Source organism: Pseudomonas sp. B21-010 (assembly GCF_024749325.1).
GTDB classification, from domain to species: Bacteria; Pseudomonadota; Gammaproteobacteria; order Pseudomonadales; family Pseudomonadaceae; genus Aquipseudomonas; species Aquipseudomonas kilonensis.
On the sequence record NZ_CP087198.1, the window covers coordinates 4,123,631 to 4,354,316 of the forward strand.

At 60.5% G+C, this 230,686-nt stretch carries 207 protein-coding genes, 10 tRNA genes and 7 pseudogenes (1 of these 224 only partly in view); 91 read left to right on the top strand and 133 right to left on the bottom strand.

Features of this window, described 5'->3' with window-relative positions:
- On the top strand, positions 1–53 hold the 3' portion of the coding sequence (locus LOY50_RS18090; RefSeq protein ID WP_258688770.1) for a helix-turn-helix transcriptional regulator. 2,737 nt of this gene lie to the left of the window's left edge; only the last 53 of its 2,790 coding nucleotides appear in the window; its start codon lies off the left edge, out of view; the stop codon is at positions 51–53.
- On the opposite strand, the gene LOY50_RS18095 is transcribed toward LOY50_RS18090, so the two are convergent.
- Entirely contained in the window at positions 15–1,505 is a 1,491-nt protein-coding gene (locus tag LOY50_RS18095; protein WP_258688772.1) for a helix-turn-helix transcriptional regulator, read from the bottom strand. The two genes, LOY50_RS18090 and LOY50_RS18095, sit on opposite strands and share 39 nt — an antisense overlap.
- Before the next feature lie 183 nt (positions 1,506–1,688).
- Complete coding sequence (locus tag LOY50_RS18100; RefSeq protein ID WP_258688774.1) at positions 1,689–2,639, bottom strand: GlxA family transcriptional regulator; 951 nt, start codon at positions 2,637–2,639, stop codon at positions 1,689–1,691.
- A gap of 308 nt (positions 2,640–2,947) precedes the next feature.
- On the opposite strand from LOY50_RS18100, the gene LOY50_RS18105 reads away from it, so the two are divergent.
- Together LOY50_RS18105 and LOY50_RS18110 are read left to right on the top strand one after the other, a co-directional pair.
- Complete coding sequence (locus LOY50_RS18105; RefSeq protein ID WP_258688776.1) at positions 2,948–3,670, top strand: pirin family protein; 723 nt, start codon at positions 2,948–2,950, stop codon at positions 3,668–3,670.
- 381 nt (positions 3,671–4,051) lie between these two features.
- A complete protein-coding gene (locus tag LOY50_RS18110; RefSeq protein ID WP_253476276.1) occupies positions 4,052–4,465 on the top strand; it encodes a hypothetical protein in 414 nt (137 codons plus the stop codon).
- A gap of 118 nt (positions 4,466–4,583) precedes the next feature.
- On the opposite strand, the gene LOY50_RS18115 is transcribed toward LOY50_RS18110, so the two are convergent.
- Positions 4,584–5,627 (bottom strand): GlxA family transcriptional regulator, encoded by a 1,044-nt coding sequence (locus LOY50_RS18115; protein ID WP_214512787.1) that lies wholly within the window; start codon positions 5,625–5,627, stop codon positions 4,584–4,586.
- A 293-nt stretch (positions 5,628–5,920) separates the two neighbouring features.
- On the opposite strand from LOY50_RS18115, the pseudogene LOY50_RS29165 reads away from it, so the two are divergent.
- Together LOY50_RS29165 and LOY50_RS29170 are read left to right on the top strand one after the other, a co-directional pair.
- Positions 5,921–7,003 (top strand): annotated as a pseudogene (locus LOY50_RS29165) (cache domain-containing protein); the annotation flags it as partial.
- 93 nt (positions 7,004–7,096) lie between these two features.
- Positions 7,097–7,864 carry a methyl-accepting chemotaxis protein gene (locus LOY50_RS29170; protein ID WP_371914652.1) on the top strand — a complete coding sequence of 256 codons (768 nt, stop codon included), beginning with the start codon at positions 7,097–7,099 and terminating at the stop codon, positions 7,862–7,864.
- A gap of 331 nt (positions 7,865–8,195) precedes the next feature.
- Here LOY50_RS29170 and LOY50_RS18125 read toward each other — a convergent pair whose 3' ends face one another.
- Positions 8,196–8,636, bottom strand: coding sequence for a hotdog fold domain-containing protein (locus tag LOY50_RS18125; RefSeq protein WP_214512802.1), 441 nt, complete (start codon positions 8,634–8,636; stop codon positions 8,196–8,198).
- A gap of 163 nt (positions 8,637–8,799) precedes the next feature.
- Between LOY50_RS18125 and LOY50_RS18130 the strand changes: the two genes are divergently transcribed.
- From LOY50_RS18130 to LOY50_RS18145, 4 genes are all read left to right on the top strand, one after another.
- Positions 8,800–9,432 carry a TetR/AcrR family transcriptional regulator gene (locus tag LOY50_RS18130; RefSeq protein ID WP_253476280.1) on the top strand — a complete coding sequence of 211 codons (633 nt, stop codon included), beginning with the start codon at positions 8,800–8,802 and terminating at the stop codon, positions 9,430–9,432.
- 173 nt (positions 9,433–9,605) lie between these two features.
- Positions 9,606–10,550 carry a glycosyltransferase family 2 protein gene (locus LOY50_RS18135; RefSeq protein ID WP_309475774.1) on the top strand — a complete coding sequence of 315 codons (945 nt, stop codon included), beginning with the start codon at positions 9,606–9,608 and terminating at the stop codon, positions 10,548–10,550.
- Positions 10,551–10,593: 43 nt separating this feature from the next.
- Positions 10,594–11,412: an NAD(P)-dependent oxidoreductase gene (locus LOY50_RS18140; RefSeq protein WP_258688778.1), complete on the top strand. Its 819-nt coding sequence runs from the start codon at positions 10,594–10,596 to the stop codon at positions 11,410–11,412.
- Between the two features lie 206 nt (positions 11,413–11,618).
- Positions 11,619–11,759: a hypothetical protein gene (locus tag LOY50_RS18145; RefSeq protein WP_258691285.1), complete on the top strand. Its 141-nt coding sequence runs from the start codon at positions 11,619–11,621 to the stop codon at positions 11,757–11,759.
- A 244-nt stretch (positions 11,760–12,003) separates the two neighbouring features.
- Here the strand turns inward: LOY50_RS18145 and LOY50_RS18150 are convergent, their stop codons facing one another.
- The 4 genes and pseudogenes from LOY50_RS18150 to LOY50_RS18165 form a co-directional block, all read right to left on the bottom strand.
- Positions 12,004–14,169: a glycosyltransferase gene (locus tag LOY50_RS18150; protein WP_408980815.1), complete on the bottom strand. Its 2,166-nt coding sequence runs from the start codon at positions 14,167–14,169 to the stop codon at positions 12,004–12,006.
- A complete protein-coding gene (locus tag LOY50_RS18155) occupies positions 14,162–14,848 on the bottom strand; it encodes a 2OG-Fe(II) oxygenase (RefSeq protein ID WP_258688780.1) in 687 nt (228 codons plus the stop codon). Before LOY50_RS18155 ends, LOY50_RS18150 begins: the two co-directional genes overlap by 8 nt.
- On the bottom strand, positions 14,842–16,362 hold the full coding sequence (locus LOY50_RS18160) for a polysaccharide pyruvyl transferase family protein (RefSeq protein ID WP_258691253.1): 1,521 nt from the start codon (positions 16,360–16,362) through the stop codon (positions 14,842–14,844). Before LOY50_RS18160 ends, LOY50_RS18155 begins: the two co-directional genes overlap by 7 nt.
- Positions 16,342–17,565: pseudogene (locus LOY50_RS18165) on the bottom strand (ABC transporter ATP-binding protein); the annotation flags it as partial. The pseudogene LOY50_RS18165 and the gene LOY50_RS18160, both read right to left, overlap by 21 nt.
- Positions 17,566–17,749: 184 nt before the next feature.
- Between LOY50_RS18165 and LOY50_RS18170 the strand changes: the two are divergent.
- From LOY50_RS18170 to LOY50_RS18225, 12 genes are all read left to right on the top strand, one after another.
- Positions 17,750–18,568, top strand: a complete 819-nt coding sequence (locus tag LOY50_RS18170; protein WP_253476289.1) for an ABC transporter permease — start codon at positions 17,750–17,752, stop codon at positions 18,566–18,568.
- 147 nt (positions 18,569–18,715) lie between these two features.
- On the top strand, positions 18,716–21,163 hold the full coding sequence (locus LOY50_RS18175) for a glycosyltransferase (protein WP_258688781.1): 2,448 nt from the start codon (positions 18,716–18,718) through the stop codon (positions 21,161–21,163).
- 234 nt (positions 21,164–21,397) lie between these two features.
- Positions 21,398–23,806, top strand: a complete 2,409-nt coding sequence (locus LOY50_RS18180) for a phospholipid carrier-dependent glycosyltransferase (RefSeq protein ID WP_258688783.1) — start codon at positions 21,398–21,400, stop codon at positions 23,804–23,806.
- A 12-nt stretch (positions 23,807–23,818) separates the two neighbouring features.
- On the top strand, positions 23,819–24,841 hold the full coding sequence (locus tag LOY50_RS18185) for a glycosyltransferase family 2 protein (RefSeq protein ID WP_253476308.1): 1,023 nt from the start codon (positions 23,819–23,821) through the stop codon (positions 24,839–24,841).
- Positions 24,842–24,951: 110 nt separating this feature from the next.
- Positions 24,952–25,620 (top strand): class I SAM-dependent methyltransferase, encoded by a 669-nt coding sequence (locus tag LOY50_RS18190; protein ID WP_258688784.1) that lies wholly within the window; start codon positions 24,952–24,954, stop codon positions 25,618–25,620.
- Positions 25,617–26,024 carry a GtrA family protein gene (locus LOY50_RS18195; RefSeq protein WP_214510678.1) on the top strand — a complete coding sequence of 136 codons (408 nt, stop codon included), beginning with the start codon at positions 25,617–25,619 and terminating at the stop codon, positions 26,022–26,024. The genes LOY50_RS18190 and LOY50_RS18195 overlap by 4 nt, the downstream gene beginning before the upstream one ends.
- 2 nt (positions 26,025–26,026) lie before the next feature.
- Positions 26,027–27,307, top strand: a complete 1,281-nt coding sequence (locus LOY50_RS18200; RefSeq protein WP_258688785.1) for an NAD(P)-dependent oxidoreductase — start codon at positions 26,027–26,029, stop codon at positions 27,305–27,307.
- Positions 27,297–28,883: an FAD-dependent oxidoreductase gene (locus tag LOY50_RS18205; protein ID WP_258688786.1), complete on the top strand. Its 1,587-nt coding sequence runs from the start codon at positions 27,297–27,299 to the stop codon at positions 28,881–28,883. Before LOY50_RS18200 ends, LOY50_RS18205 begins: the two co-directional genes overlap by 11 nt.
- A complete protein-coding gene (gene wecB / locus LOY50_RS18210; RefSeq protein ID WP_258688787.1) occupies positions 28,880–29,989 on the top strand; it encodes a non-hydrolyzing UDP-N-acetylglucosamine 2-epimerase in 1,110 nt (369 codons plus the stop codon). Before LOY50_RS18205 ends, wecB begins: the two co-directional genes overlap by 4 nt.
- Positions 29,980–31,086 (top strand): glycosyl transferase, encoded by a 1,107-nt coding sequence (locus LOY50_RS18215; protein ID WP_258688788.1) that lies wholly within the window; start codon positions 29,980–29,982, stop codon positions 31,084–31,086. The genes wecB and LOY50_RS18215 overlap by 10 nt, the downstream gene beginning before the upstream one ends.
- A gap of 60 nt (positions 31,087–31,146) precedes the next feature.
- A complete protein-coding gene (locus LOY50_RS18220) occupies positions 31,147–31,410 on the top strand; it encodes a hypothetical protein (RefSeq protein ID WP_258688790.1) in 264 nt (87 codons plus the stop codon).
- Positions 31,411–31,639: 229 nt separating this feature from the next.
- Positions 31,640–33,661, top strand: a complete 2,022-nt coding sequence (locus tag LOY50_RS18225; RefSeq protein ID WP_258688791.1) for a DKNYY domain-containing protein — start codon at positions 31,640–31,642, stop codon at positions 33,659–33,661.
- Here LOY50_RS18225 and LOY50_RS18230 read toward each other — a convergent pair.
- Entirely contained in the window at positions 33,658–34,698 is a 1,041-nt protein-coding gene (locus LOY50_RS18230; RefSeq protein WP_258688792.1) for a zinc-dependent alcohol dehydrogenase family protein, read from the bottom strand. The genes LOY50_RS18225 and LOY50_RS18230 overlap by 4 nt on opposite strands.
- A 345-nt stretch (positions 34,699–35,043) precedes the next feature.
- Between LOY50_RS18230 and LOY50_RS18235 the strand changes: the two genes are divergently transcribed.
- Positions 35,044–35,412 (top strand): hypothetical protein, encoded by a 369-nt coding sequence (locus LOY50_RS18235; RefSeq protein WP_258688793.1) that lies wholly within the window; start codon positions 35,044–35,046, stop codon positions 35,410–35,412.
- Between the two features lie 318 nt (positions 35,413–35,730).
- Positions 35,731–37,170: a lactate dehydrogenase gene (locus tag LOY50_RS18240; protein WP_258691254.1), complete on the top strand. Its 1,440-nt coding sequence runs from the start codon at positions 35,731–35,733 to the stop codon at positions 37,168–37,170.
- Between the two features lie 26 nt (positions 37,171–37,196).
- Here the strand turns inward: LOY50_RS18240 and LOY50_RS18245 are convergent, their stop codons facing one another.
- The 3 genes from LOY50_RS18245 to LOY50_RS18255 form a co-directional block, all read right to left on the bottom strand.
- Positions 37,197–38,255: an NAD(P)/FAD-dependent oxidoreductase gene (locus LOY50_RS18245; RefSeq protein ID WP_258688794.1), complete on the bottom strand. Its 1,059-nt coding sequence runs from the start codon at positions 38,253–38,255 to the stop codon at positions 37,197–37,199.
- A gap of 36 nt (positions 38,256–38,291) precedes the next feature.
- Positions 38,292–38,639 (bottom strand): helix-turn-helix transcriptional regulator, encoded by a 348-nt coding sequence (locus LOY50_RS18250; RefSeq protein WP_253476331.1) that lies wholly within the window; start codon positions 38,637–38,639, stop codon positions 38,292–38,294.
- A 95-nt stretch (positions 38,640–38,734) separates the two neighbouring features.
- On the bottom strand, positions 38,735–39,178 hold the full coding sequence (locus LOY50_RS18255; RefSeq protein WP_258688795.1) for a tautomerase family protein: 444 nt from the start codon (positions 39,176–39,178) through the stop codon (positions 38,735–38,737).
- Between the two features lie 95 nt (positions 39,179–39,273).
- On the opposite strand from LOY50_RS18255, the gene LOY50_RS18260 reads away from it, so the two are divergent.
- Entirely contained in the window at positions 39,274–40,236 is a 963-nt protein-coding gene (locus LOY50_RS18260) for a GlxA family transcriptional regulator (protein WP_253476343.1), read from the top strand.
- A 276-nt stretch (positions 40,237–40,512) separates the two neighbouring features.
- Here LOY50_RS18260 and LOY50_RS18265 read toward each other — a convergent pair whose 3' ends face one another.
- Positions 40,513–41,031, bottom strand: coding sequence for a DUF1993 family protein (locus LOY50_RS18265; protein ID WP_077507575.1), 519 nt, complete (start codon positions 41,029–41,031; stop codon positions 40,513–40,515).
- Positions 41,032–41,204: 173 nt separating this feature from the next.
- On the opposite strand from LOY50_RS18265, the pseudogene LOY50_RS18270 reads away from it, so the two are divergent.
- Positions 41,205–41,840, top strand: a pseudogene (locus LOY50_RS18270) (tyrosine-type recombinase/integrase); the annotation flags it as partial.
- Positions 41,841–41,919: 79 nt separating this feature from the next.
- Here the strand turns inward: LOY50_RS18270 and LOY50_RS18275 are convergent.
- The 9 genes from LOY50_RS18275 to thrS form a co-directional block, all read right to left on the bottom strand.
- A tRNA-Pro gene (locus LOY50_RS18275) sits at positions 41,920–41,996 on the bottom strand.
- Between the two features lie 90 nt (positions 41,997–42,086).
- Positions 42,087–42,443 (bottom strand): MerR family transcriptional regulator, encoded by a 357-nt coding sequence (locus tag LOY50_RS18280; protein WP_003179985.1) that lies wholly within the window; start codon positions 42,441–42,443, stop codon positions 42,087–42,089.
- Entirely contained in the window at positions 42,424–42,726 is a 303-nt protein-coding gene (ihfA, locus tag LOY50_RS18285) for an integration host factor subunit alpha (RefSeq protein ID WP_002553164.1), read from the bottom strand. The genes LOY50_RS18280 and ihfA overlap by 20 nt, the downstream gene beginning before the upstream one ends.
- Before the next feature lie 3 nt (positions 42,727–42,729).
- Positions 42,730–45,108 (bottom strand): phenylalanine--tRNA ligase subunit beta, encoded by a 2,379-nt coding sequence (gene pheT / locus LOY50_RS18290; RefSeq protein ID WP_258688796.1) that lies wholly within the window; start codon positions 45,106–45,108, stop codon positions 42,730–42,732.
- A 36-nt stretch (positions 45,109–45,144) separates the two neighbouring features.
- On the bottom strand, positions 45,145–46,161 hold the full coding sequence (pheS, locus tag LOY50_RS18295; RefSeq protein ID WP_003203624.1) for a phenylalanine--tRNA ligase subunit alpha: 1,017 nt from the start codon (positions 46,159–46,161) through the stop codon (positions 45,145–45,147).
- A gap of 109 nt (positions 46,162–46,270) precedes the next feature.
- Complete coding sequence (gene rplT, locus LOY50_RS18300; RefSeq protein WP_002553161.1) at positions 46,271–46,627, bottom strand: 50S ribosomal protein L20; 357 nt, start codon at positions 46,625–46,627, stop codon at positions 46,271–46,273.
- Between the two features lie 30 nt (positions 46,628–46,657).
- Positions 46,658–46,852: a 50S ribosomal protein L35 gene (gene rpmI / locus LOY50_RS18305; protein ID WP_002553160.1), complete on the bottom strand. Its 195-nt coding sequence runs from the start codon at positions 46,850–46,852 to the stop codon at positions 46,658–46,660.
- Positions 46,853–46,912: 60 nt separating this feature from the next.
- On the bottom strand, positions 46,913–47,464 hold the full coding sequence (infC, locus tag LOY50_RS18310) for a translation initiation factor IF-3 (RefSeq protein WP_169432615.1): 552 nt from the start codon (positions 47,462–47,464) through the stop codon (positions 46,913–46,915).
- A complete protein-coding gene (thrS, locus tag LOY50_RS18315; RefSeq protein WP_003203626.1) occupies positions 47,464–49,386 on the bottom strand; it encodes a threonine--tRNA ligase in 1,923 nt (640 codons plus the stop codon). The genes infC and thrS overlap by 1 nt, the downstream gene beginning before the upstream one ends.
- Positions 49,387–49,757: 371 nt before the next feature.
- Between thrS and LOY50_RS18320 the strand changes: the two genes are divergently transcribed.
- Complete coding sequence (locus tag LOY50_RS18320; protein WP_214510657.1) at positions 49,758–50,060, top strand: hypothetical protein; 303 nt, start codon at positions 49,758–49,760, stop codon at positions 50,058–50,060.
- Positions 50,061–50,349: 289 nt separating this feature from the next.
- Positions 50,350–50,562, top strand: coding sequence for a cold-shock protein (locus LOY50_RS18325; protein ID WP_003179963.1), 213 nt, complete (start codon positions 50,350–50,352; stop codon positions 50,560–50,562).
- 68 nt (positions 50,563–50,630) lie between these two features.
- On the opposite strand, the gene LOY50_RS18330 is transcribed toward LOY50_RS18325, so the two are convergent.
- Both LOY50_RS18330 and LOY50_RS18335 read right to left on the bottom strand, forming a co-directional pair.
- Positions 50,631–50,945, bottom strand: coding sequence for an I78 family peptidase inhibitor (locus tag LOY50_RS18330; RefSeq protein ID WP_253476347.1), 315 nt, complete (start codon positions 50,943–50,945; stop codon positions 50,631–50,633).
- Between the two features lie 161 nt (positions 50,946–51,106).
- Positions 51,107–51,412: a hypothetical protein gene (locus LOY50_RS18335; protein WP_253476350.1), complete on the bottom strand. Its 306-nt coding sequence runs from the start codon at positions 51,410–51,412 to the stop codon at positions 51,107–51,109.
- 128 nt (positions 51,413–51,540) lie between these two features.
- On the opposite strand from LOY50_RS18335, the gene LOY50_RS18340 reads away from it, so the two are divergent.
- Complete coding sequence (locus LOY50_RS18340) at positions 51,541–51,738, top strand: hypothetical protein (RefSeq protein WP_003203634.1); 198 nt, start codon at positions 51,541–51,543, stop codon at positions 51,736–51,738.
- Positions 51,739–51,785: 47 nt separating this feature from the next.
- On the opposite strand, the gene LOY50_RS18345 is transcribed toward LOY50_RS18340, so the two are convergent.
- The 8 genes from LOY50_RS18345 to LOY50_RS18380 form a co-directional block, all read right to left on the bottom strand.
- The gene (locus tag LOY50_RS18345) at positions 51,786–52,814 is read right to left on the bottom strand and encodes a nucleoside hydrolase (RefSeq protein WP_258688798.1); all 1,029 of its coding nucleotides are present in this window, start codon (positions 52,812–52,814) and stop codon (positions 51,786–51,788) included.
- A 30-nt stretch (positions 52,815–52,844) separates the two neighbouring features.
- Positions 52,845–53,249 (bottom strand): D-ribose pyranase, encoded by a 405-nt coding sequence (gene rbsD, locus LOY50_RS18350; protein ID WP_258688800.1) that lies wholly within the window; start codon positions 53,247–53,249, stop codon positions 52,845–52,847.
- A complete protein-coding gene (rbsK, locus tag LOY50_RS18355) occupies positions 53,246–54,160 on the bottom strand; it encodes a ribokinase (RefSeq protein WP_258688801.1) in 915 nt (304 codons plus the stop codon). Before rbsK ends, rbsD begins: the two co-directional genes overlap by 4 nt.
- Before the next feature lie 23 nt (positions 54,161–54,183).
- Positions 54,184–55,203 (bottom strand): LacI family DNA-binding transcriptional regulator, encoded by a 1,020-nt coding sequence (locus LOY50_RS18360; RefSeq protein ID WP_258688802.1) that lies wholly within the window; start codon positions 55,201–55,203, stop codon positions 54,184–54,186.
- Positions 55,204–55,206: 3 nt separating this feature from the next.
- Positions 55,207–56,184, bottom strand: coding sequence for an ABC transporter permease (locus tag LOY50_RS18365; RefSeq protein ID WP_013693780.1), 978 nt, complete (start codon positions 56,182–56,184; stop codon positions 55,207–55,209).
- Positions 56,181–57,734, bottom strand: a complete 1,554-nt coding sequence (locus LOY50_RS18370; protein WP_063320392.1) for a sugar ABC transporter ATP-binding protein — start codon at positions 57,732–57,734, stop codon at positions 56,181–56,183. Before LOY50_RS18370 ends, LOY50_RS18365 begins: the two co-directional genes overlap by 4 nt.
- A 58-nt stretch (positions 57,735–57,792) precedes the next feature.
- A complete protein-coding gene (locus LOY50_RS18375) occupies positions 57,793–58,749 on the bottom strand; it encodes a sugar ABC transporter substrate-binding protein (protein ID WP_253476361.1) in 957 nt (318 codons plus the stop codon).
- Positions 58,750–58,895: 146 nt separating this feature from the next.
- The gene (locus LOY50_RS18380; RefSeq protein WP_253476363.1) at positions 58,896–59,342 is read right to left on the bottom strand and encodes a hypothetical protein; all 447 of its coding nucleotides are present in this window, start codon (positions 59,340–59,342) and stop codon (positions 58,896–58,898) included.
- A gap of 197 nt (positions 59,343–59,539) precedes the next feature.
- Here LOY50_RS18380 and LOY50_RS18385 point away from each other — a divergent pair, with 197 nt between their 5' ends.
- Together LOY50_RS18385 and LOY50_RS18390 are read left to right on the top strand one after the other, a co-directional pair.
- Complete coding sequence (locus LOY50_RS18385; protein WP_027913013.1) at positions 59,540–59,839, top strand: DUF1654 domain-containing protein; 300 nt, start codon at positions 59,540–59,542, stop codon at positions 59,837–59,839.
- A gap of 5 nt (positions 59,840–59,844) precedes the next feature.
- On the top strand, positions 59,845–60,534 hold the full coding sequence (locus LOY50_RS18390) for an endonuclease (RefSeq protein WP_253476365.1): 690 nt from the start codon (positions 59,845–59,847) through the stop codon (positions 60,532–60,534).
- 124 nt (positions 60,535–60,658) lie between these two features.
- On the opposite strand, the gene LOY50_RS18395 is transcribed toward LOY50_RS18390, so the two are convergent.
- Positions 60,659–61,024, bottom strand: a complete 366-nt coding sequence (locus tag LOY50_RS18395; protein WP_214510648.1) for an SPOR domain-containing protein — start codon at positions 61,022–61,024, stop codon at positions 60,659–60,661.
- 247 nt (positions 61,025–61,271) lie between these two features.
- Here LOY50_RS18395 and csrA point away from each other — a divergent pair, with 247 nt between their 5' ends.
- Positions 61,272–61,466, top strand: coding sequence for a carbon storage regulator CsrA (gene csrA / locus LOY50_RS18400; RefSeq protein ID WP_003179932.1), 195 nt, complete (start codon positions 61,272–61,274; stop codon positions 61,464–61,466).
- Positions 61,467–61,656: 190 nt separating this feature from the next.
- Here csrA and LOY50_RS18405 read toward each other — a convergent pair whose 3' ends face one another.
- The 3 genes from LOY50_RS18405 to LOY50_RS18415 form a co-directional block, all read right to left on the bottom strand.
- Positions 61,657–62,112, bottom strand: coding sequence for a DUF2214 family protein (locus LOY50_RS18405; protein ID WP_258688803.1), 456 nt, complete (start codon positions 62,110–62,112; stop codon positions 61,657–61,659).
- A gap of 193 nt (positions 62,113–62,305) precedes the next feature.
- Positions 62,306–63,688, bottom strand: a complete 1,383-nt coding sequence (gene cysS, locus LOY50_RS18410; RefSeq protein ID WP_258688804.1) for a cysteine--tRNA ligase — start codon at positions 63,686–63,688, stop codon at positions 62,306–62,308.
- A gap of 21 nt (positions 63,689–63,709) precedes the next feature.
- Entirely contained in the window at positions 63,710–65,407 is a 1,698-nt protein-coding gene (locus tag LOY50_RS18415) for a glutamine--tRNA ligase/YqeY domain fusion protein (protein WP_258688805.1), read from the bottom strand.
- 249 nt (positions 65,408–65,656) lie between these two features.
- Here LOY50_RS18415 and LOY50_RS18420 point away from each other — a divergent pair, with 249 nt between their 5' ends.
- The gene (locus LOY50_RS18420) at positions 65,657–66,160 is read left to right on the top strand and encodes a peptidylprolyl isomerase (RefSeq protein WP_018608900.1); all 504 of its coding nucleotides are present in this window, start codon (positions 65,657–65,659) and stop codon (positions 66,158–66,160) included.
- Complete coding sequence (gene lpxH / locus LOY50_RS18425) at positions 66,157–66,906, top strand: UDP-2,3-diacylglucosamine diphosphatase (RefSeq protein WP_003203667.1); 750 nt, start codon at positions 66,157–66,159, stop codon at positions 66,904–66,906. Before LOY50_RS18420 ends, lpxH begins: the two co-directional genes overlap by 4 nt.
- Before the next feature lie 179 nt (positions 66,907–67,085).
- On the opposite strand, the gene LOY50_RS18430 is transcribed toward lpxH, so the two are convergent.
- The 7 genes from LOY50_RS18430 to LOY50_RS18460 all read right to left on the bottom strand — a co-directional run bounded on the left by LOY50_RS18430 (position 67,086) and on the right by LOY50_RS18460 (position 78,311).
- Positions 67,086–68,615, bottom strand: a complete 1,530-nt coding sequence (locus tag LOY50_RS18430) for a DHA2 family efflux MFS transporter permease subunit (protein WP_258688806.1) — start codon at positions 68,613–68,615, stop codon at positions 67,086–67,088.
- 164 nt (positions 68,616–68,779) lie between these two features.
- Positions 68,780–69,976, bottom strand: coding sequence for an HlyD family efflux transporter periplasmic adaptor subunit (locus tag LOY50_RS18435; RefSeq protein WP_258688807.1), 1,197 nt, complete (start codon positions 69,974–69,976; stop codon positions 68,780–68,782).
- 15 nt (positions 69,977–69,991) lie between these two features.
- A complete protein-coding gene (locus LOY50_RS18440) occupies positions 69,992–71,461 on the bottom strand; it encodes an efflux transporter outer membrane subunit (protein WP_214510642.1) in 1,470 nt (489 codons plus the stop codon).
- Entirely contained in the window at positions 71,458–71,931 is a 474-nt protein-coding gene (locus LOY50_RS18445) for a MarR family winged helix-turn-helix transcriptional regulator (RefSeq protein WP_058546840.1), read from the bottom strand. The genes LOY50_RS18440 and LOY50_RS18445 overlap by 4 nt, the downstream gene beginning before the upstream one ends.
- A 241-nt stretch (positions 71,932–72,172) precedes the next feature.
- Positions 72,173–75,859 carry a translocation/assembly module TamB domain-containing protein gene (locus LOY50_RS18450; RefSeq protein ID WP_258688808.1) on the bottom strand — a complete coding sequence of 1,229 codons (3,687 nt, stop codon included), beginning with the start codon at positions 75,857–75,859 and terminating at the stop codon, positions 72,173–72,175.
- A complete protein-coding gene (locus tag LOY50_RS18455; RefSeq protein WP_258688809.1) occupies positions 75,856–77,583 on the bottom strand; it encodes an autotransporter assembly complex family protein in 1,728 nt (575 codons plus the stop codon). Before LOY50_RS18455 ends, LOY50_RS18450 begins: the two co-directional genes overlap by 4 nt.
- Before the next feature lie 65 nt (positions 77,584–77,648).
- The gene (locus LOY50_RS18460; RefSeq protein ID WP_258688810.1) at positions 77,649–78,311 is read right to left on the bottom strand and encodes an N-acetyltransferase; all 663 of its coding nucleotides are present in this window, start codon (positions 78,309–78,311) and stop codon (positions 77,649–77,651) included.
- 257 nt (positions 78,312–78,568) lie between these two features.
- On the opposite strand from LOY50_RS18460, the gene xthA reads away from it, so the two are divergent.
- Together xthA and LOY50_RS18470 are read left to right on the top strand one after the other, a co-directional pair.
- The gene (gene xthA / locus LOY50_RS18465; protein WP_003203684.1) at positions 78,569–79,381 is read left to right on the top strand and encodes an exodeoxyribonuclease III; all 813 of its coding nucleotides are present in this window, start codon (positions 78,569–78,571) and stop codon (positions 79,379–79,381) included.
- A 201-nt stretch (positions 79,382–79,582) separates the two neighbouring features.
- The gene (locus LOY50_RS18470; RefSeq protein ID WP_253476386.1) at positions 79,583–80,917 is read left to right on the top strand and encodes a substrate-binding domain-containing protein; all 1,335 of its coding nucleotides are present in this window, start codon (positions 79,583–79,585) and stop codon (positions 80,915–80,917) included.
- Between the two features lie 336 nt (positions 80,918–81,253).
- Here LOY50_RS18470 and LOY50_RS18475 read toward each other — a convergent pair whose 3' ends face one another.
- On the bottom strand, positions 81,254–82,492 hold the full coding sequence (locus tag LOY50_RS18475) for a M20/M25/M40 family metallo-hydrolase (RefSeq protein ID WP_258688812.1): 1,239 nt from the start codon (positions 82,490–82,492) through the stop codon (positions 81,254–81,256).
- 85 nt (positions 82,493–82,577) lie between these two features.
- A complete protein-coding gene (locus LOY50_RS18480) occupies positions 82,578–83,663 on the bottom strand; it encodes a diguanylate cyclase (RefSeq protein ID WP_253476390.1) in 1,086 nt (361 codons plus the stop codon).
- Positions 83,664–83,960: 297 nt separating this feature from the next.
- On the opposite strand from LOY50_RS18480, the gene LOY50_RS18485 reads away from it, so the two are divergent.
- The 6 genes from LOY50_RS18485 (at position 83,961) to LOY50_RS18510 (ending at position 91,110) form a co-directional block, all read left to right on the top strand.
- On the top strand, positions 83,961–84,890 hold the full coding sequence (locus tag LOY50_RS18485) for an alpha/beta fold hydrolase (protein ID WP_214510636.1): 930 nt from the start codon (positions 83,961–83,963) through the stop codon (positions 84,888–84,890).
- 159 nt (positions 84,891–85,049) lie between these two features.
- Positions 85,050–86,549, top strand: a complete 1,500-nt coding sequence (gene glcD, locus LOY50_RS18490; RefSeq protein WP_253476400.1) for a glycolate oxidase subunit GlcD — start codon at positions 85,050–85,052, stop codon at positions 86,547–86,549.
- Complete coding sequence (gene glcE, locus LOY50_RS18495) at positions 86,549–87,607, top strand: glycolate oxidase subunit GlcE (protein WP_258688814.1); 1,059 nt, start codon at positions 86,549–86,551, stop codon at positions 87,605–87,607. Before glcD ends, glcE begins: the two co-directional genes overlap by 1 nt.
- Position 87,608: 1 nt before the next feature.
- Positions 87,609–88,829 carry a glycolate oxidase subunit GlcF gene (glcF, locus tag LOY50_RS18500; RefSeq protein ID WP_258688816.1) on the top strand — a complete coding sequence of 407 codons (1,221 nt, stop codon included), beginning with the start codon at positions 87,609–87,611 and terminating at the stop codon, positions 88,827–88,829.
- Positions 88,830–88,917: 88 nt separating this feature from the next.
- Positions 88,918–90,294 (top strand): VOC family protein, encoded by a 1,377-nt coding sequence (locus tag LOY50_RS18505; RefSeq protein WP_258688817.1) that lies wholly within the window; start codon positions 88,918–88,920, stop codon positions 90,292–90,294.
- Positions 90,295–90,591: 297 nt separating this feature from the next.
- Positions 90,592–91,110 (top strand): Hcp family type VI secretion system effector, encoded by a 519-nt coding sequence (locus LOY50_RS18510; protein WP_258688818.1) that lies wholly within the window; start codon positions 90,592–90,594, stop codon positions 91,108–91,110.
- 516 nt (positions 91,111–91,626) lie between these two features.
- On the opposite strand, the gene LOY50_RS18515 is transcribed toward LOY50_RS18510, so the two are convergent.
- The 6 genes from LOY50_RS18515 to LOY50_RS18540 form a co-directional block, all read right to left on the bottom strand.
- Complete coding sequence (locus tag LOY50_RS18515) at positions 91,627–91,800, bottom strand: hypothetical protein (protein ID WP_258688819.1); 174 nt, start codon at positions 91,798–91,800, stop codon at positions 91,627–91,629.
- A 31-nt stretch (positions 91,801–91,831) separates the two neighbouring features.
- The gene (locus LOY50_RS18520; protein ID WP_258688820.1) at positions 91,832–92,074 is read right to left on the bottom strand and encodes a hypothetical protein; all 243 of its coding nucleotides are present in this window, start codon (positions 92,072–92,074) and stop codon (positions 91,832–91,834) included.
- Between the two features lie 65 nt (positions 92,075–92,139).
- Positions 92,140–93,213, bottom strand: a complete 1,074-nt coding sequence (locus LOY50_RS18525; RefSeq protein WP_253476411.1) for a lipocalin-like domain-containing protein — start codon at positions 93,211–93,213, stop codon at positions 92,140–92,142.
- Complete coding sequence (locus tag LOY50_RS18530; RefSeq protein WP_258691255.1) at positions 93,203–95,671, bottom strand: FtsX-like permease family protein; 2,469 nt, start codon at positions 95,669–95,671, stop codon at positions 93,203–93,205. Before LOY50_RS18530 ends, LOY50_RS18525 begins: the two co-directional genes overlap by 11 nt.
- Positions 95,671–96,339, bottom strand: coding sequence for an ABC transporter ATP-binding protein (locus LOY50_RS18535; RefSeq protein WP_258688821.1), 669 nt, complete (start codon positions 96,337–96,339; stop codon positions 95,671–95,673). The genes LOY50_RS18530 and LOY50_RS18535 overlap by 1 nt, the downstream gene beginning before the upstream one ends.
- 937 nt (positions 96,340–97,276) lie before the next feature.
- A complete protein-coding gene (locus LOY50_RS18540) occupies positions 97,277–98,974 on the bottom strand; it encodes a sulfatase-like hydrolase/transferase (protein WP_258688822.1) in 1,698 nt (565 codons plus the stop codon).
- 376 nt (positions 98,975–99,350) lie between these two features.
- Here LOY50_RS18540 and LOY50_RS18545 point away from each other — a divergent pair, with 376 nt between their 5' ends.
- The 17 genes from LOY50_RS18545 to LOY50_RS18625 all read left to right on the top strand — a co-directional run bounded on the left by LOY50_RS18545 (position 99,351) and on the right by LOY50_RS18625 (position 118,693).
- A complete protein-coding gene (locus LOY50_RS18545; protein ID WP_253476423.1) occupies positions 99,351–100,715 on the top strand; it encodes a UDP-glucose/GDP-mannose dehydrogenase family protein in 1,365 nt (454 codons plus the stop codon).
- Positions 100,712–101,791, top strand: a complete 1,080-nt coding sequence (locus tag LOY50_RS18550; protein WP_258688824.1) for an NAD-dependent epimerase — start codon at positions 100,712–100,714, stop codon at positions 101,789–101,791. Before LOY50_RS18545 ends, LOY50_RS18550 begins: the two co-directional genes overlap by 4 nt.
- On the top strand, positions 101,778–102,524 hold the full coding sequence (locus tag LOY50_RS18555) for a sugar transferase (RefSeq protein ID WP_253476427.1): 747 nt from the start codon (positions 101,778–101,780) through the stop codon (positions 102,522–102,524). The genes LOY50_RS18550 and LOY50_RS18555 overlap by 14 nt, the downstream gene beginning before the upstream one ends.
- The gene (locus tag LOY50_RS18560; protein ID WP_214510623.1) at positions 102,525–103,169 is read left to right on the top strand and encodes a CpsD/CapB family tyrosine-protein kinase; all 645 of its coding nucleotides are present in this window, start codon (positions 102,525–102,527) and stop codon (positions 103,167–103,169) included.
- 20 nt (positions 103,170–103,189) lie between these two features.
- Positions 103,190–104,215: a polysaccharide biosynthesis/export family protein gene (locus tag LOY50_RS18565; protein ID WP_253476429.1), complete on the top strand. Its 1,026-nt coding sequence runs from the start codon at positions 103,190–103,192 to the stop codon at positions 104,213–104,215.
- A gap of 15 nt (positions 104,216–104,230) precedes the next feature.
- Positions 104,231–105,823, top strand: coding sequence for a Wzz/FepE/Etk N-terminal domain-containing protein (locus LOY50_RS18570; protein WP_214510621.1), 1,593 nt, complete (start codon positions 104,231–104,233; stop codon positions 105,821–105,823).
- On the top strand, positions 105,820–106,923 hold the full coding sequence (locus LOY50_RS18575; protein WP_253476431.1) for a glycosyltransferase family 4 protein: 1,104 nt from the start codon (positions 105,820–105,822) through the stop codon (positions 106,921–106,923). Before LOY50_RS18570 ends, LOY50_RS18575 begins: the two co-directional genes overlap by 4 nt.
- Positions 106,920–108,290 carry an O-antigen ligase gene (locus LOY50_RS18580; protein WP_258688825.1) on the top strand — a complete coding sequence of 457 codons (1,371 nt, stop codon included), beginning with the start codon at positions 106,920–106,922 and terminating at the stop codon, positions 108,288–108,290. Before LOY50_RS18575 ends, LOY50_RS18580 begins: the two co-directional genes overlap by 4 nt.
- Complete coding sequence (locus LOY50_RS18585) at positions 108,287–109,246, top strand: glycosyltransferase (protein ID WP_258688826.1); 960 nt, start codon at positions 108,287–108,289, stop codon at positions 109,244–109,246. Before LOY50_RS18580 ends, LOY50_RS18585 begins: the two co-directional genes overlap by 4 nt.
- Positions 109,239–110,375, top strand: coding sequence for a glycosyltransferase family 2 protein (locus tag LOY50_RS18590; RefSeq protein ID WP_258688827.1), 1,137 nt, complete (start codon positions 109,239–109,241; stop codon positions 110,373–110,375). The genes LOY50_RS18585 and LOY50_RS18590 overlap by 8 nt, the downstream gene beginning before the upstream one ends.
- A 12-nt stretch (positions 110,376–110,387) precedes the next feature.
- Positions 110,388–111,392 (top strand): polysaccharide deacetylase family protein, encoded by a 1,005-nt coding sequence (locus LOY50_RS18595; protein WP_214510616.1) that lies wholly within the window; start codon positions 110,388–110,390, stop codon positions 111,390–111,392.
- Complete coding sequence (locus LOY50_RS18600) at positions 111,389–112,693, top strand: oligosaccharide flippase family protein (protein ID WP_258688828.1); 1,305 nt, start codon at positions 111,389–111,391, stop codon at positions 112,691–112,693. Before LOY50_RS18595 ends, LOY50_RS18600 begins: the two co-directional genes overlap by 4 nt.
- A 338-nt stretch (positions 112,694–113,031) precedes the next feature.
- On the top strand, positions 113,032–115,008 hold the full coding sequence (locus LOY50_RS18605; RefSeq protein WP_408980816.1) for a hypothetical protein: 1,977 nt from the start codon (positions 113,032–113,034) through the stop codon (positions 115,006–115,008).
- Positions 115,005–115,694 carry an N-acetyltransferase gene (locus tag LOY50_RS18610; protein WP_214510614.1) on the top strand — a complete coding sequence of 230 codons (690 nt, stop codon included), beginning with the start codon at positions 115,005–115,007 and terminating at the stop codon, positions 115,692–115,694. Before LOY50_RS18605 ends, LOY50_RS18610 begins: the two co-directional genes overlap by 4 nt.
- A gap of 5 nt (positions 115,695–115,699) precedes the next feature.
- Positions 115,700–116,875, top strand: a complete 1,176-nt coding sequence (locus LOY50_RS18615) for a GNAT family N-acetyltransferase (RefSeq protein WP_258688829.1) — start codon at positions 115,700–115,702, stop codon at positions 116,873–116,875.
- Positions 116,847–117,641: a ChbG/HpnK family deacetylase gene (locus LOY50_RS18620; protein WP_258688830.1), complete on the top strand. Its 795-nt coding sequence runs from the start codon at positions 116,847–116,849 to the stop codon at positions 117,639–117,641. Before LOY50_RS18615 ends, LOY50_RS18620 begins: the two co-directional genes overlap by 29 nt.
- A gap of 125 nt (positions 117,642–117,766) precedes the next feature.
- Positions 117,767–118,693: an alpha/beta hydrolase gene (locus tag LOY50_RS18625; protein WP_258688831.1), complete on the top strand. Its 927-nt coding sequence runs from the start codon at positions 117,767–117,769 to the stop codon at positions 118,691–118,693.
- 835 nt (positions 118,694–119,528) lie between these two features.
- Here the strand turns inward: LOY50_RS18625 and LOY50_RS18630 are convergent.
- From LOY50_RS18630 to LOY50_RS18655, 6 genes are read right to left on the bottom strand one after another with little or no spacing between them, the layout of a single operon-like run.
- Complete coding sequence (locus LOY50_RS18630; protein WP_253476450.1) at positions 119,529–121,271, bottom strand: ABC transporter substrate-binding protein; 1,743 nt, start codon at positions 121,269–121,271, stop codon at positions 119,529–119,531.
- A gap of 48 nt (positions 121,272–121,319) precedes the next feature.
- Positions 121,320–121,592, bottom strand: a complete 273-nt coding sequence (locus tag LOY50_RS18635) for a DUF2160 domain-containing protein (RefSeq protein ID WP_041023708.1) — start codon at positions 121,590–121,592, stop codon at positions 121,320–121,322.
- A 10-nt stretch (positions 121,593–121,602) separates the two neighbouring features.
- Positions 121,603–122,403: a carbohydrate ABC transporter permease gene (locus LOY50_RS18640; RefSeq protein WP_214510609.1), complete on the bottom strand. Its 801-nt coding sequence runs from the start codon at positions 122,401–122,403 to the stop codon at positions 121,603–121,605.
- A gap of 10 nt (positions 122,404–122,413) precedes the next feature.
- Positions 122,414–123,280: a carbohydrate ABC transporter permease gene (locus LOY50_RS18645; protein ID WP_214510608.1), complete on the bottom strand. Its 867-nt coding sequence runs from the start codon at positions 123,278–123,280 to the stop codon at positions 122,414–122,416.
- A complete protein-coding gene (locus tag LOY50_RS18650; protein ID WP_253476452.1) occupies positions 123,277–124,386 on the bottom strand; it encodes an ABC transporter ATP-binding protein in 1,110 nt (369 codons plus the stop codon). Before LOY50_RS18650 ends, LOY50_RS18645 begins: the two co-directional genes overlap by 4 nt.
- Positions 124,386–125,480 (bottom strand): ABC transporter ATP-binding protein, encoded by a 1,095-nt coding sequence (locus tag LOY50_RS18655; RefSeq protein ID WP_003203764.1) that lies wholly within the window; start codon positions 125,478–125,480, stop codon positions 124,386–124,388. The genes LOY50_RS18650 and LOY50_RS18655 overlap by 1 nt, the downstream gene beginning before the upstream one ends.
- Positions 125,481–125,900: 420 nt before the next feature.
- Between LOY50_RS18655 and LOY50_RS18660 the strand changes: the two genes are divergently transcribed.
- Positions 125,901–127,745: a sigma-54-dependent Fis family transcriptional regulator gene (locus LOY50_RS18660; RefSeq protein ID WP_253476454.1), complete on the top strand. Its 1,845-nt coding sequence runs from the start codon at positions 125,901–125,903 to the stop codon at positions 127,743–127,745.
- Positions 127,746–128,387: 642 nt separating this feature from the next.
- On the opposite strand, the gene LOY50_RS18665 is transcribed toward LOY50_RS18660, so the two are convergent.
- Positions 128,388–128,897: an anti-virulence regulator CigR family protein gene (locus LOY50_RS18665; protein ID WP_214510605.1), complete on the bottom strand. Its 510-nt coding sequence runs from the start codon at positions 128,895–128,897 to the stop codon at positions 128,388–128,390.
- A 129-nt stretch (positions 128,898–129,026) separates the two neighbouring features.
- Between LOY50_RS18665 and LOY50_RS18670 the strand changes: the two genes are divergently transcribed.
- Positions 129,027–130,238: an MFS transporter gene (locus LOY50_RS18670; protein WP_258688832.1), complete on the top strand. Its 1,212-nt coding sequence runs from the start codon at positions 129,027–129,029 to the stop codon at positions 130,236–130,238.
- A 232-nt stretch (positions 130,239–130,470) separates the two neighbouring features.
- Positions 130,471–130,677: a hypothetical protein gene (locus LOY50_RS18675; protein ID WP_018610898.1), complete on the top strand. Its 207-nt coding sequence runs from the start codon at positions 130,471–130,473 to the stop codon at positions 130,675–130,677.
- Between the two features lie 53 nt (positions 130,678–130,730).
- Here LOY50_RS18675 and LOY50_RS18680 read toward each other — a convergent pair whose 3' ends face one another.
- From LOY50_RS18680 to LOY50_RS18695, 4 genes are all read right to left on the bottom strand, one after another.
- Positions 130,731–131,039: an AzlD family protein gene (locus LOY50_RS18680; protein ID WP_214510603.1), complete on the bottom strand. Its 309-nt coding sequence runs from the start codon at positions 131,037–131,039 to the stop codon at positions 130,731–130,733.
- Complete coding sequence (locus LOY50_RS18685) at positions 131,036–131,746, bottom strand: AzlC family ABC transporter permease (RefSeq protein ID WP_109754629.1); 711 nt, start codon at positions 131,744–131,746, stop codon at positions 131,036–131,038. Before LOY50_RS18685 ends, LOY50_RS18680 begins: the two co-directional genes overlap by 4 nt.
- 93 nt (positions 131,747–131,839) lie before the next feature.
- A complete protein-coding gene (locus tag LOY50_RS18690; RefSeq protein WP_258688836.1) occupies positions 131,840–132,604 on the bottom strand; it encodes a TSUP family transporter in 765 nt (254 codons plus the stop codon).
- A gap of 4 nt (positions 132,605–132,608) precedes the next feature.
- Positions 132,609–133,694 carry a TauD/TfdA family dioxygenase gene (locus tag LOY50_RS18695; protein ID WP_214510601.1) on the bottom strand — a complete coding sequence of 362 codons (1,086 nt, stop codon included), beginning with the start codon at positions 133,692–133,694 and terminating at the stop codon, positions 132,609–132,611.
- 109 nt (positions 133,695–133,803) lie between these two features.
- On the opposite strand from LOY50_RS18695, the gene LOY50_RS18700 reads away from it, so the two are divergent.
- Both LOY50_RS18700 and LOY50_RS18705 read left to right on the top strand, forming a co-directional pair.
- On the top strand, positions 133,804–134,718 hold the full coding sequence (locus LOY50_RS18700; protein ID WP_253476458.1) for a LysR family transcriptional regulator: 915 nt from the start codon (positions 133,804–133,806) through the stop codon (positions 134,716–134,718).
- A gap of 237 nt (positions 134,719–134,955) precedes the next feature.
- Entirely contained in the window at positions 134,956–135,384 is a 429-nt protein-coding gene (locus tag LOY50_RS18705; RefSeq protein WP_003203778.1) for a DUF2628 domain-containing protein, read from the top strand.
- Between the two features lie 121 nt (positions 135,385–135,505).
- Here the strand turns inward: LOY50_RS18705 and LOY50_RS18710 are convergent, their stop codons facing one another.
- Together LOY50_RS18710 and LOY50_RS18715 are read right to left on the bottom strand one after the other, a co-directional pair.
- Positions 135,506–135,775 (bottom strand): YceK/YidQ family lipoprotein, encoded by a 270-nt coding sequence (locus tag LOY50_RS18710; RefSeq protein ID WP_212799784.1) that lies wholly within the window; start codon positions 135,773–135,775, stop codon positions 135,506–135,508.
- A gap of 229 nt (positions 135,776–136,004) precedes the next feature.
- Entirely contained in the window at positions 136,005–136,187 is a 183-nt protein-coding gene (locus tag LOY50_RS18715) for a hypothetical protein (protein ID WP_258688837.1), read from the bottom strand.
- A 759-nt stretch (positions 136,188–136,946) separates the two neighbouring features.
- Here LOY50_RS18715 and LOY50_RS18720 point away from each other — a divergent pair.
- Positions 136,947–137,354, top strand: a complete 408-nt coding sequence (locus LOY50_RS18720) for a DUF3224 domain-containing protein (RefSeq protein WP_214510597.1) — start codon at positions 136,947–136,949, stop codon at positions 137,352–137,354.
- A gap of 68 nt (positions 137,355–137,422) precedes the next feature.
- Positions 137,423–137,645 (top strand): annotated as a pseudogene (locus tag LOY50_RS29175) (transposase domain-containing protein); the annotation flags it as partial.
- Here the strand turns inward: LOY50_RS29175 and LOY50_RS18725 are convergent.
- The 4 genes from LOY50_RS18725 to LOY50_RS18740 form a co-directional block, all read right to left on the bottom strand.
- Positions 137,546–137,944, bottom strand: a complete 399-nt coding sequence (locus LOY50_RS18725; RefSeq protein WP_258691256.1) for a hypothetical protein — start codon at positions 137,942–137,944, stop codon at positions 137,546–137,548. The pseudogene LOY50_RS29175 and the gene LOY50_RS18725 sit on opposite strands and share 100 nt — an antisense overlap.
- Before the next feature lie 85 nt (positions 137,945–138,029).
- Positions 138,030–138,311 (bottom strand): hypothetical protein, encoded by a 282-nt coding sequence (locus LOY50_RS18730; protein ID WP_253476467.1) that lies wholly within the window; start codon positions 138,309–138,311, stop codon positions 138,030–138,032.
- A 183-nt stretch (positions 138,312–138,494) separates the two neighbouring features.
- Positions 138,495–138,623, bottom strand: a complete 129-nt coding sequence (locus tag LOY50_RS18735; RefSeq protein ID WP_258688840.1) for a hypothetical protein — start codon at positions 138,621–138,623, stop codon at positions 138,495–138,497.
- 174 nt (positions 138,624–138,797) lie between these two features.
- Positions 138,798–139,247 (bottom strand): PACE efflux transporter, encoded by a 450-nt coding sequence (locus tag LOY50_RS18740; protein ID WP_253476469.1) that lies wholly within the window; start codon positions 139,245–139,247, stop codon positions 138,798–138,800.
- A gap of 105 nt (positions 139,248–139,352) precedes the next feature.
- Between LOY50_RS18740 and LOY50_RS18745 the strand changes: the two genes are divergently transcribed.
- Positions 139,353–140,237, top strand: coding sequence for a LysR substrate-binding domain-containing protein (locus LOY50_RS18745; RefSeq protein WP_253476471.1), 885 nt, complete (start codon positions 139,353–139,355; stop codon positions 140,235–140,237).
- Between the two features lie 113 nt (positions 140,238–140,350).
- Here the strand turns inward: LOY50_RS18745 and LOY50_RS18750 are convergent, their stop codons facing one another.
- Positions 140,351–141,505, bottom strand: a complete 1,155-nt coding sequence (locus LOY50_RS18750; RefSeq protein ID WP_258688841.1) for an alpha/beta hydrolase — start codon at positions 141,503–141,505, stop codon at positions 140,351–140,353.
- Between the two features lie 283 nt (positions 141,506–141,788).
- Here LOY50_RS18750 and LOY50_RS18755 point away from each other — a divergent pair, with 283 nt between their 5' ends.
- From LOY50_RS18755 to LOY50_RS18765, 3 genes are all read left to right on the top strand, one after another.
- Complete coding sequence (locus tag LOY50_RS18755; RefSeq protein WP_258688842.1) at positions 141,789–142,646, top strand: AraC family transcriptional regulator; 858 nt, start codon at positions 141,789–141,791, stop codon at positions 142,644–142,646.
- Between the two features lie 29 nt (positions 142,647–142,675).
- On the top strand, positions 142,676–142,891 hold the full coding sequence (locus LOY50_RS18760) for a DUF6434 domain-containing protein (RefSeq protein WP_258688843.1): 216 nt from the start codon (positions 142,676–142,678) through the stop codon (positions 142,889–142,891).
- Between the two features lie 144 nt (positions 142,892–143,035).
- A complete protein-coding gene (locus LOY50_RS18765; protein ID WP_253476483.1) occupies positions 143,036–143,245 on the top strand; it encodes a hypothetical protein in 210 nt (69 codons plus the stop codon).
- A 138-nt stretch (positions 143,246–143,383) separates the two neighbouring features.
- Here the strand turns inward: LOY50_RS18765 and LOY50_RS18770 are convergent, their stop codons facing one another.
- The 9 genes from LOY50_RS18770 to LOY50_RS18810 form a co-directional block, all read right to left on the bottom strand.
- Positions 143,384–144,115: a polyphenol oxidase family protein gene (locus LOY50_RS18770; RefSeq protein WP_258688844.1), complete on the bottom strand. Its 732-nt coding sequence runs from the start codon at positions 144,113–144,115 to the stop codon at positions 143,384–143,386.
- A gap of 172 nt (positions 144,116–144,287) precedes the next feature.
- Complete coding sequence (locus tag LOY50_RS18775) at positions 144,288–144,725, bottom strand: GNAT family N-acetyltransferase (protein WP_214510589.1); 438 nt, start codon at positions 144,723–144,725, stop codon at positions 144,288–144,290.
- Positions 144,726–144,754: 29 nt separating this feature from the next.
- Positions 144,755–145,447, bottom strand: coding sequence for a M24 family metallopeptidase (locus tag LOY50_RS18780; RefSeq protein WP_258688845.1), 693 nt, complete (start codon positions 145,445–145,447; stop codon positions 144,755–144,757).
- Between the two features lie 114 nt (positions 145,448–145,561).
- Complete coding sequence (locus tag LOY50_RS18785) at positions 145,562–146,068, bottom strand: AAA family ATPase (RefSeq protein WP_258688846.1); 507 nt, start codon at positions 146,066–146,068, stop codon at positions 145,562–145,564.
- A gap of 360 nt (positions 146,069–146,428) precedes the next feature.
- Positions 146,429–146,974, bottom strand: a complete 546-nt coding sequence (locus LOY50_RS18790) for an NADPH-dependent FMN reductase (protein WP_258688848.1) — start codon at positions 146,972–146,974, stop codon at positions 146,429–146,431.
- A 193-nt stretch (positions 146,975–147,167) separates the two neighbouring features.
- Positions 147,168–147,368 carry a hypothetical protein gene (locus LOY50_RS18795; protein ID WP_007895617.1) on the bottom strand — a complete coding sequence of 67 codons (201 nt, stop codon included), beginning with the start codon at positions 147,366–147,368 and terminating at the stop codon, positions 147,168–147,170.
- Positions 147,369–147,482: 114 nt separating this feature from the next.
- Positions 147,483–147,701, bottom strand: coding sequence for a hypothetical protein (locus tag LOY50_RS18800; RefSeq protein WP_258688849.1), 219 nt, complete (start codon positions 147,699–147,701; stop codon positions 147,483–147,485).
- A 61-nt stretch (positions 147,702–147,762) separates the two neighbouring features.
- Positions 147,763–148,308 (bottom strand): hypothetical protein, encoded by a 546-nt coding sequence (locus LOY50_RS18805; protein ID WP_253476494.1) that lies wholly within the window; start codon positions 148,306–148,308, stop codon positions 147,763–147,765.
- A 487-nt stretch (positions 148,309–148,795) separates the two neighbouring features.
- Positions 148,796–149,554 carry a hypothetical protein gene (locus LOY50_RS18810; protein ID WP_258688850.1) on the bottom strand — a complete coding sequence of 253 codons (759 nt, stop codon included), beginning with the start codon at positions 149,552–149,554 and terminating at the stop codon, positions 148,796–148,798.
- A 327-nt stretch (positions 149,555–149,881) separates the two neighbouring features.
- On the opposite strand from LOY50_RS18810, the gene LOY50_RS18815 reads away from it, so the two are divergent.
- The 3 genes and pseudogenes from LOY50_RS18815 (at position 149,882) to LOY50_RS18825 (ending at position 151,187) form a co-directional block, all read left to right on the top strand.
- Positions 149,882–150,307 carry a hypothetical protein gene (locus tag LOY50_RS18815; protein ID WP_258688851.1) on the top strand — a complete coding sequence of 142 codons (426 nt, stop codon included), beginning with the start codon at positions 149,882–149,884 and terminating at the stop codon, positions 150,305–150,307.
- 292 nt (positions 150,308–150,599) lie between these two features.
- A pseudogene (locus LOY50_RS18820) lies at positions 150,600–150,876 on the top strand (type II toxin-antitoxin system RelE/ParE family toxin).
- Between the two features lie 2 nt (positions 150,877–150,878).
- Positions 150,879–151,187, top strand: coding sequence for an addiction module antidote protein (locus tag LOY50_RS18825; protein WP_038858737.1), 309 nt, complete (start codon positions 150,879–150,881; stop codon positions 151,185–151,187).
- Positions 151,188–151,313: 126 nt separating this feature from the next.
- On the opposite strand, the gene LOY50_RS18830 is transcribed toward LOY50_RS18825, so the two are convergent.
- A complete protein-coding gene (locus LOY50_RS18830; RefSeq protein WP_003203821.1) occupies positions 151,314–151,586 on the bottom strand; it encodes a hypothetical protein in 273 nt (90 codons plus the stop codon).
- A gap of 1,250 nt (positions 151,587–152,836) precedes the next feature.
- On the opposite strand from LOY50_RS18830, the gene LOY50_RS18835 reads away from it, so the two are divergent.
- Entirely contained in the window at positions 152,837–153,706 is an 870-nt protein-coding gene (locus LOY50_RS18835; RefSeq protein ID WP_253476502.1) for a GyrI-like domain-containing protein, read from the top strand.
- Between the two features lie 213 nt (positions 153,707–153,919).
- Here LOY50_RS18835 and LOY50_RS18840 read toward each other — a convergent pair whose 3' ends face one another.
- The 4 genes from LOY50_RS18840 to LOY50_RS18855 form a co-directional block, all read right to left on the bottom strand.
- On the bottom strand, positions 153,920–154,573 hold the full coding sequence (locus tag LOY50_RS18840; RefSeq protein WP_253476504.1) for a hypothetical protein: 654 nt from the start codon (positions 154,571–154,573) through the stop codon (positions 153,920–153,922).
- A gap of 322 nt (positions 154,574–154,895) precedes the next feature.
- A complete protein-coding gene (locus LOY50_RS18845) occupies positions 154,896–155,438 on the bottom strand; it encodes a hypothetical protein (protein ID WP_253476506.1) in 543 nt (180 codons plus the stop codon).
- A 637-nt stretch (positions 155,439–156,075) separates the two neighbouring features.
- Positions 156,076–156,720 (bottom strand): hypothetical protein, encoded by a 645-nt coding sequence (locus LOY50_RS18850; RefSeq protein ID WP_258688852.1) that lies wholly within the window; start codon positions 156,718–156,720, stop codon positions 156,076–156,078.
- Positions 156,721–156,805: 85 nt separating this feature from the next.
- Positions 156,806–156,882 (bottom strand) — tRNA-Val (locus LOY50_RS18855).
- A 183-nt stretch (positions 156,883–157,065) separates the two neighbouring features.
- Between LOY50_RS18855 and LOY50_RS18860 the strand changes: the two genes are divergently transcribed.
- On the top strand, positions 157,066–158,349 hold the full coding sequence (locus LOY50_RS18860) for an FAD-binding oxidoreductase (RefSeq protein ID WP_186651544.1): 1,284 nt from the start codon (positions 157,066–157,068) through the stop codon (positions 158,347–158,349).
- Between the two features lie 190 nt (positions 158,350–158,539).
- On the opposite strand, the gene LOY50_RS18865 is transcribed toward LOY50_RS18860, so the two are convergent.
- The 19 genes from LOY50_RS18865 to leuC all read right to left on the bottom strand — a co-directional run bounded on the left by LOY50_RS18865 (position 158,540) and on the right by leuC (position 177,674).
- A tRNA-Asp gene (locus LOY50_RS18865) sits at positions 158,540–158,616 on the bottom strand.
- 89 nt (positions 158,617–158,705) lie between these two features.
- Positions 158,706–158,782: transfer RNA gene (locus LOY50_RS18870), tRNA-Asp, on the bottom strand.
- Between the two features lie 58 nt (positions 158,783–158,840).
- Positions 158,841–158,916, bottom strand: a tRNA-Val gene (locus LOY50_RS18875).
- Between the two features lie 102 nt (positions 158,917–159,018).
- Positions 159,019–159,792: an SDR family oxidoreductase gene (locus LOY50_RS18880; protein WP_214510515.1), complete on the bottom strand. Its 774-nt coding sequence runs from the start codon at positions 159,790–159,792 to the stop codon at positions 159,019–159,021.
- Positions 159,789–161,000 carry an O-succinylhomoserine sulfhydrylase gene (locus tag LOY50_RS18885; protein WP_214510514.1) on the bottom strand — a complete coding sequence of 404 codons (1,212 nt, stop codon included), beginning with the start codon at positions 160,998–161,000 and terminating at the stop codon, positions 159,789–159,791. The genes LOY50_RS18880 and LOY50_RS18885 overlap by 4 nt, the downstream gene beginning before the upstream one ends.
- Positions 161,001–161,058: 58 nt before the next feature.
- Positions 161,059–162,564 (bottom strand): amidophosphoribosyltransferase, encoded by a 1,506-nt coding sequence (gene purF, locus LOY50_RS18890; protein WP_003203840.1) that lies wholly within the window; start codon positions 162,562–162,564, stop codon positions 161,059–161,061.
- 40 nt (positions 162,565–162,604) lie between these two features.
- The gene (locus LOY50_RS18895) at positions 162,605–163,165 is read right to left on the bottom strand and encodes a CvpA family protein (RefSeq protein ID WP_003179770.1); all 561 of its coding nucleotides are present in this window, start codon (positions 163,163–163,165) and stop codon (positions 162,605–162,607) included.
- Positions 163,166–163,254: 89 nt separating this feature from the next.
- On the bottom strand, positions 163,255–163,932 hold the full coding sequence (locus tag LOY50_RS18900) for an SPOR domain-containing protein (RefSeq protein ID WP_258688853.1): 678 nt from the start codon (positions 163,930–163,932) through the stop codon (positions 163,255–163,257).
- Entirely contained in the window at positions 163,916–165,223 is a 1,308-nt protein-coding gene (gene folC / locus LOY50_RS18905) for a bifunctional tetrahydrofolate synthase/dihydrofolate synthase (RefSeq protein ID WP_258688854.1), read from the bottom strand. The genes LOY50_RS18900 and folC overlap by 17 nt, the downstream gene beginning before the upstream one ends.
- Positions 165,220–166,140 carry an acetyl-CoA carboxylase, carboxyltransferase subunit beta gene (gene accD, locus LOY50_RS18910; RefSeq protein ID WP_018610823.1) on the bottom strand — a complete coding sequence of 307 codons (921 nt, stop codon included), beginning with the start codon at positions 166,138–166,140 and terminating at the stop codon, positions 165,220–165,222. The genes folC and accD overlap by 4 nt, the downstream gene beginning before the upstream one ends.
- 252 nt (positions 166,141–166,392) lie before the next feature.
- Positions 166,393–167,025: a phosphoribosylanthranilate isomerase gene (locus LOY50_RS18915; protein ID WP_258688855.1), complete on the bottom strand. Its 633-nt coding sequence runs from the start codon at positions 167,023–167,025 to the stop codon at positions 166,393–166,395.
- Between the two features lie 63 nt (positions 167,026–167,088).
- Positions 167,089–167,913, bottom strand: a complete 825-nt coding sequence (gene truA / locus LOY50_RS18920; RefSeq protein WP_018610821.1) for a tRNA pseudouridine(38-40) synthase TruA — start codon at positions 167,911–167,913, stop codon at positions 167,089–167,091.
- 385 nt (positions 167,914–168,298) lie between these two features.
- A complete protein-coding gene (locus LOY50_RS18925; protein WP_258688857.1) occupies positions 168,299–170,893 on the bottom strand; it encodes a FimV/HubP family polar landmark protein in 2,595 nt (864 codons plus the stop codon).
- A 210-nt stretch (positions 170,894–171,103) separates the two neighbouring features.
- Positions 171,104–172,114 (bottom strand): aspartate-semialdehyde dehydrogenase, encoded by a 1,011-nt coding sequence (locus LOY50_RS18930; RefSeq protein ID WP_258688858.1) that lies wholly within the window; start codon positions 172,112–172,114, stop codon positions 171,104–171,106.
- A 249-nt stretch (positions 172,115–172,363) separates the two neighbouring features.
- Positions 172,364–173,476 (bottom strand): aspartate-semialdehyde dehydrogenase, encoded by a 1,113-nt coding sequence (asd, locus tag LOY50_RS18935; RefSeq protein WP_003203857.1) that lies wholly within the window; start codon positions 173,474–173,476, stop codon positions 172,364–172,366.
- Positions 173,477–173,530: 54 nt separating this feature from the next.
- Positions 173,531–174,613, bottom strand: coding sequence for a 3-isopropylmalate dehydrogenase (gene leuB, locus LOY50_RS18940; RefSeq protein WP_258688859.1), 1,083 nt, complete (start codon positions 174,611–174,613; stop codon positions 173,531–173,533).
- 66 nt (positions 174,614–174,679) lie between these two features.
- Positions 174,680–175,444, bottom strand: a complete 765-nt coding sequence (locus tag LOY50_RS18945) for a class I SAM-dependent methyltransferase (protein WP_258688860.1) — start codon at positions 175,442–175,444, stop codon at positions 174,680–174,682.
- Positions 175,445–175,599: 155 nt separating this feature from the next.
- A complete protein-coding gene (gene leuD, locus LOY50_RS18950; protein WP_018612423.1) occupies positions 175,600–176,244 on the bottom strand; it encodes a 3-isopropylmalate dehydratase small subunit in 645 nt (214 codons plus the stop codon).
- 11 nt (positions 176,245–176,255) lie between these two features.
- Positions 176,256–177,674 carry a 3-isopropylmalate dehydratase large subunit gene (gene leuC, locus LOY50_RS18955; protein ID WP_003203866.1) on the bottom strand — a complete coding sequence of 473 codons (1,419 nt, stop codon included), beginning with the start codon at positions 177,672–177,674 and terminating at the stop codon, positions 176,256–176,258.
- 156 nt (positions 177,675–177,830) lie between these two features.
- On the opposite strand from leuC, the gene LOY50_RS18960 reads away from it, so the two are divergent.
- Positions 177,831–178,721 carry a LysR family transcriptional regulator gene (locus LOY50_RS18960; RefSeq protein WP_003203868.1) on the top strand — a complete coding sequence of 297 codons (891 nt, stop codon included), beginning with the start codon at positions 177,831–177,833 and terminating at the stop codon, positions 178,719–178,721.
- Positions 178,722–178,789: 68 nt separating this feature from the next.
- Entirely contained in the window at positions 178,790–182,068 is a 3,279-nt protein-coding gene (locus LOY50_RS18965) for an EAL domain-containing protein (protein ID WP_258688861.1), read from the top strand.
- A gap of 205 nt (positions 182,069–182,273) precedes the next feature.
- On the opposite strand, the gene LOY50_RS18970 is transcribed toward LOY50_RS18965, so the two are convergent.
- The 11 genes from LOY50_RS18970 to uvrB form a co-directional block, all read right to left on the bottom strand.
- Complete coding sequence (locus LOY50_RS18970) at positions 182,274–182,726, bottom strand: Hsp20 family protein (protein ID WP_253476592.1); 453 nt, start codon at positions 182,724–182,726, stop codon at positions 182,274–182,276.
- A gap of 119 nt (positions 182,727–182,845) precedes the next feature.
- Complete coding sequence (locus LOY50_RS18975; protein ID WP_214510503.1) at positions 182,846–183,805, bottom strand: tRNA-dihydrouridine synthase; 960 nt, start codon at positions 183,803–183,805, stop codon at positions 182,846–182,848.
- A 650-nt stretch (positions 183,806–184,455) separates the two neighbouring features.
- On the bottom strand, positions 184,456–184,905 hold the full coding sequence (locus tag LOY50_RS18980) for a thioesterase family protein (RefSeq protein ID WP_253476594.1): 450 nt from the start codon (positions 184,903–184,905) through the stop codon (positions 184,456–184,458).
- Between the two features lie 85 nt (positions 184,906–184,990).
- Positions 184,991–185,824 (bottom strand): alpha/beta fold hydrolase, encoded by an 834-nt coding sequence (locus LOY50_RS18985; protein WP_018612410.1) that lies wholly within the window; start codon positions 185,822–185,824, stop codon positions 184,991–184,993.
- Positions 185,825–185,852: 28 nt separating this feature from the next.
- Complete coding sequence (locus LOY50_RS18990; protein WP_003203880.1) at positions 185,853–186,392, bottom strand: TetR/AcrR family transcriptional regulator; 540 nt, start codon at positions 186,390–186,392, stop codon at positions 185,853–185,855.
- Between the two features lie 181 nt (positions 186,393–186,573).
- A tRNA-Glu gene (locus tag LOY50_RS18995) sits at positions 186,574–186,649 on the bottom strand.
- A gap of 75 nt (positions 186,650–186,724) precedes the next feature.
- Positions 186,725–186,800, bottom strand: a tRNA-Ala gene (locus tag LOY50_RS19000).
- 53 nt (positions 186,801–186,853) lie between these two features.
- Positions 186,854–186,929: transfer RNA gene (locus tag LOY50_RS19005), tRNA-Glu, on the bottom strand.
- A gap of 79 nt (positions 186,930–187,008) precedes the next feature.
- A tRNA-Ala gene (locus LOY50_RS19010) sits at positions 187,009–187,084 on the bottom strand.
- 270 nt (positions 187,085–187,354) lie between these two features.
- Positions 187,355–188,836: a glutamate--tRNA ligase gene (gltX, locus tag LOY50_RS19015; RefSeq protein WP_024616139.1), complete on the bottom strand. Its 1,482-nt coding sequence runs from the start codon at positions 188,834–188,836 to the stop codon at positions 187,355–187,357.
- 214 nt (positions 188,837–189,050) lie between these two features.
- Positions 189,051–191,066: an excinuclease ABC subunit UvrB gene (uvrB, locus tag LOY50_RS19020; protein ID WP_214510500.1), complete on the bottom strand. Its 2,016-nt coding sequence runs from the start codon at positions 191,064–191,066 to the stop codon at positions 189,051–189,053.
- A gap of 331 nt (positions 191,067–191,397) precedes the next feature.
- On the opposite strand from uvrB, the gene LOY50_RS19025 reads away from it, so the two are divergent.
- The gene (locus LOY50_RS19025; protein WP_253476598.1) at positions 191,398–192,594 is read left to right on the top strand and encodes an amino acid aminotransferase; all 1,197 of its coding nucleotides are present in this window, start codon (positions 191,398–191,400) and stop codon (positions 192,592–192,594) included.
- Between the two features lie 293 nt (positions 192,595–192,887).
- On the opposite strand, the gene LOY50_RS19030 is transcribed toward LOY50_RS19025, so the two are convergent.
- On the bottom strand, positions 192,888–193,115 hold the full coding sequence (locus LOY50_RS19030; protein ID WP_018612405.1) for a hypothetical protein: 228 nt from the start codon (positions 193,113–193,115) through the stop codon (positions 192,888–192,890).
- Between the two features lie 235 nt (positions 193,116–193,350).
- On the opposite strand from LOY50_RS19030, the gene LOY50_RS19035 reads away from it, so the two are divergent.
- The 3 genes from LOY50_RS19035 (at position 193,351) to LOY50_RS19045 (ending at position 194,141) form a co-directional block, all read left to right on the top strand.
- A tRNA-Asn gene (locus LOY50_RS19035) sits at positions 193,351–193,426 on the top strand.
- A 248-nt stretch (positions 193,427–193,674) separates the two neighbouring features.
- The gene (locus LOY50_RS19040; RefSeq protein ID WP_003203896.1) at positions 193,675–193,869 is read left to right on the top strand and encodes a hypothetical protein; all 195 of its coding nucleotides are present in this window, start codon (positions 193,675–193,677) and stop codon (positions 193,867–193,869) included.
- 89 nt (positions 193,870–193,958) lie between these two features.
- Entirely contained in the window at positions 193,959–194,141 is a 183-nt protein-coding gene (locus LOY50_RS19045) for a hypothetical protein (protein WP_003203898.1), read from the top strand.
- On the opposite strand, the gene LOY50_RS19050 is transcribed toward LOY50_RS19045, so the two are convergent.
- Positions 194,138–195,199, bottom strand: coding sequence for an AI-2E family transporter (locus LOY50_RS19050; protein ID WP_253476600.1), 1,062 nt, complete (start codon positions 195,197–195,199; stop codon positions 194,138–194,140). The two genes, LOY50_RS19045 and LOY50_RS19050, sit on opposite strands and share 4 nt — an antisense overlap.
- 147 nt (positions 195,200–195,346) lie before the next feature.
- Between LOY50_RS19050 and yegQ the strand changes: the two genes are divergently transcribed.
- Complete coding sequence (yegQ, locus tag LOY50_RS19055; RefSeq protein WP_253476602.1) at positions 195,347–196,672, top strand: tRNA 5-hydroxyuridine modification protein YegQ; 1,326 nt, start codon at positions 195,347–195,349, stop codon at positions 196,670–196,672.
- A 270-nt stretch (positions 196,673–196,942) separates the two neighbouring features.
- Here yegQ and LOY50_RS29180 read toward each other — a convergent pair whose 3' ends face one another.
- The 8 genes and pseudogenes from LOY50_RS29180 to LOY50_RS19090 form a co-directional block, all read right to left on the bottom strand.
- The gene (locus LOY50_RS29180; RefSeq protein WP_371914218.1) at positions 196,943–197,764 is read right to left on the bottom strand and encodes a methyl-accepting chemotaxis protein; all 822 of its coding nucleotides are present in this window, start codon (positions 197,762–197,764) and stop codon (positions 196,943–196,945) included.
- Between the two features lie 84 nt (positions 197,765–197,848).
- Positions 197,849–198,673, bottom strand: a pseudogene (locus LOY50_RS29185) (cache domain-containing protein); the annotation flags it as partial.
- A gap of 115 nt (positions 198,674–198,788) precedes the next feature.
- Positions 198,789–199,751, bottom strand: a complete 963-nt coding sequence (locus LOY50_RS19065; RefSeq protein WP_018603751.1) for an IS110 family transposase — start codon at positions 199,749–199,751, stop codon at positions 198,789–198,791.
- Between the two features lie 240 nt (positions 199,752–199,991).
- Positions 199,992–201,308 carry a Na+/H+ antiporter family protein gene (locus LOY50_RS19070; RefSeq protein WP_253478611.1) on the bottom strand — a complete coding sequence of 439 codons (1,317 nt, stop codon included), beginning with the start codon at positions 201,306–201,308 and terminating at the stop codon, positions 199,992–199,994.
- 236 nt (positions 201,309–201,544) lie between these two features.
- Positions 201,545–202,858 carry a sensor histidine kinase gene (locus tag LOY50_RS19075; protein WP_253476606.1) on the bottom strand — a complete coding sequence of 438 codons (1,314 nt, stop codon included), beginning with the start codon at positions 202,856–202,858 and terminating at the stop codon, positions 201,545–201,547.
- Positions 202,855–203,523, bottom strand: a complete 669-nt coding sequence (locus LOY50_RS19080) for a response regulator transcription factor (protein WP_063320294.1) — start codon at positions 203,521–203,523, stop codon at positions 202,855–202,857. Before LOY50_RS19080 ends, LOY50_RS19075 begins: the two co-directional genes overlap by 4 nt.
- Complete coding sequence (locus LOY50_RS19085) at positions 203,523–203,834, bottom strand: PepSY domain-containing protein (protein WP_134925124.1); 312 nt, start codon at positions 203,832–203,834, stop codon at positions 203,523–203,525. The genes LOY50_RS19080 and LOY50_RS19085 overlap by 1 nt, the downstream gene beginning before the upstream one ends.
- Complete coding sequence (locus LOY50_RS19090; protein ID WP_063320292.1) at positions 203,834–204,142, bottom strand: PepSY domain-containing protein; 309 nt, start codon at positions 204,140–204,142, stop codon at positions 203,834–203,836. The genes LOY50_RS19085 and LOY50_RS19090 overlap by 1 nt, the downstream gene beginning before the upstream one ends.
- 227 nt (positions 204,143–204,369) lie before the next feature.
- On the opposite strand from LOY50_RS19090, the gene LOY50_RS19095 reads away from it, so the two are divergent.
- The 5 genes from LOY50_RS19095 to codA all read left to right on the top strand — a co-directional run bounded on the left by LOY50_RS19095 (position 204,370) and on the right by codA (position 209,720).
- Complete coding sequence (locus LOY50_RS19095; RefSeq protein WP_258688864.1) at positions 204,370–205,449, top strand: patatin-like phospholipase family protein; 1,080 nt, start codon at positions 204,370–204,372, stop codon at positions 205,447–205,449.
- Positions 205,450–205,531: 82 nt separating this feature from the next.
- Complete coding sequence (queD, locus tag LOY50_RS19100) at positions 205,532–205,888, top strand: 6-carboxytetrahydropterin synthase QueD (RefSeq protein ID WP_003203918.1); 357 nt, start codon at positions 205,532–205,534, stop codon at positions 205,886–205,888.
- Between the two features lie 206 nt (positions 205,889–206,094).
- Positions 206,095–206,910: an alpha/beta fold hydrolase gene (locus LOY50_RS19105; protein WP_258688865.1), complete on the top strand. Its 816-nt coding sequence runs from the start codon at positions 206,095–206,097 to the stop codon at positions 206,908–206,910.
- Positions 206,911–207,188: 278 nt separating this feature from the next.
- Positions 207,189–208,460, top strand: coding sequence for a cytosine permease (gene codB, locus LOY50_RS19110; RefSeq protein ID WP_258688866.1), 1,272 nt, complete (start codon positions 207,189–207,191; stop codon positions 208,458–208,460).
- Between the two features lie 12 nt (positions 208,461–208,472).
- On the top strand, positions 208,473–209,720 hold the full coding sequence (gene codA / locus LOY50_RS19115) for a cytosine deaminase (protein WP_214510490.1): 1,248 nt from the start codon (positions 208,473–208,475) through the stop codon (positions 209,718–209,720).
- 343 nt (positions 209,721–210,063) lie between these two features.
- Here the strand turns inward: codA and LOY50_RS19120 are convergent, their stop codons facing one another.
- Positions 210,064–211,056, bottom strand: coding sequence for a diaminopimelate epimerase (locus tag LOY50_RS19120; protein ID WP_258688867.1), 993 nt, complete (start codon positions 211,054–211,056; stop codon positions 210,064–210,066).
- 182 nt (positions 211,057–211,238) lie between these two features.
- Here LOY50_RS19120 and LOY50_RS19125 point away from each other — a divergent pair, with 182 nt between their 5' ends.
- On the top strand, positions 211,239–212,390 hold the full coding sequence (locus tag LOY50_RS19125) for an MFS transporter (RefSeq protein WP_258688869.1): 1,152 nt from the start codon (positions 211,239–211,241) through the stop codon (positions 212,388–212,390).
- 57 nt (positions 212,391–212,447) lie between these two features.
- On the opposite strand, the gene LOY50_RS19130 is transcribed toward LOY50_RS19125, so the two are convergent.
- The 8 genes from LOY50_RS19130 to LOY50_RS19165 form a co-directional block, all read right to left on the bottom strand.
- Complete coding sequence (locus LOY50_RS19130) at positions 212,448–212,888, bottom strand: carboxymuconolactone decarboxylase family protein (RefSeq protein ID WP_003203930.1); 441 nt, start codon at positions 212,886–212,888, stop codon at positions 212,448–212,450.
- A 314-nt stretch (positions 212,889–213,202) separates the two neighbouring features.
- Positions 213,203–214,645 carry a mechanosensitive ion channel family protein gene (locus tag LOY50_RS19135; protein ID WP_253476621.1) on the bottom strand — a complete coding sequence of 481 codons (1,443 nt, stop codon included), beginning with the start codon at positions 214,643–214,645 and terminating at the stop codon, positions 213,203–213,205.
- A gap of 196 nt (positions 214,646–214,841) precedes the next feature.
- Positions 214,842–215,708, bottom strand: coding sequence for a pirin family protein (locus LOY50_RS19140; protein WP_258688871.1), 867 nt, complete (start codon positions 215,706–215,708; stop codon positions 214,842–214,844).
- Between the two features lie 222 nt (positions 215,709–215,930).
- Entirely contained in the window at positions 215,931–216,584 is a 654-nt protein-coding gene (locus tag LOY50_RS19145) for a response regulator transcription factor (RefSeq protein ID WP_253478614.1), read from the bottom strand.
- A gap of 75 nt (positions 216,585–216,659) precedes the next feature.
- The gene (locus LOY50_RS19150; RefSeq protein ID WP_258688872.1) at positions 216,660–217,094 is read right to left on the bottom strand and encodes a response regulator; all 435 of its coding nucleotides are present in this window, start codon (positions 217,092–217,094) and stop codon (positions 216,660–216,662) included.
- Between the two features lie 269 nt (positions 217,095–217,363).
- Positions 217,364–220,576 carry a transporter substrate-binding domain-containing protein gene (locus tag LOY50_RS19155; protein ID WP_258688873.1) on the bottom strand — a complete coding sequence of 1,071 codons (3,213 nt, stop codon included), beginning with the start codon at positions 220,574–220,576 and terminating at the stop codon, positions 217,364–217,366.
- Between the two features lie 319 nt (positions 220,577–220,895).
- Positions 220,896–222,230 (bottom strand): lysine N(6)-hydroxylase/L-ornithine N(5)-oxygenase family protein, encoded by a 1,335-nt coding sequence (locus LOY50_RS19160; RefSeq protein WP_258688874.1) that lies wholly within the window; start codon positions 222,228–222,230, stop codon positions 220,896–220,898.
- A gap of 145 nt (positions 222,231–222,375) precedes the next feature.
- On the bottom strand, positions 222,376–222,858 hold the full coding sequence (locus LOY50_RS19165) for a sigma-70 family RNA polymerase sigma factor (RefSeq protein WP_309475791.1): 483 nt from the start codon (positions 222,856–222,858) through the stop codon (positions 222,376–222,378).
- A gap of 427 nt (positions 222,859–223,285) precedes the next feature.
- Here LOY50_RS19165 and LOY50_RS19170 point away from each other — a divergent pair, with 427 nt between their 5' ends.
- The 4 genes and pseudogenes from LOY50_RS19170 to LOY50_RS19185 form a co-directional block, all read left to right on the top strand.
- Complete coding sequence (locus LOY50_RS19170) at positions 223,286–224,434, top strand: efflux RND transporter periplasmic adaptor subunit (protein ID WP_258688875.1); 1,149 nt, start codon at positions 223,286–223,288, stop codon at positions 224,432–224,434.
- Positions 224,435–226,405: a MacB family efflux pump subunit gene (locus LOY50_RS19175; RefSeq protein ID WP_258688877.1), complete on the top strand. Its 1,971-nt coding sequence runs from the start codon at positions 224,435–224,437 to the stop codon at positions 226,403–226,405. It abuts the gene before it with no gap.
- A 10-nt stretch (positions 226,406–226,415) separates the two neighbouring features.
- Complete coding sequence (locus LOY50_RS19180) at positions 226,416–227,810, top strand: efflux transporter outer membrane subunit (protein ID WP_258688879.1); 1,395 nt, start codon at positions 226,416–226,418, stop codon at positions 227,808–227,810.
- A 494-nt stretch (positions 227,811–228,304) separates the two neighbouring features.
- A pseudogene (locus LOY50_RS19185) lies at positions 228,305–228,451 on the top strand (DUF6124 family protein); the annotation flags it as partial.
- 424 nt (positions 228,452–228,875) lie between these two features.
- Here LOY50_RS19185 and LOY50_RS19190 read toward each other — a convergent pair.
- Positions 228,876–230,492 carry a PvdJ/PvdD/PvdP-like protein gene (locus tag LOY50_RS19190; RefSeq protein ID WP_258688880.1) on the bottom strand — a complete coding sequence of 539 codons (1,617 nt, stop codon included), beginning with the start codon at positions 230,490–230,492 and terminating at the stop codon, positions 228,876–228,878.
- Between the last annotated feature and the right edge of the window lie 194 nt (positions 230,493–230,686).

The following is a 230,686-nucleotide window of genomic DNA, read 5'->3' on the forward strand; positions in this document are numbered from 1 at the left end:
TCCAGACCCCCGACCTATTGGAAGCCGGCGCGCTGCTCCAGGCGCTGACTTGACGGTTGGGGCCTTGAATGCCGGACTCCCCAAGCGCCTTGCAACACGTAACGCCGATGAAACACAGGCCACTGACCACTGCGCCGCAGTTTGTCCATGGCATAGGCGCGAGTGGTGTGGAGCAGATGGAAGCGCACGCCTTCGGCAAGCGGCTCGACCATCAGCAGTGACACGCCCACCAGTCGCGACAGCAGCGAGGGTAATTGCCCGACGCTCAGTTCAGCGCAACTGATCACGGCCAGCGCCGCCTTGAGCGTAAACGGCCCCTCGAACACCGCCAGACGCTGGAATGCGGTTTTTTCGTCAGCGCTCAACCGCTCGAAACTGGAGTCCAGCACCGCCTCCAGGCTGCGGTGCCGGGCCACCGCCGTACGCCGCCCGTGGCTCAAGAGTGATAAACCGTGATCCAGTTGTTCCAGGACCCCAGCCACTCCCAAGGCATCAACCTGGGCCGCCGCCAGTTCCAACGCCAGTGGCAATCCGTCCAGGCGCTGGCAGATCTGCGCAAGCGTCGGCCAGTCGCGACCACCCGGCCTGAAACCCTGCTGCCGGGCGCCAACCCGCTCGATCAGCAACTGCACCGCCGGGCATGCCTCGATCTGGTGCGCAGGTTCCAGGGGCGACGTCACGGCCAGGCCCGGCAGTGACACCATTCTTTCGTCCGGCAAGTCCAAGGGTTCGCGACTGCTGACCAGCAGCGACACCCCGGGCGCCGTCGCAGCCAGTGTCTGGACCAGTTCGCGACAGGCATCGAGCAGGTGCTCGCAACCGTCGAGCACCAGCAGCATCCGACAGGGTTCGAGAGAGCGGGCCAAAGCCCCCTGCTCCACGCCCAGCACACCGGCCACTTGCGCCACCACTTGTGAGGGATCGCTGACGGCCGCCAGGTCAACGAACCAGGCACCGTCCTTAAAGTGTTCAAGCAGCAGCTCCGCCACCCGCACCACCACGGTGGTCTTGCCGACCCCGCCGGGACCGGTCACGGTGGTCACGGCTTGACGGGGCACCTGCGCCAGTAACCGCCCCAGGACTTTGTCGCGCCCCACCACCGGGCTCAAGCGCGTGGGCAGGTTGTGCCGCTCGGTTTGTGGACTGAAAGGCAACTCAACGCGCTCTTGCGCTACCAGGGGCAGCGCAAGGCAATAGCCTTGTCGAGGATGATTGAGGATATAGCGAGCGCCGCCCCGTCCGTCACCGAAAGCCCGCCGCAGCGCCGCGATGTGCACCCGCAGGTTGATGGCCTCCACGACGCTGTCCGGCCAGACGTGGGCGATGAGTGTTTGCTTGCTGACGTAGTGGCCGGCGTGCTCCACCAGCACCTGCAGGACATCCAGGGCACGGCCGCCCAGCGCGAGGGGCTGGCCGTCACGGGTAACCAGCCGCTGCTGCCGGTAGAAGGCAAACGGACCGAAGCCCACCGCCGGCTCGCTATCGGGTTTGACGAAACTGTTCATGGGCGATCCAGCGCCGGATAACCGGTACGGGCGTCAGCGTGCGGATCACCGAACACGTCTGCCCTGGCTCCTGCGCATCCTTTCCAAAGGGTTCGCCGTTATCTTGGCAGGCGCAGGCCTCAGGACAATGCTGGCACAGGGAGCGCCACGGACATCACAGTGCCCTGGACGGACACCGATGGCTCAACTGAACTGCTGGCGATACTGCACCGGGGTCAGGCCGAGCTTTTCACCGAACAAAAAGCGCATGTGCCGCACGCTGCCGAAGCCGCTGCGAAACGCCACGGTCTTGAGCGGCAGTTCGGTGGTTTCCAGCAACTGACGCGCCCGGTCGATGCGCGCGCCTTGCAGGAACTCCATGGGCGTCATCTTCACCTCACGGGCGAAGACCCGGGCGAAATGCCGCGCGCTCATGGCAGCCAACGCGGCCATGCGCTCGATGGTGAAGGGTTCTTCCAGATGTTCCACCACATGATTCTGCACGCGGGTAATGGCCGTCTCCTGCGTCGACACCGCCGCCACCGAGGGGCTGAACTGCGCCTGTCCACCCTGGCGTTTCATCACCACCAGCAACACCTTGGCCACGTCCAACGCGACTTTGCGACCGTGATCCTGGGCGACGATGGACAGGGCCAGGTCGATCCCGGCGGTGACGCCGCCGGAGGTGATCAGGCGCCGGTCCTGCAGGAAGATCCTGTCGGTTTCAACCAGGGCCTTGGGGAAACGTTGGATCAGGCGTTCGGTGTAATGCCAATGAGTGGTGACGCTATAACCATCAAGCAAGCCCGCCTCGCCGAGCACAAAGGCCCCGGTGCAGATGGAGCCGTAGCGCGTAGCCCGTTGCGCCGCGGCCCGCAACCAGGTGTGCAGCCCCGGATGCTGGTCGTTATAGGCCCCCGGCCCGCCCGGTACCAGCAACACGTCATAGGCTGCCCATGCCTGGTCGATATGGATATCGGCCTGCACCGTCACGCCGTTGGACGCCCGCAACGCCCCACGCTCGGTTCCCAGGGTCAGCAATTGATAACGCTGATCCGAAGCGAGGTAACGATTGGCGATGGAAAACACCTCCAGAGGCCCGGCCATGTCGAGCAGCAAAAAGTCCGGGAACAGCACCATTGCAATGGTTCTCATCGGGGATACGCCAAAAAATCCAGAAACGATAAATGCCCCTGTGGGAGCGAGCTTGCTCGCGATAGCGCTGAGTCAGTCACATCAATTCCAACTGACACGACGCTATCGCGAGCAAGCTCGCTCCCACAGGGTTTATCGTCAGCATTATGTCGAAGCGAAGCATCTGCCGGTAGGGCTCTCTATTGTCCACCCAAAGCGGACAGTCTTTCGTTTTCTACCTGCTTATTGAACATATGGATAACCATTAACCTTCTTCTGAACCCGGCGAACGGCCCAGCCGTTGCCCACAGACATCAGGAGAATTGACCATGCTGACCCTTCGCAAAGCTTCGGACCGCGGCATTGCCCGCCACGGCTGGCTGACCTCGTTCCACACCTTCTCGTTCGCCAGCTACCGTGACCTCAACGAACAAGGCTTCTCCGACCTGCTGGTTATCAACGATGACCGGGTCGCTGCCGCCAAGGGTTTCGGCCAGCATCCCCACCGGGACATGGAGATCTTTTCCTATGTGCTCGAAGGGGCGCTGGAACACAAGGACACCCTGGGCACAGGCTCGGTCATTCGCCCGGGTGACGTGCAGTTGATGAGCGCCGGCAGCGGCGTGGCCCACAGCGAGTTCAACCATAGCGCGGACGAGCTGGTGCACTTCCTGCAGATCTGGATCGTGCCCAACGTCAGCGGTGCAACACCACGCTACCAACAGGAGCATTTCAGCAGCGAGCAGAAACGCGGTCGCCTGCAATTGATCATCTCCCCCGACGGCGCCGACGGCTCGCTCCAGGTGCGCCAGGATGCACGGGTCTACGCAGGGTTGTTCGATGGCGAGCAAAGCGCCACCCTGGCCCTTGCGCCGGAACGCTATGCCTACGTGCACGTGGCCCGAGGCGCTGTCGAGCTCAACGGCATACCGTTACAGGAAGGTGATGGCGTGCGGGTGCGCGAGGAGCAGGTCCTGACCTTCAGTAACGGCCAGGATGCCGAAGTGCTGGTGTTCGATCTGCGGCCGCGGGAACTGCCACAGATGCCATGAAGCAACCGTGACCCCTTGTGGGAGCGAGCCAGCTCCCACAAGGATTATCTTGCGCAATAAGCGAAGAAAGATTCGAAAGTCCTGAATCCATGATCAATAACGTATTTCAGGCGAAAAACATCTAAAAAAAGTCAGGCAACCTGAATAATTCAGGCTTTGATAATGGAGGGTGGTGCATTCGGAAAGATTCACTGGGCCGCCTCAAATGCGTTCGTCCGTTGCCACGAGCCAGGACGACCTATAAAGTTCCTGAAACAACCTTGTTTCTGACCAATGGTCGTTGGATGCTATCCAACGCAAATTGACCCAATGCACGCACCAAGGCAAAATGATTTCATTTTGCCATTGATTCTCCTGACTTGCTTATTCACGGAAGAAAGCATGAAAAACGCTATATCCCTCGCGTTACTCTCTATTGCGTGCAGTGCGGCCGCGGACGTCCAGAACATCAAGTACTTCTACGATGATTCGGATGCGGTGTACTCCATCGTTTCGTTTGTCGACAGCGGTTCAGCCATCCAGGCCACCGTACAAAGATCGGGCACTTACTTCACCAACTACACAAAGCTTGAACTCGACTGCGCCAACCGCAATGTTCGGCACATGGGGATGTACAACAGTCTTTCAGGGGTGGAAAAAGCTCAGTTCGACCAGATGGAAGGGCGAATCATCGACGGCTCGATAGCCGACGAAGTTGGCAAAGTGCTCTGCAACGACACCTCCTTGACCGCTTCGAAAGCCGCGCCACAAACTGAAGACCTGCCCACCGAAACACAAACAGACGATAACACCTGACTTGTATTCGTCGCGCAGGAACTGTGTGGGAGTAAAGCTTGCCCCCACATAGCTCCTGCGCTACGGCGCGGCAACGCCCTCTCCCCCCAAAAAACTCATCTCTGATCTGCCCGCATCTTCATCGCACGGTTTGCTTGCGCTCCGATTTCGAGCGATAGCTACCAGGCGGCACACCAAAAAAATCCCGGAAACGACGCTGGAAGTGCGGGGAGCTGACGAAGCCCGTCGCCACGGCGATTTCGGTCACGGATCGATTGGTTTGCTGGATGAGCTGGCGGGCACGCGTCAAGCGCAGTTCCAGGTAATAGCGCGTGGGGGTCGCACCAAGAAAACTGCAGAACCGCCGCTCCAACTGCCGCTTGGAAATCTTGACGCACGCCGCCAGCTCATCGATGGTCAACGGCTCTTCTACGTTTTGCCACATCAGTTCCAGAGCCAGCTTGAGGCTTTCCGGCAACGTCGGGTCAGTCTCGACGAAGACCGGCGGCAAGTCCGTCGCATCATCGCCGGACTCGTCACAGCGAAGAATTTCCTCGATGGCGCCCACGAGCGCCGCCCCGCCCGTCTGGCGAATCAATTGGAGCATCATGCGCAGCGAACTGTTGGCACCCGCGCAACTGACCCGCTCCCGATCAACCACATAGGCCCGGCTGGACACCTTCACATGAGGAAACACCTCCGCCATCATGGCGCGGCTTTCCGGGTGGACAGCGCATTCGAAACCGTCCAGCAGATTGGCATCGGCCACGAAAAAGGCACCGTTCCACAACCCGCCCAGGATCGCCCCGCACGCCCCATGGGCGCGGAGCTTGCGGCGCAGCAAGGGATGGCCTTGCAACTTCACGCGAAAGCCCCCGGCGACAATCAGCACGTCCTGGTTTTCCGGCATCTGCGCCAGTTCGATGTCGGTCGAGATGACAATGCCCAGGTCGCTCGTGACTTGCCCACCTGAAACCCCCACCGTCAGCACCTCGTAGAGGGGCATGTCGCTCATCAGGTTGGCGGTCACCAGCGCATCCACCGCACCGGTGAAGGACATCATCGAGAAATTATCCATCAATACAAACGCGACGCGGATCGGCGCCTGGCTGGCTGGCGCCGCGCCGAGCGGGCGATAAGCCATGTTCTTGTTCTTGAGTACGCTCTCGAATGCGCTTGGCATAGGGCCTCGTTTATACATTTAAGACGATGAGGATTTGCTGCACGAGAGTGCCTTGAACCCCAGAGCGAAGGCGCAGGGCAAACCACGCTATCTTCCAGACTAGTGAAGCCGGCTGCAATCGCGCCTGCGCCGTCTACCGATCATCCCGCGCCAAAATGGCAAGCCTCAAGTGCCTACAACTTTGGTCGATACACTGGCAGTAGGCATGGGCGCTTTTCCCTTCCAGAGACTCGCAACGCCAACCACTGCTGTTTCCGCCGTTCCAACACTTAAAATATTCCGCGGGAGAAGTCATGAATATCAAACAGAAGCTGACATGGGCGTTCGCGGCCATCGCCTGCCTTCCGGTTATCCTGGTGGCGGTGCTTGTCGTGCTGAACCTGCGCGACGCCGCAAAAGCCAACTTCCTGGACAGCAGCGGTCGTGAAATCCGTCAGATCGACAACGGCATGAAGCAGTTTTTCGATGGCATCAGCCAGAACGTCGAACTCTTCGCCAGGGATCCGCGGGTCATCGCCGCCAAGGGCTTGAAAAACTATTCCAGCGCCGACGCCGCACAAGCCCCCTTCCCTGAGATCAATCAACAGCTTCTGGAGATCTTCGAAAGATTCGCCAAGAGCCATCCAACCACCGCCTATCTTTCCGTGGGCATGGATGACGGCGGCTACGCGAGCTGGCCGGACGATCCCAAAATGGCCAAGTACGATCCGCGCGTGCGTCCATGGTACAAGGCCGCCATGGCCGCACCGGGCACGACTGTGCGCACAGATGCCTATTACTGGGCGCCGGATGATGTGTCGCTGATCGGCACCGTACAAACTGTCGCTGACGCCAGCGGTAAATTGGTGGGTGTTGTTTGCCTGGACGTGTCGCTCAAGCAGCTCACCGAACTGGTCAAGAACATCAAGCTGGGTGAAAGCGGCTACCTGATGCTGGTCGAAGCCAACGGCAACGTCCTGGTGGATGCTGCCGATGCCAAGCACAACTTCAAGCCGTTGGCCGACTTGGGCCCCAACTATGCCGCGCTGGCCAAAAGCAGCGATGGTGTGACCCAGATCGAAATCGACGGTGTGCCCTACATGGCCAACGTGGTCAGCTCCAAAGGGTTGGGCTGGCGCTTCATCGGCCTGATCAAACGCGACGAAGTGATGGCCGAGGCTTCGAGCCTGACTTGGCTGATCGCCGCCATTGCTGCCGTACTGGCTGTGGTGTTCGCTTTGGTAGGCGCCAGTTTCGCCAGCGTGATCGTGCGGCCGATTCGCGGTGTTGCCAACGGCCTGCAGGAAATCGCCGAAGGTGAAGGCGACCTCACTCGCAAGCTCTCGGTGCAAGGCAAGGACGAAACGGCGACCCTGGCGGGCTGGTTCAACCAGTTCCTGGGCATGATCGCGCAACTGATGCAGCGCATCGGCAACGCCTCTTCCGACCTGCAAACTGCCGCAGCCGATACCAGCCACGTGGCCCAGAACATGAACGACGCTGCCGGGCGCCAGCGCCAGGCCGTGGAACTGGTGAGCACCGCGTTCAACGAAATGGTCGCCACCGCCAACGAAGTGGCCCGTTCCTGCAGCCAGGCCGCCTCCAGTGCGGACGAAGGTTATCGCGACGTACACGATGGCCAGCATCACATCGGCGAAGCCACCGGCAGCGTGATGAAACTGAGCGACGACCTGCAAAAGTCGACCCAGACCATGCAGGCGCTGGAGCAGGACAGCAAGAACATCAACACCATCCTCGACACCATCCGTTCGATCGCCGAACAGACCAACCTGTTGGCTCTGAACGCTGCCATCGAAGCTGCACGGGCCGGCGATCAAGGTCGCGGGTTTGCCGTAGTCGCCGATGAGGTCCGAGCGCTGGCCCGGCGTACCGCCGACTCCACCGGCGAGATCGACAGCCTGCTGGGCAACCTCGCACGGCGCACCCAGGAAGTCACCCAACAGATGCAAAGCAGCCTGCAGGTGTCGCAAACCAGCGTGGAACGCATCCAACAGGCCCGCGACAGCTTCGACAAGATCCGCAACTCGGTAGACTCGATTCGCGACCAGAACACCCAGATCGCCACAGCGGCAGAGGAGCAGCACCAGGTGGCCGAAGACATCAACCGGCACATCGCGCAGATCCATGCCGATGCCCAGTTGGTCGAGGAATTCGCCCACTCGGCGCAGACTGGCTCGGGGCGTCTGACGGATATTTCCGGTCAGCTCAAGGGTTTGGTGGGACGCTTCAAGTTCTAAACCGGGCTGACGTCCGCTGAAGACCAAATGTGGGAGCGAGCTTGCTCGCGAATGCGTTGTCACAGCCAATGAATATGCTGGATGTGCCGACCTCTTCGCGAGCAAGCTCGCTCCCGCAGGAATATGCGTTGCCGCTTTGGCCAGGAACCAGTAGCCGGATCGCTGGGTATCTGCCAGGCCATTACCCTTTCGCTTTGATTGCGTACATGCCACCGGCAATCACCAGACACGGCCCCACCACTGTCCAGGTGTCTGGTGGCTCGCCGAATACTTGGCCTGGTCGGGGCCTGCTCAGCAACCACTTGCAAACCGGCAACCTGGGCCAGGCGACCTAGCCGACTTTCACATTCATGGTGATGCGCGCCGTGAAGACCTTCACCCCAGCCTCGTCGAAGATCTCGACCGGGACAATCTTGTCGCCCGAAGTCTGCCAGTCGATTTCGCTACCGTCGGCAATCGCATGGATGGAGCTCTTGGCCTTGGCCAGGTATTCGACGGTCATGCCTTTGGGAATCCAGCGCGCGCCGCCGGGAATGGACACCTCGGTCATCATCCCGCCCGCCAACTCTGCCGCGTTGCACAGCGCGATCGCGTGAACGGACGCCAGGTGATTGGTGATCTCCTTGCGAAACGGCACCTTCACTTCACCACGACCGGGAGTCAACACAGAAATTTCCGGGTTGATGGTGCCGAAGTACGGTGCCATCTGGCAGGCCATATTGCTGAAAGCGGACGGGCCAACGCTTTGGTACATGCTGAGAGTCTGGCTCATGGGGGATCTCTGGTCAGGTGGATTGAAGTCACGTACAGAACATCACTCCATTACAGAATAATGCTCTGTTACAGAACAATATTCTGTAAATATCCCCCCTGTCAATCGCTCGTGCCTGGTCGGCGTTTCAATTACCATGGCCCCTTTTTGCCTGGGCCGAAAAATGGAACCTGTCGATCTCCTCGAGCGTTGCTACCCAGGGCGCCGTGCCGAGTCCAAGCGGCACATCCTGCGATGTGCCCTGGCGTTGTTTAATCAACAGGGCATTGAAGCGACCACCATCGACATCATCCGGGCCGAAAGCCAGATGAGCGTGGGAGCGATCTATCACCATTTCGATAACAAGGAAGGCTTGGTCGCGGCGTTGTACATGACCGCCCTGGATGACCAGGCACGGCTCAGGGACAGCTACCTCGGCGCTGTCACGTCAACCAGGGAATGGGTCCACGCCTTGGTGTTCAGCTACGTGGATTGGGTGGTCAGCCAACCCGATTGGGCGCGGTTCCAGTACCAGGCTCGCTTTGCGGTCGCACGCAGCAGCTTCAACGAGCGGCTCGCCGAAGCGAATGCCGCCAGGAACGCCGCGCTCAAGCAATGGTTCAGCGACCCTGCCCACCAGCAGGATTTGCAGGACCTGCCTTTTGAGCTGATCCCGTCACTGATCATCGGTTCGGCGGAGAGCTATTGCCGCGCCTGGCTCTCGGCCCGAGTCAAACGCAGCCCTGAGCTCTACCGGCAGCAGCTGGCCGAGGCCGCCTGGCGCGCCGTTGGCATCCCCCCAAGCCCCTCGCCCTGAGGTTCTGATCCATCCGAACAGACTCACTGCCTAACTTCCCAATCTCAGTTACGTACTGTCGTCCATGGCTGATAGCCGGAACTGGTCGTAGGGCACGGACCTGCTATCTTGGATACAGACCTGAGTAGTTGCGATCCCATACGTATTCAGGTTTGAGCAATGGAGTGATGAAGTTGGAAGCAGTGGAACTGCTCGTTATTGATGAATGGAGCACATCATCTCTACGTGGCGAGTGTGATGTGATCATCGTCAATTACAATGCCGGTGAACTTTTGTTGGCGTGTGTAAGGTCGGCGTTTGCCGCCGGCGCTTCGAACGTGATCGTGGTGGACAACGATTCCCACGACGATAGCCTGATGCTGGTGGAGCGAACCCACGCTGCCGGCGACTCGCTTCAAATCCTACGCAATACCGCCAACCTCGGCTTCGCCGTGGCCTGCAACCAAGGTGCCCGCCTGTCAGCGGCCCCCAATTTATTTTTCTTGAACCCGGACACCGTGCTGGCCGCCGATGCCATAGACCACTTGCTGCTGGCCCTGCGCAGTGCGCCAGAGATCGGCATGGTCGGAGGGTTCCTGTGCAACCCGGACGGCAGCGAGCAAGCCGGTGGGCGTCGCGTATTTCCAACGCCCAGACGCGCCTTCATGCGGGCTTTCGGACTTTCGCGGCTCTCAGCACTTTTCCCATCACTGTTGTCCGACTTTTTATTGCACAAGGAGCCGCTACCCAGCGTCCCCATTGTCGTTGAGGCCGTCTCCGGGGCGTGCATGCTGGTCAAGCGCGAAGCGATCGAGAGTGTCGGGTTGTGGGACGAAGACTATTTCCTTCATTGCGAGGACCTGGACTGGTGCATGCGCTTCCATCAGGCCGGCTGGCGCGTACTGTTCGTGCCAGATGCCCGTGTGATGCATGTATTCGGTGGCTGCAGTCGCCAGCGTCCCTATTTCGTCGAATGGCACAAACACCTGGGGATTCTGCGTTTCTATCGCAAGTTTTTCCGCCGCAAATACCCTGCCGTGCTATGGGTCAGTGTGGTGATCGGGGTCTGGTTTCGATTCAGCCTGATGGTCCTTCGCCACGCGGCTACCCGGTTTAGACATGCATGGAGCCTACGATAAGAGACCTCAAGTGCGAATAGGAATATTGGGCGGCTCCAGCCTCTTGGGCGAGCACGCCCTGCCATTGCTGGCACAAACCGGTCTCCCGACGAGCGCCTTCACTCGAAGCCTGCCCACGGTGTCCTACCCCGGTGTGACGTGGCGAAATGCTGACGACTGGCACGGGCTGACGCTGGATACTTTCCTGTCATTTGCCCCTATCTGGGTGTTACCCGACTATCTGGAGCGCCTGGCCAGCACCCACGTCAAACGCGTTGTCGTGCTGTCCTCCACAAGCCGTTTTACCAAGCAAGCATCGCCCGATGCTCGGGAACGGGACGTGGCGCAACGCTTGATACGCGCAGAAGAACAGCTCGAGCAGTGGGCGATCGAACGGCAAGTCGAATGGGTGATCCTGCGGCCGACCATGATCTATGGCTTTGGTCGCGACAAGAACATCTCGCAAATAGCCCGTTTCATTCAACGCTTCGGATTTTTCCCGCTTATCGGGGGTGGTACCGGATTGCGCCAGCCAGTGCATGCTGATGACGTGATCCAGGCGTGTCTGTCCGCCATGAGTACGCCTGGTCTGCCCAGTGGCGGCTATAACCTCTCAGGAGGGGAAGTCTTGCCTTATCACACGATGGTGAGGCGAATATTCCAGGCCATGGGGCGTCCGGAGCGAACGCTGCCCCTCCCTGCCCAGGTGTTAAGCCGGGGCATTTCGATCATGCGGTGTCTGCCGCGTTATCGACATCTTTCAAGTGCGTTGGTGGGGCGGATGAACGAGGACTTGGTGTTTGACCATTCGCCCGCCAGTGATTGGCTTGGTTTTGCTCCTCGGGCGTTTCATCTGATGGGTGAGGATTTGCCTGGGCGCTGAGATAGTCTTGGGCGAATAGGCGGGATGGTTCTTCTGGCGGGGGGTATATCCGTTGCTGCGGTAACGGCGGCTTAGGGTTCCGCCCTTACGGCGGCTCACTTTTGAAAAGCCCGGAAGCCGGCCCAGTCAAAAGTAAGCAAAACGCTTTTGCCCCACCACTCGGCACCTCGCTTAGGCTCGGTGTGCCCTCACTCCGGCATTGCTCCGTGGGCCGCCGCGAAGGGCCATCCATGGCCCAGCGCGGCTACCTCGGCATCCATGCCGAGGTGCCCACTACGCAATACCTGCGTTCGGCCAGCGTGGTTAACGGGGCGCCCGAGATCAACATCCACGCCGAGGCGGCCTAGTAGCCGACCTGGCTCTTGGTGGGACCGAGTTTCTCCTGTGGGAGCGAGCTTGCTCGCGATGGCGGTGTGTCAGTTTTTGGTGATGTTGGATGTGCCGGCCTCTTCGCGAGCAAGCTCGCTCCCACAGATTTTTATGTCGTGTGCAGATGCTGGGAACACCCGAAAATCCATGTGGGAGCGAGCCTGCTCGCGAAGGCGGTGTCATCGTCGACGAAAATGTTGAATGTGATGACCTTGTCGCGACCTAGCCCTTGTCCCCCGTTTCCACCCCAGGCTCGTTACGATGAACGTGGGCTTGCCAAGCGCCCCATTTGCTTTCGAAGTACGCCTGGTTTTTGTCCCAGAGGGCCTGGTACTCACCACTGGCGATCAGCTTCCTGAACGATGCCTGCCCGTAATGATGGATAAACGCGTCTTCGGCGCAGACCGTCCGGTAGCCGGCCGCCTGCACGCGACGGCTGTAGTCGTCGTCCTCGAACATTCCGATACCGAATGCTTCATCCAGATACCCCACCTCTTCGAGAATGCCTCGGCGAAAGGCGACACAGAACATGGCGAGCATCGAGATGTCGAACGACTGCCCCTTGTGGGCTTCGGTGTAGCGGTCTGCAAAATCTTGCATCTGTTGAATGTCGGTGTAGGAAACTTCGATTTTCGCTTCGTTTCCTACCGCATTCGTGACCGGTCCGATCAAGCCGATACTCGGGTCGCTCAAATGCCTGACCAGCGGATCCAGCCAGCCGTCAGGCACTACCGTGTCGTTATTGAGCAACAGCAGGATGTCACCGTCGGCTTCTCGCAAGCCCTGGTTATTGGCCGCAGCGAAGCCTCGGTTGTCTGGGTTGAGGATGACCTTCGCGGTCGGCACTTCCTGGCGCAGGCGCTCGAGATAATCGCCCGTACCATCCTCCGAGCCGTTGTCGACGACAATGAGCTGGTAATTGGGCCAGGTGGTATTGCGCAGAATGCTGTTTACACATTGAATCGTCAGATTGAGGTTGTTGTACGTCACGAGCACGATGGAGACTTTTTCATACAGCCCGACGATAGCCAGTTGCATGCTATCGAATCGATCTTTCCAATCATTGGCCCGGGCAAGTTCTACGCGTCGTTTGTACAGGGCCAGGTCGCGCTCGGCCAAGGCACCCTCGATCTGCTCGATGAACTCATCGACTCCGGTTGCGAAGTACAACAGGTCTTTGTAAATGCTCATCTCCGCCAAAGGCGTGGAAATCACCGGTTTGCCTGCACTGATGTACTCGTAGAACTTCACCGGATCGACCGCGTGCGTCACGTTGTAGAGCCTGAAAGGAATCAGGCAGGCATCGAAATGATCCAGGTAAAGCGGCATTTGCGAGTAAGGCTTCCTGCCCAACAACTGGACATTGGGCTTGTGCTCAAGGCCCGCCAGATCGTCGACAAAAATATCCCCCACCAGGATGAAGTTCCACTCTGGCCGCCTGTCCGCCAACGCTGCCAGCAAAGGATAATCGAGCCATTGCGCCAGGGCGCCGTAGTAGCCAATGACAGGCCCGGCAAGCCCGCCCAGCACATCATTGGTAAAGCAGTGCTGCCGAAAAAAAGCGAAATCCACCGCGTTTCGCACCAGTACGCAACGTGGGTTATGGGTGCACCACTTTTGGTAAAGCAACGCGGCGGAAACGGTCACCAGGTCGGCCTGGGCAATCAGGGTCTTTTCCTCGCTCAGCAGCTGTTCGCCGATGTTCGGGAAACCATCCCAGTCATCCATGCAGTCATAAAGAATACGCCAGCCATGCATGGCGCGCAGGCTGCGTGCCACGGGGCTCCAGTAGGCAATATGCACCACCGCGAGGGCGGTTCTTATCTGCATATCGGCGACCAGTGCGGCCATCGCGAGCAGCAAAGCCTGATGATTCTCAGGCGTCACTACTTTTTCGTAATACGCTTCTTGCACATCACGCTGCAGCGCCACTTCAAAAACATTGGGCGCCACTGAGGTCAACCGATAGAGCTGTCCCTGTTCCGGCACGCTGGAGGGGACGATATAAAACACCCGGTAACCATTGCTCGCAAACTGGTTCATCAACTGCTGCGGGCGCTGGAAGCGTGCAGCCCACTCAATGTTGGCGAAGCAGAGAATATCCAGGCGCCCTTTCGTGGCAAAATCCGGGTCCACGTCAGGGTTGGGCAACGGCTGCGGTGCGGCCGGGTAGACGATTGCAGCGGCCGTCTCGGGGAATTCCTGCATGGCGCTAAAACCATAACGCATCAACCGGAAAAGCGAGCGCAGTGGTCGGGTGAAACGCCACGAACGGGTGTTTTGCAGGAAGTCGACTTTTGCCAAGGCAATATCGCGCTCATTGATGGCCGCATCTCTTTGAGCCAAGGCGGCGTCGCGGTCGATCAAGGTGCTGTCGAGCTTAAGCACGTGGGTATCCATGCAGTGGAGTGCTGTCGCCCGGCGGCCACATGGAACTGAGGGACCCCGGTCGGTAGAACGTTGCCGTCAGGCTGCGGCGGGAGGAATGGCAGCCGCTCACCACGGGCGTGACCGCATGCCAGGAGTTATCCGAACGCACCAGGATCGCCGAGTTGCCCACCAGGGGCTCGATCTCGGCCGCCACGGCAGTGGGATCGTTGCGGTGCAGGATGTTCAGGCACCCGCCGTCGTTGCGGTCCCAGGACTCATTGAAATACAGGATATGGGTGACCAGTTTATCGGGCAGGTCCGGATGGGCTCCCAGGCTCGCGCCAGGACCGTAATGAAAAACGTTGACCTCCATCGGCACGCTGCGCAGATCAATCCCGGTCAGCTCCGACATGGCCTCTCGATAGCCGGCCGAGCCAAGGTCCTGCGCCAGCCTCAACCATGCCTCGCTCAGTTCTTCGGGGAAAGCGATGGTATGGGTGCCCATGCCTACCAGGGCGCGGGCCTCATAGTCATAGTTTTTTTCGCCACCATAACCACTCACCGTCTTGAAGTGATCATGAGGGAAGGACGCCGCCAACGCGGCGGCATCCTCGGTCGAATACAGACTGCCAATTTCAGCCCATGAGAACGGGTGAGACTTTAGCGCCGCTGGCGTGAGACGAGAGAGATCTAGCATTGTCTGTTCTTGTTCGCTGTCAGGTTTCTGATACCACGGGCGATGGAACGCAGTGGTGCGGTCATTCGGAATGAATTGGAGTTCTGCAACTCAAGCATCCTGGCGTCACTGAGGGCCAGTTGCTGACTGAGCTGGGCGATCTGTTGCTGCTGGGCAAGCGCTTGTACTGCCGGCTCCGGCGTCGGTTCGATGACATCAGGCTCCGGCATGGCGGGGCTTGCCGGACATTCAGCCGACATTGGATCACGCCCCTCGGCCGCGGCTTCGAGCAGGTTGGGTAGATGCTGTAGAAATGCACCCAACACCGGCTGGGACGAGGTTTTGCCCTGGCGAATGATCGCAGCGACACGGTCCCAATGCTCGACCAACCGATCCGCCGCCGCACGCGCCGCGGGCGATGGATGGGTCTTGCCCACCCGCGCTAGAAACCATTGCGGATCGACCGTCGCCGCGTCCGGCAACGCATGGAGTGAATCGAACTCCGCCAGCGCCGTGTACTTGCCCGTCGTCAGATCCGCCGAGCAGAACACCGGGACGCCAAACGCCAGAGCGGTGATTGCCAGGTGGTAGCTATGGCCGATCACCGCTTGGGCCTGGCTGAGAATTTCCGCCATCAGCAACGGCTCTGGCCAGAACGACAAGGTGATTGCCTGGGGCAGGCGCGCCGCAATGACCGACGGATCGTCACCCAGGACAGGGCCAATCGGCACCACCAGGAACTGATAGCCCTGGAACGCCTCGGCGTGGTCTTCGAACAGTTTTACAAAAGATTCCACCACATGAATGGCGTGGATCACGATGTAGGGCCCGGTCAGCCCGGCGTGCTCGCGCAGGCGAATGAACTCAGCGGAGGGCTGCTGCTCATCGATCAGGCGGGGCAAGCCAAACGCGGTATCGGGCAGCACTTCGATCTCGACCTGCCGGGTGAGCGCGCCGAGGGCATCGCGCGACAGTGCATCACGGACGCGCACGTACTGGCTCTGCTCAAGAGCCATCGTCAACAACGGCCTGGCCCAGTCGGGAATACTGTTGCAATGCATCCCGGGGGCATTCCACATGACCGGAACCCCGTGCTGCTGCGCGATGAGCGCAGGGGTCAGCCAATAACCGGTAGGGTGATGGATATTGGCGGTTGTCGGACCATAGCCGTGGGCAACGACTTTATCGAATCGGATCAGGAAGCCACCACCGATCAAAACGCCATCCAGGCTGGCCGCTACATGAGGCAACTGCGTCAACGACGTCACCGCATAGGGCCATTGCGATCGGGTTTTCCCGTGATAGGAAAACCGATGCAGGTTGACTGAACCCAAGCGCCGGGCCAACTCCGCCTCGGCAATGATCGGAAACAGCAGGTCACCGTAGTTTTCTACATCAAAGGTGCCGAATATAGCGACCTGCCACGTGCGCTCGTCCAGGTGTTGCGTCAAAACCTTCTCTCCTTGAGTCCCGCAGGCCTTGGCAAGCGACTCGACTGGTCGAGGGTCGATCCTCTGCAATCCCAGGTCAACCATGCCCAGGAAACTCTTGTGGTTCGGCAACATGTCGAACGCCAAGGGCGCCACCTGTTTCTCGATCAGTTGCGAGGTGTCTTCCGTCGCGCCGTGCAACAGCTTGAGCGTGACATGATAGCGCCCCTCGGCGAGGTTGGCCGGGAAGCGCACCGTGATCGCTGCGCGCCGCCAGCCATTCTCGGCCGGGCCTGGTTGCAGTGCGAAGTTGCCCCCGCCGATCACCAGCAACCTGGCTTCCTGGATAGTGAAGCTGATGTTGGGTTGCGTGATCGACTCATGCAGCAACGCCTCGACGCGAATCTCGATGTCGTCGCCATACAGGTAACTGGAGGAGAGCTGCTGGGTGTTGGTGAAGCAGGCAGCGCTGATGTGCCCCTCTTCGGTCCCGAAGGCCATCCCCTCCTGCCCGCCCATGAATGACTTGCGCGTAACCGGTATGACTCCGCCACTGGCCCAGCGGCGTTGCTCGTCGCGCATGTCGAGCAAATGCAGCTCGGCCATTTCATCGGGCGAACCACTGGCAACGACCCGGCCTGCGCGCAGGTAGATGACCCGGTGGCAGAAGCGCTTGACCATGCTCATGTCATGGGAGACGAACAGCAGGGTCGTGCCTTTGGCCGCCAGTTCTTCCAGCCGATTCAGGCATTTGAATTGAAAGGATGCATCGCCGACGGACAGGGCTTCATCGACGATCAGGATCTCGGGCTCGACACAGACCGAAACGGCGAAGGCCAGCCGTACCAGCATCCCGCTGGAATAGATTTTGGTGGGCTGGTCGATAAAGTCGCCGATATTGGCAAAGGCGAGGATATCTTCGAAGCGGGCGTCGATTTCCGCGCGACTCAAGCCCAGCACCGCCGCATTCACATAGACGTTTTCCCGACCGGTGAACTCCGGATTGAAACCGGACCCCAGCTCAAGCAACGCGGCAATCCGGCCATGCCCCTGGACACTGCCCCGGGTTGGCATCAACGTTCCGCAGATCAGTTGCAACAGGGTGGATTTACCACTGCCATTACGGCCGATGATACCGACGGTCTCCCCCCTTGCGATGGTCAGGGAAACATCGTCCAGCGCCCAGAACTCGCGATAGAAACGCTTCCTGCCGCGTACCAGCATCTGCAACAGGCGGTCCTTGGGGGCATCGTAAATCTGATAACACTTGCTCAGGTTTTCGGCGCAGATGGCCACTTCAAACGACATCGGTAAAACCCTTCCATGAATCACGGCCATTATTGCGGCGTTACTGAATCAGTCCTTCGCTGGGGGCTGCGGATGAGTTAAGCACAGATGGGATAAAAAACTGCGAATGAATCTACACTAGGCCTACCCTCCGTGAGGATGCGACTCAAGGAGCATTCGATATTGTCTTTAGGATCAAGCACCGATGCAGTCGTTCAGCACGTCCCCTGCCGCCATGGTCAAGAGTGTCCTGATCAATCGAATATTGATCTACGTGTTGATCCGCAGAGAAGTCATCGGTCGCTACAAAGGCTCGATGCTCGGTATTCTATGGTCGTTCTTCACGCCGGTTTTCATGCTGGTGGTCTACACGTTCGTGTTCAGCGTCGTGTTCAAGGCCCGCTGGTCTGGCGGCGGTGAATCCAAGAGCGAATTCGCCCTGGTGCTGTTCGCCGGCCTGTTGGTGTTCAACCTGTTTTCCGAATGCGTGAACCGAGCGCCGGGCCTGGTGCTGGCCAATACCAACTACGTCAAGAAAATTGTGTTCCCACTGGAAACCCTGCCGCTGGTGTCGCTTGGCGCAGCGCTGTTCCACATGGGTGTCAGCGTCCTCGCCTGGCTGGTCTTCTATATCGTCCTGTTCGGTACCCCTCCGGTAACGGCTCTTCTGCTGCCGGTAGTGCTGTTCCCGTTGGTGCTGCTGACGCTGGGGATCTCCTGGTTTCTCGCCTCGATAAGCGTCTACCTGCGCGATATAGGCCAGTTCATCGGCATTATCATCACGGCGATGCTGTTCCTCTCACCGATTTTCTATCCGCTTTCGACACTGCCCCAAAGCTACCAGGCCATCTTGCAGGCAAACCCCCTGACGCTGCCGGTGGAAATGGTTCGCGATGTCCTGTTCTGGGGCAAGACGCCGCAATGGGAGCACCTGGCCGCTTATTCGGCGATTTCCGTGCTGATTGCCTGCTCAGGGTTCGCCTGGTTCCAGAGGACCCGCAAAGGCTTTGCCGACGTCATATGACGTTTGTATGCGTGGCGCCCCGTCCAGCAGCCGCTATGATGATTGATGGCACGGCTGGAGCCTGGGCCTGTCTGTTGATTGAAGCCAACGTCGATCCTGCAAGACCGAGTATGCGTTGCCGTATTAAATAAAGGACCAGAAAACCGCATGGACCAGATCAACCGTCTTGTTGATTGCATTGACAAATTGACTCGCTCAACACAATCCAGATCCATTGAAGCCTTGCAACTGGTCAAGGAAATCGAGAATCGAGATCGGCTTATCAAACAACTGAACCTTGATTCAAAAGCGCTTCGCACCCGTCTGTCGCTTCAAGAAGGCAAGACCGGGCGGCTGCGCGAGCAATTGCGGGTGGCCGAACAGCGCCTCAAGGACGCCGAGGCGTTAATCCAGACAAAGGAAAGCGAGGCTGTCGTGCTTTCCGATTGGGCGGTGGATCTGCGTGCCCAACTGGCGGCCAAGCAGGCCGAGCTGTTCAAGATTTCTGATTGGGGCAACGCCATCGAACGCGCACCGCTGCGTTATTCGATACGCAAGCAGTTGTATAAATTATCGCGCCGGGTCTACGCCTGGTTGCCACTCACCGCACAGCAGAAAAGCAAACTGGCACGTCGACTTCGAAGCTGGTTGAAACCCGGCAAGGCAACACCAGGCGAATCATCGGCAGACGCTGGTTTTGCCCTGCAACCTCTGCCACCGCCCGTAAACCTTGCAGTACCGTCTAGCCTCGGGCAGCCCATGATCCTGATGTTCGGCGTGATCGACTGGCATTTTCGCATCCAACGCCCACAAAACCTTGCCAAGGAGTTGGCCCGGGCCGGACAAACGACCTTTTATATCTCGAACGACTTCATCGACGACGATGCCCCCGGCTTCGAAGCAGAGCCCTTGGAGGGCTCCAACCGGCTGTTCCAGATCCGTTTCAAGGTGCTCGGTGCACCGGCCATTTATCATGCCCCGCCGTCAGCAGCCGCCATTCGCCAGTTGTGCGAAGGCCTGGCCATGCTCCTGCAATCGGCGAACGTCGATGCCGTGGATTGCATTGTCCAACACGCCTACTGGTTCCCGCTGGCAAGGCGTGTCCCCAACGCCACGCTGGTCTATGACTGCATGGATCACCACGAAGGCTTTGGCAACGTTGCCCAGGAGTTGCTCGACCTGGAAACCGCCCTGATGCGCAGGGCCGATCTGCTGGTGGCGACATCCGACTGGATCGAACAACACGGCAAGCGGGAAAACCGCAACGTCGAGGTGATCCGCAACGCCTGCGAGTTCAGTTTCTTCAGCCGACGTCCCGACAAGGTCTACCGGGCCCCCACCAACAGAAAGATCATCGGTTACTATGGCGTCATTGCCGAATGGTTCGACCTGGACCTGGTCAAGCGGGTCGCCCAATCCTTCCCACAGCACCTGATACTGTTGATCGGCAGCGATACCGTCCAGGCGAAAAAATACTTCAAGGCCTGCCCGAATGTGGTCCTGGAAGGCGAAGTCCCGTATACCTCCCTGCCTTACTACCTCCACGCCATGGACGTTTGCCTGCTTCCGTTCAAGGTCATGCCGTTGACCCTCGCCACCAACCCGGTCAAGGTCTATGAATACCTGAGCGCGGGGAAACCGGTGGTGTCGGTGAAACTGCCGGAGTTGAACCAGTTTGGCAAATTGGTCTGGGCAGTTGAAGAGCCGACGGAGTTCATCTCTACCCTACGCGGTGTCCTGGGCGCACTGCCAGAGGCCAGCGCCACGCTGGAGGCCCGTCAATCGTTCGCCCGGGGCCAGACCTGGCAGCATCGGGCCGCCAGCCTGCGCGAGGCCATTGCGACATTGCCCCTGCCCAAAGTCAGCGTGGTGGTGTTGACCTACAACAACCTCGAACTGACCAAGGCCTGCCTCGACAGCCTGTTGACCCAGAGCCAATACCCGAACCTTGAAATCATCGTTGTCGATAACCACTCCAGCGACCAGACCCCGGCCTACCTCACCGCCTGGGCCAAGGGACACCCAGACCGGATCGTCATCCTCAACCCGGACAACAAGGGATTTTCCGCCGGCAACAACCTGGGCCTCGCGGCAGCCAGTGGCGACTATCTGGTCATCCTGAACAACGACACGGTCGTCACCGCTGGCTGGATCAAAGGCTTGATCCGTCATCTGCAGGACAACAAGGAAATCGGCATCATCGGCCCGATCACCAACAACATCGGCAACGAGGCCAAAGTCAGCACCCGCTATGACCGGCTGGATGACATGCCCGCCGAAGCCGCGCAAATGACCCGCGCTCGCATGGGTGAGTGGTTCGAAATCAACACCCTGGCGTTTTTCTGCGTGATGTTCCCGCGTTCGACCTACGAGCAAATCGGTGGTCTGTGCGAAGAGTATGGCCTGGGCTTCTTCGAGGATGACGATTACTGCCGTCGCGTGCAGCGTCGTGGCATGCGTGCGGCCTGTGCCGAAGACGTCTTCGTTCACCACCACCTGTCCGCCTCGTTCGACGCCTTGGGTGCCAAGAAAAAACAGGCGCTTTTCGAAAAAAACCGGGCGATCTACGAGAGCAAGTGGGGATCCTGGGTCCCGCACACGTACCGAGATGTATAAGCAGCCCCTTTGCATGCAATGCCATTTATTCAAGGGAGCTGATGAATCCGTGGCGAGGGAGCTTGCTCCCGCTGGGCTGCGAAGCGGCCCCGAACCCAGCCTCCGCAGCGTGTCAGGTTGGTCGCATCCTGCCTTTTTGGGGGCTGCTGTGCAGCCCAGCGGGAGCAAGCTCCCTCGCCACGGATCCTGGTTTGCCTCAATGGACAGCATTGCCCCTTTAGCCGAGACGATATTTTGCCCAGATTCAGCCTGAAATACGCAGTGGTGTTGTTGGTTTTACTGGCGAGTGCGGTGGTCGGCGTATACGGTTTTTCGACGCTTGAACTGGCGCCCATAAACAGCGGCACCCGGACGATATTTCTGTCACTGGCAAGCCTGGCCGCCCTCACCGTCTTCACTCGCAAGCCACCGATCATTCTTTGCCTGGGTTTGCTGGCGTGCCTGTCCATTGCCTGCGCACAGATTTGGCCGGTGATGGTCGTCGCGGTGTTCGCACTGTCTTCGACCGTGCTCGGCAGGTGGATGCTCAGGCAAGAAACCTTGGCCGACTGGAGCGTCCACCTGCTGGTGGGAGCCGGTACGTTCGGCACACTGACAGGCCTGGCGGCCTACTTGCCGATCAACTACCCCTGGCTGTATGGCGCACTGCTGTTGTTGCCGCTTGTATTGGGACGTAGACACGTCACCTCGATAGGCCGTGAACTGTTGCGGCAGATCCGGGCCAGCCGCTCAGCGCAAACACCCCTCCAGACGGGGCTCGACGTGCTGATCGGCAGCTTCGCCTGCCTCTATGTGTTGGTCGCCTTCATGCCGGAGGTCGGGCATGACGCGTTGGCCATGCACCTCTTTGTCCCGTCACACCTGGCCCAACAGCATCAATGGAAGTTCGATGCGAACACCTATGTGTGGGCGGTCATGCCCATGCTGGCCGACTGGATCTACAGCATTGTCTATATGCTGGCCGGTGAAACAGCCTCGCGCCTGAGCAACAGCGCGTTCACCCTGCTGCTGGCGTGGCAGATTCGCAACATGACCCTCTGGGCCGGAGGCTCCGCCACAAGCGCCCGCTGGGCCAGCCTGATCTTTCTGTCAACGCCCCTCGCCTTCGCCGAAAGCAGCAGCCTGCACATCGAATCGGCGTGGACCGCCTTCATGATGGCCGGGACGCTGGCGATCCTGAAGGTCTCAAGCTCTACGCCGGAGCCCAGGGAGCGCCTGTCGCAATTGCTCCTGGCCGGCCTCCTGCTGGGCTTCGCCATGGCGACCAAGGCCGTGACCCTGAGCGTCCTGCCGGTCCTGCTGGTGATCCTCTTGCTGCACTACAAGGCCTGGGCTGTCCAAGGGATCGCCAAGACGCTCCTGCTGGGCAGTGTCGCCCTGATACTGGCCGGTGCGACCCCTTACGTCTCTGCCGGGTACTTGACCGGCAACCCCGTGTTCCCGTTTTTCAATGCCATTTTCCATTCGCCGCTCTGGCCGAACATCAATTTCGAACCACCGGCCACTTTCGGTACCGGGGTGACCTGGGACACCCTCTATCGAATGGTCTTCAAATCGCCTCAGTTCATCGAAGGGCGGGTTGGCGCGGCGGGCTTTCAATGGCTGCTGCTGCCCACGGCTGCCGTCGCCGTGCTGTTGAGCGGCAACAAAAAAGCCCTGTGCATCCTCCTGGTCGGCGCCGGCGCGATGTTCATGACGTTCCACTCAACGGCCTACCTGCGTTATGTGTTCCCCTCCTTCGCGCTGTTCTCAGTGATCCTGGCCCTGCCCTTTTCCGACGCCAGGATCTTCCCGCGCAGCCTCGCCATCGTGGCCGGTGCCGTGTTGATCCTGACCAATACCCGTTTCATCCAGGCCGCGACTTACTATGGCGAAATCAAACCCTCTGCACTGTTGAGCACGGCAGGTCGGGATGCCTATCTATTGGAACGCCTGCCCATCCGGAAAATGGTCGACACCGTCAACGCCTTGAATACCGGGCATCAGCCCGTGGCGGTCTTTGCGTCGCCCTTGATGGCGGGTTTGCATGGCGATGCCCTCTACGCGTCGTGGTACAACCTGAAATGGAAAAGCGAATTCGATTCGGCGGCTTCGCCATCAGAACTTGCCCAGCGCTTGCGCCGGCGCCAGGTGAGCTGGTTGGTGATCGACCTCAAGTCCCTGCCCCAGGCGCCACTCGATCGGCTGCTCACGGTGTCCACGTCGTATGCCAGACTGGGTGACATGGAACTGCGCAAACTCAATGACACGCACTACGAACACCTGCTCAACCCAGGGCTGTCCAGCCTCGAGGGCTGGAGCCTGACGTCACCCTCGACCTATGACGCGGCGCGCAAGATCCTGACCGTCAGTGTCAAGACACCGGCAACCCAACGTGTCGACGTGACGCCGGGGCTGACGTACATCAACAGCGTGTCGGCACGCTGCGCAACGACAGCCACGCCTGGAAGAATCCAGGCCAATTGGATGGACGAACAAGGCGATTTCATTACCACCAGCATCGAGACGTTTGACTGCACCACGCAATGGGAGACCCATGAGATGAACGTCGTAGCCCCTGCCAATGCCACGTCCGTGATCATTTACGCATCCGGGCATACCGACACTCCCCTGGAGTTCAAGTCACTTTCATTCAGGCAATAGTTGGCGATATCGATGAACTCAAAAACAGCGCTTTTCACGGACGAGCAACGCGTCGCCGTCGTCATCCCCAGCTATCGGGTTACCGCTCATATAGGCGCCGTCATAGCGGCCATAGGGCCGGAGGTCTGGCGCATCTACGTCATCGACGATGCCTGCCCGGACGGTTCAGGCGGGCATGTCCTGGCCTCCTGTAACGACCCCCGGGTCAAGGTGCTGCCCCATGACGTCAACAAAGGCGTGGGCGGTGCGGTCATGACCGGCTATCGAGCCGCCCTCGACGACGGCGCAAGTATCATCGTCAAAGTCGATGGGGACGGCCAGATGGACCCGACCCTGATCCCGCTGTTCATCGAGCCGATCCTGGCGGGAGAAGCCGACTACACCAAGGGCAATCGGTTTTTCGATCTGGAAGAGGTCCAATCGATGCCGCGCATTCGCCTTTTCGGCAATGCCGTGTTGTCGCTGATGGCCAAACTGTCGACGGGTTACTGGGACCTGTTCGACCCCACCAACGGCTACACGGCGATTCACCGTGACGTCGCCAGGCTTTTACCCCTGGACAAGGTCAGCCAACGCTACTTTTTCGAGACCGACATTCTGTTCCGCCTGAACACCGTGCGCGCCGTCGTGGTGGATATTCCGATGGAAGCCCGATACGGCGATGAGGTCAGTCACCTCAAGATCTCGAAAATCGTCGGTGAATTCCTGTTCAAACACCTGCGCAATTTCACCAAGCGCGTGCTCTACAACTATTATCTGCGCGACATGTCCCTGGCTTCGATCGAACTGCCGATCGGGATTCTCATGTTCTTGTTCGGCACCCTTTTCGGCAGTTATCACTGGTATGAATCGGCGCGCAATGGCATCGCGACGCCAGCCGGCACCGTGATGCTCAGCGCACTGCCCATGCTCATGGGGTTGCAACTGATCATGGCGTTCCTCGGTTATGACATCGCCTCCGTACCCAGCAGGCCAAGGCAATCCAGGCGTGGTAGAGCAACCTCATTGCGGGAAGAAAACTCATTAAAGCGCTAAGAGATTTTTTAACGGACCCGTCGCTCAAGGCACTGGATGTCGATGGCAACGAACGCCTGGAACTTCACGGCAAAGTGCTTGAGCGCAAGCGGATGCTTCGGGAAGTATTCGTGGAGTTCCACCACGCGTTTCATCGCCTGGCAGACCGCTATTTCAAGGTCGAAGGTCTTGAGGTGGAGTTGGGGGCAGGCATCGCACCCATGCGCAATTCGTACCCTGAAGTATTGGCGACGGACATTGTCGCCACCGAGCAACTGGACATGGCGCTCAATGCCGAGGCAATGAGCCTGGACGATCACTCGGCGAGGGCCTTTTACGGCCAGAACTGCTTTCACCACTTCCCTCATCCCGATCGTTTCTTCACGGAGCTGGAAAGAACCCTCAGGATCGGCGGCGGCGCCATTTTGATCGAACCCTTCCACGGTCCCTTTGCCGCTTTTCTCTATAAGCGCCTGTTCAAGTCCGAAGGCTTCGACATGCACTTCCCTTCTTGGGAAACCCCGTCGACCGGGCCCATGAACGGCGCCAACCAGGCCCTCAGCTACATCGTCTTCGTTCGCGACAGGCAGGCGTTCGAGCGCAAGCACCCGGGCCTGGAAATCGTCCACCAGGAAATCTGCGGCAATTATCTGCGCTACCTGGTTTCCGGTGGCTTGAACTTTCGCCAGTTGCTGCCCGACGCGCTGATCCCTGTGCTCAAGGTCGTTGAAAAACTGTTGTATCCGTTGAGACGGGTATTGGCGCTGCACCACATCGTGGTCATCCGGAGGAAGTCTTGACCTTTATCCGGTACGGCACCATCCAACTCGTGGCTTATGCGCTGGACATGGGGACCTTCTTGCTGTTGATGGCCTTGTTCAACGATCAACCCGTCCTGGCCAACATCGCCGGTAAAGGCGTCGCCGGTGTGTTCGCGTTCTTTTTGCATCGGCACTTCACGTTCCAGTCGACCGGCGGCAGCAGCAAGGTTCAAGCGGTGCGCTACTTCTCGTTGCTTGCCATCAATATTCCGCTCGCTTCGGCGCTGTTCAGCGTGGGGCTGTATTTCGTCAACAGCCCTGCCCTGGTGAAATTTGTCTCCGATGTGGCCTGCGTGGTGCTGACTTACTGGATCAGCAAACTGTTCGTGTTTCATTCCGCTGCGCACCCGCCTGTTCCCACTGACCGCGCCGAAGGCGCATGACGATGAAGCTACTGATTACCGGCGCGACAGGCTACATCGGACAACGCTTGTCAGCCCTCGCGGCGGCCAGCGGACACGAAGTCATGTGCGCCACGCGCCAGCCGTGCCCCGCCACCTATGCCTGGCTCCCTTATGACCTGCGGGGCCCGGCGCCCAAGTGCCCGGCGGGCACCCAGGTGTTGATCCATTTGGCGGCCGACACATCGACAGCTGCCACCGGCACAGACGACGAAGTCAAGGCGGCCCAGGCGCTGATCCATTGCGCCCAACAAGGCTCGGCCAGGTTCATCTTCATCTCCAGTCAAACCGCCGAGGCCACGGCTCCTGGCGCTTATGGCCGGACCAAGTGGCGTATCGAGCAGCACGTGCTGGCCGCCGGGGGCACCGTGATCCGTCCCGGCCAAGTGTATGGTGGCCCCGAACGCGGGCTCTTTGGCTTGTTGTCAGGGTTGGTGCGCCGAAGCCCGTTTATTCCGATCCTGATGCCGGCACCAGGCGTGCAACCTATTCATGTCGACGACTTGGCAGCCTCGATATTAGCGGTCGTCGAACGGAATGACATTCACGCCGAGATCCTCAATCTGGGCGCCGTGAAACCGATTGCCTTTGGCCGCTTCCTGATGTCGATTGCGGAGCACCGGGTGCGTGCCGCTCGTCTGCCAGTCCCTCTGCCGGTGGCATTGCTCAGGCTATTACGCCTGTCACTCGGACGATCCTTGAGCGCGAAATTGGGCCTGGAGCGGATTTTTTCCCTCATCCACCTGCCGCCCATTGACAGCGCGCGGTCCCTGCAAAAACTCGGCATCCAGTTGCGCCCCCTTGCCCACGGCATGCATCGATCCGGCCATGGGCAACGTCGCGGGCTTCTGCAAGAAGCCGCGGGCCTCTTGCACTACCTGCTCAAACGCCCGCCGCAAAGAAGCCTGGTCAGTCGTTACGCCAGGGCATTGGAACGTGCGGGTAAAACCCGACCCATCATTCATTCACGCTTGCTGATGCGCTGGCCGATACTCCTGGCGCTCCTGGACAATCCCGGTGTCCTGCACAAGCCCGACGGCCAGGAACTGGCCTGGCGCCTGCAGGTTGCACTCGGTATTGCCGAAGCCAGCCCCCAGGGCGCGCAGGTGTTTCTCGGCGCCCAACAGCCGCGCAGCCTGGTCGCCACGCTGGTTGCGCTGGGACTCACCTCGGTCAAAGCGCTGGCGTGGAAGATAGCGGCGCTGTTAGGCCGCCCCTTTGCCCGCCAGTTGTTGCGTGGAAGTGAAGCCCACCGTGAAGCCTGAATTTGATGTGATCATTGTCGGCAGCGGCCCGGCCGGGACTTCGGCAGCCTATCCGCTGGTCAAGGCGGGCCTGAAAGTCCTGATGGTCGATGCCCAGGCCGATACAGGCTCAGCGACGCCGCCGACGCGTCCATTTCTCAGCGCCAGGGCAAACGATGAGCATCATTGGAAATGGATGATCGGCGAAAACTTCCACGCCTTGAACCAACTGGACGCGGTATCGCCCAAGCTGAAGACGCCGACCCACGCCCACGTCTTCGAGGGATTCAGCATCCGCAACCGCATCGAGACCGACAACTTTATCGGCATCGGTTCACTGGCCACCGGAGGCCTGTCCAATGCCTGGGGCTGCGGCGTGGCAACGCTCGGGGCCAGCGACTTTACCGGGCTGCCCATCGAATATTCCGAGATGCAGGCGTCCTATGAAACGGTAACTCGCCGGATCGGTATCAGTGGCCGGATCGACGATGACCTCTCAAGCTACTTCGGCCTCGATGAGTGGTCGCAACCGCCCCTGCCATTGGACACACTGCACCAGCGCCTGCTCGATCACTACACCCGGCGCCGACCGGCGTTTCCCGAACAGGGGTTTCGCCTTGGCCGCTCCAGGGTCGCCGTCTTGAGCCAGCCGCTGGACGAGCGCAAGGCTTGCGACCTGTCTGGGAACTGCTTGTGGGGCTGTCAGAACCAGGCCTTGTATAGCGCCTCGCAAGAACTGCAAAAACTCAAGCAATACCCAGGGTTCCAGCACGTCCAGGACTTCCTCGTGGAGGACCTGCAGAAACTGGACGGTGCATGGGCGATCACCGACCATCGCTCCGCCCGGCGCTTCTGCGGTACGCGCCTGCTGCTGGCGGCGGGGACCCTGGCCACGACCCGGCTCGCCCTCAAGGGCCTGAACCATACGGCTCCGATCCCACTGCTGTCATCACCGACGGCCGCTTTCCTGCTATGGCTGCCGAAAATGCTCGGAACCCCAAGGGTGTCGACATTCGGCCTGGGCCAGCTATCGTTCGCCCTGGAGCTGACGGCCAGCGCCACGGCGTTCGGTTCGACGTTCAGTACCACAGGCTTGCCGATGACCGAGTTTGTCAGCCGGATCCCCATGAGCAAACGCTACAGCATCGAACTGCTGAAAAACCTGCTCAGCGCTTGCCTCGTCGGGAACATCTTCCTTCCCGGGCACCTGTCCAACAACACCGCGGTCTTGCGCCCCGACGGTTCGTTGCGCATCGAAGGCCAAGTGCATCCCGAGCTCCCCGGGCTCATGAAAACTGCCGAGGCAACGCTGCGCCGGATCTATTGGAAAATGGGCGCACTGTTGATGCCCATGAGCTTCACCGTCGGCAGACCGGGGGCGGATATCCATTATGCGGGGACCCTGCCCATGCACTCGACGCCCCGGATCGGGCAGACCGATCGCCTTGGCGAAGTCGCGGGCCTTGGCGGTGTGCATATTGTCGATGGCGCCTGCCTGCCCAGCCTTACCGAGAAATCCCACACGCTGACTCTCATGGCCAACGCGGACCGGATAGCACGCTCGCTCGTAACAACGATAGGAAATCACAAGGCATGACCCGCAAGGTACTCTGCATCGTCGGTACGCGTCCGGAGGCCATCAAAATGGCCCCCGTGATCAAGGCGCTCCAGGCCGAAAAGAATATCGTTTGTCGGGTGCTAGCTACCGCCCAGCACCGAGGCTTGCTGGACCAGGTGCTTGAGGGGTTCGCAATCACTGCCGACCTGGACCTGGACATCATGCGCCCCAACCAGTCATTGGCGGCGCTGACCTCACGCTTGCTGCTTGGACTCGACGGCGTACTGCAAGCCGAGAAACCGGATGTCGTGCTGGCCCAAGGCGACACGACCACGGTCATGAGTGCTGCGCTGGCGTGTTTCTACCTGCAGATTCCCTTTGGCCATGTCGAAGCAGGCCTGCGTACCGGGGACCTGCGCACTCCGTTCCCCGAAGAAGCCAACCGGGTGATCACCGGCAAGCTGACCCGCTGGCATTTCGCGCCTACCCAGCAGGCCGTGGACAGCTTGCTGCGCGAGGGTGTCGCCACCAGCGATATCACCCTGACCGGCAATACCGTGATCGATGCCTTGCTGATGACTGCCGCACAAGACTCAGCCCTGACTGTCCCACTGGACGCCAGCAAACGCCTGGTGCTGGTGACCGCCCATCGCCGGGAAAATTTCGGCGAACCGTTCCAGAATATCTGCCAGGCACTCAAGCACCTGGCCGAGCGGAACCCGGACATCCAGATCCTCTATCCCGTCCATCCCAACCCGAACGTCAAGGATGTCGCGCACCAACTGCTTGGGCGGACCCCGAACATCATCCTCTGCGCACCGCTGGATTACGCGCCGTTTATCGCGGCAATGAAGCGCTCGTACCTGATCATCAGTGACTCCGGGGGCGTGCAGGAAGAAGCCCCGGCCCTGGGCAAACCGGTGCTGGTCCTTCGAGAGGAAACCGAACGCCCGGAGGCGGTCGACCTCGGCGTGGTCAAGCTGGTCGGCGCCAACCGGGACACCATCGTCGAAGCAGCACAGCGGCTGCTCGATGATCCGCAGGCTTATCAGGCCATGGCACGTGGGGTTTCCCCCTATGGCGACGGCAAGGCCGCCGCGCGCATCGTCGACGTTTTAAGGCAGCACTTCCAGTCATGCGCATGATCTACCTGTCCCCGGTGCCATGGGCCAGCTTCAGCCAGCGCCCCCATCACTTCATCAACTGGTATCACCACCAGACCGGGGCGCCAGTACTCTGGATCGATCCGTACCCAACGCGTTTACCCACGCTGAACGATTTCAAGCGCAAGCCGCCTGTTGCCGATCAGCAAAGCGTCGCCGTTCCACCCTGGTTGCAGGTCTGCAAACCCCGGAGCTTACCCATCGAGCCCATTCCGGGCTCGGCAATAATCCTCAAGCGACTGTGGCGCAACCTGTTAAAAGAGGCTGCGGCATTTTCCGCGGAAGGCCCATGCATGATCTGTGTCGGAAAACCTTCCGAACTGGCCCTGCAACTGCTCGCCCTCATCCCTGGAAGCCATGCCGTCTACGATGCCATGGATGATTTCCCGGCCTTTTATCAGGGCCTGTCACGCAGGTCCATGGAACGCCGCCAGGCCCAGCTCATTCGACGGGTCGCCAAAGTACTGGCGTCCTCCAGCGCCCTTCGCGACAAACTCCTGGGCACAACCGACCAGGTAGAACTGGCCCTCAATGCCTGTGACATGCACGCACTGGCGCCGGTCGAAAGCCTGGACTTCGGTGCCAAACAACAGGTACTCGGCTACGTTGGCACGCTGGGGCGTTGGTTCGATTGGGAGCTGGTCATCGCGCTGGCGCAGGCCAATCCTGGAAACCAGATCCGGCTGATCGGCCCCCTCTTCACACCGCCGCCTTGCGTATTGCCCGCCAACATCGAGCTGCTACCCGAATGCTCCCACGCCGGTGCAATCGCGGCCATGGCAACGTTTTCGGTGGGTTTGATCCCGTTCAAGCTCAACCGCCTGACCGCTTCGGTCGATCCGATCAAATACTACGAATACCGCGCCCTCGGCCTGCCCGTCATCTCCACTCGCTTCGGTGAAATGGCCCTGCGCGACCGGGAACCAGGGGTCTGGATCGTGGATGAAGGCACCGATCTGGGTAAAACCGCCATGCAAGCACTCGCCAGCCAAAGCGACCGCTCGACTGTTCATCAATTTCGTCAGGCGCACCTTTGGGCTCAGCGTTTTTCTGCGATCAATCTCAAAAACGGCAAATAACGGCCGATACCCAGGATAAGACCCCGCGACTGGGGCGCAGGACAGAACGGTAGGTCAGTCATGACAGAGATTTATTTGCTGATAGCGCACGGCACGGACCAGGGCGAAGCTTACGTCCTGGGCTGGTTCGATGACCGGAGCAAAGCCCGGGAAGTGGCCGAGCAGAAAGAATGGGAAACGTACCGCGCCAGCCTGAAGGAGAAACATCCATGGTCCAGCCACAAACCGCTGGCACCGGACCAGACGGACTATCGCCGCTACTGGATCAAGACCATTTCAAAATTCGAGCATGTGCCGGTGCCAAGGTCCTTTGCGGTTCATTGATCACCACGCATGAATATTCAACGAAACGAGCGTTATCGGTAGCGGTCTAGACGATTAAGCCCATCCGATGAGAGCGTTTTTATGTTGAAATTCCTTGGCGGTACCGTAGGCATCATCTTCCTGATTGGCCTGATCGTGGTGATTGCGCTGTTCAAGTTCATTTTTTGAGCGTGGCGGCGGCGATCATTGGCTTGGTGTTCCACCTCCCTGGAGAGCAGATCGCAATAACATGACAATCACAGGGACGGATAAGGCTGACTGGGAGCCGCTGCAGCTTGAATGGCATCAAGGTTTCGCCTTCGTCGACGGCATGCTGCTGGGCGACGGGCGCGTGCCTGATGTGTACATCATGCTCAACCCTCAAGGCGCACGACCCGGCGAGTTAGCACAATCTGCCAGCGCTGGGCTCTATCCGCCCTCGCCCTTGCTTGCCGATCAGCCGGTTTGGCGACATCGACGCAACCCTTGGGTCTTGCGCGACGCTCTGCGCGATTACTACCTGCTTCCGACCTACCGGGAACGCCATGGCTACCACGCGCTGCAGGCCCTGCCGTTTCGTTTCGACAACGGCCTGGAAAGCCTCGGCCACCAGTACTGGCGTGACGCAACCGGCGCCTATTGGTTCGGCGACTACGCGATCAGCCGAATTCCCGAGGCACGGCACGACAGCCTGGCCCTGTTGCCAGCGTCACCAGCCTCGGTGACTTCAGCGTCCGCCCTGTTCAGCGACGGGGTGAATATCTTTTTGCAGGGGCATTTTATCGCCAGCGCCACGGTGCGGGTGCGGTATTGCAACCACCCGTCCTATCGAGTGATCGACGGTCAGGTCTACAAGGGCTTCAAGCCCCTGCACCAGAAGGACGGCACGCCGCTGCCGATCGCAACCCCGTACGACTTCCAGATGCTCGCCCATCGCTGGGGCACAGATGGGCAGTCGATCATCGTGCAAGCGCAGCAAGGTTCGAGCATTTCCTATGAATACTTCTATCGCATCGACAATGCCGACCTGGCGACCTTCACCGTGCTTAACGAACGCTACGCCAAAGACCGCCACCGCGCCTATTACCTGACTGGCAAGAGCATTCGCTACGTTGGCGATTTCCACCTGCTCAAATGCTCGCAGCCAGTGTTTGATGAGTGCGGCCGCGTGGTCAGTGCCAGCGAATACGAGGATGACTATTTTGCCGTGGACGACACGTTCGTCTACGCCGCCGGGACCCGCTTGCGTGAAGCCCATGGTCCGAGTTTTCGCCACTTGGGGTTCGACTATTACCGTGATCACCAGCACGTCTACAGGCGCCAGAAACGCCTTGATGTCGATGCGCAAAGCTTCGTAGTGACCCAGCTCTATCGCAATGACCAGGATTACTCGCCCGTGCTGGTCGGTGACAAGCACGGCCCGCTGGGCTCCGGCGGCATCATCGATGCGGCCATGCAAGAAGCGTGGGCTCCTTACTTCGAAGCCCATCCGCAGTTGGAGGGTTATTGGTGGCACCGTTTGCAGGCACAGTCGAAAACCGCGCAAACGCAGGTAGAAACGCAGCCGTTGCAGGCCATCGGTCTCGGTTTCGAACGGGGCGACCAGGTGTATTTCCATGGACGCGTGATCAACGGGCTGGACGCGGCGAGTTTCAAATTGCTGGACACACACCTGTGCGGCGACGCCCAGGGTTTGTATCTGATCCCGTTTCATAACGCCGAATCCGAGGTGCCTGAACGTTTTTCCCAGGAGCCCGCGGAGCATTTCCGCTCACTGGGTGCGCCCTACCTGACTGACGGTAAGACGGTGTTCTGTCACCGGGTTTTTTACCACCCCCCGGAGCCGATTCGTAAGGCGCAAGCGGCCACGTTCGAGTCCTGCGGTCATGGTTGGGCCAAGGATCGGGATGCGGTGTATTACTACGGCGAGGCGAAAAAACGCCTACACCCCTCGGACACCCGCATTCTCGGCACCTATGCCATCAGCCCTAGCCTGATTCTCTCGGAAGGCAAGCCGCTGGAGGTGGCATTCGACCCTGATGAAGTCCGCGTGCCCCATCCCGACTTCCTGCAACTGGGCACGCGCAAGTTGTTCTGCCACCGACGCCCGCTGAGCGCCAAGCGGATCGACTTGACCACGCTCGAATTCCTGGATGAGCGCTATGCCCGTGACCAACATTGCATCTATCACTACGACGGTTATGCAACCCTGACCGAGGTCGACGAAGCGCATTATCGGGAATCCCTCGGCCAGCCGTCGACGAACACCTAGAACTCCGTCACGACCGTAACGCCTGCCGTGTCAAACCGATCCATGTTCATGAGCGCATCAATCGATTGTTCCAGGCTGATGGTCTTGCCGACCAGTTTTTCAGGCGCCAGCTTGCCGGACGTGATCATCTCCATCATCGCGCCGTAACGGTGAGCCTGCATGCCATGGCTGCCACAGATCTCCAGCTCGTAGGCAATGACCTTGCTCATGGGGATTGCCGGCGTGCTGTGGTCCGCCAGCATCAAACCGACCTGGACGTGCCTGCCGCGCCGTCTCAGATTATTGATGGAGTTGAAGCAGGTCGTAGGATGGCCCAGGGCATCCAGCGAAACATGAGCGCCGCCCTTCGTAATCTCGAGCACCGCCTCGGTGACATCCGCCACCCGGCTTGCGTTGACCGTCGCGACGGCACCAAGCGACTGGGCAAGCTTGAGCTTATCGTCGCAGATATCGATGGCGATAACGTTCGCCCCGATAGCGTGGGCGATCATCACCGCGGACAACCCCACCCCGCCACAGCCATGAACCGCCACCCATTGGCCCGCCGAGACCTTGCCTTGATCGACAACCGCGCGAAACGAGGTGACGAAGCGACAGCCCAGGCTCGCCGCCGTGGCGAAATCCATGTTTTCAGGCAGCGCGACCAGGTTCAAATCCGCCTTGTGGATCCCCACATACTCGGCGAAAGACCCCCAATGGGTGAAGCCCGGCTGAAACTGGCTGTGGCACACCTGCTGGTTGCCGCTATTGCATTCCGGGCACGCCCCACAGCCACCGACAAAAGGCACGGTGATGCGATCGCCCACCTTCCACCGGCTGACATCCCTCCCCACCTCCGCCACGATCCCCGCCAATTCGTGACCGGGCACGTGGGGCAGTTGAATGTCAGGATCATGACCTTTCCAGCCATGCCAGTCGCTTCGGCACACGCCTGTGCCAAGGACCTGAACCACCACACCGTGACGCTCGGGGGTCGGGTCTTCGACGGTCATCAAACGAGGGGGTTGGGAAAAGGCTTCGTAAACTACGGCTTTCATGAGGATCCCTCTACTTTGGAAAAGCGCTATGGCTGAAACCGGGTTCGCGGACAGGCCTGGTCGCAAACCAACGCCAACAGTAACCACAAACTCCCTGACACGTAAAAATCTCTGTCGCTTAGAGGTTGCAGCTGTACTGGTATTCGAAGGGGAAGAATACTGTATCGACCACCGACGCTTTCGCTAAAAACGAGTCACCCCTTCCAAGCCACCAACATAGCCACCGCAGCCTAGTGGGTGCACTTACGCTCCACGCTCCATGCCGGGCGCGCAAAACGTGGACTTGAAGAAGATGCGCAATGTATAAGTCGGCTTTTTTACAACCACGGAAGGGATCAACAAACGATGCACAAACAACTTTTAATGGCTGCAATGTCACTGACTTCTTACTGTACCTCTGCAGCAGCCGACTCCTATTCGGACCTTAACACCCCCGACAAATCGGGTTACATGTGGGGGAAGGTCTATCAGCATACAAAAGCAGCGTGCGGCACCTTGCCCGAAGATCTCGAAGACGACTATGCGAAAGCAATCCGACTCCTTTCGGAGGCCAGTCCTGAGTTTGGCCCAACCTATCAAGATGGCCTGAAACCCAGCACAAAGAAGGATCCTTTGAGGTCAGCCGAGGAACTGGAGGATTTATGCGTAAAAGGTCAGGTAGGCCTTAGAACCCAGGTGAAGCTCGCACGATACTGGTTTTCTGCAAAATGGTAGGCGGGCGGGCAGACCGTCGGCCAGCCATGCCAGTCGATTCGGCATACGCCCGTGCCTAGGACCTGAACAACCACGCCATATGGCTCTCTGCCACCCATTTCAGCGTCCACACTTTCAATCGGACGGTGTATTCACTACATTGAGCGTAACCCTGCTCTGTCGACACGGACCGTCATGACTACCCTAACCCCGATCAGCCCTGCCATTCCCATCCAGTTCCCGACTCGTTCTGCCGTCGCGGCATCACCTGCAACAGTGATAGAGAGCACTGATGTCTTGCCAGCTCGACCAGCGGCAATCGTAAGCCTGGGCAACCCCGTGGCCGATGTCGAAGCGCAGACCTATTCCCGACTCGGGCAACTGCCCGGCCAGGAGACTGTCCGTGTCTGGGAAAAGGCAGGTCAGGACGCTGTCACTAACATCATGGGGACCAATCCCAAATCGCTGTCGATCGCCAACCGCTTCCACGGCCTGGGTGCAGCCTTGGTGGAGCAGTTCGCCAAGAGTGGTTCGAGCCTTTCCCAGTCAGTGCTCCATACCACCCCGGACAAGGCTCACAACGCCGCCGAGATAAAATCCGAACAGGCGCTGCTGCACAATAAAGCCGACAACCTGATCAGCCTCAGCATCAAGACCGCCAGTGGCAAGACGGTTACCTTCAGCCTAACCAGCCAGGACGATGGACTTGGCGTTCAGGCTACGGTGGACGGGGGCCCGCTGAGCGAGGACGAACTCAAGGCGATTGGTGTGCTTGGCAGTGCCTTTCAGGCCGCTGTCGACGGGTTGACGGCCGAGCCTCCCAAGCTCGACCTGGGCAAGCTGACGCAGTTCGACTCCAGCGTATTGGCATCCATTGACCTGAACGCCAAGCTCAAGGGCGTGGACGGTGAGGACCTGATCCTTGCCTACCGCGCCGACAGCCAGAGCCGCACCACGCAAATGAGTGGTCCGGATGGCGAATTGAACCTGAGCGTGGATCTGAAAAACAGCGCAATCCTGGGCGATGCCAAGCAGCAGGCCAACGCCCTGAACAGCTACCTCGCCCAGTTTGATCGGGTGCAGGAGCGTGGCAGCGCCAAGGCCGCCCTGATGGAGATGTTCAAGGACGCCTTCAGCGCCATGAACAGCCACTATCCACAGGGCGCTACCCCGTCACAGCCACTGACCCGTAACGCGACGGACAAAGGCCTGCTGACTGGGCTGGCAGACTTCGAGGCGTCCATCAAACAAACCAACGACGCGTCCAACCCGATGCGCCCATCCGAAGTCGATAGCTTTGCCTATACCCTGTCGCAGAAAACTGTCGTTGCAGGTTCCATAATGAGCAATCGCAGCGTCGATCAAGTCCAGCAATCGAGTTTATCGGCCAGTTATCACAAGAGCCTGAAGGGCGGGAAAGCACCCGCGCTAGGCACAACTAGCGACTCGCAGAACTATCTCTACGTAGAAGTGAATGACAAGGCCAGCAGCTCGGCCAGCCTTGCCTACAAAGACGGCCGACTGACCAGGGCTTCTGTCACGCAAAACGCCAGCCAGGACACCCGGACACAGCAGTACGTCATGGGCAAAATGGTTGAAGAGACCGTGGTGCCAAAGGAAGCTTCAACCAGCCGCAGTCACTTGGTATTGCTGGAATACGCCGCCAAGGAAAGCAAGAAATCCCAGGAGGCACAAGAACAATCCATGTTGAAGGAAGCGCTCGCCACCCTCCACGGTTCGGTGATGTTGCAGGAAAACCCTTCGGCGCTGGCGCGTTGAACACAATGCAGCCGCCAAACGGTCTGCTAAACAGGCACATCGCGAACAAATCGCATCAAGCTGGGCATGATGTAGGCCGCATCCTGGCCGACACCTCTAAGTGTCGCTGAAGCAAAATTCCGTTGTTTCGGCAGACCGACAAAATACAGCCCAGGCACGTGCTCAGCCTGCCCGTTACGATGAGCCCAATATTCATTGCCTGGGCATTCCAACCCGCTCAAAAATTTCAGGTTCGGGCGAAATCCTGTAGCAAACACCAAACTATCAACCTCAGTGTGCTGCCCATCAGACCAGATCACACCGGTTGGTGTTATCGCCTCGAACATCGGCTTACGCTCGAAAAACTTCTGCTTAAGGGCTCGACGATAGATGCCGTCATCGAGCACCGGCGTACTTTGATCGCTCAACCAGCGGGTCTTTTCCAACCCTGACCACTTCAGCCAAGTGTGAAAATCCAGACCGAGTATCTTCTGCGGAAAAAACCGAATGGGCTCCCTGCTTGCCAGCACGACGTTGCTCACATGGGCCAGTTCATAAGCAATTTGAACAGCCGAGTTTGCAGCACCGACCACAACCACTCGCTGCCCACCAAAGCCATCGGCATTTCGATATTCCGCGCTGTGCAAACTGCGCCCAAGAAAGCCCTGAAGCCCTTGAATATCGGGAATGAAAGGCTGATTGAATCCTCCCGTGCAGACGATCAGCGCCTTGGAGAAAAAGTTTTCCCCACCGTCCGTTTGAAGCTGAAACAGCCCGTGTTCTCTGTGTACATGCTGTACGCGGGTGTACTGACGAATTGGCAATTTGAATGCCTTTGCATAGTCTTCCAGATAGCGCACGACCTCATCACGAAGCGGGTAATGATCAGGTTCTGCCGGGAAGCGCATGCCTGGCAATGACGAGTAAGCCGCTGGAGAGAAAAGCTTCAGACTGTCGTAGTAGTTGCACCAATTCCCTCCCGGAGACCGCTCAGCATCCAGAATCAGGAACCTGAGGTTGTGCTGCTGCAAGTGCCAACCGCACGCTAATCCTGCCTGGCCAGCGCCAATCACGACGACATCCAGGACTTCATTCGTTACATTCATATATGCACACTCATGCACACTACAAGACAAAAAATATCAGGGCGTACCTGGGCAACAGAACGGGGCCAGGCTTTTCATATGCTCAAGAATGGCTTCGAGGCGTGCCACCACCGCCGGACCATCCACCTCGTAGAACATCTGCCTACTGACCTTGGTGCCGCGGACGATACCTGCCTCTAACAGCACTTGCAGATGTCGGGAAACAACTGAACGCTCCTGGGGCAATCCTTGCGCAATCTCGGCGATATCGGCGCGCCCCAGTTGCATCACGCGCTTGAGCACAGCGACACGCGAAGGCTCGCAAAGCGCCTTGAAGAAAGCGCCATCGAGCGACTCGATGGCGGCGTCAATTGCGCGGGTTCGGTGAAGGATTCGATCAGTCATGCAACCGACTATATGTGCATGCTTGTGCACACGTCAATACTCTGCAATGACATGCCCTCCCCGCCGGGCAGTGCGCTCTCTGGAAGGCCTACAGCCTAGGGAGCAAGATGTCCGTACCCGGCTGCACGGGTGAAGTCGGCCAGATGCCAAATATCACCGTTCGCCCCCCAAGTGCCATCAACCACATCCTGGATCTGTATTGAGGTCAGCAACTGGCGCTGATCCTCCGTTGTCAGGCTCGATTGTATTGCGCAATGCAATTCACGTACGTAGCGCTGACGCATCGGTGCATCAAGAACGCCGGCAGGCACCTTGACGATGACAATGCATGGAACGGCCCTGGCATGAGGAGCAACGCCTCCGCACAGCCATTCATCGGCCTGAATTTCCTCAATGAGCACCCAGCACAAAGCACGCTGCTGAGGGGCATCGCCCATGTGTTCATTAAGCATTGCCACGTTGCTCACGCTTCGAAGCAGCTGTTGGCGCTGTGGCTGATTGAAAGCGCCCGTAGGCACCTTGATCAAGATGTTTGGCATGGCGAAACCTCACTGTTAACTGGAAGCGTCATTGGGCCAGTTATCTCTCCACTCCATAAGTGACCGATTCGCCTTCTTTCGGGCATAATCGGACAATGTACGATTTCACTGTTCTAGTCTTTCCCGGGTCGTTCGCCTCAAGCGTCGCGGCCACCCTGGACATCCTTGGCACCGCCGCGACACTTGCGCAGCGCCAAGGCCTTGCCGTGCCACGCTGGCGAGTTTGCGGGCCGCAGCCAGGGCTGATTACGCTAGGGCAAGGCATGCAACTGTTGGTCGACGAACTGACGACAGACGTCGAGGACAACTCCTGCTGGGTCATTCCGGGCCTTGGCATCAGCGACTTCGACGCGCTGCTGCAGCGTCTTGAGCAAGACTGGGTACTGCAGACACTGCCAGCGCTGAGGGCACATGTGAATGAAGGCAAGGAGATTGCCGCCTCGTGCTCGGCGGTCTTTCTCCTGCATGCCGCAGGATTACTGGACGGTCGAAAGGTAACGACCTCCTGGTGGCTCGCCCCTTGGCTGTCGAGCATTGCGCCGGACTGCATCGTCGACCCCAACGTCATGGTGCTTTGCGACCCACCCTTGACGACCGCTGGCGCAGCCTTCGCGCAAACTGACCTGATGCTGCACCTGCTGCGCAGACGCCTGTCGCCGACGCTCGCCGACTATGTGGGCAAGGCTCTTCTACTCGACGGCCGACAGTTGCAATCCCCATTCATCAACCCAGCGATCATGGCCCGGGGCAATACACTGGTCGCCAACCTCACCGCTTACATAGAAGCCTGCCTGCCCCACCCTCCCAGCGTTCCGAGCCTTGCAGCGTACGTCGGCATGTCTGAGCGAACGCTGTCCCGGCACCTTCGAAAAGCAACCGGCCTTTCAACCCAATATTTGATCCAGCGTGTGCAGCTGAACAGGGCCCGCGTGCTACTGGAAACCAGCAGACACTCCGTTGAATCTATCGCCGAGCAGGTGGGGTACCAGGATGCCACGGCCCTACGGCGACTTATGCGCCGCCTGTTGAACGCATCCCCAAGACAACTGCGCCAGTAGCTCAAATGAGTACCGCACGAAGCGCATCTACCTCCGCGAGCCTCTGACCAACGTGCTGGAGCTGGACTGTCCTGCCTCCACGCCGCGACCGCCAGCCTGCGCGCCGTTGAAGAGCGAGAGCAGCCGCACAGTCTGATGACGAGCCCTAGTCCAAACTGACCTCAATGTCTTCTGGGAATACGAGCTTTCCATACCAGCCGTGCCCGGCCGTAAGAATGGCCGTTTTTATTGGCGCTCGCTGCAATCGAATGCCTACAAGTGCTTACCAAGAGCCAATTACTGGCGCTGGTAGGCGAACATGTGCTGTACGTAATCAGCTTTCCCGAGAGGTACACCGTTATGACGAAGGATGTTGTACGCCGTGACTAGATGAAAATAGAACTGTGGCGTGACCCAGTTAACCGCGTATTCACTGCCGGTCATATCGAACGTTATGCCATTTGGTAGCGCGATAGCGATTTGTCGCTCTGCACCTTCATCCACCTGGGCACGGTCCACCGAAGCAAGAACCGCCAGAGTACGCTCGATCAGTGCCTTCGCTGCAGCCAAGTTTTCGGGGGGAGCGAGCGATTGCAACGGCTGCTGTGTAAGCCGCTGGACCGCCTCCTGCGCCTGAGTACAAGCATACTGAACTTGTCGGGCTAGATTGTGCATATCCGGTGCAAGCCGAGCTTCAAGCAGAATCTGCGAGTCATAGCCGCGTTCACGAGCGCAAGTCTCGCCCTTAGACAAAAGAGACGATAGAGATCGCAGCATCTGTGCGAAACAGGGGATGGTAACTGAGTAGACCGACATATCTTTTCCCTAAGTAGTCATTCAAAGCGGGCACAAGCGACCAGCCTTTCTTCCGTCCAGCGGGCTGAATGCTAGCAGATTGCTGCACTTCATCCGCCAACAGCAGCGTCCTCTTCCCCGACACCACCCGAATGCACTCTCCTCCGCGCCCAACGGCGACCAGCGGAAAGGGTCGCGAGCCCTACCCGATGACGAGGGAAGAGCAATCGATCCTCTTCGGGGAATTGCCGGCGCACCTGCAGACAATGGACTTGTTCAAGGTGAACACAGGTTGCCGCGAGCAAGAAGTCTGCAAGTTGAGATGGGATTGGGAGATTCCGGTGCCGGGACTTGGCACCAGCGTGTTCCTGATTCCGTCAGACTTCGGCGGCAGGAACGAGCGGTCGGGTGTGAAAAACGGTGATGAGAGATTGGTCGTGCTCAACAGCGTGGCGAAGTCGAGCCCGGCCTGAGCAAGGAATGGGTTTTTCCTTACAACGGCAACGCAATGCATGGGATGAATGACTCGGCCTTGAAAAAAGCGCGGGTGAGAGCGGCGAAACTCTGGCAGGAGGAAAACCTTCGCCCCGCTCACCCTGGGTATGCACCCATCAGGATCCATGATCCTCAAACACACGTTTGGCCGTCGGCTACGCGCAGCAGGCGTCACCGAGGAAGATCGTAAAGCTCTTTGAGGCCACAAGAACGGCAGCATCACCAGTCATTACTCGGGCGCCGAGCTCGGGCATCTGATCGAGGCTGCGAATATGGTATCAGCAACCGATTCGCGTGGACCGGTACTGACAACTTTGAAGAGGAAGCAGGCGTGAAAAATCTAGGAGTCACGCAAAAGTCACGCACATGAAAAAGGCCAATGCTGTGAACATTGGCCTAAGTCATTGAAGAATATGGTCGGGACGGAGTGATTCGAACACTCGACCCCTAGCACCCCATGCTAGTGCGCTACCGGACTGCGCTACGCCCCGACTAGGCGTGAATCTTGTTCCGCTTCTCAACGGAACGCTCAGGAATATATCGCAAGCTTTTGAAAACTGGAAGTATTTAAAAGCAGAAATTTATTTCTTGAGCACCACCAGTACATCTTCGAGCTCGGCGATCATCTGGCGGATCATCTGTTTGTACTGGGTTGTATCGTCTTTGGCCTCATCACCGGAGAGGCGCAGACGCGCGCCGCCGATGGTGAACCCCTGGTCATAGAGCAGCGCGCGGATCTGCCGGATCATCAGCACGTCTTGTCGCTGATAATACCGACGGTTTCCGCGGCGCTTGACCGGGTTGAGTTGAGGAAACTCCTGCTCCCAATAGCGCAGCACGTGCGGTTTTACCGCACACAGCTCGCTAACTTCACCAATGGTGAAGTAGCGTTTGCCCGGGATGACGGGTAGTTCGTCGTTATGACTTGGTTCCAGCATAAGCCTCAACTCGGGCCTTCAACTTCTGCCCTGGACGAAAGGTGACCACACGGCGAGCCGTGATCGGGATTTCTTCTCCCGTTTTCGGATTGCGGCCAGGCCGCTGGCGTTTGTCCCGCAGGTCAAAATTGCCGAAACCGGACAATTTGACCTGTTCGTTGTCTTCCAGAGCGTGCCTGATTTCTTCGAAAAACAGTTCGACCAATTCTTTGGCCTCCCGTTTATTCAGGCCCAGCTCCTCATACAGACGTTCCGCCATCTCAGCTTTCGTCAGAGCCCCCATACGTCACTTCCTTAACGTGGCGTTCAACCTGGTTTCGAGCGAGGTGAGGATATTCTGCGTTGCGGTATTCACCTCATCGTCATTAAGAGTGCGCGATGGATGCTGCCAGGTCAAGCCAACTGCAAGGCTTTTTCTATGCGGATCAATGCCTTTACCCTGATACACGTCAAATAGCCTGAGGTCCGTCAGCCATTCGCCTGCATTTTCACGAATTACCTCCAGCACGGCGCTGGAAGCAACGTCACGGTCGGCCAGCAACGCAAGGTCACGACGCACTTCAGGAAAGCGCGATAACTCCTGGAATTTCGGCATTTTCCCCAGTGCCACTTCAGCCAGAACCAGCTCGAAAACGAAGACCGGACGATCAAGGCCCAGGGTTTTCGACAGTTCAGGGTGAATGGCACCGACATAGCCGACTTCACGCCCGTCTCGCTCGATGCGTGCGGTCTGCCCCGGGTGCAGCGCCGGGTGCTTGCCAGGGGCGAAAGTGAATGCGTCGAGCGCGCCGGCGAAGCCCAGCACCGCTTCGACGTCAGCCTTGACGTCGAAGAAATCGACGACATCGCGACCTTGCGCCCAGCCTTCCGGCAAACGGCTGCCACAGACGACACCGGCCAGCATAGGCTCTTGCTTCAAGCCATCCAGCTGACCGACAAAACGCAGGCCGCTTTCGAACAGCCGCACGCGATCCTGCTGGCGGTTCAGGTTGTGCTGGAGCGATTTGACCAGGCCCGGCCACAGGGACGAGCGCATGGCAGCCATGTCGTTGGAAATCGGGTTGGCCAGCAACAGCGGCTCGACACCCGGACTGAACAGCTCGAACTGGCGTGGATCGATGAAGCTGTAGGTGATCGCTTCCTGATACCCACGGGCCACCAGCAGGCGGCGCAGTTCTGGCAGGTCGCTGCGGGCTTCAGCCTTGGCCTGTGGGGCCAGGCGTGCTTGCGGGTAGCGAACCGGCAGGCGGTTGTAGCCGTACAAGCGGGCCAGCTCTTCGATCAGGTCGACTTCCAGGCTGATATCGAAGCGATGGCTTGGCACTTCGACGTGCCACTGCCCTGCCCCATCGGCGCGGATGTTCAGGCCCAGGGCGCTGAGCAGGCGTTCGACTTCGACCGGGTCCATTTCCATGCCCAGCATCTGGGTGATGCGCTGGGCACGCAGGGTGACCGGGGCAATCTTGGGCAGGTGCTGTTCGCTGACGGTCTCGATGATCGGGCCGGCTTCGCCACCGGTGATGTCCAGCAGCAGGGCTGTGGCGCGCTCCATGGCTTCACGGGCCAGTTGCCAGTCCACGCCACGCTCGTAACGGTGCGAGGCGTCGGTGTGCAGGCCATAGGAGCGGGCCTTGCCAGCGACGGCGATCTGGTCGAAGAACGCGCTCTCCAGGAATACATCGCGGGTCGTGGCGGATACGCCACTGTGCTCGCCGCCCATCACGCCGGCAATCGCCAGGGCGCGAGCGTGGTCGGCAATCACCAGGGTGTCGCTGCGCAGGGTCACTTCCTGGCCGTCGAGCAGTACCAGTTTCTCACCCTCTTCGGCCATGCGCACGCGGATGCCACCGTTGATTTCGGCGAGATCAAACGCATGCAGCGGCTGACCCAGCTCCAGCATCACATAGTTGGTGATGTCGACAGCGGCGTCGATGCTGCGCACGTCGGCGCGACGCAGGCGCTCGACCATCCACAGCGGCGTCGGCTTGGACAGGTCGACGTTACGGATCACACGGCCCAGGTAACGCGGGCACGCGGCCGGCGCGAGGACTTCAATCGAACGCACTTCGTCGTGCACGGCCGGCACGCTCGCAACCACGGGACGCGTCACGGGAGCGGCATACAACGCGCCGACTTCACGGGCCAGGCCGGCCAGGGACAGGCAGTCGCCACGGTTCGGCGTCAGGTCGACCTCGATGCTCGCATCGTCCAGGCCCAGGTATTCACGGATGTCCTGGCCCACCGGCGCATCTGCCGGGAGCTCCATCAGGCCATCGTTGCCTTCGCCAATCTGCAGTTCTGCCTGGGAGCACAACATGCCGTTGGACTCGACGCCGCGCAGCTTGGCTTTCTTGATCTTGAAGTCGCCCGGCAGTTCGGCACCGATCATGGCGAACGGGATCTTCAAGCCCGGGCGCACGTTGGGCGCGCCGCAGACGACCTGGAAGGTTTCCGCGCCATTGCTGACCTGGCAAACCCGCAGTTTGTCAGCGTCCGGGTGTTGCTCGGTGCCCAGCACCTCGCCCACGACCACACCGCTGAAATCACCGGCGGCCGGCGTTACGCTGTCGACCTCAAGGCCGGCCATCGACAGGCGAGCAACCAGCTCGTCCCGACTTACCTGCGGGCTTACCCAGCCGCGCAGCCATTGTTCACTGAATTTCATCCTGCTCTCCTATTAGATTCGTTACGGGTCTGCGGCTTAGCGAAATTGCGCAAGGAACCGCAAGTCGTTGTCGAAGAACAGGCGCAAGTCATTCACACCGTAACGCAGCATGGCCAGGCGCTCGACGCCCATGCCGAAAGCAAAGCCGGAGAACTCTTCCGGATCGATCCCGGACATACGCAGCACGTTCGGGTGAACCATGCCGCAGCCCATGACTTCCAGCCAGCCAGTCTGCTTGCAGACGCGGCAGCCTTTACCGCTGCACATCACGCATTCCATGTCGACTTCAGCCGATGGCTCGGTGAACGGGAAGTACGAAGGGCGGAAACGCACGGCCAGTTCTTTCTCGAAGAACACCCGCAGGAACTCTTCGATCGTGCCTTTCAGGTCGGCGAAATTGATGTCGCGATCAACCAGCAGGCCTTCGACCTGGTGGAACATCGGCGAGTGGGTGATATCGGAGTCGCTGCGGTACACACGGCCTGGGCAGACGATGCGGATCGGCGGCTGTTGCGATTCCATGGTGCGGACCTGTACCGGCGAGGTATGGGTGCGCAACAACATGTTCGCGTTGAAATAGAAGGTGTCATGCATCGACCGGGCCGGGTGATGGCCTGGGATGTTGAGCGCTTCGAAGTTGTGGTAGTCGTCTTCGACCTCAGGGCCTTCGGCAATGCCGTAGCCGATGTGGGTGAAGAACTGCTCGATGCGTTCCAGCGTCCGGGTCACCGGATGCAGGCCACCGGAAGTCTGGCCACGGCCAGGCAGGGTCACGTCGATGGACTCGGCGGCGAGCTTGGCAGCCAGATCCGCCTCCTCGAACAACGCCTTGCGCGCATTGAGGACCTCTGTGACACGCTCCTTGGCAACGTTGATCAGCGCACCGACCTGCGGACGCTCTTCGGCTGGCAGGTTCCCCAGGGTCTTCATCACCTGAGTCAACTCGCCCTTCTTGCCAAGGTAGTGAACCCGGATTTGCTCCAGGGCATTGATATCTTCAGCGCTTTGCACAGCCTCTAGTGCTTGAGCGACCAGCGCGTCCAGGTTTTCCATGTACAGACTCCAGATACGAAATAGGGGAAGAGCTTTAAGGCTCTTCCCCTATTTATGACGTTTGACACCTGGGCCCACAGATGTAGGCCCCGGTGACTGCCGGGGGTACTTAAGCCAAGGTGGCTTTAGCTTTCTCGACAATCGCAGCAAACGCCGCTTTTTCGTTCACTGCCAGATCAGCCAGAACCTTACGGTCGATCTCGATGGACGCTTTTTTCAGGCCAGCGATGAAACGGCTGTAGGACAGACCGTTAACACGAGCACCAGCATTGATACGAGCGATCCACAGAGCGCGGAACTGACGTTTTTTCTGACGACGGTCACGGTAGGCGTATTGGCCTGCCTTGATTACCGCTTGCTTGGCAACACGGAATACGCGGGAACGCGCGCCGTAGTAGCCTTTAGCAAGTTTCAGAATTTTTTTGTGACGCTTACGGGCAATGACGCCACGCTTTACACGAGCCATGAGTTACTTCCTCTATTCTTGATCCAAAAATTAACGAAGGCGCAGCATGCGCTCGACTTTTGCCACGTCAGACGGATGCAGCAAGCTGCTACCGCGCAGTTGACGCTTACGCTTGGTCGACATTTTGGTCAGGATGTGGCTCTTGAAAGCGTGCTTGTGCTTGATACCGTTAGCAGTTTTCAGAAACCGCTTAGCAGCACCACTTTTGGTCTTCATCTTTGGCATGTTCGGATACTCCGCATTCAGTTGATAAACATAATCGCAAGGCCTGCCGTGCCCTGGTGATTACTTCTTCTTTTTCGGGGCGATGACCATGATCAGCTGGCGTCCTTCCATCTTAGGATGCTGTTCGACCGAACCGTACTCGAGCAGGTCTTGTTCAACCCGCTTGAGGAGTTCCATCCCCAGCTCCTGGTGGGCCATCTCACGGCCGCGGAATCGCAAGGATACCTTGGCCCTGTCCCCATCACTCAGGAAACGTACCAGGTTGCGCAGTTTTACCTGGTAATCCCCTTCCTCCGTCCCTGGACGAAACTTGATTTCTTTTACCTGAATCTGCTTCTGGTTTTTCTTCGCCGCGGCAATCTGCTTCTTCTTTTCGAAGATCGACTTGCCGTAGTCCATCACCCGGCAAACCGGTGGGACTGCGTCTGCGGAAATTTCTACCAGATCAAGCTTGGCTTCTTCAGCAATACGAAGCGCTTCATCAATCGAGACGATGCCAATCTGCTCGCCGTCAGCGCCAATTAACCGAACCTCGCGTGCCGAGATATTCTCGTTGATCGGGGCTTTCGGTGCAGCTCGTTTATCTTGTCTCATTTCACGCTTAATAATAATTACTCCAAATCTGGGCGACCACGCCGGGAAACCGCTTGCGCGAGAAACTCAGCGAATTCGGCGACGGGCATCGAGCCCAGGTCAGCACCTTCACGAGTACGCACAGCGACAGTCTGCATCTCGACCTCCCGATCTCCGATAACCAAGAGAAAGGGAACCTTGAGCAAAGTATGCTCGCGGATTTTAAAGCCGATCTTTTCATTTCTCAAGTCGGACTTGGCACGAAATCCGCTTTGATTGAGAGTTTTTTCGACTTCGGCGGCAAAATCTGCCTGTTTATCAGTGATATTCATGATCACTGCCTGGGTCGGCGCCAGCCACGCAGGGAACGCACCCTCGTAGTGTTCGATCAGAATCCCGACGAAACGCTCGAACGAACCGAGGATCGCGCGGTGAAGCATGACCGGGTGCTTGCGACTGTTGTCTTCGGACACATATTCAGCGCCCAGACGGATCGGCAGGTTGAAATCGAGCTGCAAGGTACCACACTGCCACACACGACCGAGGCAATCTTTCAGCGAGAATTCGATCTTCGGACCGTAGAAGGCCCCCTCGCCCGGCTGCAGGTCGTACGCAAGGCCCGCGCTATCAAGGGCGGCGGCCAGGGCCGCTTCGGCGCGATCCCACAGCTCGTCGGAACCAACGCGTTTTTCCGGACGAGTGGACAACTTCATCTCGACTTCGGTGAAGCCGAAGTCACGATAGACGTCCATGGTCAGCTTGATGAAGGCGGCGGATTCGGCCTGCATCTGCTCTTCGGTGCAGAAGATGTGCGCATCGTCCTGAGTGAATGCACGCACGCGCATGATGCCGTGCAGCGCACCCGATGGCTCGTTGCGGTGGCAGGCACCGAACTCGGCCAGGCGCATCGGCAGCTCGCGGTAGCTCTTCAAGCCCTGGTTGAACACCTGCACGTGGCATGGGCAGTTCATCGGCTTGATGGCGTAGTCGCGGTTTTCCGACTGGGTGGTGAACATGTTGTCGGCGTAGTTGGCCCAGTGCCCGGATTTCTCCCACAGGCTGCGGTCCACCACTTGCGGCGTCTTGATTTCCAGATAGCCGTTTTCACGCTGGACCTGGCGCATGTACTGCTCGAGCACCTGGTACAGGGTCCAGCCGTTCGGGTGCCAGAACACCATGCCCGGGGACTCTTCCTGGGTATGGAACAGGCCCAGGCGCTTGCCGATCTTGCGGTGATCGCGCTTCTCGGCTTCTTCAATGCGCTGGATGTAGGCCGCCAGTTGCTTCTTGTCCGCCCAGGCGGTGCCATAGACGCGCTGCAACTGCTCGTTCTTCGCGTCGCCACGCCAGTAGGCGCCGGACAGCTTGGTCAGCTTGAAGGATTTCAGGAAACGCGTGTTCGGCACGTGCGGGCCACGGCACATGTCGACGTATTCTTCGTGGTAGTACAGGCCCATGGCCTGCTCGTCCGGCATGTCTTCCACCAGACGCAGCTTGTAGTCCTCGCCACGGGCCTTGAAGACTTCGATGACTTCGGCGCGCGGGGTGACCTTCTTGATGACGTCGTAATCTTTCTCGATCAGCTGCTGCATGCGCTGTTCGATGGCCGCCATGTCTTCCGGCGTAAAAGGACGCTCGAAGGCGATGTCGTAATAGAAGCCTTCGTCGATGACCGGGCCGATGACCATCTTCGCGCTCGGGTACAGCTGCTTGACCGCATGGCCGACCAGGTGCGCGCAAGAGTGGCGAATGATCTCCAGCCCCTCTTCATCCTTTGGCGTGATGATTTGCAGCGTGGCGTCGCTGTCGATGACGTCACTGGCGTCGACCAGCTTGCCGTTGACCTTGCCGGCCAGGGTGGCCTTGGCCAGGCCCGCACCAATGGATGCGGCGACCTCGGCTACGGAAACCGGGTGATCGAATGAACGTTGACTGCCGTCGGGAAGAGTAATAGTTGGCATGGCGCCTCCTCTCCTAGTGGTGACCCCTACCAAAGGTCACGTGGGTTGGGATGAGCCAGTACAAGATCCAGTCCAGGCCATTCAATGACGAACGCCTGCCTTACAGCGGCAGGAGCCTTGCGGCCAACCGGGAAAACCGAACCAGAGTGACTGGGATTCAAATCAGGGTTATTTCGAACATTTGCCGCCGGGACGAGTTGTCATCCGCAGCCTGGAAATACCCGAGCCCGGCATGCTAGCACAGATGAACGGTCATCGCCGCGCTCGAATTGAAGCAGGCGTAAATCCACGGTTTTTATGCCAGAGTGCTGAACTGAACCGAGCGCAACGCCTCAGATATCAAGACATCGACCCGAAAGGAGCATCTTCGCATGCGTCTCAATACATTGTTTGCAGTAGTCGCCCCCCTCGCCCTGCTGCTTCCTCTGACCGCCCATGCCGACTGGCCCAAAGGCGAGCGCGAAAAATACATGGCCCAATGCACGGAGGCGGCAACGCCCCAGATCGGCCCGGCCGCTGCCAAGGCTCATTGCGCCTGTGGCGCCGATGCGATCAAGTCCTATCCAGCCTCGGACATCCAGGCCTTGATGGACAACAAGGCCACCCCGGATCTGCAACAAAAGGCACTGGGCCAGATCGCAAAATGCAAGGCCGACAACAAGGCGAAAAAGTGAGAAAACAGGCTTCCTGAGCGGGCCCGGCAGGGTTGAAAAACACTGATTTCAGGCTTTTTTGAACGATTTATTCAGGTTTTACAGCTTTTTTTATCGTCTTTACTTTCGGCTGAAAGCCTTTAAAACCGGGCCTTTCAGCGGGTAAAGGCGGTAAAGTAAACACGACTGATTGGCAAACAACGCGTCTGGGGGGGTCCCAAATCGAACATTTCGACTATGATACCCGGGTGTGCCCAGTTGGCCTGAGCAGCACAGTACACTGAAAATATATGTTTCTTGGAGATACACCATGTCTAATCGCCAAACCGGCACCGTTAAATGGTTCAACGATGAAAAAGGCTTCGGCTTCATCACTCCTCAAGGTGGCGGTGACGACCTGTTCGTACACTTCAAAGCTATCGAAAGCGACGGTTTCAAAAGCCTGAAAGAAGGCCAGACCGTTTCCTTCGTGGCTGAGAAAGGCCAAAAGGGTATGCAAGCTGCACAGGTTCGCCCAGAGTAATTTCTCGGCGCACTAAAAAAACCCCGTCCATGTGACGGGGTTTTTTATGGGCGATTGAAAACCGCCTGTCAGCCGCAGTTCACCCGGTTGACCACCAGGTTGGCATCGGTATTGAGGTTCAGGCGATCGGAGCGGTACTCAAGCGTCACCATGTCGTTGGGCTTGAGGATCCGGGCAATCTGCGCGCCGGCACGGGTACGAGCCTGCTCCAGCAATTGTGGCGAGGCCTGCTTGCCAATGGCGAACTCGGCGCCCTTTGCTTCGCAGCGGCCGTTACCGGTCTCGGTCGCCACGGGTTCGGGGGTCGTTTCCGAGGTGCTGCTGCAACCGCTCAAGACCACGGCGGCCAGCAGAGTACTCAATGACGCGAGCTTCCAAGGCATGAAGCCTCCTTTTTCTATAGATAAACAGAGAGCGTGCGACAACCCAAACGGCGCTTGGTTTCAACACCGGAGGTCTCGGCTTGGCTCATCCGGAAAACCGGCAGTTTGCCTGAGCCGCCACTGCTGTTCAGACATGAATCGTGACTGGATATGAACACCGCTCAATAAACGTCGATGTAATCGAACGGAGGATTGGGCCAGTTATCCTTCAGCGCATTGTAGATCTGCATGACCCAGACCTCGTCGCTGGCAGCGACCCGCCCGACGTATCCCGAGCCCTTCGCCCAGGTCTCGAGCCGAAACAGCAAGCCATCGATGTCCGCACCACCGACCACACCCGAGGACAAATAGGCGACACCGCCCTTGGTCACGCGCAGCTGGGTATGCTCGTCATCACTGGCCGAGGCCAGCAATTGACGAACCGCTTCGAGGGTCAGGCCATCCGGAGCGTTCAAATCGATCTGCACGGCGGGGCTCCTTTAAAAACAAAAAAAAGAGTGTCGCACAGCCCTCTTCCAATGCCTAAGTCGCAGTGCCAAACCGGGGGCAAAAATGCTTAACTCCACTTACAGCCCTCCAACTCGCGAGCCCTACCATGAGCACCGTCAGCATCGAAGCCACCATCAATGCCAAATGGTCGGAGGGCCATAGCTCCTATAGCCCGAGCAGCCCCGAGGAATTGGCAATCATCGGCATAGAATTGCTGGTGAGGGAACTGGGGACGGAGGTCGCCCGCAACTTCATCCAGCAGGCATTCGAACGCTACCCGAGCGTCGTCGACGCCGTGGACTGAAGCTCACGCACCCGCAGGCCCAACCTGCGGGCGCACAGCCGGGCAGGTTACTTGAGGCGCGCCAGGCGCTCGGTCAGCAGGTCGAAGAAGCCCTGGGCATCACCGTTTTCCACCCAGAACGCGTTCTTCGGCGCTTTCAGGCCATCGTACCAGTCGACGATGGTCTGCCCGAACGTCGGGCCCTCGCGACTGTCCACGACGACATTGACCGAACGACCAGTGAACAACTGCGGCTTGAGCAGATAGGCAATCACCGTCGCGTCATGCACCGGCCCGCCCGTCATGCCGTAGTGCTCCATGTCGCCCTTGACGTATTCGTTGAGGATATCGCCCACCAGCTTGCTGGCATGGTTGTTCAGCGCCGCGATCTGCTTCAGGCGCGCTTCGCTGGTGAGGATCTTGTGGGTCACGTCCAGCGGCAGGTACGTCAGCTTCACGCCGCTCTTGGCCACGACCTCGGCCGCCTGCGGGTCGGCGAACAGATTGAATTCAGCCACCGGCGTGATATTGCCGCCGTTGAAATGCGCACCGCCCATGATCACCACTTCCTTGATGCCCTGGACGATGTCGGGCTCCTGCACCAGTGCCAGGGCCAGGTTGGTCTGCGGGCCAAGCATGACAATGGTGATGCTGTGGGGCTTGGCCGCCTTGAGGGTGTCGATCAGGTAGTTGACGGCATTGCCTTCGGCCAACCCCTTCTTCGGCTCGTGCACGGTGACACCCGACAGGCCTTCCTTGCCATGGATGTTTTCCGCGTAGATCGGCGTGCGCATCAACGGTTTCGGCGCCCCGGCATACACGGGCACGTCTTCGCGCCCCGCCCATTCCCGCGCCAGGCGAGCGTTGCGAGAGGTCTTGTCCAGGCGCACATTGCCGGCAACGGTGGTCAGCGCGCGGATATGCAGCTCCTCGGGCGACGCCAGGGCGAACAACAGCGCCACCACGTCATCGGCCCCCGGATCGGTGTCGATGATCAGGTCGATTTTTTCCGCCGCCTGGGCGCCCGTAGCAGTGATCAATGACAAAAGCAGCAGACTCCGGATCAGTTGATGCATTTTCTGAGCATAGCGGTGCATGGCGCACTCCTTGTGCAGGGTTGAACAGGGTTAGAACGTCACTCCAGCGACCAGCACGATATTGCAGTACGCAGAGCACTCGCCTGTGCGAATGATCGCCCGCGCCTGTCGGCTGATGATCTTGAATTGTTCATGGCTGACCAGCGCCCGCTCGCCCAGCGCACCCTCGGCATGCAGCGCCTCCAGGGTCGTCAGGGCCGACGGTTGTTTGTCGAGGATCTCCTCGGCCAGTACATGGCTTTCCACCTGCATTTCGCTGAGCACCACCTTCAAGGTGCTGACAAAGTCAGGAATGCCATGGGTCAGGGCCAGGTCGATCAATTCGACCTGGGGCGGCACGGGCAGGCCGGCATCACCGATGACCACCTTGTCGCCATGGCCCAGGGAAGCGATCAGTCGTGACAGTGCCACATTCAACAACGGCGTCTTTTTCATGATTTGAAAGCCTGTACTTCCAGCAACGTGGGGATTGAAGGCTGCGCGCCCGCGCGGGTGACCGACAGCGCGGCGGCGGCCTGGCCGAAACGAATCGCGTCGACCTCGCTTTTGCCGCTCGCCAGGGCTGCCGCGAAGCCGCCGACAAAGGTGTCTCCGGCCGCCGTGGTGTCCACTGCCTTGACCCGCGGGGCCGGGAAGTGTTCGAAGCTGGCACCGTTGGCGAACATCAACCCCTGGGCACCCAGGGTCACGATCACCTTGCCGGCGCCAGCGGCGATCAGATGCGCCGCGGCGGCTTCGGCGGTTTCCAGGGAATCCACCGCCAGCCCGCTCAAGACTGCTGCTTCGCTTTCATTGGGAATCAGGTAGTCGATGCAGGCGTACCAGTCGGCCGGCAACGTCCGGGAGGCTGGCGCCGGGTTGAGGATGACGATTTTGCCCAACTCGCGAGCGCGCTTGAGGGCGTGGCCGACGGTGGCATCCGGCACTTCGAGCTGGCAGATGATGACATCGGCGCCTTGCAGCACTTCATCGACACTGTCCAGGACCTCGGCGGTGAGCGCACCGTTGGCACCGGCAACGATAACGATCGCATTCTGGCTGTTGTCGTCGACGACGATCAGCGCCACGCCGCTGGCCCCCTCCACCACGCTGACCGCCTGGCAGTCGATGCCCTCGGCCAACAGCCCGCCACGCAACTGTTCGCCGTAGGCATCATTGCCCACGCAACCGACCATCGATACCTGCGCCCCCAGGCGCGCGGCGGCCACCGCCTGGTTGGCACCCTTGCCGCCCGGGATGGTTGCGAACGACTCGCCGATCAGTGTTTCACCACCACGCGGCAGACGCGGCGCCCGGGTCACCAGGTCCATGTTCAGGCTGCCTATTACCACTACTTTTGCTGGCATACATCACTACTCATCAATTCGGTTCAGCGGTATTGGGCGAATGTACCGGACAGCGGTGCAGTCGACTCTCGCAGGACAATACTTGGCGTCACGATCCGCTGCTCGGTGGCAAGGCCCGGCGTCGCAATTCGTCGCAGCAGCACTTCGGCCGCCATCTCGCCGAGCTGCAGGATCGACTGCCCTACCGTGGTCAACGCCGGGTAGACATAACGGCTCATCTGGATGTCATCGAAACCGATGACCGACAGTTCGCTGGGCACGCGCACGTTGCGTTCAGCGGCGGCGCGCAGTACACCGATGCCGATCATGTCGTTGGCCGCGAAAATCGCGCTCGGCGGCTGCTGTTCAAGCAGTTGCGCGGCGGCGCGGTAGCCACCGGTACTGGTGAAATCGCTCTCGAGCATGCGCTCGACGGGCAGCTCGATCCCGGCCTCTTTCAGCGCACGGCAGTAACCGGCCAGACGCATTTGCGCCACGCTGGTATCGGCCGGGCCACCGATGAAGGCGATATCGCGATGGCCCAGCTCCAGCAGGTGCCGGGTCGCCAGGTAGGCGCCGTATTCATGATCGATGCGCACCAGGTCTGCGTCGACGCCGTCGAGCCCGCGGTCGACGATCACCATGGGCGTGCGCACGTTGGAAAGCCCCTCGGCCAGGCCGACATCACCGCCGGCGGACGCGAAGATCAGGCCGTCGATGCGTTTTTCCAGCAGCACCCGCAGGTAGCTGCGTTGCTTGTCCGCGTTGTCGTCGGAGTTACACAGGATCACGCAATAGCCGTTGCGCTCACAGTAATCCTCAATACCCCGGGCCAACTCGGCAAAGTAAGGGTTGAGGCTGTTGGGCACCAGCAGGCCGATGGTCGCCGTGGTCTTGGCCTTGAGCGACCGGGCCACGGCGCTGGGCACGTAGTCCAGGCGCTCGATGGCCGCCTCGACCTTGAGCCGCACTTCCTCGCTGACCGGCCGCGTCTTGTTCACCACGTGGGACACGGTGGTATAGGAAATCCCGGCGAGCGCTGCTACATCCTTGATCGTCGCCATGGTTCAGCCCCGCCGACTGGCGCGCTGGCTGCGATAGGTATCGAGCACGACCGCCACCACGATCACCGCACCGGTAATAATGCGCTTGGTCGGCTCAGTAGCGCCGATTTGCGCCAGGCCCGCCGCCAGCACGGAGATGATCAGCACGCCAAAGAAGGTACTGATGACCGAGCCGCGCCCACCCATCAGGCTGGTGCCACCGATGACCACGGCAGCGATGACTTGCAGCTCAAGCCCCGAACCGGCGTTCGGATCCGCCGCCTCCAGACGCGAAATCTGGAACAGCGCGGCCACACCGGCCAGCAAGCCCATCAGGCTGAACACCAGGATCTTGTAAGGCTTTGGATTGATACCGGCCAGGCGCACGGCTTCTTCATTGGTGCCGATGCCGATCAGGTAGCGGCCGAACACCGTACGGGTCAGCACGGCCTGGGCAATGAAGATCACCAGCAAGGCGATGATGAACGAAGGTGAGATACCAAAGGCGATGGGGTTGGACAGCCAGGCGAACGAGTCGCCGATGTAGGCAGTCCGCGAGCCGGTCATCTGGTACGCCAGGCCCCGGGCCATTTCCAGCACGCCGAGGGAGACGATGAACGATGGAATCCGCCACGCCACGGTAATCGAACCGGTGACCGTACCCGCCAGCGCCGCCACGGCCATGCCGAGCAAGGCCGATGGCCACACGCTCCAGCCCCAGCCCAGCACGGCCACGCTGACCGTCGATGCCGCAAGCGCCAGCACCGATCCCACCGACAGGTCGATGCCACCGATGATCAGGATGAACGTCATGCCGACCGCCAGCACCATCAGGTCCGGAATCTGGTTGGCCAAGGTGCTGAAGGTGTCATAGGACAGGAAATGGCTGCTCAGGGCCGAGAACAGCGCGACCATGGCCAGCAGCGCGCCAGCCAGGCCCAGGTAGGTCCCGAGGCCATAGAAATTGCCACTCGATTTGCCGACGGCAGATGCGGTTTTCATGAAAAATCCCTAGGCGCTGCTTCGTTGAGCAACGCATCACGTTTCTGGTAGCCGGCGAATGCGGCGGCAAGCAAGTCATCCTGGGTCCAGCTGTCACGCTCGAAGGTGTCGATCAGGCGTCCGGCGGACAGTACGCCGATCCGGTCACAGATCAACATCAGCTCCCGCAGGTCGCTGGATACCACGACCAGCGCCTTGCCCTGGCGAGTCAGCTCGCCGAGCAGCGCGTAAATGTCGAATTTGGCGCCGACGTCGATGCCACGGGTCGGCTCATCGAACAACATGACCGCGCAATCGCGTTCGAGCCAACGACCGATCACCACTTTCTGCTGGTTGCCGCCCGACAGCTCGGACACCAACTGGGTCGGGCTGGAGCTGCGGATGCGCATGGCATCGACCTGCCGCTGTGCCAAGGCCAGTTCAGCATCGCCATTGACCAGGCCGGCGCTGGAAATCTCCGGCATGTTGCCCAGGGCAATGTTGGCGGCGATGGATTGGGTCAGCAGCAGCCCTTCACCTTTGCGGTCTTCGGTGATCAACGCGATGCCATGGGCCACCGCATCGGCCGGGGAGCGAATGCTCACGACCTGGGCCGGCGAACCCAGCGCCACCGTGCCACTGTCGGCGGTATCGGCACCGAAGATCAACCGCAACAGTTCGGTGCGCCCTGCCCCGATCAGGCCGGAGATACCGAAGATCTCGCCACTGCGCACCTCAAAGGACACGTCGCGAACCTTGTCGGAGCGTGTCAGGCCTTTAACGGTCAGCGCCGGCGCGCCGATCTGGCGTGGACCCAGGTCGATATGCTCGCCCAGCTCCCGGCCAACCATCAGGGTCACCAGTTGCTCGCTGTTGTAGTTGGCCATCGGCTCGACGCAGACCAGGTTGCCATCGCGCAGCACGGCAATGCGCTGAGCGACCCGCGCCAGTTCTTCGAGGCGATGGGAAATGTAGATGATCGAGACGCCGCGAGCCTGCAGACGAGTGATCTGTTCAAAGAGCATCTCGACTTCGCGGGCCGTCAGCATCGCCGTCGGCTCATCGAGAATCAGCACATGGCAATCGCCAATCAGGTTGCGGGCGATCTCGACCATCTGCTGGTGACCGATCCCCAGTTCGCCAACCAACGTGTCAGGATCGATTGCATCGAGCCCCACCTGGGCCATGGCTTCGATGGCCGCCTTGCGCAATTGCTTGCGACTGATCCAGCCACCGTGGTTGGGCAGGTTGTCGAGAAACAGGTTCTCGGCCACGGAAAGGGTCGGCAGCAGGTTGAGTTCCTGCATCACCATGCGCACGCCCAGCTCTTCAGCCTGGGTCCGGCTGCCAGGGCGATAATCCTGACCTTGAAATTGCATCTGCCCGGTCGTCGGCGTCACCAACCCGCCGATGATCTTGGACAAAGTGCTTTTGCCGGCGCCATTTTCGCCGGTCAGCGCCAGCACTTCACCGCGCATCAACGTCAGGTTGATGTCGGTCAGTACCGGTTGGGCATAGGTCTTGCCGATACCGCTGACGCACAGGACAGCGTTCGGGTCGCGAACGGACATAACAAACTCTCCAATGCGCTCGCCCGGATGGGCGAGCACCGTTGTGTCGCCAGGATAACTACTTGGTCACCAGCTCGACCGGAGTTTCGATAACGCCGTTGGTACCGCTGTCGACTTTTTCGCCCTTGAGGATCTTCAGCGCCGTCTCGATGCCGAACACGGCCTGCTTGGCGGCGAACTGATCGGCCGTCGCCAGGACACGACCGTCCTTGAGCATCGGCTTGATGGCATTGATGTTGTCGTAGCCGACCACCTGCACCTTGCCCGCCTTGCCCGCCGCGCGCACGGCCGATACAGCGCCGACCGCCATGCTGTCGTTACCGGCCAGCAGTGCCTTGATGTTCGGGTATTCGCTGAGCATCGACGCGGCAACCTGGTTGCCCTTGTTGATTTCCCAGTCGCCCGATTGCAGGGAAACGACCTTGACCTGCGCCGCTTCCATCGCATCCTTGAAGCCCGCGGTGCGTGCCTGGGCATTGGTGGTGGTGGACACGCCTTCGATGATGCCGACTTCGTCACCGGCCTTGAGCTGCTTGGCCAGGTACTCGCCCACCAGGCGCGCCCCTTTGCGGTTGTCCGGGCCTACGAACGGCACGTTGATGTTCTTGCTTTTGACGACGGCCGGATCGAGCTGGTTATCGATGTTGATCACGGTGATGCCAGCGTCGACGGCTTTCTTGATCACCGGCACCATGGCCTTGGAATCCGCTGGCGCGATGATCAGCGCATCGACCTTGGACACGATCATCTGCTCGACGATGCGGATCTGGTTGGCGGTGTCGGTTTCATCCTTGATCCCGTTGGAGATCAGGTCGAAATCGGCGAAGTGTTCCTTCTGATACGCCTTGGCGCCGTCTTCCATGGTCAGGAAGAACTCGTTGGCCAGGGATTTCATGACCAGGGCGACCTTGGGTTTTTCTGTGGTCTGGGCGAATGCCGAGGAGATAGGCAGCGCAGCGGATGCGGCCGCGAGCATGGCGACAGCGAGAAGACGTCCAGCGAATGGCAACTTCATGGGTTCACTCCGATCTTATGATTATTGTGAGCAAATCAATGCACGGAACGCCGCGCAAACGTTTGCGTGAAGTGAACTATGGTAAGGCTTCGGGGATTTGTCAACGTTGCGGTTTCATCCGCAACGTCGCGGCTCAACGTCCAGGCTCAGGCCGTCGTATTGACCACCGTACCCGAACTGGCGCCCTTTGCCAGCTCCGTGACCAAATGGCCGGTGACCTCCAGCAACGCGCCACTGGTGTCGGCGACCTGTCCCTGAATCGCCATGACCGCCGAGGTCTTGGCTTCCGGGGTTGGATAGGTCTGCGCCTGTGCGGCGGCCAGTTGTTGCTGCTGCTCCCTGAGCTGTTGCTGAAGCTCTTGCATCCGCTTGAGTAAAATCTGGACGGCAATGCTCTGGGTGCTGCCGCTCTCTTGCGCCTGACCGGTCGCTTGCGCGCCCGTCCCCGTCCGGACTTTGCCGGGCGTTGGCGTCTCGCCAAGGGCCTCATCGGCGGCCTCGGTACTCGCCTCGTTCAAGGCCTTCAGGGTAGCTGCGGACTGGCCGCCAATGGTCACGGCCGCCGCATTGGGAAAGCCGATAGAAAACGACATGACAAAACTCCATGGATGGGATTCCTACGCAGGACATCGCCCGCTGAGACGATTTCTTTAGCACTCGCGCAAATCCGCCACAGGCCAGAGCGATTGAACCACCCGTTTATGCCAGACAATAAAAAATTCCTTTCTCCTACACCAAAACGAAAAAAGTGCTGTCAGACGATTTTCTTGAATTTTAAGCAGTTGCGTAATTGCCTACGGTTAAATACTGTATGCACGTACAGCTTAATAAGGATAATCCTGTGGCCCCGCCCTCCGCTGCAACTACCCCTTTAGATTCCTATACACGACTCGGCCTGCGGGTCTCGAAAATCATCAACGCCCCCACCGCGCAAAAAGCCAAGGCAGCCCTGATCTTCCGTCTTCCCGACGAGCCGGTAGATGAGTGGGAGCGCCTGCTGGAAGAAATCGACGAGAACGACAACGTGACCCTCGCCTATCGCGACGATGGCGGTGTGCAGGTTTTCTGGGTTGTGCCGAAGGAAGATTGAGTCTGATGAGTGTTCGCTGTTTAGCTTTTTTGCTTGTGTTTTTCGCCATGGGCGCACAGGCCGGTGCTCCGCGCACCTTCAACGAAGCCAAGAAAGTCGCCTGGAAACTCTACGCACCACAATCCACCGAGTTTTACTGTGGCTGCAAATACACCGGCAATCGCGTGAACCTGGCCGCCTGCGGTTATGTACCGCGCAAGAATGCCAGCCGCGCCGCTCGCATCGAGTGGGAGCATATTGTCCCGGCGTGGCAGATCGGCCATCAGCGTCAATGCTGGCAACAAGGGGGTCGCAAGAACTGCACCCGCTATGACCCGGTCTATCAACGGGCCGAGGCCGACCTGCACAACCTGGTTCCGAGCATCGGGGAAGTGAATGGTGATCGCAGCAATTTCAGTTTCGGCTGGTTGCCGGTGCAGAAGGGTCAGTACGGCTCATGCCTGACCCAGGTGGACTTCAAGGCCAAGAAGGTCATGCCCCGCCCTTCTATCCGGGGCATGATCGCCCGGACCTATTTCTACATGAGCAAGCAATATGGCCTGCGCCTCTCGAATCAGGACCGGCGCTTGTATGAGGCCTGGGACAAGACCTACCCGGTCGAGAGCTGGGAGCGTCAGCGCAACCAGAGCGTGGCGTGCGTCATGGGCCGTGGCAACGAGTTCGTGGGGCCGGTGGACATGAAGGTCTGCGGCTGACCTCGCTTTTATGAAACTGTGGGAGCGAGCTTGCTCGCGATAGGGGTATGTCAGCCAACATCGACATTGGCTGATCCACCGCTATCGCGAGCAAGCTCGCTCCCACAGGTTTTGTTCTGTCCGGTTATGGAGTGGTCGGGTAATCCACCACCAACGTCTCGATGTTGCGTTTTTTCGCCCGGACCAGGGCAGCCGTCACCTGTTCCTGCTTGGCTTCAGCCTCGGCCTTGGAACTGAAAGGACCGACCAGGACGCGCTCCTTGCCGTTTTCCCGCACCACGTTCGACATGAAGCTGTGTTCGATGAGCCAGCCGGTCAGGTCGCTGACCGCCTGCGGCGTTTCGCCGCGAACCTCGACGGCCCACTGCGGGGCGGCAGCGGCGGCCGGTGCGGAGGTCGCTACGGGTTTGGGTTTCGGTGCTTCGACGTCACGCCCTTCACCGCATCCTGCCAGCACCAATACCGCAATAACCCAAGCCAATTTGCGCACAACGTTTCCCCCGGAAGACATGAGGCACGGATTTTAGCACCCGAGCCCCTCAAGATCGCCGCAAACAGTGCTCAAAACACGAGAATCCTGCCCGGCGTCTCTGTATAGTCGCACCCTGGGAATTAATGCTGCATCTGCACGTCAGAAAGAGGCACCCACATTGTGACACTTAGCACTAATCTATAAGCAGTACCGACATCTGCACTGTCTGAATCAGGTGCCCTATAAAGCAATCAAGGAGAACACCATGCTGATACTCACCCGCAAAGTCGGTGAAAGCATAAACATTGGTGACGACATCACGATCACCATTCTGGGCGTAAGCGGCCAACAGGTCCGGATCGGCATCAACGCCCCGAAAAACGTTGCGGTGCATCGCGAAGAGATTTACCAGCGTATTCAGGCGGGCCTCACTGCCCCCGACAAGCCGCAAACTCCCTGAGCCTTGCTGCAGTCCGTAGCCAGCCCGTTTGCATCGTCGCAATGGCTGGCTAAAGATTCTGGTCGACCGTACCTCACCCTGCCCCCACCTTTTTTCGTCCTGCCCGTTGAATCGATACTAATGACATGGCGCTTGGCATGGCTGTCAGACGTTTCGTTTTAATGATGACGAAGCAGGCGTTCGCGGTCGGTCAACCCAGGCTCACGCCGCGTGCCATGCCCGTGGCGGCGATCACCATCAAGATCAGCAACAAGGCTTCGATGTGGCTGATCCGTGCAAACCAGCCGGCTTTCGAAGGATCGATCGCAGCCCCTTTGCCCAGCGCCATCCGCCATTTGATCAGGGCGATCATTGGCGCGATCTCAAGCAACAGGATCAGCAGGAACAAAGTCATCTTCAGGTGAAACAGCGGTTGGTGCAGGTAATAATCCGTGCCTTTTTCGTAACCGCCAAACGCCCGCATCCCACCCGTCACCAACAACACCAGCGCCGACAGGCCCCACAGGTTGTCAGCGACCAAGACACCCCGAACCGCATCCACACCGCTCGCCAGTCGTCGCAGTGCCGTGCCGCGCGTCAGCACCGCCCAGAACCCGAGGGCGAAGGCCAGCAGATGAATTGCCGCGAGAGACCAATGAGCCAACATGGAAGAACCCTGTCAGAGAGAACGTCGAATCGACCTGACAGTACTAGCTCATAAAACAATGATTGCCAGGCTGGCCACAAAAAAATGTGGGAGCGAGCTTGCTCGCGATGGCGGTGTATCAGTCGACAACAATGTTGCCTGACATTCCGCTATCGCGAGCAAGCTCGCTCCCACAGTGGGTACTGCGTAAGGCTTAGTCCGCCAGACGCCAGGTCGTGCCGCCCTTCCCATCCTCCAGCACCACGCCCATGGCGGTGAGCTGGTCGCGGAGGCGGTCGGATTCGGCCCAATCCTTGTTGGCACGTGCAGCCAGGCGTGCCTGGATCAACGCCTCGACTTCGGCGGCGTCCACGCGGCCTTCGGCACCGGCCTGCAGGAAGTCATCGGCTTCGAGCTGCAACACACCCAGTACGCTGGCCAGTTCTTTCAGGCGAGCCGCCAGACCGGCCGCCGCGTTGAGATCACTCTCACGCAGGCGGTTGATCTCACGCACCATCTCGAACAGCACCGCGCACGCTTCCGGCGTGCCGAAGTCGTCGTTCATCACTTCGGTGAAACGCGCCACGAAGGCTTCGCCACCAGCGGCCGGCACGCTCGGCAACCCCTTCAACGCGTGATAGAAACGCTCCAGGGCACCCTTGGCGTCCTTGAGGTTGTCTTCCGAGTAGTTGATGGCGCTGCGGTAGTGGCTCGACACCAACAGGTAACGCACGACTTCCGGGTGGTACTTGTCGAGCACGTCGCGGATGGTGAAGAAGTTGTTCAAGGACTTGGACATCTTCTCGCCATTGATGCGGATCATGCCGCAATGCATCCACGCGTTGGCGTAGGTCTTGCCGGTGGCTGCTTCGCTCTGGGCGATTTCGTTTTCGTGGTGCGGGAACTCCAGGTCACTGCCGCCGCCATGAATATCGAAGGTCTCGCCCAGGCAGCAGGTGGACATCACCGAGCATTCGATGTGCCAGCCCGGACGCCCGGCGCCCCACGGCGACGCCCAGCTCGGCTCACCCGGCTTGGCGCCCTTCCACAGCACGAAGTCCAGCGGGTCTTCTTTCGACTCGTCGACTTCGATACGCGCGCCGATGCGCAGGTCTTCGATCTTCTTGCGCGACAGCTTGCCGTAGCCCATGAACTTGGCGACGCGGTAGTACACGTCGCCATTGCCCGGTGCGTAGGCGTAGCCCTTGTCGATCAAGGTCTGGATCATGCTCAGCATGCCAGGGATGTGGTCCGTGGCACGAGGCTCCAGGTCCGGCTTGAGGATATTGAGGCGCGCCTCATCCTCGTGCATGGCCTTGATCATCCGCTCGGTCAGCGCATCGTAAGGCTCGCCGTTTTCGCGGGCACGGTTGATGATCTTGTCTTCGATGTCGGTGATGTTGCGCACGTAGGTCAGGTCATAACCGCTGAATCGCAGCCAGCGGGTTACCAGGTCGAAGGCGACCATGCTGCGGCCATGACCAATGTGGCAGTAGTCGTACACGGTCATGCCGCAGACGTACATGCGGACCTTGTTGCCATCCAACGGCTTGAAGACTTCTTTGCTCTTGGTGAGCGTGTTGTAGATCGTAAGCACAGGGTTTCCCTTAAGACTTGATCACTGACCCCAGGAATCGCGCAAGGTCACGGTACGGTTGAATACCGGAGCACCGGGTTTCGAGTCCTTGATATCCGCGCAGAAGTAACCTTCGCGCTCGAACTGGAAACGGTCTTCCGGCTGTGCATTGCCCAGCGAAGGCTCGGCACGACAACCAGTGAGTACTTGCAGGGAGTCAGGGTTGATGTTGTCCAGGAAGCTGGCGCTGTCTTCGGCCTTTTCCGGGTTCGGCGAACGGAACAGGCGATCGTACAGGCGCACTTCGCACTCGACGCTGGCGGCGGCCGGCACCCAGTGGATCACGCCCTTGACCTTGCGACCTTCCGGGTTCTTGCCCAGGGTGTCGGGATCGTACGAGCAACGCAGTTCGACGATGTTGCCGTCGGCGTCCTTGATGGCCTCGTCGGCGCGGATCACGTAGCTGCCACGCAGGCGCACTTCGCCGGTAGGCTCCAGGCGCTTGTAGCCTTTCGGCGGCTCTTCCATGAAGTCTTCACGGTCGATGTAGATTTCCCGGGCGAACGGCAGGACGCGCACGCCCATGTCTTCTTTCGGGTGGCGCGGCAGTTCGAGGTTCTCGACCTGGCCTTCCGGGTAGTTGGTGATCACGACTTTCAGCGGACGCAGCACGCACATGGCGCGCGGGGCGCTGTGGTCGAGGTCGTCACGGATGCTGAATTCCAGCATGCCGAAGTCCACCACGCCGTCGGAACGGTTGGTGCCGACCATTTCGCAGAAATTGCGGATCGACTTGGGCGTGTAGCCACGACGACGGAAGCCCGACAGCGTCGACATGCGCGGGTCATCCCAGCCGTTGACGTGCTTCTCGTCCACCAATTGCTTGAGCTTGCGCTTGCTGGTGATGGTGTAGTTCAGGTTCAGGCGGCTGAATTCGTACTGGCGCGGGTTGGCCGGCACCGGCAGGTGCTCGAGGAACCATTCGTACAACGGACGATGGCTTTCGAATTCCAGGGTGCAGATCGAATGAGTGATGCCTTCGATGGCGTCCGACTGGCCGTGGGTGAAGTCATAGTTGGGGTAGATGCACCATTTGTCGCCGGTCTGGTGGTGATGGGCGTGACGGATGCGGTACATGATCGGGTCGCGCAGGTTCATGTTCGGCGAAGCCATGTCGATCTTGGCGCGCAGCACCCGAGCGCCGTCCGGGAACTCACCGGCGCGCATGCGGGCAAACAGGTCCAGGTTCTCTTCCACGCCGCGGTCACGGAACGGGCTGTTCTTGCCCGGCTCGGTCAGGCTGCCACGGTATTCCTTGGCCTGCTCGGGGGTCAGGTCGCACACGTAGGCGTTGCCGGCCTTGATCAGTTCCACTGCCCAGTCGTGCAACTGGTCGAAATATTGCGAGGCGTAGCGCACCTCACCGGACCATTGGAAACCCAGCCACTTGACGTCGCTTTCGATCGCGTCGATGTATTCCTGGTCTTCCTTGGCCGGGTTGGTGTCGTCGAAACGCAGGTGCGTGACGCCGCCGAACTCCTGGGCCAGGCCGAAATTCACGCAGATCGACTTGGCATGGCCGATGTGCAGGTAGCCGTTGGGCTCTGGTGGGAAGCGAGTGACGATCTGTGTGTGCTTACCCGAGTCCAGGTCCGCCTGGATGATCGGGCGCAGGAAGTTGACCGGCACGGCCGGGCCGGTCTTGGAATTCGAGGTAGGGTCGACAGTGGGCTTGCTCATAGGATCCTTGAACAGACAAGTGCGCGGCCGGGTACGGCCTGATAAATCAAAGCCCGTATCATAGCCGATGCTGTCAAGCACCTGACAGGCCAGGCCGGCAAACGATTGAATTTAATCGACGACCAGATGAAAAACAGCCTCGAAATTCGTGCCCGGCGCGCTAAACTGCCCAGCCTGGCCGATTACAGCCAGACCGGTTGCGGGCAGTGAAGCCCCGAAACCCACGAATTCCTTGAAAGAGTACCGATCATGAGCAAAGTCAAACTGACCACCAACCACGGTGACATCGTCCTGCAACTGAACGCCGAGAAAGCGCCGCTGACCGTGGCCAACTTCATCGAATACGTCAACGCCGGCCACTACGAAAACACCGTGTTCCACCGCGTCATCGGCAACTTCATGATCCAGGGCGGCGGTTTCGAGCCAGGCATGAAGGAAAAGAAAGACAAGCGCCCAAGCATCCAGAACGAAGCCGACAACGGCCTGCCGAACAAAAAGTACAGCGTTGCCATGGCCCGTACCATGGAGCCGCATTCGGCCTCCGCACAGTTCTTCATCAACGTGGCGGACAACAGCTTCCTGAACCACAGCGGCAAGACCACCCAGGGCTGGGGCTATGCGGTGTTCGGTGAAGTGATCGAAGGCACCGACGTGGTCGACAAGATCAAAGGCGTTTCCACCACGTCCAAGGCCGGCCACCAGGACGTCCCGGCAGAAGACGTGATCATCGAGAAAGCCGAGATCGTTGAGTGATATTGCTGATTTCAGACTTGCATCTGGAAGAGGAGCGCCCGGACATCACCCGGGCGTTTCTGGATTTACTCGCCACACGCGCCCGCTCGGCGCAAGCGTTGTACATTCTGGGCGACTTTTTCGAAGCCTGGATCGGCGACGATGCCATGACGCCGTTCCAGCGTTCCATCTGCCAGGCCCTGCGCGAATTGAGCGACAGCGGCACGGCCATCTTCCTGATGCACGGCAATCGCGACTTCATGCTGGGGCAGGCCTTTTGCAAAGCGGCCGGCTGCACCCTGCTCAAGGACCCGAGTGTCGTGCAGTTCAATGGCGAGCCGGTGCTGCTGATGCACGGCGACAGCCTCTGCACCCGCGACGAAGGCTACATGAAGCTGCGGCGCTGGCTGCGCAACCCGGTCACGCTGTTCGTCCTGCGGCACCTGCCGCTGGGCAGCCGCCAGAAACTGGCGCGCAAACTGCGCAGCGAAAGCCGCACGCAGACACGCATGAAAGCCAATGACATCGTCGACGTCACGCCCGAAGAGATCCCGCGGATCATGCAGCAATACGGCGTGAAGACCTTGATCCACGGCCACACCCATCGTCCCGCCATCCACAAGCTGCAATTGGGCGAACACGCCGCCCGGCGCATCGTGCTGGGGGATTGGGACAAGCAAGGCTGGGCGTTGCAGGTGGATGAACAAGGGTTTGCGTTGGCGCCGTTTGGGTTCGGTAATGCGCAGTTGGCGTTGCCAAGCACTTAAAGACCCCACAGCCCCTGTGGGAGCGGGCTTCTGTGGGAGCCAAGCTTTTGTGGGAGCCGAGCTTGCTCGCGATGGCGGCGTAACAGACAACAGAGATATTGACTGGAAGGGCCTCATCGCGAGCAAGCTCGGCTCCCACAGAAGCTCGCTTCCTCAGTGGACTGCATTCCACTTCTGGATCAATGCCCCGCCGATGCAGGCCCAGCTTTCGCCGCAAACGGCGGCTTCGCCAGCCATACCAGCATGATCAACCCCATGAACGCCCACCCCAGCAGCGTGAAGTAATCCACGGTGGAGAGCATGTATGCCTGGCTGTTGAGGACCTGCTCAAGCCGGGCATAGGCCGGGGCACTCGCGCCACCGAGTTGGTTGAGCGCTTCGCGGGTGGCCGGCTCGAAAGTGCTGATGCTTTCACTCAGGTAGGCGTGATGCTGGTCGGCCCGACGGATCCAGATCCAGGTGGTCAGGGACGCGGCAAAGCTGCCGCCCAGGGTCCGCAGGAACGTCGCCAGCCCCGCGCCGTCGGCAATCTGGTGCGGCGGCAGGTCCGACATCAGAATGCTCAGGGTCGGCATGAAGAACAGCGCCACGCCGATGCCCATGAACAACTGCACCATCGCAATGTGCTGGAAATCCACCTCATTGGTAAACCCGGCACGCATGAAGCAGCTCAGCCCCATGGCCAGGAACGCCAGCCCGGCCAACACACGCAGGTCGAACCGGTGGGCGTACTTGCCGACGAAGGGTGACATCAGCACCGGCAGGATGCCGATGGGCGCCACCGCCAGCCCGGCCCAGGTCGCGGTGTAGCCCATCTGTGTCTGCAACCACTGCGGCAGGATCAGGTTAATGCCGAAGAACCCGGCATAGCCCCCCACCAGCACGATGGTGCCGATGCGGAAGTTGCGATAGGCAAACAGCCGGAGATTGACCACCGGGTGACGGTCGGTCATTTCCCAGATCACGAACACCGCCAGGGCAATGATCGAAATCAGCGCACCCATAATGATGAAATTCGATTCGAACCAGTCCAGGTCGTTGCCTTTGTCGAGGATCACCTGGAGCGCACCGACGCCAATGATCAGCGTGATCAACCCCACGTAATCCATCGGTTGATGGCTGGTGACCACCGGCCGCGCCTTGAGCTGCTGTTTCACCACGAGCGCCGCGAAGACGCCGATGGGCACGTTGATGAAGAAGATCCACGGCCAGCTGTAGCTGTCGGTGATCCAGCCGCCGAGGATCGGCCCGGCAATCGGCGCCACCACCGTGACCATCGCCAGCAACGCCAGGGCCATGCCGCGCCTGGCCGGCGGGTACACGGCAATCAGCAACGTCTGGGTCATCGGGTACAACGGCCCGGCCACCAGCCCTTGAAGTACACGAAAGCCAATCAGCTCCGGCATCGAGGTGGAAATACCACACAAGAACGACGCGAGCACGAACAGCATCGTCGCCCACAAAAACAGCTTCACCTCGCCAAACCGCCGGCTCAGCCAGCCGGTAAGCGGCAAGGCGATGGCGTTGCTCACCGCGAACGAGGTAATCACCCAGGTGCCCTGCTCCGAGCTGACACCCAGGTTGCCGGAAATGGTCGGCAAGGCGACGTTGGCAATGGTGGTGTCGAGCACCTGCATGAACGTCGCCAGCGACAGCCCGATGGTGCTGAGCAACAGGCTGGGCGGCGTGAAAGACGCGTTATTGCTCATTGCGAAAATCCTATGAAGCGAAGGTGGCGAAATCCCTTAGGGCAAGACACAAACCCTGTGGGAGCGAGCTTGCTCGCGATAGCGGTATGCCAGTCCCCAGGATGCAAGCTGGCCCGCCGCAATCGCGAGCAAGCTCGCTCCCACAGGTTCAACGCTGTAGCTGACTAGCGCTGCACCGTCTTGCTGGCCACTGCGCTGTTGTCGTGGATCAGGCGGGCGATCATCGCGTCGGCATCGGTCAACTGCTGGTCGTAGACCTGGGTGCTGAACGAGGCTTTCTGCGGTGGCTGCTGGGCCAGTACCGGGCCGCTCTGGTCGTGCAGGTCGACGTTGACCAGGGTCGACAGGCCGACCCGCAGCGGATGCTTGGCCAGTTCCTGGGCATTGATGTGAATGCGCACCGGCACCCGCTGGACGATCTTGATCCAGTTACCGGTGGCGTTCTGCGCCGGCAGCAAGGCAAACGCGCTGCCGGTCCCGGCGCCAAGGCTGTCGATGGTGCCGCTGTACTTCACATCGCTGCCGTACAGGTCGGCTTCGATGTCCACCGGCTGGCCGATGCGCATGTCGCGCAGTTGGGTTTCCTTGAAGTTGGCGTCGATCCACAGCTGATCCAGCGGGATCACCGCCATCAACGCCGTGCCCGGCTGCACCCGTTGGCCGAGTTGCACGGTGCGCTTGGCGACATAACCGGTGACCGGTGCGATCAAGGTACTGCGGGCGTTGGCCAGGAAGGCCTGGCGCAGTTGCGCGGCGGCGGACTGCACGTCGGGATGGGACGACACCACGGTATCGTCCACCAAGGCGCTGGTGGTCTTGAGCTGCTGCCGGGCATTGGCCAAGGCATTCTGCGCCGAGGTCAGGTCATCCCGGGCGTGAGACAGTTCCTCCTTGGAAATCGCCCCGCCGGCCGCCAGGTTCTTGCGTCGGCTGTAGTTTTCCTGGGCCTTCTGCACTTCGGCCTCTTGCGCATTGACCTGCGCCCGCATGCCATCGACGTTGCTGTACAAACCACGCACCTGGCGCACGGTCCGGGCCAGGTTGGCCTGGGCACTTTGCAGCCCGACTTCGGCGTCGTTCGGGTCGAACTGCACCAGCACCTGGCCTTCACGCACCAGGTCGCCGTCGTCGGCCCCGATGCTCACCACGGTGCCGGTGACCAGCGGCGTGATTTCCACCACGTTGCCGTTCACATAGGCATCGTCGGTGCTTTCACTCCAGCGACCATACAGTTCGTACCAGGCCCAGACGCCCAGGCCCGAAAGAATGACCAGCAGCGTCAGTGTCAGCAGCATGACCTTGCGCTTGCGTGGGTTGCTGTCTTGCGCATGTTCGGATTGAGTCGTTTCGGCAGTCGCCATGACAAGTACCTCGAATCAGTTATTTGGCGTGGTCGCGGCCGGGGTGGCCGCCGCCAGGGTCTGGGCCTCGAAACCGCCGCCCAGGGCCTGCATCAGTTGGATCGACAAATCGATCTGGTCGGCATTCAGGTTCGCCAGTTGGCGCTGGGCCTGGAGCAATTGCTGCTCGATGCTCAACACGTCCAGGTAATTACCGATGCCCGAGCCGTAGCGCTGGACCACCGTGTCGTAGGAGCTCTGTGCGATATCGGTGGCATGTTGCTGGGCGCCGATCTGGCGAGCGATGTCACGCAATTGGTTGATGGTGTCGCTGACATCCCCAAGGGCCGTGACCAGGCTCTTGTTGTATTGCGCCACCGCCAGGTCGTAATCGGCGTCCCGGGCATCCAGGTCCGCCCGCAAGCGGCCGCCATCGAAGATCGGCAGCGACACCGTCGGCCCCACATTGAAGAAGCGGCTGGCCGAACCGAACATCGCATCGCCCAGCAACGACCGGGTTCCGGCGGCTGCGCTCAAGTTGAGATTGGGGTAGAAGTTGGTCTTGCCGGCCTCGATGTTCTTGCTCGCCGCCTCGACCCGCCAGCGTGCCGCGACCAGGTCCGGACGCCGCCCCAGCAACTCGGCCGGCAGGTTCGACGGCAAGGCGACCGCGCTGGCTTGCAGCACGTTGGGCCGGGGGATTTCATTGCCGCGGTCCGGACCTTTGCCCAGCAACACCGCCAGGGCGATCTTGGCGCTTTGCAGGCGTTTCTCTGCGTCGATCAGGGTTGCGTCGGCGCTGGCTTCCAGGCTTTCGGTCTGCTGGAACTGGTATTCGCTGTCGATCCCGGCAGTGAGGCGGCGCTTGCCCAGGTCGAGCATCTGCCGGGTGCGCTTGAGGTCCTCGGAGGCCAGGTCATGAATAATGTGGGCCTGGCCCAGGTCGCTATAGGCCCGGGCCACGTCGGCGGCCAGGGTCAGTTGCGCGGCCTGGCGATCGATCTCGGCGGCGCGGGCCTGGCCGAGGGCGGCTTCCCAGGCGGCACGCTGGCCACCCCAGAGGTCGAAGTTGTAATTGAAGTCCACACCTAACGTGCGCAGGGTGCTGTACGCCCCGCCCTGCCCTTGCGGGTCCTGGTCACGGGACAGCCGCGAACGGCTGGCGCCACCGCTGGCATCGAGGGTCGGCAGGCGCGCCGCGTTGGCGGCATAGGCGGCGGCACTGGCCTGATGCACCCGGGCGCTGGCGATCTGCATGTCCGGGCTATCGCGCAGGGCTTCACGGATCAAGCCGTCGAGTTGCGGGTCGCCGAGGCTCTTCCACCAATCGCTTTTCGGCCACGCGGCCTGCGACAGCGTGACGCCGTTCAGGGATTGCCCGGCCTTGAGGCTCTGGGCCTCCAGGCTGACGCCTTCGGTCTTCAGGCCGCTGTAGCTGGCACAGCCCGCCAGGCTCATGGCCAAGACCACCAGGCTTAATCGGGTACGCAAGGTTTTACGCTTCATTTTTCCCCCATTCGCGACACGGTGATGGGGTCACCGGCGGCGAGCAGAATTTTCTTGAGGATCTGTTCGAGGGTTTGCAGCTCCTCGGGGCTGATGGCGCTGGCCAACTGGTTCATGGCCTCGGCACCGATAAACGGCAGGCGATCGGCCAGGGCCTGGCCGGCTTCGGTCAGCACCAGGCGCACTTGCCGGCGGTCCTGGGCGGAGCGTTCACGGGCCAGGAAACCTTTCTGCTCCAGGCGATCGAGCATCCGCGTCATCGAGCCGCTGTCCAGGGACAGGTAACGACACAGCTCGGCCGGCGTCTCGATGCCGTACTGGGCCATGATGATCAACACCTTGAACTGCGCGGCGGTGATGCCGACGGGTTCCATATGAGTGTCGATGATCCGGTCCTTGAGCAGCGCGGTACGGCCGAGCAGCATGCCGAGATGGCAATTGTGAAAGTTGTCTGGGGTGAAATGCTTCATCTGACCACCGTTTGCTGCCTAGGCAGTGAATGTATGTCGAGATATTACTGCTTAGGCAGCAAATGTCAATCGAATAGTTAGCTTGCTATTCACATGAAGTGTGTGGGAGCTGGTCCTGTGGGAGCAAGGCTTGCCCGCGATAGCATCACCTCGGTTCGACTGATAGACCGAGTTGCCTATATCGCGGGCAAGCCTTGCTCCCACACAAGCCCGCTCCCACAAAGGGGGGGGTTGGGGAAGGTTAGAAATCGCGTTTGTAGAAGATGTCCAGCGAGCTGGCGACGCCGCTCGCGGCTTCGAGGTAGACCTTCTTGCTGAGCTTGTAGCGCAGGGCGATGGTGTTGGCCGGTTCGAACACGCCAACGCCGTAGCGCAGGCTGAGTTTTTCCGACAGGTTGCCGCTGGCGACCACGCTGGTGGCATTGCCGCTGCCCTGGGTGTCGAGCTGGAAATCCTCGATCCCCAGGTTATTGGCCAGGCTGGTGGTCACCCCCGAGCTGCCCATCAACCCCAGGCCCAACGCCGCCTGGGCGAGCATGTTGTTGTCCTCGCCGGTAGTGCTCAGCGGCCGGCCCAGCACCAGGTAGGACAATGCCTGCTCCTGGCTCATGGCCGGTTCCGAGAAGATTTGCGTGGTCGGTTGCTCGGCGCTGCCGCTCAAGCGGATGCCGGCGATCACGTCGTCGGTCTGGCGGATCGCTTCGATGTCCAGGTAGGGCTGGTCGATGGGCCCGGCGAACAGCAGCCGCGCCCGTCGCACCGTCAGCCGTTGCCCGTAGGCCCGATAACGACCGTCGTTGAGCCAGAGCTCGCCGCGGGTGTCCATGTTGTCACCGATGTGGACCTGGCCCTGCACGTTGGCGGTCAGGCCGAAACCCGAGAACGCGAGTTTGTCCTGGCCGACGATCACGTCAATGTCCATCGCCATGGCCAGCGGCGCCTTGCCCTCTTCGGTCTGGTGGCCGACGATCACCGTGTCATCCGACACCTTGACGGTGGACGGCGGCAGTTCGCGGATGGTGATCTCGCCTTTGGGCACCAGGACCTTGCCGGCAATGGAAAGCCGCTCACCCTGCATGGTGATGTTGAGGTCCGGCGCCACGTCGAGCACCGCATAAGGCTCGACGGTGACCGGCAGTTGCGAACCCTTGAGCGCCAGGTTCATGGTCAGGGCGTCGCCCCAGCCGATGTTGCCGTTCAAGCTGCCCTGCCCGCTCTTGCCGCTTTTCCAATTGCCATTGAGCTGCACCGCTTCGCCGGTAATCGTTGCTCGCATCTGCAAGGCTTCGAGGCTGACCGGCAGTTCCGGGCCAGACACTTCGCCGTCGCTGAGCACCAGGTTGCCGTTGACCTGGGGCGCGAGTAAACCACCGGACAAAGTCCCGCTGCCGTTCAAGTGACCGGTGAGGGTTTCCACCATCGGCACGAATGGCCGAGCCACGGACAAGTCCAGGCCAGTCAGGCGGAACGAGCCGCTGATGGGTTTGCTGGCCGGTATGGGGTTGATTTGTGCCTGGAGCATCAGTTCGCCGAGCCTGGCGCCGACAAAATTCAGGTCGGTGTCGATGCGCTTGGGGGTCAGGCGGCTGTTAAGCGTCAGGGTCTGGTACGGGAAGTCCAGCCATTGCGCCTTATCGCCGTCTTTGTCCCGAATCCGTAAAGTACCGCCGCTGGCGTCCACCAGGATCCGACCATTCGGACCGCTGGCCGACAGGTCCAGTTGCAGGTCCGCGTTGAGCCGGCCCTGCCAGGCAAAATCCTTGGGCATCCACTGGGCCAGGCTTTCGATGGGGAATTGCTTGAGGTGATAGCGCAGCTTTGGCTCCGGCATCAGCCGCTGGTCTTCACCGCACAGGCTGGCATCAAAGGAACGCCAGCAATGCGCGCCGACGTTGAGCGTGCCGTCGGCCAGGCGCTCCAGTTTCGCTGGGGCTTGCAGGCGCCAGGCTTGACCGCCGGCCTGCACGTCGCCGCTGGCCAGGCGCCCGCGCCAATTGCCCTGGTCGAGCGCGCCATCGAGGGCCAGGGTCGTGTCGAGCTGCGGCCCTTGCAGGTCCAGGTTGAGCTTCTGCTGTTTGATATCACCCTGGCCGCTGACCGTCAGCACGCCCAGTGACGTTTCGCCGACGCGGATGCCGCTGGCCTTGAGGTCGAGCTTGCCGCGCTGGGCGCTGTCGAGGACCGCGTCCAGGTTCAGGCTTTGCAGGCGGTTGTCCTGGAAGGCCAGTTGCGTACCTTGCAGGCCGAGCTTGCCTTGGGGGGTCTTGAGCGTGCCGGCCACGTCGACACGGCCGACGACTTGGCCGCGCAATTGCGGCCAGAGCTGAGCGAGGCGTGCGAGCTTGATGTCGATCTGGCCGGTCAGTTTCTCTTGCAGGCTGGCACTGCCGTTGATGCGGTTATCCCCCAGGCGAATGTCCAGCGCGCTGAGCTTCCACTGCTCGCCAGCGCCGCTGGCCTTGGCCTGGAGCACCGCTGGCTGGCCACGCAGTTTGCCCTTGAGGTCCAGGTCCGCGTCGAGGTCGAGGCGCTCGTTCTTCATCATCCCTTTGCTGCGCAATGGCCCAGCCAGGGTCCCGGGCAGTTCGCCAAGCCAATACGCCGGGTTGATGGCCGACAGTTGCAGCGCCGTGTCCCAGGCGATGCCATCGGCAAATTGCAGGCTCAGGTGCCCTTCGGCCTTGCCCTGCCCCGCCGCGAGCTTGAGCTGCGGCAAGTGGATTTGCGTCAGGTCGCCGCTGAACGGGCTGCCCAGGCTGAAGGCTCCGGCGGGCCCGTCCAGCGAGGCCTGGAAGTTGCCCAGGTATTGGCCATCGGTGTAAGAGACTTCGCCGTCAAAGCTGCGCAGCATCACCTGTGGCTCATCGATCAGCGGATAGAGGCGATGCCAGGGGAAATCCAGCCAGGCGACTTTCGCCTCGGCGCGCAGGCCTTCGCGCCAGTCCAATTGGCCGCTGAGCTTCAGGCTTTGCTGATCGCCGGCATCCAGATCCAGGCCGGCGATCTGCGCGCCATTGGCGTCCACCGTGCCTTGCAGCAACAACGCCACCGGCCCTTTTTCGGCGGGCAGCGTCGCCTTGCCGAGCAGTTGATAGCCGTTTTTCAGATCGCCTTCGCCGGTCAATTCCAACTGATTGAGCAACAACGTGTCGGGCAGATCGGCGCTGGCCTTGAAGCCGTCGGCGCTGATGCGCACCTTGGCGGGCAGGTTGTCCGCGAGCGGTTGCAGTTCACCGCTCAACTGGCCTTGCAGGTAACCGCTGCTGTCGGCCTTGAGGTTGAGGGTCTTGAGCAGGTTGCCGTCGACTTTCAGGTCCAGGGCCCAGGGCGTGGCGCCCGGTGCCGGCAAGGTCAACCGGCCCTCGGCGCTCAACGGCCAGTCGCCACCCGGCTTCAGCAGGCCGGAGAGTTTCAGGCTCAGCTCATCGCGCTGCAATTGCACCGAATCGATCCGCATGCCCTCGGCGGTCCAACGGGCAACCAATTGCAGACCCTTGAGCTGCTCGCTGCCGTTGAGCGACAGGCTGCCGACCTGCACATCGCCCAGTTCGATGGCGAGCGGCAAGTCCAGGTCCGGCAAGCTGATCGGGCCGTTGCTCGGTTCATCGGCAGAGGCTGGCAATTGCAAGGCGACCTGGTCGGCCTTGAGCTGTTCGACGCACAGGGTCATGCGCGCCAGGCACAGCGGCGACCAGGCGAATATCAACCGATCCACCTCCACCCGACTGGCGTCCTGCTGCCACAGCAGGTGATCGGCGCTCCACTGTCCACCCAGCCGGCCCTGGAAATTCTCCACGGTCAGCCCCGGCACCAGGCCGAGGGCCCAGCGGCTGCCGAATGCCGTGCCCAGCACAACACTCAAGGCCAGCACGACCGCCACCAGCACCCCGACGAGCGCCAGCAGCGTTATCTTCAAACCACGCGTCACAGCTCAGGCCCCATGGAAAAGTGCAAGCGGATGCCACCGTCGTCGTCCATCGCATGGGCCAGGTCGAGGCGGATCGGGCCCACCGGCGAAACCCAGCGCACGCCGACGCCCACGCCGGTCTTGAGGCTCGGCAGTTCGAGGCTGTTAAACGAGTTGCCCTGGTCGATGAACGTCGCCACCCGCCATTTTTCCGCGATTGAATATTGATACTCGAGGCTGCCGGCGACCATGTAGCGACCACCGATACGGTCGCCCTCGGCGTTTTCCGGCGACAGGCTCTGGTAGTCGTAACCCCGCACGCTCTGGTCGCCACCGGCAAAAAAGCGCAGGGACGGCGGGATGGATTTGTAGCCATTGGTGGCGCTGCCGCCGATCTGCGCCCGCGCCAGCAAGCGATGCTTGTCGAACACCGTGGTCAGGCCCTTGACCATGGCGGTGCCATATAAAAGGTTGTTGTCCGAGCCGAGCCCTTCCTTGGCGACCTTGGTGTCGAACTGCAAGCGGTAGCCGTTGTGCGGATCGATGCGGTTGTCGCTGCGCAGGTAGGAATAACTGAGGCCCGGCATCAGCAATGTGCTCAGGCCCGCATCGTCGCCGAGGCGATATTCCTCGCGCTGCCATTTGAGCGACACCACCCGCTGCCAGCCGCTGGGCAACTTGCTGTGCCATTCCGGGCCCACGGTGAGCAGTTTGCTGAGGCTGTCGGTGCCGGCCAGTTCTTCATATTGATAACCGCCGGCGTAACGTATCTTGTCAGTCAATGGCGGATCCAACGGCACGTCGTACCACAAGCCGACGTTCTGCCGGGGCGCCGACACTTCCGCTTCCCAGCCATAACTGTGGCCCTGGGGGTTGACCCAGTGGCGCGTCCAGTTGGCTTTGACCCGTGGGCCGACATCGGTGGAAAAACCCAGGCCCAGGCCCATGGTCCGCGGTTTGCGCGTGTCGAGCCTGACCGCCACCGGGATCACGTTGTCGGTGGCCGCCGTCGGTGCGGCATCCACCCGGACGCCTTCGAAATAACCGCTCGATTGCAGGGCCTGGTTGAGCTCTGCAATGAGCTCGGAGTCGTACGCCGTGCCGGCCTTGAACGGCACCATGCGCTGCAGCAGGTCTTCGTCGAACGGCGTGTCGCCCTCGAAACTCACCGGGCCCAAGGCATAGCGCGGGCCGCTGTCGTAAATCAGTTCGATGTCGGCGATGCCCGCCTGGGGGTCAACCGACAGCTTCTGCCGGGTGAAGCGCCCGCTGAAAAAACCATAGCGCGAGGCCTGGTTCTGGATGATTCGCTTGGCGTCTTCGTAGCGACCATGGTTGAGCACCGCGCCGGGCTTGAGGGCGGCGTTGCTGGGTACGCGAAAGGCTTTGAGCGATGCCGCCGGGCCATCAATGCGCACGGTGACGTTGCGCAAATGCACAGGCTCGCCGGGGTCGATGGTCAGCACCAGGCGTGGGTCCTTGCCGCCCTTGACCTCACTGTCGATCTGCGGCTGGTAGTAGCCCAGCGCCTGGGCGGCCCTGCGCGCCTGCTCCTCGGCGCCACGGCTGAAGCGCAGCAACGCCTCCTCGTCACGATCACCCACACTGCCGATGTAACCTTCTACGTTGGCCTTGAGTTCATCGTTGGACGGCTTGACCCGTACTTCCAATTCACTGTTTGCCAGCGCCACGCAGCTGAGGGACAGCAAGAGCGCGCCACTGGTCATTCTTCCTGAGAGGTTCATGGCGCGGATGCTATCACGAGCGTAGGTGCTTGATAGAGCCGGACATTTCGCAAAAGTTCGCCTGACTATGCCGTTGCGCTTTGCAGAACCTGCGGGTTGGCGTGGAAGAACACGTGCTCGCGGATCGGTCCTACCGCCACTTCGCCGATTTCCTCATAACCCTGGCGTTTATAAAACTCAAGGTAACGCGGGTTGCCGGTGTCCAGCACCACGCCCTGGGAATGCTCGTCCACCGCACACCAGTTATGCACCGCTTCGAGCAACTGCTCGCCGAAATGCTTGCCCTGGAAATGTGGGTGCACGCCCAGCAGCGGCAATACATGGACCGCATCCGACGGCAGGCAGGCCAGCACTGCCGCGTGGTATTCCAGGTAGCGCCGGGTGCAACGAAAACCAGTGCTCAAGACCATGCGCAGGCGCCAGGCCCAGCTTTCGGTGATGCCCAGGCGCCGCTGCGGCGGAGCGATCAGGGCGATGCCGATCAGGCGGTCGTTGACCAGCAAGCCGATGGCCGGCAGATCCTGGAGAAAGTGCTGCTTGACCAGCTCACGCACCGTGGCCCGTACTCGCTGTTCATAACCGGGACGCTCGGATTCGAACAGGTAGCTGAAGGTCGGCTCGTGGCGATAGGCCTGGTACAGCAACGAACGGGCTTCACGGGAATAACCGCTGTCGAGCATATGGATGTCGGCGATGGCGGTGGCGGTGGCGGTGGCGGTTTCAGGCATGACGTTGGATCTCCTGGGGGCGAGGCTTGGCAATGAGCCCTGTAGGAGCTGCCGAGTGCAACGAGGCTGCGATCTTTCCACAGGCGCTTGAATCCCAAGCGAAAGATCAAAAGATCGCAGGCTTCGCCAGCTCCTACAAAGCCGAACGGGGATAAATCCCCTCGCCACAGGACATTAGCAGTGCATTTGTCCTACTGCCACGCTGGCCGTGTTCCGACATGTCAGCTAGCATCGCAGTTTTGCCAGGACAGCCGACCATGAAGATCGTCTCCTTCAACATCAACGGGCTGCGCGCCCGTCCCCATCAGTTGGCGGCGCTGATCGAGAAGCACCAGCCGGACGTGATCGGGCTGCAGGAAACCAAGGTCCACGACGAACAATTTCCCCTGGCCGAGGTGCAGGCCCTGGGCTACCACGTGCATTACCACGGGCAAAAGGGCCATTACGGCGTCGCCCTGCTCTCCCGCCAGGCGCCACTGAGCCTGTACAAGGGCTTCGAGGGCGACGACGAGGACGCCCAGCGGCGCTTCATCTGGGGCACCTTCGCCGATGCCAATGGCGTGCCGGTGACCATCATGAACGGTTATTTCCCACAAGGTGAAAGCCGCGACCACCCGACCAAATTCCCGGCCAAGGAACGTTTCTACAGCGATTTGCAGCAACTGCTGGAAAGCCGCTTCAGCAACGACCAGCCGGTGGTGGTGATGGGTGACGTGAACATTTCCCCGGAAGACTGCGACATCGGCATCGGCCCGGACAACATGAAGCGCTGGCTGAAAACCGGCAAATGCAGCTTCCTGCCGGAAGAACGCGAATGGATGGCCCGCCTGAAGAACTGGGGCCTGGTGGACAGCTTCCGCCACCTGAACCCGGACGTCACCGACCGCTTCAGCTGGTTCGACTACCGCAGCCGCGGTTTCGAGGACGAGCCCAAGCGCGGCCTGCGCATCGACCTGATCCTCACCTCCCACGGCCTGCTGCCACGGGTCAAGGACGCCGGCGTGGACTACGAACTGCGGGGCATGGAAAAACCGTCGGATCATGCGCCGATCTGGTTGCAGTTGAGCTGACCGCATCACACCAAACCCCTGTGGGAGCGAGCTTGCTCGCGATAGCGGTCTAACCGTCACATTGATCCTGAATGTGCCGCCGTCATCGCGAGCAAGCTCGCTCCCACATTGGACTTCGGTGCCCCGTCGCAACCCTGTCACCTTTCAGTAACCTGACTGACTTAATCTTCCGGCACTTCCTCGGGTTCAGAAGGTGCCGGCATGCGGCTGCGCGTTGTCTTTTTCATCGGCCTCTGGCTGCCGTTCATGGCATCGGCCGGCAGTTTGCCCATTCCCGAACAGGGCCCGGCCCTGCGCCTCCAAGGTTCCAACACCATCGGTGCGGCGCTCGGGCCGGCTGTGGTCAGGGGCTTGATGGAAGATCAGGGACTGCTCAGGGTCAGCAGCGAAATCACCGGTCGCGATAACGAGCAGCGCATCGTCGGCCAGACCGTCGACGGCCGGCGGGTGGTAGTGGACATCGCGGCCCACGGCTCCAGCACCGGCTTCGCCGCCCTCAAGCAGGGCAACGCCGACCTGGCCGCTTCTTCACGACCGATCAAGGACGGTGAGCTGAAGGAACTGTCGTCCCTGGGCGACCTGAAAAGTCCCTCCGCCGAGCAGGTCATCGCCATTGATGGCCTGGCGATTATTCTTCATCCACAGAACCCGTTGCGTCAGCTCGATACCGTGCAACTGGCGCGGATATTCAGTGGCGAGGTGAAAACCTGGGAGGCCGTGGGCGGCGTCGGTGGGCCGATTCATCTTTATGCCCGGGATGAACAGTCCGGCACCTACGATACCTTCAAGGAACTGGTCCTCGGCCGACAGGGCAAACGGCTGGATCCTTCAACACGGCGCTTCGAATCCAGCGAACAGTTGTCCGACGCTGTCAGCCAGGACCCGCAAGGCATCGGCTTCATCGGTTTGCCCTATGTGCGCCAGGCCAAGGCACTGGCGATTGTCGACGGTGACTCCCAACCCATGTTGCCGTTGAACAACCTGATCGCCACCGAGGACTACCCCTTGTCCCGGCGCCTGTTCTTTTATTTGCCGCCCCAGGCAACCAACCCGTGGGCCGAGGCGCTGGTGGCGTTCACCCAAAGCGACAAAGGCCAGGCCATCGTCGCCGCCAACGGGTTTATCGCCCAGACCGTCCAGGCCATGGCCGTCACGCCGAATGCCTTGATGCCCGAGGGTTACCAGGCCCTGAGCCGCCACGCCCAACGCTTGACCGTGAATTTTCGCTTCGAAGAAGGCAGCGCCAGCCTGGACAACAAGGCCCACCAGGATCTGGGCCGCGTGCTCGACTATATAAAGCAGCATGGCAAAACCGATCGACGCGTGACACTGGTGGGGTTTGGCGACGCGAAGGACGACCCGGCGCGGGCCGACCTTCTGTCCAAGCTGCGGGCCATGGCGGTGCGCCGGGAACTGGTCAAATACGGTGTGGCACTGCGAGAGGTACGGGGGTTCGGCGCATTGATGCCGGTGGCAGCCAACAGCGAGGATGAAGGCCGAGTCAAGAATCGGCGGGTGGAGGTTTGGGTTTACTAGACACGGCGCCATCAAAAGACGAACCCGCTTTTGTGGCGAGGGAGCTTGCTCCCGCTGGGTGGCGCAGCCGCCCCAACATGAGCTGACGCGGTCCTCCAGGCAAATCGCGCCAACCGGTTTTACGACTGCTGCGCAGCCGAGCGGGAGCAAGCTCCCTCGCCACAAAAACCTTGTGTTTATTGTATTACCATCGGCGTAGGAGCGAACCACCGAGTCTTGCAGCACATTTCCCCTGTGGGAGCGAGCTTGCTCGCGAAGGCGGCGTGTCAGTCAATACTTGACCGACAGACAGATCGCTTCGCGAGCAAGCTCGCTCCCACAGGACGACATAGCGCTTTACCGCCCAGCCAACTCCATGATCATCCGCGACAACAGGTAAATCCGCGGCACCACACTCTCGACTTCGGCGTATTCCTCCGGCGTATGAATGTTGCCACCGACAATGCCAAAACCATCCAGCGTCGGCGTGCCAACCCCGGCCGACAGGCTGGCATCCGCCGCTCCACCGCTGCCTTCTTCCGTCAGTTTGCGCCCCAGTTCGCCATAGATGCCTTGGGCCATGGCCATCAACCGGTCCGACTCCGCCGTCTGCGGCATTGGTGGCAGGCCGCGCTTGAGGCTGGTGGTGACTTCGGTGTCGGCGATCAACTTGTCCTGCGACACCCGGGCCAGGTCTTTTTCGATGCGGTCGAACTCTTCCGGCACCGCCGCCCGCACATCCGCCTTGGCGCTCGCCTGGTCGGGGATCACGTTGGTCCGGTCGCCGGCCTTGATCACCGTGAAGTTGATGGTGGTTTTCTTTTCCGCATCGCCAAGCTTGCCCAGTTGCAAGATCTGGTGCGCGGCTTCCATCGCCGCATTGCGCCCCAGTTCCGGCGCGACACCGGCGTGGGACGCCTTGCCCTTGACCTCCACCAGCGCCGTGGCACTGCCCTTGCGCCACACCACCAAGCCATCGGCCGGGCGACCCGGTTCGAGGTTGAGGGTCACGTCATGGGCCTTGGCGGTTTTCTTGATCAGGTCGGTGGCGGCGTCCGAGCCGGTTTCTTCGCTGGCGTCGAGCAGGAAAGTAATCTGCGCGTAGTTCTTGAAGTCCAGGTTCTTGAGCACCTTCAGCGCATAGATCCCGGCAACGATGCCGCCCTTGTCATCCATCACTCCCGGCCCATAGGCCCGGCCATCCTTGATGTGGAAGGGACGCTCGGCAGCCGAGCCTTCCTTGAATACCGTGTCCATGTGGGCCATCAGCAGGATTTTTGCCTTGCCGGTGCCCTTGAGGGTCGCCAGGATGTGCTGGGTGCCGTCCGAGTTAGGCACCTTTTCGATGGTGGCGCCCAACTTCGTCAATTCATCGATCGCAATATCACCGACCTGGGTCAACCCCGGCACATAGCCTGAGCCAGAGTCGATGTTCACCAACCGCTCGAGCAGTTTCAGGGCCTCGCCCTTGTACTGTTCGGCGTCGCTCAGGACTTGTTGATGGGGCTGTGCGAAAGCACCGGGGGCGAAGGCGCCGAGGGCCAGGCTCAGGCCAAGACTGACGGCCAGACGGGAGCGAAGAGCGGTCATTATCATGATTTCATCCTTGTTCCGTATCGAAAGAGTGCCATAGGCACCCTACCCGACAATGGGTCAAGGCTCTAGACCGCAGGTAACCACCTCAGGGAGAAATGGCCGATTTCTCCAACACCTGCCGATACCGGTAACAAGTGACTCGGTTGCGCCCGCCGGTCTTGGCCGCGTAAAGCGCCTGGTCGGCATCATTGAGCCAATGGGTCGCATCGCCATAAGCCGGGTTGAAGGCCGCCAGGCCAATACTCAGGCTCACCTTCAGCGCCGGGTTCTGTTCATAGCTGAGCATGGTAAAGCGCTCGCGCAACCCGTCCATGGCCTGCACGGCGTTGTGGAGCGTCAGGTCCGGCAGAATCACACAGAACTCGTCCCCGCCATAACGCCCGACCACATCGGCGGCGCGCAGGTTTTGCTTGAGCATCTTGCCAAGCTGGCGCAACACGATGTCGCCGGCGACATGACCATAGGTGTCATTGATGGCCTTGAAGTGATCGATGTCGATCAGCGCAATCGCGCCGCGCCCTGCCCCGTCATTCGGGTGACGCTGGCAGCGCTGGAACTCCTCGTCGAGGCGATCTTTCCAGGCGCCATGGTTAAGCAAGCCGGTCAGGCTGTCGGTGCGACTCAGGGCCAGCAACTCGCGCTTTTGCCGGCCCAGGGTGTAGGCCTGGCGATAGCAGAACCAACCCAGCGCCATCGGATACAGGCACAGCAGCGGCAGACAAGCGTAGATCTGCGCCGGGCTGGTCATGGGCACGCTGGTCAGCGGAAAGATCAGCACGCCCACGACAATACCGGCCACTTGAGCCAGCACCCCGATAAGCAGGAAACGCAGGCCACCAATGGCAACATTGTTCATCGCCATCATCGCCAGCGTGACGGCCGTGGGCAGCGGGTTGAACTGCATCGCCACGACCCAGAAGCCACCGAGCGCCGCATCGATCAGTAAATTGAGGTGTTCGACGTAGTACGGCCTCGAGCAACGCCGGCCCCACCAGTAGGCCAAATGTGGCCAGAGCAGGCCGTTGAACAACATGAACCCCCAGACCCACGGCGCCGGTTCGAGGGGAAAGACGGCAACACTCACCAACAGCAACCCCAGCGTCAGGCCCAGGATGCGCGATATATAAAGCCTCCTGGCCAGCGTCCGTCCCTTCTTTCCCGTTTTTTGCATAAGAACCTCTGCACCGCGGGTTTTCCAAGTCATTGGGACGGGGGGGTAGCTTGGAGTCTATCAGGGTGGCATCAAATAGCCACCACTGAATCAAGGGGTATTTATTCTCCTTCAAATGTCGGGCCCTGCCACGGATCTTGGCTATACATGAGTCATCCGGCGGCTGTCATAGCAAGTAGCAAAGCAAATGCGCCATGTCATCGCGATGTGCTCGGGTTTCAGCTTCACTTAACGGTATCTGACCCGTCGGCTCAGACTGGCCGATCCCATTCTGTCCTGACCCATGGAGGGCAAAACATGCTGGTGTTGTGGGTAGTCCTTGCCGTGTTTATCGCCTGGAGCTGGTTGACGTATCCAGGCATCGGCCATGTGCTGTACGACATGGGCATGGCGCTGGAGGCACGTCTCTACCGGTTGCACAAGATCACCGTCCCCATCAGCGAGATGACCGTATCGACCTGGCAAGGCGGGCCCTATGAAGCGTCCGGCAGCATCCTGATGCTGCATGGCTACAGCGCTGACAAGAATCTCTGGCTACGCTTTGCCCGGCATTTTGTCGGCGACTACCGGGTGGTGGTGCCCGACCTGGCCGGCCATGGCGAAACCGGCTTCAAGGCTGGCGGCGGCTATGACATCCCGACCCAGGCCCGGCGGGTCATCGAGTTGCTCGACGCCTGTGGCCTGGACAAGGTCCATGTGATCGGCAATTCCATGGGCGGTTACCTCGCCGCATGGCTGGCGGCCACGTCGCCCGAGCGCGTGCTCACCCTGGCGCTGATCGATCCGGCCGGCGTCACCGCCCCCCAGGCCAGCGACATGGAACGCCACCTGGCCGCCGGGCATAACCCGTTCCTCGTCGACTCTCGGGACGATTTCGCGCCGTTCTACGCAATGACCATGGCCTCCCCGCCCTGGGTGCCCAGCGTGGTGCTGGCGGCAATGGCCGAACGTTACGAACAGCGCCGCGATGAACTGGCGGAGATCTTCGTCGACTTTCGCGCCAGCCCGCCGATGGAACCGCGCCTGGCCGACATCCGCGCCCCGTCGCTGCTACTCTGGGGGCGCAAGGACCGGCTGATCGACGTCAGCAGCGTGCCGGTGTGGAGCAAGGGCATCGCCGATTTGCGGGTGGAAATCTGGGACGGTATCGGCCACATGCCGATGGTCGAACGACCGGGGAAAACCGCGGCGCTGTACCGGGAATTCCTCAAGGGGTTGGGGCAGTGACCGTCATGCAAGGAATCTCCCTGTGCGGGGCTCCGTAGGAGCTGCCGCAGGCTGCGATCTTTTGATCTTGATCTATAGGGTCTTTCGCTCAAGACTCAATTGCCAGGGGAAAGATCGCAGCCTCGTTACACTCGTCAGCTCCTACAGGGTATCGACTTCATGAACATCCTCTACGACGAACACCTCGACGGCCCCTTGCCCAAGGTGGACAAACAGGTCCTGCTTCAAGCCTTGCAGGCACAGGTTCCAGACCTGGACATCCTGCACCAGGAGGAAGACCTCAAGCCCTATGAATGCGATGGCCTGTCGGCCTACCGCGCCACGCCCCTGCTGGTGGTACTGCCCAGGCGCGTCGAGCAGGTGCAAGCGCTGCTCAAGCTCTGCCATGGGCTGAATGTGCCCGTGGTCGCCAGGGGTGCCGGGACCGGTCTGTCCGGCGGCGCCCTGCCCCTGGAAAGTGGCGTGTTGCTGGTGATGGCGCGGTTCAACCAGATCCTGCACATCGACCCCGACGCCCGCACCGCGCGGCTTCAACCCGGTGTGCGCAACCTGGCGATCTCCCAGGCAGCGGCACCGTTCGGGCTGTATTACGCACCGGATCCCTCGTCGCAGATCGCCTGTTCCATCGGCGGCAATGTCGCGGAAAACGCCGGCGGCGTGCACTGCCTCAAGTACGGCCTGACGGTGCACAACCTGTTGAAACTGGAAATCCTCACCATCGAAGGCGAACGCCTGACCCTGGGCAGCGAAGCCCTGGATTCACCGGGCCTGGACCTGCTGGCACTGTTCACCGGCTCCGAAGGTTTGCTGGGGGTGATCACCGAAGTGACGGTCAAACTGCTGCCCCGGCCCCAGGTCGCCAAGGTGCTGCTGGCCAGTTTCGATTCGGTGGACAAGGCCGGGCGAGCGGTGGCCGACATCATCGCCGCAGGGATCATCCCCGGCGGCCTGGAAATGATGGACAACCTGGCGATCCGCGCCGCCGAGGATTTCATCCACGCCGGCTATCCGGTGGAGGCCGAAGCGATCCTGCTGTGTGAACTGGACGGGGTCGAGGCCGATGTCCATGACGATTGCGAACGGGTCCGCCAGGTGTTGGAGCAGGCCGGTGCCACCGAGGTGCGCCAGGCGCGGGACGAGGCCGAACGGCTGCGATTCTGGGCCGGGCGCAAGAATGCCTTCCCGGCGGTGGGTCGCCTGGCGCCGGATTATTACTGCATGGACGGCACTATCCCGCGACGCGCCTTGCCCGAGGTACTGCAGCGCATCGCCAGCCTCGGTGCCGAGCATGGCCTGCGCGTCGCCAACGTCTTTCACGCCGGTGACGGCAACATGCACCCGCTGATCCTGTTCGATGCCAACCAGCCCGGCGAACTGGAGCGCGCCGAAACTTTGGGCGGGAAAATTCTCGAACTGTGTGTCCAGGTGGGTGGCAGCATCACTGGCGAACACGGTGTGGGCCGGGAAAAAATCAATCAGATGTGCACGCAATTCAACAGCGACGAACTGAACCTGTTCCACGCGGTAAAAGCAGCGTTCGATCCCCAAGGCCTGCTCAACCCCGGCAAGAACATCCCGACCCTGCACCGCTGCGCCGAATTCGGTGCCATGCACATCCATGGCGGGCAACTGCCGTTTCCCGAACTGGAGCGTTTCTGATGAGCCGCGAAGCCGACCAGGACGCCAGCGACCTGCTGCTCGAACAAGTCAATCGCGCCCGGGCCAACGCCACGCCGCTGCGTATCCAGGGTTCGAACAGCAAGGCCTTCCTGGGGCGCGAAGTGGCCGGCGAAGTGCTGGACACCCGCGTCCATCGTGGCATCGTCCACTACGACCCCACCGAACTGGTCATCACGGCCCGGGCCGGCACCCCGCTGCGGGAACTGCTGGCCGCCCTCGACGCCGCGGGGCAACGGCTGCCCTGCGAACCGCCAGCATTTGGCGATGACGCCACGGTCGGCGGCATGGTCGCCGCCGGGCTGTCGGGGCCGCGTCGCCCATGGGCCGGTTCGGTACGCGACTTTGTCCTGGGCACACGCCTGATCAGTGGCCACGGCACGTTGCTGCGTTTCGGCGGCGAGGTGATGAAAAACGTCGCCGGCTACGACCTCTCGCGCCTGTTGGCCGGCAGTTTCGGTTGCCTGGGGGTGATCACCGAAGTCTCCTTGAAGGTCCTGCCCAAACCTCGTCACAGCCTGAGTATCCGCCTGGAACTGGACAGCGCCGAGGCCCTGGAAAAACTCGCCGAATGGGGCCGTCAACCGCTGCCCATCAGCGCCGCCAGTCATGACGGCGGCTGTCTGCACCTGCGCCTGGAGGGTGGCGAAGGCTCGGTCAGCGCCGCTCATCAGCGTTTCGGTGGCGAGGTGATCGACGATCAATACTGGACGGCACTCAATGAACATCAGTTGGCCTTTTTCGATGAAGGCTTGCCCTTGTGGCGCCTGTCGTTGCCCAACCATACCGGGCCGCTCGCCCTGCCCGGCGCGCAGTTGATCGACTGGGCCGGCGCCCAACGCTGGTTGAAAACCGAGGCCGACACGGTGCAAGCCCTGGCCCATGAAGTCGGCGGCCATGCCACCTGCTATCTTCAGGGGGCCAGCGACACGCCGTTCCAGCCACTGGCCCCGGCGCTGCTGCGCTATCACCGGCAACTCAAGGCCCAGCTCGATCCCCTGGGGCTGTTCAATCCTGGTCGGATGTATCCGGAGTTCTAGCGTGCAGACTCGGTTTAGTGAGGAAAGCAAAAATCTGCCCCGTGCCGAAGAAGCCGAACGGATCCTGCGCAGTTGCGTGCATTGCGGTTTCTGCAACGCCACCTGCCCCACTTACCAATTGCTCGGCGATGAACTGGACGGCCCGCGCGGACGCATCTACCTGATCAAGCAGGTGCTCGAAGGCCAGCCGGCGACGGCCAGCACCCAACTGCACCTGGATCGCTGCCTGTCGTGTCGCAACTGCGAGACCACCTGCCCGTCCGGCGTGGATTACCACAACCTGCTGGACATCGGTCGGGCGGTGGTCGATCACGCCGTACCGCGCCCCGCCGGCCAACGTGCGCTGCGCCTGGGGCTGCGCAGCCTGGCCGCCAGCCCCGAGCGGTTCAAGGCCCTGCTGCGTCTTGGAGCGATCTTCCGTCCGTTGCTGCCAGCGAACCTGACCGCGAAGTTGCCCCGCCCTTCCCCGCCTCACGGCGAACGCCCACCTCTGCGGCATAGGCGTACGGTATTGATGCTCGAAGGTTGCGTGCAACCGGGCCTGTCGCCCAACACCAATGCCTCGGCAGCGCGGGTGCTGGATCGACTCGGCGTCAGCGTGATCCCTTGTGCGCAGGCCGGCTGCTGCGGCGCGCTGGATTATCACCTCGACGCCCAGGCCACCGGCTTGGACCGCGCCCGACAAAACATCGACGCCTGGTGGCCGCACCTGGAAAACGGTGCTGAAGCCATCGTCCAGACGGCCAGCGGCTGCGGCGCGTTCATCAAGGACTACGGGCACCTGCTGGAACATGACCCCGGCTATGCCGCAAAGGCCAGACAAGTAAGCGAACGGGCATTGGACCTGGTGCAAGTGCTCGGCAAGGAACCGCTGGAACAGATCTGCGCGGCCAGGAACCAGCGCATTGCCGTGCATTGCCCCTGCACCTTGCAGCACGCGCAGAAACTCGGCGGCAGCATCGAGGCGCTGCTGACGCGGCTGGGTTTCAACCTCACCGAGGTGCCCGACGGCCATTTGTGTTGCGGCTCGGCCGGCACCTATTCGCTGACCCAGCCCGCCCTGGCGCGGGAATTGCGCGACAACCGCCTCAATGCGCTGGAAAGCGGCCAGCCGGAGCTGATCGTCACCGCCAACGTCGGCTGCCAGAACCACCTCGACGGCGCCGGTCGCACGCCCGTGCGGCACTGGATCGAGCTGGTGGATCAGTCCCTGGCAGAATGAAGTCCTGAAGATTCTTCGTTTGCCGGGGCCGGCGAAGGCTGCGATCTTTCGTCCAACTTTCCCACAGCCCTCGCCAGGAATTCTTACGATGAGCTTCGTCAGCCCCGACCTGATCCGCCAACGCTTCTCCAGAGCGATGTCCGACATGTACCGCGACGAGGTGCCGCTGTATGGCGCGCTGATGAGGCTGGTGGAACACACCAACGCCCAAGTGCTGGCCGAAGACCCGGTCCTGGCCGCACACCTGCGCAGCACCGGCGAACTCGAGCGCCTGGACCTGGAACGCCACGGCGCGATCCGCGTCGGCACCGCCGCCGAGCTGGCGACCCTGGGGCGTCTGTTCGCGGTCATGGGCATGCAGCCGGTGGGCTACTACGATCTCACGCCTGCCGGGGTGCCGGTGCATTCCACCGCCTTCCGCGCCGTGCACGAAAGCGCGTTGCAGGTCAGTCCGTTCCGGGTGTTTACCTCGCTGCTGCGCCTGGAACTGATCGAGAACGCCGAGCTTCGGGCCTTTGCCGAGTCGGTGTTGGACAAACGACAGATCTTCACCCCCAGGGCCCTTGAGCTCATTGAACTGGCCGAACACCAGGGTGGCCTGAGCGAGTCCCAGGCTGAGGACTTCGTCCTACAGGCTCTGGAAACCTTTCGCTGGCACCACAGCGCCACCGTCACCGCCGAACAGTACCGGCAACTGAGCGCCCAACATCGCTTGATCGCCGACGTGGTGGCGTTCAAGGGCCCGCACATCAATCACCTGACCCCCCGTACCCTGGACATCGACATCGTCCAGGCCCGGATGCCCGTGCACGGCATTACCCCCAAGGCCGTGATCGAAGGCCCACCCCGTCGCCAATGCCCGATCCTGCTGCGCCAGACCAGTTTCAAGGCACTCGACGAACCCGTCGCCTTCACCGACCAGCCACAGTCCCAAGGCAGCCACAGCGCCCGCTTCGGCGAAATCGAGCAACGCGGCGCGGCCCTCACGCCCAAGGGCCGCGCGCTCTACGATCGATTGCTGAACGCCGCGCGCGACATGCTGGGAGAGTTTCCCAACGAAGCCAACGCCGAACGCTACAACCGGCTGATGGCCGAACACTTTGTCGAATTCCCTGACAACCACGACGAACTGCGCCGACAGGCATTGGCGTATTTCCGCTATTTCGTCACGCCCGAGGGCCTCGCCGCCAAGGGCACACTTGAACAAGCGGCCTCCCTGGAGCACTTGCTCGAGCAGCAATACCTGCGCGCCGAACCCTTGGTGTACGAGGACTTCCTGCCCGTCAGCGCCGCCGGTATTTTCCAGTCGAACCTCGGCGATGCCGCCCAGAGTCATTTTGCCGGCCAGTCCAATCGCCAGGCCTTCGAAGAGGCGTTGGGACGAGCGACCATTGATGAGCTGGGTTTGTACGCCCAGACACAACAGCGCTCCATCGATGAGTGCAGGGCTGCATTGGGCGTGTAGGAATAAGCCGAAGGACAAAACGGCAAAAAACTGCCTGAGAGGCGTGCGCGCGGCGCGCCTTTCTTGGCCACCCGGCTCGGGTATCGCGGTGTCTGATCGGGTCGCGAGTAGCTGCAATGAGCCGGGCAAGCCTTTGAGCGCTTTCTCGCTTGCCTGCAGGGAGGCGCTTGCCGATATCAGATCAACCTATTGATATATATAAGTTTTTAAAAAATGGCATAGCTCTTGATATCCGTGAGGCCACCTCGGGCGACTCCCGTCCCAGGCCCTATCGTTATCCAGGAAGGAGAGCATCCATTGGCTACCCCCGCGTACATGTCCGTAAAAGGCACTAAACAAGGCCTGATCACTGCCGGTGCGTTTACCGCCGATTCAGTGGGCAACACCTACCAAGAGGGTCATGAGGATCAGGTCATGGTGCAGGCTTTCGAGCACCAAGTGACCATCCCTCGCGACCCTCAGTCCGGTCAGCCAACCGGTCAGCGCACACACAAACCCCTGATCATCACCAAGGTATTCGACAAAGCTTCGCCACTGCTTCAGGTCGCCCTAACGAGCGGCGAACGCCTGGAGGAAGTCAAGATCCAGTGGTACCGCACTTCGGCCGCAGGCACCCAGGAGCACTACTACACCACCACTTTGGAGGATGCGATTATCGTCGATATCAAGGACTACATGCTCAACTGCCAGGACCCAGAAAACTCACACTTCACCCATCTGGAGGACGTGCACTTCACGTATCGCAAGATCACCTGGACCCACGAAGTCAGCGGTACCTCGGGCTCCGATGACTGGCGTTCGCCGGCTGCTGGTTGAATCGGAGGCAGCCACTCACGCATCGGCCAACTCTGTGGGTCGATGTGCAGTTGAAAATAATCGATAGTTATTGATTCAGGGTGGTGTTCGCCCAGTGCGATGGCCTCGGCAATCCATGCACTGGTAAAGAGCCTGACACTGGGCGAACGTGAATAATAATAATGGAACTTTCAGAATATGTCCGCGAGCCTGTTTAAATAATTGTTTAATATTGAAGCCTTTCATATTTCTGTAGGAGCTGGCGAAGCCTGCGATCTTTTGATCTTTGGCTTGGGACTCAAGTGCCTGGGGCAAGATCGCAGCCTCGTTGCACTCGACAGCTCCTACGCAGCGTACACATATCTTCTTCGCATCCAGCGGGAGCAAGCTCCCTCGCCACAGTGTTTGGATGGCAACTCCTGCGCTAGCGGCGTAAACACTTATACAAAACACGGACAAATACAAAAACGTTATCCATGTAGGAAAATTAAACAGTCATTAAAAAACTGTTTTTAATGCCGGTCGACGTGACAAACCTCAGCCACGCCGACCGGTTTTCTGTGCATCGGTATCCCCTGCCTCAGGGTCGCCTTGCTGTTGTTTGCGCTTGGCCGGGTCATTTGGCCGCAAGGCGTCATTATCGCGTTCCACTTCACCAGGCAATGCCGGGGCGTCGGGGTTTTGCCGGGTTTGATCGGGGCGTTGCTGCATGGCGAACTCCTTGAATCTTTCAGGCCTGAGGTCAGGCGTCAGGGTCGGCGACTTCTTCAGCGACGTTGGCATCCGGAGAGCGCTGGTGCAGTTGCTCGGCCTTGGTCTTCAAGGCCTGCCACTGCGCCAGGTCGATGGCGCCCTGGCCGAACAGGTCATTGGCCACCCGCATCAGTTCGGTGAAGTGAGCATCGGGGGACTGCTGCCAGTAGGCCTGGTCGTCGAACAATCGCTGCCAATCGGCCAGCGACGCAAGTTTGAGGTCCTCGCTCATGACGGGCTCCTGCGAGACATTCATAAACTATGAGGGCCGGTGTTCGCGGGGAGTTCCGACGATTCTCAGTAGCCGGTCATTTCCAGGTAACCGGTGCCGCCCTGGCTGCCACGCAGTCGAACCGGTCCTTCCCAATAGGGGATGCGCAGGTTCATCCAGGCATTGGGATTGAGCGCGTGGAGGGTGATGTCGAGTTGTTTGCTGGGGATCTTGATCGCCCAGCCGACTGGCATAGAACGTCCGGCGACCTTGGCAGTGTCCTGGGGCACGAGGCTGATTTCCCCGGCGTGCAGGGTTTGTGCTTGGCCCTGGGCGTCGATCCAGGTGCCCGTGAGGTACGGCGCGCCGTCCTTGTGGCGCATGCGGTAGAGCATCAGGTGCTCGCCGTTGTCCAGGTGCAGGGAAAACCAGTCCCAGCCGGTCTGGTTTGCGGTCAGGGGCTGGCTGCTCCATTCGCGGTCGAGCCAGGCCGGGCCGCTGACCGCGTAACGCTGGCCATCGATTTCCAACTCACCGCTGGCCTGGAAGAACGGCTGGCTGTAGTAGTACGACGCCTGCCCCTGTTCGGATTTCTGGCTGAACCCTTGCTCGCCCTGCAACACCAGCGGCCGGCTCGACGTCAGCCGCAATGCATAGCTGAAGCGTGGGTCGCGCGCCTTCAATTGCATGTCCGCCAACGGCTCGTCCCCTGAAGCCTGGGTACCGAATTGCCAGTCGTCGATCCAGGCATTGAAGGGCACCGCCTGCACCCCGGCCTGCCCCACCCCGCCTCGTGCATAACGCTCGGCGGCATGGTGCACGGTGGCGGAGGTGACCGCCGCGTGGCCGAGCCAGATGGTCTGGTTGCGCCAGCCACCGGCCTGGGGCGCGGCATTCAAGGCGCTGCGAAACAACGTCCATTGCACGCCGAACTCATGCCCCTGGGCGTCCTTGAGATTGGCGGTGACGTACCACCACTCGATGCGAAAGCCTTCATGAAGGCCATGGTCGGCGGGGAAACTGAACACCCGCCCAGGCACAACCGGCGTGAACGCGACAGCCTGGTCGCCGAGGCCGGCAAAGCCCTTTTGCGCTGGCGCGGAGTCGTCACAACCGCTGAGCAACGCCAGCAGCAACAACACGCCGACCCTAATCTTCATGGGCAAAAGTCCTCAGCAAATCCGCCGGCTGCGTGCGGTACAGCGCATACAGCGGCCAGGCCGATGCCAGTAGCGTGGCGAGCATCGCCAGGGCCAGCAACTGCACCAGTTGCAACGGGAACACCCGCAACGGCAGGCGCCAACCGAAGGCCTGCACGTTGATCACCGTGTCCAGGCACCAGGCCAGGGCGATGCCCAGCGGCAACGCCAGGACCAAGGTCAGCAGCGCCAGCAGCCAGGTCTGGCCGAGGTTGAGCAGCATCAACTGCCGACGCGTCACCCCCAGCGCCCACAGCGGCGCCAACTGGCCGAGGCGACTCTGGCTCTGGGTCAGCAGGCTGATGAACAACGCCACGCCGGCCACCGCCAGGGTCAGGCTGTTGAGGGCGGCGGTGGCGGCGAAGGTACGTTCGAACACCTGGGTCGACCAGCCCTTGAGCCGGGCCTGGTCGACGATGCGGCTGTCATCCAGGCTGAACCGGCCTTGCAACGCTGTCAGTAGCGCCGGGATCGCAGACGGTTCGATGCGCAGGTTGAAACGGTTCGGCGTCAGGTTCGGCCAGTGCGCCAGCAAGTGATCGACGTTGACCAGCACATGGCCCTTGGGATTGCCGTAGTCGGCGTAGATGCCGACGATGCGCAGTGCCCATGGCCCCTGAGGTGTCGGCAGGGTCAACTGATCACCGATACTCACCTTGAGACGCCGTGCCAGTTGTTCGCTGAGCATGAGGGTGTCGGCGGCCGCCAGTTGCTCCCACGGCTTGTCGCCGGCCGATTCCAGCAGCGGCCAATGCTGTCGATAGTGGGGGTGATCGATGATGCCGTGGATATCCGTCGGCCAGCCCTGCAACGGGACTGAGACTTGCCAAAGGGGAACGACGGCAGTGATCGCCGGTTGTTGCTTGAGCCAGGCGTGCAGTTCGTTTGCCTGGGCCGGGGTTTGCGGGTTGATGTACAACTCGGCGGTCAGCCGTTGTTCGAGCCAATTGCTGAAAGTCTGGCGGAAACCGGCGGTCATGCTGCCAGCGCCGATGTTTGCCGCCAGCGCCAGCAACAAGGCCATCAACGCCAGGCTCAGCGTCGGCAATTGCTGGCGGCAATCGGCAAGAAACCACTGCCCGAGCACCGAGCGGCTGCGGCTCAACAACCGCTTCAGCGCACTGTTGAGCAACACCGGCAAGGCCAGCGCTGCCCCCAGCAACAAGGCGGTCATCAGGACAAAACCGCTGGCCAGGCTATCGCCCCAGATCAACGCCGATGCGGCAATCAATGCCGCCACCGTCGCCACCCAACCCTGGCGTCGCAGCCATCGGGCATGGGCCTGATGCCAGGCCTGGGGGTTGGCCAGCGCCAGCAAGGGCAGGCGCGCCGCCCGCAACAGACTGTCAGCGCCGGCCAGCAGTGCACCGAGCAGGCTCAGGCCGACACCGCTGAACCACCACCACGGGCTGAGGTTCAAGTGCCCGGCCACTTCGGCGCCATACAAACCTCGCAGGCTCGCCGCTACATCGGGCAACAACAGGCTCGCCAGCCAATAGCCGCTGAGCACCCCGGCGATCCCGCCCAGCAGGGCCAACGCGCCCAGTTCGATGGTCAGGCTGGTGACCAGCACCCGCGCACTGACGCCACAGGCGCGCAGGGTCCGCAACAGACTGCGGCGTTGTTCCAGGGCCAGGCCGATGGCCGCGTGAACGATGAACAGCCCCACCACGAAGGATAAAAACCCCAATGCATCGAGGTTCAGGTGAAAACTTTCGGTCAGGCGCGACAGGTTGTTTTCTTCATCGGCGTGCTTGAGTTGCAGGCGACCGTTGAACGCTTCCGGTAATGCGGCACTGAACGTGGCGGGCAACAACAGTCGCGACAGTTGCTCCGGCAACCCGAGTACCTGCTGAGCAAAACCGATGTCCATCAACAGCACGCCCGGCGCCATGTCCTCCTGGGCATGCAACGGTGGCAGGGATTGCCCATCGACGCTCCGGGGTCGGTCACCCTCGGTCAGTCCCAGGGCTTGCAAGGTTTGCGGGGCGATCCAGGTGCGGCCGGGGTCGGTAAAGAACGCCACCACCTCAGTCATCTCCCGCGCCTGCCCCGCCAGCGCGGCACCGGGCGGCAGCGACACCGGGTCGATGCCCATCAGTTGCAGGCGCTGATCTTCGCGGTCCTTGAGCAGCACCCGAGCCTGCAACACTGGCGACACCGGCCAGCCCTGGCGCCGCAGCTCGACAAACCATTGCTGGGGAAAGGTGCCGCCACCGGGCGCACTGAGGCTGGCCTGGGGTTCGCCGCCGATCAATTGGCTGGCCCGGGCGTAGCTGTCCCGGGCCTGACTGTTCAGCGCTTGCACGCCAGTGAGCAGGCTGGTGGCCAGCCACAGGCCAGTCAGCACGCTGAAGAATTGCACCGGGTGTTGGCGCCAGTGGCTGAGCAGGGCCTTGAGGGTCTGGCGAAAAATCATCACCCCTGGGCCACCTGCGCCAACTGCCCGCCGTGCAACACCACGCGCTGGGCCAGGCGCGCTGCCACCCGTGGACTGTGGGTCACCATCAGCAGGCTGGTGGGGCTGCCCTCCAGCAGTTCCAGCAGCAGTTGCAGGACTTCGTCGCTGGTGGCTTCGTCGAGGCTGCCGGTGGGTTCATCGGCCAGCAACAAGGGCGGTCGCGAAGCCAACGCCCGCCCCAGCGCCACCCGCTGTTGCTGGCCGCCGGACAGTTGCTCGGGATAACGCCGCAGCAGCGCTGAAAGCCCGAGCCGCTGCACCAGATGGGCTTGCCACGCTGCGTCATAACGGCCGCACAGACGCGCCTGGAACGCCAGGTTGTCCTCCACCGACAAGCTGCTGATGAGGTTGAACTGTTGAAACACCAGGCCGATTTCCGTGCGTCGCCAATTCGCCAACTGGCTTTCACTCATGCCATCGAGCCGATACTTGCCACTGCGAATGCTGCCGCGATCGACTTTGTCCAGCCCGGCGACCAGGTGCAGCAGAGTGCTCTTGCCGCTGCCTGACTCTCCCATCAGCGCCAGGCTGCTACCGGGCATCAGGGTCAGGTCGACACCCTGCAGCACCGGCAATGGGCCCTGAGGCGTGGGGTAGCTTTTGAAAACATCGCGGACTTCAAGCATGAAAAGGCTCGATGGATGAACGTGGGGGTCAGGATAGCGGAGTTGAGGGACGGTCCCCACCCACGGGTTTTCTCATCGCTCGTCGGGTTGGGGGGGTATATCCATTTCTGCGGTAACGGCCGCTTAGGGTTCCGCCCTTACGGCGGGTCACTTTTGGAAGAGCGCCAAAAGTAACCAAAAGCGCTTTGCCCCACCACTCGGTGCCTCGCCTAGGCTCGGCATGCCCTCACTCCGGCATTGCTCCGTGGGCCCGCCGCGAAGGGCCATCCATGGCCCAGCGCGGCTATCCCGGCATCCATGCCGGGATGCCCACTCCACAATGCCTGCGTTCGGCCATCGTGGTTAACGGGGCGCCCCAGATCAACGTCCACGCCGAGGCGGCCTTATAGCCGACCTGGTTCTTGGTGGGACCGCGTTTCTCCTGTGGGAGCGGGCTTGCTCGCGAAGGCGGTGGTTCAGTCACAGGGATGTTGGGCTTGCCGACCTCATCGCGAGCAAGCTCGCTCCCACAGGGAATTCTGGGTGTCCATGAGTCTTGTGTTCACCGCAGGCCCGTTGTGGGAGCGAGCCTGCTCGCGATAGCGGTGGTTCAGCCACATAGATGCTGGACATGCTCCGGTTCTTGCTTTGCTTTGGCTTTTGATCTTGGGCGCCCCGTTAACCACGCTGGCCGAACGCAGGCATTGATCCGTGGGCACCTCGGCATGGATGCCGAGGTAGCCGCGCTGGGCCATGAATGGCCCTTCGCGGCGGCCCACGGAGCAATGCCGGAGTGAGGGCACACCGAGCCTAGGCGAGGTGCCGAGTGGTGGGGCAAGCCTTTTTTGCTTACTTTTTTTGGCGTCTGAAAAAAAGTGAGTCGCCGTAAGGGCGAAACCCTAAGTGGCCGTTACCGCAGCAATGGATATGCACTCAATCAACAAGAGCTCAGCGCCAGTCAATGCCCCGCCGCCATCTCAACCTGGCCGGACTGCGGTGTCACGATGTCGCCCAAGTCGATGTGTTTCCAAGCCGGTTTCGCCCCCAACCGCGCATTAAAGCGATAGTTGAAAGTGAAGTCGTCATCGGTCGGTTGGCTCAGGGATTTCCCATAGGCCGATTCAACCCCGGCCGGGTCGTAGCCCATCAACTGCAGCAGCGTCGGGAAGATGTTGTAGTGGCTCGAACGGTCCTTGTTCCGGGCCCAGGCATCGCGCCAATCAAGGGTCTGCAATTGGCTGCCCTGGATCACCACCAACGGCACCAACCCCTCCTCCGCCACCGGGTCACCGCCGCAATGGGTGTTGAGCCCGGGGTTGCCGCGCTCGTGCAGGTCCTGGCCGTGGTCGGAGGTGTAGATCAGCACGGCATGGCTCAAATCGCCCTGCTGGAAGATTCGCTTGAAGAACTCGCCGACGTTCCACAGCAAGGTGTTCTTGTAAGCGTTGCGGTACAGCAACCAGTCATCTTTCTGGCCGTTGAAGCCATCGCGACTGCCGGTGTCGGCCACTTCCTGGAACTGCCCTCGCGGCAAGGCCGGACGGTATGCCATGAAGTCGTCGGGGTATTTGTCGTGTACCGGGAAATGCGCCCCCACCTTGTTGATCACCACCAGTTCGGCCTGGTTGTCACCCAGCAGTTCGATCAACTTCGCCGCAGCGGCCATGTCGCGGTCGCGCACGCTGGCCTGGTCAAATTGGACGAATTCGTCGATGTCCTGTTTTTCCAGGCTGGTCATCAGGTTCTGCAGGTTACCGCCGGTGCGCTGGGCGTCGATGTAGACGGTACGCAAACCGGCCTTCTTGGCGTACTGCCAGATCGACGGTCGGGTGCTGTTGATGCGCATATAGTCGGCGCGCGTGCCGCCGTAGCGCAGGGTGACGTTGGTGTCGGCGCTGCAATTGGCGACGGAGGCCGCGTAGCCGAAATTGAAAATATCCACGCCCTCGGGCGGCGTCTTCAGGCCGGTGTGCACACCGAACGGCGCGTTGATATCCAGGTAATTACCGCCAACGCTTTCATCGATGATCAGCACGATATCCTGCTCGATCAAAGACGATCGTCGCGCCAGGGTGACCGGCTCCCGAGGGCCGATGGTGTTGTGCAAGGACTCGTAGGCAAACAGATTCAAATAGGCCAACGGCGTGTACATCACCGGCAGGCCGCGCGCGCCCTCGCCGGCCCGCACGAACAACACGCCGCTGAGCAACAACACACCCAGCACCGGCGCCGCTATTGGCAGATAACCGGGCAACCGCACCGCCCGCCGAGGTTTGAGCGCGATGCCGAACAACAGCAACAAACCACCTATCACCACGCTGATAATCACGTCGCGGTACTGATAGGCCGCCTCCTGGATAAATCCCCCCGAGTACACCAGCGAAACAAACTGGCTATAGGTCAGGTAACTGTCCGTGACCCGGGCGTACACCTCGAAAAACACCGCTGAAACAAACATCGCCAAGGCAAACACATGCCGCACCAATGTCTGGCGTATGTAGGCAGTCATCCACAGCGCCAGCACCAACAGCACGAACATGGCGCCGAACAGCAAGGTTGCCAAGCCCAAGCCCAACGCGTCGAGACGGTCGAGGTAATAGTCGTACCCCTTGAGCAGGTACAGAACCAGCAGCAGTTCCTTGAGGTAACGGACCATGTTTTCCTCGACCAGATCGCCGTGTCAAAAGCACTTCGTTCCTGCACGTTAGCAGCCGATTTTCAAAGCGCAAGAAATGCTTGATCTCACCAAGCGTCAAAAAATAGTTACCCCAAAAATGACACGAAAACCCGTCACAAAATGTAAAAATCTATGGATTACTACCGTTTATCGCTTTGTCAAATTCCCGTGAAGCCCAATAAAACAGCCACTTTACTAAGACAGTCAAGGACTTGATATCAAAATGCCCGACTTCACTTGAATTGCCAACACTGACAACTGTCATTTTGCTGACACGCTTTTCTGAAGCCTGCGCTATACCCCTCTAAACAGTTTCATCCGAGTTACATCATTCGGTTTGCGAGGCGCGCCAAGAATGGACGTGAGCGTATTTGGTACGGGGTATGTCGGGCTGATCCAGGCCGCCGCCATGGCCGACGTCGGGCACCGCGTTTTGTGCATCGACATCGACCCGAAAAAAATCCAGCAACTGCAACAAGCCGTACCAACCATCAGCGAACCGGGGCTGTCCAGCTTGCTCGAAGACAACATCAAGGCCGGACGCTTGTCGTTCAGCTCCCAGGCCAGCGACGCGGTCAACCATGGCGAACTGATTTTCATCGCCGTCGGCACCCCCGCCGATGAAGACGGCTCGGCAGACCTGAGCCATGTGCTGGCCGTCACCCAGCAAATCGCCGACTTCATGGACAGCGACCGCACCCTGGTCATCAAGTCCACGGTGCCGGTGGGCACGGCCGACAAGGTGGCCGAATGCGCCCGCCAGGCGTTGGCTCGGCGCGGCCTGAAACAGTTGAACGTGCGGGTGGTGTCCAACCCCGAGTTCCTCAAGGAAGGCAGTGCGCTGGCCGATTGCATGCGCCCCGACCGGATCATCGTCGGCACCGCCGACCCGCTGGCCCGCGACCAGATGACGGAGCTCTACGCGCCCTTTTGCCGCAACCACGAAAAACTGATGTTCATGGACAACCGCAGCGCCGAACTGACCAAGTACGCCGCCAACGCCATGCTCGCCACCCGCATCAGCTTCATGAATGAACTGGCCAACCTCACCGAACGGCTGGGCGCCGACATCGAAGCGGTGCGCAAAGGCATCGGCTCGGACCCGCGTATCGGTTACCACTTCATCTACCCCGGCTGCGGTTTCGGCGGTTCGTGCTTTCCCAAGGACCTGCGGGCCTTGCTGCACACCGCCGAACAAAGCGGCATGCCATTGCGCTTGTTGCGCAGCGTCACCGACGTCAACGACAGCCAGCGGCACATCCTCTTCGAGAAACTGGCGAAACAATTCCAGGAGGGCCTGGCCGGCAAATCGATTGCCATCTGGGGGCTGGCATTCAAGCCCAACACCGACGACATGCGCGAAGCCCCCAGCCGCTACCTGATGGAAGCGCTGTGGCGCGAAGGCGCCCGGGTCCACGCCTATGACCCGGAAGCCATGTCCGAATGCCGGCGCCTCTACGGCTATCGCAAGGACCTGAACCTCTGCGCCACCCGCGACGACACCCTGGAAGACGCCGACGCCCTGGTGATCTGCACCGAGTGGAAGAATTTTCGCGTGGTGGACTTCGACCTGCTGGCCAGCAAGTTGCGCGCCCGGGTGATCATCGATGGCCGCAACCTGTACAACCCCGAACACCTGGCCGCCGCCGGGCTGTTGTATCGCGGTATCGGGCTGCGGCACACCGTGCCGGGCACCCCGCTACCCGGGCCGCAAGCATGAACATCCTGGTCACCGGCGCGGCCGGTTTCATTGGCGCCCACGTCGTGCTGCGACTGCTGCGCGACGGCCATCGGGTGTGCGGGCTGGACAATTTCAACGACTACTACGACCCGCAACTCAAGCACGACCGCGTGACCTGGGTAAACGAGCAGGCCGGCGCGTTTCCCCTGGCGCGGATCGACCTGGTCGACGCGCCGGCCATCGATGAACTGTTCCAGGCCCGGCGCCCGGACGTAGTGATTCACCTTGCCGCCCAGGCCGGCGTTCGCTACTCCCTGGAAAACCCGCGGGCCTATGTCGACAGCAACATCACCGGGTTCCTGAACATCCTGGAAAGCTGCCGCCGGTATCCGGTCAAGCACCTGATCTACGCCTCCTCAAGCTCGGTATACGGCGCCAACCCGCGCACGCCTTATTCGGTGCAGGACAACGTCGACCATCCGCTGTCGCTGTACGCGGCCAGCAAAAAAGCCAACGAACTGATGGCCCACAGCTACAGCCATCTGTTCGGCATTCCCAGCACCGGCCTGCGTTTCTTCACGGTGTACGGTCCTTGGGGCCGCCCGGACATGTCGCCGATCCAGTTTGCCCGCGCCATCGTCGAAGACCGTGTGCTGCAGCTGTTCAATCACGGCGAGCACCAACGCGATTTCACCTACATCGACGACATCGTCGAAAGCATCGCCCGCCTGATCGACCATGCGCCCCAGGTCACGCCCCTGTTGGATCACGAACAACCGGACCCGGCCACCAGCCGTGCGCCCTGGCGGATCTACAACATCGGCGGGCAACACCCGGTGGCGCTGCGCACCTATGTCGCACTGCTGGAAAAGCACCTGGGACAAACCGCCCGCATCGAACTGCTGCCCCTGCAAGCGGGGGATGTGCTCAACACCTGCGCCGATGCCAGCGACCTGGCACGGGCCACCGGTTTCAAGCCGTGTATCGAACTGGACGAAGGCCTGGGCCGCTTCATCCAGTGGTTCCTCGATTACTACCCACGGCCTGCCCACGCACCGCTCGCGACTGAACGCTTGCGGCCCAACCTCAGCGGAGGAATCCATGACCCGACATGAGCAAGTCATCGAGATCAACGCCCCTGGACGCGACAAGCGCGTCGATCCGGAGCACCGCAGGCGCCTGGACGCGGCCATCCACCGCCAGGGCCGTGGTTGGTTGACCGGTCGCGACAGCGGCCGGCCCTGGACGGTCTCGCGCACCAATCGCGTAGTGGCCTGCCTCGGCGCGCTGGCGATCCTGGTGCTGTTATGCCCGCTGCTGCTGGGCCTGGCGCTGCTAGTCAAGTTCTCCAGCCCCGGTCCCGTGCTGTTCGTGCAGAAGCGCACCGGGTATCGCGGCCGAGTCTTCGGCATGTACAAGTTCCGCACCATGGTTGCCGACGCCGAGGCTCTCAAGGAGTCGCTGCGCCACCTCAACAAGCACGGTGCCGATGCCATCGACTTCAAGATCGACAACGATCCGCGCATCACACCCATCGGCCGGTTCCTGCGACGCAGCAGCCTCGACGAACTGCCGAACCTGATCAATGTAGTGACCGGCGACATGCGCCTGGTGGGCCCGCGGCCGACCTCGTTCAACGCCTACCGCTACAAGGACAACCATCTTGTGCGCCTGAGCATCTACCCCGGCATGACCGGCCTTTGGCAGATCTCCGGACGCAGCAATATCGACTTCGACCAGCGCGTGGAATTGGACCTCAGCTATATCGCTGAACAAAGCCTGTGGCTGGATTTGAAGATCCTGATGATTACCCCCTTCAAAGTTTTCAGCGGCCACGGAGCGAGTTAAATGGACGGTTCAACCAATACCCTCACCATAGCAAGCCCGAGCGAGACCAACCTGACCTCGACCGTGCTCGACCCTTCCCTGCGGATTCTTCTTCTGACGGCCGCCAACGCCGGCACCGGAACCAGCACCAGCGCGATGGCGTTGGCCGCTCAACTGGCGCAGATGAGCAGCGGTCGCGTACTGCTGGTGGATGCCAGCCAGTCACCGCGCAACCTCAGCCAGCAACTGTCGTTGCACAAGGAGCGCGGTTTTACCGACCTGCTGTTCAACAGCCTCGCCCCGCCCTTGTTGCAAGACTGCGTGGTGCAGGCATCGAGCCTGCCCTTCGACGTCTTGCCCCATGGGCGCCTCGGTCGCAATGCCGAACGCTTGAGCCCCGAGCGACTGCGCCCACTGTTCAGGCAACTGGCGGCGCAATACCGCTTTGTGGTGATCGACGCCGACGCGGTGTATTCGGCCAGCGACACGCTGGTGCTCAGCACCCAGGTCGACGGTGTGGTGCTGGTGGTGCGTGGTGAAGAGACTCGCTGGGAAGTGGCCCAGGCCACCCGCCAGCGCCTGTCCCAGGCCGGCGCGAAAGTGGTGGGCAGCGTGTTCAATCGCCGCAAGTACTACATGCCCAAGTGGCTCTACAACAACCTGTAAGCCTGCAAAAGGATGACGAGATGAACGCCAGAATGCTTGTCCTGCTGTTGCTGCCGCTTGCCGGTTGCTCCAGCAATACCGATACCCACTCGATGCCGGTGCAGATCCTCACGGCCGCGCCGGCCAACGCCCAGGCCACCGACATGCCCAAGGTCGAACAGACCCTGCGGCCCCAGGACGTGCTGGATGTGATTTTTCACATCGACACCACCTCTTCCCAGGCTTATCGAGTGCAGCCGGGCGACCAGGTTGCCCTGAACTTCACCGCCGCCAGCCAGCTCAACGGCACGCAACAGGTGATGCCCGACGGCAGTATCGAATTGCCGGGCGCCAACACCTCGGTGAAAGTCGCCGGCCTGACCACCGATGAGGCGCGCCTGGCGGTGCAGCGTGCCTATAACCAGAAGATGCTGTTCCAGCCCAACCGCAACCAATTGACCGTAATGGTGACCAGTCCGCTGTCCGGCGAGACGAACCTGCGCAACACCCTGACCCACCCGGCCACGGGCATGAGCCGGGAAATCATAGTGGGCCGGGATGGTTACGCCAGCTTCCCGGAAATAGGCTCGGTGCCGTTGCAGGGCATGACTGTTACCCAACTGGAGGTCTTTCTCAACGAGCGTTATGCCCAACTGCCCGGCCACATGACCGTGGACGTGCTGCTCAAGTCCACCGCCGGCAACGAGATCTATGTCCTCGGTGAAGTGGCCCAACCCGGTTCCTACCCGATCCGCCGGCCGATCTCCGTTCTCGAGGCGCTGACCCTGGCCCGGGGCACGAACGTCAAGGCAAGGCTCGACTCGGTGGTCATCATGCGCCGCAACGGCAATATGGTCGAAGCTCGCCACTACGACGTGGAGAAGGCCTTGAGCGGCGACGCGTCGCAGATCGCCTACCTGCAGCCGGAAGACATGCTTTTCGTGCCCAAGACCAAGCTAGCCAGCGCCGGCGAACTGGCCAGGCAACTGGCCGACGTGGTGCTGTTCCAGGGGGTTGGGGTCAGCTTCGGCTACCGCCTCGACAACAAAAGCAGCAACAGCAACTGACCCAGGTGACCGATCATGAACCCCAAGGAAAACTATCTGCATGAGTTCTTCAGGATCTTCTTCGCCAACAAGCAGTGGGTGAAGCGTATCTTCCTGATTTTCGCCGTGATCGCCCTGGTGCTGCCGTTGATGCTCAAGCAGAGCTTCGATATCACCGCCCAGGTGATCGTCCAGTCGAAAAAACTCTCCCAGGGCGACGCCACCACGTCGCTGAACCAGGAAAATGCCACCTTCATCCCGCCGTCCCTGGCGGACATGGAAACCGAGAGCAATATCCTGCGCTCGCCGGCGTTGATTCGCGAAACCATCAAGACCCTGCGCGACCAGGGTGAATACACGCCCAGCCCGGGCATCTTCAACAAATGGGTAAGCGATCCCTTCAAGCGTTACATCACCCTGCCCCTGCGCGAGTACGTCATCAACCCGTTGCGCGACGGCCTGGGGCTGGAGGTCGATCCGGTGCGCGACACCGTGCTCGATACGCTGACCGACGAGGCCATCGAAAACCTGAAGATCGAGACCCTGCCCGGCTCCAACGTCATCTCCATCGTCTACAGTTTCGGCGACCCGGCCCAGGGCACCCGGTTCGTGGCGCAACTGCTGCAGAACTACCTCACCGGTCGCCAGGACCTGCAATCGATCGAACTGCCACAGGCGTTCTATGAGCAGAAAAAGCTTCAGTACCAGACGCGCCTCGATGGCTTGGAGGGCAACCGCCTGACACTGCTTGAAGGCATCGGTTCGTCCGATCCCAAGGAAGAGATCACCTTCCGCCTGAACGCCATCAACACCGAAGAGCAGGCCTTGAACTTGTTTCAGGACCGTTTCCTGCAAAGCCAACGCTGGCTCGATTACCTCAAGACCAGCCTGGCGACGGCGAACAGCTCGCGGTTCAACGACTACACCTTCCCGTTCACGTTCACCACCACCGTGGACAACATTGCCTTCGAAGATCGGGAAATCAGGCAGATGGGCGAGCAATTGACCAGCCAGGTCAGCCGCTACATGAACGACCTGGCGATCTTCCAGCCCAGCAGTGAACCCATGCTGCTGGCCCGGGAGCAGATCGTGCGCACCCGCCAGCAATTCCTCAAAGTGGTGAACAACCGCATCCAGGAACGCACCACCGACCTGGCGGTGGTCAGCTCGGTGATCAACCAGAAGGTCGAACGTATCGCCGCCTTCAAGGAGCGCATCCACCAGTTGCAGGAAACCCAGAGCAAGCTGCGGCAGATGGACACCGAGATCAACGCGCTGCATGCGGCCTTCTCGACTTATGCCCAGCGCTTCGCCGAGGCCAGCACCGCGCGTTCGCTGGACAACGATCTGTCCAACGCCCGGGTCCTGAGCCCGCCGTTCGAACCCACCGCTGCGGCGTTTCCCAAGCCGGTGCTGATCATTGCGTTCGGCTTGTTCAGCGGCCTGCTGTTGGCGATCGCCCTGGTCTATGTACGTGAGTTCTTCGACCATCGCTTCAAGCACCCAGCGCAAATCAGCCACCAATTGGATCTACCGGTGCTGCTGGTGATCAACGAGCAATCGCCCGAGCAGATCAACCCGCACCGCAACTGGAGTGTGCCCAGCCTTGTCCATTGGGTGAAAAATTGAACGCGCCGTTCGGCCCGTCCCGCCAAGACAGCCCCCTGTCGATCATTCATCTGCTCGACAGCGGCGGCTTCTATGGGGCCGAGCGGATGCTGCTCGATCATTGCCTGGCAACGCCCGGACAGCACCAGGTGCTGTTCCTGGCGGCACCGCCGACCTTGATCACGCGCTTTCGCCAAGCCGGGGTCGATTGCCGTCACTGCGCCAGTTGGGCCGAGCTGTTGCAACACCTGCGCGAGCGCCGGGACGAACGACCGCTGCTCAACACCCACAACTTCAAGGGGCTGCTGTTCGGCTGGTCCGCCGCCACGTTGCTGCGCCTGCCGCTGGTGATTACCCAGCATGGCTTCACGCCGCGCAGCCCCAAGCAGCGTTTCTATACCTGGCTGAGCCTGCAACTGTGTCGCACCGCCTCGGTCAAGCGCGTGGTCTGCGTGGCCGAAAGCATCGCCACGCTGCACCGCCGGGCCAGCGTGCGGGCGGAAAAACTCGATGTCATCCCCAATGGCCTGCCAGCGCCCAGCACGCCGTTGGCCCATCGTGACGACAAGCAGCGCTGGCGGGTCGGCTACGTTGGCCGCTTGAGCAGCGAGAAAGGCCCGGACCTGTTCCTCGACGCCATGATCCCACTGTGCCAGAAGCATTCATCGCTGCACGCGGTGATGCTCGGCGACGGCCCGGAACGCCAGGCGCTGCTCAAGCGCATCACCGACGCCGGACTGCCCACGCGCATCGAATTGCCGGGTTATCAGACCGACATGAACGCCTGGTGGAGTCGCCTCGACGCCCTGGTGATCAGCTCACGCACCGAAGGCACCCCGATGATTCTGCTCGAAGCCATGCAGGCCGGCGTGCCGGTGGTGGCATTCGGCGTCGGCGGCATTCCCGACGTGTTGCAGGACCGCCACAACGGCCTGCTCGCGGCACCGGCCAACAGCGAGGAACTGGCGGCGCAGATCGAAACGCTGTTCAGCGAACCGCCCTTGGCGCGGATCCTGGCCGACAACGCACGCCGCACCCAACAGGACCGCTACGACCTGCGCACGCTGGCCGAACGCTGGTCACAACTCTATATCCGCACGGCTCGGGAGGCTCGGCCATGATCGTCCCGCTCTCGATCGTCAGTCTGCTGGGGCTGGTCTGCCTGGCATTGCTGGCCAGTCCTTATCCGTTCCTGGCACCGGGCGCGGTGCTCGGCCTGGTCGGCGTCACGCTGCTGTATCGCAAGCCCGCCTGGGGCCTGCTGGGCATTGCCGCGCTGGTGCCGTTCGAAGGCCTGTTCAAGGACAGCGCGTTTTCCGCCAGCAAGTTCTTTGGCCTGGCGCTGATCCTGATCCTGATGTTGCAGTTGGCCCTGCACCAGATTCCCGCGACGCGCTTGCGCAGCAATATCTGGAAGCCCCTGATCGGCTTCATGATGCTCTATGGCCTGAGTCTGTTGATTTCAGAAAACATGGACCTGTCCCTGACGCAACTGCGTGAACTCTCAGTAGGGCTGATTCTGTTCGTGATCACGTTGCTGATCGGTCGCGAGCTGAACCTGGAGATACTCGCCCGCCTGATGACAGTGAGCGTCGCCACTACCTGCGTACTCGCGATGTTTTCGGCCAAATACCAGGATCAAGGCCGCGCCTCGGGTTTGCTGGAAGACCCGAACGCCTTTGCGCTGTTGATTGCGTTTACCGTACCGCTGGCCTTGTTATTGACAATACGCAGCAAAAACCTGTTGCACCGGTTGTTCTGGGGTGGCGCTCTCATCCTGTTGCTAGGCGGCATGACCAAGACCGAATCGCGTTCCGGGCTGGTCGTGCTGTTGCTCAGTCTGATGATCGGGTTGTATCACTATCGGGCACAGCTGCCACGCATACGTCCTCGGCACCTGGGGTTCGCGATGCTCGGCGTGGCACTCATGGTTCCGGCGACAGTCGCCTTGATGCCTGCTGGCTACGTGGCACGCATCCAGTCATTGAGCATCCTCAGCTCCGGCGCCAACGCCAGCAAGGACGGATCCCTGGGGCGCCGCGCCTCGTACATTATCGTGGGCAGCCAGATGATCCGCGAGAACCCGATACTCGGTTCAGGCCCAGGGACATTTCCGGAGCACTACGCCCCCACCGGCTACGCCAAGGCGTTCTCGGCCAATCGCAAACGGGGGGATCTGTACCGCCAGGCCCATAACACTTACTTGGAAATCTTCAGCGAAATCGGCGTGCCAGGCGGCTTGATGTTTGTCGGTACGATTGGGCTGGGCCTCTATAACCTGATGCGCGCGCGCCAACTCTGGCTCCAGCGCCGGGACTGGGCCCAGGCGGACCTGTTGACGCACCTGGGCATGAGTTTCCTGTCGCTGGCGTTGTTCCTGATGTTCCTCAGCGCGCCGAACCACAAGTTGCTGTGGATCATGCTCGCCTTGACCAGCATATTGCGCTACGACGCCGAACAGGCCGAGCCGCAGGAGGCTCGCCCATGAGCCGCGTCAGTATTGTGATCCCGATGTACAACGAGGCCCGGCACATCGGCCGTACGCTGCATGCGGCGCAGGAAGCCGCCCGCCAGGCAGGCCTGGCGTGTGAGTTGATCGTGGTGGACAACGGCTCCGACGACCACGGCCCGCGCATCGCCAACGAGCTGGGGGCACGGGTGTTGATCGTGCCAGGCGTGCACATCGGCGCCCTGCGCAACCGCGGTGCGGCGGTCGCCAGCGGTGATTGGCTGGCGTTCATCGACGCCGACATCGAAATGCCGGCCGACTGGCTCAAGCTGCTGCTGGAACTCGAAGGCCACCAGGGCGACGTACTCGGCCTGGACCTCGACACGCCCCGGCAGGCGCCGTGGTTCGCCGAAGCCTGGCAGCGCCGCAGTCAACGTCCCGGCTCACACCTCCTGCACCGGGTGCAGTGGCTGCCCAGCGCCAACCTGCTGATGCGCCGAAGCTGGTTCGAACAGGTCGGCGGCTTCGACGAAACCCTGCGCACTGGCGAAGACAAGGATTTTTCCCTGCGCTTGCGTCAAGCCGGCGCGCAATTGTTGCTGGTCAATGAAAGCGTGGCCCTGCATTGGGGCTACGAAGCCAGCTGGCGCGAGTGGATGAGCAAGGAGCTGTGGCGCCAGGGCAGCCACTGGCAGTTGTTGCGCAGCCATGGGCCGAGCCTGCGCCTGTTGCGCTTCCCCGCGCTGTCGATTGGCGCCTGGGGCCTGGACGTCCTGGCCCTGATCGCCCTGCTCCAGGGTCAGGCACGCCTGGGCCTGACCCTGCTGTTGCTCAGCACGTTGCCGGCTCTGGTTCTGAGCCTGCGCCAGAGCCGGCGTGATCCGCGCCTGACCTTGCAATTGTGGGCCTTGCACGGGGTGCGCCTGCACCTGACCGGCGCCGCACTGCTACTCAATATTTTTCAATGGAACGTCAGGAGACCTGCCCGTGGCTGAATTCATTTACTGGTCGTGCCTGTTGCTGCCGGTGTACGCCTACCTCGGCTATCCCTTGATGTTGAGCCTGCTGGCGCCGCTGTTTCCGGTGCGGCGCTACGGCAAGGCATTTCCGATGGACGTGAGCATCGTCATTGCCGCCCACAACGAGGCGCGGCACATCGAGGAAAAGTTGCGCACCTTGCTGGCCCAGGATTATCGGGCCCATTCATTGCGAATCATCCTCGCCAGCGACGGCTCCACCGACGACACGGTGGCCTGCGCCCGCAAGGTGATCGACCCGCGCATCACCGTGCTCGACCTGCCACGCCTGGGCAAGGCCGCTGCCCTCAATACCGGTGTCGCCCACAGCAGCGGCGAGATCCTGGTGTTCACCGACGCCGATAACCAATGGGCCAACGACACCCTCAGCCATCTGCTGGCGCCCTTGGGCGATCCGGAAGTCGGCGCCTGTGCCGGGCACATGGAAATCCCGGTGCCGGGCAAGGGCCTGAGCCTGGGCGACAGTCTGTATCGCCACTACGAAGGCTGGTTGCGTCGGGTGGAGAGTCGCACCGGTTGCATGGTCTCGGCCGACGGCGCGCTGTTGGCCCTGCGCCGGGTGCTGTTCCAACCGATACCGGCCCAGGTCAACGATGACTTTTTCCTCAGCACCTGCGCGCCAGCTGCCGGCAAATCCATCGTCTATGCCCCCATGGCCCGGGTGACAGACCAGGGCGTGGACGAAGCCGACAAGCAGTTTCGCCGTCGCCAGCGGGTCACCGTCGGCGGGTTGCAGAGCCTGGCTCAGCGCCGTGAGCTGCTCAACCCGCTGCGCCATGGGCTCTACGCCATCGGGCTGATCAGCCACAAGTTGATCCGCCGCCTGGCGCCGGTGTTGCTGCTGCCGCTCTTGCTGAGCAATGCCTGGCTGTGGAACGACCATCCGTTCTATCTCCTGAGCCTGGTGGCGCAATTGCTCGGTTACGCCATGGCGCTGATCGGTTTGATGGACGCGCGCCACCGCCTGCCCCGGCCCTTTCGCCTGGCCGCATTCGTGCTGGTGACGCTGGCGGGCATGAGCATCGGGCTCTGGCAGTTCCTGCGGGGCCAGCGCTATAGCCAGTGGAACCCAGAGCAGAATCGCTAAGGAGTACGGCCGATGTCGATCAAACAAGTCTTCAAGCGCACCGGCGGCTGGCTGTACCTGAACACGTCCCTGGGCCGCCATCCCCTGCGTGGCGCCGGCGTCATACTGATGCTGCACCGTGTGCTGAACAACGACCGCGCCGCCGAACTGCCCCATCGCAACGAGTTGTGCGTGGGGCCCGAAGCGTTTGAACATTTGCTGATCTGGCTGCTACGGCATTTCGAGTGCGTGCCGCTGATGACCTTGTTGCTGGCCGATCCTGAAAACGTTCCGAACCGTCCGCGGGTGGCCCTGACCTTCGACGACGGTTGGCGCGACAACGCCATGAATGCCTTTCCGTTGCTGCGCCAATACCAGGTGCCGGCGAGTATTTTCCTCTCCACCGATTTCATCGGCAGTCGCCAGCACTTCTGGTGGGAAAGCATCGGCGAAACCCTCTGGGGCAGCCATGGCCAGGTGGCACGGCGCTCATTGATCGAGCACTTGCAGCACGTCGGTCGACCGTTGCCGGTGCTGCTCGATGACATCGACGACGAGCGCCGCAGCCTGGCGCTGCTGCATTACCTGCAAAGCCTCAAGAGTCTCGATACCCACACGTTGAGCGACCTTACCGACGCCTGCCCACAGGGTTCCCAGCCCCAGGCCCTGGACTGGCCCCAGGTGCGCATGCTCGAAGATTCCGGGCTGATCCGCTTCGGTCCCCATGGTGCCAGCCACGCGATCCTGACCGGGCTGGATGACCAGCGCCTGCACGAAGAACTGACGCGCAGCTGGATCGCCCTGGAAAACGGCTGCGCCCACCCCTTGCCGGTGTATTGCTACCCCAACGGTGACAATGACGCCCGCGTGCGCGAGCAGGTGGCAGCCCACGGTTTTACGTTCGCACTGGGCACCGAGGCCGGACTGTATCGTCATGACGGCGACCCTCTGAACCTGCCACGTTTCGGCGTCAGCCAGAGCAACGCCTGTCACCCTGAATTGTTGGCCTGGCGCATTCGCCGAGGAGCCCGCTCATGAATCGCGCACATTATCTCAAGCTCTTGGCGTTGAGCATGGGCACTAGCCTGGCGATGATAGGCCTGCGCCTGTTGCGCAACGTGTTGCTGGCACGGATCCTGGGGCCCAGCGAACGCGGGTTGTTGGCGCTGCTCAGCACCCTGCCGGACCTGATCAGCGCCACCACCAGTGGCGGCCTGAATTCCGCCGTGGGTTATCAGGCGGCGCAGCATCGCTCGATGAGCCTGTTGCTCAGCCACGTGCTGGTCTTCGGTTGTCTGCTTGCAGGGTTGCTGACGCTGCTGGTGGTGGCGCTGGTGCGTGAGTTCGGTGCCGAACTGGACGTCACCACGCAACTGGGACTGCTGGCCTGGCTGCTGTTGCTGGCCGTGCCGCTGGCGGTACTCAAGAGCGGCCTGCTGACGCTGCACAACGCCTCCGGCGGCGTCGGCGCGTTCAACGCGTTGCGGCTGATGGAATCCCTGGTCCCGCTGTTGCTGTTCGTGGCGCTGTTCTGGATGTGGAAAGACACGGCGCTGGAAGCGGCTCTGATCAGTTGGCTGGCGGGCCTGAGCCTGGTAGTACTGGCGGGCTGGATGTGGCTGCGCCGAGATCATGCGTTCACTCTGCGCTGGGATCGCACCGTCCAGAACGAACTGTTGCGTTACGGTGTCCGCAGTCATCCGGACCTGTTGTTCCAGCAACTGATGCTGCGCTCGGATTACCTGTTCATCGGCGCACTGCTGGGCAGCACGGCGCTGGGGCACTACGCCATGGCCAGCGCGGCGGCCGAACTGCTGCATATCGTGCCGGAAGCGGTCACCACGCCGCTGATGAAACGCCTGCTGCAGCAAGACACAGACATGAAGCGCCTGACCCCGTTGGCCTTGCGCCTGACCGCCACGGCCATGCTGGGCGCCTGCCTGAGCATGGTACTGGTCGGCGAATGGCTGATCGTCACCCTGTTCGGCGTCGCCTATCAACCGGCGTACCCAGCCCTGCTGGCGCTGCTGCCAGGGGTGTTCGGGTTGTGCTTTGCGAGCATCCTGCGCCTGGACCTGCTGGGCAAGGACCGCCCCGGCACTGTTTCGCTGCTGATGGGCGTAGGAGCGCTATTGAACCTGGGGCTGAACCTGCTCCTGATCCCACACTACGGCATCGTCGGTGCCGCAGCGGCTTCCTCTATTGCCTATCTGGGCGTGACCCTGGGGCTGCTGGTGATGTATTGCCGTCTCAGCGGCGTGGCGCTGTGGCAAACGCTGATTATCCTGCCCAGCGATTTACTGCCGATGCGCCAGATGCTGTTGGGGAAATCGGCATGAGTGTGGTTGCCTGCCAAACCGCCATCGCGAGCAAGCTCGCTCCCACAGGGGGCGGTGATGCCCTTGTGAAAGCACTGAGCCAGCTTGCAGTGAGGGTGGATGAGCCGCCCTCTTCGCGAGCAAGCCCGCTCCCACAAGAGCCTTGTGCCGAACACACCCTCCACAACCACCACCGATCCCCTGTGGGAGCGAGCTTGCTCGCGAAAGCGCTGGGTCAACTTGCATCGATGTTGAATGTGCCGACGCCTTCGCGAGCAGGCTCGCTCCCACAGGGCCACGGTGCCGAGTGCAATATCTGCGACCACCACCAATCAACTGTGGGAGCGAGCTTGCTCGCGATGGGGCCAGTGCAGCGTTGGTGGAAAGTGACTGCTGGCCTGTGCCTTTGGAGCCTGGCCTTTTTAGCCCAGGGCGCGGCGATGGAGTGGACCGGTATCCGTGACGGCAGCCTGTACCTGCAAACCGACCGCCCGGACTCTGTCACCGTGCGCTGGGTGCCCGCCTGGCAAGCCGAGGCCAATGCCGAACACCTGTATCTGCTCGACGGCCACGGCCGATTGGCGGGCGAGCGCCTGGTCAAGGCGGATCAGACCCGTGGCGAACAGCAATGGCCGCTGCTGCCAGGTGCCACCAGTTATCGGCTGGAAATTCCCGGCTACAGTTTCCGGCGCTATAGCGTCGAACACGACGCGCGCACCCGTGCCCTGTTTGCCCCGGCCAAGGTGCATTTCAGCGCTGAGACCCACGATGGCGATGAGCTGTATTTCAAAGTCGCAGCCGGCGAACAGGCCGTGCTGGCGGGCAAGTTCCATGGCGGCGTACGTGCGCTGCAAGGCCGGCGCGTCGACGACGGAAAGCAGGTGCAACTGAATCTCAAGCCCTACCGGGCCTATTGGCAATTCGATCAGGTGGCCCTCCCGGTGGCGGACGTGGACCAAATCTGGCGCCTGCATCTGCAAGGCAACGGCAAGGCCGCGTTCTGGTTGGACGGCACCGCCAACCTGTTCGCCCAAGATCCGGCGCACCTGCAACCGCTGCGCCAGGATCCGGGGCAGACCCACCTGAAGTTGTACACCGAGGCGCTCGGCAAGACCCCCAAGCTGGGCATATACCTGCCCTATGAGTTACTGCCGCCCTCCAGCTACGCTGTGCTCGATGCGCTCAAACCCCAGGCGGCAACCCTCTACAGCTTCGTCGACGTCATGGCGGCCAAGGTCAATCATGAAGATGCCTTCCGGCGCTTGTACCGGGACCGCTTCGGCATCAGCCAAGACCTCACCCTGCTGGCCGGCAGCCAGCGCCGGGCGGATCTGCAGGCCGACCGGACCAGTCTCAGCGGTTTGCAAGCCTGGCTCATGTCGACCCGGGCTTCGGGCGACAACGGCATCCATTACCTCAGTTTTGCCGATGAGCCAAACCTGAACTACCCAGACTTCGCCAGTTTCCAGCAACTGTTCCAGAGCATGGCTGCCCAGGTCCGCGCCGATCCTGCCAACGCACGCGCCGGTGTCCGCATCGCCATACCGGCCAGCTCGCGGTTCACCAACGGCCCCTTAGCCGACAACGCGGCTGACAGGCGCGGGATCGACTGGGCACGGCGCCTGCTCGCGACGTCCGACGACCAGATCGACGCCCTGGCCTGGCATGAATGGATGGTCCGCGACCTGCTGGCGACCCGGGTCTACCGCGACAGTGTCCGTCAGGCCGCCAACCTGGTGGGGCTGGACAGCCAGGGCCGGCCCCGCAAGGCTTTGCTGTTGGACCAGACCAACATATCCAGCGGCTCGAGCCTGAGCCCTTACGACCAGGAAACCCACTACGCCGCCTTGTGGTGGACGTCGGTGGCGATCAACGCCTCCGCGGATGGTTGGCTCGACATGCTCAACTGGTTCATGCTCGCCGACGAACCTGAATACCCCAAAGGCATGGTGCGAGTGCTGGACAATCAGCGCTTCGAACTCAAGCCCGTGGGCTTGGCCCAGCAGTTCATTCAGCAGCACTGGCTTGATCAGGTACTGCGCCTGGACAACGATGCTTTTGAAGTCGATGTCCTGGCCATGGCCACCGGCAAGCAACGCAATCTGCTGGGCGTGAACAAAAGCACGCGAGCCCATCAGGTCAGCCTCGACGGCGCGGTCTGCCCTCAACCAGGCATGACCCTGATGTATTTCGGCCCGGACAACCGCAGCCACAGCGTTGCGTTTGATTGCAAGGCCGGCCAGGTCGGGTTTCTCCTGCCAGGGGAAACCGTGTTCTCCCTCAGTTGGACAGCACCCCTTCCCCCCCAACCTGCCACCCGTCAGGAGGCACCATGAACGCTCTGCAAAAATTGCGTGATCGCATTCAGAAAAAAGGTCTGCGCGCCGTTCTAAAGCAGCTGTGCAGGCGCTACCTATTTTCCCACACCCGACTGGTGTGGCTGGAGCACGATGTACGGACCCCACTCCCCCCACATAACCTCAGGCCCTACCCACCGATGCGCTTGGAGCACATCACGATCAGCAATGCCGATGCCTTTGCCCGGCACTTCGGCGACCGCGTCGAAACCATGCGCGAGCTGGCGGCCGAAGACTACACAGGCTTGATGTACCTGGATGATCAGGGCGACACCGTGGGGTTCGCCTGGGCCAGTACACGGGACTATTTCGACCGCCATTTCTATCACTGCAACTTTCCGATCAAGCCTGGCGAGTACTTTCAGTTCGGTGGCGAGGCGATCCGTGAATACTGGGGTTCCAGTATATCGGCGGACATGCAGTTGGAAGTGTGGAAAGTCATGGCGGACCACGGTTGCAGCACAATGGTCGATGTCTGCGATTTGCAAAACATCCAAGCGATCAAGATGCATATCCGCATGGGCTTCCAGGAGCGCGGGCAGATCACCCACCTATACCGTTTGCTCGGTCGCTGGCGGCTTCTGCGCAATACGTCATACACCGGCACGGTACTGGACGCCTTTCGTAAACCGGCCCAACCGGCCACCTCGACTTCAGCGGCCTGATCTCCATGGCGATCCGGTTCCAATGGTGTCGCTCCCTGGGCGCGGCGGACTTTCCTGTATCAGCTTATGAACAGCTGCGAACCCAGGTGGCCGACGCAACGCCGTTCAACACCCTGGCCTGGCTGCAAGCGGCGGAATTCGCCCTGTTGCCCGAAGAGCAATTGCATGTGCTGCTGGGCTGGCAGGACCAGACCTTGTGCCTTTGCCTGCCTCTGATATCAGGACTTGAACGTATCGGCGGGCTGCGGTTCCGGGTGTTGCATCATTTGGGTTATCCCATGGCCGACCGCATCGCCCTGCTGGCACGCCTGGACGCCGAAGGCATGGGTCAGGCGCTGATGCAGATCCGTCAACACTTGCCTCACGCGTTACTGCAATTGAATGAAGTGATCGAGCCGGTCGGTGAGCAAAGCGTCCTCAGCGCCTGGATGGCGCTGAGTTCCACCGGAGAGCGACGACTCAGTTGCCGGGTTCCGGTGCATCTGATCAGCGACAGCGACCATCAGGAGATCTCTGGCGATCCACGCTATAAGCTGCGCCGGGCACGCAAGCGGATCGCTGCTTGTGGTGCCGAGATCCGCCGAATAACGCCAGATGCCATCAGCATGGGGCAATTGTTGCGAGCCCTGGCCGATGTCGAGGATGTCAGCTGGAAAGGCGAGGAAGGTGTCGGTATTTTCGCCGACCCCGGGCGCCGACAATGGATGAACCTCGCCTTCACCGCCCTCGCCGCCCAAGGCCTGGTGCGGGTGGTGATGCTGGAACTGAACGGCGAATGCATCAGCTATCGCCTCGGCCTGCTGGACCAGGGACGGCTGTACGACTACAACCTTGCATTCCTGCCGCAGCATGCCGACCTGGGCAGCGGCCGGGTGTTGCTCGAGGAGTGGATTCGCTGGGGGCTGGACGAAAACTGGCGCTGGATCGACGCATCACGGGTCAGCCTGGAGAACTCCAACCATCAGTTACACGAACGCATGACCGGCCAACTGGAACACTGGCGCTGGAGTTTCTATTCATGGCAGCCCGGTGGCTTGCTCCTGGGATTTGCCTTGCGACTATGGAAAAGCTTGAAGCCATGGTTTGGCAAACGCCGAAGCAAACCGACCGCGACGACGGCATCGTCCCCCCCTAAAAACCAGGAGAAGACAGATGCCGCGTCAAGTGATCGTCAACGCTGACGACTTCGGGCTCAGCTTCAGTGAAAACGCGCTCATCCTGCGGGCCTTCGAGACCGGCGTGATCAGTTCGGCCACGGCCATGGCCAACATGCCGGGTTTCGAGCAGGCGTGTGAAATGACCCGGCAACCGCTGCTCAACGGCCACGTAGGCTTGCATTTCAACCTCAGCTACGGCCCGCCGCTGGGCCAGGCGATCACCTCACGAGCGGTTTTTTGCGACGCCAATGGCCAGTTCGACCTGAACCTGTCGCGTTATTGCCTGCGCCTGGGCTCAAAGGATCTGGCGGCAGTGGAAGATGAACTGCAGGCGCAATGGCAACACTGCCTGGACCACGGCCTGCGTCCCAGCCATCTCGATTCCCATCAACATGTGCATAACATCTGGCCCATCGGCGAGCTGGTGGCCCGCTTCGCCGCCAGGCAAGGTGTGCCCATGCGCCTGGCGCGCAACCTGGGGGCAAACTTGAACCTGCCCAAGCGCATCTTCAAGACCCTGTTCAACCGTCGCATGCACAGCCTGTGCGGCGCGACAGCGGACTACGTCTGCACCCCAGCCGACCTGGACTACGCCGCGCCACCGGCCTATGGCTCGCTTGAGGTCATCGTGCATCCGATGCAACTGGACGGGGATTTTGGCGATGCCAGCCTGAGGCCAGGCGAGTCGTTGACCCAAGTACTGCACAAGCGCCTGGCGGGCGTGCCCAAGGTCGCGTACGGCCGGAACGCACGGGTGTCGACGGTGGTTGAGTACGGGGATGTGCACTGACAGGCACGCGGTGTATACCTGTGGCCAGGGCGTTTGCTACCTCGCCACGACCGTCCGAAATCCCTGCGCCGCTTCCGGAGAATCTGCTACAAGGCATCTTCTGTTTCGAGTAGCGAATTGCGTCGATGCCTTTACCTTTATTCTCTCGCCTTCGGCGGCGCTGGCTGGCCTTCCTTGTCATGAGCGCAGTGGTGGTCGGGCTGCCGGTGGGCTGTGCAGTGCTGCAGCACAAGGAACGCGAGCTGGTCTTTCGCATCGAGCCGGGGACGGCGAGCTGGTTCAGTGGGCTTCCCAGCGGTGTGCAGGAATTCGATCTCAAGCCCAAGAGTTTCAAGACCGGGGAAAATATCCACGGTTGGTGGTGGCCGGCCGAACGCAAGAATGCGCCGGCCATCCTGTACTTGCACGGTGTGCGTTGGAATTTGACCGGCCAGTTGTTTCGTATCCAGCAACTGAGGGCGCTGGGTTATTCGGTGCTGGCTATCGATTATCGTGGCTTTGGCAAAAGCCATGGGGATCTGCCGTCGGAAGCCAGCGTCTATGAGGATGCACGCATCGCTTGGGAACGCCTCAAGGTACTGCAACCGGACCCGGACCTGCGGCTGATCTACGGTCATTCTCTGGGCGGTGCCGTCGCGGTGGACCTCGCTGCGCAGTTGGGCCAGGAGGCCGCGAAGAATGGCGCTGCCCAGGTCCGAGGCCTGGTCATCGAATCCACGTTCACCTCCCTGGGCGATGTCGCCACCGCGATGGCGAATACGTCCCTGCCGGTGCGCTGGTTGTTGTCGCAGAAATTCGATTCCATCGACAAAATCGGCGAGATCAACATGCCGCTGCTGGTGGTCCATGGCTCTGCCGATCGCTACGTACCACCACGCTTCAGCGAGCAACTGTTCAACGCCGCCCGGGAGCCCAAGCGCCTGCTGCTGGTGCCGGGGGCGACGCATAACAACAGCATGAGCCTGGCGGGTAAAAACTACCGGCAAGCGCTGGACACGTTGATGAAAAACAAACCGTCGCCCATCCAGGTAAGCTCGGCCAAGACCGGCTAACGCACAAGCCCCCGGCTGATACCCAACACCTTCATTGACGGTCACACCGCTATCGCGAGCAAGCTTTGCTCCCACAGATCTCCCCCACACAGTTCTTTGGTTGTTTACAAGATCAGTGTCCCCACAGGGGATTTGTGGCGTATGCGAGGTCCGTGAACGACGCGGAAAAACTTGTGGGAGCCGAGCTTGCTCGCGATAGCGTCAGCCCAGTCAACATCGCGGCAAGCTGACCCGCCGCTATCGCGAGCAAGCTCGCTCCCACAGGGGATTTGTGGCGTATGCGAGGTCCGTGAACGACCCGGAAAAACTGTGGGAGCCGAGCTTGCTCGCGATAGCGTCAGCCCAGTCAACATCGCGGCAAGCTGACCCGCCGCTATCGCGAGCAAGCTCGCTCCCACAGGGGATTTGTGGTGTACGCGAGGTCCGTGAACGACCCGGAAAAACTGTGGGAGCCGAGCTTGCTCGCGATAGCGTCAGCCCAGTCAACATCGCGGCAAGCTGACCCGCCGCTATCGCGAGCAAGCTCGCTCCCACAGGGGATTTGTGGCGTATGCGAGGTCTGTGAACGACGCGGAAAAACTTGTGGGAGCCGAGCTTGCTCGCGAAAGCGTCAGCCCAGTCAACATCGCGGCAAGCTGACCCGCCGCTATCGCGAGCAAGCTCGCTCCCACAGGGGATTTGTGGTGTACGCGAGGTCCGTGAACGACCCGGAAAAACTTGTGGGAGCCGAGCTTGCTCGCGAAAGTGTCAGCCCAGTCAACATCGCGATAGCGGTACAAGCGCACGCAAAAAAAAACGGCACCTTTCGGTGCCGTTCGTTTTCACGCTTGGGGCTTTACTTGCGTGCTGCCTCCCACGATTTCAACAGCTCGGTGTAGCTCACTGTTTCACCTTTAGGCTTCTCGTTCGCCAGTTTCGGCTTCGGTGCACCCGGTTGATCGAACCAGTATTGCGCGTCGCGCTCGGGGTTCATTTTCGGGGCGCAGGTGGCTTGGGCCTTGGAGCGTTCCAGGCGCGTCATGATCGCATCCTGGTCCTTGGCCAAGCCATCGAGGGCCTGCTGCGGGGTCTTCTCGCCACTGGCGGCTTCGGCGATGTGGCTCCACCACAGTTGCGCCAGGCGCGGGTAGTCCGGCACGTTGGTCCCGGTCGGGGTCCATTGCACACGGGCGGGGCTGCGGTAGAACTCCACCAGGCCACCGAGTTTCGGCGCCAGGTCGGTCATCGCCTGGGAGTTGATGTCCGACTCACGAATCGGCGTCAGGCCAACGATGGTCTTCTTCAGCGACACGGTCTTGGACGTCACGAACTGCGCATAGAGCCAGGCCGCGAGTTTCTGTTTCTCAGGCGTAGACTTCATGAATGTCCAGGAACCCACGTCCTGATACCCCAGCTTCATGCCCTGCTCCCAATACGGACCACGTGGCGAAGGCGCCATGCGCCATTTCGGCGTGCCATCGGCGTTCACCACCGGCAGGCCCGGCTTGGTCATGTCGGCGGTAAACGCGGTGTACCAGAAAATCTGCTGGGCGATGTTGCCTTGAGACGGTACCGGGCCGGACTCGGAGAAGGTCATGCCCGCCGCTTCCGGCGGCGCGTACTTCTTCAGCCAGTCCACGTACTTGGTGGTGGCGAATACAGCCGCGGGGCCGTTGGTATCGCCGCCACGGGTGACACTGGAGCCGACCGGATGGCAGTCTTCGACGCGAATACCCCACTCGTCCACCGGCAGACCATTGGGCAGGCCCTTGTCGCCGCCACCAGCCATGGAGAACCAGGCATCGGTGAAGCGCCAGCCCAGGGACGGGTCTTTCTTGCCGTAGTCCATGTGACCGTAGATACGCTTGCCGTCGATTTCCTTGACGTCTTCGGAGAAGAACTTGGCGATGTCTTCATAGGCCGACCAGTTCACCGGTACACCCAGCTCGTAGCCGTATTTCTCCTTGAACTTGGCCTTCAGCTCCGGGCGTTCGAACCAGTCGGCACGGAACCAGTACAAGTTGGCGAATTGCTGGTCGGGCAGCTGATAGATCTTGCCATCCGGCGCAGTAGTGAAGGAGATGCCGATGAAGTCCTTGATGTCCAGGGTTGGCGAAGTGTAAGCCTTGCCTTCGTTGGCCATCAGGTCGGTGATCGATTCGGTCTTGCCGTAGCGAAAGTGCGTACCAATCAGGTCCGAATCGTTGACCCAGCCGTCATAGATGTTCTTGTCCGACTGCATCACCGTCTGCATCTTCTCCACCACGTCGCCTTCTTGCAGCAGGTCGTGGTTCAACTTGATCCCGGTGATTTCGGTGAAGGCCTTGGCCAGTACCTTGGACTCGTATTCGTGAGTGGTGAGGGTTTCCGACACCACGTTAATACTCATGCCGCGAAACGGCTCGGCGGCCTTGATGAACCACTTCAGCTCTTCGAGCTGCTGCTCGGCTGTCAGGGTCGACGGCTTGAATTCACTGCCGATCCATTTTTTAGCGGCGTCTTCATAGGCGTCGGCCCAGGCCGCAGCACTCAGCCCGCTGAGTGCCAGCATGGCTGCCAATGAAACGCTATGTCGCAGCTTATTGTTTTTATTGAACATAGAGACCTCCTGTTTGGGTTTAAGAGCCTGATCGGCGAACCTTCGCGACTAGCCCCACCGCATCACTGCCAACAGCCACACCCAAGACAACGCGAACGCTATCCAGATGCTCCAGTCGGTGGCGCCGATTACCAGCAGGTGCAGGTAGGCGCTACCGAGAAGACCGATAAACAACCGATCGCCACGGGTCGTGGTAATCGGCAGGAAACCACGCCGAGGGATGCTCGGCGAACGCAACTCCCAGGTGGTCATGCCTGCCAGGAACAAGGCGATAACCCCGAAAAATACCGCCGTGGGGGCGGTCCAGTTCATCCATTCCATCATCGACTCCTCAGACCCGGCCCAGGGCGAAGCCCTTGGCCACGTGGTTGCGAACGAACCAGATCACCAGCATGCCCGGCAGGATGGTCAACACCCCCGCCGCCGCCAGCACGCCCCAGTCGATACCGGACGCCGACACCGTACGGGTCATGACCGCCGCGATCGGCTTGGCATTCACCGAGGTCAACGTCCGGGCCAGCAACAGCTCGACCCAGGAAAACATGAAGCAGAAGAATGCCGTGACACCGATGCCGGAGCCGATCAACGGAATGAAGATCTTGGTGAAGAACTTGGGGAAACTGTAGCCGTCAATGTAGGCGGTCTCGTCAATTTCTTTCGGTACCCCGGACATGAACCCTTCGAGAATCCACACCGCCAACGGCACGTTGAACAGGCAGTGGGCCAGGGCCACGGCGATGTGGGTGTCGAACAACCCGATGGACGAATACAGCTGGAAGAACGGCAGCAGGAACACCGCCGGTGGCGCCATGCGGTTGGTCAGCAGCCAGAAGAACAGGTGCTTGTCCCCCAGGAACCGGTAGCGGGAAAACGCATAGGCCGCCGGCAATGCGACCGCCAGGGAAATCACCGTGTTCAGGCTCACGTAATACAGCGAGTTGAGGTAACCGGTGTACCAGCTCGGGTCGGTGAAGATCACCTTGTAGTTGTGGAAGGTGAAATCCTGCGGCCACAAAGTCAGGCTGCCAAGGATCTCGGTGTTGCTCTTGAACGACATGTTCAGCAGCCAGTAGATGGGCACCAGCAGGAACAGGATGTAGATCAAAAGCGGTATCAGCTTTTTCTTGCTCATTGTGCGGGCCTCAACGGTTGGCGTCGGCGTGCGTCATGGCGGTATAGAACAGCCAGGACACCAACAGAATGATCAGGAAGTACACCAGGGAAAACGCCGCCGCCGGGCCCAGGTCGAATTGGCCGATGGCCATCTGCGTCAGGGTCTGGCTGAGGAACGTGGTGGCGTTGCCCGGCCCGCCGCCAGTGAGTACGAACGGCTCGGTGTAGATCATGAAACTGTCCATGAAACGCAGCATCACGGCGATCAGCAGCACGCTCTTCATCTTCGGCAACTGGATGTGCCGGAACACCGCCCAGCTGGAGGCCCGGTCGATCCGCGCGGCCTGGTAGTACACGTCGGGAATCGCCCGCAGCCCCGAGTAGCACAACAGCGCCACCAACGACGTCCAGTGCCAGACGTCCATCACCAGCACGGTGACCCAGGCGTCCATGGTGTTGGCTGCATAGTTGTAGTTGATGCCCAGGCCATTGAGGGTGGAGCCCAGCAAGCCGATGTCGGCGCGGCCGAAAATCTGCCAGATGGTGCCCACCACGTTCCACGGGATCAGCAGCGGGATCGCGAGGATGATCAACACCAGGGACGACCATTTGCCCTTGGTCGGCATGGTCAGGGCGATGGCGATGCCCAGGGGAATTTCAATCAGCAACACGCACGCCGAGTAGATGAACTGGCGCAGCAGCGAATCGTGCAGCCGTGGATCGAGCAGCACCTGCCTGTACCAGTCGGCGCCGACGAAGTAGCGGCTGGACTGGTCGAAGATGTCCTGCACCGAATAGTTGACCACGGTCATCATCGGGATCACGGCACTGAAAGCCACCAGCAGGAACACCGGCAATACCAGCCACCAGGCCTTGTTGTTCTGCACCTTGTTCATGGCTGCACCTCACTCAACGGTTCCAGCAAATACTCATCGGCATAGACCATCAGCCATTGGGCCGGAAAACTGATGTACGCCGTGCCTTCGGGCACGGGCTTGTCTTCGGCCAGGCGCACTTTCAGCGGTGCGCCATCGAGGTTGAGGGTCAGGATCTTGTAGGTGCCCAGGTCTTCGACGTGGACCACGTCAGCGCGCATCGCATCGTCGTAAGGGCCATCCCAGACATGCACGAACTCCGGGCGGATACCGACCTTCAGGCTTTTGCCTTCGGCTTCGGCGACCCGACGTTGCAAGGTTTCCGACAGCGGCAAGTGCGTCGAGGCGAAGCCGACGCCACCGGGCTGTGCCGTGACCTCGATCAGGTTCATCCCCGGGCTGCCGATGAAGTAGCCGACAAAGGTGTGGCTGGGACGCTCGAACAAGTCCCGAGGCGTGCCGAACTGCACGATCTGGCCGCCGTACATCACGGCGATCTTGTCGGCGAAAGTCGAGGCCTCCAACTGGTCGTGGGTGACGTAGACCATGGTGATGTTGAACTGCTCGTGGATCTGCTTGAGCTTGCGCCGCAGTTTCCATTTCAGGTGCGGGTCGATCACCGTCAGCGGCTCGTCGAACAGGATCGCCGACACATCGTCACGCACCAGCCCGCGGCCCATGGAGACTTTCTGTTTTTCGTCGGCGGTGAGGTTGCGGGCCTTTTTGTCCAGCAGGTTCTGCAGGTCCAGGACCTCGGCGATTTCCTGCACCTTGGTGTAGATTCTCGCCTCGGCCATGCCCTGGTTACGCAGCGGGAACGCCAGGTTGTCGAACACGGTCATGGTGTCGTAGACCACCGGGAACTGGAACACCTGGGCGATGTTGCGCCGTTCCGGGGTCAGCTCGTTGACGATCTTGCTGTCGAACATCACCTGCCCTTCGGAAGGGCTGAGCAATCCGGAAATGATGTTGAGCAACGTGGACTTGCCGCAGCCCGAAGGCCCGAGCAGCGCATAGGCGCCGCCCTGCTCCCAGATGTGGTTCATCTCGCGGATAGCGTAGTCCTCGGGGCCCGCCGGGGTGCTGGTGTAGCTGTGGGCGAGGTTCTGCAAACGAATTTCGGCCATCAGGCAACCCTCGCGATACGCTGCCCTGGGGCTTGGACCAGCTTGCCCTGGGCGTCGAAGACAAACAGTTTATGGGTCGGAATGTAGATGCGGATCGGCGCATCCACGTCGTACTCATGCACCCCTGGCAGGTGCAACACCAGCAGGAAATGCTCGTTGCGCACGTGCAGGAAGGTCTCCGAGCCACTGATCTCGGCCACCTCGACGGTCACCGCCAGTTCGAGGTCGTCGTCGTTGCTCGGCACCAGGGAAATATGGCTGGGGCGCACGCCGAAACGGAACTCACCCTCGCCCACCGGGCGCAGGTCGACGTTCAGCGGAAAGTGCACGAAATTGGCGAAGCTCACCTCGTTGCCGGCGATGCGTCCCGGCATGAGGTTGATCGGGGGTTCGGAGAACAATTCGGCGGCCAGCACGGTTTGCGGCTGGTGATACACAGAGGACGATTTGCCGCTCTGGATCACCCGGCCCTCATGCAGGATCGTGGTGGTGCCGCCCAGGGCCAACGCCTCGTTGGGCTCGGTGGTGGCGTAGACGGCGATGGTGTGGCGGGCCTGGAACAATTCGCGCATTTCCTGGCGAAGCTCTTCACGCAGCTTGTAGTCCAGGTTCACCAGCGGCTCGTCGAACAGGATCAGTTCGGCGTCCTTGACCAAGGCCCGGGCCATGGCCGTGCGCTGCTGCTGGCCGCCGGACAACTCCAGCGGATGACGCTGCAGGAATTTCTCGATGCGCAGCATCCTGGCGGTTTCCAGCACCTTGCTCTGGATCACCTCGTTGGACACACCGGCCTGGCGCAACGGCGAGGCGATGTTTTCGAAAACGGTCATGGTCGGGTAGTTGATGAACTGCTGATAGACCATCGACACGTTGCGCAGCCGTACCGGGCGCTTGGTGACGTCGACGCCGTTCATCAGGATGCGGCCGCTGTCGGGCTTGTCCAGACCGGCCATCAGGCGCATGAGGCTGGTCTTGCCGGACAGCGTGCGGCCCAACAGGACGTTGAAGGATCCGGGTTCGAAACTCAGATTGGCATCGTCGATCCAGGTCTGGCCTTCGACGGTGCGACAGATGTGCTCAAGCTTTAATGACATGGCTCGGCCTTTTTATTATTGGAGTCAAGCGACCCGAGTTAGAAAGCGAAAGCCGTGCCAGAAATCACAAACCCTTGATTAGCCTGAAATTTCCACTTATCTGCAGGAAAAATACGTTCATTGATGAACACAAGTGAACAGCCATGAATGAACAACTGAACAACGCCCGGGTTGACAATGAACAATTTTGAACAACACTGAAAGAACGTTTTCGGCTAGCCTGGCCATGCCCTCTGTGGGAGCGAGCTTGCTCGCGATAGCGGTGTGTCAGCCAAATCAATGCTGCTGATCCACCGCTATCGCGAGCAAGCTCGCTCCCACAAGGGTTTGTGTATGAAGTGGTATTCAGGCCTGCCCCAGCACAAGGAGTCTGTGCGAGACTTGCCACAACAATAAAAACAGCTCCTGCGAGAGTGCCCCATGGCCGCACCTGCTCCAGCCTTGTCCCACGAGGCCATCATCCAGGCCTCCTGGTCCCGTTGCCGCGCCTTCGGCCTGAACCATCAAAGCGTGCCGGCCTTCGACCAGTTGCCCGCCCAAGGCATCGCCCAGTTGCTGGAGAGCCAGCATTCGCTGGTGCAGACCACCCACCAGGAAGTCTTGCCGTACTACGAAAACATCCTGAGCAACTCCAACTGCCTGATCATGCTGGCCGACAACCAGGGCCAAGTGCTGACCTCCTGGGGCACCCAGCGCTTCATCGAACCGAAACTGGCCCATGGCTTCAGCGCCGGGGCGAGCTGGATGGAGCGCTGCACCGGCACCAACGCCATCGGCACCGCGCTGGCCTGCGAACAGGCTGTGCACATCGAACACGATGAACATTTCCTCAAGGCCAACCGCTTCATGACCGGCTCCGCCGCGCCGATCTTCGATGCCGAGCGCAAGGTCATCGCCGTGCTGGACGTCTCCAGCGACAGCTACCTGCCGCCCTCCCACACCCTGGGCATGGTCAAGATGATGAGCCAGACCGTGGAGAACCGGCTGATCCTCAACCTGTTTCGCGGTGAACACTTCCAACTGACCTTCAACACCGGCCTGAACAACCTCGACAGCCAATGGGCCGGACTGCTGGTCTTCGATGAGAGCGGCCAGGTCCTGTCCGCCAACCGCCGCGCCGACAACCTGCTGGGCCTGAGCCTGTCGCGGGTCAGCATCGAAAGCCTGTTCAAGGTCTCACTGCTGGAACTGCTGAACCAGCCCGACGGCCTGCCGTTCGCCCTGCAAGCGTCCGGCAGCAATCGTTTCCAGTGCTTGCTCAGGCGCCCGAGCCAGGTGTCGATCAAGGCTCGCGTGTTCACCGAAACAGCACCTGCGCCGGCCCCCGCCAGTAACGCTATCAGCCTCAACACCCTGCACTTCGGTGACAGCCGTGTGGAGAAGGCTGTGCGCCAGGCCGAGCGTTTGCTGGAGAAGGACATTCCGCTGCTGATCCACGGCGAGACCGGCGTCGGCAAGGAAGTCTTCGTCAAAGCCCTGCACCAGGCCAGTTCGCGCTGCAAGCAGCCGTTCATTGCCGTCAACTGCGCAGCGATCCCCGCCGAGTTGGTGGAATCGGAATTGTTCGGTTATGAAAAAGGCGCCTTCACCGGCGCCAACCAGAAAGGCAGCATCGGCCTGATCCGCAAGGCCGACCGGGGTACGTTGTTCCTCGACGAGATCGGCGACATGCCCCTGCCAACCCAGGCCCGGCTGCTGCGGGTCTTGCAGGAACGTTGCGTACAGCCGGTGGGCAGCGCCGAGCTGTTCCCGGTGGACATCCGCATCATCTCCGCCACCAACCGCTCGCTGCGTGAACAGGTGCAACTGGGGCGGTTTCGCGAAGACTTGTACTACCGCATCGGCGGCCTGACCCTGGAGCTGCCACCGCTGCGCGACCGCAGCGACAAACAGGCCCTGTTCAAACGCCTCTGGGAACACCACCGCGAACCGACCCAATGGGCCGGCCTGAGCCGCGAGGTACTGGACCTGTTCGAACGCCATCCATGGCCGGGCAACCTGCGGCAGGTCAGCAGCGTGCTGCAAGTGGCCCTGGCGATGGCCGAAGAACAACCGATCCGCCCGGAACACCTGCCCGACGACTTCTTTGTCGACCTTGAAATGGAACCGGTGGAAACGCCTGAGCCGCTGACGGTGGACCTCAACGATGCCGAGGACCTGAACCGTCAGTTGCAGGCAGTGGGCGGGAATATTTCACACCTGGCGCGACGGCTGGGGGTCAGCCGCAATACGTTGTACAAACGGCTGCGGCAACTTGAAAGCTGATACGAAACTTGTGGGGGTGGGCTTGCTCGCGATGGATGGACTTGCTCTTGTTGATTGAGTACATATCCGTTGCTGCGGTAACGGCTGCTTAGGGTTCCGCCCTGACGGCGGGTCACTTTTGGAAAAGCGCCAAAAGTAACCAAAAACGCTTTGCCCCACCACTCGGTGCCTCGCTTAGGCTCGGCATGCCTGAACGAAGGCATTGCTCCGTGGGCCCGCCGCGAAGGGCCATCCATGGCCCAGCGCGGCTACCTCGGCATCCATGCCGAGGTGCCCACTACGCAATACCTGCGTTCAGCCATCGTGGTTAACGGGGCGCCGAGATCAACGTCCACCGCGAGGCGGCCTAGTAGCCGACCTGGCTCTCCCGGTCGTACACCCGTCAAATCTGTTTGAGCAGGACCTGTGGGAGCAAAGCTTGCTCGCGAGGCGGCCTGACAGCCGACCTGGCTCTCCCAGTCATACTCCCACAGGGGATTTGTGCTGAATGTGATGTTCGAGAACAACTCGGAAAAAACTGTGGGAGCGAGCTTGCTCGCGAAGACGGCGGCACAGCCAACATCATCGCTAGCTGACCCACCGCTATCGCGAGCAAGCCTGCTCCCACAGGTGTGTTGCTTAACTGATTGGCATTACTCCGACTTAGTCGAACGCGCCATTGAGCACTTCATAAATGATGCCAGTGGCGATCGCTACCAGGATCAGGTCCGTGCCGACCTGCTGCCACTCATAACCGTCATAGTGCGGCAACCGCCCCAGGAGTCGCCCATCGAGCTTCTTGGCGATTCCGGGTGGCAACGGCTTGCCCCGTGCAAGATTTTTCTGGATGCCTGGCGGCAGCGCCGGGCCGGGGCTCCAGTAATCGCGATAACCGCCAATCACACCGAGGATGCCGCCGCGGTCAAGGCTCGGGCCGTTATGCCAATCGCCGCCACCACCGCCACCGCCTTGGTTGCCTTTGCCTCCCTTATTGCCGGGATTTCCTTGACCGCCCTTGTTGCCCTGCCCGCCTTTGCCTCCTTGTCCGTGGCCAGGACCTTGATCGAATTGAGCATTTCCCTTGCCGTTGCCCGGGTCCGCGACAACAATGCCAGGGCCAGCTGCCAGGGCGAAACAGGTCACTGCAGCAATCAACGAGCGGGATTTGAACATGGCAGGTTCTCTCAAAAAAGGGATGTCCCCTGTAAAGATATAGAGACTAACGGTGATATTAGTTCCATATCACGCTGCGCGCCGCTTGCCTGGACCGGATACACCTGAACACAGCAATCAAGGAGTTTCATGCGCAAGGATTACCTGGCTTTTTTCGTCTCGATGTTCCTTTCCCGGTTGGCCGACCAGATTTTGCTGTTCATCGTCCCGCTGATTGTTTTCCAGACCACCAACAGCGTCGCCTGGGCAGGCCTGGCCTTTTTCGTCGAGTCCTTGCCACGCTACCTCTCGTTCCCGATCTGCGGCGCGCTGTGCGACAAGTTCTCGCCGATTCGCATCCTGCACATCAGCCAGGTCTATCGCGCCGTCGCCTGCGCGGTGGCGGTCGTGCTCCATGGCGTCTTCGGCGGGATCTATTGGATCGTCGCGCTCTCGGCCCTGTGCGGCGTGCTGACCACCCAGGGCATCATGGCCCGCGAAGTGGTGATGCCGTACATCTTCAAGCACTACACCTACAACAAGACCCTGTCCTACTCGCAAATCGCCGACCAGACCGGCTTGGTGCTGGGCCCACTGATCGCTGCGCTGCTGCTTGAGGTGTGGGCGTGGCACTGGGTGGTGCTGGCGATTGCCGGGCTGTTCCTGCTGGCAGACCTGGCGATGCTGTATTGGCAACGCGTCAGTTCGGTCACCCTGGAAACCTTCGCGCAGCATCACGACCTCTGGCTGAACCCGCTGCGCATTGCCTTCGGCCACATTCGCAACCTGGCGGAACTGAAAAAGATCATCAGCCTGGCAGTGGGCGTCAACCTGATCATCGGCGTCACCCTGGCCACCTCGGCGGCCATGGTCATCGGCCATTACGGCGCCGGCAAGGATGACTACGCAGGTTTACAGGCAGCCGGTGCCGTCACCACCATCCTCATCCTGTTCTTCCTCGCCCGGGTGAGTTTGCCCTTGAAACTGCTGGGTGCCCTCTCCTACACGCTGATCGCCGTCGGCGCCTTCATCACCGCACTCAGCCCGAACACAGGGGGCTACGTCGTCGGTTTCTTGCTGATTGTCGGTTTCGACAAAATGTTCAACGTCTACTTCCGCACCCTCCGCCAGCAAGTGATTCCGCCCCAGGACTTCGGCAAGACCGTCGGCGTCATCACGCTGCTCAACAACCTGTCGCAACCGCTCGCGGGCCTGCTGGTCGCGGTGCTGGCCGCGCCGATTGGAACGCAGCAGGTGATTGTGCTGCTGGCGGTTGCCACCAGCCTGATCGGAGCCGGGGTGGTTGTGGTGCACAGGTATTCGACACACCGGTCGAGCATCTACAGCGCCGAGAGCGACTGACCCTGCCGAGGAGCGGTTTGTATTATCAGTGACTTATTATTGAGGCATGGTTGCAACGTTGCCGGCGTCAATGCGCGTCTGCCCCGCCATTCGTCACCTGTCGAGTGTCGGGGCCAACAGGCGGCCACGTCTGGCTCAGGGTTTGCACTGGCCTGTCTCAGCAGCCAAGAACGACGTAATTCTGACGCGGCGGCAAATTAATCAATGCTTGGTCAGCAAACGGAGATGTACCGTGTCAACTCTCAACGAAATCGCAGCGAATCACGCGAGAATGGCAAAGTTAAAGGAAGAAGAGTCGATGCGGCTGAGTGCGCTTCAGGGTCAGGTGGTGGGGAGTTTTGAAATTCCACCCATCGAGGCCCCCCAGGAGATGTCGCTGCACTTTATGGCAGGGGTACAGGATCACTCGTTTGGGGAAGCGGCGGCGCTGAGTTTTTGACCTGGGTGTTGATGGGGTTTCGTCGCTCGCTTGTTCGCGGGCGACTCGACCTTTCAGAACTGCCTGGCTAAAGCAGCTGCAAGTATGCCGGCCGCAATTGCCGGCAGCGGTTTTTTCAGTGCCAGCATGACGATTGCCGTGGTCAGCAAAGCCAGGCGTGCGCCGTTGTCACCTTTAACCGCCAGCGGAGCCAACACCGCCACCAACACCGAACCGGACATGGCCGTGATGAACTGCTGCACCCGATAGTTGATCGGCACGAACGACATCACGAAAACACCGCCCCACCGAGTCGCCAATGTCACCGCGGCCATTATCAATATGACCACCAGGGTGCCGTAACCCGCCGTTTCAATGCTCATTGTTTTTTCTCCATCCACAGCGCGCCCAGAATGCCCCCCGCCAAAGCGCCGACCACGACATGACTGTTCGCCGGCAAGTACCAGTAAGCCAACAGCGATGAGCAGGCCGCCACGGTCCAGATGATGAACATGCGCAGGTTTTTCTTCCCGCCCACGACCATCGCCAGCAAGAAACAACCCATCACCATATCGAGCCCGAAACTGACCGGGTTCTCAATGGCGCTGCCGAAATGAAGCCCCAGCCAACTGCCCAGGATCCACGCGACCCAGAGCGCAATGCCGCCGCCGAATAAAAGCCCGAGCCCAGGCTTGCCACGACTGAGCGCCTGCATCGCCATGGCCCAGTTGGCGTCCGAAACAACCAGCATGACACCGTAGCGTTTGGCAACGGGCAACTCCCGCAGCCACGGGTAAAGCGTCGCGCCCATCAACAAGTGCCGGGCGTTGATAGCAAAGACGGTAATCATCAGCGGAACGACCGGCACTTGCTGGCCCCACAGGTCCAGCGCGGCAAATTGAGAAGCGCCGGCAAAGACCAGCGTGCTCATGAGCACGGCTGATGTATCACTCAAGCCCGTTTGCGCAGCGGCCAGGCCGAACGCCACTCCGAACACAACGACGAAAAGAGAGATGGGGATCAGCTGTTTGAAACCGTCGTAGATGTGATTCAACGTCAGCGCGTGCAGGTGGGGTTCAACATTCGACAAAACAGAGCCTCTTCTGAATATCTGCGATACAAAAAACGAGAGTATGGGGCTGAATCTGCTTGTCGAACACTGTTTGGCGGGGCAATGGGCAACTCAACCCGCCGAGATCAGGTCATAGGACAGCTTGCTGATCAGAATCACCAGCAGCACCAGGAACAGCGCGCGGACAAAGGGCACTCCCTTGCGCACCGCCAGCCAGGTGCCGGTCAGCGCGCCGAGGATATTGAATAGCGCCATCGGCAGCGCTATCAAGTAGAGCACGTTGCCGCTTGGGATAAAGAACAGCAGCGCCGCGACATTGGTGGCGATATTCACCAGCTTGGCCGACGCCGAGGCGTGCAGGAAGTCGAAGGCGAAGCAGCGAATGAACAGGAAGATCAGGAAGCTGCCGGTACCCGGTCCGAACAAACCGTCGTAGAAACCGATGGCGCCACCGATCAGTACCGCCAGCAGCTTCTCCTTGGTGCCGATGCGCATGGGCTTGTGCAGGCTGCCGAAGTCCTTTTTCCAGAAGGTGTAGATCGCCATCAGCATGATTAGCACCAATACCGCCGGGCGCATCAGTGCCTGCGGCACGATCGATACCGTCGCTGCGCCAGCGAAGGCCATGACAAAGGCCGCGCCGGCGGCAGGAACCACCAGGCTCCAGTCGATCACCACCTTGCGCACGAACGAGCGCGCAGCAAAGGCCGTGCCGCAGGCCGCCGCGACCTTGTTGGTGCCGAGCAGCGCTGCGGGCTGGGCGCTGGGCAGCACATTGAACAGTGCCGGGATCTGGATCAGGCCGCCGCCGCCGACGGCCGCATCGATCAGGCCGGCGGCGAAGGCGAAGACACATAGCAGGACGATATCGAACATTGAATCAGGCTCTGGCGATAAAGGGGTGGGTGGTCGAGAGCGGGAGCAGGCGCTCGCGGTCGTTGACGCCGAAGACCCGCAGCATCCAGCGGTCCAGGCCGTCGTAGCGCGGCGTGAAGCCATCGCGCGCGTGCAGGGTCTGCTGGTTCTTGAAGATCAGCATGTCGCCGGGCTGCAGCAGTACCGAGCGGACCACGTCGGGGTGATTGGCGGCGGCGGCGAACAGTTGCAGGGCCAGTCGCGAGTGCTCGCAGTGAGCGCTGACGCTGGCCATGTTGTAGCGACAGTGCAGGCCGCCGCTGCTGGGCCGGTAGAGCAGCGGGACATGTTCCAGGACCTTGCCCTGGCGGGCGAACGAGTCCGGCCGGCGTACCGAAAAGCTCGGGCGCAGCAGCTCCTGCTCGACGAAGTCCGGCAGCATGTTGAGCACGTCGGCAATCGCGACGATCCGCGTCGGCACCGTCAGTTCGCAGCGCAAGCCGGTCAGGCTCAGGTACTCGGGACAGGCGGACAACTGCTGCACGGCCTCGCAGCTGAGCGGCAGGTGTGGATTGTCGACATGCATGCCCAGATCCAGGCGCGAGCCGTAGGAACTCTTCTCGGTTTCCCGCTGCTGCTTGGGCGAGACATGGCGAAATACGCTGTCCTCGCTCTCGCCCTGGTAGCCCACCGGGCAGGTGCCGAGCACGGCGAGTACCGCGAGGATCGCCCCGGCGACCACCGGCAGTTCGGCAAGATCCGGGTTGCCACCGTAGGGCGTCGCCGGCAACTGCTCGTCGACCGGCAGGCCACGGATCACCAGCGCTACCTCGTCGCAGTGCTGGAAGTCACGCAGCAAGCGGGATTTTTCCGGAGCCAGCAGTTGTTCCAGGCAGCGTCCGAGGGCCGGCATCTGCCGCAGGCCGCAGGCGCTGTCGCCGATTGCGAAATGCCTGAGTTCGTTGTGGAATTTTCTTTTCTCTTCGTAGGAAAGCTGTAATTCGACCAAGGGCTGTTCTGTCGAGAGGGGGGCTTTTGGCACCAGCCATTCGTGGGTCGCTTCGCCCGCAAGGCCGGTTGCTTTTCTGAGTGTTTCATCCAGCGTCGACATATCCATCGCTCCTGTTTATCTACGTCCTTGTGCCGAGAGCAGGAAGGCTAACGGAAGGGGCTTTTTTGTGTTGCAATGTCATATTGTGAAAAGCGCAATGAGGTAGCCGGTGGCACTGGATATGTTGGCTGATCTTGAAGCCTTTGCGACGGTGGCCCGCAAGCGCAGCTTTGTCGTCGCAGCCCGCAGCCTGGGGCGCTCCCCCAGCTCGCTGACCCGCGCCATTCAAGGGCTGGAAGAACGCAGCGGGGTCAAGCTGTTCAATCGCTCGGCCAATGCCGTGACGCTGACCGAGGCCGGCGAGCGGCTAATGCCCCACGCCTACAGAATGCTGGATCTGCAACGTGAGGCGGACGAGGACCTGGCCGGGCTTAGCGGCCTGGCCACCGGCTGGATCCGCTTTTCCGCACCGGAATCCTTGGCCCACACGGTGGTCCCCGGGTTGATCACCCAGTACAGCCAGCGTTATCCCGATGTCAGCGTGGATGTGATCTTCACCGATGCGGCGGTCGATCCGGTCAAGGGCAAGCTGGACTTTTCGATTCGTGGCGCCTTTCCACAATCCAGCGACCTGATCGGCTACCCGCTGTGGAGCTATTCGCGCTACCTCTACGCCAGCCCTGGCTACCTGGAGCGATGCGGGCTGCCGGCGTCCATCGAGGCGCTGGAACAGCACGCATTGATCCTGCACACGGCGCCGCGGATTCTCAAGGAATGGAATTTTCGTGGGCCGGGCCAGGCCGGCAGCTTTCGCGTGCACCCCAAGTTTCGCTTCAGTTCCGGCGCGGCGGTGTTCCAGGCTGCGCTGGCCGGTGCCGGGATTGCCCGCCTGGCCGACTGGCTGGCGGAGCCGGAAGTGGCGGCGGGACGCCTGGCGCGGGTGTTCCCCGAGTACAAGCTGACCTCCAGCACGGGTGAAGACCCGCGCATGCATGCGGTCTATCCAGCCGGCAACCTGCCGTTGCGGGTCAAGAACCTGCTGGACATGATCCGTGTCTACGGTGACAGCGTCAGCCGCTCCTGAAGGTCGGCCGGTGCCCCCGTTGAAAAAATAGAGTGAAGCACGTCACAGACCAGGCGACCGCTCAAACGGCCAATGCGGAATGTTCCACACCAAGGGCCATAAAACGGCAAAATAAGCACCTCAGGCGATTCACTCGCGCCCTTCGTCAAAGATCAAAGCAATCAATGCGCTGGAAACAGAGCACAGGATTTCTTGGAAGAAAGAAAAATTACTAATGGAAAGCAGGAGCCTTGCAAAATGAGCACAACTGAACAAGTACAAAGCACGGGTAAATACAGCGCCAAGTGGCAGGAACGCTTTGACTTCTTTGAAACCTATGGCGCACCAAACGACCCGCGCTACAAGGAAGCCGTCAAGACGCTGCCTGGCGTCAAGAAGAAAATCCTCATCAACGCCAACGTGATTGCGTTTTTCTTTGGCCCTATCTACCTGTTCGTCCTCGGTCTCTGGAAGAAAAACCTCGCCCTGCTGGGTATTTTCCTGGCGATCAATATCGCATTGAGCGTGATTTTCGCAATCCTCGGCATGGAATTTCCCCGGCCGTTGAGTACAGGCCTGAGCATCGCCCTGTCGATGATGTACGCACTCATGGCCAACTACGCCTACTACCTCAAGGAAGTGAAAGGCGAGCAAGGCTGGAACCCGTTCAAAGGCATGCGTCTCTGATTGCAGGCTTGGGTCATCAAGAGCCCGCACCTCATCATGAGTGTGCGGGCTTGTTGTTTCTGAGTCGTGGGAATCTGGATAACCCAGCCTACGGACCTGCGAAGTCTTCGGGCGGGCCCGATTAGTTCCGAGTCGGTTCTTCAGCAAACACGGTATACGGCAGCAATAGCGTATCGGCGACCAAGCTGAACGGCAGGTCAATCAACGCCAATGGCACCAAGGCACGAAACACTCCGGCGTTTTCATCCGTTGCGGCCTTGATCACTTCAATATCGGTGGAGGACCCGCAATACGGATGGGGACCACAACGTGGACGATCATCGAAGGTTTCAGAGAGCGTCGAACAACCTGCCAGCAGCACAACGGCCAATATGCCTAGGAACAATTTCATGCGATCACTCACGAATACGGGCCGGAAGAAGGGCGATCCGCACTCTACTCCAAGCCCTGTGAAACGGGCGACATAAGTTACATGTCTTGCATCAGTGCGCCGTACTCCCGTCAGAAACAACGACCCGAACGTAAGTCTCTCTGAGGAGACTTACGCTGGAAGTAACGACACCGATGCCTGACAGCAAGGGCATCGATGTCTCTTGTCCGCTCTGGTAGTCCGTCGAGGGTCAACTCATCTCAGGAACGAGGTGACTCATGAACGTCAGGTTTTCAATGGCGTACATATACCCAGAGAATCTCGGATCTCCATCGTTGAACGCCTTTGCCGCTTTTTGTGCGTTCTCAAGACCGGCCGGCCCTACGCCTTTTAGGGCCAACAAGGCATTCTGTTCCATCAGTGGAAATGGCATCCGTAAACTCCTGTTATCGGCCAATGAAGCGACAGGAGTTTGCCCCACGGGAGAGTGCATCTCAATAGATGGACGCCATCACCCTGAGCGTGGCCATCAGGAAGGCAGGTTCGGCAGACGTCTACGAAGAAACATCAGCCGAAGCTCAACTGCCTTAACGACCTGAATGTTGTTTTTTTACACCATTCTTAGTCTTTCGCTCAAAATAGGCATGAGAAAACCACAGTGCCAGGGCAAAGCCGGCGAAGCCAAAAATGAAGAGCAATACCTCTATTGCAGTGCCTTCATGAGAAAACATCGTGTTCACCTCATCCTTAAGTGGGTTGACCGAAAATCGCCACGCTTGAAATTTCTCGTAACAATCCAAACATTTTCAGGGTAGTCGCCAACAACCTGCGTGGCAACCCTTAGCCCGGCATAAACCCCCGGTCTAGACGAGTCGCCGACCAATGACACCCTGCACCCGCCGGAGCGTTGAGCGAGCTACGCGACGAAGCGGCAAGGCTGCGTTGGCTGGCCTCTACGCCCCCCCTTGCGCTTATGTCCTTGATGAAGCCCACGAAACAGATCGGGAGGAGTTCTTCCAGCACCGACGCCCGATTACGACTGACGATCAGCAATAACCAGGTGCAATGTCACGTCGCTCATGAAGGCCGGACAGCTGTTACCACAGAATTGGCTCTCTGCCAGATGTTCTCAACGTGAGGGGTCCTTACATTAGAATGACCGCTCAACTCATATGGAACAGGACTGATCCGAATGGAAGCGCGAGCCACTTTTTCCACCAAGAATTTCAAACCCACTGACCTGACTCCCACGCCCAACATTACAACAGGCTTACCAGTGTCGATCAGCTTCATGGAAAAGTCCTATACAGGCGCTATCGATGGTATTTCTTCAACATCCTTTACTGCGGCGTTCGACCAAGCATCAAGAAGGGGCAGCTACATTGCGCTGGAGAGCTTCACGGGCACAGTGAATGGCGTAGAGGGTTCCTTTAACTTCATTCATTCCGCCTCCACTACCGGAACTGATCGTGCAGACGAGTTTTTCTGCATAGTTGGGGGTAGTGGTACGGATGGCTTGGAAGGAATATCCGGGTCAGGAGGGATCACGATTGACACCGACGGAACGCACCATATCTGGTTGGATTACCACCTCGAATAACTTAACCAGCCGTAAAGGGCACCGCCCCTGATGCACATCAGGGAGGTACCTCGCTGAGTGCTTACTGCGGGAAATGGGCAGCGGCCATGAGTTTGATCCAGTCTGCATGGACGACTGAATGGTCACGCCCCGTATGCGTACCTGAAGGAGGTTCGCGCGCGCCCGACGACGCAGCCGGCGAGTGAGTTACGTCAAGCTGGACTGGTAATTACAGCGTCTGGAGTCAAGCCGCGCCAAGCGATGGGAGACAGCAGGAATACAAAGATAAGGAACGCCGCCTGGGACAGGTAAAACGGCTCCAGCCACTGCTGCTTCAAAGCGACATATAAAGTGTTGTGAGCTACGTCGACCACGATGATCGCAGCCGTAAGCACGATTCCGGCTCTTGGTTTGAGGAACAGAAGCAGAGCTGCGAACGGGTCAAAAAATGTAAGCGCTCCCCAAAAGATACGGCTCGCCAAATAAGCGCCAGGTCCGTATCCGTAGTCCCAGAGCAAACCATGTAAAGCATCTGCACGGATGTGATTAGCCGTGGCGACAAGAAGGCAACATGCAAACAACACTCTGACGAAGAATGACAACCTTTGCATAGTTCTATCTACAGTCGCCATCTAAGCCCTGCATCATAGCGGGATCGGAGTTGGTTAATGACCATCAGCACTGCTAGTGCTGACGTTACCGCCGAGGGCAGCCTATCTTGAACGTCCGAATAGATAGGGCTTCATTACGCGCATCTTTTTCGTTCTGAGCCTTCATGGTGAAGCCACCGTCTTGGTAGCTGCGAGCCATAGCCTGGTTATTCTTGTCGATTTCTTCGTAGATGCGAGCGCACTCGCTGGCTGTTGCTTCAGGAGTCGTTGGCAGGGGCGCGCTCTCGATATCGAGAACGTACTGAGATTTCTGATAGGCACAGCCGGTCAGGGCCAAGAGAGCAAGTATTGCGAGGTTTTTTTTCATGAGATTTCCATATCGTAAATTGAGGACTCACATCTGGTAGCGGATCAATGGAGCACCCTGCGGCTTTCCTCGTACAGGGAAACAGGGCACAAACCAAGATGATGAGTTTACCCATAATCATGGTCTGTTCACGTTTGCCCTACCCACACCAATTTTCAACTGCAAACGCGTTGAGCTATAGACCTATTCAACGACCGAACGGCTGTTGCGCCAGAACAGGTACGCCAACCCCACCGGCGCTACGAAAATCGCGAACGACCAGCACATGGCCATGGTGAAAGCCTTCATCATCAGCATGAACAGCGCATTCACGAAAAAAACATGTTGCCCATGATGTAGCCGACAACGCTTTCGTAGACGAACCGAGAATACGGATAAATGTTCAATGAAATGCAGCGCGTTGCGAATGCCCCGCGTCTTGCCAAATTGTAACGACTTTCGGCCAGGAATGACTCACCGCCTCCCCTACAAATTCCTGCAACTGACTCAGCGGGCGCTGGACGCAGAACCCTGACCGGACTGCGCCGAAAGCGGAACATCAAACACCCGATCAAACAGCCATTGAAAAACCAACGAATAAAAAAAGAAGAACACAAACAGCCCCAGGTTGGTCATCAGTGCCAGCCACAGAGTGATACCTAGCCAGGCAGCAATCACCGGGGTAAGAATCAACGTCAAGCCGCCTTCAAACCCCAGGGAATGGAGCAGTCGTCGCAGCCAGTTGCGATGGCGGCTGCGCTGGCGACGTTCCCACCACTCGAACAGGCCATTGAAAAGCATGTTCCAAGCCAGCGCGACGGCGGAAATCACCAGCGACAGCAGGGTTGAATAGCCCATGCCCTGACCGTAGGTCAGCGCCAGCGCCGGTGCCACGAACAGCACACCGCCGGCTTCGTAGAGGATGGCCTGAAGGATTTTACGGGGCGTGCCTTGCATTGCTGGGCTCCTGGGTTGGGCTTGGGAGACCACAGCCTGGCAAGTTGAGCATCCGCGCACAATTGAGCTAAATTGAGCCACGCTCAACCTGAGTAACCCACCCGCATGTTCGCCAAACTGCCCCTCACCGCCTTGCGCGGATTCGAGTCCGCTGCACGGCTGGGCAGCTTCAAGGCAGCGGCCCAGGAACTGAACGTCAGCCCGGCGGCGATCTCCCATCAGGTCAAAAGCCTTGAAGCCTTCCTTGGCGTGCGACTGTTCGAACGCTCCAGCCAAAGCGTACACCTGAGCGCCGACGGCGAGCGCCTTCAGCCTTTCATGCACCGCGCCCTGCTTGATATCCAACATGGCCTGCAGGTGCTGTCGCCGCCCTGTGCTGCACAGTCGCTGGTGGTGAGCACGACGCCGGCATTCGCCAGCCTGTGGCTGATACCGCGGCTCGGGGATTTTCATCGGTTGTACCCGGATATTGACGTCAGGCTGCATACCAGCAACGACGTGGTCGACCTACAGCGTGACGCCAGCATCGACCTGGCGATCCGCGCCCTCTTCACGCCTGACCCACAGCTGTTCGAACAGCCTTTGCTGGATGAGTACTTTGGCGTTTATTGCCGCCCCGGCTGGCAACCGCCCGCCGCGGGCTCGCCCGTCGAACTGATCGACGTGCCGTGGCTGAGCAGTGCAAAGGTGACGGTCGACTGGCCTGCGTGGTGCGCCAAGGCCGAGACCCTGGGCTGGCTGGAGAACGCGCGTTTCCGGCGTTATGACGAGGAACAGCACGCCCTGCAGGCGGCGATCGCCGGGCACGGGCTGGTGCTCGCCAGCAATGTGCTGGTTGCTGAGGCTGTTGCGCGTGGAGAGCTGATTGAATATCGCCCTGAGGTTCGCTTGGCGGGTGCGCAGTATACGGTGGTGTGTGTGCCGGGACGGGAGCGGCAGGCGACGGTGCGGGGGTTTAGTGAGTGGTTGTTGGGGCGGAGTATTGGTTGAATCAGTTCTGCCTACGTCCCGACGAATCGGGACGCTTGCAGCCTAGGGTGCGTTGTTAGCTAGTAGTTTAGACTCTGCGAGTTTCTGCCCACGCTCCCCAGTCCCCAAAACCACTAGGGCTGTAGAAAAAAATACTTGTAAGGTGGCACAACGATAAAACCTTTCCTTTTGCTAGCTCTCAAATTACTTCCGATCATATCATGCATATCCACTAGCACACGCGCCGAACTACCATAGTTTGAATGCCCAAGAAGATCATCAACACCTCCCGCACGAGTTATATCAACAGAGTCAATTCCGGGAAAGAAAAACCCTTCAGGGCCACTAAAGCCAAGCATTCCTCGATCAGCAAGATAGGTGCTAGAGGAAGCTTTTAGCGCCTTATCCTCCGACGACATATAGATTGTCGCACGGCCAAACTTACTAAACGCGGCCTTATATTTTAGAATAAACGTCTCCCTGGGAAAATCAGGTGCAGCCAGTATGATATTACCCAGCTTCTTATCAAATAGTTTTGGATGAGTAGAATAGAGTTTAGCCAGTGCAGGAATGACTACTTTTGACCCCATGCTATGAGCCAGGACATGAACCCTCTTTCCCTGCGTAGAAGCCACCAGCTTCAACATGAATTTTTCGAAGTCATCAACAGAGTCCAACGCCCTACCAAAATCGCGATTGTACTTTAACGGATCCCCAATAGAAGGCCAGCTGAACACCACCGGTTGCAAATCAGGATTAATATCATAAGAAACTTGAGCTGCACGCTTCACAGCGTCTTCAAACTTCACATTAAAGCCATGTACGAAAAGCAATACATCACCGCTTTTAAAACCTTTCGCCGACTTGAACTGCTTGAAGAAGTCAGCCTCAGTCAACGTTAGCGACTGGTCATTAAGTAAGGTGATAATTGGATCATCCTGCTCATCCACGACCCCAAGCTCCATTAACATCTTAAATGCAGGGCTATGTGAATCTTTAAAGCTTCCTACATCCCGTTTAAAAGGAATCAGAACGGTCTCCTGACCATAAGACAGGGGGTCACCGGAAACATTCAACTCAGGTAATAGACTGCCATCCGGCGCTTTTCTTCTATTTGTTGCATAGCTGACCTTCACTGGCGCAAAAGCTTCAGTCCTGTATTCCGGCGTGGGATAAGGTAACTGCCCAGAACTGGAAGTTGGAGCCGGATACGAAACTGAAGATGCACACCCGGCAAAAAATACGCTGAATGATAGAAGCCAGATACCACCCAACAACGAAAATTTCATTATTTTTCCATCCTTTGATTTTGTTTAACGCGAGCACCAAAACAGAAAGCAATCCACATTTTTTCAGTAAAAGACCGCCTACCTCAAACCTCACAAAAACGAATAGCGTCAATTTGCCACCAGTCAAGGAATTTGGCGACCAATATTTTCCAAGACCTGGGTCACGGTGCGGATGCGGTAATCGGCGGTTTCAGAAAGGAGTCTAAAGCAGAAACCGCAAGAACGATCAAATCCTGTCCCCATCCATTTGCTAACGTTGCTTCAGCATTCATGGAGATTCGTCATGCTGAGTATCGAAAGGGCCCTGTGGTATATCGAGCTGGAGCTGGGATCCCAACTCGATCTGGGACGTGTCGCGCGCCATTGCAACATGTCTCCCTTTGCCTTGGCCCGTTTGTTTGCGCTGTCGACGGGCTGGTCGGTGATGCGTTACATCCGCGCACGGCGTTTGAGCCAAGCGGCATCGACCTTGCGTCAAGGTGCGCCGGATATCCTGCAAGTAGCACTGGATGCTGGCTACGGCTCCCATGAGGCCTTTACACGCGCCTTCTGCGATCTGTTTGGGTTCACTCCAAAGCAGGTGCGTGGGCACGAGGATGAACATCTCTCACTAGTGGAGCCTTTACGCATGAAAGAAAGGAAGCTCGTAACACTCTCTGAACCTTGCTTTGAAACGAGAGCAGAGTTTTTCATCGCAGGTCTGGGGGATCGTTTTACCTTCGATAAGAACGAAGGCATCGTCGGCTTGTGGCAAGCGTTCTCCCCCTACCTGGGACAGGTACCCAATCAGGTAAACAACGGGAGCTACGGCCTGTGCTGTAATCCTGAACCGGATGGTAGTTTTGAGTACATCGCCGGCACCGAGGTGTCCTGCGTCGAAGGTCTTGCTCCGGCCTTTCGGTATTTCAGGGTGCCGCAGCAACACTATGTCGTGTTTCGGCACCAAGGCCATATCTCGACGATCCATCAGACTTTCTTCACCATTTTCAATCACTGGCTGCCTGAATCCGAATATGAGCTTGCCGACGCGCCTGAGTTCGAACAGTACAGTCCTGATTTCGAACCCTCCCGAGGGAAGGGTTACGTGGACGTGTGGATACCGCTTGCAAGACGCCAAGCATTCCATGCCATGAACTCATAAATCAGACCACTAAGCACGGAGCCCGCCCCATGAGTTTTAATTGGCACAGTGAGCAACTCACAAGAGATACGCCAGTTTGCAAGCATTACCGAAACACCCAAAACGTCCGCAGATTCATGGTGGAGCACTGCGGTGCGAAGTTTAAATTTGATAGAGGCTTTATGGACTGGATACGTGATGGTGTCCCTAAGACGCTTGGAGAGGTCGTTGACGAGTGGCTGCAGCGCAATCGCGACGGTCATTGAACGAGCGGGCATGACTAAACCGGAGACAGGCCACGATTGGAGCTCACCTGCAATCAGCCCGTCGCATAAGTGGACGTCCGTGTACTACGCAAGGCGTGCTTGCGGTACGCTTACCGAAGATCGCATGCGCGAGGTGGAGTTACGATGCTGGACATATTAGTGGACTTCGTTCTCGAACCTGTGGCACGGGCAATTTTTTATCCAATCGGTTGGCCGGTAGTCAAGCTCATCAGTTGGGGCCGCTACCCGAGTAAAGGTATGTGGTTCAAGGAGACGCCCGAGTCGAACTGGACGATGGGATTAGGAATTGCTGCTGTGGTGATTGCGATAATGGTGGCACTGCACCAGTTCTAAACCCCGTATCCGTACAATGCTGGGTTTGAATGGAGACGAGGCTATTTGAATAGCCGTTTCCGTCGTTCTCTGCGCAAAGTATGTTCCCAGTCCGCGTTATCTACCTCAAGCATTCCGTCTGCTGCTGATATTCCACCCTCAGCAAATCAGCCCCCCTTGACGTCTTATCCATGAATACTGGAAGGTTTTAGGCTCGGTTCGATGGCTCCTCCGCCGGTAGCTGCCCAGATCAGCGCCGCAGCAATAAGTACAATGTCCAAGCACCTGGACCTGTTCACGACTTACACCACTCCCCGCCAAGTGATACAACGCATATTTTCGTAGATCGAACCAAGCTTCATTATGTGTGGCATCGGGCTCGACCCATGGCGTATTCGCGGGTGGCACTCTGTGGGCCGTCCACGGAGGAGAATCGTTTTGCCAAAGATGGCTATCGGCATGTTCAATACGCTCGACAAACGTCCTGCTCACCTCATAACAACAGGGGCCGATGGAGGGGCCTATTGCTATTCGCAATCCAGCGAGAGGAACACCTTCCTTCTCTAACCGGCTTAACGAATGGCCGAGAATGCCAGCTTTCAAACCCTGCCACCCGGCGTGGATTGCCGCTACAAATGGTTGATCTACCGACGCCACCAACACCGGTAAGCAATCGGCAGTGATGACCGCTACTGCATCCCGAACTCCTCTTGAGAACAGCGCATCGCCGACAGGGCGTTCACCCCGCCCTACCACGTCAGCATCAATGATGACCGTACCATGAGCCTGGGTGCAGTAACGTGTTCCTTCCGGCAGCGTTAAATTTCCAGAAGTTTCAAAACCATGATCTATACCGGGGATATCAAGCAGCAACGAAGCGTGGTAGGTCATAAAGCAGGTCCTATTGATGGGAGTCCGTGATGCCGGCGCAGCTTCGGCATGGAGGACGGATCAAGCCCGTAGATATTCGCGCCGGGCGGATGCGACGGAGTTATGGGCTTAAGCCTAGCGCCAGGGAGCGCAAGGTGGCTTCGCGGTGACGTGCTAGCCGAATTTAAACCTACTATGCCCCGGAAGAATCATACCGTTTGACAAACCGGCGCTCGTCGACCGCGTAACCGTGCTGCTGATAAAAAGTGTGAGCCTGTATTCTATGATCACTGCTAGTCACCTCGGCCCGGACGCACCGTTGCTCTGTAAAAAATGCGTCAGCAGCGGAAACAAGCATTGCCCCTACTCCTTGTCCTCGGAAGTTTTCATCAATGACAAGGGAGGTAATGCGTCCGAGCCTACCCGGTTGATGAAACAGTTCAAGTACGTGCAGGCTTATGACACCGACAATATTTTTACCGTCTTGTGCCAGCAGCACGGTATCGCGAGCGCTAAGCTCTAAAGCCTCAAGCTTCTCTCGGATTAGCTTTGGCGAGGCTTGGTAGCCTAACTGGCCTAGGAGTTTGGACACCGATTCTGCATCGGTGAGTAAGGCTTTTCGAACGTTCATATTGTTCTCAACTGGGTATTGCATAATTTTTAAAGCTCACAGGGCGTCCCGTCATCGTTGAAGTAGTAAATATTCTCATGCTTATAACCCCATTTACCGGTTCTCAAACGTATGTGGGGCTCGAAGGTAAAACAGATCACCTCACCCAGGCGCCGATTGTTGCCCGACTCAATGTAAAGCCTTTGATCGCGCTGCTCGCAAATGCTGTGACCGACGTTGCCAAGAAAATCGAGATTCTCGAAACCGACATCAATTATCGACTCATTAGCCAATTCATATAGGTCATTGAAGGTGGTTTCAGGGCGAGCGAATCGCAGCATGATCTTATGTAGGCTTTGTTCCGCCTCATACCCTCTAGTGAACTCATCACCAAGTGGCAACGTTCGACATATACCGTCCTCAACATAAAATGAACGTGCGCAATCACCCCACAACGTGCCTGATCGAGGACTGAGGTCGACTGTTACAAGACTTTGTAAACCTACCGCTTCTTCGCTGGGTTGGTAGTCTCGACCTGACACTGAGGCCTGACTGCGGGATCCAAGTAAAACGAATGCCGGACAATCGTAATACCAAGTATCTGGATACCCCAACTGCGTGAGCATATCGGCTGCGATTCGCGCGATAGAGGCTTCAGTAGAGTCGGGTGTTATGTGATCAACGAGCTGTGCCAAGACAGATTTCGCAGCAGCTTGGACGGGTAGATTTAGCGGCGCAGGCATGGATTAGGCCTCTATCGTCGATTTCGTTAGCCAAGCAGGCGCTTGAGTTGACCAGCCTGACAAAAGGTAACAAAGCATTCGCGTCACACCTTGCTACCTTGGACTTGGCCGACGCTATTCACTGGACACGAATCGATTGATGATCATCGCGACCGCTTGCACTGGAGAGACCAGGGCTGTGTCTATGCAAAACGTAGCTTCATCCCACGACTCATATTCGTGATCCAGTACCGACTGCCAGGTGGGTGGCGTCAGCCCGGAAATATCAACCATCCTTGTTTCGACCCGGCGCCGATGCTCATCTTTATCGGAGCAAATCACTTGGATGTTTGCCAATCGACTACTCGCCTGTGAGGCGATTTCGCTCCACGCGATTCGGCTTTCGAGAACGGGATTGACACAATCAACGATGACTGTGCGGCCCAAACGGAGATTACTCAGGGCAAGCTCATTAGCCACCATGTAACCACTGCGCCCCACATCTTGCGCAAGAACTCCCGAGTTTCGAATCGCCTGCTCAATCGTATCGATCCGCAGGTACACGGCGCCTGTTGTAGCGGCGAGATCATTGGCGATAGTCGTTTTTCCGGTGCCGGGAAGGCCGCTGAAGACGATGAGCATTCCATGTCCTTCGATGAGTGAGCTATCCAGTGTAGACAGCAGCCGGTTATGCGGTAGCGATTGCTCGATCTCACTCGCTCGCCGCGTCGACAGCTGGATCAATATTTCTTTAATGAAAACCAGGGACAGATACGATTTTAAAACTCGTACTGAACGCAATCTTTCACATCCCTTTCACAGCCGAGCGCCTATGGTCATCTCAGCTCCTAGTGAAATCCTTTTAGCCCGGCCTCCCCAGTCGGGCTTTTCTTTGCGCGCCAAAGATTCGCCGACGCCTGGAAACCGGCGACAATCCATGATTTTGAGTTTATCTGCAATCAGCCACCCAAACGCTTGCTATCGACTTAACTAGCGGAGTTTCTATGAAGATAGCCCGCTCTTTTTGTCATCGATTTGCTGCTTGAATGCATCAAGTGCGGAAACAATCAGTGGGCGGATCGTTGGATCATTTGCGATGGTCTCCGCACTCAATTCCGTGGAAAGCAAATTTACGGATATTGATGCTTCCTCCACGATACAAGCCGACATTGTTTCCAGAACCAGCCGCAGTGCCGCCTGCGCGTGCGAAGCCCGAGGTGAAGCGTTGAAAAGCGCAACGGGTTTGCCTGGGAACTCCTCAGAGCTAACGAGCCAGTCCAGCATATTCTTGAATGAGCCGGGAATTCCGCGAGCGTACTCAGGGCAAGAGATCAGAACGCCGTCCGCGTGGGCGATACTGGAGCGTAAGCTCATGATGGATTCAGGAGGAGTTTGCGTGAAATCCGGGTTGAAATGAGGTAACTGGCCAACCTCGTGATAATGCGTTATCGACAGCCCTTTGGGACAGAGAACCTCAGCTGCACGCAATAGCAATGAGTTGGAGGAGGCCTCGCGAAGACTCCCTGAAACTGCAAGCAAATGCACCATGCCAGCACACTCCCTGATTTTGTAGGGCGGGGAGTGTCGCATGAGGGCCACTTACTGCACCATCATTGGCCCTACCAGCAGAGTCACCAGGTTTCGCAGGGATGACCAGATGGCTTTCCAGACGCTTATGGGAAAAAGAGCCAGATTTATTTTTATGGTCAGCCGTTTGGGCCTGCCCCTTTTCCTTCACGCTTCAATGAAGAACCCTACGACTCTCCCCAATCCTGATCCTGTCGAGCGCTCTGTTTAAAGCATCCAAGGCATCGAGCAGGGCTTTCGCCTCAGCCTCCCGACCATCGCCCCAGAGACGTTCGGCCATTTTGTTCAGTGCCTGGATGGAGCGCTCAATGTCAGCAGCAGTCGCGGCTTTGCTTTCCTGATGTTTCTTTGGCATTGATTAAACCTCCCTCGGGGCGTAGCTCATCAGCTTCAGGAAAAACTGGGGACAAGCCACAGTTTTGAGCTCACTTACAATCAGCCTGCCCCCTCGATCCTCTCCGCCCTTGCCTCATCCACTCGCATCATAGAAGTGGTTCAACGCTATCAGCTCAAACACCGCCACCAGCGCGCAGAACGCGATGAAACCGGGGCTGAAGACCCGCTTGGGCTTGGATGGGCCGTCGCCCAACCAGGTCGCGTCGGTGTAAAAGGAAAACACTACGAGAAATACCAACAACGCATAGGTCCACGCCTTGCTCCAGACTCCCTGTGTTTTCCATTGAGTCATCCGCGCTCTTCCGCAACCCTCTTTATTCGTAGACTCATGACGCCGGTTAGCCAGGATCGCATTACTTGGCTTTTGCGCTCTTGATGTCACTGATGATTTTCTGAGAAATAGCCTGGACCTGCTCTTTGGTCATAGCCGACATGACACCTTCCCAAGCCGACGAGGACGTGTCATAGGTGCGAGTTCCAATCAGGCGACCCGATTTCAAGTCCGAGTAGTCGGCACTGGAATTGACCCACGCATTTCCCACCATGACCCCGGCTCCGTAGCGTGCGCCTGGAGTCAGGTAACGGAAATTGGTTACGTTGATCTTGATACCGACACCGTCCTTGCCCTCGAGGCTTGATGCCTGAGCCTCTTTAAGGCTGTAGCCGGCGCGAGTTGCTTCGACTTGCAGGGCGTCATTCCACTCTTGCTTCAAGCGAGACCAGTCCTCGTTTTGTTGAACCTTGCTATTGCCTTGAAAGTTTACGATCAGGTTCTGCTTCGCTGACTCCTGAATGACGAGCGTTTCAGTCCCGCCGCTTTTTACAGAGGCAGCGCATCCGCTCAACATCAAAACAGCTACAGCGCAGGACAGCGCAATCGAAAGCTTGGATGTGTTCATTGAATTTCCATATCCACAAAATCGGTTGAGAGAAGAGTTAAATATCCCGCAGAGCCAGATGGGCCCACACGCTGGACGCGCAGAATTTAGCACCATTACTTCGCTGCTACGAGCCAAGGATGGGCCAGCAAAGATTGGGACAGACCAGGTGCGTGCATTAATCTGGCGGCCTCAGAATCGTGGTTTGTCACTTCTTATCGGCACGAAAGCAGCCCTTACACAGATGCCTATGGGCAGCTAATAGCTTTTCGAGACTGTTTCTTGGTCCACAGAAGACGACCGTTGATTCTTCCCTCAGACCATGACTCGGTAACCAGAGCACAATTGCCACTTAGGTTCTCAACAAACGACCTTGGATAGCCTTCAGGCGCTTCTCCACCCAGACGCATCCAATTTGGATCTGGCGAGGTCACTGATTGATAAGGCATGCAGGCTACTAGTGTGACCAGCGAGAGAGCCAAAACTACCTTTTTCATTTAAGTCCCAATTAATTGACGAGTGTCTGGGCAAAACGCGGAGTGTAGATTGACTGGATGTTTTCCCAGCGCGAGCTACGACGAGGACTTGCTGCAAGTGCCGCTATAGCACCCACCTCAATCGGTGGAAACCAGAAAGCTGGGGACGGACCGCGATTTGAGTTCACGTGTAATCGGACCGCCTCATAATCGTGGTCTGCCTGCGTTTTCCTTGCACTCGCTGCCCACAAGACCATTGTCGCGATTGACGATGAGGAGATAGAGACAGACTCCGATTTGAACTCATGAGCACTTTCCAGCCCACTGTAACGCCACCCTAGCGATGCTCGCTCCCTGCGGGCTCGGCTCGTGAAGAAGGCACGGAAACGACGGCAAGGGTTTAAATTGGACCAGGCTATATCCAAGCGTGCCTGCACCATCTCATTCTTCGCCTGAACGATCTGCCCTGCCAAACTTAGCGCCCTCCTTTTGAACTCCCTGTGAAGCGCCTGCTCCTCGGTCTCGTTTCCCAGTGGCTTAACCTCCATCTCGGAAAATGTGAAAAGCGTTTTGTCGCTGAGCACACAAAACGTGCCGCGACATTTTTGTATTTCACCCTGAAAGACAAAATCGACCGAAATGAACGCACGTTCGTCCATGTCTATGTAGTACAGCGGCTCACCCAGGAGGTTTCGAACTTTTCCGTCCTGGTGAATCCGGCCAAAGGGCGCCCCATCGCTGCCCCGGCCTTTGAAGACCAGGTAGCGGCCGTTCGTGTAGTTGTACGGCATTAACGGTCCTCATTCCGAATAGACATCGGAACACATGGTTTGGCCATTCGCTGTTCCCATCCGTGGCCCTTTCACGCAACGCTATCAGGTCAGGATTACCGATGCTCAATTTATCCTGGCGACTGCTCGCCGAACTGCTGGCGCGCCCGGCAATTGCCACCCGGGTCATCGAGCGTGCCCAGCGCCCGCCCTGTGAGGGGACTACGCGGGCGCTGGGGACAGACCACGATCCTTTTCAACCACACGAATCATCGGCACTTTTCCAGCTTGAGATGGGGGGGATGGCATGGTCAAATAACTGATAGCCTTTTGACATGGATATTTCAGTTGAAGCAGTACCGCGGACCCATCCTCTTTTTTTCAGCAATGATCTCACTCTTTGTGCTGCTTCAACTCTGGCATGCACGGTCTGCTTCGGAAGACAAAAAGGAAGAGCGAGAACGCCAGCTTAAAGGGATCGCGCTCATCATGAATGCACAGTCCCCGAAGATGATCGATGACGCTCGCCTTGATTCGGTAACCTATAAGGACGAGATCATGCGTATTTCCTACACGCTTACAAAAGTCTCGAAAGATGAAATCGATTCCGACGCATTTACGAAGGACAAAAAGGCCCTTGCGGCCTCTGTATCCTGCGATGAAAAAGGTCTAGGACAGTTCGTGAAGTCGGGGCTCTTGATCAAATACGCAATCAATGACTCAAGCAGTGCTCCGATCACTGACTTTCAGATAGACAAGTCCGATTGTCTTTGAAGGTCAGCCCTGAATAAGCCCGCCTCTCTCGCGGGCTTTTTTATGCGTGCCGTACCCGCCCTCTCGACGTTTCCGCGCAGTCCGTAACAAGCCCTCGAATACATCCCACTGATTCCTTTTTGCTGCTACGCAAAGACTGGGGAGAGACCACGGTTTTGAGTTCACTCATCATCAGATCGTGGTCTGTCCTCGTTTCCCCCCAGCACCCCGGCTTGAGAATACGGGGGGACGACCAGAATCAGCATCTTGACTTCCAGTATCCAACTGGATACGGCCCACTCATAAATAGCTCATCCAGCAAACGCAGACGTTCACTGCTTGGCATTCATCGGTCCGTGATCTGCGAGCAAAAATCGCTATCGCCCGCCGCATTGATCGCGCCGCAGCACCTGGGCGATGTGAAACCTGTCGGTGATGGTATTTCAGAGTTGCGTGTGGATGTAGGCGCTGGCTACCGGGTCTATTTCACCATGCGCGGTGGAGTGGTCATCGTGCTACTGGCGGGTGGTGACAAGTCTTCACAGAGTGCTGATATCCGGCGAGCGAAGAAATTGGCAAAGGAGATTTGAACATGAGCCAACACCTGACGACATTTGACATGGCGGCACTACTCGATAGCGACGAAGCCATCAGTGAATACCTTTCCCAAGTGCTGGCTGATGGTGATAGCGAGGAGTTTCTCCGAGCGATCGGCTATGTCGCCAAGGCCCGAGGCATGGCGCAAATCGCTAAGGACTCTGGCATGGGGCGAGAAAGCTTGTACAAGGCGTTCGCACCCGGATCAAAGCCGAGATTTGATACCGTACTCAAGGTCATTCATGCGCTAGGCATTGATCTTCATGCGCAGCCTGGGCATGCAGCTAATCATTCACCTGCCTGACGAACGTAGACACCGGGGGGACAAACCACGATCTTGGGTTAATTTGTAATCGGACCGTCTCATAACAGTAGTCCGTCCCCCGTTATCCTTTTATGAAACGGGCGGCTTATAAGTCGCCCGTCTTCATTATTCCGCCGCCTGCGCCCGCAATCGTCGCCCGATCACATCCATGACATCACAACCATCACGTAACGATGTGGTCAGCAATTTACAAAAATCAGTCAGCACCACCGTGTCCGAGCTGATGTCCGAGCGAAACGCGATATTTTCCAAGACTTGGGTCACCGTGCGGATGCGGTAATCGGCGGTTTCGAAAAGGACGTCCAGAGGCGCTTCGGTGTCGATGAGCAGGGTCGCGGGGATGCAGTCTATGCCAGTGATGGGCATGTATCGGGTCATGAGCAGTACCTTCATTCAATTGATAAGGAGCAGGAGCTTCTGCGCTTCATTCAATCGAGTCGCCAAACCCGAATCGCCATTTGTGCGACACAAAGACAATAAGTTGCATACCCAAATGCTGCAATGCGCTCGTTTCCGAGGTTTGTGTAGGAATTTGCGTCAATGCCTCTCGCGGCGCCCGTTTGAGCCCTCATAGCAGCGCTGCCGCGAGCTCTAGAGATAATTATCTTCTGGTGCGATGCTTCGCGTTTAGCACTTGAAAAACTCATTGCACCGGCTACACCACCCTTCAGCTGCGCTCCGGTTCATTGAAAAACGGAGGAGAGGATGCCTTGTATCGGCAACCGTCAAAACCAGTGAGAATCCTATGAATCTACGCCGAATCTCGTCGGCTGGAACGCTCATGCCCGCCCCATCGACTATTTGAAGAACCCCGCCCGATACCCTGCTGTCAATCCGTTGCCACTCACACTGCCAGCCTGTTACCCACGTGAAGTCTCGAATTTGATAGTCGCCGGTGGCGCTTTGGCATTGAGCGAGTTTCTTGTTGGAGAGGTCAAAGGCAAGAAATATGGGGCTTGGATAGCCGAGCAGCTGAGTATCGTCGAGGCTCAGACCTTCTTTTAGGTTGATGGATGCTACAAGTGCTTTTGCTCGTCGCTTGCGCCGTATCAAGTGCCATATGGCGAGGCAAAAAATAGAAACAGAAGCCAGGAAGAGCTGACGTCCTTCGGCTGAAAGCTTATCGGGCCAAAACGCTATCATGCCCCACAAGAGTCCTATCGTCGTAAGCCCCGATAACCAGGCGGCGGGGATCACTACACTGTTAGCGAGGCTAGCTCCGAGCGTCCTCAAACAGCTTGTCATAACTGCATCCAATATCATTCATAGAAGAACTCGTAGGTTATCACTCACAGAGCGCTGACTTATGGGAAAAGGGGAGGGATTTATTTTCTAGTCGGCTGTTGATCCAAGCGAATCCATTCGACGAAAGCTCTCAGCGCAAAAAATAAATCTACCCCTTTTTTCGTCCTTTTTTCCCTTCTCATTCGACTTGACCAGCACACGAGGTAGTGAGCACCAGCAGAGAACGGCCAGAAGTGGTCACCTGAAATGCCCCGACCTTCACATCGCCTTGGAAGAGATCGCATGTGCCAACCCAAAACGTGCCTTGAGCAAACGCGGCTAGGCGCGTTCATGCCGCTATAGTCGACTCTATTGCCGACCGTACTTCCAGGAGCCTTTCCCCAGTGTCTGACATGTCGACCAACTTCGCTTACACAAAACGCTTCAACGCCGTCCTCGCCTACATTGATGAGAATCTCGAAGGTGATCTGTCGGTGAATACGTTGAGCCATGTGGCGAACTTTTCGGCATTTCACTTCCATCGACAATTCACCGCGTTCGTAGGCGTGCCTGTTTCACGTTATGTGCAACTGATGCGATTACGACGCGCGGCGCATCGCCTGGCCGCCGTCGCTGATTACTCGGTACTGGAGGCCGCACTCGGTGCCGGCTTCGAAAGTCCGGAAGCATTTAGCAGGGCGTTCAGGCGGGCGTTCGGTATGACGCCGAGTGCGTTCAGGAAGGAGCCGAACTGGCAGGTCTGGAATGCGGTGTTCGCAATCCCTCATTTTTCCAGGACTATCATCATGCAGATACGAATCGTGCAATTCCCTGAAGTCAGGGTCGCAGCATTTGAACACTGCGGGCCCGCCGGGCTCGTCAACGAGAGCGTGCGCAAGTTCATCGAGTGGCGTAAGCAGAGCGGACAGTCGCCGGTGGCGTCGAGTCGCAGCTTTGGCATTCCCTATGGCAACCCCGATACGACACCTGCGCAAGCATTCCGCTTCGCAATCTGCGGCGAGATTCACGAGGCCGTGGCGCCGAATGAGTTCGGCGTGCGCGAAATCGTCATTCCCGGTGGTCGCTGCGTCGTGGTACGACATGTGGGGTCACCGGATCACATCGGCGAAACGATCTATCCGATTTACCGCGATTGGCTTCCTGCCAGTGGAGAGGAACTTCGTGACCAGCCGCTGTTCTTCCATTACCTGAGCGTCTATCCCGAGACACCGCAGGATCACTGGCAAACTGATGTGTATGTTCCGCTGCAATAGCGGGGCAAGCAGCTTTCGACCCTGAACTGACGTCGGATGGAAAGGGGAAAAGGGAAAAGGGAAAAGGGAAAAGGGGACGGATTTATTTTCTAGCCGGCAGCTAGTTAACCCAAGCGAATCCATTCGATGGAAGCTCGCAGCGCAACGAAGCAAAAAATAAACTGTCCCCTTTTTCGTTTTTCGCTGCTGAAACAGTACGTGGCATCTAAAAATTTATCGAGGCCCGCGAAACTGATGATTCGCATCCCCACTCACGATGGATAAAAAATACTCTTTGAATGCGTCTTCGAAAACACCTGAAGCAGGAAATACACTTACAGAAATATCAACAAAGCTGAATTGATAAATTCTATTCAAAACATCACAGACTTTAATCATATATTTGGCAGGATGTTCCTCATCAAAACCCGTAGGAGTAAACCCGTCCAAATATATTTGCTGACAATCGCTTTGCAAATTACGCATCTGCATACTACCTGACAACTGCATAGCAGTTATTACCCACCGATGAATTCCTATTGATTTTTTATACCCACCATGAGAAAAATTACCCAAAGCAACATAAGTACTCTCCCAAGAACGCAGGCACTCTCCAGTGCCTATAATTGAGAATGACTTAGTTAAATCTCTATTATTGGGAAAAATATCATCATAGAGCTTTGCACCATTATAGAAAACAACCCCCAAATCACGCTCAACCTGCTGAAGAAGCTCATCGAAGTGTTTCTTGTGGGAGGTCAACTCGTTAAATCTAGTCGCACTGCGACTTTGGATTGCTGCGTCCTTCGAAATTTTTGCACTTTGCCAAGCTGCTACCGCCGCAGCAAATGTTCCTATAGCAGAAACTATTCCCACAAAATCGGTCATACTTATTTTGCCAGGGATAATTTTAAAAAAAATACCCCCTGCTATAAACAGTCCAAAACTGACACACCAAACTACCCAATCAGGTCCTCGCCGCACTCCATGCCCCCCTCATTCAAAAACTTTAAAAAGTAGTAACGAAAAAAGGGACAGATTTATTTTCCAGCCCGCTGTCAGTTGATCCAAGCAAATTCATTCGATGAAAATTCTCAGCGCAGCGAAGCAAAAATAAATCTGTCACCTTTTCCCGTCACCTTTCCCCACTGCTTTCTCACAGAGCCTCCATAACAGGATCAAGCGAAGTCAACTCCTTTCTTTTCATTAACTACCATATTGGAGTTAAGAAATGGGCCGTTGTAAGTGCTGGATTGAGAGCAAATATTTGATCTACAGTTAAATTTTGCACAGGTAAAGCCTGTGCAGCTGGCAAACCAGAAATCGCATTATGCCCAAAAGTAACTGTGTCATACCCAACTCCAGTTGCAATTGCCACATGCGCACTGTATCGCGCGTTCGCCCCACTAAAAAGAACAAAATCGCCTGCTAAAGGCGTATTTTGCCACCAAATCCATTGCCAAACTCCATAGTTATTGTACGATCTCAACCCGCCAGCGAATGCATTATTTGGTACCGCCTGACCGGCAAGAACCTGAATAAGCCCATCTGATACCGCAATTATTCTATCCAAGGCAATACTAGCTCGCCGCGCACCTAGAAATGGAAATTCATAGCAGCTGAAAGCATATGTAAGATCACGCATTGGCCCAAAAATACAACTCTCCTCTAAAAGAGAAGACTTACCAGGAAGCCAACTAAACTGCTGACCGACGAGTTGACCCAATGTGTTAGCAACTGCTCCAGCCGCCATAGCGCCATGCTCCTATTATAAATTTATCTGAACCGCACTTTGGTGCTAGCTATCATGACTATCGACTTTGTTATAGATCACTTTATCGCGCACAGCCAGGACCAATTCACACTAATGAGACATGGGCCTTCATGCCTAGACCTGCTCCACGGAGCGGTCTGTGGTGCTGCAGTTCAAGAAAAGATATTGACGAGCACTTATCAGCGACCGTGCAGGCTTCAAGCCAATGGGTGGCAGCGTCCTGGACCTGCTCCGCTACGACCGGGATCAGATGGCCGAAACGCTCAAGGCCGCAGAAGCACAACCGAAGCGCAGCGCTTGGCGGATGAGCGTTCGGCGCTTCTGCGCTGGCAACTAGCTCGGAGAAACTGGGGACAGACCACTATTTGAGCTCACTTGCAATCGGCCCATCTTGGCCTGTCGCCGTTCTCCTTCTGAAAGGAGAGCCACGGGTACCGCCCCCCCCTGCTCGCTCGCGCAGAGGCGGCCTTTCTGCGATCTGGTAGCTTCAGGACGTATTCGCGCACAACCTGAAGTCGCCCTCCCTTTATCCGCCGCAACGCAAAAGCCCCGATCCAAGTCGGGGCTTTCTCGTTTCTGCTAGACGCAAAACCCCCTCGACGGCGGGCTGTGCTTATTAGTTTTTGCAAAGCACCTGCGGAGCCGCAGCATGCGTCAGCTTTTGTGGGACCACAATGGAAGTGCCAGGCACCGCGCTCAACTCGAGAACCGCCAACATGCAAATTAGCGCTGGCTCGCCATCTTCGCTTGGTCTGCTATCCACCCCTACCACCGCTTCGTAGTCTTTCCCTGGTTCCAGCTTGTAAACGAACGCCTGGCCACCACAGGCCCGGTAAGAGCTGCCGTTGCCCGCGATGGTCGCGCCCTGAGTCGCAATCTGGAATGGCAAATCCGTCCTGACGCGATACTCGGTTACGACCTCTTTGTAAGCCCCTTCCCCCATCCGAATTGCAGGGACATACTGGATAAGACTGGGCCAAACTCTTTTCGGTATGCCAATGCTCGCCGTCTTCAGGGGATACTGCGGATAGTTGATGCTCGCTGTACCGTCCTGCCCGAAACGTCCGGCTTCAGCCATCTTATGCCGGGTAGCAGGAGCACAACTGCCAACGACGCTATCTCCGTACACATCAGAGTTCGTGATAAGGCGAACACGCGCCACTCCCTCTGATTGAGCAGGCTCTTCGTATGGAACTGAAGGTATTCCAGAGCAACCAGCAAGTGCTAAAGCAAGAAAAGTTACGGAAGTGACAACCCGCATGACCATGTCCTTATGTGTACGCCAACAAAAAAGGGCCCACCTTTCGGTGAGCCCTTCTAGACCGCCCAGCAGAGCGGATTTTGTTTGGTAGGCGCGATTGGACTCGAACCAACGACCCCCACCATGTCAAGGTGGTGCTCTAACCAACTGAGCTACGTGCCTGCTGTGAGGCGGCATTCTACGGAATTCCGGAGGGGTGTCAACACCTTTTTTTCACCTAACCCTATGAATATGCAAAATATTTAATTTCGCCGATGCGACGAAGATTTGGCGGTGGCTGGCGGCCGATTTTTATCTCGGGTAGGATCGCTGCATTCGTAAAAAATATAAAACAGAGGTTGCAGAATGGCGAACACATCCTATCCAGCGTCCTATTACGCCGCATCGGCCAACCCGGTTCCTCCGCGCCCTGCCCTGCAGGATGACGTCGAGACGGATGTTTGCGTGATCGGCGCTGGTTACACCGGCCTGTCCTCTGCGCTGTTTTTGCTGGAGAACGGTTTCAAAGTCACCGTGCTTGAGGCCGCCAAGGTCGGCTTTGGGGCTTCGGGTCGTAACGGCGGGCAGATCGTTAACAGTTATAGCCGCGATATTGATGTGATCGAACGCAGCGTCGGTCCTCAGCAGGCGCAGTTGCTGGGCAACATGGCGTTTGAGGGTGGACGAATCATTCGCGAGCGGGTGGCGAAGTATCAGATTCAGTGTGATTTGAAGGACGGTGGTGTATTCGCCGCCCTCACCGCTAAACAGATGGGCCACCTGGAGTCGCAGAAGCGTTTATGGGAGCGTTTCGGGCATACCCAGCTGGAGTTGCTGGATCAGCGGCGCATTCGCGAGGTGGTGGCTTGCGATGAGTATGTGGGCGGCATGCTCGATATGAGCGGTGGGCATATTCATCCGCTCAACCTGGCGCTGGGCGAAGCAGCGGCTGTGGAGTCGCTGGGCGGGGTGATTTATGAACAGTCGCCAGCAGTGCGCATCGAGCGTGGTGCCAGCCCGGTTGTGCATACGCCACAGGGTAAGGTCAGGGCCAAGTTCATTATCGTGGCGGGCAATGCTTACCTGGGCAATCTGGTGCCGGAGCTGGCGGCCAAGTCGATGCCTTGCGGTACGCAGGTAATCGCCACCGAGCCGCTGAGCGATGAGTTGGCGCATAGCCTGCTGCCTCAGGATTATTGCGTCGAAGACTGCAACTACCTGCTCGATTACTACCGACTGACGGGCGACAAGCGGCTGATCTTCGGCGGCGGCGTGGTGTATGGCGCGAGGGATCCGGCGAACATCGAGGCGATCATTCGGCCGAAGATGCTCAAGGCATTCCCGCAACTCAAGGATGTGAAGATTGATTACGCCTGGACCGGAAATTTCCTGCTGACGCTGTCGCGTCTTCCGCAGGTCGGGCGGCTGGGGGATAACATTTATTATTCCCAGGGCTGCAGCGGCCATGGCGTGACGTATACGCACCTGGCGGGCAAGGTTCTGGCTGAGGCGCTGCGTGGTCAGGCTGAGCGTTTTGATGCGTTTGCGGACCTGCCCCACTACCCTTTCCCTGGCGGTCAGTTGTTGCGTACGCCGTTTGCGGCGTTGGGGGCTTGGTATTACGGGTTGCGGGATAAATTGGGGTTCTGAAGCCGCCAACAACAAGGGCTGCTTCGCAGCCCAGCGGGAGCAAGCTCCCTCGCCACGGGCTTGTTCCAATCTTTCAAATTCCGAAAACAAAAAACCCCGGTCTTTCGACCAGGGTCTTTGCTATCGACTAGAAGTAGCTTTGCAGCTTTCTTCTTAGCTTCAAGGCGTTCAGTGGGCCTCGAAGCAGATATGGCGCAGCGGACGGGACTCGAACCCGCGACCCCCGGCGTGACAGGCCGGTATTCTAACCGACTGAACTACCGCTGCGTATCGCTATGGACTTGCGCCCAGTTAACTCGTCTGATCCAAACCCTTGGGCTTGAATCTCGAACCAGGCGAACCTGCTTCGGAAAATATGGCGCAGCGGACGGGACTCGAACCCGCGACCCCCGGCGTGACAGGCCGGTATTCTAACCGACTGAACTACCGCTGCGCGTCGGTGGAGGCTTTTGACAGCTTCCGTCTTGCTTTCGCAAAACTCTCGTAAAACATGGTGGGTGATGACGGGATCGAACCGCCGACATTCTGCTTGTAAGGCAGACGCTCTCCCAGCTGAGCTAATCACCCTTTGCTTCGTTGAGGCCGCGAAATTTACGCAGGTACCGAAGCTAAGTCAATAGCAGGGTTGAAGTTTTTTCAAAACAGTTCAAACGGCACCCGCAACTGCACTTACGTATAAATCATTTTCTTGGTCATGCCGCCGTCCACCACGAACTCCTGCCCCGTGACAAAACCGGCATTGCGCGACAACAGCCACGCCACCATCGCCGCCACGTCCTCTACCGTGCCTACCCTGCCCGCTGGATGCTGGGCGTGATCGGCGTCGGTCAGCGGCTCTGCGCGACGCTGAGAGGGATCACGCGCGTCGATCCAGCCAGGGCTGACGGCGTTGACCCGGATCTCCGGCCCGAGACTGATTGCCAGGGCATGAGTCAGGGCCAGCAAGCCGCCCTTGCTCGCCGCATAGGCTTCGGTGTCGGGTTCCGATTGCGCGGCGCGGGTCGAGGCCAGGTTGACGATGGCGCCGTTGTGAGCGCGCAGATACGGCGCGCAGTGCTTGGCCAGCAGCATCGGCCCACCCAGGTTCACCGCCAGGACCCGATTCCAATAAGCCAGGTCCAGGCTTTCCAGGGTGATGTTGTGCGGATCGGCGATAGCCGCGTTGCACACCAGCGCGTCGAGCCGCCCGAACTGCCCGAGCACCTCGGCGATACCGGTGGCGACCTGCGCCTCATCCGCCACGTCCATGGCGATGAACCAGGCATTGTCGCCCAGGGTCTTCGCCACCTTGGAACCGCGCTCGCGGTCCAGGTCGGTCAGCACCACCTGCCAGCCTTCACAGATCAACCAGGCAGCGATGCCCAGGCCGATACCCCGTGCGGCGCCCGTAACCAGTGCAACCCGGCCATGAGTGCCGCTCGGCGGCGTAGCCAGCTCGATCACAAGGCCGCCAACCCGCGGGCCAGGTCGGCTTGCAGATCGGCCACGTCTTCCAAACCGACCGCAACGCGGATCAGGCTGTCACGAATACCCGCCGATTCACGTTCCTGGGGCGACAGGCGACCGTGGGACGTGGTGCTCGGGTGGGTGATGGTGGTCTTGCTGTCACCCAGGTTGGCGGTGATGGAAATCAACCGGGTCGCGTCGATGAAGCGCCAGGCGCCCTCCTTGCCCCCCTTGACCTCGAAGCTCACCACAGCGCCGAAACCGCGTTGCTGACGCAAGGCCAGGTCATGTTGCGGATGGCTCTTGAGGCCGGCGTAATGCACTTTCTCGATGCCGTCCTGCTGCTCCAGCCACTCGGCCAGGGCCTGGGCGTTGGCGCAATGGGCTTTCATGCGCAGGCCGAGGGTTTCCAGGCCCTTGAGGAAGATCCAGGCGTTGAACGGGCTGAGGGTCGGGCCTGCAGTGCGCAAAAAGCCCACTACTTCCTTCATCTGCTCGCTACGACCGGCCACCACGCCACCCATGCAACGGCCCTGGCCGTCGATGAACTTGGTCGCCGAATGCACCACCACGTCCGCACCCAACTTCAGCGGTTGTTGCAGCGCCGGGGTACAGAAGCAGTTATCGACCACCAGCATGGCGCCCTTGGCGTGGGCGATTTCCGCCAGCGCGGCGATGTCCACCAGCTCGGCCAGGGGGTTGGAAGGCGACTCGACGAACAGCAGCTTGGTATTCGCCTTGATTGCCGCATCCCAAGCGGACAGGTCCGCCAGGGGCACGTAATCGACTTCCACGCCAAAGCGCTTGAAGTACTTTTCGAACAGGCTGATGGTCGAGCCGAAGACGCTGCGCGACACCAGCACGTGGTCGCCAGCGCTGCACAGGCTCATCACCACGGCCATGATCGCGGCCATGCCGGTGGCAGTGGCCACGGCTTGCTCGGCGCCTTCCAGGGCGGCAATGCGCTCCTCGAAGGCCCGTACGGTCGGGTTGGTGTAGCGCGAGTAAACGTTGCCCGGCACTTCGCCAGCAAACCGTGCGGCTGCATCGGCAGCGGTGCGGAACACGTAGCTGGAGGTGAAGAACATCGGATCGCCATGTTCGGCTTCCGGTGTACGGTGCTGACCCGCGCGAACCGCCAGGGTATCGAACGCTACGCCTTCAAGGTCGCTGTCCAGCCGACCGGCATCCCAATCCTGACTCATGCTGTCACTCCTGAAATCGGTTTAAACGCAAACCGGCCCCTCAGGGCCGGTTGGTTAATCAGTTGTTGTACAGATCGATGATCGCGCTGACCGCCTGAGTCTTGGCCTTGGACGCATCGTTACGTGCGTTCTCGATCTTGTTCAGGTAGGCCTCGTCGATGTCGCCGGTGACGTACTTGCCGTCGAATACCGCGCAATCGAAGTGCTCGATCTTGATCTTGCCGCCACCGACCGCTTCGATCAGGTCCGGCAGGTCCTGGTAGATCAACCAGTCGGCGCCGATCAGGTCGGCCACGTCCTGGGTGGTACGGTTATGAGCGATCAGCTCATGGGCACTCGGCATGTCGATGCCGTAGACGTTAGGGTAGCGCACGGCCGGGGCCGCAGAGCAGAAATACACGTTCTTGGCGCCGGCTTCACGGGCCATCTGGATGATCTGCTTGCACGTGGTGCCACGCACGATGGAGTCGTCCACCAGCATCACGTTCTTGCCACGGAATTCCAGTTCGATGGCGTTGAGCTTCTGGCGTACGGATTTTTTCCGTGCTGCCTGGCCCGGCATGATGAAGGTCCGGCCAATGTAGCGGTTCTTCACGAAGCCTTCGCGGAACTTGACGCCCAGGTGGTTCGCCAGCTCCAGGGCCGCGGTGCGGCTGGTGTCCGGGATCGGGATGACCACGTCGATGTCATGGTCCGGACGCTCGCGCAGGATCTTGTCGGCCAGTTTTTCACCCATGCGCAGGCGGGCCTTGTAGACCGAGACGCCGTCGATGATCGAGTCCGGACGCGCCAGGTAGACGTGTTCGAAGATGCACGGGGTCAAGGACGGGTTGGTCGCGCACTGACGGGTGTGCAGCTTGCCGTCTTCAGTGATGTAGACCGCTTCGCCCGGAGCCAGGTCGCGAATCAGGGTGAAGCCCAGCACGTCCAGGGACACGCTTTCGGAGGCGATCATGTATTCGACGCCTTCGTCGGTGTGGCGCTGGCCGAACACGATCGGGCGGATACCGTGGGGATCGCGGAAGCCGACGATGCCGTAGCCGGTGATCATCGCCACCACCGCATAGCCGCCGACGCAACGGTTGTGCACGTCGGTCACGGCGGCGAACACGTCTTCTTCGGTAGGCTGCAGCTTGCCGCGCTGGGCCAGCTCATGAGCGAAGACGTTGAGCATCACTTCCGAGTCGGAATTGGTGTTGACGTGGCGCAAGTCAGATTCGTAGATCTCCTTGGCCAGTTGCTCGACGTTGGTCAGGTTGCCGTTGTGCGCCAAGGTGATGCCGTAAGGCGAGTTGACGTAGAACGGCTGGGCTTCAGCCGACGTCGAGCTGCCCGCGGTCGGGTAGCGCACGTGGCCGATACCCATGTGACCGACCAGGCGCTGCATATGGCGCTGGTGGAACACATCACGCACCAGGCCGTTGTCCTTGCGCAGGAATAACCGGCCGTCATGGCTGGTCACGATACCGGCAGCGTCCTGGCCGCGGTGCTGGAGCACGGTTAGCGCGTCATACAGCGCCTGATTGACGTTCGACTTACCGACGATACCGACGATGCCACACATGCGACGCAACCCCTACTTAATGGATCTGAACTGAACACACTTACTGCGGCGTTTTGGCCATCGGCAAGAGGTGTTCCTTGAACGGTATTTCAGCGGGTACGCTGATACCGCTGGCAAGCCACTGACTGCTCCAACCCAGGATCAGGTTTTTGGACCAGTCTGCGACCAATAAAAATTGAGGCACGAGCCGGGACTCCTGCCACCACGTATCCTGCTGTACCGGCCCCAGGCTCAAGAGCCCGACGGCCACGACCACCAGCAACGCGCCACGCGCCGCGCCAAAGGCCATGCCCAGGAACCGGTCCGTCCCGGAAAGCCCGGTGACGCGAATCAGTTCGCCGATCAGATAATTGATCATTGCGCCAACCAGCAAGGTGGCGATAAACAAGATGGCACAGCCCGCGATCACGCGAGCCGACGGAGTTTCGATGTATCCGGCGAGGTACTGGGACAGCGAACCACCAAACATCCAGGCCACGACTCCCGCGATGATCCAGGTCAGCAGCGAGAGGGCTTCCTTGACGAAGCCGCGGCTCAGACTGATCAATGCGGAGATGGCGACGATCGCAACGATCGCCCAGTCAACCCAGGTAAATGGCACGGTGCAGCCTACAGACGGATAAGGCGGCGCATTTTAGCAGAGCGCAGGGCTGTCGGTAAGCTGCACGATTCAAATCAGCTAAATCGCTGTCAACCGCGCTCTGGCTGGAAGCGCACCACAAAACCCTTGAGGTTCTGCTGGCGGCCGAGCAGATCACGCAGGCGGTCGGCTTCGGCACGCTCGATCAGCGGCCCGACAAACACCCGATTCTTGCCATCAGCGGAACGGATGTAGGCGTTGTAGCCCTGGCTGCGCAGGGTTTTCTGCAAGTTCTCGGCACTTTCGCGACTGGTCAGGCTGGCCAGTTGCACCGACCAGCTGACCGACAGGCCATTGGCATCCACACGACTCTGCGTGGTGTCCGGCTTGGTGGGCGCAGCAGTGATCGGCTGGCTCGGGGCCGGCTTGATAGCCGGTGTTGCTGGAACAGGCACCGGCGCGACAGTCGGTTTGCTTGGCGCGGCGGGGGCAGGCGTGGCAGGTGCAGGTGCAGGTGCAATCGGCGTAGAAGGCACCGCAGGCTGCTCAGCCAATTCCTCGTCGCTTGGCACAGGCTCCTGAGGCAACGCCTGGGGCTCGGGCACCGCCACTGGCTCGACTTGCACAGGCGGCACCGAAGGCGCCTGGGGCGCGGCCGGCGCGTCGACCGTGACCTGGCGTTGCTCGTCCTGACGGGAAAACAGCATTGGCAGGAAAATCACCGCCAGGGCCACCAACACCAGGGCCCCGACCATGCGCTGCTTGTACGCCTTATCCAGCAATGCCATCTGCAGCCTCCTCCGTGGAGCGCCGGGCCAACCATTGAAGGGCCTCGGCAACACAAAAAAATGATCCGAACAGCAGGATTTCATCATCGGCCGTCGCCAGGGCGCACTGCCCTTCCAGCGCGGCGGCCACGCTAGCGTAGGCTTGCACTGAAGCGCCATGGCGCTGCAAGGCTTCCTGCAGCTCAGCCGCGGTACGCGAGCGCGGCGAATCCAGTGGCGTCACCGCCCAATGCTCGACACTAGCACCCAACGCCTCGACAACGCCATCCAGATCCTTGTCGGACAGCAGCCCGAACACCGCCAGGCGCCGCCCCACCACGGGCCGCCGTGCCAGGCGCTCGGCCAGGTACTGCGCCGCGTGAGGGTTATGGCCGACATCCAGCAACAGGTTCAGACGCTTGCCTTGCCAATCGAACTGACGACGATCGAGGCGCCCGACCACACGGGTCGCCTGCAGCGCCTGGACGATTTGCCCGGCATCCCATGGCAAGCCCAGCAACAGGTAGGCCTGCAGCGCCAGCGCGGCGTTTTCCATCGGCAGGTCCAGCAAGGGCAGATCGTGCAACTCCACCGGATTGCCCTGCAGGTCGCTGCCGCGCCATTGCCAATGCTGCTCGGTCATCGCCAGGTCGAAATCCCGCCCGCGTAGAAAGAACGGGCAGCTCAATTCGCGAACCTTGTCCAGCAACGGCTGGGGGGGATTGAGATCGCCGCAAAGCGCAGGCGCGCCCTGGCGAAAGATGCCGGCCTTCTCGAAGGCCACGGATTCGCGGGTATCGCCCAGGTAATCGGCATGGTCCACGCCAATGCTGGTGACCAGGGCAATGTCTGCGTCCACCAGGTTGACCGTATCCAGCCGTCCGCCCAGGCCCACTTCCAGCACGACCGCATCGAGACCGGCACGGGCAAACAACCAGAACGCCGCCAGGGTGCCCATCTCGAAATAAGTGAGGGTTGTATCGCCTCGCCCGGCTTCCACCGCGGCAAAGGCTTCACACAGCTGGGCGTCAGTGGCTTCGACGCCGTTCACTTGCACCCGCTCGTTGTAGCGCAGCAGGTGCGGCGAGCTGTAGACACCGACGCTCAGCCCCTGGGCTCGTAGCAGCGAAGCCACGAAGGCGCAGGTCGAACCCTTGCCGTTGGTGCCGGTGACGGTGATGACCCGGGGCGCCGGCTTGGCCAGTCCCATGCGGGACGCTACCGTTTGCGAGCGCTCCAACCCCATGTCGATGGCCGATGGATGCAACTGCTCGAGGTAGGCAAGCCAGTCGCCCAGGGTGCGTTGGGTCATAGCCCGGCAGGCACTGGCGGAACCACGATCGGCTCGATCGGTGCGGCGACGAATTTCGGCGTCGGCAGACCCATCAGTTGTGCCAGCAGGTTGCCCAGGCGCGGACGCAGCTCCTGACGATGGATGATCATGTCGATGGCGCCGTGCTCCAGCAGGAACTCACTGCGCTGGAAGCCTTCCGGCAGTTTTTCACGCACGGTCTGCTCGATCACGCGCGGGCCGGCAAACCCGATCAAGGCTTTCGGCTCGCCGACGATCACGTCGCCCAGCATCGCCAGACTGGCGGAAACACCGCCGTAGACCGGGTCGGTCAGCACCGAGATGAACGGAATGCCTTCTTCGCGCAGACGCGCCAGCACCGCGGAGGTCTTGGCCATTTGCATCAGGGAGATCAGCGCTTCCTGCATCCGCGCACCGCCGGAAGCGGCGAAGCAGATCATCGGGCAACGGTTTTCCAGAGCGTAGTTGGCGGCACGAACGAAGCGCTCACCGACGATGGCGCCCATGGAACCGCCCATGAAGGAGAATTCAAAGGCCGAGACCACCACCGGCATGCCCAGCAGGGTGCCAGTCATGGATATCAGCGCGTCTTTTTCGCCGGTCTGCTTCTGGGCAGCGGTCAGGCGGTCCTTGTATTTCTTGCCGTCGCGGAATTTCAGGCGATCCACTGGCTCCAGGTCGGCACCCAGCTCAACACGGCCTTCGGCATCGAGGAAAATGTCGATACGGGCACGCGCGCCGATGCGCATGTGGTGGTTGCACTTGGGGCAAACGTCCAGGGTCTTTTCCAGCTCGGGACGGTACAGCACCGCTTCGCAGGATGGACATTTGTGCCACAGACCTTCAGGCACCGAGCTTTTCTTCACCTCGGAACGCATGATCGAAGGGATCAGTTTGTCTACCAACCAGTTGCTCATGCTTTCTTTCTCCAGTACCGGCGGCCCGAACGCTTTGGTTCGCGGCCCCGCGTATGCCCTTGAGCTAAATTCATTGTGCGGCGAGTCGAGGGGCCGCCACGGTCAGTGCAAGACATGACCTGCGTGCAACCCAACCTTCCTCAGCCATCCCGGCAACCGCACGGCGGCTACCACTTCGCTATCGGCCCACCCGGAGGCGGCGCCTGCCTGTTTTGTACAGTGCTGGTATGGACGGCGGCAGTCTGCCAGCCGTCACATTGACGACTGGCTACTGCGCACAGCGGCCATGAATGCACGAATCTTTGCAGGGTCCTTGATGCCCTTGCTCTGCTCCACGCCTCCGCTCACGTCCACCGCGTAAGGGCGAACCTGGCGAATGGCCTGGGCCACGTTATCCACGGTCAGGCCACCGGCCAGGATAATCGGTTTGTCCAAGCCTTGGGGCACCAGCGACCAATCGAACGCTTCGCCGGTCCCTCCGGGAACGCCTTCCACATAGGTGTCCAGCAAAATGCCGCTGGCACTGGCGAACGCTGCGCAACTGGCGGCAATGTCATCCCCGGCCTTGACCCGCAACGCCTTGATGTACGGACGATGCCAGCCTTCGCAATCGGCTCGGGTCTCGTCGCCATGGAACTGCAACAAGCCCAGCGGCACCGCATCGAGTATTTCGCCCAACTCGCAACGACTGGCATTGACGAACAGGCCCACGGACGTCACGAACGGCGGCAAGGCCTCGATGATCGCCCTCGCCTGCTGCACCGTCACCGCGCGCGGGCTCTTGGCGTAGAACACCAGCCCGATGGCATCGGCCCCGGCCTCGACAGCCGCCAACGCGTCCTCGACGCGGGTGATCCCGCAAATCTTGCTGCGAACGACCGGCATGGTGGGTAAAACCTCAGGCAATTGCGTGAAAGTCCCGGATGGTAGCAAATGCTGCGGAGGGCGTCAGCCGTCGAGTTCCGAGAAGCCCGTGAGGAAATGTGGCCCGATGTAACGCTCCGGCAGCTCGAACTCATCGCGATATTCGACCTGTACCAGGTACAAGCCAAACGGGTGCGCCGTGACGCCACCGGAGCGACGGACACGACTGTCGAGCACTTCCTTGATCCACTCCACTGGCCGTTCGCCAGCACCAATGGTCATCAGCACGCCGGCAATGTTGCGCACCATGTGATGCAGGAACGCGCTGGCGCGGATGTCGAGCACGATCATCTTGCCGTGACGAGTCACGCGCAGGTGATGCAACTCTTTGATCGGCGACTTGGCCTGGCACTGGCCGGCGCGAAAGGCGCTGAAGTCGTGCACGCCGACCAGGTATTGCGCGGCCTCGGCCATGCGCTCGACGTCCAGCGGGCGGTGATTCCAGGTGATTTCTTCGTTCAGGTGCGCCGGGCGGATCTGATCGTTGTAGATCACGTAGCGATACCGCCGGGCGATGGCCTTGAAGCGGGCATGGAAGTGCGCCGGCATCACCTTCGCCCAACTGACGCTGACGTCGTGGGGCAAGTTGATGTTGGCGCCCATCACCCAAGCCTTCATCGAACGCTCGACCTGGGTGTCGAAATGCACCACTTGGCCGCAGGCATGCACGCCAGCATCGGTACGGCCGGCGCAATGCAGCGACACGGGCGAGTCGGCGACTTTGGACAGGGCGTTTTCAAGGGTTTCCTGCACCGTCAATACACCGGAAGCCTGGCGCTGCCAGCCACGATAGCGCGAGCCTTTGTATTCAACGCCCAAGGCGATCCGGAAAAAGCCGTCGGCCGCCATTTCGGCGGCCGGGTTGTCTATGTTTGCCAAGGAATTACAGCCTGCTGAGGTACGCAAAGGCGGGCATTATAAGGCCGATGGCTTGGGATGCCAGTCCGACGGGTGATCCTGTGTTGAATGGTCTGGCGCTATCGTCGGATCGCCGCCCGGAGCAAGCTCGCCCCCACAGGAGCCCAGATGATTTTTCAGACCAAGACAAGTCCTTGTGGCGAGGGAGCTTGCTCCCGCTGGGCTGCGAAGCAGACCCTCTCCATGGCGCGTCGAGCACTTTTGCGAGCGCTGCGCACTCGAGCGGGAGCAAGCTCCCTCGCCACAAGAGCAGCGTGAATTGCCCACAAACAAAAACGGCAGCCTCACCGGCTGCCGTTTTTGTTCAATCGCTGACTCAAGCCAGGCGCGACAACATCTCCTGCGCTTCGCTCTTCTGGGTGGCGTCGCCTTCGCTGAGGACTTCGCCGAGGATGTCGCGGGCGCCGTCGTTGTCGCCCATGTCGATGTAGGCCTGGGCCAAATCGAGCTTGGTCGCCACTTCGTCGGTACCGCTAAGGAAGTCGAAGTCGGGTTCGTCTTCAGCACCGACCAGGGCATCTTCGGCGGTAAACGTTGGCTGGCCCAGCGTGTCGGACAGGCGATCCAACTCGGCGTTTACATCGTCCAGCTCGGACTCGAAGGCATCCTTGGGCGCATCGTGCGCGTCCATTTCATCAGACAGGGACAGATCGAAATCCGCCGGCAGTTCGAGATCGTCGGCTGGGATGTCGGCCAAGGCTGGCGTTTCAGTCGCAGGCAAGTCCAGGCCCTTGAGGTCGTCGTCCAGATCGAGCAGGAAGTCTTCATCGTCGAGCGCCGGGATCGGGGTCGGCGCATCGGCACCCAGGTCCAGGTCGAATTCCGACAGGTCGTCCAGGCTTTCGTTGGCTTGAGTCTGTTGCTTGAGCACCGACTCGAAACTCAGATCGTCGTCTTCCGGGAACGCGTCCAGCTCAGCGACAGGCTCTGGTGTCGGCGCGACCGGGGTCGTTTCCAGGTCATCCAGGCTCAAGTCAAAGGCGCTGTCCAGCTCCTCGTCGGTCGGCGTCTTGTCTTCCAACAGGTCCTTGACGTACTGCGCGTCCAGCTCCGCTGCCACTGTCGCGGCGGCCAGGCCTGCCGCGGTGGCGACCACCATGGCCGGGAAACGGCTTTTCAGCTGTTCGACCTGGGCGAAATTCTCGCCATTGGCCACCAACTGGCGTTCCTGGGCGACGAAAGCGTCGCGGTCGCCCTGCTGACCGTAGACTTCCATTAGCTTCAGGCGCAGGTCGCTGCGCTGGGGCTCGGCCTTGATGCCCTGTTCAAGCAGGTCGGCGGCCTGGTTCAAGCGACCGCGGTCGATATGGGACTGGGCCTGGGGCAGCACGTCGTCGGAGCGCTCGGCAGCCGGAGCCACCAATGGCGCCGCGATAGGCGGTGTGACCACCACAGGCGCGACCACCGGGGCCGGCTTGGGGAATGGCGCAGGGGCAGGCGCGGGTTTTGGCTCGAGTTTTACGCTCGGTGGCGGAACGTCAATGCCCTCGAAGCTGCTCGGGGGCAGATCGAGCTCCGGGGAGAAGTCAGCCTCCTCCTCGAGGGCTCGGGCCATGCGCAAGTGCTTTTCCGCTTCCTGTTGAGCCTTGCGGCGACGGGCGAGCAGCAACAGCAGCAACAGCAGGAGCAGCGCGCCGCCGCCAATCAATCCCAGCAGGATCGGGTTGGTCAGCAGGTCGTTGTATTTTTGCTCGTTGGACGTGGCAGGCGTCGGCTCGACCGGAGCGGCAGGCGGTGTCGCTTCCGGGGCCGCCTCTGGCGCAGGCGCAGCCGTCGGGGCCTGTGCCGCTGGCGCAGGGGTCAACTCTGCGGACATTGCAGGAGGTGCCTCGCCAGCAGGAGGAACGGCGGCACCTTCGGCCTGCATCTTGGCCAGTTGGTTGTTCTTCAGCTCGATCAGGCGCTGCAGTTTGTCCAGTTGGCTCTGCAGATCCGCCATGCGGCTTTTCAGTTCTTCGTTATCCCGGCGAGCCGAGTCGAGGCTTTCCTGGGTGACTGCAAGCTTGTTGGTGAGCGCCTGGGCATCGCCGGCAGCGCCCTTGCCCTTGCCGCCCGCCTTCGCCGAGTCGGCCGACACCAGGCTCAAGTTGTCGCGACCGGCAGCCTGTGCCGGCGCGCCTTCGCCACGGCCACGCTTGGTGGCATCCAACTGCTGCTTGCCAGCACCCGCCACGCCACGACGACCCGAGCGCCAGGCGGCGTTCTGCGCAGCCACTTCAGCGATGGCCTGGGGTTGCGGCAACGCAGTGCTTTGCACGGGGTCCGGCAGGCGCAAGACCTGACCGGTCTTGAGCAGGTTGATGTTGCCGTTGATGAATGCGTTCGGGTTCAACGCCTGGATCGCCAGCATGGTTTGCTGGACCGACCCACCGTTGCGCGCCTTGGCGGCGATTTCCCACAGGGTATCGCGCGGCGTGGTGGTGTATTGCGAAGGCTTGGTGGCCCCGGTGACCGGCGTGGACACGACCTGGGGCGGTTTCGCCCGGGCGGCGTCGGCGGCCTGTGGCGAGAATTTGGAAGGATCGAGCAAAACGCTGTAGTCGCGCAGCAGACGGCCGTTAGGCCACATCACCTGCACCAGGAACTTGACCATGGGTTCGGACAGCGGCCGGCTGGACGTTACCCGCAGGACGCTCTTGCCATTGGCGTTGATCACCGGGGTGAAGCTCAGGTCATTGAGAAAGGCCTGGCGGTCGACGCCGGCCTTGGCGAAGTCATCGGGCGAGGCCAGGCTCGGCACGACTTCGGCGGCGGTCAGCTGCTGGACGTCGAGCAACTCGATCTCGGCGACCAGGGGCTGGTTCGGCGTCGACTTCAGGGTCAATTCCCCGAGCCCGAGCGCTTGCGCCATACCGGAGGACAGCGCCGAGGCGGCCGCTATTGCTAACACCAGTTTGCGAACTTGAACCATAGCCTCTTCCTTTGTTTGAACATTCCTCGGCCAGCGAGAAGGTATTGATGCCGCTGCCGTAAGGCATTGCGCGCAGCCCCGATGCGACGGTGCGCGCGATCATTTCACTCATGCCCCGGGAAAGTCCCCCAGAGGGATGTTCGCCTTCAGCATTCCGACCAAGCATAGCGCCCGGCTAGAATCATTCGACAAATTGACGCCAAGTATCTTTTACAGCAAGTCTTTTATCAACAACTCAGCCACCTGCACGGCATTGAGCGCCGCGCCCTTGCGCACGTTATCTGACGTCAGCCACATATTTAGTTCCGCCGGATCGTCGATCCCACCGCGAACACGACCAACGTAGACCACATCCTGCCCCACCGCATCGCCCACCGCCGTCGGGTAATCGCCCGCCTCCACCAGCTCGATACCGGGTGCCGCTTCCAACGCCGTGTTGACCTTGGCCAGGTCGATGGGGCTCGCAGACTGCACAGTCACGCTAAAGCTATCGCCAAAAAACACCGGGGCTTGAATGCAAGTTACGGAAATCTTTAACAAAGGTTGATTCAGCACCTGGCGCAACTCGCGGACCAGGCGCTTTTCCAGCTGCGTATGGCCCTGCTCGTCCGGGGTGCCGACCTGGGCCAGCAGGTTGAACGCCATCTGCCGATCAAAGAATTTCGGCTCCAGCGGACGGGCGTTGAGCAGCTCGGCGGTCTGGCGCGCCAATTCGCTCACGGCCACGCGGCCCTGGGCCGACACGGCGAGGCTGGCGGCCAGGCTGATGCGCTGCAAGTCCAGGCATTCGCGCAGCGGCGCCAGCACGACCGCCAAGGCCGTGGCCGAAGCACTGGGGCTGCTGACCTGCAACGGCTTGCTCAAACCGGCGAGCACCTGGGCATTGGCTTCCGGCACGATCTGCGGCGCCTGTTCGGGCGGCAAGGCGCCGGACAGGTCGATCAGCGCACAGCCAGCCGCCGTGGCCCGCGGGGCGAAACTCAGGGTCACCGCCGGGCCGGCGGCGAAGAACACCAGTTGGACTTTGCTGAAATCGAATTCGTCGACTTCGCGCACCCGCACGTTTTTGCCACGGAACATCACCGAACTGCCTGCCGATTCGCTGCTGGCCAGCAGGTGCAGGTTGCCGACCGGGAAATCCCGCTCTTCGAGAATCTGGACGAGGGTTTCGCCGACAGTACCGGTGGCGCCGATCACGGCAATATCAAAGGACTGGCTCATGGGTCTACCTCAGGTAAAACGTGGGGAGCGGCACTTTACCGGGTGGTGGGTATGCAGGCAATTGGCCGGAGGGTTTGCAGTGCCTGGGCGGGCCTCATCGCGAGCAAGCTCGCTCCCACATGGGATCTTCAGTGACCACAAAACCTGTGGGAGCGAGCTCGCGATGAGGCCCGCCCTGATACACAATTGCCCCCCAATAAAAAACCCGCACCTCTCACAAGGCACGGGTTCTTTCACCGCAGCAATCGATCAACGCTCGAGCAGGATCCGCAGCATGCGACGCAGCGGTTCGGCCGCGCCCCACAGCAGTTGGTCGCCGACGGTGAAGGCACCGACGAATTGCGAACCCATGTTCAGTTTGCGCAGACGGCCCACCGGTACGTTCAGGGTGCCGGTGACCTTGGTCGGGCTCAGCTCCTGCATGCTGATTTCGCGGTTGTTCGGCACCAGCTTGACCCAAGGGTTGTGCTGGCTGATCAGCCCTTCGATGTCGGCGATTGGCACGTCTTTGTTCAGCTTGATGGTCAGCGCCTGGCTGTGGCAGCGCATGGCGCCGATGCGCACGCAGATGCCGTCCACCGGGATCGGGCTCTTGAAGCGACCCAGGATCTTGTTGGTTTCGGCCTGGGCCTTCCACTCTTCGCGGCTCTGGCCGTTAGGCAGTTCCTTGTCGATCCAGGGGATCAGGCTGCCGGCCAGCGGTACGCCGAAGTTCTCGGTCGGGTAGGCATCGCTGCGCATCGCCTCGGCGACCTTGCGATCGATGTCGAGGATGGCACTGGCCGGATTGGCCAGGTCATCGGCGACGGCGGCGTGGGTGGCGCCCATCTGCTTGATCAGCTCACGCATGTTCTGCGCGCCGGCCCCGGACGCCGCCTGGTAGGTCATGGCGCTCATCCACTCCACCAGCCCAGCTTCGAACAGGCCGCCCAGGCCCATCAGCATCAGGCTGACGGTGCAGTTGCCGCCGATGTAGTTCTTGGTGCCCGCGTCCAGCTGCTGGTCGATGACCTTGCGGTTCACCGGGTCGAGGACGATCACCGCGTCGTCCTGCATGCGCAGGCTGGAAGCGGCGTCGATCCAGTAACCCTGCCAGCCGGCTTCACGCAGCTTGGGGAAAACTTCGCTGGTGTAGTCGCCACCCTGGCAGGTCAGGATCACGTCGAGGGTCTTGAGCTCTTCGATGCTGTAGGCATCCTTGAGCGCACCGGTGTCCTTGCCCACAGACGGGCCCTGGCCACCGACATTGGAAGTGGTGAAAAACACCGGCTCAATGAGATCGAAATCCTGCTCTTCCAGCATTCGCTGCATGAGCACGGAACCGACCATGCCGCGCCAACCGATCAGACCTACACGTTTCATCGCAACTACACCTATACAAAAGTGGGCCACCGTCGGAGCGGTGGGCCCGAAAGATTACAGATTCCGCAGCGCGGCGACTACTGCATCGCCCATTTGCTGCGTACCGACTTTGGTACAACCTTGCGACCAGATATCACCGGTGCGCAAGCCTTGGTCCAAGACCACGCTGACGGCTTTTTCGATCGCGTCGGCGGCATCATTCAAATTGAAGCTGTAGCGCAGCATCATCGACACCGACAGGATGGTCGCCAACGGGTTGGCAATGTCCTGCCCGGCGATGTCCGGCGCCGAACCATGGCACGGCTCGTACATACCCTTGTTGTTGGCGTCCAGGGAGGCCGACGGCAGCATGCCGATGGAACCGGTGAGCATCGACGCTTCGTCGGACAGGATGTCGCCGAACAGGTTGTCGGTGACGATCACGTCGAACTGCTTCGGCGCACGCACCAGTTGCATGGCGGCGTTGTCGACGTACATGTGGCTCAGCTCGATGTCCGGGTAATCCTTGGCCACCTGCTCGACCACTTCACGCCACAGTTGACTGGAAGCCAGTACGTTGGCCTTGTCCACCGAGCACAGCTTCTTGCCACGCACGCGGGCCATGTCGAAGCCAACCCGGGCGATACGGCGGATTTCGCTTTCGCTGTACGGCAGGGTGTCATAGGCCTGGCGCTCGCCATTTTCCAGCTCACGGGTGCCACGTGGGGCGCCGAAGTAGATGCCGCCGGTCAACTCGCGGACGATGAGGATGTCCAGGCCCGCGACGATTTCCGGCTTCAGGCTCGATGCATCGGCCAGTTGTGGGTAAAGGATCGCCGGACGCAGGTTGCCGAACAGGCCCAGTTGCGCGCGAATCTTCAGCAGGCCGCGCTCAGGACGGATGTCGCGTTCGATCTTGTCCCACTTCGGGCCACCCACGGCGCCCAGCAGCACGGCATCGGCTGCACGGGCACGGTCCAGGGTTTCATCGGCCAGGGGCACGCCGTGCTTGTCGATGGCTGCGCCGCCGATCACGTCGTGGCTGAGTTCGAAGCCCAGGCCGTACTTGTCGTTCGCCAGTTCCAGGACCTTGACCGCTTCGGCCATGATTTCCGGACCAATGCCATCACCTGGGAGAATCAGAATCTGCTTGCTCATGCTTTCCTCGTTTGCTCTGTCGGCACACGCTTGGGCTTTGTACCCAACGCCTGGCCGGGAAAAATGCTATCGCTCGGCCCACAGCACCAGCACATCTGTACTGAACGAACCATCGGCCTCAATCTCAAAATATTCACGCACTTCATCGCCCATCGAACGCTGCAGCTGGAGAATCGCCGCCCGCATCACCTCGGGGGTGCGCATGCGCTCGACCCAGGAGCGGTATTCAAGGCGCAGGCGCTGGCGCGAGGTGCTGCGGGTGTGCAACCCCGCCTCGCTGACCTGGCGCAACCACTCGCCGGCAGAATAATCGCGCACGTGGCTGGTGTCGCGCAGCACTTCGACGCTTTGCAGGTACGTGTCCAGCAACGGCAGGCCAGGCGACAGGACGTCGATGAACGCCACCACGCCGCCCGGCTTGAGCACCCGGCGCACTTCCCGCAACGCCAGGCCCAGGTCGCTCCAATGATGCGCCGAATAGCGGCTGAACACGAAGTCGAACTCAGCGTCGGCGAACGGCAAGCGCTCAGCGGCGCCGCATACCGTGCCGACATTGCCCAGGCCACGCTCGGCAGCCGCCGTGGCGACCACATCGAGCATTTGCTGGGACAAATCATAAGCCACTACTTCACCGGCCAGCGGCGCCACATGGAAACTCACATGGCCGGCGCCGCACCCCAGGTCCAGCACCCGGGCATCGCCACGGCCGGCCAACGCAGCTTGCAGCAGCGCGAATTCAGCGCCCTGGGCGTGCACGGCACTGCTCAGATAGGCCGAGGCCTGTTCACCGAATTGCTTTTGTACAACCTGACTGTGGGCGGTGCTGGTCATGGGATGTCCTTGTGGTGTTGTGTTGCCTGGGCGGGCCTCATCGTCGGATCGCCGCCCGGAGCAAGCTCGCTCCCACAGGGGCTTTGTGAACGCCGCAAATCCAATGTGGGAGCGAGCTTGCTCGCGATGAGGCCGGTACTGCCTACATCAATCCTTCAAGCATCGCGAAACAACCAAGGCTGGCTCGCCCGGTGCTTGGCCTCGAACGCGGCAATCGCCTCGCCGTCCTGCAAAGTCAGGCCGATATCGTCCAGGCCGTTGAGCAGGCAATGCTTGCGGAACGCGTCGATCTCGAAACCCAGCACCTTCCCGTCGGGACGGGTCACGGTCTGGGCGGCCAGGTCGACCTGCAGTTGATAGCCGGGGTTGGCCTCGACCTGCTGGAACAGCTCATCCACGTCAGCATCGCTGAGGATGATCGGCAGCAAGCCGTTCTTGAAGCTGTTGTTGAAGAAAATGTCGGCATAGCTCGGCGCGATGATGCTGCGGAAACCGTATTCTTCCAGGGCCCATGGCGCGTGCTCGCGGCTCGAGCCGCAGCCGAAGTTCTCACGGGCCAGCAACACGCTGGCGCCTTGGTAGCGCTCGGCGTTGAGCACGAAGTCCTTGTTCAAAGGCCGCTTGGAGTTGTCCTGGTAAGGCTGGCCGACATCCAGGTAACGCCATTCATCAAACAGGTTCGGGCCGAAACCGGTGCGCTTGATGGACTTCAAGAACTGCTTGGGAATGATCTGGTCGGTGTCGACGTTGGCACGATCCAAAGGCGCGACAAGACCGGTGTGCTGGGTAAAAGCTTTCATGCTGCGCTCCTTCAGATCAATTCGCGGACGTCGACGAAACGGCCGTTGACAGCCGCCGCCGCGGCCATGGCCGGGCTCACCAGGTGCGTACGGCCACCGGCGCCCTGACGGCCTTCGAAGTTACGGTTGGAGGTGGAGGCGCAATGCTCGCCCGACTCCAAGCGGTCCGGGTTCATCGCCAGGCACATCGAGCACCCCGGCTCACGCCATTCGAAACCGGCTTCAAGGAAAATCTTGTCCAGCCCTTCCGCTTCCGCCTGGGCCTTCACCAGGCCCGAGCCCGGCACCACGATGGCCTGTTTGATGGTCGAAGCAACCTTGCGACCCTTGGCGATCACTGCAGCGGCGCGCAGGTCTTCGATCCGCGAGTTGGTGCAAGAGCCGATGAACACACGGTCAAGCTGAATGTCAGTGATCGCCTGGTTGGCGCTCAAGCCCATGTATTTCAAGGCGCGGACGATGGAGTCGCGCTTGACCAGGTCCATTTCCTTGGCCGGATCCGGTACGTTCTGGTCCACCGCCAACACCATCTCAGGCGAGGTGCCCCAGCTGACTTGCGGCTTGATCTGCGTGGCGTCGAGCTCGACCACGGTGTCGAACTTGGCATCGGCGTCGGACACCAGGTCTTTCCAAGCCTCGACCGCCATGTCCCATTCCGCGCCTTTTGGCGAGAACGGACGGCCCTTGACGTATTCCACGGTTTTTTCATCGGCGGCCACCAGGCCAACGCGAGCACCGGCCTCGATGGACATGTTGCAGATGGTCATGCGACCTTCGACGGACAAGTCGCGGATCGCGCTGCCGGCGAATTCGATGGCATGGCCGTTACCGCCGGCGGTGCCGATCTTGCCGATCACCGCCAGGACGATGTCCTTGGCGGTCACGCCGAACGGCAACTTGCCCTCGACGCGCACCAGCATGTTTTTCATTTTCTTGGCGACCAGGCACTGGGTGGCGAGCACATGCTCCACCTCGGAGGTGCCGATGCCGTGGGCCAGGGCGCCGAAAGCACCGTGGGTCGAGGTGTGCGAGTCGCCGCAGACCACGGTCATGCCAGGCAAGGTCGCGCCCTGCTCCGGGCCGATGACGTGGACGATGCCTTGGCGCACGTCATTCATCTTGAATTCGACGATGCCGTATTCGTCACAGTTGTCGTCGAGGGTCTGGACCTGCAAGCGCGAGACCTGGTCGGCAATGGCTTCGATGCCGCCCTTGCGCTCCGGGGTGGTCGGTACGTTGTGGTCCGGGGTCGCGATGTTGGCATCGATACGCCAAGGCTTGCGCCCGGCCAGGCGCAGGCCTTCGAAGGCTTGCGGCGAAGTCACTTCGTGGATGATGTGACGATCGATGTAGATCAGCGCCGAGCCATCGTCGCGCTGCTTGACCAAATGCGAATCCCAGAGCTTGTCGTAGAGCGTTTTGCCGGCCATCAGACGGTTCCTCATCAGCTTGTTTCTATGCCCCGGGCCTTGAACGAATCAATAACCCCTTGGCTTGTGAGGCTGATCCTATGGGGTTACATTAAATAACTCAAATTCATATTTTTCATACTTTGCATAACCAACTGGAATTCGACCGGAACCGCCATGGACCTCGCCAACCTCAATGCCTTTATAGCCATCGCCGAGACGGGCAGTTTCTCCGGCGCCGGCGAACGCCTGCACCTGACCCAGCCGGCCATCAGCAAGCGCATTGCCGGCCTCGAGCAACAGCTCAAGGTGCGCCTGTTCGATCGCCTGGGCCGTGAAGTGGGCCTGACCGAGGCCGGCCGGGCCCTGTTGCCACGGGCCTATCAGATCCTCAACGTACTGGACGACACCCGCCGCGCCCTGACCAACCTGAGCGGCGAAGTGACCGGGCGCCTGACGCTCGCCACCAGCCACCACATCGGCCTGCACCGCCTGCCACCTTTATTGCGGGAATTCACCCGACGCTACCCCCAGGTGGCGTTGGATATCCAGTTCCTGGATTCGGAAGTGGCCTACGAAGAAATTCTCCATGGCCGGGCGGAACTGGCCGTCATCACCCTCGCCCCCGAACCCCACACGCTGGTACGGGCCACACCGGTGTGGGACGACCCCCTCGATTTCGTGGTTGCCCCGGAGCATGCGCTGCTGGAAAACGGCGCGGTCAGCCTGGCGGACATTGCCCTGCATCCGGCGGTTTTCCCGGGGGGCAACACGTTTACCCATCACATCGTGCGACGGCTGTTCGAAGCCCAGGGCCTGACACCGAATATCGCCATGAGCACGAATTACCTGGAAACCATAAAAATGATGGTCTCCATCGGCCTGGCCTGGAGCGTTTTGCCGCGCACCATGCTCGACGAACAGGTGGCGCGCATTCCTTTGCCGGGCATACAACTCAGTCGCCAGCTAGGCTATATCTTGCACACCGAACGGACGCTGTCGAACGCCGCACGGGCCTTCATGGCCTTACTGGACGCACAAATCGATTTGCCAGGGACAAGGGCATAGGTTGTGCCGCGTCTGTAGGGCCTGACGCCTGTGCTTTATGCCCTAACCCGCTCAAGGCTCGCTAGATAATGCCAAAACCCGCTGACCACCTCCCGCCCTTGCCACGCATCCAGGCGCTCGACCCGAAACGGTCCGAGCAGAGCTGGGACAGCGCGCCGCAGTTGCTGGCCGCCCTGAACGGTGCGCGGCTGGGGGCCTGGTCGTGGGACATCGAGACTGGGAAGATCAGTTGGTCCCGGGGTACCCAGGCGCTGTTCGGCTTCGATCCGCGCCAGCCATTGCCAGCGGATGTGGATTATCTGGACCTGCTGCTGCCCGAAGACCGGGCCAAGGCCCTGCGTGCCTTTCATGCGGCAGTGGCCGGGGCGCCACTGGAACAGGCCATGCATCACCACATCGTCTGGCCCGATGGCAGCTTGCACTGGCTGGAGATCAGCGGCAGCGTGCTGCCCGACAAGCACGGGCGCCCGCGCATGATCGGGGTGATCCGCGAAATCACCCATCAGCGCGAGCGGGAACAGGCGCTGCGCAGCTCGGAAAAACGTTTTGCCACGCTGTTCCACCTGAGCCCGAACATGGTGCTGCTGACCCGCGAGGAAGACGGGATGATCAGCGAGGCCAACCAGTATTTCGAAAGCCTGTTCGGCTGGCCGCTGCACGATGTGATTGGCCGGACCACCCTGGAACTGGGCTTGTGGGTCGACTCCGGGCAACGGGAAAAACTGCTGGAAGCCATCAAGGCCAAGGGCGAACTGGCGAGCATGGAGGTGGAACTGCGGGCGAGCAATGGCCAGATCCACACCGGCCTGCTCAGCGCGCAGAAAGTCGAGCTGGAGGGCCAACCCTACCTGTTGAGCGCCTTTCTCGACACCACCGAGCGCAAACTCGCCGAACAGGCCCTCAAGGACAGCCAGGAACGCCTGGACCTGGCCCTCGACTCGGCGCAACTGGGCACCTGGGACTGGCACATTCCCAGCGGCATGCTCTACGGCTCGGCTCGGGCCGCGCAACTCCATGGCTTGGAGCCCAAGCCGTTCCACGAATCGTTCGATGCGTTTTTCGAAGGCGTCCCCACTGAAGAACGCAACAACATGCGCAATGCCTATCGCAGCCTGCGCGAAGGCCCGGCGGGCAACTATCAGTTGACCTACCGCATACAACTGCCGGACGGCAGTTCGCGCTACCTGGAAAGCCGTGCCCGCCTCTACCGCAACGACGACGGCAGCCCCTTGCGCATGGCCGGGACCTTGCTGGACATCACCGACCAGGTGGAGCGCGAACAAAGCCTGGCCGCCTCGGAAGAGAAATTCGCCACGCTGTTCCAGGTCAGTCCCGACCCGATCTGCGTCACCCACCAGGACAGCGGGCGGTTCCTCGAGATCAACTCCAGCTTCACCCAGACCTTCGGCTGGACCACCAGCGACGTGATCGGCCTCAACGCCGACGAAATCGGCCTCTGGGACGCCTCGGGCAGCAGCCTGCAACGCATCGAACGGGTGATCCGCGAACAATCGCTGAACAATGTCGCCATCGTCGTTCACCATAAGAACGGCCAGCCATTGACCTGCGTGATCTCTAGCCGAAAAATCAACGTCGGAAACCAGCCCTGCATCGTCACGACCTTGCGCGACATCACGCAGCAACAACGCTCCGAAGCCGCCCTCAAGGCCAGTGAAGAGAAATTCGCCAAGGCGTTTCATTCCAGCCCCGACGCCATCACCATCACTGAGCTCGAAAGCGGTCGCTACCTTGAGGTCAACGACGGCTTCTACCGGCTGACCGGCTACCGCGCCGACGAAGTGATCGGGCACACCGTCTACGAAGTGGGGATCTGGGCCGAAGAAAAACAGCGAGCCGCCTTGCTGGCCGAGCTGCAACTCAAGGGCCGCGTAGTCCACCAGGAGATGCTCGGGCGCAATAAACAGGGGGAAATCCTTACGGTGGAGGTCTCGGTCGAGCCCATCACCCTCAATGAAACCGCATGCCTGCTGCTGACCGCCCGGGACGTAAGCCTGTTGCGCAATGCCGAAGCCCAGATCCGCCACCTGGCCTACCACGACTCGCTGACCAACCTGCCCAACCGGGCCTTGCTGATGGACCGGCTGAGCCAGCAGATCGCCCTGCTCAAGCGCCACAACTTGCGCGGCGCCCTGCTGTTTCTCGACCTGGACCACTTCAAGCACATCAACGACTCCCTCGGTCACCCGGTGGGCGACACCGTGCTGAAGATCATCACCGCGCGCCTGGAAGCCAGCGTGCGCCTGGAAGACACCGTAGCGCGGCTGGGTGGCGACGAATTCGTGGTGCTGCTCAGCGGCCTGGAAGGCTCGCGCAACGAAGTCAGCGAGCAAGTGCGGACCCTGGCCGACACCCTGCGCGAACTGCTTTCGGAGCCGATGTTTCTCGATGGCCAGCGCCTGCAGGTCACGCCGAGCATCGGTATCGCGCTGATTCCCGACCACGGTTCCACGCCCACCGATTTGCTCAAGCGCGCCGACATTGCGCTGTACCGCGCCAAGGACTCAGGGCGCAACACCTCGCAGATGTTTCACACCACCATGCAAAAAGCCGCCAGCGAACGGCTGCGGATGGAGACCGACCTGCGCCTTGCCCTGGCCCGTGGCGAGTTCAGCGTGCATTTCCAGCCTCAGGTCGATGCCCGGGACAACCGCATCATCGGCGCCGAAGCCCTGGTGCGCTGGCATCACCCGGACCTGGGCGCCCAATCGCCCAATGAATTCATCAAAGTGCTGGAGGACAGTGGCCTGATCCTGGAAGTCGGGACCTGGATCCTCGATGAAGCCTGCGACGGCTTCAAGCAACTGATCGCCAAGGGCAAGATCGATCCCCAGCAATTCAGCCTGTGCGTGAACATCAGCCCACGGCAATTTCGCCAGAGCGACTTTGTCGAACGCATCGAAAACAGTCTCCTCTCTCACGGCCTGCCCTTCTCCCTGCTGAAACTGGAAATCACCGAAGGCATCGTGATCCAGAACCTGGACGACACCATCGCCAAGATGCGCCGGCTCAAGAAACTGGGGGTGAGCTTCGCCATGGATGATTTCGGCACCGGCTACTCGTCGCTGACCTACCTCAAGCGCCTGCCGGTGGACACGCTGAAAATCGACCAGTCATTCGTGCGCGACGCCACCAGCGACCCCAACGACGCCGAAATCATCCGCGCCATCGTCGCCATGGCCCGCAGCCTCAACCTGATCATGATTGCCGAGGGCGTGGAGACCTTGGAGCAATTGCAATTCCTGCAAGGGCTCGATTGCCATCTGTACCAGGGTTATTTGCATAGCCGACCGCTGCCGCTGGAGGCGTTTGAGCGGTTGTTGCCATAATTTGGAACACGGGGCCTTTGTGGCGAGGAGGTTTTATGTGGGAGCAAAGCTTGCTCGCGACTGCTGGCGACCCGGTTTCTGAAGGACCGCATCGCTTTTATCGCGGGCAAGCCTTGCTCTCACAGCCCCTAGTCACAATTAATCTTCCATCGATATCCAAAATGAAGAAGGGCGCCGTTGGGCGCCCTTCTTCATTTGCGCTGCATCAGCTTTGCAGTGCGGGTTGTTGCCGCGCTCCGTTGATCGGGATGCGCTTGGCCTTGGCCTCTTCCGGGATCACCCGCAGCAGGTCGATGCTCAACAGACCGTTGCTCAGGCCGGCGGATTTGATCTCGATATGATCGGCCAACCGGAAGGACAGCTTGAACGCACGCTGGGCGATGCCCTGGTGCAGGTAGGTGACGCTGTCGTTACTGGCTTCACGCTTGCCGCCACTGATGGTCAGCACACCTTTTTCCACTTGCAGGTCCAGGTCTTCTTCCTGGAACCCAGCGGCGGCGACCACGATGCGGTACTCGTCATCACCATGTTTTTCCACGTTGTAGGGTGGATAGCTGCTGCCCGGCTCGTTGCGCAGGGCGGTTTCGAACAAGTCGTTGAAACGGTCGAAACCTACCGAGGAACGGAACAGCGGGGCCAGCGAAAATGCAGTACTCATGATTCAAATCTCCTGAAAAATTCAGCAAGTTTTTTTGTCTCCGCGACCCGAATTCGGCATCGCGTAACCCTTATCTAGGGACCGCCAAAAACTTTTCAAGAGCTTCTTCTGAAATTTTTTCAGGCCGCTTCGGTGCGCTGCACACCCAGCAAATGGCCCACCGCATCCAGGTCGGTTTCCCGGCGCAACGCGGTAAACAGTGCCACCGCTTCGGGGTAATTGCGGGTCAGCATCGCCAGCCACTGCTTCAACCGGCCTGGAGCCTGGCGTGGTGTCAGTTGCTCGACCACCTGCACCCAAAAGTCGTGGAGCATCGGCTGCAGCTCGGCCCAGGACATCTCGACCACGTCCTCACCGGCCCGGGCGGCGGCGATCTGCCGGGCCAGGTCAGGACGGGAAACGAGACCGCGACCGAGCATGATGTCTTCGACACCGCTGATTTCGCGGCAACGGCGCCAATCCTCAACGCTCCAGATATCGCCATTGGCGAACACCGGCACCTTGACCACTTCCTGCACCCGGGGAATCCACTCCCAGTGGGCCGGAGGCTTGTAGCCATCAACCTTGGTCCGCGCATGCACCACGATATGCGCCGCGCCGCCTTCGGCCAGTGCCGTGGCACACACCAGCGCACCGTCCGGGCTATCGAAACCCAGGCGCATCTTGGCGGTGACCGGAATGTGTTTTGGCACCGCACGACGCACGTGCTCGACGATTTCGTTGAGCAGTTCCGGCTCCTTGAGCAACACCGCCCCGCCCCGGGATTTGTTCACGGTCTTGGCCGGGCAACCGAAGTTCAAGTCGATAACCTCCGAGCCCAACTCGCACGCCAACGCCGCGTTTTCCGCCAGGCACACCGGATCGGAACCGAGCAACTGCACCCGCAACGGCACACCGGCAGCCGTCTGGGCACCGGTCAACAACTCAGGGGCGAGCTTATGGAAATAGGCAGGCGTGAGCAGACGGTCGTTGACACGGATGAACTCGGTGACACACCAGTCGATCCCGCCAACACGGGTCAGGACATCCCGCAGGATGTTGTCGACCAACCCCTCCATGGGCGCCAGGGCAATTTGCATGGAAACACACACTCGAACGAAAAAACGTGCGGCAGTTTACCGGATTTTGCCCACAACATCGGAATTGACCACCAATCCCTGTGGGAGCGAGCTTGCTCGCGAAAGCGGTGGGTCAGTTTGCGGAGATGTTGAATGTACTGCCGCTATCGCGAGCAAGCTCGCTCCCACAGGGGGTCTCGAGCGTTCAAAAATCCTGCGCTCACCACAAATCCCTTGTGGGAGCGAGCCTGCTCGCGAAGGCGGTGGGTCAGTTTGCGGAGATGTTGAATGTACTGCCGCTATCGCGAGCAAGCTCGCTCCCACAGGGTTCTCGAGCGTTCAAGAATCCTGCGCTCGCCACAAATCCCTTGTGGGAGCGAGCCTGCTCGCGAAGGCGGTGGGTCAGTTTGCGGAGATGTTGAATGTAGTGCCGCTATCGCGAGCAAGCTCGCTCCCACAGGGTTCTCGAGCGTTCAAGAATCCTGCGCTCACCACAAATCCCTTGTGGGAGCGAGCCTGCTCGCGAAGGCGGTGGGTCAGTTTGCGGAGATGTTGAATGTGCTGCCGTCATCGCGAGCAGGCTCGCTCCCACAGGGGGTCTCGAGCGTTCAAAAATCCTGCGCTCGCCACAAATCCCTTGTGGGAGCGAGCTTGCTCGCGATTACGGTGGGTCAGTCGGTGAGGACCCCGGATGGTTTCAACGCAGGACCATAACCTTCGATGAATTCCGGCGGCATGCGCTTGGGCCTGCCGGTGGACAATTCGATGCAGACGAAGGTGGTCTGGGCCCGCAGCAGCGTGGTGTTGTCGCTGGGACGGACCAGTTGGAAATGCCGAGTCATCTTCAACCGCTGGTCCCAGTCGACGATCCAGGTCGCCAATTGCAGCTCATCGCCTTCATAGGCGGCCGCCAGGTAATCGATTTCATGCCGCACCACTGCCATGGCCCGGTCGAGGCGCCGGTATTCCACCAGATCCAGGCCCAGGCGCTGGGAATGGCGCCAGGCGCAGCGCTCGAGCCAGCTGACGTACACCGCGTTGTTGGCGTGGCCCAGCCCGTCGATGTCTTCGGCATTGACCTGAAGATCAATAATGAACGGTGTTGCGCGATCCCAGCCCATGCCTCTCTCCTGGTCGAATTTGGATCGGGGCAGTGTAACGGATCCTAGCTCGACCGCCATCGCGGGCAAGCCTTGCTCCCACAGATCAAGCCGATTGCCGCGCCTGCAGGCTGCGCCCGGCCAGCAGTGATAACACCCCATCAATGACCCGTGGATCGGCCAGCACCCGCTGGTGCCCGCCCTGTGGCAGTCGCAGCAAACGACTGTCGAACCAGGCTTCATGGATCAACTGCGACTCCCTCACCGAAACCGACGTGTCGTCCTCGGCATGGACGATCAACCCCGGCACGTCCAGCTGGTAATGCGCGACGTCCATCTTCGAGGCAGGCATGCCCACATCGCTTTCCACCTGGCGAATGAACGCCGAACGCGCCTTGGGTGGCAGGCCCATCATCCGGGAGAAACCGCGCAGTACCCCTAGAATGCGGGCGGGTGCGGCGATGCTGACCAGCGTCTCGGTACGCAACCCCAACTGGACGGCCAACAGGGCACTGGCGCCGCCCATGGAATGCCCGATAACGGCCTGCAACGGCGGCAGCTCAGCAGCGGCCTCGAGCATGGCCCTGGCAAACAACAGGACATTCGCCTCGCGACCCGGTGAGCGACCATGGGCCGGACCGTCCAGCGCCACCACCGTGTAACCGGCGTCCACCAGGGCCGTGATCAGCGCCGCGAACTGGGTCGGCCGCCCTTCCCAGCCATGCATCAGCAAGACTGCCGGGCCTTTGCCCCAGCGCAAGGCCGAGAGACCGAAGCGCAAGGTGATACGCTCGGACGAGGCCAGCAGCGGCAGTTCCCAATCCCGCGGCGGCAAGTTGCGCGGGCGCATGAACAGCGAACGCATCTGTTTGGCCACCAGGCGCGGAGCCACCCAACCCAGCGTGCCATTGACGCTACGAATCCAGCTCAACCTGTTCATCGCTCATCTCCAGGGCTTGCGCCTTAGCTCATCGCACCGCCGACTTGGCGGCGCGCAGCAAACGATCCGATAACTCTCCAGGGCCCAGCGCTCGCGCCAGGGCCAGGCCACCTACCATCAAGGCGATGTCGGCCAGGGCCTTGTCGGCGTCCTCCGGGCTGGCCGCCAATTGCGCGACCATCAACTCGATATGCTCATTGAGCACTTCACGAAACGCATCCGGCAGCCGGCCGAGCTCGCCGACCGACGCGGGGATCGGGCAGGCGTGTTCGGTGGAGTCACGGTGCTTGCGGGACAGATAGAACGCCGCCACCAGGGCGCGCCGCTCTTCGCCTGTCAGTTCGCCGTCCATGTCGGCGATCAGGCCGCGGCGCCGATTGAGCAATTGCTTGAATGCCTCCAGCATCAAGGCATCCTTGCTTTCGAAATGGGCATAAAAACCGCCCACCGTCAGCCCGGCCGCGCCCATCACCTCGCCCACGCTCGGCTCAGCCGGCCCACGCTGGATCAGCGCATCGCTGGCAGCCTTGAGAATGCGCTCACGGGTTTGTGCCTTTTTATCGCTCATCGTCGCCTCCGAATATTACGACTGAAATATTATTCCTATAATAATTTTCCGCAAGCGGAAATGTTGACCGCCGGTCAGAAGTCTATTTTCAAGGATAAGGGAATTGGCCGAACGCCAGACAAACAAAAGGGCCATTCAAGAATTGAATGACCCTTATAAAATCCCGCAGAGCGGGTAATCGTGGCGTCCCCTAGGGGACTCGAACCCCTGTTACCGCCGTGAAAGGGCGGTGTCCTAGGCCACTAGACGAAGGGGACACAAACCTTCTGACTTGATCAGCGCTGAGAACTGATCGATTCAAGGACGGTGTGGCCAGACCTCGAACCTGTAATTGGTGGAGCTAGACGGGATCGAACCGTCGACCTCTTGCATGCCATGCAAGCGCTCTCCCAGCTGAGCTATAGCCCCAGATTTTTCGCCTCGCGGCGGAGCGACATCTTGCAACATCGCTTCTGTAAAACTGGCGTCCCCTAGGGGACTCGAACCCCTGTTACCGCCGTGAAAGGGCGGTGTCCTAGGCCACTAGACGAAGGGGACGCAAACCCTTCTATACAACTGATCAACGCTGAGTGTTGATCGCTTCAAGACCGGTGTGGCCAGGCCTTGAAGTGTAAATTGGTGGAGCTAGACGGGATCGAACCGTCGACCTCTTGCATGCCATGCAAGCGCTCTCCCAGCTGAGCTATAGCCCCTCATCGCTGAGGACGGGGCGAATCTTAAGGGCGTATCGGAGGGCTGTCAAATTTATTTTCAACAAATTTGAAAATTTTTTGCCGGGATAACAATCACTTACCACCTTCCCCAATAAAACTGGGGCCTCGCCTGTTCCGTAGGAGCTGTGTAGGAGCTGACGAGTGCAACGAGGCTGCGATCTTCCCCCAGCTATTTGAATCTCAAGCGAAAGATCAAAAGATCGCAGCCTCGCTTCGCTCGACAGCTCCTACACAGCTCCTACAGGCCATTTAGGCGATCGCGCCCAACAGTTTTTCCCACTCCTTGTTTTCCTTCTTCGACACGCCACCGAGCAGATCGATGGCCTGGCGCAGGCGGAAACGGGTCAGGTCCGGACCGAGGATTTCCATCGCATCGAGCACCGACACCGAGCTGGCCTGGCCGGTAATGGCGGCGAACATCAGCGGCATGGCATCGCGCAGTTTCAACTCCAGCGACTCGACCACGGCCTGGATGGTCGCGGTGATGCTGTCCTTCTCCCACTGACGCAGGCTTTCGAGCTTCCACAGGATCAGTTGCATCAACTGGCGCACCTGGTCGCCCGAAAGCTTCTTGGATTCGAACAACTTCGCATCCGGCGTCACGCCACCGGCGAAGAAGAAGCCGGCCAGCGGGGCGATCTGGCTGAAGGTCTCTACCCTGCCCTGCACATGGGGCGCGATCTTCATCATGTACTCAGGGTTCAATGCCCACTTCTGCACACGTGCGGCGAACTCTTCGACCGGCAGGTCCCGCAGCCACTGGCCGTTGAGCCACGACAGTTTCTCGACGTCGAAGATCGGCCCGCCGAGGGACACGCGCGACAGATCGAAATGCTCGACCATTTCCTGCAGCGAGAACTTCTCGCGCTCGTCCGGCATAGACCAGCCCATGCGCCCCAGGTAGTTGAGCATCGCCTCGGGCATGAAGCCCATGCGCTCGTAGAACGTCACCGAGGTCGGGTTCTTGCGCTTGGACAGCTTGCTCTTGTCCGGGTTACGCAGCAGCGGCATGTAGCACAACTGCGGTTGCTCCCAGCCGAAGTATTCGTAGAGCAGGATCAGTTTCGGCGCCGATGGCAGCCATTCTTCACCGCGCAGGACGTGGGTGATGCCCATCAGGTGATCGTCGACCACGTTCGCCAGGAAGTACGTCGGCAGGCCGTCGGTCTTCATCAGCACTTGCATGTCCATGCGGTCCCACGGGATCTCGACATCGCCACGCAGCATGTCCGGCACCACGCAAACGCCTTCGCTCGGCACCTTCATGCGGATCACATGGGGCTCGCCGGCCGCCAGGCGACGGGCGACTTCTTCCTTGGACAGCAGCAGCGCCCGGCCGTCGTAACGCGGGGTTTCACCGCGGGCCATTTGCTCGGCGCGCATCTGGTCCAGCTCTTCGGCGGTGCAGAAACACGGGAACGCATGCCCCATGTCCACCAGTTGCTGGCAATACTGCTGGTAGATGTCACCACGCTCGCTCTGGCGGTACGGACCGTGCGGGCCGCCGACGTCCGGGCCTTCGCTCCAGTCGATCCCCAACCAGCGCAGGGCGTCGAAGATCTGCTGTTCAGACTCGCGGGTCGAACGCAACTGGTCGGTGTCCTCGATCCGCAGGATGAACTCGCCGCCATGCTGCTTGGCAAAGCAATAGTTGAACAAAGCGATGTAGGCGGTGCCAACATGGGGATCGCCAGTGGGCGAAGGCGCGATGCGGGTGCGGACGGTGGTCATGGCATGTCTCGGAAAGAATATAAAAGCGAAGATCAAACAGGGGGCGAATGGTAACAGGCGATGGCGGGCGGGCTCCAGTGAGAGCGGGATTTGTGTCGCCAGTCGTCAGACCGAGTCGCGCTCATCGCGAGCAAGCTCGCTCCCACAGGGGGACTCGATCAAACTGTGGGAGCGAGCTTGCTCGCGATGAGGCCCTTAAAGCCGCCAAAGAACCTCAGACAGCCAGCAACCGCTCACGCAACTTGCCAATCTCATCACGCAACTGCGCCGCCGCCTCGAACTCCAGGTCCCGGGCCAGTTGGTACATTTTCTCTTCCAACTGGCGGATGCGCTTGGTGATTTCGCTCGGCGAGCGCAGTTCGGCCTCGTAACGAGCGCTCTCTTCGGCCGCCTTGGCCATGCCCTTGCGCTTCTTGCTGCGCGAGCCAGGCACGGTGGCGCCCTCCATGATGTCGGCGACGTCCTTGAACACGCCCTTGGGGGTGATGCCGTTGGCCAGGTTGAAGGCGATCTGCTTGTCGCGACGGCGCTCGGTCTCGCCGATGGCCCGCTCCATGGAGCCAGTGATGCGGTCGGCATACAGAATCGCCCGGCCATTGAGGTTACGCGCCGCGCGACCGATGGTCTGGATCAGCGAACGCTCGGAACGCAGGAAACCTTCCTTGTCGGCGTCGAGAATCGCCACCAGCGACACTTCCGGCATGTCCAGGCCTTCGCGCAGCAGGTTGATGCCCACCAGCACATCGAAGGTGCCCAGGCGCAGGTCGCGGATAATCTCGACCCGCTCCACGGTGTCGATGTCCGAGTGCAGGTAGCGCACCCGCACACCATGGTCGGCCAGGTAGTCGGTGAGGTCTTCGGCCATGCGCTTGGTCAGCGTGGTGACCAGCACCCGCTCCTCCACCGCCACTCGCTTGGAGATTTCCGAGAGCAGGTCATCGACCTGGGTCAACGCCGGGCGCACCTCGACTTGCGGGTCCACCAGCCCGGTCGGCCGCACCACTTGCTCGACCACGCGGCCGGCATGCTCAGCCTCGTAGTTGCCGGGGGTGGCCGAGACAAAAATCGTCTGCGGGCTCACGCTTTCCCATTCGTCGAAGCGCATCGGTCGGTTGTCCAGCGCCGAGGGCAGGCGGAAGCCGTACTCCACCAGGGTTTCCTTGCGCGAACGGTCGCCTTTGTACATGGCGCCGACCTGGGGCACGCTGACGTGGGATTCGTCAATGACCAGCAAGGCATCGGCCGGCAGGTAGTCATACAAGGTGGGCGGTGGCGCGCCCGCCGGACGGCCCGACAGGTAGCGCGAGTAGTTTTCGATGCCGTTGCAGTAGCCCAGCTCCAGGATCATCTCCAGGTCGAACCGGGTCCGCTGCTCCAGGCGCTGGGCTTCCACCAACTTGTTGTTCGAACGCAGGTATTCCAGGCGCTCCTGCAACTCGACCTTGATCCCTTCGATGGCGTCCAGCAGGGTTTCCCGGGGCGTCACGTAGTGGCTCTTGGGGTAGAAGGTGAAGCGTGGCAACTTGCGGATCACTTCGCCGGTCAGCGGGTCGAACGCCGAGAGACTCTCCACTTCATCGTCGAACAGCTCGATGCGGATCGCTTCCAGGTCCGATTCCGCCGGGTAGACGTCGATCACATCGCCACGCACCCGGAACGTCGCCCGGGCGAAATCCATGTCGTTGCGGGTGTACTGCAAGTCCGCCAGGCGCCGCAGCAAGGCGCGCTGGTCGAGTTTGTCGCCACGGTCCACGTGCAGCACCATCTTCAGGTAGGTTTCCGGGCTGCCCAGGCCGTAGATGCACGACACCGTGGTGACGATGATCGCGTCCTTGCGCTCGAGCAAGGCCTTGGTCGCCGACAGTCGCATCTGTTCGATGTGGTCGTTGATCGAGGCATCCTTCTCGATGAAGGTGTCCGACGACGGCACGTAGGCCTCGGGCTGGTAGTAGTCGTAGTAGGAAACGAAGTACTCCACGGCGTTATTCGGGAAAAACGCCTTGAACTCACCGTACAGCTGCGCCGCCAGGGTCTTGTTCGGCGCCAGCACCAGGGTCGGGCGCTGAATCTGGGCGATCACGTTGGCAATGCTGAAGGTCTTGCCCGAGCCGGTCACACCGAGCAGCGTCTGGTGCGCCAGCCCGGCCTCGATGCCCTCGACCATCAGGCGGATGGCTTCCGGCTGATCGCCGGCGGGCTGGAAGCGGGTGACTAGCTGGAATTCAGACATGACATAACCTCTGGATTCACCCCTGTCGGCCAGCCGACAGGAACGAGAAAGACCGAAACGACTGATGTCGCCCGAGGAAAAAACTGGAATGCACACAATGTGGAGGTGAATGCCTTCGCTTTCAAGACGAACGTCCTACACGCCTTGAAGACTTTGACGCGGCGAGAGGACTAACGGTCGAAAAAAATCGTAAAAACTTAGCGTAAAAACCGAATCGCCTGTCGCCGTGCCGGGTGATGGCCTCTATACTAGCTCCCCGTTTGTGCACCGCTCTAGTGCATTCGGCTGGAGCGCCACATCTCCCCTCACTCTCCATTAGAGCCGCGCAATAATGAGCCTGTTTTCCGCTGTCGAATTGGCACCCCGCGACCCCATCCTGGGCCTCAACGAAGCTTTCAACGCCGACACCCGTACCAATAAGGTCAACCTGGGTGTAGGTGTTTACTGCAATGAAGAGGGGCGTATTCCACTCCTGCGCGCCGTTGTCGAGGCCGAGACGGCTCGCGTGGCTCAGCACGTTTCCCGTGGCTACCTGCCGATCGACGGCATTGCCGCCTACGACCAGGCTGTGCAGACCTTGCTGTTCGGCAAGGATTCGCCGCTGATCGCCTCCGGTCGCGTCATCACCACCCAGGCCGTGGGCGGCACCGGTGCACTGAAGATCGGTGCCGACTTCCTCAAGCAACTGCTGCCTGATGCCGTCGTCGCCATCAGCGACCCAAGCTGGGAAAACCACCGCGCCCTGTTCGAAACCGCCGGCTTCCCGGTGCAGAACTACCGCTACTACGACGCCGCCACCCACGACGTGAACCGCAGCGGCCTGCTGGAAGACCTCAACGCCCTGCCCGACCGCTCGATCGTTGTGCTGCACGCCTGCTGCCACAACCCGACCGGCGTGGACCTGAGCCCGGAAGACTGGAAAAACGTGCTGGCCGTGGTCAAGGCCAAGAACCACGTTCCGTTCCTGGACATGGCTTACCAGGGCTTCGGCACCGGTATCGACGAAGACGCGGCGGCCGTGCGCCTGTTCGCCGAGTCGGGCCTGACCTTCTTTGCCTCCAGCTCGTTCTCCAAGTCGTTCTCGCTGTACGGCGAGCGCGTCGGCGCCCTGTCGATCGTCAGCGAATCGAAAGAAGAAAGTGCCCGCGTGCTGTCCCAGGTCAAGCGCGTGATCCGCACCAACTACTCCAACCCACCGACCCACGGCGCCAGTATCGTTGCCGCCGTGCTCAACAGCCCGGAACTGCGGGCCCAGTGGGAAGCCGAGCTGGCCGAAATGCGCCTGCGCATTCGCGGCATGCGCGTCCAGATGGTGGACATGCTGGCCAAGGCCGCCCCGCACCACGACTTCAGCTTCGTCGCACGCCAGAGCGGGATGTTCTCCTACTCCGGCCTGACCGTTGAACAAGTGACGCGCCTGCGCAACGAGTTCGGCATCTATGCCCTGGACACCGGTCGCATCTGCGTGGCCGCGCTGAACCAGAACAACATCGATGCGGTGACCAAGGCCATCGTCCAGGTGATCTGACGCCTCGACGCCGGATGAAAAACGGGAAGCCATTGGCTTCCCGTTTTTTTTGGCCTGATGCTTCTGTGGCCTGCTTCTGTGGCCTGCTTCTGTGGCGAGGGAGCTTGCTCCCGCTGGGCTGCGAAGCAGCCCCAAAAATGCTTGGTTAAATCAGCCTGAAATACCGAGGTGGCTGGCTTTAGGGCTGCTTCGCAGCCCAGCGGGAGCAAGCTCCCTCGCCACAAAAGCAAAACCACCAAAGCAAAACCACCAAAGCAAGGCCACAAAAGCATCTGGCACGACTCTCGGTGAGCCTACAACTCCGTCGCCCGCTGGCTCGCCGCATCGTCATAAATGACATACAACGACTCGGCCACCTGGCTCTTGATCGCCTTGGTGCTTTCCAGCCCCAGGACAAAGCCCTCGGCCTTGCCGCCGGCGCGGTTCAGTTCTTCGGCGGTGCTGGCCTGGGTGATGGCGTCGTACAGTTTCTCGGCATGAGGCCCCACGCCCTTGGGCAAGCTGATCTGGGCGGTACTCACAAGAGCACCTCGGCGCGGCGGACACTGAGAAGGGGTAACAGGTGGTTCATGGCGCGTACCTTAATGTCGGCGAATGGCCGGCAGCGCGTCCTGCCACTTCCGGGCGACCATGGTAGTCCTCTCCTGCCCTGGCGGTAACTGCCAATCGTTGATTGACCGTCAAAGGGCACCAGGAATGCGCCGTCCGGCAATGGACGCTTGACTTCTCTTTGCCAATCAGTAACATACGCGCCATTCCGCGATAGCTCAGTTGGTAGAGCAAGTGACTGTTAATCACTGGGTCCCTGGTTCGAGTCCAGGTCGTGGAGCCAGACAGCAACAAACAAAAGCCCCTGAATCGAAAGATCCAGGGGCTTTTTTGTGGGTAAAAAATAGACTAATGGCCGTATATGCCTGGCCGAGGTCGCTACCGGAACAATAATCCGGCGCCAAAAAGGCATTATGGTCCGGATCCTGCTTTCTTTTCTCCAACAACCCAAGCTGTCACGTGAGCGTCATGACCGGGCCGCAAACTGGCTCTGTCCGCCAACAACAGCTTCATAAAAACAAGGACGAAGGTATGCCCACACAAAACCCCCATCGCATCGTCGGCCTGTGCACCTCCAGCAAGGTGTACAACGTGCTGACCGAACTCAAGCAACTGGAAGGCCACCGCAGCGCCAAGTTCCTTTCCCTGCTGGCGGAAAACCTGGTGCGCAAGGGCCTGCTCAACGAGCAGGAAGTGGTGCACATGCTCGATCTGGTCGTCGATTGAGCGGCATCGATTCCTACTATTGAGCCGGTTGATTTTTCGTTACCCCCACTGAGTCGTAAGGTAACCCCATCGATTGATGGAGGTTTCCCATGCCCAAGGTTCAAATCATGTCTGTCATTGGCAGCGCCGTCCCCGCCCCACTCCGGGAGCTCGGGTTGCTGGCCTGCTGGTATCTGGTGCAAGACGGCGTAACCATCAGCGGCCCGCTGACTTCACTGCCCGCCGCCCAGGCCCTGTCGCAACGTATTGGCCCCTACCTGCTGAGCGCCTAAGGCAACTGCACCCGCGGTGTGGTTTCGACGAACAGGGCCCAACTCGACATGAACAGCGCGGCGATCAGCGGCCCGATCACGAAGCCATTGAGCCCGAACACCGCCAGCCCGCCCAGTGTCGAGACCAGCACCATGTAGTCGGGCATCTTGGTGTCCTTGCCCACCAGGATCGGACGCAGGAAGTTGTCCACCAGGCCGATCACGAACACCCCGAACAGCGTCAGCACCACGCCCTGCCAGATCGCCCCCGAAAGCAGGAAATACACCGCCACCGGCGCCCAGACGAGGCCCGCCCCCACCGCCGGCAACAACGACAGGAACGCCATCAGCACCGCCCAGGGCAACACCGTTGGAATCCCCAGGACCCAGAAGATCAGCCCACCCAGCGCCCCCTGGCTGATGGCGACCAGCAGGTTGCCTTTTACCGTGGCGCGCACCACCCGATTGAATTTCAACTGCAGGCGGCGCTTTTGGTGTTCGGCCAAGGGAACGGCCGTGCGCACCTTGCGCACCAGCTCCGCGCCGTCGCGCAGAAAGAAGAACAGCAGGTAGATCATCACGAAGAAGCTGACCAGGAACTGAAAGGTCCCCTGCCCGAAACTGAAGGCCTGGGTGGCGAAGAACTCGCTGCCCTGCATCGCGCTCTTGACGATCTTGTCGCGCAAGCCGTTCAGGTTGCCCAGGCCGAAGCGGTCCAGCAGATGCTGAAAGTACGGCGGCAAGGCATCCTTGAAACGGGCCAGGTAATCGGCAATGTCCAGTTCTCCGCTTTCCAGGCTCTTGTACAGCGCCGCGCCTTCCTGGACCAACAACGTACTGATGATGATCACCGGCAAGATCGCGCTGACCACGCAGATGCTCAACGTGAACAGCGAGGTGACATTGCGGTGCCAGCCGAATTTCAACTGCAGGCGTCGCTGCATCGGCGCAAAGACGATGCCCAGGATCACCGCCCAGAACACCGCGCCGTAAAACGGCAGCAGAATCCAGATGAACGCAATGGTGACCAGCACCAGGAGCAACATCTGGGCTTTGTTTTGCAGCATCTTTCGATTCATCAGCTTTCCATGTCCAAAGGCGGGATAAACATTAGTCAGCCAGGACTCGTGGGAGTGCCTTCTCGTTTGCGCCGTGCATTGATTCAGATCAATAGGGCCTGGCCGACCATGGGCTACCCTCGCCGCCTTTTGCGATCCGACGCCATCATGACCCTCGCCGCCCCCGAACTACTGGCCCCCGCCGGCACCCTGAAAAACATGCGCTATGCCTTCGCCTACGGTGCCGATGCGGTGTATGCCGGCCAGCCGCGCTACAGCCTGCGAGTGCGCAACAACGAGTTCGACCATGCGAACCTGGCCTTGGGTATTGCCGAGGCCCAGGCCATGGGCAAGCGCTTCTACGTGGTGGTGAACATTGCCCCGCACAACGCCAAGCTGCGCACCTTCCTCAAAGACCTTGAACCGGTGATTGCCATGGCGCCGGACGCGCTGATCATGTCCGACCCGGGGCTGATCATGCTGGTGCGCCGGCACTTCCCACAGATGCCGATTCACCTGTCGGTGCAGGCCAACACGGTGAACTGGGCGAGCGTCGAGTTCTGGCAGCAGCAGGGCTTGAGCCGGATCATCCTGTCCCGGGAACTGTCTCTGGAGGAAATCGCCGAGATCCGCGAGCAGGTGCCGGCCATGGAGCTGGAAGTGTTCGTCCACGGAGCGCTGTGCATGGCCTATTCCGGGCGCTGCCTGCTGTCCGGCTATTTGAACAAGCGCGACGCCAACCAGGGCAGTTGCACCAACGCCTGTCGCTGGAAATATTCGGCCCAACCGGCGGTGGAAAACGCCGTGGGCGACATTGTGCAGAGCTATCAGCCCGAGCCGACCCTGGGCCTCGGCGCGCCCACCGACCAGGTGTTTTTGCTTCAGGAAGCCAATCGCCCGGAAGAATCCATGCCGGCCTTCGAGGACGAGCACGGCACCTACATCATGAATGCCAAGGACCTGCGCGCCGTACAACACGTCGAGCGCCTGGCGCGCATGGGTGTGCATTCGCTGAAGATCGAAGGCCGGACCAAGTCGCACTTCTATTGCGCGCGCACCACCCAGGTGTATCGCCAGGCCATCGATGACGCGGTGGCCGGCCGGGAATTTGATCGTGGCCTGATGACCGACCTGGAGTCCCTGGCCCAGCGCGGCTACACCGAAGGTTTTCTAAGGCGCCACGTGCACGACGAATACCAGAACTACCAGAACGGCAGCTCAGTGTCGGAGCGCCAGCAGTTCGTCGGCGAACTGACCGGCGAACGGCGCGAACGCCTGGCCGAAGTAAAGGTGAAGAACCGCTTTGGCCTTGGCGATCACATGGAACTGATGACCCCCAAGGGCAATTTCCACTTCGACCTGCATCACTTGCAGAACGCCAAAGGCCAGGGCATCGAGGTGGCACCGGGGGATGGGCACGTGGTGTACGTGCCCATCCCGGATGCGGTGGATCTGCGGTTCGGGTTGTTGATGCGCGATGTGCGCGAGCCTTAGCACTGGCACCGATCCAATAATGCAGGCGCCGCAGAACACTGTGGGAGCGAGCTTGCTCGCGATGGCGTCGGATCAGCCAATATTCATTTGACTGACACACCGCTATCGCGAGCAAGCTCGCTCCCACAGGTTTGGGACGGTCTGCCGTGCACGGCAAGAACTGCCGAAGGCTGCGATCCGTCTTTCTCGATAAGACCCGGTTGCCCAGGTGAAAACATCTGGATCGAGAGCAAAAGATCGCAGCCTTCGGCAGCTCCTGCTGCGATGGGATCAGATCCGGAACTGCCCCACCAGCTTGCCCAGGCGCTGGCCCAGGTCGGCCAGGCTGCGGGAAGTCTGGGCGCCGAGTTGGGTCTCGTCGGCGACGCTGTCCACGGCCACGGCGATCTGATGCACGCTGCGGTTGATTTCCTCGGCCACCGCGGTCTGTTCTTCGGCAGCGCTGGCGATCTGGGCGTTCATCGAGTTGATGGTGCCGATCAGTTGCGCCATGGTGTCCAGGGAGGCGCCGGCCTCGTTGGCCCGTTCCGAGGTGCCGTCACCGGCCTCACTAGAACGGCGCATCGCTTCCACCGCCGCGTGGGTGCCTGATTGCAGGCGATCGATCATGCCCTGGATTTCCTGGGTGCTCTGCTGGGTCCGGCTGGCCAGGGCCCGCACTTCATCGGCCACCACCGCAAAACCACGCCCGGCCTCGCCAGCACGCGCGGCCTCGATAGCGGCGTTGAGGGCCAGCAGGTTGGTCTGCTCGGCAATCGAACGAATCACCCCGAGCACGCTGACAATCGAGGCCACGTCCTGCTGCAGGCTATCCAGGGACACGCCACTGCTGCGGATATCGTTCACCAACGCATGAATCTGCTGGATGCTGCCGGCCACCACGCGCTTGGCCGACTGTCCTTCCTCGTCGGTCTGCTGGGCCGCGACGGCGGCGCCTTGGGCACTGCGGGCGACTTCCTGGGCCGCCGAGGACATTTCGTTGATCGCCGTGGCGACTTGATCGGTTTCGTGGCGCTGACGTTCCATCGCCTGCTCGGAGCGCTGGGCCTGCTCGGAAACTTGGGTCACCAGACCGGTCAGTTGCGAGGTCATGTCGGTGATCTGCCGCACCAGGCCGTGGATCTTGTCGACGAAGCGGTTGAACGAACCGGCCAACTGGCCAAGCTCGTCCTGGCTGGTGATAGCCAGCCGACGGGTCAGGTCGCCCTCACCTGCGGCGATGTCGTCGAGGTTGTCCTTCATCAGGTTCAAGGGACGCAGGATCGTGTTGGCGAGCACCAGGCCCACCACTGCAATCACCAGCAACACCACCGCGGCGATCCCGACGATGCTCAAGATCACGCCTTGCAGACGTTCATGGACCGTGGCTTGCACCAACGCCACCTGGCCTTCGATGCCGTCCAGGTTGACCGAGCTGCCGACTGCCAGGTCCCACTTGGACAGGTATTCGGTGTAGCCGAGCTTGGGCACCAGGTCTTTGCTGTTGGGCAGCGGCGAGCTGTATTCGAGGTAGTGAGTCCCGTCCTTGGCGACTTTCACCAGGTCGCGGTTGACGTAGACACCGTTCGGGTCGCGGTTGTCCTTGAAACTCTTGCCCACGCCATCGGGGCTGTTGGCCTTGAACAGACGAATGGTCTCGGAGTCGTAGCCGAAGAAATAGCCGTCCTTGCCGTAGCTGATGTTCGACAGCAGCTTGATCGCCTGGGCACGCGCCTCGTTATCGCCAGGCGCGGCGGCATCGTAGAGCGGCTTGATGGCGGTCAGGCCCACCGCCACGTAGTTCTGCAGCGTGGCCTTGGCCTCGCTGAGCAGGCGCTCGCGGGTCTGCTGGACCTCTTTGCTAGCTTGCTCCTTCAAGATGAAAGCCGTGGTCAGGCTGATGATCACGGCGGACAGCAATACCGGCAGTATCGCAAGGGACAGGACTTTAGCCTTCAGGCTCAGGCGCATGCTGTTCACTCTTGTAGGTGTTATTGGCGTGGTTAGCTGTATTAACGGCATCGCACGGCAAAACTGTAGGGCAAGGTGAACGGTCCGTCGGCAGGGTCGTTGGATTCAGGACCTCATCGCGAGCAAGCTCGCTCCCACAGGGGAACGCATTCCACTGTGGGAGATTCTATGTTGCAGGGCAACCCTGCAACATAGGCTTCGGCTGGTATTCGCTCTGATTTTTCATCAAGGCAAATGCCACCCGGCAGAGCTTGCGAGCAAGCACCACCAATGCCTGGGTTTTTGAGAAACCTCTGACCAGGTACGACTCATAAAACGGTTTCCATCTAGGCGAGCGACATGCCGTCATTGCAGCGATATGAGCTAAGCGGCGTATTTCTGGATCCCCCTTTTTACTCAGGTACCGGGGACCGTTCTTTTTTCCAGAATCATCGACCCGCAGGTCCATCCCTAAAAACGCGATAAATGCATCGCTGTCCGCAAAATCACCTCGCATAAAACTCGTCGCCAACCCAGTTGCGACCAGTTCACCAACGCCTTCGATGGCTTTGCAGCGGTCGATATTCGCCTCAATTCCCGACTCTTTGCTGACTTTTTGTAGCAACTTCTGGATGGCCTGAATCGCCTCTTTAAACGCTTTTTGCTGAGCAATCAGCGCTTTTTTTAACAAGGGTTCGTCGGCCCAGCTCAACATAAGACCCGCGTGATTCTTGACCAGCGTCGCGCGCCGATGAAGCAGGCTTTTTAATGTCGTGTAGGCCTTCGGTGGCGGGTTCCAGAGCCGCAGCTCGTGCTGTTCATTGGTCAAATACCGCGCCAGCAGACGGGCATCACAAGGATCGTTCTTAGCTCTTTGGCCGATGCCGCGACGATAGTTGCTCACCCGGTAAGCATCCACGACATAGACCTGATGACCCATCGCGTGAGCCAGCTCGACGGTATCCAGGTGATAGATATTGGTGGCTTCAACGGCAAGAGCGCTTTGGGCGGGCAACGTTTTTAGCCAGCGTTTGAGGGCTGTTCGATCATTCTTGATAGTGTCGATGGTTTGCAGATCAGAGCGATAAACAACAATTTCGGCCTTGGCTATATCGATACCAACAACCGTCTGCGAGGTAAGGATTGTCATGACGAATCCTCGGAGCTAGGGTTTAGGTGCTTGTTGGGGTCTACCTTTGCGCTGGCTTGTCTCTATCGTCGGTTTTACCGATGAATTCCTTATTGGCGCTTTGGGTAGAAAGGGCGGGACGAGAAGTCTCCCACGGTCCGTACTGGCTAGAGTCGGAATCGAGCTTTTAGTCCCGCCCACCCCTTCAAGTCTAAACATACAAGCGAGCTTGCTCGCGATTGAGGCAACTCGGTATTGAGGTTACAACACCATCGCCGCCACCCAACCAAACACCAGCAGCGGCAGGTTGTAGTGGATGAAGGTCGGGACCACGGTGTCCCAGATGTGATGGTGCTGGCCGTCGATGTTCAGGCCGGAGGTCGGGCCCAGGGTCGAGTCCGAGGCGGGCGAGCCGGCATCGCCCAGGGCGCCGGCGGTGCCGACGATGCAGACGATCGCCAGCGGGCTGAAGCCCAGTTGCAGGCACAGTGGTACGAAAATCGTCGCCAGGATCGGCACCGTGGAAAACGACGAGCCGATGCCCATGGTCACCAGCAGCCCCACCAGCAACATCATCAGCGCGCCGACGCCCTTGTTGTGGCCGATCCAGGCCGCCGAAGACTCCACCAGGCTCTGGACTTCGCCGGTGGCCTTCATCACTTCGGCGAAGCCTGAGGCCGCGATCATGATGAAGCCGATCATCGCCATCATCTTCATGCCTTCGGTGAACAGGTCGTCAGTCTCGCGCCAGCGCACCACCCCCGACAGCGAGAAAATCAGGAACCCGACCAGGGCGCCGATGATCATCGAGTCCACCAGCAGTTGCACCGCGAACGCCGCCGCCACCGCAAACCCGGCCACCATCAGGCTCAGCGGGTTGTAGTTCACCTTCACCTGCTCGACCCGGGCAATTTTCTTCAGGTCGTAGACGCGCTTCTTGCGGTAGGAGAACAACGACAACAGCAAGCCAAACACCATGCCCAGCGCCGGAATGCCCATGGCATGGGTGACGTTGATGCCGCTGACGTCCACACCGCTGCGGGCGATGTTGGCCAGGAGGATTTCGTTGAGGAAGATATTGCCGAAACCCACTGGCAGGAACATGTAGGGCGTGATCAGGCCGAAGGTCATGACGCAGGCGATCAACCGGCGGTCCAACTGCAGCTTGGTCAGTACGTAGAGCAGCGGCGGCACCAGCAGCGGGATGAAAGCGATGTGGATCGGCAAAATGTTCTGGGAGGCGACCGCGACCGTTCCCAGCAGACCGATCAGCACCCATTTGACGCCCGTGCCGCCGGCAGCGTCCTGGCGATCCACCAGGGCCAGGGCTTTGTCCGCCAGGGCGTGGGCCATGCCGGACTTGGCAATCGCCACGGCGAAGGCACCGAGCAAGGCGTAGGACAACGCCACTGTCGCACCGCCACCCAGGCCGGCATTGAACGCCTTGAGCGTCGCCTCGATCCCCAGGCCGCCCGTGAGGCCACCCACCAACGCGCCGATAATCAGCGCGATCACCACATGCACGCGGGACAGGCTGAGCACCAGCATGACGCCAACCGCGGCAATTACTGCATTTATCATCATTACCTCAAAGCACAGCGATGGAAAGCCACCGGACAAAAAGGTCGCGACTTTGCAGCAAGCGGCGGCAAGCTGCAAGGGCCGTGGGGCGGGTTTTCAAGTCTCGCAATATTTGCAGCCACCACTGCCCCCTGTGGGAGCGAGCTTGCTCGCGATAGCGGTCTGACAGTCCATGCATCATTGCCTGACACACCGCCATCGCGAGCAAGCTCGCTCCCACAGGGGGGTGGACTTCAGCGCTTGGGCAATTCGATCACCACCTTCAACCCACCCCACTCGCTGTCGTCCAACGCCAGCAGGCCGCCCCAGGTGTCGACGATGTCCCGCACGATGCCCAGGCCCAGGCCGTGTCCATCGGTCTGTTCATCCAGTCGCGTGCCGCGGCTGAACACCTGGTCGCGGCGATCCCTGGGAATGCCGGGGCCGTCGTCTTCCACGGCCAGGCTGAACCCGTCGGCTGTCTCGATCATGGTCAGTCGCACTTCGGCGTCGGCCCATTTGCAGGCGTTGTCCAGCAGGTTGCCCAGCAGTTCCAGCAGGTCTTCACGATCCCACGGCAGGTGCAGGCCAGACGGGGCGACGTAGCTCAGGTGCAGGTGTTCGCCGTGGATCATGTTCAGTGTGGCCAGCAACCCCGGCAGCTCGGCGTCGCAGTCCAGGTGCGCGCCGGGCAAGGCATCGCCGGACAAGCGGGCGCGGTTGAGTTCGCGGTTCAGGCGCTGGCGGACCTGCTCCAGTTGCTCGAGCAACAGTTTGCGCAGCTCGGGATACGGGTCGAGCTTCTCGTTCGACGCCAGGCTTTGCAGCACCGCCAGCGGGGTCTTCAAGGCATGGCCGAGGTTGCCCAGGGCGTTGCGCGAACGCTTGAGGCTGTCCTCGGTGTGGGCCAGCAGATGGTTGATTTGCGCCACCAGCGGCTCCAGTTCCCGCGGCACCTGTTCGTCGAGTTGCGAACGCTGCCCGCGCTGTAACTGGGCAATCTGCTCCCGCGCCCGGTCCAGCGGACGCAAGGCGCGGCGCACGGTGATGCGGTGCAGCAACAGAATCAACAGCAGCCCCGCCAACCCCAGCCCGAGGCCGATCTGCTGCATTCGGCGGAAGCTGTCACGCACCGGCGTGTAATCCTGGGCCACGCTGATGGAGATCGCCTGGCCCAGCCGTCGATAGTCGGTACGCAGCACCAGCAGCTTCTGACCCTCAGGCCCCAGTTGCAGGTTGCTGTGCAGGCCCGGGTGGTCGAGCCGGGGCAATTCCTGGTCCCACAGGGAGCGGGAGCGCCAGTGCACATCGGCAAAGTCGATGCGGAAATAATGCCCGGAAAACGGCCGCTGATAGGCCGGCGACAAACGTCGTTCATCCAGTTGCAGCCCCTGCGGGCCGCGCACCAGGGCCACCAGCAGGTTTTCGCTGTCGTTGCGCAGCCCGGCTTCCAGGTAACGCTGCAAGCCCAGCTCGAACAGCCACAGGCTGGTCTGTGCCAGGACCAGGCCGACCACCACCATCACACCGATCAACCCCAGGCTCAGGCACCGCTGGATGGATCTCACTGCGCCTGCCCGCCGAACAGGTAACCCTGGCCGCGACGGGTTTCGATCACACTGCGTCCCAGTTTGCGCCGCAGGTGATTGACGTGGACTTCGAGCACGTTGGAGTCGCGCTCGGTCTCACCGTCATACAGGTGTTCGGCGAGATGGCTTTTGGAAAGGATCTGCTCGGGATGCAGCATGAAATAGCGCAACAGGCGGAACTCGGCCGCCGTGAGCTGGATGTCGGTGCCGTCGCGGACCACGCACTGGCGACTCTCATCCAGGTGCAATCCGGCCGATTTCAGCGTCGGCTGGTTGACCTGGCCGTGGGAGCGGCGCAGCAACGCCTGGATCCGCAACTGCAGCTCCTCAGGATGAAAAGGTTTGGTCAGGTAATCGTCGGCCCCGGCCTTGAGGCCTTCGATGCGCTCGGCCCAGGACCCGCGTGCGGTAAGGATCAACACCGGCGTGCTCAGGCCACCGGCACGCCATTGGGCGAGCACCTCGAGCCCCGGCACACCCGGCAGGCCGAGATCGAGGATGATCAGGTCGTAGGGTTCGCTGCTGCCCTGGTACACCGCGTCGCGACCATCGGCGAGCCAGTCGACAGCGTAGCCCTGGCGTGCAAGCCCGGCCATCAGTTCGTCGGCCAGGGGCACATGATCTTCCACCAGAAGCAGGCGCATCAGTCTTCCTTATCTTTGAGTAGGCGGCCGGTCGCGGCCTCCAGGTCCAATTCGCGCACGACGCCGTCGGTGTCCAGCAATTCGACCTCATAAATATAGACGCCGTGCTTTTCCTCCAGCTCGGCTTCCAGCAGTTTGGCGCCGGGATGCAAGTCCAGCGCCTGTTGCAGCAGGTGCTCCAGCGGCAAGATCACACCCTGCTGGCGCAGTTGCAGGGCCTCGTCCTGATCCAGGTCCCGGGCCACGGCCAGCGAACAAAACGCCAGCAGCGCCAGCGCCCATCGACTATGGGCGCGCAGATTAAGCTTCATTACGTATCCTGATGATTCTTGAGCACCTTGCCGTTGGTGGCGTCCAATTCCAGATCCCACTCAATGCCCTTCGTATCGCGCAGATCCACCTGGTAAATGTACTTGCCGTACTCTTCGTCCAGCTCGGTATCGGTCAAGGTGGCGCCAGGGTGTTCGGCCAGGGCAGCGGCGTTGAGTTTTTCAAAGGACAGGATGGTACCAGCGTCTTGCAGTTTGCGGGCTTCGTCCGTGTCCAGGTCTCGTGCGTGAACCAGGCTGGTTCCCAGTGCCATGAGGGTCGCGATGAAAAAGGCAGTCAGGCGGTTCATGGGTTATCTCCTTCTTATAATCTTTACCGGGGGGACTGTATCGGGGTGAACTTAACTGAAACTGAATGGCCATCATGGAACCCACATCAATGTGGGAGCGAGCTTGCTCGCGATGGCGGTCTATCCGTTGATATCGATGTGACAGAACTGACGCTATCGCGAGCGAGCTCGCTCCCACAGGGTTTTGTGTCGTTATAATCAGCCGCTTACCCGTATTCGAGACCGGTATGACCGCCATCCACATCAAGTTTCCCGCCCTCACCCTCAAGGCCGGCCCCCGTGCGTTCGGGCGGATTCGCCAGGCCGGCTTGAACGCCGCCGACGTCGGTATCCTGCCGGGCGCTGCCGGTGGTCCCAAGGCCCTGGGCATCCAGGGGCTGGACCTGGCGCTGTTCGGCGAATGGCTGCCCACCGAGCCCCGGGAGCGCTCGCTGATCGGGGCCTCGGTGGGTGCCTGGCGCTTCGCCAGCGCCTGCCTGCCGGATGCCGCCGAGGGAATCCGGCGCCTGGGCACGCTGTACAACGAACAAAGCTTTGCCAAAGGCGTGACCATGGCCGGGGTCAGCCAGAGCTCGCAACGCATGCTCGATGATTTGCTCGACGGCCGCGACGCTTCGATCCTCGATAACCCGCGATACCGGCTCAACATCATGGTGGTCAAGAGCCACGGCCTGCTGGCCCAGGATCATCGCGGCCGACTGGGCCTGGGCTTGTCGTCGGTGATCGCCGACAACCTGCGAGGCCGGGCACGGCTGTCGCGGCATTTCGAACGGCTGATCATTCATGACCCGCGCCTGGCCCCGCCCCTGCATCCGTTGAATGACTTTCCGTCACGCTTCGTTCCGCTGGCGGCCGGCAACCTGCGCCAGGCCCTGCTGGCCTCGGGCTCGATCCCGATGGTCATGGAAGGCGTGCGCGACCTGCCGGGTGCCGGGGCTGGCACCTACCGCGACGGCGGTCTGCTGGACTACCACCTCGACCTGCCGTACAGCGGCGAAGACATCGTGCTCTATCCACACTTCACCGACCGGGTCATTCCCGGCTGGTTCGACAAGGGCCTGCCGTGGCGCCGGGGCAACGTCGACCGCCTGCAAGACGTGCTGTTGCTGGCACCGTCGCGTGAATACCTGGCGCGCCTGCCCTACGGCAAACTGCCGGACCGCAACGACTTCAAGCGTTTCATGGGCGATGACCCGAGCCGCCGCCAGTACTGGCGCACGGCGATGGACGAGAGCCGTCGGCTCGGTGATGAGTTCCTGGAGCTGACGGCCAACGGCGGGTTGGGCGGGCGTTTGCTGACCCTTTAGTCAGCACGGTCGCGCAACGCCGTTATCAAACTGATAAACTCCGCCGCCTGCCTCGCGACCGATATCTAAAGAGCCCGAACCTGTGGAAATTTTCAAAGAGTTTACCTTCGAATCCGCCCACCGCCTGCCCCACGTGCCGGACGGCCACAAGTGCGGCCGTCTTCACGGCCACTCGTTCAAGGTGGCGATTCACCTGAGCGGCGACATCGACCCGCACACGGGCTGGATTCGCGACTTCTCGGAAATCAAGGCGATCTTCAAGCCGCTCTACGAGCGCCTGGACCACAACTACCTCAACGACATTCCTGGCCTGGAAAACCCCACCAGCGAAGTGTTGGCCAAGTGGATCTGGAATGAATTGAAGCCATTGCTGCCGGAACTCAGCGCCATCCGCATCCATGAGACCTGCACGAGCGGTTGCATCTACCACGGCGAATAAAACCTGTGGGATCCGCCTGTAGGGTCCCACCTGTGGGAGCAAAGCTTGCTCGCGATAAAGATTGCACGGTCTCTTCGGAACCGAGGCGCCTGTATCGCGGGCAAGCCTTGCTCCCACAAAATCTGGCGCCACCATTGGGGTTTCCCTGTCCCGTCAGCATTGACCTATGCTCTACCCCCTGAGCCATTTTCAGGGGAGTATCGAGCATGACCCACTGGCCGCTGGATCACACATACGACTTCAACGGACACCCCATCCGCTACGCCATCCACGGCGACGGCCCGCCGCTGGTGTTTGTCCACGGCACACCCTTCTCTTCCTACGTGTGGCACCGCATCGCCCCGCTGTTCTTCACCACCCACACGGTGCATTACTTCGACCTGCTGGGGTATGGCCAGTCCGCGCAACCGGATGCCGATGTGTCCCTGGGCGTGCAAAACCAGCTACTCGCGCAACTGCTGGAGCACTGGCGCCTGGACTGCCCGGACGTGGTGGCCCATGACTTTGGCGGCGCCACGGCCCTGCGCACGCACCTGCTCAATGGCAAGGACTACCGCAGCCTGACCCTGATCGACCCGGTGGCGCTGTCGCCCTGGGGTTCACCCTTTGTCCAGCATGTACGCCAGCATGAAGCCGCCTTCAGCGGCCTGCCCGACTACATTCAGCGAGCCATCGTGCCAACCTATATCCGCGGTGCGCTCAAACGGGACATCCCGGACGCCGAACTGGCGCCCTACGTGCAGCCGTGGCTTGGCGAACCGGGCCAGGCGGCGTTCTACCGGCAGATTGCGCAGATGGACGAGCGTTATACCCGCGAAGCCGAGGGCTTGTACCCGACCGTGCGCTGCCCGACGCAGATACTGTGGGGCGAGGATGACCAGTGGATCCCCATCGAGCGCGGGCGGGCCCTGCACCAGCTGATTCCAGGTGCACAGTTCCACCCTGTTCCGAACGCCGGGCACCTGGTCCAGGAAGACGCGCCGGAGGCCGTCGTGGCGGCGGTGTTGCGGTTCCTGGCATGAAGAACCCTGCATTCCATTGTGGGAGCGAGCTTGCTCGCGATAGCGTCTGTTCAGCCACATCGCCGTCAACTGATCTACCGCTATCGCGAGCAAGCTCGCTCCCACAGGGAAACCGGATAGGCAGTGAGAACTGTGTTCCAACTTGAATCACCGCCGCACCGCTTTCGATCCCTTCGCCCACCCAATCCTCAGGATTGTCTATAAATAACCTCGCGATCACTCGCTTGGCACGGCCGCTGCACGCTTGCGATATACCCCTCATCCGCAAGGACCGCCACATGACTCAGAACGATCCGGGCAATGACTACCCCTTGAGCGAAGTCCCGATGCACGCCCGCAAGGGCCTGGCCTCCACGGCCATGGTGCTGCTGGGTTTCACCTTTTTCACCGCCACCATGTTTGCCGGCGGCAAGCTGGGGGTAGCGTTCGGTTTTGCCGAAATGCTCACGGTCATCGTCATCGGCAATCTGCTGCTGGGTCTCTACGCCGCCGGCCTGGGCTACATCGCCTTCAAGAGCGGGCTCAATTCGGTGCTGATGGGCCGCTTCTGTTTCGGCGAGGTGGGCAGCAAGCTCAGCGACTTGATCCTGGGGTTCACCCAGATCGGCTGGTACGCCTGGGGCACGGCGACCGCCGCGGTGGTGCTGGGCAAGTATTTCGAATTGAGTGAAGGCACCGTGCTGGGGTTGATGGTGCTGTTCGGCCTGGGGTTCTGTGCCACGGCCTATGTCGGTTATCGCGGGCTGGAAATCCTCTCGTACCTCGCCGTACCGGCCATGATGTTGCTGCTGATGTTGTCGATGTGGGTCGCGACGGTGAAGGTCGGTGGCTTCGAGGGCTTGTTGGCGGTGGTGCCTACGGGCAGCCTCGACTGGTCCACCGCCATCACGTTGGTGTTCGGCACCTTCGTCAGCGGCGCGACCCAGGCGACCAACTGGACGCGGTTTTCCCGCTCGGCGAAGGTCGCGGTGCTGGCGAGCCTGATCGGCTTCTTCCTGGGTAACGGCCTGATGGTGCTGATCGGCGCCTACGGGGCCATCGTCTATCAACAACCGGACGTGGTCGAAGTGTTGCTGCTGCAGGGCTTCGCCATGGCGGCGATGGCCATGTTGCTGCTCAACATCTGGAGCACCCAGGACAACACCATCTACAATTTCGCCGTGGCAGGATGCAACCTGCTGCGCACCCGTCGGCGCAAAACCGTGACCCTGGGCGGCGCGGTGATCGGCACGCTGCTGGCGCTGCTGGGCATGTACGATTTGCTGGTGCCGTACCTGATCCTGCTGGGCACGGTGATCCCGCCCATCGGCGGGGTAATCATGGCCGATTTCTTCTTCCGCTGGCGTGGTCGTTACCCGCGCCTGGCCGAGGCGCAACTGCCGGCGTTCAACTGGCCCGGGCTGTTGGCCTATGGGGTTGGCACCGTCGCGGCGTTCAATTCGCCATGGGTCGCGCCACTGGTAGGAATCGCTGCCGGCGCGCTAACGTATGTGCTATTGATCAGCGTAATGGGTACTCGCACCGCTGATGCGCCCCTACAAGACCTCTAAAGGATTCGCTTGATGCACATCATCAACGCCCGTCTGCGTAACCGTGAAGGCTTGCATGAACTGCACCTGGAAAACGGCCTGATCGCCAACATCGCCCGCCAGACCGAGGCCCCCAGCCTCGGCCCGGAAGACCTCGATGCCGGCGGTAACCTGGTGGTCCCGCCCTTCGTCGAACCACACATTCACCTGGACGCGACCCTCACTGCCGGCGAACCGCGCTGGAACATGAGCGGCACGCTGTTCGAAGGCATCGAGTGCTGGGGCGAACGCAAGGCCACCATCACCGAAGAAGACACCAAGACCCGCGCCAAGAAAACCATCCAGGCCCTCGCCGCCCATGGCATCCAGCATGTGCGCACCCACGTCGACGTGACCGACCCCCAGCTCACGGCGCTCAAGGCGCTGCTGGAGGTGCGCGAGGAAAGCCGTCACCTGATCGACATGCAAATCGTCGCGTTTCCCCAGGAAGGCATCGAGTCCTATCGCAACGGCCGCGAGTTGATGGAAGAAGCGATCCGCATGGGCGCCGACGTGGTGGGCGGCATTCCTCACTTCGAGTACACCCGCGACCAGGGCGTCAGCTCGGTGAAATTCCTCATGGACCTGGCCGAGCGCACCGGCTGCCTGGTGGATGTGCATTGCGACGAAACCGATGACCCGCACTCGCGCTTCCTAGAAGTGCTCGCCGAAGAAGCCCGCAGCCGCGACATGGGCGCGCGCGTCACGGCCAGCCACACCACGGCCATGGGCTCCTACGACAACGCCTACTGCGCCAAGTTGTTCCGCCTGCTCGGGCACTCAGGCATCAGCTTTGTCTCCTGCCCAACCGAAAGCATTCACCTGCAAGGGCGCTTCGATAACTTCCCCAAACGCCGCGGTGTCACCCGGGTCAATGAACTGCTCGAGGCCGGGATGAATGTGTGCTTCGGCCAGGACTCCATCGTCGACCCGTGGTACCCGCTGGGCAACGGCAACATCTTGCGGGTCCTCGAAGCCGGCCTGCACATCTGCCACATGCTCGGCTACCGCAACCTGCAAAGCGCCCTGGACCTGGTCACCGACAACAGCGCCAAGGCCATGGCCCTGGGCGAGCGCTACGGCCTGGAACCCGGTCGCCCGGCGAACCTGCTGATCCTGTCGGCGGACAGTGACTACGAAGTGATCCGCAGCCAGGGCTTGCCGCTCTATTCGATTCGCAACGGTGAAGTGCTGATGAAGCGCCAGATGCCGGTGGTGGAGTTTGCGCAGCAGCCAGGCTGATTCCCACAACCCCTTGTGGGAGCGAGCTCGCTCGCGATGGCGGTCTACCCGTTGATATGGATGTGACTGACCCGCCGCTATCGCGAGCAAGCTCGCTCCCACAATGGATCTGTGTCGGATACACCATTTCTATCCACTGAAGCCCCCCTGTGGGAGCGAGCTCGCTCGCGATGGCGGTCTACCCGTTGATATGGATGTGACTGACCCGCCGCTATCGCGAGCAAGCTCGCTCCCACAATGGATCTGTGTCGGATACACCATTTCTATCCACTGAAGCCCCCCTGTGGGAGCGAGCTCGCTCGCGATAGCGGCATCAGCCACACCGCAAAACTTCCAGAAAGCTCTACGGCACAGACCGCGCCGTCCCAAACAACCTGACCCGCACCAACTCACCCGCCTCTTCTTCCAGCAAAATCGGCGCAGTCCCCCCCGGCATCACCACACTCACCGCCCCCGCCTGCACCCAACCCACCCGCCATGCGGCACTGGCCACGGCACTGGCGCTGGTGCCCGAGGAAGCCGTGGGCCCCTCGCCTCGCTCAAACACCCGGGCCGCGATTCGCCCTTCGGCTTCGCGCCAGGCCCATTGCAGATTCACCCCCCTCGGGCACGGAACACCGGCCCCACCGGGCGCCGCATAAGCAATTTGGGTCAGGCTTTGCGAGAGCGCCGCAACACGCATCTGCGAATTGCCCGGCAACGCCTCGACACCCGCCACCAGCGTCACGCAATGAGGATTGCCGAGGCTCACGAACTGGCTGTGGCCCCACGCCGGGTTCAACCGGTAAAGCGCCGCCACGCGGCTGACATCGCACTGGTTGAACAGCACGCTCTCGACCTCCTGGGCGCCAACAGCCTGGGGCCCGAACAGCGGTTTGCCCAGGTCCAGCCAGAAACCTTGGACGCCGTCGAATTCAGCGGCACGAACCGAGGTGTGCAGCGGTGACAAGCCGTCGGGTTTATCGTGATGAACCTGCAGCACACACTCACCCGCGCCCGGCATCAAGCCTTGCGCTTGCAACGCCTGGGAGAAAATCGTCAGGCCGTTGCCGCTGCGCTCGGCCAGGGTGCCGTCGGTGTTGACGATCAACAGATCAAAAGGCGGTTCGCTCTGGAACGGGCCGATCAACAGACCGTCACTGCGATGGGCCTTGGCGTCCGGCGGCGCTTCGCCCGGAGCCCAACTGCAGAAGGCCTGCACCGCAGCCTTTGTCCAGGATTCGCGTGTGCGTGCAGCCTCGGCAGCCGACGGTGGCAGATCAATGCCCTGGTCACGGACCTGTCGAGGTGAAACGACTCCATAGATATTGCCGCGTGCGTCATAAAACTGCGTCATGGACCAAACCCGGTATCAGCCAGCAAGGGGCAGTACTTTATGCCGGCAAAGGCTGGGGGAGCAAAGCCTGCTGGCGACCCGGATATTCGCGTCGGCACCTTGGGCTCGCGGTGCGGTCAGTGGATGTGCAAGCATAGGCCCCTGCCCGCCGCACCACACCGCACGACAGCCAAGGACGTTTCATGACTGCCATTACGCCCCCGCCCACCTTTATCCCCGGACGCCTGGAGCAGATGTCCACCCGCATCGCCTATCTCATCGCCGGCATCGGCATCGCCGCCTGGGCGCCGCTGGTGCCGTACGCCAAGGTGCGGGCGAACCTGGATGAAGGCACCCTCGGGTTGCTGCTGTTGTGCCTGGGGGTCGGGTCGATCCTGGCGATGCCGATTTCCGGTGCGCTGGCGGCGCGGTTCGGCTGCCGACGGGTGCTCAGCGGCGGCACGATTCTGATCTGCCTGGCGTTGCCGTTGCTGGCGACAATGACCTCCCTGCCCTGGCTGGTGGCCGCCTTGTTCCTGTTTGGCGCCGGGCTCGGCACCGTGGACTCGACCGTGAACCTGCAAGCGGTGATCGTCGAGCGGGCCAGCGGCAAGACCATGATGTCGGGTTTCCATGGCATGTTCAGCCTCGGCGGGATCATTGGCGCGGCGGGTGTAAGTGTCCTGCTTGGCCTGGGGCTTTCGCCGCTGGGGGCGACGCTGGTGGTCAATGGGGTGCTGCTGGTGGCGTTGTTCAAGGCTGCGCCGCACCTGCTGCCCTACGGCAGTGAGAGCTCGGGACCGGCGTTCGCCATTCCCCACGGCGTGGTGCTGTTTATCGGCATCCTGTGTTTTATCGTGTTCCTGGCCGAAGGCGCGGTGCTCGACTGGAGCGCCGTGTTCCTGACCACCGAACGCGCAGTGGATACCGCCTATGCCGGGCTGGGTTATGCCGCTTTCGCGCTGACCATGACCGTCGGCCGGCTGACCGGCGATTCAGTGGTGCATCGCCTGGGGGCCAAACGCGTGATCATCTATGGCGGATCGATCGCGGCAACCGGGTTCCTGCTGGCGACCCTCGCACCGATGTGGCAAGCCGCGCTACTGGGCTATGCGTTGGTGGGCGCCGGGTGTTCGAACATCGTGCCTGTGCTGTACACCGCGGTCGGCAAACAGACCTTGATGCCAGAGGCCATCGCTGTGCCGGCCATCACCACCATCGGCTATGCCGGCATCCTTGCCGGCCCGGCGCTGATCGGCTTCGTCGCCCATGGCAGCAGCTTGAGCATTGCCTTTGGGTTGATTGCGCTATCGCTGGTGGCGGTGGCGGCCAGTGGGAAGGTGTTGAAGGTCTGAGTTCTCTACAGACCCTGTGGGAGCAAGGCTTGCCCCCACAGGTATTTTTTCTTCTGATTACGCCTCAGGCATCTTGCGAAAGCCCACTGCCAAGCGGTTCCAGCCATTGATGGCGTTGATCGCCACGGTCAGGTCGACCATTTCCTTGGGGCTGAAATGCTCGCTCAGCAAGGCATAGTCGGCGTCCGGCGCGTGGGTGTCGCTCAGGCGGGTCAGGGCTTCGGTCCAGGCCAGTGCCGCGCGCTCACGGCCGGTGAAGAACGGTGCTTCGCGCCAGGCGGTCACGGCGTACAGCCGACGTTCGGTCTCGCCGTCCTTGCGGGCATCGGCGGTGTGCATGTCGATGCAGAAAGCGCAGCCATTGATTTGCGAGGAGCGCAGCTTGACCAGCTCCAGCAGGGACTTCTCCAGGCCCAGCTTCGAGACGGCGGTTTCCAGGGCCAGCATGGCTTTGAAAGCGTCAGGGGAAGCGGTGTAGAAATCGATACGCGGTTGCATGGTGAACTCCAGGACAATTGGGTGTAGCGCTACGTTAGCCGTGCGGTGGCGCGGTACAAATAGCCAATTGTTGGGAAGTTCGGGTGGCCAATGGCAGGCGGTGGGAACAACCTATCAAAGGGAGAGAGGCTTCTCTGTGGCGAGGGAGCTTGCTCCCGCTCGGCTGCGCTGTAGGAGCTGCCGAAGGCTGCGATCTTTTGATCTTTCGCTCGGGACTCAAGTGACTGGGGAAAGATCGCAGCCTCGTTGCACTCGACAGCTCCTACGACCCAGCGGGAGCAAGCTCCCTCGCCACAGGGCCATGAGCACTTCAGTCAGGCCCGGCTGCGCAACCACTGCAAAAAACGCTTCTTGACGATCGGCTTGGGGGCTTCGCGGGTCAGGTTCTGGGCCAGGTGCATGCGCACGTCCAGCAGGTTTTTCATCGCGTCGTTGATGTCGCGACGGGCCTCGAGGCAAGGCTTTAGGTAGCTGTTCTCGATGCGGTACAGGGTGCAGAAGGTCTTGGCGTTAAAGTTCGCCAGCGCTGCCTGTTCGGCGACGATCCCGGCTTCGCCGATCACCTCCCCCGGCCCCATGCGCCCGCCCTCGAGTGGCTGGCCGTTGCGCATGAGGCTCACGCTGACCACCCCGGACTCGATGATGAACAGATGATCGCTGACCTCCCCGGCCGCCAGGATCACATCACCCGCACGGAAGGTCTGCAGGGTCATGTTCTGGCTGAAGGTGTCTTTCTCGTCCTGGCGCAAGGTAGAGAAAATATTCGAGCTTTCCAGCAGGGCCCGGGGTCGCGACACCTCCTGCGGCACCGCGCTTTCACTGGTGGACAACAGGCTCACGCCCGACGCCTGCAAATGCCGGAACGCCAGGTCGAACAGCTGGTTGCGCACCGTGCGTTTCTGGGCCATGGAGGCAACGAACCCGCTGATCTCGTACTCCGCGCCGCCACTGCCGCTGCTTTTGAGCGTCACGCAGGGGGGCGGGCTGGCGAGCAGGGAACGACAGCCGATCATCGCCCGCTCCAGCGCGTCGATCACGGTTTGTGGCCGCGCATGAGGGCTGACCTGGATACTGATGGACAAGCCATGGACGTCGCTGGGTCGACTGAAGTTGATGACCTTGGCCTTTGCCGCCAGCGAGTTGGGGATCACCGCCATGCTGCCCTGGGCGGTCTGCAAGCGCGTGGCCCGCCAGTCGATGTCAGTGACCCGGCCTTCGGTGCCGTCGATGGAAATCCAGTCATCGAGCTGATAAGGCTTGGTGGTGTTGAGCACGATCCCGGAGAACACGTCGCTGAGGGTGCTCTGCAAGGCCAAGCCGACGATGATCGCCATCGCGCCGGACGTCGCCAACACGCCTTTGACCGGCAAATCCAGCACGTAGGCCATTGCCGCGATGACGGCGATCAGGAAAATCACCGCGCCGAGCAAATCCTGCAGCAACCGCCCGGTATGGCCGACCCGTTGCATCATCGCCGCACCGATCAGCACCGTCAGGGTTCGCGCGGCGAACAGCCACCAGGCGATCTGCAGGCCGGTCGCGGCCAGGTGCCGCGGCACATCGTCAACCCACTGCGCCGGCTCCATGGGGTTGAGGCCTTCGTTGAACAGCAGCACGCTGAACAGCGAAAAAATCACCAGCCTTGCGCCGACTTTCCAATAGATCCGATCCGCACTGACCAGGCGCCACATCAACAGGTCGAGCACCAGCAGCGCCAGGGAACAGAGCAGCGGGTGCTCGGAGATCAGAGACAGCATCGGGACAGCTCCAGGAAGGCGATTGGCGAAGATTGGCACAGAATGAATACTCTGTAGAGATCCCCATGCAGATCCCCATTGTGGGAGCGAGCTTGCTCGCGATGGCGGTCTGACAGTCAACCCATCATTGAATGTCCTACCGCTATCGCGAGCAAGCTCGCTCCCACAATGGGTTCAGCGTGGCTGTTGTTTCGCCTCAATCGTCCATCCGGCCAAAACGCCCCGAGTGGAAATCATTGAAGGCCTGGTGGATTTCCTGCTCGCTGTTCATCACGAACGGACCATGGCCGACGATGGGTTCGTCGATCGGCTCGCCACTGAGCAGCAGCACCACCGCGTCGTTATTGGCTTGCAGGCTCAATTGGTCGCCGGCCCGGTCGAACAGGGCCATCTGCCCGGCCTCGACGCGCTCGCGGCCATTGGCCTGGACCGAGCCGCGCAATACCACCAAGGCGGTGTTGTGACCTTCGTGCAGGTCAAGAATGAGGTTTTTCCCGGCATTCAAGCGAATGTCCCAGACATCGATAGGCGTGAAGGTCCTGGCGGGGCCTTGATGCCCTTCGAAGCGCCCGGCGATCAGGCGCAGGCTGCCGGCGTTGTCCTTCAGGGCGATGTTCGGAATGTCGCCCTTGAGGATCGTCTGGTAGCCGGCCGGGGCCATCTTGTCCTTGGCGGGCAGGTTGACCCACAACTGGACCATCTCCATGAACCCACCCTGCCGGGCGAAGGCTTCGGAGTGGAACTCTTCGTGGATGATGCCGGACGCGGCGGTCATCCATTGCACGTCGCCGGGACCGATCTTGCCGCCGCTGCCGGTGGAGTCACGGTGCTCCAGTTCGCCCTGGTAGACGATGGTCACGGTTTCGAAACCGCGATGCGGGTGCTGGCCGACACCACGACGTTCCGTGGTGGGCATGAATTCAGTCGGGGCGGCGTGGTCCAGCAGCAGGAACGGGCTGACGTGCTTGCCCAGGTTGTCATAGGAAAACAGCGTGCGAACCTGGAAGCCATCGCCAACCCAATGAGGCCGTGGGCTGGTGTAGAGGCCGATGATGTTTTTCATGCTGTGTCTCCAAAATCAGGTACTGCGATTCAATGGACACAGCTTAGAACCGACACCTTTGCAGCACTAGACTGCAAAAATCGGCTTTAGCGTTCTATTTAGAGAACGACTGAAAAACCTGTGGGAGCGAGCTTGCTCGCGATAGCGCTGTATCAGCCGAAGATGCATCGACGGGCAGACCGCTATCGCGAGCAAGCTCGCTCCCACAGGTTCTGGTGTCATTCAAAGGTGATTGCGCTTAGCAAATTCCGACAGCCCCACCAAGGATTGCAGGCCAAGCTTTTCCAACAGGCGAGTCTTGTAGGTGCTGACGGTTTTTGGGCTCAGGAACAGGCTTTCGGCGATGTCCTTGCCGCGCATGCCCATGGCCAGCATGCGCAGGATGGACAGCTCACGGGTAGAGAGGCTTTCCAGCGCCTGCTGTTCGCTGCGCTGCTGGAAATCCAGCCTGACGGACATCTGTGGAAAATAGGCATAACCGGACTTCAAGGCCTGGATGGCCTTGGTCAGTTCCTTGAGATCGCTTTTCTTGGTCACAAACCCCCGGGCCCCGGCCGAGATGCAGCGGTTGCAGAAGTGCTGCGCATCCTGGGAAGTGAACACCAGCACGCTGCACTCAGGGAACTGGGCCATGATCCAGACCAGCAGGTCCAGGCCATCGAAACCGTTCATCACCAGGTCGAGGATCACCAGGTCTGGCACGCACGCCTTGATGAGGGCCCTGGCATCGGCCGCGCCGCTGGCGTCCCGGATGTGGGTGAACGCCTCATTCTGGCAAATAAGCCGCAGCGCCCCTCGTATGACAGGGTGGTCATCCACGATCAACACGTCTTTCAAGGCAACTCCCCAGGTCATTACAAACGGCACCGGCGCCATGACTGCGCCGGACTCTCGCACAAGCGCCAGGCCCTGCCACCTGTCAGATCCGACAGTGCAGACCAGCGGTCTTCCTCAGCGTCCATGGCCCTGCCTGAGGGCACGCGTCCACGGTTGCAGCGACTCACTGGCTTGAGGGTCGACCCGCTCCATCAGGCACCGCAGGGAGGCAAGGTCAGGCAGTGGTGCCTGGCTCAGGTGCATGCTCGATCGGCGCGCGACCGGCACCGGCGACAGGCTGGCCGGTTGCGCGTTGTAAATCATCCCGTGACGAACCTGTGGGTTATAGATAACAAAATCGTGCAAGTCCAACGCCCCGCTTGCCAGCCCGGCATTGACGACGATCAGGTCGAACGGCTCGCTGCCGTACTCCACCAGCGTCAGCAACTCTTGCACATGGCTCACGGGGACAATCCGGAAATAGCCCTGTTGGTTGAACAGGCGCTCCAGCACGATTCGATAAGCATGGTGTGGGTCGGCAATCAGGATACGGAGTGCTTTGTTCGGCATGGCAAGCTTTCCAATAGCAACGCGCCAGGTAGAAACCGGCTCAGAACATTAAGGGCCGTCAGGCTAGAGGAAGCGTTTGAAAGACGATGTAGGATTATTCCTAAAATGATGACGGACCAAGCCCCTGCGACGAGGAAATTCACCCTACGCTCGACGCTTTTGTAGGAGCTGGCGAAGCCTGCGATCTTTTGATCTTTGATCTTTCGCTTGGGACTCAAGTGTCTGGGGAAAGATCGCAGCCTCGTTGCACTCGTCAGCTCCTACAGCTCCTACTCCTCCATGTAGGTCTTCAGTTGTTCCGCCAGGTGCTCGATGGCTTGGCGAATATCTTCCACGGCTTGGGCGAGCAGCAACGTATCGCCGCCCCGACAAGCGCTTTCCAGCGCCTCGCAGGCGGCGATCAGGCGTTGCGCCTGGACGATCCGCGCCCCACCCTTGATCCGGTGCGCCAGGTCCGCCAGGCCCGGCAAGTCTTGTCGGCTGGACAGGTGCAACAGTCGCGCTTGATCGTCGGCATTGCTGCTGACCAGTTCCTCCAGCAGTGCCCTGATGGCGGTCGTGTCGCCGCCGGTCAGTTGTTCCAGGCTAGTCAAGTCGATTTCATCGTCGGGCTGAGGCGCCCCCACGTCCGGCGTGACCGAAGCCAGGCACGCGTTAAGCTCCCGAAGGCTGAGGGGTTTGAACAGGCAATCGTCCATCCCGGCCTCGGCACAGCGGTCCTTTTCCTCAGGCTGGGCGTTGGCCGTGAACCCCAGGATCACCCCGGGCGACAGGTTTTGCGCACGCTCTTCGTCGCGAATGGCCCGCGCGAGTTCGTAGCCGCTCATCAAGGGCATGTTGCAGTCGGTGATGACCACATCGAAGTGTTCGTTGCGCCAGGCGTGCAGACCTTCGACACCGTTCTGTGCCTCCTGGACACGATGGCCCAGGTAGCCCAGTTGCTTGGACAGCAGCAAGCGATTGGCCGGGTAGTCATCGACCACCAGGATACTCAGCGCCCGGCCTGGTACCAGCGCCTCGGCCTCGACAGGTGGCGCGGTCGGCAAGGCATCGAGCAGGGGCAGGTCCAGCAGGATCTCGACCTGCGTGCCCGCCCCCGCCACGCTGCGCAACGTCAGGGTGCCGCCCATCATTTCGCACAAGGTGCGGCTGATGACCAGCCCCAGCCCGGAACCGCTGCGCGCCGACTGGGTCGTGTGGCTGGCCTGGGTAAAGGGGCTGAACAGGCGGCGCTGGTCCTCAGGCGAAATCCCGCAGCCGGTGTCCTCGACTCGCAGGCAAATGCCCAGGCGCCCGTGTTCAATGTCCGGCTCGCCGCGCACACTCAGGCGCACCTCGCCCTGGTCGGTGAACTTGATGGCGTTGCTCAACAGGTTCGAGACGATCTGCTTGAAGCGCAACGGGTCGATCAACACGTCACGATTGACCTCGGCGTCCAGTGCCCGTTGCAGGCGCAGGTGTTTCTGCCGGGCCAGGCCCTCGAAAATCCGCGCCACCGACTCGGTCAATTCGCGCAGATTGGCCCGTTGCGGTACCAGCGACAGCTTGCCCGACTCGATGCGGGCGATGTCGAGGATGTCGCCGATCAAGTCCAGCATGCCATGGGCGGCCCCCGACGCGACCTCGATGGCGAACCGGTCCACGATGCCTTGGTCGGCTTTTTTCAGGGCCAGTTCCAGAAGGCCGATCACCGCGTTCATCGGTGTGCGGATCTCATGGCTCATGGTCGCCACGAAGGTGGTCTTGGCCCGGTTGGCGTCGTCGGCGCTTTCCTTGGCGACGCGCAATTGCTCCAGCAGGCGCCGCAAGTAAATGACCCAGCCCAAGGTCACCAGCAACAGCAGCGCAGCGACGGTGAACCCCTGGAGAATCGTGGTGCGGTTGCGCAGCCAGTAACTGTCGTCGATCACCACCTCGCTGCGCCAGCGGTTGGTCAACTCGTCCATCTCTTCGGGAGAAATGCTCAACAGCGCCTTGTCGAGAATCGAGTAGAGCTCCAATGCGCCCCGGTTCGTTGCCAACGCAACGCGCGCGGGCAAGGTGCCGACGGTACTGGTGACCTGCAGCTTGTCGCGGTACTGGCGGGAGATCATGTAGCGGGCACTGATCAGCGGATTGACCGCAGCGTCCGCCGTGCCGGCGGCGACCATGGCCATGGCGTCGGCGGTGTTTTGTGCCGTCACCAACTGCACGCGGGGGAACTGCTCCAGCAGGAACTCGCGCAACACGTTGCCGCGCACCAGCGCCAGGCGCTTGCCGGCCATCTGGTCCAGGGTTAGCGGGCCCTTGGCCCGAGCGGGCACCACCAGCACGAACGGATTCGTCAGGTACGGTCGGGTAAAGCGCAACTCGTCTTCAAGTTCGGTACTGGGTATGGCGGTCGCCAGGACATCGGCCTTGCCGCTCTTGATCTGCCCGATCAAATCGTCAACCGAACCGCCACGCTGCACATCGAATTTCAAACCGGTGCGCAAGCTGATCCTCGCCAGGACATCGGCGCCGATGCCGCGCAAATGGCCTTGCTCATCGAAGAACGTCAGCGGCAGGAAGTTTTCGTTGGCGGCGACCTTGATCCGTGGGTGGGCATCCAGCCAGCGCTGCTCCTTGACGCTGAAGTGCAGCGCCTGCTGACCCGGCATGCTCGCGCCGCCGGCACTCCAGCGCCTCAGGATGCTCATGTGTTCGCTGGCGGGGATGGCTTGCAGCGCGGCGTTGATAATGCGCAACAGGCGCGCGTTGTCGCGGCTGACCGCGAAGGCGAACGGCTGCACTTCCATGCGCGAGAAATCGGCCAGTTGAATATTGTTCAGGTAATTCTTGCTGATCAGGTAGTTGGAACTGATCGAATCCCCCAGATAAACGTCGGCCTGACCAAACGCCACGGCGCCGATGGCGCTCAAGGTCGAGGGGAACAGCTGCAAGGAAGCCTCGGGATAAAACGCCTCGACCGTTTCCGGCGGCAAGTAGTGATACAGCATCGCCACGCGCTTGCCCGCCAGGTCGCTGGGCAAATCCTGGCTGTCGTCGATGCGGGCCACGAGGGTGGGCAGGTCATCGGCATAGGCCTGGGACATCGCCAGGTCCGGATCGGCGGCTTCGAAGCCGTTGGCGGTGCCGAGCATATCGATCTCGCCGCCGCGCAGGGCCTGGAGCGATTCGGCACGGGATGGGTAGCGCTGGACCTGCACCTTGACGTGCAGGAGTTGCCCGAGCAATTGCGCATAGTCAGCGGTCAGGCCTTCATAGTCGCGACCATTGCCAGTGATGCTGAACGGCGCGTAGTCCGGCGCCGAGGCACCCAGCTGCAACGTGCCCTTTTGGCGCAGCCAGGTCCAGTCGGCATCGTCCAGGGACACCGAATAATCGCTCACATTGGAGCGCCCGAGCACCTGCAGCGCCTCGGGGGCCGCGTCCACCGGTGGCACCACACTCAATGAACCCAGCAACAGCGCCACCAGGCCTGTGCGTAAAAGCAAAATCATCTGGTCAGGGTGTTTCGCTTGGCGTAGTCGGCCCGGCTCACACCGACTGCACATTCAGTCAGGGTGGACCGGCTGAGGGGTTCAGACTGCCAATACGAGGGAACAGCGAACCGAGCCTTTCAAACAGCAGGAGGCTGTGAAGTGAGTGTAGGAAATTTCTGAAGAATTTCCTGACTGGCTTGCGGTTGTTTTGTAGGAGCTGTCGAGCGAAGCGAGACTGCGATCTTTTGATCTTTTGATCTTTTGATCTTTCACTTGGGACTCAAGTGTTTGGGGAAAGATCGCAGCCTCGCTTCGCTCGACAGCTCCTACACAGCTCCTACACAGCGGCCAACCGCAAATCAGGCACCGGGCGCGCCTGCCCGCGATGCTTCCCGTGCTCATACAGCGAGCCGGCGATTTCATCGGCACGCACCGGCAGGATCGACAGCAAGGTGTCGCTCAGGCCATGGCTGGCCTGGCAGAAGCCCTGCATGTAGATCGCCGCCTTGCAGCGCTCGTCGGTGATCAGCTTGTAGTTGCGATCCACCTCGAAATCTCCCAGGTATTGCGCCAGCGGCTCCAGCAGGGTGCGGTGCATCTGCCGTTCGTAACCGGTGGCCAGCACCACGGCGTCATAGCGGCGCACAGTCAATTCGCCCGTGGCGTTGTTGCGCACCGCCAGTTCCACGCCGGTGGCGGTGGCCGTGGCCTTCTCCACCGTCGTGAGGGTGCGGAACGCATGACGGGCGATGCCAGAGACTTTCTGGCGATAGAAAATCCCGTAGATGCGTTCGATCAGGTCGATGTCCACCACCGAATAGTTGGTGTTGTGGTATTCGTTGACCAGGCGCTCGCGCTCGCTGTGGGGTTGCTGGAACACCAGGTCGGTGAACTCCGGCGAGAACACTTCGTTGACGAATGGGCTGTCATCCGCCGGCTTGAGGGCCGAGCCGCGCAGGATCATGTCGACCTGCACCGAAGGGAAGCTGTCGTTGAGGTCGATGAAAGCCTCCGCCGCGCTCTGCCCACCGCCGATGATGGCGATGTTCATCGGCTGGCCCTTCACGCATGGTTGGCCGGCCATGCGTTCCAGGTACTGGGAATGGTGGAACACCCGCGCGTCATCCTTGAAGGCCTTGAACGCCTCGGGGATGCGCGCCGTACCGCCGGCACTGACCACCAGCGCACGGGTGGTGCGGACGAACTCTTCGCCCTGGGCATCGCGGGAAATCACCCGCAGCGCTTCGACCTGCTGGTTGTGCAACACCGGCTCGATGCGCAGCACTTCTTCGCCATAGCGACTCTGCTCGGTGAAATGCCCGGCCACCCAGCGCAGGTAGTCGTTGTACTCCATGCGGCACGGGTAGAAGGTGCCGAGGTTGATGAAATCCACCAGGCGACCGTGGTGCTTGAGGTAATTGACGAACGAATACGGGCTGGTGGGGTTGCGCAGGGTCACCAGGTCCTTGAGGAAGGAAATCTGCAACTCGCTCTGGGTCACCAGGGTGTTGCCGTGCCAGCGGTAGTCGGCCTGCTTGTCGAGGAACAGCACGTCCAGTTCACCCTGGACCGGCCCGCGCTCCTGCAGCGCGATGGCCAGCGCCAGGTTCGAGGGGCCGAAACCGATGCCGATCAAGTCGTGAACGATGGGCGATGCAATTGCCTGTGTCATGTCCAGTGTCCTCTGGAAAAGCCCTCAACAGGGCGCAAAAAGCCTGGGGTGACCTGCCCAGCGTTTAAGGGGCCAACAAGTCGTGTGTTGAGAGGAACGAGGACAATGAAAAAAAATTTACCGCGAGGCGACCGGCGTGGGCAGATTAATGCGCGTCCCACTGCCGCACGCGAACGCGGCAGTGCTTCATGGCGTTGACGATGTGTTTTTCCACCAGCGCCCGGGAAATGCCCAGGCGCTCGGCGATTTGCGGGTGGGACAAGCCTTCGAGCTTGCGCAGCAGGAAGCTCTCGCGGCACAGCGGTGGCAGCTCGGCCAAGGCACGCTGGAGCATGTCCAGGCGCTGGCCATGGTCGAGGCTGGAATGGGGCGACGGGGTGAAGAAGCGCTCTTCGCTGTCCAGCACCTCCAGGGATTCGACCTGGCGCAGGGTATTGCGCCGATGCCCGTCGATCACCAGGTTCAGCGCCGTGCGGTAGAGAAACGCCCGCGGTTGCTCGATGGGGACGTCGCTGGCACGCTCCAGCACCCGCACATAGGCGTCATGCACCACATCCTCGGCCGCCTGACGGTTGCCTAGCCTGGCGTTCAGGAAACACACCAGCTCGCGATAGTAGTTTTCCAACATGACTCCCATGCGCAATGGCTGCGACCGCTATCCCTGTGCCCACTCGGCATGCCCGGGACAGGCAATGGCACGATAGTGGCAGATTCGATCGCGTAATTTATAGTAATTCTCATATAGATTTAAAGCTTTGGTTTGTATCAGGACTGATTCGTTCAGATAAATGGGGTGCCAGGGCCGCTTTTGTGGCGAGGGAGCTTGCTCCCGCTGGACTCTGTAGGAGCTGTCGAGCGAAGCGAGGCTGCGATCTTTCCGCTGCCAATTGAGTTCAAAGCGAAAGATCAAAAGATCGCAGCCTCGCTTCGCTCGGCAGCTCCTACAGTAAGTGTTTCACAGCAGTAAATTCCCGCCCGGAACGCTCGTTTACCAGGACAGCCTCCCGTCCCTGCCCTTCCTCGGACGGGCCCGATATCACCGGCCGGAACCCTGCATGAAACGTCCCCGCCCTACCCGACGCGCCTGGCTTCTCACCTTCGCCCTGCTTCCGGCCGTGGCCTTCGCCGCGTGGCAAGCGGTGGCGCCAAGCCGTGCGCCCCTGGTCACCGCGCCCGTCACCCGTGGCGATATCGAAAACAGCGTCACCGCCCTGGGCACCCTGCAACCACGGCGTTATGTCGACGTCGGCGCCCAGGCGTCCGGGCAGATCCAGAAGATTCATGTGGAAGCCGGCGACGAGGTGCGCGAAGGCCAGTTGCTGGTGGAAATCGACCCGTCCACGCAAAAAGCCCGGCTCGACGCCGGGCGTTTTTCAATCGAGAACCTCAAGGCCCAGCTCCAGGAACAGCGCGCCCAGCATGACCTGGCGCAGCAGAAATCCCGCCGCCAGCAACAGCTCAAGGCCGGCGGTGCCACCCGCGAGGAAGACGTGCAGACTGCCCAGGCCGAAGTGCGGGCGACCCAGGCGCGCATCGACATGTTCCAGGCCCAGATCCGCCAGGCCCAGGCCAGCCTGCGCAGTGACGAGGCTGAATTGGGCTATACGCGCATCTATGCGCCGATGAGCGGCACCGTGGTCGCCGTCGGTGCCCGGGAAGGCCAGACCCTCAACGCCCAGCAGCAAACCCCATTGATCCTGCGCATCGCGCGCCTGTCGCCGATGACCGTCTGGGCCGAAGTCTCGGAAGCCGACATCGGCCACGTCAAACCGGGCATGACCGCTTACTTCACCACCCTGGCCGGCGGCAGCCGACGCTGGAGCAGCACCGTTCGCCAGATCCTCCCGGTGCCGCCACGCCCGCTGGAAGCCAGCCAGGGCGGCAGCCCCACGGGCGGTCGCAGCGGCAGCGAGCGGGTGGTGCTCTACACCGTCTTGCTGGATGTGGACAACGCCGACCGCGCGCTGATGACCGACATGACCGCCCAGGTGTTTTTCGTCGCCGCCCAAGCCAAGGACGTGCTGACCGTGCCCATCGCCGCCTTGCAGGACGCCGGCCAGGTACGGGTGCTGGCCGACAATGGCGATGTCCAGCCACGCACCGTTCGCACTGGCGTCAGCGATCGACTGCGTACCGAGATTGTCGACGGCCTGAGCGAAGGCGACCGGGTGCTGATCGGCCCGGCCACCGGCAGCGGAGGCTGAATGAACACGCCCCTGATCGAACTGCGGGACATTCGCAAGGCCTACGGCGGTGGCGACAGTCCTCGGGTGGAGGTGCTGCGCGGCATCGACTTGGCCATTCACGCCGGGGAATTCCTGGCGATTGTCGGCGCGTCCGGCTCCGGCAAATCGACCTTGATGAACATCCTCGGCTGCCTCGACCGCCCCACCAGCGGCGAGTACCGTTTCGCCGGCGAAGACGTCGCCGGCCTGGGCAGTGATGAGCTGGCCTGGCTGCGGCGCGAAGCGTTCGGCTTCGTGTTCCAGGGCTATCACCTGATCCCCTCCGGCACCGCCCAGGAAAACGTCGAGATGCCGGCCATCTACGCCGGCACCTCGGCCGCCGAGCGCCATACCCGGGCCAGCGCCCTGCTCGACCGCCTGGGCCTGGCCAGCCGCACCGGCAACCGCCCCCATCAATTGTCCGGCGGCCAGCAGCAACGCGTGTCGATTGCCCGGGCCTTGATGAACGGCGGCCACATCATCCTCGCCGACGAACCCACTGGCGCCCTCGACAGCCAGAGCGGCATCGAGGTCATGGCCTTGCTCGACGAACTGGCGAGCCAGGGCCACGTGGTCATCCTGATCACCCACGACCGCGAAGTGGCGGCCCGGGCCAAGCGCATCATCGAGATCCGCGACGGGCTGATCATCAGCGACAGCGCCAGCTCTTTGCCGAGCGACGCGCCAGCCAACCCAAAGGCACTGCAAGCCGTGGACCTGCGCCAGCGCCTGAGTGCCGGTAGCGAACACAACGGCGCCTGGAAAGGTGAGCTGGTGGACGCGGTACAGGCGGCGTGGCGGGTGATGTGGATCAATCGTTTTCGCACCGCCCTGACGCTACTGGGCATCGTCATCGGCGTGGCCTCGGTAGTGGTCATGCTGGCCGTGGGCGAAGGCAGCAAGCGCCAGGTCATGGCCCAGATGGGCGCCTTCGGCTCGAACATCATCTACCTCAACGGCATCGCGCCCACACCGCGCGCTACCAAGGGCATTATCAGCGAATACGACCTGGCCGCCCTCGCCGCGTTGCCCGAGGTGCAGCGAATCATGCCGGTCAACGGTGCCGAGGCCAGCGTGCGTTTCGGCAACCTCGACCACACCAGCTACGTCGGCGGCAACGACACCAATTTCCCGATCATCTTCAATTGGCCGGTGGCCCAGGGCAGCTACTTCAGCGAGGCCGACGAGCGCAGCGCGGCGGCGGTGGCGGTGATCGGCCACAGGGTCCGACAGAAACTGCTCAAGGATGTCGCCGACCCCATCGGTCGCTACATCCTGATCGAGAACGTGCCGTTCCAAGTGGTCGGCGTACTGGCCGAGAAAGGCGCCAGCTCCGGGGACTCAGACGCCGACAACCGCGTCGCGGTGCCCTACTCTGCCGCCAGCGTGCGGCTGTTCGGCACGCGCCATCCCGAGTACGTGGTGATTGCCGCCAAGGACGCAGGCAAAGTCCAACAGGCCGAGCAAGCCGTCTCGCGGACGCTGTTGCGCCTGCACGACGGCAAGCAGGATTTCGAACTGACCAACAACGCCGCGATGATCCAGGCCGAAGCACGCACCCAGGGCACGCTGTCGCTGATGCTCGGCGCCATCGCGGCGATTTCGCTGCTGGTGGGCGGCATCGGCGTGATGAACATTATGCTCATGACCGTGCGTGAACGGACCCGCGAGATCGGCATCCGCATGGCCACCGGCGCCCGCCAGCGCGACATCCTGCGCCAGTTTCTCACCGAAGCGGTGATGCTCTCGGTGGTCGGTGGGGTCACCGGTATCGGCCTGGCCCTGCTGGTGGGCGGCGCGTTGCTGCTGGGCAAGATCGCCGTGGCCTTCGAATGGTTGGCGGTGTTCGGCGCCTTCGGTTGCGCGCTGGTCACCGGCGTTGTCTTCGGTTTCATGCCGGCCCGCAAGGCCGCCCGCCTCGACCCGGTCGCGGCCCTTACCAGTGAATGAACCCCACGCTATGAAAGTCCACCTGACCCTCCTGGCCGCCAGCCTGTTGCTGGCGGCCTGCGCCACCCCTGCGTCGGCGCCGGACAGCGGCCTCCAACCGCCACCGGCCTGGCAGAACCTCGATACACCCAGCGCCCGGGCGGATAACCAGCAATGGTGGACGCACTTCGGCAGCCCGCAATTGAACCGCTTGATCGAGCAGGCGCGCCTGGACAGCCACGACCTGGCCGCGGCCATGGCCCGAGTGCGCCAGGCCGAGGCCAGCGCCGTGATCGCCGGCGCACCGTTGCTGCCAGCGGTCACGGCCGGGCTCAACGGCAATCGCCAGGAATTGCTACGGGGCAAGGGCTACAGCCAGCTGGATGTGGATCGGAACAACCGCACCATCGATTACTACGACGCCAACCTCAGTGCCACTTATGAGCTGGATTTCTGGGGCGGCAAACGGGCGGCCCGGGACAGTGCGTTGAAGACGTTGGCGGCCAGCCAGTTCGACCGCGCGACGGTGGAGTTGACCCTGCTCAGCGGCGTCGCCAACAGCTACACCCAGGCCTTGTCCCTGCGCGAGCAACAGCGCATCGCCGAACAGAACCTGGGCAACGCCCAACGCGTGCTCGACCTGGTGCAGACCCGCTACGACGCCGGCAGTGCCACAGCCCTGGAACTGTCCCAGCAAAAAAGCCTGGTGGCGGCCCAGCAACGCCGCTTGCCCCAGGTGCAGCAACAAGCCCGGGAAGCGTTGATCACCCTGGCGACGCTGCTGGGGCAACCGGTGCAGTCGGTCACACTCGACGACGACAGTTTCGACCGCCTGCACTGGCCGGCCATCGACGCTGGCGTGCCCAGCCAATTGCTGAGCCGCCGCCCGGACATCGCCGCCGCCGAAGCCCGCCTCGCCGCCGCCCAGGCCGACATCACCGTGGCCCGCGCCGCCATGCTGCCCAGCGTGACCCTGGGCCTGAGCCTGGGCACTGGCGCCGACATCGCCGACCAATTGCTGCGCAACAACTTCTACAACCTCAGCGCCGGTTTGGCCGCGCCAATCTTCAACAACGGCCGCCTGAGCGCCGAACGCGACCGAGCCACCGCGCGTCAGGAGGAACTACTCGAGCTGTACCGCGCCGCCATCATCAACGGCTTCGCCGACGTCGAAAAAGCCCTGAACGGCATCAACGGCCTGGACCGCCAACGGCAATGGCAAAGCGAAGAACTGCACCAGGCCCAGACCGCCTTCGACATCGCCCAACGCCGCTACCAGGCCGGCGCCGAAGACCTGCTCACCGTACTGGAAACCCAACGCACCCTCTTCGCCGCCCAGGACATGAACGTGCAATTGCGATTGGCGCGGGTGCAGGCGAGCGTAGCGCTGTACAGGGCGTTGGGTGGGGGTTGGCGGGTGATGTAGGCCCCAGGCTCATCTTTCGATCGTTCCCACGCTCCGCGTGGGAATGCCTCTACGGACGCTCTGCGTTCGGCTCTCTGGGACGCGGAGCGTCCCCGGCTGCGTTCCCACGCGGAGCGTGGGAACGATCAGTAATGGTGTTCGGCTTTGGCTCTGTTTATCCGGCCATGTAGGAGTCCCGAGCGAGGCTACGTTGCCTTGCGTCATTGCCTACAACTACGCCAGAATCCGCCGGCTTGTGCGCTTGGCTCGTGGCTTTTACTGTTTCCGGGTCGCTGATTTCAGCGATCGGGTTTGGTAGCCCGCGAGTCAACTAGGCGCAAGCGCCACCTTCTACAGATGCTCTCTCGCGCCTGTGTCATGGTGGCCGTGCGCAGGGCGTCTTCGGGCGCGCCGGGTTCCTAGTGCTCCGGTCTACCAACCCGCGTACGGCCACCACCCAATCGTTTGGTAGCGAGGGTGACGAGTCCAAAAAACTCAACGAAGCCGCCGACCGCGCCCTCGCCTCGGTCAATGCCATGGCCAACGAACTGGCCTTTGATTTGGAAGGCGCGCGACGGAGTTTTGCCCTGGGGATCCAGCAGATGGTCGAGCTGAGTGAGTTGCTGGCGAACCGCGCACTGGACATCGCTACGCCGCGATAAGCGCCCGAGTCATTGTGCTGAGCTACGTCCCGTAGGAGCTGACGAGTGCAACGAGGCTGCGATCTTTCCCCTGACGCTTGAATCCCAAGCAAAAGATCAAAAGATCGCAGCCTTCGGCAGCTCCTACAGGGTGCAGCCCAGCGGGAGCAAGCGTCCTCGCCACAAAAGCAGCCATCCATATAGCCCAGGTTCGATCGTTCCCACGCTCCGCGTGGGAATGCCTCTACGGACGCTCTGCGTTCGGCCCTTTGGGACGCGGAGCGTCCCTGGCTGCATTCCCACGCAGAGCGTGGGAACGATCAGTAATATCTGACCCACTGAGGTGCTGGCCATTGGGGCCGCTTCGCAGCCCAGCGGGAGCAAGCTCCCTCACCACAAAAGCAGTCATTCACACAGCCCAGGTTCGGTCAGTACGGGCCAGGGTTCACACCGGTTTGGATTTTAGATTACGCGCATACCACGGCCGCTGCGGCACGCGGCGGAACAGTTCGGAGAGCTTTTTATCATCGCTGCCGAAGGTGATGCGCAGGGCCAGTTTCATGGTTTCCGGGTCCATCTCCACCGAACGTCCAACCTGCAACCCCGGCGTGGTGCTGCAACCGTGGGTGTCCGGGCCCAGCCAGGGATCGGCGATTTCGACCCAACGACCCGGGGCGTACCAGGGCACGCCGTTGACGTCGAGCCGGCTCACTTCGCCCGGATGGAAACGCTCGTGGGCGCGGAACCAGTCTTCGAGGCGGTCGTCGATCCAGCCGTGGAAGGCCCAGAACACCGGGCTCACGTGGGAGGAAAACGGATCACCGAGGAAGTCGTTTTCCGCGGCGAACCAGCGCTGGGCGAAGTCGTCCGGGTCGCGGGCGAACGGCACCGGGTGACCGTTGGAAGGGTCACGCGGCACCGAGGCCCAGCGCATGTGCAACCAGTCGTGCAGGCCCAATTCCACTTCCGAACCGAACTGGCCCAAGGTCAGTTTCGCCAGGTAGCGCGGGTCGCGGTAGCGCGATTCCCAGACCTGGAAATTGCTGTGGTAGGTCTCGGCGGTCTTGATGTCGCTGACCCACTGGGCGTACTGCGCGTCGCCATCGGCCAGCCAGGTCGGCGGCAAGGCCGTGCCATCGTGGTTATCGAGGTAGCGGGCGAACCCAAGGCGATCGCGTTCCAGCTCCGGTTGCGGCAAGGGAAAGCGCGGCCACGATGGCAGCGGCTGGAACGAACGGGCGGTGCCGAGCATGTGCCGGTGCATGAAAAAGAAGTCCACACCCGAGCCATTGCGATCCTTGCGCGGGCCGCGGGCATCACGCTCCTGGTCCCGCGGGCCGGGCTGCCAGCCAATGCCACGCAGGGCATTGCGCTTGTCCTCGTCCAGGGTGTGCCATTTGTCCCGCGTGGCATGCCAGAGCTGGTGGAACAGCCGATGCTCGGGCGACACCAGCCAGGCCAGCAACGGCGGGCTCAGCGGCGTGCGCTCCCGGGCCTCGGGGAAGCGTTGCTTGAGGGCGATGAAATGATTGTCCTGTTCAGGCAGCGCCATGGGACGGTCCAGGCGCAACACCCGACCGCTGAGGGTGGCGCTGCCGGCATTGCCGAAGCCGGCCCAGACTTCGTCCAGGGTCATGATGCATTCATAGTCCGGCGCGTCCTGGCGAGCACTCATCAGCCGCCAACTCAGTTGCTTCGGGTCGGTGCCGGCCAGGTCGCCCAACACTCGGTAACGCGGCTCTTCGGCGCCACGCAAGCGTTCGGCGGTGTCGAGGTAGCCCACCAGGCCACGGCCCCTGTGGCCGATATCGAGGAATAGTTGCAAATCGTCCCGCGGCAAGCCTTCGAGACCGGCGTCACGGCCGGTGAAACGGAGCGTCCAGATGCCCCGCAACGTATCGGCGCGGCGCTGGCCCGCTACGTCAGCCACGTCGAACGAGGCCTCGCCGGGGGTGATGGTCGGGTCCGGCCGGGTCAGTTCGCGATGCCCGTAATACACCGCAGGCACGGCGGCACCGGTCAGCGCCAGGCCTGCCATGAACCATCGTCGAGAAATCGTCATTGCCTTACCTGTGTCCAGCCCTGGAGCGGGCTTTATCCAAGCTAGAACGATGGGTGGGCTGACAAATTTATAGGCAGTTGTGAGGGCCTCATCGCGAGCAGGCTCGCTCCCACAATGGATCTGAGTCATTCGCAAGAGATGGGTGGGTTTCAAGGCCGCTATCGCGAGCAAGCTCGCTCCCACAGGGGGTCTGG

Coding starts and splice junctions, on each gene's coding strand:
- LOY50_RS19155 (WP_258688873.1), bottom strand. CDS start 220,576: ATGATTTTGCTTTTACGCACAGGCCTGGTGGCGCTGTTGCTGGGTTCA.
- LOY50_RS19190 (WP_258688880.1), bottom strand. CDS start 230,492: ATGACGATTTCTCGACGATGGTTCATGGCAGGCCTGGCGCTGACCGGT.
- LOY50_RS18750 (WP_258688841.1), bottom strand. CDS start 141,505: ATGAAATTTTCGTTGTTGGGTGGTATCTGGCTTCTATCATTCAGCGTA.
- LOY50_RS18720 (WP_214510597.1), top strand. CDS start 136,947: ATGGAAGCGCGAGCCACTTTTTCCACCAAGAATTTCAAACCCACTGAC.
- LOY50_RS18435 (WP_258688807.1), bottom strand. CDS start 69,976: ATGGCGACTGCCGAAACGACTCAATCCGAACATGCGCAAGACAGCAAC.
- LOY50_RS18710 (WP_212799784.1), bottom strand. CDS start 135,775: ATGAAATTGTTCCTAGGCATATTGGCCGTTGTGCTGCTGGCAGGTTGT.
- LOY50_RS18715 (WP_258688837.1), bottom strand. CDS start 136,187: ATGCCATTTCCACTGATGGAACAGAATGCCTTGTTGGCCCTAAAAGGC.
- LOY50_RS18415 (WP_258688805.1), bottom strand. CDS start 65,407: ATGAGCAAGCCCACTGTCGACCCTACCTCGAATTCCAAGACCGGCCCG.
- LOY50_RS18175 (WP_258688781.1), top strand. CDS start 18,716: ATGGACCAGATCAACCGTCTTGTTGATTGCATTGACAAATTGACTCGC.
- LOY50_RS19090 (WP_063320292.1), bottom strand. CDS start 204,142: ATGAACCGCCTGACTGCCTTTTTCATCGCGACCCTCATGGCACTGGGA.
- LOY50_RS18745 (WP_253476471.1), top strand. CDS start 139,353: ATGTTCGCCAAACTGCCCCTCACCGCCTTGCGCGGATTCGAGTCCGCT.
- LOY50_RS18515 (WP_258688819.1), bottom strand. CDS start 91,800: ATGCAGCAACGCCCCGATCAAACCCGGCAAAACCCCGACGCCCCGGCA.
- LOY50_RS18365 (WP_013693780.1), bottom strand. CDS start 56,184: ATGAAAACCGCATCTGCCGTCGGCAAATCGAGTGGCAATTTCTATGGC.
- LOY50_RS18445 (WP_058546840.1), bottom strand. CDS start 71,931: ATGAAGCATTTCACCCCAGACAACTTTCACAATTGCCATCTCGGCATG.
- LOY50_RS18520 (WP_258688820.1), bottom strand. CDS start 92,074: ATGAGCGAGGACCTCAAACTTGCGTCGCTGGCCGATTGGCAGCGATTG.
- LOY50_RS18965 (WP_258688861.1), top strand. CDS start 178,790: ATGCCAAAACCCGCTGACCACCTCCCGCCCTTGCCACGCATCCAGGCG.
- LOY50_RS18825 (WP_038858737.1), top strand. CDS start 150,879: ATGAGCCAACACCTGACGACATTTGACATGGCGGCACTACTCGATAGC.
- LOY50_RS18770 (WP_258688844.1), bottom strand. CDS start 144,115: ATGACCTACCACGCTTCGTTGCTGCTTGATATCCCCGGTATAGATCAT.
- LOY50_RS18430 (WP_258688806.1), bottom strand. CDS start 68,615: ATGAGCAATAACGCGTCTTTCACGCCGCCCAGCCTGTTGCTCAGCACC.
- csrA (WP_003179932.1), top strand. CDS start 61,272: ATGCTGATACTCACCCGCAAAGTCGGTGAAAGCATAAACATTGGTGAC.
- LOY50_RS18690 (WP_258688836.1), bottom strand. CDS start 132,604: ATGTTCGATATCGTCCTGCTATGTGTCTTCGCCTTCGCCGCCGGCCTG.
- LOY50_RS18115 (WP_214512787.1), bottom strand. CDS start 5,627: ATGCCAAGCGCATTCGAGAGCGTACTCAAGAACAAGAACATGGCTTAT.
- ihfA (WP_002553164.1), bottom strand. CDS start 42,726: ATGGGGGCTCTGACGAAAGCTGAGATGGCGGAACGTCTGTATGAGGAG.
- LOY50_RS18565 (WP_253476429.1), top strand. CDS start 103,190: ATGAACGCCAGAATGCTTGTCCTGCTGTTGCTGCCGCTTGCCGGTTGC.
- LOY50_RS18810 (WP_258688850.1), bottom strand. CDS start 149,554: ATGCCGTACAACTACACGAACGGCCGCTACCTGGTCTTCAAAGGCCGG.
- LOY50_RS18930 (WP_258688858.1), bottom strand. CDS start 172,114: ATGAGCCAGTCCTTTGATATTGCCGTGATCGGCGCCACCGGTACTGTC.
- leuB (WP_258688859.1), bottom strand. CDS start 174,613: ATGAGCAAGCAGATTCTGATTCTCCCAGGTGATGGCATTGGTCCGGAA.
- LOY50_RS18460 (WP_258688810.1), bottom strand. CDS start 78,311: ATGCCTGAAACCGCCACCGCCACCGCCACCGCCATCGCCGACATCCAT.
- LOY50_RS29170 (WP_371914652.1), top strand. CDS start 7,097: ATGAACGACGCTGCCGGGCGCCAGCGCCAGGCCGTGGAACTGGTGAGC.
- LOY50_RS19080 (WP_063320294.1), bottom strand. CDS start 203,523: ATGCGCCTGCTTCTGGTGGAAGATCATGTGCCCCTGGCCGACGAACTG.
- LOY50_RS18200 (WP_258688785.1), top strand. CDS start 26,027: ATGAAGCTACTGATTACCGGCGCGACAGGCTACATCGGACAACGCTTG.
- LOY50_RS18560 (WP_214510623.1), top strand. CDS start 102,525: ATGGACGGTTCAACCAATACCCTCACCATAGCAAGCCCGAGCGAGACC.
- folC (WP_258688854.1), bottom strand. CDS start 165,223: ATGACCCAACGCACCCTGGGCGACTGGCTTGCCTACCTCGAGCAGTTG.
- LOY50_RS18440 (WP_214510642.1), bottom strand. CDS start 71,461: ATGAAGCGTAAAACCTTGCGTACCCGATTAAGCCTGGTGGTCTTGGCC.
- LOY50_RS18785 (WP_258688846.1), bottom strand. CDS start 146,068: ATGCTCATCGTCTTCAGCGGCCTTCCCGGCACCGGAAAAACGACTATC.
- LOY50_RS18645 (WP_214510608.1), bottom strand. CDS start 123,280: ATGAACAAGGTGCAGAACAACAAGGCCTGGTGGCTGGTATTGCCGGTG.
- LOY50_RS18585 (WP_258688826.1), top strand. CDS start 108,287: ATGAGCCGCGTCAGTATTGTGATCCCGATGTACAACGAGGCCCGGCAC.
- LOY50_RS18250 (WP_253476331.1), bottom strand. CDS start 38,639: ATGACTGATCGAATCCTTCACCGAACCCGCGCAATTGACGCCGCCATC.
- LOY50_RS18540 (WP_258688822.1), bottom strand. CDS start 98,974: ATGGTCCGTTACCTCAAGGAACTGCTGCTGGTTCTGTACCTGCTCAAG.
- LOY50_RS19025 (WP_253476598.1), top strand. CDS start 191,398: ATGAGCCTGTTTTCCGCTGTCGAATTGGCACCCCGCGACCCCATCCTG.
- glcD (WP_253476400.1), top strand. CDS start 85,050: ATGAACATCCTCTACGACGAACACCTCGACGGCCCCTTGCCCAAGGTG.
- LOY50_RS18555 (WP_253476427.1), top strand. CDS start 101,778: ATGACCCGACATGAGCAAGTCATCGAGATCAACGCCCCTGGACGCGAC.
- LOY50_RS18680 (WP_214510603.1), bottom strand. CDS start 131,039: ATGAGCATTGAAACGGCGGGTTACGGCACCCTGGTGGTCATATTGATA.
- LOY50_RS18545 (WP_253476423.1), top strand. CDS start 99,351: ATGGACGTGAGCGTATTTGGTACGGGGTATGTCGGGCTGATCCAGGCC.
- yegQ (WP_253476602.1), top strand. CDS start 195,347: ATGACCCTCGCCGCCCCCGAACTACTGGCCCCCGCCGGCACCCTGAAA.
- LOY50_RS18095 (WP_258688772.1), bottom strand. CDS start 1,505: ATGAACAGTTTCGTCAAACCCGATAGCGAGCCGGCGGTGGGCTTCGGT.
- LOY50_RS18370 (WP_063320392.1), bottom strand. CDS start 57,734: ATGTCCGTTCGCGACCCGAACGCTGTCCTGTGCGTCAGCGGTATCGGC.
- LOY50_RS18375 (WP_253476361.1), bottom strand. CDS start 58,749: ATGAAGTTGCCATTCGCTGGACGTCTTCTCGCTGTCGCCATGCTCGCG.
- leuC (WP_003203866.1), bottom strand. CDS start 177,674: ATGGCCGGCAAAACGCTCTACGACAAGCTCTGGGATTCGCATTTGGTC.
- LOY50_RS19065 (WP_018603751.1), bottom strand. CDS start 199,751: ATGACAATCCTTACCTCGCAGACGGTTGTTGGTATCGATATAGCCAAG.
- LOY50_RS18155 (WP_258688780.1), bottom strand. CDS start 14,848: ATGCTAGATCTCTCTCGTCTCACGCCAGCGGCGCTAAAGTCTCACCCG.
- LOY50_RS18725 (WP_258691256.1), bottom strand. CDS start 137,944: ATGCAAAGGTTGTCATTCTTCGTCAGAGTGTTGTTTGCATGTTGCCTT.
- LOY50_RS18845 (WP_253476506.1), bottom strand. CDS start 155,438: ATGGCGGCTGGAGCAGTTGCTAACACATTGGGTCAACTCGTCGGTCAG.
- LOY50_RS18610 (WP_214510614.1), top strand. CDS start 115,005: ATGAACGCTCTGCAAAAATTGCGTGATCGCATTCAGAAAAAAGGTCTG.
- LOY50_RS18160 (WP_258691253.1), bottom strand. CDS start 16,362: ATGGTTGACCTGGGATTGCAGAGGATCGACCCTCGACCAGTCGAGTCG.
- LOY50_RS18960 (WP_003203868.1), top strand. CDS start 177,831: ATGGACCTCGCCAACCTCAATGCCTTTATAGCCATCGCCGAGACGGGC.
- LOY50_RS18605 (WP_408980816.1), top strand. CDS start 113,032: ATGGGGCCAGTGCAGCGTTGGTGGAAAGTGACTGCTGGCCTGTGCCTT.
- LOY50_RS18480 (WP_253476390.1), bottom strand. CDS start 83,663: ATGCAAAAAACGGGAAAGAAGGGACGGACGCTGGCCAGGAGGCTTTAT.
- LOY50_RS18505 (WP_258688817.1), top strand. CDS start 88,918: ATGAGCTTCGTCAGCCCCGACCTGATCCGCCAACGCTTCTCCAGAGCG.
- LOY50_RS18105 (WP_258688776.1), top strand. CDS start 2,948: ATGCTGACCCTTCGCAAAGCTTCGGACCGCGGCATTGCCCGCCACGGC.
- LOY50_RS18945 (WP_258688860.1), bottom strand. CDS start 175,444: ATGACCAGCACCGCCCACAGTCAGGTTGTACAAAAGCAATTCGGTGAA.
- LOY50_RS18245 (WP_258688794.1), bottom strand. CDS start 38,255: ATGAATGTAACGAATGAAGTCCTGGATGTCGTCGTGATTGGCGCTGGC.
- LOY50_RS18265 (WP_077507575.1), bottom strand. CDS start 41,031: ATGTCGGTCTACTCAGTTACCATCCCCTGTTTCGCACAGATGCTGCGA.
- LOY50_RS18635 (WP_041023708.1), bottom strand. CDS start 121,592: ATGGAATGGATGAACTGGACCGCCCCCACGGCGGTATTTTTCGGGGTT.
- LOY50_RS19130 (WP_003203930.1), bottom strand. CDS start 212,888: ATGCAACCGCGTATCGATTTCTACACCGCTTCCCCTGACGCTTTCAAA.
- LOY50_RS18130 (WP_253476280.1), top strand. CDS start 8,800: ATGGAACCTGTCGATCTCCTCGAGCGTTGCTACCCAGGGCGCCGTGCC.
- LOY50_RS18755 (WP_258688842.1), top strand. CDS start 141,789: ATGCTGAGTATCGAAAGGGCCCTGTGGTATATCGAGCTGGAGCTGGGA.
- gltX (WP_024616139.1), bottom strand. CDS start 188,836: ATGACCACCGTCCGCACCCGCATCGCGCCTTCGCCCACTGGCGATCCC.
- glcE (WP_258688814.1), top strand. CDS start 86,549: ATGAGCCGCGAAGCCGACCAGGACGCCAGCGACCTGCTGCTCGAACAA.
- LOY50_RS18225 (WP_258688791.1), top strand. CDS start 31,640: ATGACAATCACAGGGACGGATAAGGCTGACTGGGAGCCGCTGCAGCTT.
- LOY50_RS18990 (WP_003203880.1), bottom strand. CDS start 186,392: ATGAGCGATAAAAAGGCACAAACCCGTGAGCGCATTCTCAAGGCTGCC.
- LOY50_RS18740 (WP_253476469.1), bottom strand. CDS start 139,247: ATGCAAGGCACGCCCCGTAAAATCCTTCAGGCCATCCTCTACGAAGCC.
- LOY50_RS18330 (WP_253476347.1), bottom strand. CDS start 50,945: ATGCCTTGGAAGCTCGCGTCATTGAGTACTCTGCTGGCCGCCGTGGTC.
- LOY50_RS18830 (WP_003203821.1), bottom strand. CDS start 151,586: ATGACCCGATACATGCCCATCACTGGCATAGACTGCATCCCCGCGACC.
- LOY50_RS18455 (WP_258688809.1), bottom strand. CDS start 77,583: ATGAACCTCTCAGGAAGAATGACCAGTGGCGCGCTCTTGCTGTCCCTC.
- LOY50_RS18550 (WP_258688824.1), top strand. CDS start 100,712: ATGAACATCCTGGTCACCGGCGCGGCCGGTTTCATTGGCGCCCACGTC.
- rbsD (WP_258688800.1), bottom strand. CDS start 53,249: ATGAAAAAGACGCCGTTGTTGAATGTGGCACTGTCACGACTGATCGCT.
- LOY50_RS18340 (WP_003203634.1), top strand. CDS start 51,541: ATGAGCACCGTCAGCATCGAAGCCACCATCAATGCCAAATGGTCGGAG.
- LOY50_RS18320 (WP_214510657.1), top strand. CDS start 49,758: ATGCGTCTCAATACATTGTTTGCAGTAGTCGCCCCCCTCGCCCTGCTG.
- LOY50_RS18230 (WP_258688792.1), bottom strand. CDS start 34,698: ATGAAAGCCGTAGTTTACGAAGCCTTTTCCCAACCCCCTCGTTTGATG.
- LOY50_RS19140 (WP_258688871.1), bottom strand. CDS start 215,708: ATGAAAAACATCATCGGCCTCTACACCAGCCCACGGCCTCATTGGGTT.
- LOY50_RS18630 (WP_253476450.1), bottom strand. CDS start 121,271: ATGTTCAATAAAAACAATAAGCTGCGACATAGCGTTTCATTGGCAGCC.
- LOY50_RS19180 (WP_258688879.1), top strand. CDS start 226,416: ATGAAAGTCCACCTGACCCTCCTGGCCGCCAGCCTGTTGCTGGCGGCC.
- LOY50_RS19150 (WP_258688872.1), bottom strand. CDS start 217,094: ATGCCGAACAAAGCACTCCGTATCCTGATTGCCGACCCACACCATGCT.
- thrS (WP_003203626.1), bottom strand. CDS start 49,386: ATGCCAACTATTACTCTTCCCGACGGCAGTCAACGTTCATTCGATCAC.
- LOY50_RS18670 (WP_258688832.1), top strand. CDS start 129,027: ATGCGCAAGGATTACCTGGCTTTTTTCGTCTCGATGTTCCTTTCCCGG.
- rplT (WP_002553161.1), bottom strand. CDS start 46,627: ATGGCTCGTGTAAAGCGTGGCGTCATTGCCCGTAAGCGTCACAAAAAA.
- LOY50_RS18595 (WP_214510616.1), top strand. CDS start 110,388: ATGTCGATCAAACAAGTCTTCAAGCGCACCGGCGGCTGGCTGTACCTG.
- LOY50_RS19050 (WP_253476600.1), bottom strand. CDS start 195,199: ATGAATCGAAAGATGCTGCAAAACAAAGCCCAGATGTTGCTCCTGGTG.
- LOY50_RS18260 (WP_253476343.1), top strand. CDS start 39,274: ATGTACGATTTCACTGTTCTAGTCTTTCCCGGGTCGTTCGCCTCAAGC.
- codB (WP_258688866.1), top strand. CDS start 207,189: ATGACTCAGAACGATCCGGGCAATGACTACCCCTTGAGCGAAGTCCCG.
- LOY50_RS18975 (WP_214510503.1), bottom strand. CDS start 183,805: ATGCAAATTGCCCTGGCGCCCATGGAGGGGTTGGTCGACAACATCCTG.
- LOY50_RS18795 (WP_007895617.1), bottom strand. CDS start 147,368: ATGCCAAAGAAACATCAGGAAAGCAAAGCCGCGACTGCTGCTGACATT.
- leuD (WP_018612423.1), bottom strand. CDS start 176,244: ATGAAAGCTTTTACCCAGCACACCGGTCTTGTCGCGCCTTTGGATCGT.
- LOY50_RS18345 (WP_258688798.1), bottom strand. CDS start 52,814: ATGCACCGCTATGCTCAGAAAATGCATCAACTGATCCGGAGTCTGCTG.
- LOY50_RS18850 (WP_258688852.1), bottom strand. CDS start 156,720: ATGCGGGTTGTCACTTCCGTAACTTTTCTTGCTTTAGCACTTGCTGGT.
- LOY50_RS19040 (WP_003203896.1), top strand. CDS start 193,675: ATGCCCACACAAAACCCCCATCGCATCGTCGGCCTGTGCACCTCCAGC.
- LOY50_RS18900 (WP_258688853.1), bottom strand. CDS start 163,932: ATGGCATTGCTGGATAAGGCGTACAAGCAGCGCATGGTCGGGGCCCTG.
- truA (WP_018610821.1), bottom strand. CDS start 167,913: ATGGCGGCCGACGGCTTTTTCCGGATCGCCTTGGGCGTTGAATACAAA.
- LOY50_RS18980 (WP_253476594.1), bottom strand. CDS start 184,905: ATGGGCTGGGATCGCGCAACACCGTTCATTATTGATCTTCAGGTCAAT.
- LOY50_RS18885 (WP_214510514.1), bottom strand. CDS start 161,000: ATGAGTCAGGATTGGGATGCCGGTCGGCTGGACAGCGACCTTGAAGGC.
- LOY50_RS18405 (WP_258688803.1), bottom strand. CDS start 62,112: ATGTTGGCTCATTGGTCTCTCGCGGCAATTCATCTGCTGGCCTTCGCC.
- LOY50_RS18470 (WP_253476386.1), top strand. CDS start 79,583: ATGCGGCTGCGCGTTGTCTTTTTCATCGGCCTCTGGCTGCCGTTCATG.
- LOY50_RS18170 (WP_253476289.1), top strand. CDS start 17,750: ATGCAGTCGTTCAGCACGTCCCCTGCCGCCATGGTCAAGAGTGTCCTG.
- LOY50_RS18600 (WP_258688828.1), top strand. CDS start 111,389: ATGAATCGCGCACATTATCTCAAGCTCTTGGCGTTGAGCATGGGCACT.
- wecB (WP_258688787.1), top strand. CDS start 28,880: ATGACCCGCAAGGTACTCTGCATCGTCGGTACGCGTCCGGAGGCCATC.
- LOY50_RS18705 (WP_003203778.1), top strand. CDS start 134,956: ATGAGCACAACTGAACAAGTACAAAGCACGGGTAAATACAGCGCCAAG.
- LOY50_RS19160 (WP_258688874.1), bottom strand. CDS start 222,230: ATGACACAGGCAATTGCATCGCCCATCGTTCACGACTTGATCGGCATC.
- codA (WP_214510490.1), top strand. CDS start 208,473: ATGCACATCATCAACGCCCGTCTGCGTAACCGTGAAGGCTTGCATGAA.
- LOY50_RS18125 (WP_214512802.1), bottom strand. CDS start 8,636: ATGAGCCAGACTCTCAGCATGTACCAAAGCGTTGGCCCGTCCGCTTTC.
- LOY50_RS18420 (WP_018608900.1), top strand. CDS start 65,657: ATGAGCAAAGTCAAACTGACCACCAACCACGGTGACATCGTCCTGCAA.
- LOY50_RS18655 (WP_003203764.1), bottom strand. CDS start 125,480: ATGTCATTAAAGCTTGAGCACATCTGTCGCACCGTCGAAGGCCAGACC.
- LOY50_RS18970 (WP_253476592.1), bottom strand. CDS start 182,726: ATGAGTACTGCATTTTCGCTGGCCCCGCTGTTCCGTTCCTCGGTAGGT.
- LOY50_RS18915 (WP_258688855.1), bottom strand. CDS start 167,025: ATGCCGGTCGTTCGCAGCAAGATTTGCGGGATCACCCGCGTCGAGGAC.
- LOY50_RS18100 (WP_258688774.1), bottom strand. CDS start 2,639: ATGAGAACCATTGCAATGGTGCTGTTCCCGGACTTTTTGCTGCTCGAC.
- LOY50_RS18790 (WP_258688848.1), bottom strand. CDS start 146,974: ATGGTGCATTTGCTTGCAGTTTCAGGGAGTCTTCGCGAGGCCTCCTCC.
- LOY50_RS19145 (WP_253478614.1), bottom strand. CDS start 216,584: ATGGCGCCGGTGCCGTTTGTAATGACCTGGGGAGTTGCCTTGAAAGAC.
- LOY50_RS18760 (WP_258688843.1), top strand. CDS start 142,676: ATGAGTTTTAATTGGCACAGTGAGCAACTCACAAGAGATACGCCAGTT.
- LOY50_RS18660 (WP_253476454.1), top strand. CDS start 125,901: ATGGCCGCACCTGCTCCAGCCTTGTCCCACGAGGCCATCATCCAGGCC.
- LOY50_RS18475 (WP_258688812.1), bottom strand. CDS start 82,492: ATGATAATGACCGCTCTTCGCTCCCGTCTGGCCGTCAGTCTTGGCCTG.
- LOY50_RS18765 (WP_253476483.1), top strand. CDS start 143,036: ATGCTGGACATATTAGTGGACTTCGTTCTCGAACCTGTGGCACGGGCA.
- LOY50_RS19175 (WP_258688877.1), top strand. CDS start 224,435: ATGAACACGCCCCTGATCGAACTGCGGGACATTCGCAAGGCCTACGGC.
- LOY50_RS18925 (WP_258688857.1), bottom strand. CDS start 170,893: ATGGTTCAAGTTCGCAAACTGGTGTTAGCAATAGCGGCCGCCTCGGCG.
- uvrB (WP_214510500.1), bottom strand. CDS start 191,066: ATGTCTGAATTCCAGCTAGTCACCCGCTTCCAGCCCGCCGGCGATCAG.
- LOY50_RS18860 (WP_186651544.1), top strand. CDS start 157,066: ATGGCGAACACATCCTATCCAGCGTCCTATTACGCCGCATCGGCCAAC.
- LOY50_RS18325 (WP_003179963.1), top strand. CDS start 50,350: ATGTCTAATCGCCAAACCGGCACCGTTAAATGGTTCAACGATGAAAAA.
- LOY50_RS18220 (WP_258688790.1), top strand. CDS start 31,147: ATGACAGAGATTTATTTGCTGATAGCGCACGGCACGGACCAGGGCGAA.
- LOY50_RS19125 (WP_258688869.1), top strand. CDS start 211,239: ATGACTGCCATTACGCCCCCGCCCACCTTTATCCCCGGACGCCTGGAG.
- LOY50_RS19165 (WP_309475791.1), bottom strand. CDS start 222,858: ATGTTGGAAAACTACTATCGCGAGCTGGTGTGTTTCCTGAACGCCAGG.
- LOY50_RS18580 (WP_258688825.1), top strand. CDS start 106,920: ATGATCGTCCCGCTCTCGATCGTCAGTCTGCTGGGGCTGGTCTGCCTG.
- LOY50_RS18485 (WP_214510636.1), top strand. CDS start 83,961: ATGCTGGTGTTGTGGGTAGTCCTTGCCGTGTTTATCGCCTGGAGCTGG.
- LOY50_RS19045 (WP_003203898.1), top strand. CDS start 193,959: ATGCCCAAGGTTCAAATCATGTCTGTCATTGGCAGCGCCGTCCCCGCC.
- LOY50_RS18695 (WP_214510601.1), bottom strand. CDS start 133,694: ATGTCGACGCTGGATGAAACACTCAGAAAAGCAACCGGCCTTGCGGGC.
- LOY50_RS18255 (WP_258688795.1), bottom strand. CDS start 39,178: ATGCCAAACATCTTGATCAAGGTGCCTACGGGCGCTTTCAATCAGCCA.
- LOY50_RS19095 (WP_258688864.1), top strand. CDS start 204,370: ATGACCGCCATCCACATCAAGTTTCCCGCCCTCACCCTCAAGGCCGGC.
- LOY50_RS18620 (WP_258688830.1), top strand. CDS start 116,847: ATGCCGCGTCAAGTGATCGTCAACGCTGACGACTTCGGGCTCAGCTTC.
- asd (WP_003203857.1), bottom strand. CDS start 173,476: ATGAAACGTGTAGGTCTGATCGGTTGGCGCGGCATGGTCGGTTCCGTG.
- LOY50_RS19085 (WP_134925124.1), bottom strand. CDS start 203,834: ATGAAGCTTAATCTGCGCGCCCATAGTCGATGGGCGCTGGCGCTGCTG.
- LOY50_RS29180 (WP_371914218.1), bottom strand. CDS start 197,764: ATGACCTCGCAACTGACCGGTCTGGTGACCCAAGTTTCCGAGCAGGCC.
- pheT (WP_258688796.1), bottom strand. CDS start 45,108: ATGAAATTCAGTGAACAATGGCTGCGCGGCTGGGTAAGCCCGCAGGTA.
- LOY50_RS18390 (WP_253476365.1), top strand. CDS start 59,845: ATGAGTGTTCGCTGTTTAGCTTTTTTGCTTGTGTTTTTCGCCATGGGC.
- LOY50_RS18775 (WP_214510589.1), bottom strand. CDS start 144,725: ATGAACGTTCGAAAAGCCTTACTCACCGATGCAGAATCGGTGTCCAAA.
- LOY50_RS18780 (WP_258688845.1), bottom strand. CDS start 145,447: ATGCCTGCGCCGCTAAATCTACCCGTCCAAGCTGCTGCGAAATCTGTC.
- rpmI (WP_002553160.1), bottom strand. CDS start 46,852: ATGCCAAAGATGAAGACCAAAAGTGGTGCTGCTAAGCGGTTTCTGAAA.
- LOY50_RS19135 (WP_253476621.1), bottom strand. CDS start 214,645: ATGCTGTCTCTGATCTCCGAGCACCCGCTGCTCTGTTCCCTGGCGCTG.
- LOY50_RS18535 (WP_258688821.1), bottom strand. CDS start 96,339: ATGCTTGAAGTCCGCGATGTTTTCAAAAGCTACCCCACGCCTCAGGGC.
- pheS (WP_003203624.1), bottom strand. CDS start 46,161: ATGGAAAACCTGGACGCGCTGGTCGCTCAAGCACTAGAGGCTGTGCAA.
- LOY50_RS18110 (WP_253476276.1), top strand. CDS start 4,052: ATGAAAAACGCTATATCCCTCGCGTTACTCTCTATTGCGTGCAGTGCG.
- LOY50_RS18215 (WP_258688788.1), top strand. CDS start 29,980: ATGCGCATGATCTACCTGTCCCCGGTGCCATGGGCCAGCTTCAGCCAG.
- LOY50_RS18525 (WP_253476411.1), bottom strand. CDS start 93,213: ATGAAGATTAGGGTCGGCGTGTTGTTGCTGCTGGCGTTGCTCAGCGGT.
- LOY50_RS18840 (WP_253476504.1), bottom strand. CDS start 154,573: ATGACCGATTTTGTGGGAATAGTTTCTGCTATAGGAACATTTGCTGCG.
- LOY50_RS18185 (WP_253476308.1), top strand. CDS start 23,819: ATGAACTCAAAAACAGCGCTTTTCACGGACGAGCAACGCGTCGCCGTC.
- LOY50_RS19170 (WP_258688875.1), top strand. CDS start 223,286: ATGAAACGTCCCCGCCCTACCCGACGCGCCTGGCTTCTCACCTTCGCC.
- LOY50_RS18235 (WP_258688793.1), top strand. CDS start 35,044: ATGCACAAACAACTTTTAATGGCTGCAATGTCACTGACTTCTTACTGT.
- xthA (WP_003203684.1), top strand. CDS start 78,569: ATGAAGATCGTCTCCTTCAACATCAACGGGCTGCGCGCCCGTCCCCAT.
- rbsK (WP_258688801.1), bottom strand. CDS start 54,160: ATGCCAGCAAAAGTAGTGGTAATAGGCAGCCTGAACATGGACCTGGTG.
- LOY50_RS18530 (WP_258691255.1), bottom strand. CDS start 95,671: ATGATTTTTCGCCAGACCCTCAAGGCCCTGCTCAGCCACTGGCGCCAA.
- LOY50_RS18650 (WP_253476452.1), bottom strand. CDS start 124,386: ATGGCCGAAATTCGTTTGCAGAACCTCGCCCACAGCTACACCAGCACC.
- accD (WP_018610823.1), bottom strand. CDS start 166,140: ATGAGCAACTGGTTGGTAGACAAACTGATCCCTTCGATCATGCGTTCC.
- LOY50_RS19105 (WP_258688865.1), top strand. CDS start 206,095: ATGACCCACTGGCCGCTGGATCACACATACGACTTCAACGGACACCCC.
- LOY50_RS18615 (WP_258688829.1), top strand. CDS start 115,700: ATGGCGATCCGGTTCCAATGGTGTCGCTCCCTGGGCGCGGCGGACTTT.
- LOY50_RS18730 (WP_253476467.1), bottom strand. CDS start 138,311: ATGAAAAAAAACCTCGCAATACTTGCTCTCTTGGCCCTGACCGGCTGT.
- LOY50_RS18380 (WP_253476363.1), bottom strand. CDS start 59,342: ATGTCGTTTTCTATCGGCTTTCCCAATGCGGCGGCCGTGACCATTGGC.
- LOY50_RS18280 (WP_003179985.1), bottom strand. CDS start 42,443: ATGCTGGAACCAAGTCATAACGACGAACTACCCGTCATCCCGGGCAAA.
- LOY50_RS18640 (WP_214510609.1), bottom strand. CDS start 122,403: ATGAGCAAGAAAAAGCTGATACCGCTTTTGATCTACATCCTGTTCCTG.
- LOY50_RS18805 (WP_253476494.1), bottom strand. CDS start 148,308: ATGAACACATCCAAGCTTTCGATTGCGCTGTCCTGCGCTGTAGCTGTT.
- LOY50_RS18625 (WP_258688831.1), top strand. CDS start 117,767: ATGCCTTTACCTTTATTCTCTCGCCTTCGGCGGCGCTGGCTGGCCTTC.
- LOY50_RS18360 (WP_258688802.1), bottom strand. CDS start 55,203: ATGGCGACGATCAAGGATGTAGCAGCGCTCGCCGGGATTTCCTATACC.
- LOY50_RS18570 (WP_214510621.1), top strand. CDS start 104,231: ATGAACCCCAAGGAAAACTATCTGCATGAGTTCTTCAGGATCTTCTTC.
- LOY50_RS19120 (WP_258688867.1), bottom strand. CDS start 211,056: ATGACGCAGTTTTATGACGCACGCGGCAATATCTATGGAGTCGTTTCA.
- LOY50_RS18800 (WP_258688849.1), bottom strand. CDS start 147,701: ATGACTCAATGGAAAACACAGGGAGTCTGGAGCAAGGCGTGGACCTAT.
- LOY50_RS18665 (WP_214510605.1), bottom strand. CDS start 128,897: ATGTTCAAATCCCGCTCGTTGATTGCTGCAGTGACCTGTTTCGCCCTG.
- purF (WP_003203840.1), bottom strand. CDS start 162,564: ATGTGTGGCATCGTCGGTATCGTCGGTAAGTCGAACGTCAATCAGGCG.
- LOY50_RS18985 (WP_018612410.1), bottom strand. CDS start 185,824: ATGAACAGGTTGAGCTGGATTCGTAGCGTCAATGGCACGCTGGGTTGG.